We start from the raw sequence: 174905 nt of genomic DNA on the forward strand, positions 1-174905 counted from the left end.
GTGGCGCTGGCAGCTGAGCCGCGCCGACTTGCGCACGGTGGCCCTGTATGGCGCCGCGCTGGGTTTGACGAACCTGTGTTTCTATATGGCCTTGCGCACGATTCCCTTCGGCATCGCCGTGGCGATCGAGTTTTCCGGCCCGCTGGCCGTGGCGCTGCTGGCCTCGCGCCGTCCGCTCGACTTCGTCTGGGTGGCATTGGCCGTGGCGGGACTGGCGCTGCTATTGCCGCTGGGCCACGATATCAGCAATCTGGACCCCACCGGCGTGCTGTTCGCCCTGGCGGCGGCCGTTTGCTGGGCCACCTATATTATCTTCGGCAAGCGCGCCAGCCATTTGCATGCAGGCCACTCGGTATCGCTGGGCCTGGCGATGGCCGCGCTGGTGGTGGTGCCCGTGGGCGTGATGCATAGCGGCACCGCCCTGCTCTCGCCGGTCGTGCTGGCCGTGGGCTTGGGCGTGGCCCTGATTTCCAGCGCGATACCGATCTCGCTGGAAATGGTGGCCCTGAAACGGCTGACGCCGCAAGCGTTCGGCATCATGAGCAGCATGGAACCGGCCGTGGCCGCCATGCTGGCGTTCATCCTGCTCGATGAACGCCTGGACGCCGCGCAATGGCTGGCCATCGCCATGATCATGGCCGCGTCCATGGGCAGCTCGTACATGGCGCAGCGCCTGAAACGCGGTGCGCCGGCGCTCAGGCCCGAATATAAATCGTAAAGCGCGCACCGCCTTGCTGGAATAAGATCACTGCGCAGCTCCTTGCAATCGGGCCGTGCGCCAGGCCAGCAGCGCGGCCAGCACGAGCAGCGCGGCGCTGGCCGTGAAGGTGGCGCGAAAGCCGTGGCCATCGAGCAGGATGCCGCCGACAGTAGAACCGAAGGCAATGCACAGCTGAACGACTGCCACCATCAGGCCGCCGCCGGCTTCGGCGTCAGCGGGCAAGGTCTGCGCCAGCCACGACCACCAGCCCGTGGGCGCGGCCGTCGCCAACAGCCCCCACAAGCCCAGCAGCACGAAGACGGGCGCCAGCTCGGCGCCGAACACCAGCAGGGCCAGCGCGATGACGGCCATCAGCAAGGGGATCGCGACCAGCGTGCGGTACAGGCCACGCTGCAGTACTACGCCGATCAGCGCGGTACCGATGAAGCCCGCCACGCCGGTCGCCAGCAGCAGCATCGACAGCGTGGGCACGCCGACGCGGGTGACCGTTTCCAGGAACGGCCGCACATAGGTAAACAGCACGAACTGTCCCATGAAAAACGCGCCGACGGCCAGCATGCCCAGGGCGACCTGACGGCGTTTGAGCAAGCGCAAGACCTGGCTGGAACCGGCCGCACGCGGCGGCGCCGGCATCGATGGCAAGCTGCACCACTGCCAGGCCAGCGCCATCAGTGCCACAGGCACCAGGCACAGGAAGGCGCCGCGCCAGCCGATGCTGGCGCCCAGATAACTGCCCAGCGGCGCGGCTACCACGGTTGCCAGCGCATTGCCGCCGTTGAAGATGGCCAGCGCCCTGGGCACGCTATGGCTGGGCACGAGGCGCATCGCCACGGCGACCGACATCGACCAGAAGCCACCCACCACCACGCCGATCAGCGCGCGCCCGGCCATGTACATCGCGTAACTGGTGGCCAGTCCCACCACCAGCGCGGACACGCACATCAGGCCCGTCAACAGCAGCAGCAAGGTCTTGCGGTTCATCGCCGCCGCCAGGGTCGAGATGGACAGGCTGGCCAGCACGGCGAAGGCGCCCGAGGTGGCGATGCCATAGCCTGCCAAGCCTACGCTGACGTGCAAGTCCGCCGCCATGGGCGTGAGCAGGCTGACCGGCATGAATTCGGAAGCGATCAGGGTAAACACGCACAGGGTCATGGCAAGGATGCCGCCCCAGAACGCGGGCGCTGCCGCCACGCTGCGAACCACGCTCATGCTGCCAGGGATCGCTGGAAGAACGACGTCAGCTTGTCCCAAGGAATCAGGGTCACACGGTCATACAGGTCGACGTGGCCGGCGCCGGCAACGTAATGCAGCTCCTTTGGCTCGGCGGCACGCCGGTAGGCATCCTCGCTGAATTCTTTCGAGTGCGCCTGGTCGCCCGTGATGAACAGCAGCGGACGGGGTGAAATCGTCTCGATATCCATGAAAGGATAGAAATTCATGAACTTGACGTTGCTGCTCAACGTGGGGCGGGTAGCGCGCTCGGGCAGCTGGCCGGCCGGCGTGTAGGCGCCGCGCGGCGTGCGGTAGAAATCATGGAATTCGCGCTCGATGGCCCCCGCGTTGGCGCTCAGCTCGGGCAAGGTGCCGCTCGTGTAGACGGTGGCCCCGCCAGCAAACTCCACCTGGCGCTGGCGCGCCGCCGCGGCGATGCAGGCCTGGCGCTGTGCCAGCGTTTGCGACCGGCGCAAGCCGTGGCGGCTGGCGCTGCCCATGTCGTACATGCTCACCGTGGCGACGGCCTTGATGCGCGGGTCGACCTTGGCGGCACTGATGACAAAGCTGCCGCTGCCGCAAATACCAATGGCGGCGATCCGCCCGCTATCGACAAAGGCTTGCACTCCAAGAAAATCGACGGCCGCGCTGAAATCCTCGGCGTAGATGTCGGGCGAGACGGCGTTGCGCGGCCTCCCCTCGCTCTCGCCCCAGAACGACAGGTCGAGCGACAGGGTGACGAAGCCCTGCTCGGCCATCTTCGCCGCATACAGGTTCGCGCTTTGCTCCTTGACGGCGCCCATTGGGTGGCCAACGATGATAGCGGCGTTCCGGCCGCTGCGGTCCAGTTGCGCCGGCAGGAACAGATTGCCGGCAACCGTCATCTGGTACTGGTTCTGGAAGCGCACCGGCTGCACCGTCACCTTGCTGCTTTGGTAGAAATTGTCGGCACCACCGGGCACGGCTGGCGCGGCCTGTGCGGCGGCGAAAACGGGGTTTCCCCGCACGGAAAGCGCGCCCAAGGTCGCCATGCCAATACCGGCCGCCTTCACGAATGCGCGGCGGCCAGTGGCAGGTTCGTTCAGATTGCCTGCATTGCCCAGGCCAGTCCGGGTTGCCGTCTTCATGCTTGTCGTCGTCATGCTCGATGCTCCTTTAAAAATCAGGGCACCATCTTGGCGCAGGCATGCTCTTTTGATTAGGGGGTACAATCTTGATGTAGTTGTGAAAAAAATTCAGCAATGAGCCAAAACAAAGTCAACGATCTGCAAGCCTTCGTGGCCGTGGCGCGGGAACGCAGCTTTACCAAAGCCGCTGCCAGGCTGGGCATTACCGCGTCCGCGCTCAGCCATACCATCCGCACGCTGGAAGAACGGCTGGGCGTGCGCCTGCTGGCACGCACCACGCGCAACGTGGCGCCCACCGACGCGGGCGAAAAGCTCATGCTTGCCATCGCGCCCCTGTTCGAGCAGATCGCCGCCGAAGTCGAAGCGCTGGGAGAACTGCGCGACAAGCCCAGGGGCACCATCCGCGTCACCTGCACCGACGACCATATCGAACTGCTGCTACGTCCCATGCTGGCCGGCTTCCTGCGCGACTATCCCGATATCAACCTGGAACTGGTTGTCGACTACGGTTTTACCAATGTCATCGAGCAGCGCTTCGACGCGGGAATCCGCCTGGGAGAAGCCATCAGCAAGGACATGATCGCCGTGCGCATCGGCCCCGACTGGCGCCTGGCCGTGGTGGGATCACCTGCGTATTTCGCGCGCCATGGGGCGCCCGCAACGCCGCATGCGCTAACCGAATACGCTTGCGTGAATATCCGCCACCGGCCCGCTGGCGCCATCTACGCCTGGGAATTCGAAAAGGATGGGCAAGCCTTTGCCGTCAAGGCCGAAGGCCAGCTGGTCTTCAACAGCATCATGCATGTGCTCAATGCCGCGCTCGACGGCATCGGCCTGGCGTATGTACCCGAGCCGCTGCTGGCGCCCTACCTGGCCGATGGCCGCCTGGTCGAAATCCTCGCCGACTGGTGCCCCACTTTTCAGGGCTACCATCTGTACTACCCGAACCGGCGCCAGGCCACGCCCGCGTTTTCAGCATTCGTGGAGGCGCTCCGCTACCGCACCTGACTGTAGACCGTTCTTGCGCGCCAGCCAGCCCAGCGGCAGCAAGGCGAGCAAGGCGGCGGCCACGCCGGCCCACGGTGACGACGCCATCAGCTGGCGAGACACCATCAGCGCTCCCAGCATGGAACCGAAGGAAATGCCCAGGTTAAAGGCCGAGATGTTCAGCCCCGAGGCGAAATCGACGGCTTGCGGCGTGTAGCGCTCGGCCGTGGCCAGCATGCCGGCCTGCAAGGCGGGCGACAGGCCGAAGGCAAACACGCCCCAGACGAACAGCATCACCGTCATCATCCATGGCGAGCTGATGCTCAAGGCTACGCCCACTTGCGTGGCGGCCAACAACAACAGCATCAGGCGCAAGGCCTTTTGCCAGCCCAGGTGGCTGGTCAGGTAGCCACCCGCCAAGTTGCCGGCAAAGGTGGCGGCGCCAAACACGATCAGCAAGGCGCTGGCCATGGTGGCGGAAAAGCCCGTCACATCCGTCAGGATGGGCGTGATGAAGGTAAACGCGGCAAAGCTGCTGCCGAAACCAAACGTGGTCACGGCCATCATCGTCAAAATGGGACCGCTGCCCAGCGCCGCCAGTTGCGTCATGGCCTTGCCGCCCTTGCCTTGCGGCAAACCTGCCGGCAGCCAGCGCGCCATCGCCGCCAGGCCCAGTGCGGCCAGGACCACCACGGCAAAGAAAGGCAAGCGCCAGCCCATCAGGTTGCCGAGGAAACTGCCGAAGGGCACGCCGATCACCATGGCCAGGGTCAGGCCCGCAAACATCACGGAAATCGCCCTGCCCGCCTGCGCCTTCGTCACCAGGCTGGCGGCCACGGTGGCGCCGATGGCAAAGAAGGTGCCGTGCGCCACGGCCGTGATGACCCGTCCCACCAGCAACAGTTCAAACGTGTGGGAAAAGGCGGCCAGCAGGTTGCCGGCCAGGAACACGCTCATCAGCCCCAGCAAGGCCGCCTTGCGCGGCAAACGCGACATCAGCAGCACCAGCAACGGCGTGCCGATGGCCAGCGCCAGCGCATAAAGGCTGACCAGCGAGCCGGCCGATTCGATGGAAATATGCAAATCCTTCGCGATGCTCGGCAGGATGCCGACGACGATGAATTCGGTGACGCCGATGGCAAAGGCGCCGACGGCCAGCGCCAGCACGCCGGGCGGCATCTTGCTGGCTGACGTGGAAACAGGGCTTGCGGTGGTCATGATGGCTCCAACATTGGTTCAAGCCAGCCAGTGTATCGATGGAACCACTTTTGATATAGACTTCAATAACGGAAACACCTATGAATTGGATTCAATAATGGCCAGGCAAGACATCAACCGTGCATTCGAGATGGCCGTATTTGCCGCCGTGGTGGAGACGGGCGCCTTTTCCGCCGCCGCGCGCCGCCTGGCCCTGACGCCGTCGGCAGTCAGCAAGCTGGTCAGCCGGCTGGAAGCGCGTCTCGGCGCGCGCCTGCTGCAGCGCAGCACGCGCCAGCTGCACACCACGCCCGAGGGCGACGCCTTCTTCGTGCAATGCAAGCGCATCCTCGACGATATCGACGGCGCCGAGCGCGAAGCGGCGCAGGGCGCAGCGCCGCGCGGGCGCTTGCGCATCAACTGCTTCGTGCCGTTCGGCGTGCGCCATCTGCTGCCCATCCTGCCCGAGTTCGCCCAGCGCTATCCCGACATCGTGCTCGACGTGGTCGTCAGCGACGCCATCGTCGACTTGCTGGAGGACCGCACCGACATCGCCATCCGCACAGGCAAGCTGAAGGAATCAAACCTGGTGGCGCGCAAGCTGGGAGAAGATGCGATGGTCGTCGTCGCCTCGCCCGCCTACGTGGCGCTGCACGGCCTGCCGCGCACGCCGCAGGAATTGGTAAAGCACAATCTGCTGGCATTCAACTTCCGCTGCCAGAACGAAACCTGGCCCTTCCTCGACGGGAGCGGCGGCACCATGCAGGTAGCGCCGCAAGGCAATACCTGCGTCAGCGATGGCGAAAGCATGCGCCAACTGGTGCTGGCGGGTATGGGACTGGGACGGTTTTCGCGCCAGCATGTGCAGCGCGACATCGGGCAAGGTCATTTAATACCCTTGCTGCAGGACTACAATCCGGGCGACAAGGAACTCGTGCACGCCGTCTTCGTGGGACCGGGCTTGCAAGTGCCGGCCCGCGTGCGCGTGATGCTCGATTATCTGCAGGAAAAAGTGAAGCTGGGCATCGCTTAAACCGCCACCGCATCCAGGCGCAGCTGCCGGCCCTCGCCCAGCATCACTTCGAATTCCGCCGCCGGCACTGCCGGGCTGAACAGGTAGCCTTGCAGCTGGTCGCAGCCCAGTTCGCGCAAGAAGCGCATCTGCTCGGCCGTCTCCACCCCTTCGGCGACGATTTCCTGGCGCAGCTGTTGCGCCATGGTGACGATGGCGCGGGCGATGGCGCAATCGTTTTCCTCGAACGGCAAGCCGATGACGAAGGAGCGGTCGATCTTCAGGGTGCTGATGGGGAATTTCTTCAGGTAAGCCAGGCTGGAATAGCCGGTGCCGAAATCGTCCAGCGCCAGCGCCAGGCCCATGGCCACCAGTTGGTTCATGATGTCGATGACCTTGTCGGCGCCCCGCATCAACAGGCTTTCCGTGATTTCCAGCATGATCTGGTCGGGACGCACCTGGTAGCGCTCCAGCACGGCCGCTATGCGCGCCGGCAACTGTTCATCGAACTGGCGCGCCGACAGGTTGACGGCGATGGCCGGCATGTGCAGCCCACGGTCTTCCCAGTTGCGGATCTGGCGGCAAGCCTCGTCCAGCACCCAGGTGCCGAGTTCCAGAATCAAACTGGTTTCCTCGGCAACGGGAATGAAGAGGCCGGGCGAGACCATGCCGCGCATCGGATGCTTCCAGCGCAGCAAGGCTTCCGCGCCCACGATACGGCCGCTGGCCAGGCTCACTTTGGGCTGGTAATGCAATTCCAGCTCCTTGTCGCCCAGCGCCAGCCGCATTTCGCTTTCCAGACGCAAATGTTCCTTGGCGCGCCGGTTCATGTCTTCGCGGTAAAACAGGAAGGTCGATTCGATGGTCTGCCCCGCCTTGGCCACGGCCACGTCGGCAAAGCGGAACAGGGCTGGCGCTTCCAGGCCATCTTCCGGATACACGGTGATGCCGATGCTGGCGCCCACGTGCAGGGCGTGCGCATCGATATTGATCGGTGCTTCGAGCAGGTTGAGGAGTTTTTGCGCCACATTCGCCGCGTGTTCGCGCTTTTCGATGTGCAACAGCGCGACGACGAATTTGCTGTTGTCGACCCTGGCTAAAATGTCGGCATCGCGCAAGGCGCCACGGAACAGCTGGCCAATGGCGATCACCAGCTGGTCGCCCACTTCGTGGCCCAGGGTATCGCTGATGGAACCGATGCGGCTGATGTCGATGACCATCAGCGCGCCATGCGTGCCCTGCCGTTTCGCTTCGGCCAGGCCCTGGTCGACCAGCTGGTTCAGCAGGCAGCGGTTGGGCAAGCCCGTCAGGCTGTCGTAGTTGGCCATGCGCTGCATGCGCGCTTCGGCATCCTTGTGCACTGAGATATCGGAAAACAGGGAAAACACATGGCTGATTTCGCCAAATTCGTCGCGCACGACGCTGATGGTGACGTCTTGCGGGAACAGTTCGCCATTCTTGCGCTTGCCGATGATTTCGCCGCGCCAGGAACCGTGCCCACGCATGGCGGCGCGCACCTTGGCGCGGAAGTCGGGGTCGTGCACGCCCGAGCGCAGCAAGTCCGGCGTGCGGCCGATGGCTTCGGCCGGCGAATAGCCGGTGATGCGGGAAAACGAGCTGTTGATGGAGACGATGCGCTCTTCCGCATCCGTGATCAGCACCGCTTGCTCGCTGTCTTCGATGATGCGCGCGTGCAACCTCACCTTATCCACGTCAGACAGCGGTTCGCTCATGGCCGACAGGCGCACGGCCATGCCGCACGCCTTGCCCGCCTGGTCGTGGATCACGTGGCGGTGCATGCGCAGCCACGTCACCATGCCCGACTTCTTGCGCCGGCGCACATCGGTCGCCACGTCGCCCTGTTTGAAATGCAATTCCAGCACGCTCGCTTCCGCGTCGTCTTCCGGATACAGGAACAGGATGTGCTGGCCCAGCGCTTCCAGTTCGGAATAGCCGAACATCTGTTCGGCGCCATGGTTCCAGCCGATCAGGAAGCCATCGGGATCGATTTCCAGCAAGGCGTCGGCCGGTGCCACGCGCACCACGGGCCGGCTGGCGCCGCGCAGCCGCTCCAGTTCATCCTGCAGCCGCGCCAGGGTGGCAGCCTGCTGCGGCCCCGCCTGTTCACGGGCATCCTGGGCCAGGCGCAGGCACAGCGCGACCTTCGCCTCAAGCATGGCAACCCCACTCTTGGGCCAGGTCGAGGGAAACTATCAAGGGCGCTGCAGTGTATGTAATCATCAAAATCCCACTATGGGGCGTGGAGGTCGGGGCAGAAAGACGGTCGAAATACTGTGAATATGGTAACTTAAAAATGTTGGCGTATGTCAACATTTTAAGACCTACGCAGAATGGCTGGGTGCGCCATCGCGGGCTTGCAGTTACTTAATGTCAAGCAGCACGCCCCGGCAGATGCTGCGCCAGGCGGGCAAACACATCCGGTTCGCGCATGCGCGCCATCCACCAGCGCAGCGCGGCGCCATCTTCGCCCACGCGCCAGGCCAGGTAAAACGTTTCCGACGGTTTTGGCTCTTCCACGGCCTTTTCCACCAGCAAGCCGCGCGCAATAGCGGCGCGCGCACACGGCCCCGGCAGGAAGCCAAAGCCCAGCCCCAGCACCTGGTAGTCGAACTTGACTTGCATGCTTGGCACGCTCAAGGCATCTTGCCCCAGCAGCAGCCCCACGGTGCGCGGCGCCATCTGGCGCGCCGAATCGGCCACCACCACGGCCCGGTGCTGCTGCAAGTGGCCGCGCGACAAGGGTTCCGGCACCTGCGCCAGCGGATGCGTGGGCGCCACGGTAAACACGAAGTCGAGCATGCCGATCGGCTGCGCGATATAGCCACCGCCCGCCGGCCCGTCGCCGGGCGCGCCCACCAGCAAGTCGACGCGGCGGTCCAGCAGCGCTTCCCAGGTGCCCGACAGGGTGTCTTGCGACAGGCGCAGGCGCGTCTGCTGCGCCACCTGATAAAAGGCACGCACGTCATCGGCCAGGGCTACGGCGGAAAACATGGAGTCGATGCCGATGGACAATTCCGTTTCCCAACCGGACGCCACCCGGCGCACGCGGTGCTCGAGGTCCTGCGCCGCCTTCAGCAGATAGCGGCCCTCTTTCAGCAATTCCTGGCCGGCCGCCGTCAGCATGACTTTGGGACCATTGCGCAGGAACACTTGCACGCCCAGGTCGTCTTCCAGCTTGGCCACCGTATAGGAAATGGTGGAGGGCACTTTATGCAGCTCCTTGCCGGCCGACGAGAACGATCCGCGGCGGTCGATGGCGTCGACGATTTGCAGGGCTTCCAGGCTCAGTCTTAACATTCGATTTTTTCGATCATAGTACGCAAGATTTTCCGTTTTTCTTTCCGGGCTGGCCGGCCTATACTTTCTCCATCGTACAGCGAAGGGCAGCAAAAGCGCCACGGCAACTGCCAGGCAACGGTCCTTCGAAATTATCGCACATTAACTTATAGAAACGGAGTCCACCATGTTACAGATTCGTCATAGCGAAGAACGCGGCGCCGCCAACCACGGCTGGCTCAACTCCCACCACAGCTTTTCCTTCGGCAGCTACCACGATCCGCTGCACATGGGCTTTGGCCCCTTGCTGGTGATCAATGAAGACCGGGTCACGCCAGGCCAGGGTTTCGGCACGCACGGCCACCGCGACATGGAAATCATTTCGTATGTGCTCGACGGCGCGCTCGAACACAAGGACAGCATGGGCACCGGTTCCGTCCTGCACTACGGCGATGTGCAGCGCATGAGCGCCGGCAGCGGCGTGCGCCACAGTGAGTTCAACCATTCTGCCACGGATGGCTTGCACTTTCTGCAAATCTGGATACAGCCGAATGTGACGGACATTGCTCCCAGCTATGAAGAGAAACATTTCACGCCGGACAGCAAACGGGGCAAGCTGCGCCTGATCGCCTCCAGCGACGGCCGCCAGGGTTCCGTGCTGATCCACCAGGATGCGGCCATCTACGCCAGCATCCTGCAGGAAGGCGAACAGGCCGAACATGCACTCGACGAAGGCCGCCTCGCCTACGTCCACCTGATCCGCGGCAGCCTGGTGGTGAACGGCACACCGCTCAAAGCGGGCGATGCGCTGAAATTGACGCAGGAAGCGGCCGTGACGTTGACCCAGGCGGAAGACGCGGAAGTGCTGGTCTTCGACCTGCCCAAATAGTCATTTAGATAAAGGAAACGGAAAACAAGCATGAGAAACAATACGGATATCCTGCTCCCCTTCGGCCGTGCCGCCCTTGGCATGCTGTTCTTTGTCTCGGGCTTGCTGAAAATCGGCGGCTTTGCGGGCGTGGCCGGCTACATGGCCAGCCAGGGTTTGCCGCTGGCGAACATCCTGCTGGTCGGCGTGATCGCGCTGGAAGTGGGCGGCGGCCTGCTGCTGATCACAGGCTGGCAGGCGCGCTGGGCGGCGCTGGCGCTGGCACTGTTTTTGATCCCGACGACGCTCATCTTCCACGCCTTCTGGAGCACCGATGCAGCCGATTTCCAGGACCAGCTGACCAATTTCCTGAAGAACCTGTCCATCTTTGGCGGCATGCTGTTGCTGGTGGAACGGGGATTCGGCAAGGCCAGCCGTCTTGCAAAAAGCTGATCCGGCCGCAATTAGAGGGACAGTACCAGGCATTCCAGCCTTCAAATCTCAGCCAGGGGAAATGGATGCCCCTGCTTTTTGGTATGATGGCAGGGCGCGCCGGCACCGGAGTGGTACGGCGCGCCTCCATTTTCGAACATTACCTATATGAGCACAACCATGCAAAGCGGCGCAGACCTCCTGGCGACAGGCGAATTGGATTACACGACTTCCTGCGCACTGCCGACGCCGTGGGCCCAGTTCACCCTGCACGCCTTTGTCGAGCACGCCACGGGCAAGGAACACCTGGCCATGGTGCTGGGCGATGTCGGCAACGGCGAACCGGTGCTGGCGCGCGTGCATTCCGAGTGCCTGACGGGCGACGTGCTGTTTTCCCAGCGCTGCGACTGCGGCGCCCAGCTCGAAGGCGCCTTGAAGCGCATCGCCGAGGAAGGCCGCGGCATTCTGCTGTATCTGCGCCAGGAAGGGCGCGGCATCGGCCTGATCAACAAGATCCGTGCCTACCGCCTGCAAGAGGCAGGCGCCGACACGGTGCAGGCAAATGAACAGCTGGGTTTCAAGGCCGACGCGCGCAACTACACCTTGTGCAAGCCCATGTTTGCGCAATTCGGCATTAACAGCCTGCGCTTGATGACGAACAACCCGCGCAAGATTGCCGCCATGGAAGCGCTGGACATCACGGTGGCCGAACGGGTGCCGCTGCTGGTCAACCGCAACGCCTTCAACCAGCACTACCTGAATACCAAGCAAAGCAAGCTGGGCCACATGATGACGCCGGAAACGGCGCCGGCGCTGGAAGACGGCGCCCTGTAATCCCCCGGGCTGGCGCAACGCGTGCACGATGCCGCGCCGGGCCGGCCTCGCTCCTGCTCACGCACAAAGGATGCATGAAATTATCTAACTTCGCCTTCTTGCTGGCCAGCCTGTGCGCTGCAGCAGGCGCACACGCGGCCCCGGCGCCAGCGCCAGCTGCGGCACCCACCGCTTCGACTCCCCCCGCCAAACCGCCACCGGCCACCGCCGCGCCAGCCGCCACCGAACATGCAGCCTTGCCGCCGCCCTCGTCGGCGGCGCAAAAACTCTACACGGCCGCGCGCGCCGACATCCTGCAAGTGCGCGTGCTGCTGAAAAATGGCCGCACGCAATCGTCGGTCGGTTCGGGCTTCCTGATAGGCACGGGCGACCTGGTAGTGAGCAACTATCACGTCGTGTCGCAATTCGCGCTCGACCCCGATACCTATGTGGGCGAATGGGTGGATACCAGCGGCCAGCGCGGCAATGTGGAATTGCTGGCCGTCGACGTGCTGCACGACCTGGCCGTCTTGCGCGTAAACCGCCACGGCACGGGCTTTTTCAAGATGCCGGACCCCCTGGCGCCCCTGACCCAGGGCCAGTACCTGTATTCGATGGGCAATCCGCTGGACCTGGGCTTCGCCATCTCGGAAGGCTCGTACAACGGCGTCGTCACGCGCAGCTTCTACGACCAGCTGATGTTTACGGGACCGATCAATGCCGGCATGAGCGGCGGTCCCAGCGTGACGGCCAGCGGCGACGTGGCCGGCGTGAACGTGTCGAAGCGCCTCGATGGCGAACTCGTCAGTTTTCTCGTGCCCGCCCGCTATGCCCAGCAATTGCTGGCCAAGGTCGCCTTGCAAGGCAAGCCGCCGAAAGACTTCAAGCCGCTGGTGACGGCGCAACTGCTGGCGCACCAGGACGTCATGCTGGCGCGCCTGCTCGACACGCCATTGAGCCTGAAGGCCATGGGCCCATACCGCGTGCCCGTGCGCGAGTCCGACCAGATGCGCTGCTGGGGCCGCTCCAACGTCAAGTCCGACAAGCCCTACATGCTCGACAACACCAGCTGCGCCATGGAATCGGCCATCTTCATTTCCGGTGCCCTGCAAACGGGGCAAGTGTCGATGCGCCACGAATTCCTGCGCAGCAGCGAACTGGGCGCGCTACGCTTTTCCGAGCTGGCCAGCGCCTCGTTCAAGAATGAAAGTTTCGGCAGCTACAAAAGCGTGCACCTGACGGGCCCCCATTGCACTGAACAGTTCGTCAAGAACGCCACTCTGCCCCTGCGCGCCGTCCTGTGCGTGCGCGCCTACCGCAAGTTTACCGGCCTGTACGACTTTGCCCTGCTGGCCGCCAGCACCGATGAGCCACTCATGAGCCTGCAAAGCCGTATCGACGCGCGCGGCGTGTCCTACGCCAACGGCATGCGCGTCACGCGTACCTTCCTCGAAGCGCTGTCGCGCGCCCCATCCACCACCGGGACGCGCAAGCCATGACAGCACCGTACTTCATCGAAATCCTCGCCGAGAATGGCGAAGTGCAGCAACGCCAGCGCATCGTCACCCTGCCGATCCGCATCGGCCGCGGCTACGACAACGACTTCATCCTCGACGACGCGCACACGGCCGCCCACCACGCCATTGTCGAAGATGATGGCGCAGGCGGCCTGCTGCTGCGCGACCTGGGTAGCCAGAATGGCGTGATCCACCGGGGCCAGCGGCAACTGCAAGTGGCCTTGCACGGCAACAGCATCGTGCGCCTGGGACACACACGCCTGCGCGTGCGCACCAGCGACCACCCTGTTGCGCCCGAACTGAGCGACACCACCAGGCACGACTGGGAAGGCTTGCGCCCCGCCGTCGCCGGCCTGGCCATGATCGGCGCCTCGGCCGCCTTCAGCAACTGGCTCGGCGACGCGGAAGCCTTCGACCCGATTTCCTACCTGATGATCATCGCCTACGCGCTGGCCGGCGGCCTCGTGTGGGCGTCGATCTGGGCCGTGGCAAACCGCTTGTTCGGCCATGTGGCGCGCTTCGGCCGCCACCTGTTCATCATCGGCTGCGGCTTGCTGGCCATGGAAGTGTGGGAACTGGGCAGCAATGTGGCGGCGTATGCGCTGTCGCTGGAAGTGCTGACGCGCTACGGACGGCATATGTTCATCGTCATTGTATGCGCGATGATCTACTACCATTTGTGCACGATCAAACCCCAGCATCCGCGCCGCTTCGGCCTCGTTGCCGTCGTGCTGGCAATCCTTGGCTCGAGCCTGATCCTGCTGAGCAACCTGCAGATCAGCGGCCGCCTGGCAGATGAGGCCTACATGTCGGTCATCTACCCGCCGGTCATGCGCCTGAGCCCGAATCACACGACGGAGGCTTTCTTCCGCGATGCAGCCGGCCTGCAGCACGCCGTCGACGCCGAGCGCGGCAAGGCGGCCAAGGGGGCCGGTGAAGACGAAGACAGCGGCGATTGAGCAAGCGCATGCAAAAAGCCCGCCGGTCTGTCAAGACACGGCGGGCTTTTTTTTACGTGCGCCGCAAGACGCGTACAGTCTCGCTGTTTAGAACTTGTCGTCCTGTTTGCGGCGCGCCGTAAAGCCCAGCAAGCCCAGGCCGATCAGCAGCATGGCATAGGTGGTTGGTTCCGGCACGGCCGACACCAGGCCATCGGTGCTGGAAAAGCTGGTGAAATTGCTGCTGCCTGCCTTGAACTGGACTTGCTGGCCGCCATCGCAGCAGCCTTCCAGGCCAAAGATGCTCAAGGTATGGTTGCCTGCCGACAAGGTGCCCGAACCGGCGAGGAACTGGCTGCTGCTGTTGTAGTTACCAGCCCACCACAGGTCGCTGCTCTTGAAGTCCAGCGCCACGCCGTCGAGGAACAGGGCGCCGCCCTTGCCGAAGTCGACGCCGCTACGGAAGCTCCAGGCGCCCGCATCGGCCGCACTGACGCCAAAATTGATCACCGACTTGAAGGCGATGTTCGAACCACTGCCGAACAGGCTGCTATTCGTGACATTGTTGTAGCTGGCAAGGGTCGTCGTGCCATAGCCGGCGCCAGGCGTGGCCACGGCGGCATTCACCACGGACTGGTAAGCTGCGGCGGAAGCTTGCGCGCCGGCAGTCGAGTAGCCGGTGGAGAGAGTGATGGTGCTGGCGTTCGCTTGGGCAAACACACCAGCAGCGATCAGGGACAGGGCGATTTTAGGCAAGTTTTTCATATTAAGTATCCATTCAGTAAGTATTCAACGGGCGCAGCAGGCGTGAGGGCGCTGGAGCTGAATACACGCTGCATTGAGGCGTGTCGGCATAGCGCGGGAAATTGCAAGGATGAGCGGTCGGGGGCACAGCTTCCGCAGAACATCGCGGACTTGCAGCGTGCCATGGCGGCACTGCAAGCGTCCTGGAAAGGGTTTGGGTTCCCGGGACAAAGCCAGTCGGTTGACGGGTCAGGTAAAACGTTGAGTCTATTTTATCTTAAATTTCATGGAAGAAAAGTATTTTTCTTTTTACCATGTAAGATATTTTTATGACAATCACGCGCCAGGCAGCTAAATCGGCCTGGACAACCGTGCCACCCGGGCAATGCCGTCGTCGCGCGGGCTGGCGAGGTGTCGCAACAGCACCACAAAGGCACGCACCAGTGTCGCATCTTGCGCATTTCTTTTCGCATGCCGCTGCACCACGCGGCGAAACAGCATGGCAAAATGTAGTCATGCAGCTATCTGTCCGATGAGAGGGAAAGAGGAAATGGTCGACCTGGAAGAACTACGCTATCTGGCACTGTCGTTTCCCGACGCCACCGAGGAAGAACACCACGACCGTCCAGCCTTCCGCGTGGGCGGGAAGATCTTTGCCACCCTGCCCGACGACGAGCACATCAACGTGCTGCTGGATGCGGAAGCGGCGCATATCGCCACCGTCATCACGCCGTCCGGCTGCGAAAAACTGTGGTGGGGCGAACGGCTGGCCGGCATCACGGTGCGCCTGGCGGACGCCGAACTGGACATGCTGGCCGCGGCCCTGACGGCCGCCTGGCGGCGCAAGGCGCCCAGCGACCTGGCCAAGACCATCGCCCCGACCGGGTAGTTACAGCGGCCAATTGCGTAGCAGCAATCCCACCATCTGCTGCAATTGCTCGCGCGCTACCCCCGCCGCCGCCTGGATGGCCATGCCTTGCGACAGGGTCACGACAAAGCGCGCCTGCTGTTCGGGACAGGAATCGGGCGGCAAATCCCCCTCCTCCTTGGCGCGCCGCAAGCGGTCGCGCAACTTGATTTCACCGCGCAGCCGGCGCGCAAACAATTCATCGCGGATCGGCAAGGCATCGTCGCTGCAGGCGAGCGCCGCATTCACGCCCATGCAGCCGTGCGGACCGTCGGGCATGGTTTGCGCGTCGACATACTGCGTCAGCAAGGCTTCCACCACCTGGCGCGCCGTCGGCTGTTCCAGCGCCGCATCGAAAAACTGCATGCGCGTGTCACTGTAGCGCTCCAGCGCCTTGTGAAACAATTGCTCCTTGTTGCCGAAGACGGCATACAGGCTGGGACGGTTCATGCCCATGGCTTTCGTCAATTCCGGCAGGGAACTGCCTTCATAGCCTTTTTCCCAGAACACTTTCATGGCGCAATCGAGCGCTTCGTCCGCGTCGAAGGTGCGCGGACGCCCCGTTTTCGCCTTGACTACTTCTTCTTTTTTCTCTTGTTTCATACCGTTCGGTAAAAAATTATTGACAACAACGCTTGCTTGCCCTGATTATATACCGACCGGTTAAAAACCTCCCGGCTTTTCAGGACCTCCCATGCAAACACCACCTGCTTCCCCCTCCGCCCCGGCGGCCAACAGCGACGATACCACCGTGGCGCCCTGGCTGGCCGTCCTGTCCGTCGGCATTGGCGCCTTCGCCCTCGTCACCTCCGAATTCCTGCCCGTCGGGCTGCTGCCGGACATGGCCGCCGAACTGGCCATCAGCAAGGGCCAGGCGGGGCTGATGATCACCACGCCCGGCATCGTTGCCGCGTTTGCCGCCATCTTCGTGACCGTCGGCTCGGGCCGCCTGGACCGCCGCATCGTGCTGCTGGCGCTCACGGCTCTGCTGGTCGCCTCAAACCTGCTGGTGGCGCTGGCCCCCTCGTATGGCTGGATACTGCTGGGCCGCGCCATGCTGGGCGTGGGCGTGGGCGGCTTCTGGGCCATCGGCAGCGCCATCGGCCCGCGCCTGGTGGCGCCGCAGCATGCATCGCGCGCCATGTCCATCATCTTCGCCGGCGTCTCGCTGGGCACGGTGGCGGGCGTGCCGGCCGGCGCGCTGGTGGGCGAGCTGGTCGGCTGGCGCGTGGCTTTCGGCGCAGCCAGCGCCATTGCCGTGCTGGTCTTCATCGGCCAGCTATTGCTGCTGCCCAAGCTGCCACCGACACAGGCCATCCGCTTGCGCCAGTTGCCGATGATTTTCGGCATCCGCAAGGCCAGGCTGGGCCTGATCGCCACGGCCATGCTTTTCACGGGACAATTCGCCGCCTACACGTATATCGCGCCGTTCCTCACGCAAGTCTCGCACCTAGCCGCCGGCACGGTCAGCGCCATGCTGCTGGTATATGGCGCGTCCGGCTTCATCGGCAACCTGGTGGGCGGCTGGGCCGCCGGCCGCTACGAACGGGCCGCGCTGATGGTGACGGGCGCCGTGCTGGGCCTGTCCACCCTGGCGCTGGCCGCGTTCGGCAGCCATGCATTCACCGCCATGCTGCTGGTGGCCGTGTGGGGCTTCGGTTTCGGCGCCATGCCGATCGCCGTGCAGACGTGGATGTTCAAGGCCGCGCCACACTTGATGGAAGGCAGCAGCGCGCTGTTTGTTGCCATCGTACAAGTATCGCTGGCGTCGGGCGCCTTGCTCGGCGGCATGGCCGTCGACCGGCTGGGCGTATCGAGCGCGATGGTGGCGGGCGGCCTGTTCGCCCTCGGCTGCGCGCTGACGATCGCGCTCTTCGGCAAGCCGCAAGCCAGCGCCAAGGCGGGCGCCGGCGCGGCCTGCGAGGCCTAGCAAGGCCTAGCAAGGCAGTCGGTTCAGATCCGGCCGCGGCGAAATTCGCCGAGGAATTTCGTCACTTCCGCCGGCGTCATCAAGACGTCTGCATCGCCGTGAAACGCATACAGGAAGGGCGTGCCGCCCAGGCGGTCCGTCAGCTTGGCAAAGAGTAAAAAGCGGCTGCCCAAAGGGTAATGCTGCAGCTCGACCAGGCGGCGCGAGCACTGCACGGCCAGCTCCGGCGAAAAGGCCTGGCCCGGCACGGGGCGGATTTCCACGCGGCCATTGATCGCGCGCGATTCGACGGCAACGTGCCGGTATGCATAAGTATCACGGGCCATGCCGCCACCTTGTCTTGAGTAAAGGCGCCATCTTAAGCGAAGATGGCGCCCGCCGTGCTACTGCGCCACGATGCGCAGCAAACGGCCATTGTCTTCATCCGTCAGCGCATACAGATAGCCATCCGGTCCCTGGCGCACGTCGCGCACGCGCGCGCCGATGGCCAGGCGGTCCTGCCCCGTCACCTTGCCATCCGCATCGACGGCGATGCGGCGGATATCCTTGGCCGCCAGGCCGCCGCTGAAGATGCTGCCGCGCCAGGCGGCGATCTTGTCGCCCGTGTAGACGGCCAGACCTGACGGTGCCGGCGACGGCACCCAGGCCACGCTCGGGTTGAGCATGCCCGGCACTTCATGCTTGCCGACGGGTTCATGCGTCGTGTAGTCGGCGCCATAGCTTTGCAGGGGCCAGCCATAGTTGCCGCCCGCCACCACCAGGTTCAGCTCATCGCCACCATACGGACCGTGCTCCGTGGCCCACACGCGGCCCGAAACGGGATCGAGCGCCAGGCCTTGCACGTTGCGGTGGCCATACGACCAGATTTCAGGCAAGGCGCCCTTGGCCGCCAGCGGATTGCCGGGGGCGGGCTTGCCTTCGTCTGTCAGGCGCAGGATGGAACCCTGGTGCGTGGCCAGGTTTTGCGCCTGCTCGCGCGCCAGGCGGTCGCCGATGCGCAGCGGCGGATTGCCGCCATCGGCCACGCTCATCAGCAAAGTACCATCCGGCAGCCACAGCAGGCGCGAGCCGAAGTGCTGGCCGCCGCTCTTATCCGTGGCCACCTTGAACAGGGTCTGGATGCCCGTCACCTTCTTGCCGTCGAACACGCCGCGCACCAGGGTCGTGCGGTTGGCATCATTGTTGCCCGTCGACACCGTCATGTACACGCGTGGCGTGGCCTTGCCCGCATCCTGCGGGTGAATCACGATATCGAGCAAGCCGCCCTGCCCGCCCGTAAACACCTTGGGCATGCCTTCCAGCGCCACATCCTCGAATTTCTTGCCCTTCAGCAGATGCAAGCTGCCCTGCTTGCTGGTGACCAGCGCGCGCCCCTCGCCCAGCCAGGCGATGCCCCACGGCTGGCGCACGCCCTGCGCGACAGTCTCGGCCTTCCATGCCTGCTTGGCGGCGGGCGGCTCGCCCGTGGCTTGCAGTTCGGCGTGAGCGGGCATGGCGCAAGCCGCGAAGGCTCCCAGCAGCAGTGCAGTGGCAAGGCGTGTGCGCTTGATGGTTGGCATCTGGAGTTCTCCTGTCTATATGAAAAAAGGCGGCCGCGATGGTCTTTGCCATCGCGCCGCCTTTAAAAATAGCACAGATTGCCAGGCGGGCGCGCCGCCTGGCAGAGACTATCAGCGATAGATCAGATGGTACTTGACGCGCGGTGTATTTTTTTGGAATCCGCCCGTCTGCACCAGCGCCACCGGATCGCCGGCGGCCGTATGGAAGATGCCGATGCCATAACTTTGCTCGCCGCCAATGACGGGCAAAGTAACGTCGCCGGCAGGGAACAACAGGTCTCCGGTAAAGCGCTTGTAGCTGGCTTGGTAGGTAACATCGCCAACGGGATAAATATAGTTGTACGATGTTTCCATGAGCAGCGCTTCCGCCTTCACAGGCGAGTAGCTCATCGACAGCACAGTGTTACCAGCCGAACTGAGGATAAAGCGGCCGACATATTTCAGCGTATCCGTACTAAAGTACGTGCCAGCTGCCGTAAATAACAGATCCTCCTTAGGCGACAGGAAGAGTGGAGCCCCGATCGGATAATCGCCATAAACGTAGGCATTGGCCAGGATGGCGTTGGTTTGGGGGTCCACGGTGAAATACGAGATAGCGTATGAAGTGCCCTGCACCGCAAATGCCTTGTTTTTGGATGCCGCAAAAACGCCACGCAGCGTTCCGTAGAAGCCGGGGGAGAAATCAAGCCCAGGCATCACTTGCCCAGTACGACCGTTGAGCACAGCAATGGCCGAGCGCGTCGACATGCCAACAGATTGGCCCATCAGGAAGATGACGCCATCATTGGTGGTGAACACCTCCGTCTGCGTACCTTCGGTACCTGTGGAGCGCAGCAGTTGCACTGCCACCAGATCAACCAGGCTGACCACGCCTTCATGCAATACGGCAGCCAGCTTGCCGTCCGGACTCAAATTAAACGACTTGACCGAGGTTGGCAGACTGATGCTGGTAGTGACGCCATCAGCCGGATTGGTGATTTTCATGGCGTCAGGATCGCTGCTGATCATGACTAGGCGATCAAGTCCCTTGCTGTAACGTACTTCCTGCGGCGTGAAAGGCAAGTCCACGACACTATAGGATGCGATGACGGCATTGAACTTCAGATAGGCCACCGCTGTTTGCCGACCGTTGCTGACCGTCAAGGACAGCATATAGGCGCCTGCCACGTCCGGCGTGAACGATGGTATTGCGGTCGATGCTGAGGCCAGCGCGGCAACAGAACCGGCCGGCCGGCTGTCAACCGCCCAGGCATAAGTCAATTGTGCGCCACCCTCGTCATAGCTGAGGATGCCGCTGGTGACCAGCGGCTGCCCGACGGGGACGGTTTGGTTGTTGCGGCTGACCACCGCGACCGTGCCCTGGATCACGCCTAACGGCATGCTGTTGTTGACATCGAACTGGTACACCGTTTCGGCATACGCACCCTTGCCGTCCGCGCCGCGGGCGCGCACTTTGTACAGGCCCAACACGTCCGGCGAGAAACGCGCCGTTTGACCCGCGACAAACAGCGTTGAGCTACTGCCGGCTGGCTTCTGGATCAGTTCCCACGTCGTGCTCACCTTGTCGCCATCGGCATCGGTACTGCCCGTGGCATCGAGCACGATGCCGGAGCGTGCCGATACACTTACGGCGTCCTTCACGAGCGGCTGCGCCGTGTAGGTGGCATTGACCACCACCACTGCATTCGGCACCCGGTTATTCACCAGCACCGTGGCGTTCTTTTCCGCAAAGCCGCCCTTGCCATTCGTCACGCGCACTTTGAAGATATAGGTGCCCAGAGCGTCGGGCTGGAAGTTCAGTTTGGGGGTTGCAACAGCGCCCATGTTCAAGCCGCTGCTGGCAGGTTTGGAGACGATGCTCCAGGCAAAAGTCAGTGCACCGCCGTCAGCGTCCTTGCTGCCGCCTGCATCGAGTTCGATCTGTCCGCCCATGCTGCCAATGGCGTCGGCGCCTTCGGCCGCCGCTGACACGGCGCCGGCAAACAGGATGGCAGGCTGCGGCACGGCCGCCACCGGCGGCGGCGCCGCAGTTTCACTGCCACCGCCACCACCGCCACAGCCGGCCAGCATGGCCATGGCCAACATACCAGCCCCCAACCAGCGCACGACTGGTCCCTGCATACAACTTTGCATATGATTCCGTTCTCTTAATATTTCCCGTGGTTATAAATAAGGTGACGTCTTGTCGCGTCCGAAAAAGCGGACAAATATTATCATGACAATAACGTTGAATTTTCACCAAATTTCACTTTGGAAATATTAATTTTCAGGAATCATTTAGAAGGTGCTGTCGGCTACGTTCAGGCGCGCAGCAGCAAGGCTACGGCTTCGGCCGCGATGCCCTCTTCACGGCCCAGGTAGCCCAGCTTTTCATTCGTCTTTGCCTTGATGTTGACCTGGCCCAAACTCACGCCCAGGTCGTCGGCCACGTTGGCGCACATGGCGGCGATGTGCGGCGCCATCTTCGGGCGCTGGGCGATGATGGTGGCGTCGATATTGCCGATGATATAACCGGTGGCTTGCACGCGGCGCACGGCTTCGCGCAGCAGGGTGCGCGAATCGGCGCCCTTGAATTGCGCGTCCGTATCGGGGAAATGGCGGCCGATGTCGCCCAGGGCGGCGGCGCCGAAGATGGCGTCTGTAATCGCGTGCAGCAGCACGTCGGCGTCAGAGTGGCCAAGCAAGCCCAGGTGATGGGGAATTTTCACGCCGCCGATGATCAGGTCGCGGTTTTCCACCAGTGCGTGGCAGTCATAGCCCTGGCCGATGCGGAAAGGAAGTACGGGAGTCGTGGTGGTTGTCATGCGGTCTTTCTGTTCAGGATTCAAGGATGGGCCAAGAGTGGGACAAATACAGCTCGGCCGTGTGTATGTCGCGCGGCAGGGTCACCTTCAGGTTGCGCGGGTGGCCTTCGACAAGCCTGGGCGCCAGGCCCAGAGCTTCGACGGCGCTGGCGTCGTCCGTGATGGCGTGCGGGTCGGGCGCTTGCGACAAAGCCCGGTGCAACAAGGCATAGTTGAACATTTGCGGCGTCTGCGCCAGCCACAGACCGTCGCGCGGCACCGTCTGCGCCGACACGCTGCCCGCCCCGGCCCGCTTGACGGTATCGACCACGGGCAAGGCCAGCAAGCCGCCGGCCGGATGCGCGCCCACCTCGGTGATGAGCTTGCCGATCAGCGCCGGTGTCAGGCCGGGACGCGCCGCGTCGTGCACCAGCACCTGGTCGTGCGCAGCGATGCTGCCGTGCAATGCCTGCAAGGCGTTCAATATCGTTTCCATGCGCGTGGCGCCGCCGCAGCGCAGCACCGTCACGCCATGGTCTGCGCCCTGCTCCGGCACGACGCCGTCGATCTGGCCATCGTCCGCGCTGACCACGATGTACGTGTGCGCGATCAGGGGGCTGGCGAGAAAGGCTTCGAGCGCGTGGCGCAGCATGGGCTTGCCGGCGATGGGCAGGTATTGCTTGGGACTGCCCGCTTCCATGCGCGCGCCCACGCCGGCGGCGGGGATCAGCGCAAAGTAACGGACGGTGTTCGGTGCTTCTGTCATGCCATTCCTCATCTAATTGCCTAGTTGGCGGGCGCTGTCTTGCCCGACAGGATGTTCTGGATCTCGCCTTTGCACGCCTTGCCCAGACGTGCATATTCCTGCGGCGAATCGATGGCCGCTTGCAAGACTTCCACCTTGCGCATTTCGGCCTTGACGTATGGCAACCAGCCCGTGTCGATCTCGCGCGCCAGCGCCGCCTTCGCCGTGCCGCTGGGCGCATACAAGGGCCGCGCCTCGAAGCGTTTGGCCAGCGCGGCACGCACAGTCTTTTCCACGCGCGGCAGGTGTTCCATATAGGTTTTCATGTGCCGCAGCTCGTGCGCGAGTATCTCATCATACGCGCAGCTGCCGGGGGCGAACTCGCGGCCGATATAGATCACCACGGGCGCATACGTGAGGGTCACGGTAATTTGCGGCGCCACGCACTCGTAGCCGCTGGCCGGGTCTTGCAGCATGGGACCGGCCAGCGCGATGGCCACGCGCGAGTCGGTCTTGGTCAATCCCAGCACCCAGGTATTCGCGCGCGCCATGCCCTTCATCACGGTCAGGGCCTTGTACGGCAGATGCGTGTCGATGCTGTAGCCGTTTTGCTGTGCCGTCAGCACGGACACCGTCTTGCTGATCGTGTCTTCGCAACGTACCTGGAACGGCGTGCGCGGCTGTGCCTGCACACCCAGGGTGGCACAGGCAAGCAGCAGGAAAAGAGCCGTGCGCATGCGCAGGATCAAGCCGGTTGCCAGACGCCGCTGGTAATCTTGTCGAGCCAGAAGATGCCGATGACCGTTTTCACATCCGTAATGGTGCCATCCTTGACCCAGTCGAGCAACTGCGGCACGGTGGCCGTAAACGTTTCCAGGAACTCGCCCTCGTCAAGGCGGCGCTCGCCGGCCACGAGGCCGCGCGCCAAAAACAGTTCCAGGTGCTCGTCGGAATAGGCGATGGCGTTATGGATGGTGGAAACGAATTGCCAGTCGCTCGCCGTGTAGCCCGTTTCTTCCAGCAACTCGCGCTGGGCGCAGGCCAGATGCGCTTCTCCTGCATCGATCTTGCCAGCCGGGAATTCGATGAACACGCGGTCCAGCGGATAGCGGTACTGGCGTTCCATCAGCACCGTGCCATCGTCGAGCAGCGGCAGGATGACGACGGCGCCCGGGTGCAGGATGAATTCACGCACCGTGATCTTGCCGTCAGGCAGCGTGACACGGTCGCGCTGCACGCGCAGGAAGCCGCCCTCGTAGACGAGCTCGCCGTCGACTTTGGTTTCAATCAGATTCGTATCCATGCAATTCCTTAGTTCAATAAAAAAACGGCGCCAGAGGCGCCGCTTTCGGAGGATGGTGCCTAGCGGCGTTTACGGAGATAACGAGACACGAAACCCGGGAAAGCCAGCACCAGAAACAGACATCCGGTGATGGCATAAAACTCCCACGTCTGCGGGAAACCGTTACCGATGCGCGCTTCCAGCGCGAACGCCACGGCGCCGACGATGAAGTACAGAATCACCATCTCCAGCAGGCGCAGTGCCAGCGGCTTGCGCCAGCCTTTGTCCCCGTCTGCCTGCGCCGCCTTTTTCAGGGGCACGGCGGCAAACAGTTTCTCATTCAGGAAAGGCAGGTTGGCGCCCAGGATGGCCAGGGCGATCACCAGCCAGCTCGAGGCGGTGACATCCATCGGTCAGGACGCCAAAGTCTTGGTGATGGCGGTCGCGCAGGCAGCCAGGATGCTGTTAGGCATCACACCCAGCGCCAGGACGAACACGCCGTTCAAGGCCAGCACGACGCGCATGTCGCCATGCACGACCAGCGCGTTGCTGTCCGTCGGCTCGTCGAACCACATCATTTTCACGACGCGCAGGTAATAGAAGGCGCCGATCAGCGAGAACAGCACGGCGGCGATGGTCAGCCACAGCTGGCCCGTGGCCAGCACGGAAGCCAGCACCGAATACTTGGCCATGAAGCCCATCAGCGGCGGCACGCCGGCCAGCGAGAACATGAACAAGGTCATCACCAGCGCGAAGATCGGGCTGCGTTTGCCCAGGCCCTTGAAGTCGGCCAGTTCTTCTGCTTCGAAACCATTACGAGCCAACAACATGATCACGCCAAAAGTACCCAGGGTGGTGAACACGTAGGTGATCACGTAGTACATCGAAGCGCCGTAGGCGGTGGCTGCGCCAGCCGCGTTCAGGGTGTTGTTCGGTGCGTCAACGGTGCCCGACAGCAGGCCCAGCAGCACGAAGCCCATTTGCGCGATGGTCGAGTACGCCAGCATGCGCTTCAAATTGGTTTGCGCGATAGCGGTGAAGTTACCGATGGCCAGCGACATCACGGCCAGCACCAGCAGCATTTGCTGCCAGTCATGCGCCATCGGCAGCAAGCCCTCGCCCAGCAAACGCAGGGTGATGGCAAACGCGGCCAGTTTCGGCGCGCCGCCCAGCAGCAAGGTCACGGCCGTCGGCGAACCTTGATACACGTCAGGCACCCACATGTGGAATGGCACGACGCCCAGTTTGAAGGCCAGGCCCGCTACCAGGAACACCAGGCCGAAGACCATGATGGTGCCGTTGGTCTTGCCGTTTTCCAGCGCCACGCGCAGTTCGCCCAGGTCCAGCGTGCCGGACGCGCCGTACAGCATCGAGATACCGTACAACATGAAACCGGAAGCCAGCGCGCCCAGGATGAAGTATTTCATGGCCGCTTCCGTGGCCTTGGCATTGTCACGGCGCAAGGCGATCAGCGCGTACAGCGACAGCGACATCAGTTCCAGACCCAGGTAGATGATCAGGAAGTTGTTGGCCGAGATCATGATCATCTGGCCCAGCAGTGCAAACAGGGCCAGCACGTAGAACTCGCCGCCCAGGTTACCCGACAGCATGTTGCGGTCGGTGGCATAGGCACGCGAGTAGATCAGGGTCAGCGCCACGGCGCCGTACGAGAACAGTTTCAACAGCTGCGACATCGGGTCCGACACGAACATATTGTGGAACGTGTAGACGGTGGTGCCCGCATTGAAGTCGCCCACGGTCAGCAAGGCGCAGCCTGCCAGGGTCAGCAAGGCCAGCGCATAGGTGATCGAACGCTTCGCCGCAGGCAAGAACATATCGATCAGCAAGAGCGCCGACGTGGCGATCAGCAGAAAGATTTCCGCGTACAGCGGTACCAGATTAGGTGCATTAGTCATGTTATCGGTCTTCTATTTAAGGCAACTTGCTGATGGCGACATGCTGCAGCAGGTCGGCAACCGAAGTTTGCATCGTGTCGGTGAACGGGGCTGGGTACAGACCCATCACGAGCACGGCGATGGCCAGCACAGCAAGCATGAAGAATTCACGTTTGTTGATGTCGGTCAGTTCGGCCACATGCTTGTTCTTGATCTTGCCGAACACCACGCGCTTGGCCATCCACAGCGAGTAAGCCGCGCCCCAGATCAGTGCCGTTGCAGCCAGCAAGCCAATCCAGAAGTTGTATTTCACCGCGCCCAGGATCACCATGAACTCGCCGACGAAGCCGGAAGTCGCTGGCAAACCGCAGTTGGCCATCGAGAACAGCACGAAGAAGGCGGCAAATTTCGGCATGCGGTTCACGACGCCGCCGTAGTCGGCGATGTTGCGGGTATGCATGCGGTCATACAGCACGCCGATGCACAGGAACATCGCGCCGGAGATGAAACCGTGCGACACCATCTGCACGATACCGCCCTGCACCGAGATGTCGTTGAACATGAAGAAGCCCAGGGTCACAAAACCCATGTGCGCGATCGACGAGTAGGCGACCAGTTTTTTCATGTCGGTTTGCACCAGGGCAACCAGACCGATGTAGATGACGGCGATCAGCGACAAGGCGATCATGAAGCCCGACAGGTAGTGGCTGGCGTCCGGCGTGATCGGCAGCGAAAAACGCAGGAAACCATACGCGCCCAGTTTCAGCATGATGGCGGCCAGCACGGCGGAACCGCCCGTAGGCGCTTCCACGTGGACGTCCGGCAACCACGTGTGGACAGGGAACATCGGCACTTTCACGGCAAACGCCATCAGGAAGGCCAGGAAGATGAAGATCTGTTCGTTCATCGTCAGCTTGAATGCATGCCAGGCCAGGATGTCGAAGCTACCCGTCACATTGCGCAGGTAAATGATGGCAACCAGGGTCAGCAACGAACCGAAGAAGGTGTACAGGAAGAACTTGAACGAGGCGTACACGCGGTTCGAACCGCCCCAGATACCGATGATGATGAACATAGGGATCAGGGTTGCTTCAAAGAAGAAGTAGAACAGCAAGCCGTCCAGCGCGCAGAACACGCCGATCATCAAGCCCGACAGGATCAGGAAGGCGCCCATGTACTGGGCGATGCGCTTCTCGATCACTTGCCAAGCGGAAATGACGACGATGACCGTGATGAACGCCGTCAGTGGAATGAACCACAGCGACAGGCCGTCGATACCCAGCGAGTACCAGATATTGAAAGTTTCAACCCACGGTGCTTTTTCGACGAATTGCATGCCGTGTGCGGCGTTGTCGAAATGCTGGATCAGCGGCAAGGTGCACAGCATGCTGAGCACGGCGCCAGCCAGCGACAGCCAGCGGGTAAAACCCGCTTTGCTGTCACGGCCAAGAGCCAGGACCAGGACGCCGCAAATGATCGGCACCCAGATCGACAGACTCAGGTAAGGAGGTAGTGTAGAAATCGTAGACTGCATCATGGTTCTCAGTATTCTTTTATCAGGTCAGCTTACTTAGCGGGCCAGAATGGCAGGAAATAGATCAGGAAGCCCAGCACGCCCAAGATCATCACGAATGCATAGTGATAGATGTAGCCGGTCTGCAAGCCTCGCGACAGCGAGGACAGCCAGGCGACGACCTTGGCGCTACCGTTGACCAGCAGGCCATCGATCAGCTTCTTGTCACCGAAGTTCCACAGGCCATTACCCAGCAAACGGGCACCGCCGGCGAACACGACTTCATTGAACTTGTCCAGGTAGTACTTGTTGTCCAGCAGGGTGTGGATCGCGTGGAACTTGGCAAAGAACCAGGCCGGCACGCGCGGGTTGACCATGTAGCAGTAGTAGGCTGCCACCACGCCGGACAATGCCAGCCAGAACGGTGCCGTCGACAGGCCGTGGATCGCCATCGCCATTGCGCCGTGGAATTCATGCGACAACTCTTCCATTGCTGGATGGTTTTCGCCGACGAAGATCACACCCTTGAAGAAATCGCCATGCAGCATCGGGCCGATCGTCAGGTAACCGATCAGCAGCGACGGGATCGCCAGCATCACCAGCGGGAACCACACGACGAATGGGGATTCATGCGGCTTCTGGCCAGGTTCCAGACCGTGGTGCGCGTGGTCGTCTTCCTCTTCTTCATGATGGTCGTCATGCGCATCGCCGTGCGCGCCATGGGCCGCTTTCGGTGCATGATGGTCGTCGTGAGCGTGCGCATCATGTGCGTGACCTTGGCCGAAACGTTCCTTGCCGTGGAAGACGAGGAAATACATGCGGAACGAGTAGAAGGCAGTGACGAACACGCCAGCCAGCACGGCGAACTGGGCAAAGCCAGCGCCCCAGATGTGCGTTGCTTCGACGGCTTCGATGATGCTGTCTTTCGAGTAGAAACCGGAGAACAGCGGCGTGCCGATCAGGGCCAGCGAACCGACCAGGGAGGTGATCCAGGTGATCGGCATGTATTTGCGCAGGCCACCCATGTTGCGGATATCCTGGTCGTGGTGCATGCCGATGATGACGGAGCCGGCGCCCAGGAACAGCAGCGCCTTGAAGAAGGCGTGCGTCATCAGGTGGAACACGGCCACGGAGTACGCGGACGAACCCAGCGCGACAGTCATGTAGCCCAGTTGCGACAGGGTCGAGTAAGCGACGACGCGCTTGATGTCGTTCTGGATAATGCCCAGGAAACCCATGAACAGCGCCGTGATGGAACCGATCACCAGGATGAAGGACAGTGCCGTGTCGGACAGTTCGAACAGCGGCGACATGCGCGAGACCATGAAGATACCGGCCGTCACCATCGTCGCGGCGTGAATCAGTGCCGAGATCGGGGTAGGACCTTCCATCGAGTCAGGCAGCCACACGTGCAGCGGGAACTGCGCCGATTTGCCCATCGCGCCGATGAACAGGCAGATGCAGGCAACGGTCAGCAGGGCCCAGTCGGTGCCTGGCAGGCTCAACAGCGCCAGTTCGTCTTTCTTGGCAAATACTTCCTGGTAGTTCATGGTGCCGGCGAATGCCAACAGCAGGCCGATGCCCAGGATGAAGCCGAAGTCGCCCACGCGGTTGACCAGGAACGCCTTCATGTTGGCCACGATGGCCGTCGGACGCTGATACCAGAAACCGATCAGCAGGTAAGAGACCAGGCCCACGGCTTCCCAACCGAAGAACAGTTGCAGGAAGTTGTTGGCCATGACCAGCATCAGCATCGAGAACGTGAACAGCGAGATGTAGGCGAAGAAGCGGTTGTAGCCTTCGTCGTCCTTCATATAACCGATCGTGTAGATGTGCACCATCAGGGAGACGAAGGTGACCACGCACATCATCATCGCCGACAGCGAATCGATCTGGAAGCCCACTTCCATCTTCAGGGTGCCGATCGTCATCCAGTTATAGATCGTGCCATTGAATGTCGCGCCATCCATCACTGCCAGCAATGTCTGCACGGACAGGATGAACGCAATCAGTACGCCCAGGATCGTCGCGGTATGCGACGTCTTGCGTCCGACCAAATTACCCAGGAACTGGGTGCCAAGCAAACCTGCAATCGCGGCACCGGCCAGCGGCGCCAGCGGTACGGCAAGAAGGAGGTTAGGGTTGAGGAGTTGCCCCGCCATGATGAACCTTAATCGTTATTATTCGAGAGATCGAGTCTGAAAAACATCAGCCTTTGAGGCTGTCCAGGTCTTCGACGTTGATGGTATCCAGATTACGGAACATCACCACCAGAATAGCCAGACCGATAGCCGACTCAGCGGCGGCAACCGTCAGGATGAAGAAAACGAAGATCTGACCGGCCGCGTCGCCCATGAAATGGGAGAACGCGATGAAATTCATATTCACCGCCAGCAGCATCAATTCGATTGCCATCAGCAATACGATGATGTTCTTGCGGTTCAGGAAAATACCGACGATCGAGATTGCGAACAGGATCGCGCCCAGGACCAGAAAATGTGTGAGCGATAATGTCATGGTGCCTCCTTAACTTCCGGCTCAGCCGCAGGACGCTCGACGACCGCGTCCATCTTGATGATCTTCAGGCGGTCGTTGCGCTTCACGCGTACCGCATCGCCCGGAGCAAAATGCTTGGTGTCCTTGCGTTTGCGCAAAGTCAATGCAACAGCGGCAACGATGGCCACCAGCAGCACGACGGCAGCGATCTCGAAGGCGAACACATATTTCGTGTAGATCAGCAGGCCCAGTTCCTTGGTGCCGCCCAAGTTGACGTTCACCGGAGCGATGCTAGGCGCAAAGTTGCGGAAACCGTGCCACAGGACAGCGGCCATTTCCAGCACGATGATCACGCCCACCGTCACCGACAAAGGCAAGTAGCCCCAGAAGCCTTCGCGCATGCGGTCGATATTGATATCGAGCATCATGACCACGAAGAGGAACAGCACCATCACGGCGCCGACATACACCAATACCAGCACGATGGCCAGGAATTCAGCTTGCAGCAGCATCCAGATGCCCGCTGCGGAAAAGAAGGACAGCACCAGGAACAGTACTGCGTGGACCGGATTACGGGCCGTGATGACGCGTGTCGCCGCTATGATGAGAATCAGCGCGAAGGCGTAAAACAAAATTGTTTTAAAGTCCATAAAAAACCCAATAGACGTACAGATGAACGAGGGGCGCGCCGCAGCCAGGGGCTGCGGCGCATCCATCAGCGATAAGGTGCGTCGGCGGCGCGCGCAGCGGCGATGTCATTTTCATAACGATCACCCACGGCCAGCAACATCTCTTTCGTGTAATACAAATCACCGCGTTTCTCGCCGTGGTATTCCAGGATTTGCGTCTCGACGATCGAATCGACCGGGCAGGACTCTTCGCAGAAACCGCAGAAGATGCACTTGGTCAAGTCAATATCGTAACGCGTGGTGCGGCGCGAGCCGTCGTCACGCTGTTCCGATTCGATCGTGATGGCCATCGCCGGGCAAACCGCTTCGCACAGTTTGCAGGCGATGCAACGTTCTTCGCCGTTCGGGTAGCGGCGCAGCGCGTGCAAGCCACGGAAACGCGGCGAGATCGGTGTCTTCTCTTCCGGGAATTGCACCGTGATCTTGCGCGAAAACATGTACTTGCCTGTCAGCGCCATGCCCTTGATCAGCTCACCCAACAACAGGCTGCTGAGGAAATCTTTTACCTTATCCATTCGTATGCACTCTCTTACTTCCAAATATTCCAGGATGTCTGCATCCAGGCAGCGACGAAGACCAGGTAGACCAGCGTCAACGGGATAAACACTTTCCAGCCGAGGCGCATGATCTGGTCATAACGATAGCGTGGGAAAGTACCGCGCACCCAGATGAACACCGACACGATGAAGAAGGTTTTGGCGAACAGCCAGAAGAAGCCGCCGAAACCACCCCAGAACTCAAGGAAAGCAAACGGTGCGGACCAGCCACCGAGGAACATGATGGAAGCCAGCGCGCCGATCAGGATCATGTTGGCGTACTCGGCCAGCATGAACATGGCGTAGGCCATGCCCGAGTACTCGACCATGTGGCCGGCAACGATTTCCGACTCGCCTTCGACGACGTCGAACGGGTGACGGTTGGCCTCAGCCAGGCCCGACACCAGGTAGATGACGAACATCGGCAGCAGCGGCAGCCAGTTCCACGACATGAAGTTCACGCCCTTGTCGGCGAAGTAGCCGATTTGCTGGCCGCCAACGATGTCGATGAAGTTCAGGCTGCCCGACACCATCAGCACGATGACCATCACGAAGCCCATCGGGATTTCATACGAAATCATCTGTGCCGAAGCGCGCATGGCGCCCATGAACGAGTACTTCGAGTTCGAGGCCCAGCCGGCGATGATGATGCCGTAGACTTCCATCGAGGTAATCGCCAGCAGCAGCAGCAAGCCCGCGTTGACGTTGGCCAGCACGGCTTGCGGGCCGAACGGCACGACCGACCAGGCGGCCAGGGCCGGCATGATGGTCATGATCGGGCCGATCACGAACAGGCCCTTGGCGGCCTTGGCCGGGATGATGATCTCTTTGAACAAGAGTTTCAATGCATCGGCGATCGGCTGCAGCAAGCCCAGCGGACCTACGCGGTTCGGGCCGACGCGGATCTGGATCCAGCCGATCAGCTTGCGCTCCCACAGGGTGGCGTAAGCAACCAGGCCCATCAGCGGCAAGAGCACGCACAGGATCTTGATCAGGGTCCAGAAGAACGGCCAGGTACCGCCCAGCAAATTCTGGCCGCTGCTGTTGATGACGTTTACAAATTCAGGCAGAGCCATCAGATTTTCCCCTCTGCTGTTTCAACTGTGATGTCACCGAACATGCCGCCCAGGCTAGCCGTCGAGGCATGCGCCGCCGACACTTTGACCACATTGGCCGGCAGGCCGGCATGGATTGCCGCCACCAGGATGGCGCTGCCGGAGCCTTGCGCCACTTTGACCTTGTCGCCCGCCTTGATGCCCAGCTTTTCAGCCAGCGCCAGGGACAGGTGCGCTTGCGGCGCGGCGCCATCGACCGTGCGCAGCAGCGGTTCGGAGCGGCGTACCAGCGCGTCGGCGAAGTAGATCGGCACGTCGGCGATGCGTTGCAGCGCCGGCGACGCCGGTGCGTACGATGCCGCTTCCGGTGCATTTTTCGCGATGTTGCTCAGCTGTGCCGACAGATCGGTCACGCCGGCACCAAACGCTTCGTCGCGGATCGCTTCGGAGGTGTCGTAGTCGAAACCGGCCAGGCCCAGGATGTTGCCCAGGACGCGCAGCACTTTCCAGGCTGGACGGGTTTCGGCCAGCGGCTTCACGGTGCCGTTGAAACTTTGCGCGCGGCCTTCGCAGTTGACGAAGGTGCCCGAGGTTTCAGCGAACGGGGCGATCGGCAGCAAGACATCGGCGTAATCCATGCCGTGCTTGAAGGCCGACATCGCCACGACCATATCGGCGCCATCCAGGGCGGCGCGGGCCGCTTGTGGATTGGCGGCATCGAGTTCCGGCTCGGCGTGCAGCAGCACGTAGGCTTTCTTCGGCACGGCAAAGGCAGCTTGCACGTTGGCGCGCGGCTTGGCGACCAGGTGCGCGCCAACCGTGTTGGCCGCTTCCGTCAGGTAGCCGAGCTTGGCGCCCGTCTGTTCGGCGATCCATTGCGCGGCAGCATGCAGTTGCGACGCTTGCGGGTGTTGCGTTGCCGCATTACCCAGCAGCACGGCGCCATGGTCGCCAGCCATCAGGCTGGCGGCGATGGCGACAGCCACGTCCGAAGCAACAATCGCTTCAAAACCGTTTGGCGCGGCGATTTCTTTCGCTTTGGCAACAGCGACGACCACTTCCGACAAGGCTGCCAGCCAATCGCTAGGCGCGACAATCATCTTGTTGGCGATGGTGATCAATTGATCATCGTCGGAGGCGTGCAGGATCGACAGCTTGGCGCCGCCCTTCACGGACGCGCGCAAACGCGTGGCCAGCAATGGGTGATCCTTGCGCAGGAACGAGCCGATGACGAAGGCGCGCTTGATCTGGCCAAATTCGTTGATCGGCATGCCCAGCCATGGTTTCACACTTGCGTCGAGCGCGAAGTCGGTCTGGCGCAGGCGGAAGTCGACGTTCTCGCTACCGAGACCGTGCGCGACTTTTTGCAGCAGGACCAGCTCTTCGACGGTCGAATGCGGCGTTGCCAGCGCGGCGATGGCGTCAGCGCCATGCTCGTGCTTGATATTTTTCAAACCGTGCGCCACGTATTCCAGCGCCGTTTGCCAATCGACTTCTTTCCACTCGTTGCCTTGTTTCAGCATCGGGGAAGTCAGGCGCTCGGCACTGTCCAGCGCTTCGTACGAGAAACGATCCTTGTCCGAGATCCAGCACTCGTTGACGGCTTCGTTTTCCAGCGGCAATACGCGTTTGACCTTGCCAGCTTTCACTTGCACGATCAGGTTCGCGCCCAGGCCGTCATGCGGGCTGACCGATTTGCGGCGCGACAGTTCCCACGTACGGGCGCTGTAGCGGAACGGCTTCGAGGTCAGTGCGCCGACCGGGCACAGGTCGATCATGTTGCCCGACAGTTCGGAGTCGACCGTCTGGCCCACAAACGACACGATTTCCGAGTGTTCGCCGCGGCCGATCATGCCCAGCTCCATCACGCCGGCCACTTCCTGGCCAAAGCGTACGCAACGGGTGCACTGGATGCAGCGCGACATTTCCTGCATGGAAACCAGCGGACCGGCTTCCTTCGGCTGCACGACGCGCTTGTCTTCCTTGTAGCGCGATTCGCTCTTGCCGTAGCCCACAGCCAAGTCTTGCAACTGGCATTCGCCGCCCTGATCGCAGATAGGGCAATCGAGCGGGTGGTTAATCAGCAAGAATTCCATGACCGACTTTTGCGCCTGCACAGCTTTATCGCTGGCGGAGCGCACGATCATGCCGGCACTGACCGGGGTCGCACAAGCGGGCAAAGGCTTGGGCGCCTTTTCCACTTCGACCAGGCACATGCGGCAGTTCGCTGCGATCGACAATTTCTTGTGATAGCAGAAGTGCGGAATGTAGGTTCCCAATTTGTTGGCGGCGTCCATCACCATGCTACCAGCAGGGACTTCGACTTTTTTGCCGTCTATTTCGATTTCAACCATGGTGATCGTTACCTGACGCAGCTTAGATATATGCGGGCACTAAGCAATGCTTGTGCTCGATATGATATTCAAATTCTTCACGGAAATTCTTAATGAAGGCCCGTACCGGCATGGCAGCCGCATCGCCCAGCGCGCAAATGGTGCGGCCCTGGATGTTGTCGGCGATCGAGTTGAGCATGTCCAGGTCGTCTGGACGACCCTGTCCCTGCTCGATGCGGTGCACCATGCGGTACATCCAGCCTGTGCCTTCACGGCAAGGCGTACACTGGCCGCACGATTCTTCAAAGTAGAAGTAGGACAGGCGCTCCAGCGCCTTCACCATGCAGCGTGTTTCGTCCATCACGATGATGGCGCCCGAACCCAACATCGAACCGGCTTTCGCGATCGAGTCATAGTCCAGGTCGGTCTGCATCATGATGTCGCCGCGGATCACCGGCGCGGACGAGCCGCCAGGGATCACGGCCTTGATCTTTTTGCCACCGCGCATGCCACCTGCCAGTTCCAGCAGTGTGGCGAACGGCGTGCCAAGCGGCACTTCGTAGTTGCCCGGCAATTCCACGTCGCCCGAGATCGAGAAGATCTTCGAGCCGCCATTGTTCGGCTTGCCCATCGCCAGGTATTTCTCTGGACCGATGTTCAGCACGAATGGCACGGCAGCGAAGGTTTCCGTGTTGTTGATCGTGGTCGGCTTGCCGTACAGGCCAAACGAGGCAGGGAAAGGCGGCTTGAAGCGCGGCTGGCCTTTCTTGCCTTCCAGGGACTCCAGCAGGGCGGTTTCTTCGCCGCAGATGTAAGCGCCATAACCATGGTGCGCATGCAACTGGAACGAGAACTCGCTGCCCATGATCTTGTCGCCCAGGAAACCGGCGGCACGCGCCTCTTCCAGCGCTTCTTCGAAACGGGCGTACTCGGCCCAGATTTCGCCGTGGATATAGTTGTAGCCGACGGTGATGCCCATCGCATAAGCGCCAATGGCCATGCCTTCGATCAGGGCATGGGGATTGTAACGAATGATGTCGCGGTCCTTGAAAGTGCCCGGCTCGCCTTCATCTGTATTGCAGACGAGGTATTTCTGACCCGGGAACTGGCGCGGCATGAAGCTCCACTTCAAGCCGGTAGGAAAACCCGCGCCGCCACGGCCGCGCAAGGACGAGGCCTTGAGGTCGGCGATGATCTGTTCCGGCGTGATTTTCTCTTCCAGGATACGCCGCAGGGCGCTATAGCCGCCGCGGTTCACATAATCTTGCAAATGCCAGTTCTTGCCATCCAGATCCTTCAGGATCAATGGATCGATATGGCGGTTGTGGAGTGACGTCATTTCTTGAGTTCCTCCAGCATGGCGTCGATTTTCTCGTTCGACATCCAGCTGCACATGGTTTTATTACTGACCAGCAAGACAGGCGCATCGCCGCAAGCACCCATGCACTCGCCTTCAACCAGGGTGAACTGGCCATCGGCGGTGGTTTCGCGGAAATCGATACCCAGTTTCTGCTTCAGGTAGTCTGCAGCGCGCACGCCGCCCGACAGGGCGCATGGCAGGTTGGTACACACGGTGATCTTGTGTTTGCCCACGGGCTTGACGTTGTACATATTGTAGAACGTGGCCACTTCCTGCACGGCAATCGCCGGCATGCCGATGTAATCGGCCAGTTCCTTCATGGTTTCCGGCGCCAGCCAGCCCAGTTCATCCTGGGCATGGGCCAGCGCGGCCATGACGGCCGACTGACGCTGGTCGGCCGGGTACTTGGCCAGCTCGCGGTCAATTTTCTTATAGCATTGCTCTGATAACAACATACTTTTTGCCTCTTAGCGGTCAATACTGCCGAACACGATATCTTGCGTCCCGATGATGGTCACGGCGTCGGCAAGCATGTGCCCACGCGCCATCTCGTCGAGCGACTGCAAGTGGGCGTAGTCTGGCGCGCGCAGTTTCATGCGGTACGGCTTGTTGGCGCCATCGGACACCAGATACACGCCGAACTCGCCCTTCGGATGCTCCACGGCGCTGTAGGCCTCGCCTGGCGGCACGTGGAAACCTTCGGTAAACAGCTTGAAGTGGTGAATCAAGGACTCCATGTTGGTCTTCATGTCGACGCGGCCCGGAGGCGCCACCTTGCGGTTGCTGGTCATGACAGGACCTTCATTGTTGCGCAGCCATTCCACGCATTGCTTGATGATGCGGTTCGACTGGCGCAACTCTTCCACGCGGACCAGGTAGCGGTCGTAGCAATCGCCGTTGGTGCCGATAGGAATGTCGAAATCCATCAGGTCGTACACTTCGTACGGCTGTTTCTTGCGCAAGTCCCACTGCACGCCAGAGCCGCGCAGCATGGCGCCCGTAAAGCCCATGGCCAGCGCATCTTCCGGCGAGACCACGCCGATGCCGACGGTACGCTGTTTCCAGATACGGTTGTCGGTCAGCAGGGTTTCGTACTCGTCCACGGAATTCGGGAAACGGCGCGCGAAGTCTTCGATGAAGTCCAGCAACGAACCCTGGCGGTTTTCATTCAGCTTGCCGATGGCCTTGGCGTTGCGGATGATCGAGGCCTTGTGCTGCGGCATCGAATCCGGCAAGTCGCGGTACACGCCGCCCGGACGGTAGTAGGCCGCGTGCATGCGCGCGCCCGAGACTGCCTCGTAGGCGTCGAACAAGTCTTCGCGGTCGCGGAAGCAATACAGGAACGGGCCCATGGCGCCAACGTCCAGCGCATGGGTGCCCAGCCACATCAGGTGATTCAGGATGCGCGTCATCTCGTCGAACATGACGCGGATGTATTGCGCGCGCAGCGGCACTTCCAGGCCCAGCATCTTTTCGATGGCCATCACGTACGCATGTTCATTGCACATCATCGACACATAGTCGAGACGGTCCATGTACGGCACGGATTGCAAGTAGGTCTTTTGCTCGGCCAGCTTTTCGGTAGCGCGGTGCAGCAGGCCGATATGCGGGTCGGCACGCTGGATGACTTCGCCATCCATCTCCAGCACCAGGCGCAGCACACCGTGCGCGGCCGGATGCTGTGGCCCAAAGTTCAGGGTGTAGTTCTTAATCTCAGCCATTATTTCATCCCGTAATGTTCTTCGCGGATCACGCGCGGCACGTTTTCCCGCGGCTCGATCGTCACGGGCTGGTAAATCACGCGCTTTTGTTCCGGATCGTAACGCATCTCGACATAGCCGGAGACGGGGAAATCCTTGCGGAACGGATGGCCGATGAAACCGTAGTCGGTCAGCAGGCGGCGCAAGTCGTTGTGGCCTTCGAAGAGAATGCCCAGCAAGTCGAACGCTTCGCGCTCATACCAGTTGACCGCACGCCAGATGTTCACCACGGAGGGCAGCAGCGGCATGTCGTCGTCCGGCGCAAACACGCGCACGCGCACGCGCCAGTTGTGCTTGACCGACAGCAAGTGCGAGACGGCCGCGAAACGCAGGCCATCCCAGCTACCGTCGCCATAGGTCGAGTAGTCGACGCCGCACAAGTCGAGCATTTGCTCGAAATGCAGGGTTGGATCATCGCGCAAGGTCTGCATCACGGCCAGGTAGTCCTCGGCCTTGACGACCAGGGTGACTTCGCCCAGTGCAACCGTCGTGCTAACGCGATCGCCCAGGGCAGTGCCGAGGGCGTTTTGCAATACTTCTAAATGTGTTGTCATAATCTGAAGCGGCCCGGTTAGCGTGCGATCGTGCTGGTACGCTTGATCTTGTTCTGCAACTGCATGATGCCGTACAGCAAGGCTTCAGCGGTCGGAGGACAGCCAGGCACATACACGTCGACAGGCACGATGCGGTCGCAACCGCGCACCACAGAATAGGAGTAATGGTAGTACCCGCCGCCATTGGCGCAGGAACCCATCGAGATGACCCAGCGTGGCTCTGCCATCTGGTCGTAGACCTTGCGCAAGGCCGGCGCCATCTTGTTGCACAGGGTGCCGGCAACGATCATGACGTCGGACTGACGCGGCGACGGACGGAACACGACGCCGAAACGGTCCATATCGTAGCGGGCTGCGCCCACATGCATCATTTCGACCGCACAGCAGGCCAGACCGAACGTCATCGGGAACATAGACCCGGTGCGCGCCCAGTTGATCAGCTTGTCGGCCGAGGTGGTGATGAAACCTTCGCTTAATACGCCTTCAATAGCCATGGCTTATTCCCAGTCAAGGGCACCTTTCTTCCAAATGTACCAAAATCCGACCACGAATTCAGCGATGAACACCATCATCGTGACGAAACCGGCCCAGCCCAGGTCGCGCATTGCAACGCCCCATGGGAAAAAGAATGCCGTTTCCAGATCGAACAAAATAAACAGGATTGCGACCAGATAGTAGCGCACATCAAATTTCATGCGCGCGTCTTCGAATGCTTCAAAGCCACATTCGTACGGGGAGAGTTTTGCTGCGTCAGGCTTGTTAGGGCCTAACAGGCGCCCCAGGAGCTGGGGAGCGATACCGACACCAAGGCCGATAATAATAAACAGCAGGACGGGGAAGTAATTTTCGAGGTTCACGATTGATGAGCTTATATTGAACGATCGGTTAAATGAGGACACTGCGATCATTTGCAGCGTATCTAACGCACGACCCCAATCAAAGCTAAGACCAGGATCGAACGACACATCCTCGTAAAAAAAGCCAGCAACTTTGTACGAGCCATGGCTCGTGCGCCGTTGCTGGCTTCTGATTTCTGGTGCCGACGACGAGACTCGAACTCGTACAGCTTGCGCCACTACCCCCTCAAGATAGCGTGTCTACCAATTTCACCACGTCGGCGGTAAGGCCCGTATTCTACTCTGCTTTGCCGCTAAAGTTAATGCACAAATGCATCAAAACACAGATAAAAACGATAAATTTTTACATCTTCCAGCGCGCCACGATTTTTTCCTGCCGCGCTGCTAAAACATTGAGCAATAATCTGCCCGTAATGAGAATTAATCTCGATGAGGTATCGAAATACTACTCAGTTACTACACAATTACTTCGGAATTGCGCCTGCCGGGGTGCTGGCAACCGGTGCCGCCGCTGCTGCTGGAGCGCTGGCCGCCGGTGCTGCAGGTACCGTCGTCGGGATCGCGCCCGCGCCGGTGACTGGCACTGGCTTGACGACTTTATCCATCACGCCGCCGCCAACGGTGGTGGCGCGCTGATTGGCCATCAGCGACAGAGCCAGGGTGGCACCGAAGAAAATCGCGGCGGCAACACCCGTCGATTTCGACATGAAGTTCGACGAACCCGTCGCACCAAACAGGCTGCCCGAGGCGCCCGAACCGAAGGCGGCACCCATGTCGGCGCCCTTGCCGTGCTGCAGCAACACCAGCGCGATAATCGACAATGCCGAAATAACCTGTACTACCACTACCAGATTGAACATCATGTTCATTGCAATTCCATTCTTAGTTTAAATTAATTCAATCAGCGGCGTGAATAATTGCCAGGAAATCCGCCGCCTTCAATGCTGCCCCACCGATCAGACCGCCATCGATATCCGGCATCGCCATCAATTCTTTTGCGTTCTCCGGCTTCATGCTGCCGCCGTACAGGATCTGCACGCCGGCCGCCGCTACTGCATTCTTTGCCGCCAGTTGGCCGCGCAATACCTGATGCACGTCCTGCGCCATTTGCGGCGTGGCCGTCTTGCCCGTGCCGATGGCCCAGACTGGCTCGTAGGCCAGCACCAGTTTCGCCACGTCGTCAGTGGAAATCGCCGCCAGTACGGCGCCCAGCTGCTGCGCCACCACGGCGTCGGTCTGACCCGCTTCGCGCTGCGCCAAGGTTTCGCCGATGCAAACGATAGGCGTGATGCCTGCCGCCAGCGCGGCAACCGTCTTGGCCGCCACCTGCGCATCGCTCTCGCCGTGGTAGGCGCGGCGCTCGGAATGCCCGATCACCACATAGCTGCAGCCAAAATCCTGCAGCATGGCGGTCGAGATTTCTCCCGTGTAGGCGCCGCCGGCGTGCGCGGACACATCCTGCGCGCCCCAGCCAAGAGCCGAGCCTGCCAATTGCGCCTGGCACTGCGCCAGATACGGCGCAGGCACACAGACGGCGCTGGCGGCGCCAGAGGCAGTCAGGCCAGCCACTATTTCAGACAATAACACCGCGTTCGAGGTGCGACTGCCGTTCATTTTCCAATTTCCGACGACGAGTTTGCGACGCATAGTAGCCTAAATTCTAATAACCCGTCATTCTAACTCCGGTACCGATGCCGGTCAAACAGGCAGTGCCCCGTTTCAAACAACTTGCAACATGATCTTGCCCACGTGCGTGCTCGCTTCCATCAAGGCATGCGCCTCGTTGGCTTTTTCCAATGGGAAAGTTTGATAGATCACGGGCTTGATCTTGCCCGCCTCGATCAAGGGCCAGACGGTCGCGCGCAGGTGGTTCGCGATGGCCGCCTTGAAGGCGACGGGACGGGGACGCAGGGTCGAGCCGCTGACACTCAGGCGGCGGCGCAGCACCTGCCCCAGGTCCAGGGTGGCCTTGCTGCCGCCCTGCACGGCGATCAGGCCGATGCGGCCATCGTCGGCCAGGCATTCGATTTCGCGCGGCAAGTAATCGCCGCCCACCATGTCGAGGATGACGTCGACACCGCGGCCAGCGGTCAATTCCTTGACGACAGCCACGAAATCTTCCGTGCGGTAATTGATGCCCCGTTCGGCGCCCAGCGCCTCGCAGGCGCGCGCCTTCTCGTCGCTACCCGCCGTGGCGAACACGCGGTGGCCCAGCGCAGCCGCCAATTGAATGGCCGCCACGCCGATGCCGGACGTGCCGCCCTGCACCAATAACGTTTCGCCATCGGCCAGCGCGCAGCGGTCGAAGACATTGCTCCACACGGTAAAGAAGTTTTCCGGCAGGGAGGCGCCTTCCAGCGCCGTCAAGCCTTGCGGCAAGGGCAGGCACTGGCCGGCATGCGCTGCGCAGTATTCGGCATAGCCGCCGCCCTGCACCAGCGCGCAGACCAGGTCGCCTTTCTTGAATTCAGTGTTACTAAAGTCGCCATCGACGACCTCGCCCGCCACTTCCAGGCCAGGCAAGTCGGACGCGCCGGCGGGCGGCGCATACTTGCCCAGGCGCTGCAGCACGTCAGGGCGGTTGATGCCGGCCGCGTGCACCTTGATCAGCAGTTCGCCCGCCTTATATTGCGGCATGGGACGTTCGGCGATCTGCAAAACGTCGGCGGGACCTGGCTGGCTGATGGCAACTGCACGCATGGCGGGACTCTTTCAAGGGAAAACGGCGATTGTACGCCAAGCCGCCGCCCCTTGCTGAGGGCCTGCCCCTAAGCGCCGCCCGTCTTCGACTGGCGCGGCAAGGGCATGCCCGGCTTCCATTTCGCCGACAGGGCCTGACCTTCCTCGACTTGCTCATGCGTCATCTTGCGCACGACGGCGGCGCGCTGGTCGGCCGCATTCTCGTTGCCATTCGCTGCCGCCAGGTTCCACAGCATGTAGGCGATGACATTGTCCTGCGGCACGCCGCCCATGTGGTAGCGATACATCAGGCCCAGCACCTGCTGCGCCTCTGCATGGTTCTGCTCGGCCGCCTTGCGGAACCAGCTCACGGCCTGCTTGTGGTCTTGCAGCACGGCGTTGCCCGTGTAATACATGGCGCCCACTACATACTGGGCGTCGGCCTTGCCCTGCTCGGCCGCCTTGCGGTGCCAGAACATGGCTTGCTTGTAATCCTGCGGCAAGCCGCGCCCCATGTAATACATCAAGCCCAGCAAATGCTGGGCATCGGCATTGCCGGTCTTAGCAAGGGGCAATATTTCCTTGTAAGCCAGCGCGTAATTCTTGTTGTTGTAGGCACCGGCGCCTTCGGCGAAGCCAGCCCGCGCGGGTAGCTGTATGGTCAACAGCATGAGTAATGTAATGATCAGTTTTTTCATCGGAGTGGGATGTGGTCTGACTACTTTTTCTTGTTCTGCCAATAACATCTGCGGCAGGATGCTTTTATTTCCAGCTTACTTTGCCCAGGCCCTCGACGCTGACATCGCGGTTGGCCGGCTTGCCGTACACCACCACCGAACCGAGTCCGCTCAGGTTCAGCTTGGCATTCGTATGGGCATTCACCGTGGCGTTGCCGAGGCCGCTCAATTCCAGGTTGACGGCGTCCGCTTCGAATTGCTGCGCATTCAGGCTGCCCAAGCCGCCCAGGCTGGCTTTCAGGATGCGCCCGCGTCCGCCCAGCACCACCGAGCCGGCGCCCTGCAAGTCCAGCTCCGCGCGCTCATTGTTGCCGATCCAGAGCTGCATGCTGCCCACGCCGCCCAGGCTGGCATTGAGCTTGCGGTAGTCGCCCACCAGCTTGATGCTGCCCGCCCCTTCCAGCGACAGGGTCAGCTCCTCGCCCTTGAAACCGGTAATATCCGTGCTGCCAAAGCCTTCCGAGCTCACTTCGCGCAAGTTCGGCAAGACCAGGTCGGCGCGTATCGACGAGGGGCCGATCTTGAAGCCGCGCACTTCCGTTTCGATGTGCAGGGTATCGCCGCTTTGCGCCGTGCTGACATCGGCGATGTAGCGCTTGTCGGCCGTGATGCTCAGCGAAGGCACGTTGCCCTGGCGAATGCGCACTTCCATCACGCCATCGAGCTTGACGCGCACTACGCGGGCGTCGATGTTGCGCATTTCCAGCAAGCGGGTCTCGGCGGCCGCGCCGCGCACCAGGCCCAGTGTCGCCAGGAACAGCAGCGCCAGTTGCAGTGTCTTTTTCATGTGATGCATCCTCGGTATCTTGTTTTTATCTGTCTGGTCGCCCGCCGGGGGCGCCTGCATTGCTCGCGCAACAGCACTGTAGCAGCGCCGAAAATTGCTGACAATGACTTTGACGCCTGACAAAACCGTAGCGAGCGGCAGTGAGTTGTGGCCGAGAAGCGGAACTGTGCGAATGCACAGTGAGCATCGGAAGCCGCAAATCGCGACGCGCAGTAGGTTTTGATAGGTGTCTTATGCGAAACGGGCTTTTTCTGCGGCGCTCAGGCGCTTGGCCTTGACCACCACCACTTGCATGGCAGCCTTGCCGCCTGGCGCGGCCAGGGTGGCCGTGGAACTGGCCACTTGCAGGGCCGGAGCGGCCGGGGCGATGGCGTAGCAGCTGGCGCTGAGCAGGATGGCGGCGGCAACGGCAATGATTTCCATGTTTTTAGCGACGTTCATGTTGTTCTCCTCGGGTGTCTGGCAGTGGGCTTGCGGTATGGTGTCACTATAGCCATACCGCCCCCGGCAGACACGCCGATTGCGACGAACTGCGCTTTTGGCAGGCTGACCTGACAAAAACGCGGATGAACGTGCAAACTAAGCGTCAGTTTGCAGCGGAACGCTTAAAACTCTTCCCACTCGTCGGCGCCGGACTTGGCCGCCTTGAGGGGCTTGACCGGCGACAGCGCGCGGACCGGTGCGCGCGGCGCCGGCGCTGCAGGCCTGGCCTTGAGGCGCGTCACGGGCGCGGGCGCCGCGCCGGCACCGGCATCGCCGAGGCGGAACATGCCGACCGCCTGCGCCAGGTCCACCGCCTGCTCCTGCAGGCTCTCTGCGGCAGCGGCGGCCTGTTCGACGAGGGCAGCATTTTGCTGCGTCATGGTATCCATGTGCGTGACGGCCGTATTGATTTCGCCGATGCCGGCGCTCTGTTCGCGACTGGCCACCGTGATTTCGCTCATGATGGTCGTCAATTGCTGCACCGACGCCACCACCTGGTCCATGGTCTGGCCCGCTTCATCGACAAGCCTGCCGCCGGCGCCCACCTTCTCCACCGAGTCGCCGATCAATTCCTTGATTTCCTTGGCTGCCTGGCTCGAGCGCTGCGCCAGGTTGCGCACTTCGGACGCCACCACGGCAAAGCCCCTGCCCTGCTCGCCCGCGCGCGCCGCCTCGACGGCCGCGTTCAGGGCCAGGATATTCGTCTGGAAGGCGATGCCATCGATGACGCCGATGATGTCGACGATCTTGCGCGAGCTTTCCTGGATGCCGGCCATGGTGCCCACCACTTGCTGCACCACGCGGCCGCCCTTGGCTGCCACTTCCGAGGCGGACATCGCCAACTCGTTGGCCGCATGCGCGTTTTCCGCATTCTGCTTGACGGTCGAGGTCAGCTCATCCATCGAACTGGCCGTTTCCTCCAGCGCGCCCGCCTGCGCTTCCGTGCGTGACGACAGGTCGGCATTGCCGGCGGCAATGTCCGCCGACTCGCTGCGCACCAGGGTGCTGATGCTGCGGATCTGCACTAGCACGGTGGCAATCTTTTCGACGAACAAATTGAAGGCCTGGGCGATCTGCGCCAGTTCGTCACTACCTTGCGCGTCGAGGCGGCTGGTCAGGTCGCCGTCGCCCGTAGCGATCGCTTCCATCGCATCGCGCACCAGACCCAGGCGACGCAGGGCGCGCGCCACCAGCGCGCTCAATACCGTGGCGGCCAGGGCCAGCACCAGCAAGGCCGTCAGGGCCGAGGCGCGCAGCATGGAGCTCAGGGCTTGCGTCGCTTCCGCACGGTCGAGCACGGTAGCCAGCAACCAGTCGCTGCCCGCCACCTTACTCACATGCAAGATACCATCGCGCTCGCCGAGGCGAATGGCGGCGCCGTCGCCGCTCTTTTCAATATTGGCCAGCGCCTGCGCGCTCAGGCCCGGGTCCAGCTCGGCCAGCGGCTTCAGGGTCAGCTTGCCGTCCGGGTGGGCGATGATCTTGCCGCCGCCATCGACGAGGAAGGCGTAGCTGGACGCGGTTGGCTTGATCGAGGCGACATTTTGCACTACCGCATCCATCATCACGTCGGCCGCCATCACGCACGTCACGCTGCCCTTGCCGCCCAGCGGCTCGGCAAACGTCACCACCAGTTTGCCCGTGCTGGCGCCGATATACGGCGCCGTGATGACGGGGCCGCCCGCTTCGGACGCCTGCTTGTACCAGGGCCGCGCCGTGGGATCGTAGTCGGCGGCGCGCTGGCGCTCCTGCGAAAAGACGGCATGCTTGTCGGCAAAGCCGATATACGCCATGTCAAAGGTGCCCGCCTGCTCGGCCGCCTTCAGGGCCGGCAGCGGATCGGCCGCCGTGGCGCCCTGCTTGAGCGAAGCCACCACGGCTTGCTTGGAGCGCAGCCATTCGGCGATCGCCTGCGCGTGGCTGTGCGACAACTGCAGCATCTGCGTGTCGAGCGCGGCAAGGGTGCTTGAGCGCGTGGTATAGAAATTGGCGATGGCGACGGCCAGCATGGCCAGCACGACAGTGGAAACGGCGATGGCAATCAGCCGCGCCTTCAGGGAGGACAACATGGTGCATCCAATAAAAAAGAGGAAATCGGGAGGGATGCACCATGGTCAGGGAATAAGATTTTGTCGTCAAGCAATACTGACTCTCAATTACCCATAAACAACAATTGATACCATATATTAACTACATCTCCCCGCGCAGCTTGCGCAAGGCCGGCGATTCGCCGCCCGTGGCCTCGATGCGGAAACGGGCAAACGCCTGCTCCAGCTCGGGGTAACGGCGCAGACTGCCTTCGCTAAAATAGCGCGCGCCCGGAATCTCGCCCCACGCCAGCGGCGCGCTCAAGGCGCCAGCAGCCACCTGCGCCAACAGCGGCAACAGCGCGCTGCGCAGGTCGGCCACCTCCCCGTCGGTCTGCGCCAGGCGCGCCAGCAACTGGTCCAGTTCGGTGGCAAGGGCTTGCAAGCGCTGCTGGTCCATCATCTCTCCTCAGTTCTTGATCGTGCCGATCAGCACAGGGACTGACCACAAGTTGCGGTTGGGTAGCAAATACTGTTGCGCCCCACCCTTGCGCCGCACCAGGCCGCCCAGCTCCTGCGTGGGCGCCACCTGGCTGACAAACACGTTGACGGTGCCCTTGGGCATGATCTGATACACATCATACAGCGGCGCCTCGCTCTTCAGGGGCAAGCCGAAACAGTCGGCAAGGCTGGCGCACTGGCCGGAGGCCTGCTGCAATTGCGCGCTGGTGGTGAAATACGGCGAGTACGGCGACACATTCTGCCCATGCGGCACGATCTTCACTAGCGCGGCCGACATGGCTTGCAGGTCCGGCAAGGTGCTGCCGGAAGCGAGCTGTTCGACTGCCCGCGCATAAACCGTCTCGGCCGGGGCGGCCGGATCGGCGGCGCGCAGTTCGCGCAGGAACTGCTGCCCTGGCCCGCTATCGAGATAGGGATCGATCGCTTCGCGCGGCAAGCCCGCCGTCTTGAAGGTGCTGAGGTCATTGATTTCGCGCGCATGCACGGCGCGCAAGGCGTCGATATCCTGCGCCGGCATGGCCGTGGACGCGGCGGCGATGGGAATTGGCAGCGGCACCGGCGTGGGTGCGTCGTCCAGCTGTGCCCGGACGCCGGGCGCGACGGCAAGCAGAAAGGCGGCGGCCAGCCCGCAAAATGTGCGCATGCTGCATCTCCTTGGAAGACTCGTTCAGGGGAAGATCCCATCCCGAATCTACAAGGCACGGCAGCGGACGATACGCGCTGGATCAAGGCCGGTGCACACGTCGGCACACACCTTCGATGCAGCGCAAACAAGGCGCATAAAAAAACCGCCAGGGCTTGCGCGCTGGCGGTTTTGAGCATGCGACCGAGGCCGCAGTCAGGCTAACTTAAGCGGCTGGCGCTTCGTTGCCTTCAGCAGCTTTCATCGACAGCTTCAGACGGCCACGGTCGTCCGTTTCCAGCACTTTAACGCGCACCAGCTGGCCTTCTTTCAGGTAATCGGCTACGGCGTTGACACGCTCGTTGGCGATCTGGCTGATGTGCAGCAAGCCGTCTTTGCCTGGCATGACTTGCACGATGGCGCCGAAGTCCAGCAGTTTCAGCACGGTGCCTTCGTAGGTCTTGCCCACTTCGACGGAAGCGGTCAGTTCTTCGATGCGGCGCTTGGCTTCCTGGCCGGCAGCAGCGTCGACGGAAGCGATGGTGACCACGCCTTCGTCGCTGATGTCGATCTGGGTGCCCGTCTCTTCGGTCAGTGCGCGAATCACGGCGCCGCCCTTGCCGATCACGTCACGGATTTTTTCCGGGTTGATCTTGATGGTGATCAGACGCGGTGCGAAATCGGACAGTTCGGTTTTGACGTGCGGCATGGCTTTTTGCATTTCGCCCAGGATGTGCTCGCGGCCTTCCTTGGCTTGCGCCAGTGCCACTTGCATGATTTCCTTGGTGATGCCCATGATCTTGATGTCCATCTGCAGCGCCGTGATACCGTTGCGGGTACCGGCTACCTTGAAGTCCATGTCGCCCAGGTGATCTTCGTCGCCCAGGATGTCGGACAGCACGGCAAACTTGCCGCCTTCCTTGATCAGGCCCATGGCGATACCGGCCACGTGTTCTTTCATCGGCACGCCGGCGTCCATCAGTGCCAGGCAGCCGCCGCAGACGGAAGCCATCGACGAGGAACCGTTCGATTCCGTGATTTCCGATACCAGGCGCACCGAGTAGCTGAATTCTTCAGCTGCCGGCAGGGCGGCGATCAGCGCGCGCTTGGCCAGGCGGCCGTGGCCGATTTCGCGGCGTTTAGGCGTACCGACACGGCCCGTTTCGCCGGTGGCGAACGGAGGCATGTTGTAATGCAGCATGAACGAATCGGTGAACTCGCCCATCAGCGCGTCGATCTTCTGGCTGTCGCGGGCGGTGCCCAGGGTGGCGACGACCAGCGCTTGCGTTTCGCCGCGCGTGAACAGGGCCGAACCGTGGGTGCGTGGCAACACGCTGGTGCGGATCGAGATCGGACGCACGGTGCGCGTGTCGCGGCCGTCGATGCGTGGCTCGCCGTCCAGGATTTGCGTACGCACGATTTTCGCTTCGATGTCGAACAGGATGTTGTTCACTTCTGCGCTGTCGATGGATGCGCCGCCGTTGGCAGCCGCTTCAGCCGACAGGTCGGCGATCACTTCCGACGTCGCCGCTTTCAGCTTGGCCGTACGCTCTTGCTTGTCCTTGGTTTGATACGCATCATTGATCTTGGCGTTGGCGAAATGCGCGACGCGGGCGATCAGTGCTTCGTTTTTCGGCGCAGGCGCCCATTCCACTTCCGGCTTGCCGCCGTCACGCACTAGGTCGTGAATCGCGTCGATGACGACTTTCATCTGGTCGTGGCCGAAGACCACGGCGCCCAGCATGATTTCTTCGGACAGCTGTTTCGCTTCCGATTCGACCATCAGCACGGCCGTTTCGGTACCGGCGACCACCAGGTCCATTTCCGACGTTTTCAGCTGCTGAACGGTCGGGTTCAGGATGTACTGGCCATTCGCGTAACCGACGCGCGCAGCGCCGATCGGGCCGCTGAAAGGCACACCCGATACGCACAGGGCAGCCGATGCGCCGATCATGGCGGCGATGTCCGGATCGATTTCAGGGTTGACCGACAGCACGTGAATGATGACTTGCACTTCATTCAGGTAGCCTTCCGGGAACAGCGGACGGATAGGACGGTCGATCAAGCGGGATGTCAGTGTTTCTTTTTCGGAAGGACGGCCTTCGCGCTTGAAAAAACCGCCCGGGATTTTACCGGCAGCATAAGTTTTTTCAACATAATCAACCGTCAAAGGGAAGAAATCCTGGCCTGGCTTGGCATCTTTGCGTGCCACCACCGTTGCCAGAACGACGGTATCTTCGATCGACACCAGCACTGCGCCGGATGCCTGACGTGCGATTTCGCCGGTTTCCAGGGTCACTTGGTGTTGACCGTACTGGAAGGTTTTCGTAACTTTGTTAAACATGGGGTATCCCTTTTCTAATTGCCGACAGATTTTCAGGGGCTGTCGTTCACCTCACCACAGGCGGTGGAAAAACCGTTGCCGCCTTTACTACTTTACTTTTAAAGCATGATATCGGTAAGAGAATACTTTACTTACAGACATAAATCCGGAATTCAAATGACAAAATGCCCGCGTCAGCGAACTGGCGCAGGCATTTCTGTATAAACCTTGTACGGCAAAAATTACTTGCGCAGACCAAGTTTAGCGATCAGGTCGCGATAACGAGTAGCGTCTTTAGACTTCAGGTAGGACAACAGGCTCTTACGACGGTTGACCATCATGATCAGGCCGCGGCGGGAATGGTGATCTTTCGAGTGGGCTTTGAAGTGGCCGTTCAGTTCGTTGATACGAGCTGTCAGCAGTGCAACTTGCACTTCAGGGGAGCCGGTGTCGTTTTGACCACGAGCGTTGTCCGCGATGATAGCGGCTTTGTTGATGTTTTCTACTGTCATGATAAACCTTTCACATGCGGTGCACAGAGTCTGAACCCTATCCACCGTGAACTACGATTATTAAAATACTGGCCTATGCTTACAACCAGACGCGCAAGTATATCGGAAAAAAGCCCGCCTGTATCCTGTCGTGCGGGCTTTTCTCGGCGCATGATAGGATTTTCCTGCATTTCAGGAGGTCAAACATGAAAAACATTCCCAAATTAGCAACAGCCATGCTGCTGGCCGTGCTGGCCGGCTGCGCCAGCTGGAACGCTCCTCCGCCGCAGGCGGGCGAGCCGCGCGCCGCCGTGGAAGCGCGCCTGGGGCGGCCGAGTAACATTTACCAGCTGGACACGGGTCCGGAACTGGAATACGCCACGGGGCCGTACGGCCAGTACACCTACATGGCCCGCTTCGGCCCCGACGACAGGTTAATTTCTTACGAGCAAGTGCTCGACACGCCAGGCTTTGCCCGGGTCAAGGTGGGCGTGTCGACGCAGCAGGACGTGCTGCACACCCTGGGTCGCCCCACGGAAAAATCCTATCTATCCATCCCGAAACTCACCGTCTGGTCGTACCGCTACAAGGAATCGGGCGTCTGGGATTCCATGATGCACGTGCACTTCGACCACGATGGCATCGTGCGCATGATGATGAATGGGCCCGATCCGGACAAGGAAGAGCGGCGCTCCTTCCGCTGATTTAGGCCCTAAGGCTGCGGGTCGATACGCTCATCCTTGGCGTGCAGTTTATTCAGCGCCGACAAATACGCCTTGGCCGAGGCGACGATGATGTCGGGGTCGGCACCCACGCCGTTGACGATGCGCCCGTCGCGCGACAAACGCATCGTCACTTCGCCCTGCGACTGCGTGCCCGTGCTGATGGCATTGACGGAGAACAAGACCAGCTCCGCGCCGCTGGCGGCTGCGCTTTCGATGGCGTTGACGGTGGCGTCGACGGGGCCGTCGCCCTGCCCTTCGCAGCTGCGCTGCACGCCGCCGACGAGGAATTCCACGCGCGCATGGGGCACGGCGCCCGTCGTCGATTGCTGCGTCAGCGCAATGAAACGGTAGTGCTCACTCTCCTGCGCCTGCTGCTCTTCGCTGACGAGGGCCATGATGTCTTCGTCGAAAATCTCCGACTTCCGGTCGGCCAGCTCCTTGAAACGCAGGAAGGCGGCGTTGACTTCCGCCTCCGATTCCAGCGCGATGCCCAGCTCGTGCAGCCGCTGCTTGAAGGCATTACGGCCCGACAGTTTACCGAGGACGATCTTGTTGGCCGCCCAGCCCACGTCTTCGGCGCGCATGATTTCATACGTCTCGCGCGCTTTTAATATGCCATCCTGGTGGATGCCGGACGCGTGCGCAAAGGCGTTCGCGCCCACGACGGCCTTGTTCGGCTGCACGGCAAAGCCCGTAATTTGCGACACCATTTTTGACGCCGCCACGATCTGCGTCGTGTCGATCCCTACCGTCAAGTTGTAATAGGCGGCCCGCGTGCGCAGCGCCATCACCACCTCTTCCAGCGCCGTGTTGCCGGCCCGTTCGCCGAGGCCGTTGACCGTGCATTCGATCTGGCGCGCGCCGCCGATCATGACGCCGGCCAGCGAATTGGCGACAGCCAGGCCCAGGTCGTTATGACAATGGACAGACCAGATGGCTTTATCCGCATTCGGTATGCGTTCGCGCAAGCGCTTGATGGTATTGCCGAAGATTTCAGGCACGGCGTAGCCCACCGTATCGGGGAAATTGATGGTAGTGGCGCCTTCGGCGATCACGGCTTCCAGCACGCGGCACAAAAAATCCTCGTCGGAACGGCTGCCGTCTTCGGGGCTGAATTCGATGTCGTCCGTGAACTGGCGCGCAAAGCGCACGGCGTTTTGCGCCTGCAGCAAGACTTGCTCGGGCGTCATGCGCAGCTTCATCTGCATGTGCAGGGGCGACGTGGCGATGAAGGTGTGGATGCGCTTGCGCTCGGCAGGCGCCAGCGCTTCGGCGGCGCGCGCAATGTCGCGGTCGTTGGCGCGCGACAGCGAACAGATGGTGGACTCGCGCACGGCGCCGGCAATCGCCCGTATCGACTCGAAGTCGCCCTGCGAGGCGGCGGCGAAGCCCGCCTCGATCACGTCGACCTTCATGCGTTCGAGCTGCTTGGCGATGCGCAGCTTTTCCTCGCGCGTCATGGAGGCGCCCGGCGATTGCTCGCCGTCGCGCAAGGTGGTGTCAAAAATGATGAGTCGGTTGCTGGTGTTCATGGCTGCTCCTGGCTGGCTGAAGACTGGCGACGCTACCGACTCAGCGCATCAATGCTCGGGGTCGGTCTGGATGATGCTGACGGGCTTGCCCTTCGCCATGCGCCAGAAAAACACGGCGTAGCCGGACAGGCCATAGGCGACGAAAATCGGGAACAGCACTTTCGGCGGGTCGATGGAAATGAGCGCAAAGAACAATGCCAGCAGGAATACCACGATGAAGGGCACGGACTTGCGGAAATTCACATCCTTGAAACTGTAGAACGGCACATTCGTGACCATGGTGAGGCCGGCGAACAGGGCGATCGTCCACGAGACCCAAGCAAGCTGGTTGCCGGCAAATTCCAGGTCATTCATGAGCAGGATGAAACCGGCCACCATGGCCGCCGCCGCCGGGCTGGGCAAGCCCTGGAAGAAGCGCTTGTCGACCACGGCGATGTTCGTGTTGAAGCGGGCCAGGCGCAAGGCGGCGCCGGCGCAATACACGAAGGCGGCCAGCCAGCCCAGCTTGCCCATGCCGCGCAGCGACCATTCATAGATCACCAGCGCCGGCGCGGCGCCGAACGACACCATGTCGGACAGGCTGTCGTACTGGGCGCCGAATTCGCTCTGCGTATTCGTCAGGCGCGCGATGCGGCCGTCGAGGCCGTCGAGGATCATGGCGATGAAGATGGCCCAGGCCGCATGTTCGAATTTCTGGTTCATGGCCATGACGATGGCGTAGAAGCCGCAAAACAGGGCTGCCGTCGTAAAGGCATTCGGCAACAGATAGATGCCGCGGCGGCGCAAGGTTTTCTTGCCAGTGCCATCGGTCACCGGTTGGCGCACGAATTTGCTGAAGCGGGACGCTTTGGAGACTGCGGGAGTGCCGTTCTTGCCTCTACGACGGGGGAAGTTTGCCATGTTGTTCCATATCTTGTGTACTGCGGGGGATTCGGTGCCAGATGGCAGGCGCATTCGTCTTGCGGCATGCGCCTGCCGGTCTTGCCATTATAGAGGAGCCACCGCCAAAGAAAAGCGCGGCGGCGTCAAGCTGACAATATTGATCCCTGTTCAAGCCTTATTTGAACTTGATCTTGGCCACCAGGCCCATGTTGAGGGTCGTTTCGCCCGCTTCGAAGCTCGGTTCGGCCACCTGATTGCCGCCATAGCCCATGGAGTCGGCGCTCATGGCGCGCGCACCAGCCATGTTGGCGCGCTGCGCGTAGTTGCCCGAACCTTCAAAATCGATGGTATCGATCACGGCGTCATTGACATTGCGGCCCATGGCGCCGGCGATGGCGGCCACGCGTTCATTCAGGTTCTTGTAGGCGGCGGCGATGCGCTGATCGTCGAGCTTGCGGATGGTGGCGGGCGCCAGGCCAAAATTCAAACGGTTCAAGGTCAGCACGCCTTGTGCCGCGGAAACTGTTTTCGGCAAGGCGGCCAGGTTGGTTGTCGTCACCTGCAAGTACTGGCCCACGCGCCAGCCGGTCGGCACACGCGGCTTGGCGACGGTTCCTGGTGGCAAGGGCGCCGTTTCCGGGTACACGGCATACGTGTAGTAGCCCTGGGTTTTCAGCACGGCTTGCGGATCGGCTTTCTTGACGATGGCCGCGCCCTGGTTCATCTTCTGGTTCACGCGCGAAGCGGCGGCGGCCTTGTCCTTGTCCTGCTCTTCGATGGCCAGGGTGACGGTCACCTGGTCGTTCGCATGCACCACTTCACCATTCGCGGGCACCACCACAAGGGTGCCGGAGGTGGGCAAGGTTTGCGCCTGAGCGGACAGGGCAACGGTAGCGACGGCCGCAGCCAGCAGTGATTTCATGACGGTCATGGTGTTCTCCTGGAAAATAATGGGGTAAAAACGATCATGGGGCCAACAGCCCCATGATCGTTTTAAAACATGCTAATGCGGAAATATTTCCACGCTGACGCGCTTACTTGAACTTGACCTTGCCGACGACACGCATGTCGAGGGTGGTTTCGCCTGGTTCGAAGCTCGGCTCGGCAACGGTGCTGTCTTCGGCCATCTTGGCGCTGCGCATCATCATCGGTGCGGCGGCAGGACGGCTTTCGTTGGCGTAGTTGCCCGAACCTTCGAAGTCCACCGTATCGAGCACGGCGTCGGAGACGTTGCGGCCCATGGCCTTGGCGATGGCGGCCACGCGTTCATTGAGGTTCTTGTACGTGGCGGCGATGCGCTGGTCGTCGAGCAAGCGGATGGTTTCCGGCTTCAGGCCGAAATTCAAGCCATTCAGGGTCAGCACGCCTTGCGCCGCCGACACGGTTTTTGGCAAGGACGCCAGATTGGCCGTCGTCACCTCCAGGTACTGGCCGACTCTCCAGGCCGTTGGCAAACGCGGCTTGGCGACCGCGCCGGCCGGCAATGGGCGCTCTTCCGGATACACGGGATAGGTGTAATAGCCATACGATTTGAGAGCCGCCGACGGGTCGGCCTGCTTGACGATGGCGATGCCCTTGTTCATCTTCTGGTTGACTCTCGACGCGGCAGCGGCCTTGTCCTTGTCCTGCTCTTCGATGGCCAGGGTGGCGACCACCTGGTCATTGACATGCTTGACTTCGCCGAATGCGGGGACGACCACCAGGGTGCCGTTGGTTGGCAGGGATTGCGCTTGTGCGCTCAGGGCAACGGTGGCTGCGGCGGCAACAAGGACGGATTTCATCACGGTCATGGGGTACTCCTAGGTAGTTAATGTGGCTGACAGCTCGCGAAAGGGAAGCTTTTGCCACCCTTTCGTCTGAGAAACTTGTCAAACTGTGTAGATTCTAACGCCTCGTTCATTCCCGTGGCGCAAATTAACAAATCGTCACAAAATGTGCTGGCCAGTCACATCTGTTCACATTTCAACACACTGTTATTCAAAATAACATCGATCAATGTCCCACCACCGCGCCGCCGCTGCGCCGGCCAGGCTTGAAACTGTGCCGGTGCGCGCGCCAGGCGATAGTCAGCGCCACCAGCAGCAAGGTCAGCATGGCCCACGGGAAGGACGCCGCGCCATAGCCGTCGAGCAGCATGCCGCCGGCCAGGCCGCCGCCCGCGATGGCCACGTTCCAGATGGTCGCCACCATCGCCTGCGCCACATCCATGCCGTCGCCGGCCGCGTCCGCCGACGCCGTCTGCAGCAAGGTGCCGGCGCCGCCGAAGGTGATGCCCCAGATAGCCATGCTGACATAGATGACGATTGGTGAGTCCATCGCCAGTCCCAGCGCGATCACCACCAGGGCAAAGGCGGCAATGCAGCCCAGCACGAGCGGGCGCAGCCAGCGGTCGATCAGCTGGCTGACCAGCCAGATGCCGGCCAGCGAACCCACGCCATACACGAGCAGCACCAGATCGACGCGGGGACGCAAGCCGGACGGCGCCAGGAACGGTGCGATATACGTATATAAAATGTTATGCGCCAGCATCCAGGCGACGATCACAAACAGAATCGGCCGCACGCCCGGCGTCACGAACACCTGGCGGATCGACAGGCGTTCGCCATTCTTTTGCCCCGGATAATCGGGCACGACCAGCAACACCCAGGCGACCAACACTACGGCCAGGCCCGACATGATGCCGAAGATGCTGCGCCAGCCCAGCACGCCGCCCATCAGGGTGCCCAGCGGCACGCCCAGCGACAGGGCCAGCGGCGTGCCGATCATGGCAATGGCCATCGCCCTGCCCTGCTGCTCGGGGCGCACCATGCGGCGCGCATAACCAGCCATCAAGCCCCAGGCCAGCCCGGCGGCCATGCCCGTCACGAAACGCGAAACCAGGGCGACGGCATAGTTGGGCGCCAGGGCCGTCGCCGTATTGAAAATCAAGAAGCCGATGATGGCCAGCAGCAATACATTGCGCCGGCGCCAGGTGCTGGTGAGCGCCGTCAGGGGAATCGCCGTCAATATGGAACCGATGGCGTACACGGTCACCAGCTGGCCCGTCATGACTTCGGAAATACCGAGGTCGCGGGCAATCTGCGGCAGCAAGCCGGCCGGCAAGGTTTCCGACAGGAGCGCGAGAAACGCCGTCATGGCCAGGGCCAGCAAGGCCAGGATGGGAATGGAAGAGTAAACAGCAGCCTGCGGGGGCGCCGTGGCGGTGATATGATCAGTCATGGGGGTCCTTCTTCTTGCGCAAGCGGCTAAGACACTAGCGCCTGGCGTGCTACGAAAGCGGTGATGCGCGTTGCGGTCGGCAGATACCGAAACAGATGCAGTCCATAGGAAACTGCAAAGGAAGGGCGAGATTATATAGGAGGCGAGCGAAAAACGTGCGCGCAAGGAAAAAGCCAGGCTCCTCGTGGAGACCTGACTTTACCCGGCAGGCTCTGCGCCTGGCTCAGGCCGGATTGGCGGACCGCGACCGGGCTTGCCGCAGCAACCAGCCACCCAGGACCGCGAAGCCCAGCAAGACGGCGACGCCGGTCAGATAACTGTCAAACATGTCCACGCTTCCTGGCGGCATGAATTTCATCACCTCATCGCTGCTGAACACGCATGCCATGCACAGCACCAGGAACGCGGTAAAGCCCGTGGCGGCCAGCAGAACAATGCCGGTATCGCGCCGCCATTGAGCAAAACCGCTCAACGCCAGCCCAGCCAGCATGGCCACGATGCCGCAAGCCGCGATGACTGCCAGCATCGCCAGCTTGCCGTCGGACTGCTGCTCGGCCAGGAAAGCAAACAAGGTGATCAGATAGACAAACATCCCCGCAAGCGACTTGCAGACGATGCTGAAGAACTTACGCATCATTCGCCGCCAGGCGCGGAGAAAAATAGGCGTTGGCTTGCGGGCGGAACAGGAAATAGGCAATCACGGCCAGCATCAGCACGCCAGGCACGAGCATGATTTTTACCGGTGACGTGAAAAGAGCCACGACCAGGCCAAACACGCTCCAGCCCAGATACAGCGTCCGCGCCCATTTATGGCCACGGCGCAGGGCAATGCCCGAGATGAGCGCAATGACCAGGCCCAGACACATGACTGCATATTGCAACGGCACCGACATGGCGCTCTTGGCCATCAACTCCTTCGTTATTGGGTTATCCATGTTGAGGTAACTGGAGACCAGCGAGATGAGTGCCGTGACGATTAAAAACCAGCCGATGATATTGACAGAGGTGGGGCGATTGCTCACTTTTTGATTCCTATGGGAAATTAATCGAGTGACAATAATACAGATGGGAAACACTTAAATATACACACATACTCACGCCCACCCCGCCGCAGCGCAACAGGCGGCATCACATGAACGAAAAAAAGCCGGCTTGCGCCGGCTTTTGCTTGCGAATGACTAATAAGTACTTAGTTCTTCGACTGGTCAACCATCTTGTTCTTGGCGATCCAAGGCATCATGGCGCGCAGTTTGGCGCCCACTTCTTCGATCTGGTGCTCGGACGTCAGGCGGCGGCGCGAGATCAGGGTCGGTGCGCCTGCCTTGTTTTCCAGGATGAAGCTCTTCGCGTATTCGCCCGTCTGGATGTCTTTCAGACATTGACGCATCGCATCCTTGGTGGCCGAGGTCACGATTTTCGGGCCAGTCACGTATTCGCCGTATTCGGCGTTGTTCGAGATCGAGTAGTTCATGTTGGCGATGCCGCCTTCATAGATCAGGTCGACGATCAGTTTCAGTTCGTGCAAGCACTCGAAATACGCCATTTCAGGCGCATAGCCCGCTTCCGTCAGGGTTTCGAAGCCGGCCTTGATCAGTTCAACGGCGCCGCCGCACAGCACGGCTTGCTCACCGAACAGATCGGTTTCGGTTTCTTCACGGAAATTCGTTTCGATGATGCCGGCACGGCCGCCGCCGTTGGCCGACGCGTACGACAAGGCGATATCGCGGGCGATACCCGATTTGTCCTGGTACACGGCGATCAGGTGGGGCACGCCGCCACCCTGGGTGTAGGTAGCGCGCACGGTGTGGCCCGGGGCTTTCGGTGCGACCATGATCACGTCCAGGTCGGCGCGTGGCACGACTTGGCCGTAATGCACGTTGAAGCCGTGGGCGAAGGCCAGTACGGCACCCTGCTTGGCGAACGGGGCGATGTTTTCGTTGTAGACCTGGGCGATGTTTTCATCCGGCAGCAAGATCATGATGACGTCGGCAGCTTTCACGGCGTCGTTGACTTCCGCTACCTTCAGGCCAGCTTGCTCGACCTTGGTCCACGAAGCGCCGCCCTTGCGCAGGCCGACGGTGACGTTGACGCCCGAATCGTTGAGGTTTTGTGCGTGCGCGTGGCCTTGCGAACCGTAGCCGATGATGGCAACGTTTTTACCTTTGATCAAGGAGAGGTCAGCGTCTTTGTCGTAAAAAACTTTCATGGTATTTCCTATAATTTGATGATGCGTTGTTGTTTTAAATGCGGCGCCAGGGCCGCGTAGTGCTACTTATATTTTTATACTTTGAGGATGCGTTCGCCGCGGCCGATGCCGGAACCACCGGTGCGGACGGTTTCCAGGATGGCGGCGCGGTCGATCGAATCGATGAACGCGTCGAGCTTGACCTTGTTGCCGGTCAGCTCGATCGTGTACGTCTTTTCGGTGACATCGATGATGCGGCCACGGAAGATATCGGCGGTGCGCTTCATTTCCTCGCGCTCCTTGCCCACGGCACGAACCTTGATCAGCATCAACTCGCGTTCGATATGCTGGCCTTCGGTCAGGTCCACCACTTTCACCACTTCGATCAGGCGGTTCAAGTGCTTGGTGATCTGCTCGATGATGTCGTCCGAACCGCTGGTGACGATGGTCATGCGCGACAGGGTCGAGTCTTCCGTCGGCGCCACCGTCAAAGTTTCGATGTTGTAGCCGCGTGCCGAGAACAGGCCTACCACGCGCGACAGGGCGCCCGCTTCGTTTTCCAGCAAGACAGAAATAATATGGCGCATGATTAGAGGTCCTCCGAACCGAGCATCATTTCGGACAGGCCCTTGCCGGCTTTCACCATTGGCCACACGTTTTCGGACTGGTCGGTAATGAAGTTCATGAATACCAGCCTGTCTTTCATGCCAAACGCCTCTTTCAGGGCGCCGTCGACGTCGCCCGGTTTTTCAATTTTCATGCCCACGTGGCCGTATGCTTCGGCCAGCTTCTCGAAGTCGGGCAGCGAATCCATGTACGACTCGGAATAGCGCGAACCGTAATCGATTTCCTGCCACTGGCGCACCATGCCGAGGAAACGGTTGTTGAGCATGATGATCTTCGGCGTCAAATGATACTGCTTGCACGTGGCGAGCTCCTGAATGCACATCTGGATCGATCCTTCGCCGGTAATACAAGCGACCGTCGCATCCGGATTGGCCATCTGCACGCCCATGGCGTACGGCAAGCCGACACCCATGGTGCCCAGGCCGCCGGAATTGATCCAGCGGCGCGGCTTGTCGAAACCATAGTATTGCGCCGCCCACATCTGGTGCTGGCCCACGTCGGAAGTGATGAAAGCATCGCCCTTGGTCAGCTGGAAGACTTTCTCGACCACCGATTGCGGCTTGATGACCAGGTCGGAGGTCGGGTATTTCAGGCATTCGCGGCCACGCCATTCGGCGATCTGCTTCCACCAGTTACTCAATGCATTGACGTTCGGCTTGGCTTCGGCCGCGTCGAGCTGCGCGAGGAACTCGATCAGCACGTCCTTGACGTTGCCTACGATGGGAATGTCGACCTTGACGCGCTTGGAAATCGACGATGGATCGATGTCCACGTGGATGATCTTGCGCGGATGCGAAGCGAAATGTTTCGGGTTGCCGATCACGCGGTCATCGAAACGGGCGCCGATGGCGATCAGGACGTCGCAATTCTGCATCGCCATGTTCGCTTCATAGGTACCGTGCATGCCGGGCATGCCGACATACTGCTCGCTCGAGGCGCGGTAGCCGCCCAGGCCCATCAAGGTGTTGGTGCAAGGGAAACCCAGGCGGTCGACCAGCTTGTTCAGCTCGGGAGCCGCATTCGCCAGGATCACGCCGCCACCCGTGTAGATCATCGGGCGTTCGGCTTGCAACAACAGCTGCACGGCCTTGCGGATCTGGCCCGAATGGCCCTTGTCGACAGGACGGTAGGAACGCATCTCGACTTCCTTCGGATAGTCGAAATGGCATTTGTGCATGCTGATATCCTTGGGGATATCGACCAGCACGGGTCCCGGACGGCCAGTACGGGCGATAAAGAAGGCTTTCTTGATCGTTGCCGCCAGGTCCTTGACATCCTTGACGAGGAAGTTGTGCTTGACCACGGGGCGGGTGATGCCGACCGTGTCGCATTCCTGGAACGCATCCTGGCCGATGGCGTGGCTCGGCACCTGGCCGGAGATCACGACCATGGGAATCGAGTCCATATAGGCGGTCGACAGGCCCGTGACGGCATTCGTGACGCCCGGACCGGACGTGACGATGGCGACACCGACTTTGTTCGAGCTGCGCGAATAGGCATCGGCGGCGTGGATCGCGGCCTGCTCGTGGCGTACCAGGATATGCTGGAATTTGTTTTGCTGGAAGATGGCGTCGTAGATGTAGAGTACGGCTCCGCCCGGGTATCCAAAGACGTGCTCGACGCCCTCTTCAGCCAGACAGCGCACGACAATTTCTGCGCCGGTAATTGGTCCTGCTGCTGCTTCGGTATTCATGAAACATTCCTTTCAAGGTCCATTGGAGATTGATCGGATGTTCTTTCCTGACGAAGTTCGCTGTGCGCGACAGTGCTCCTGCTTCCCTTTTCATGCGGTCACGCAATTTCTTTGGGCACCCATAGATACCTTACAAAACAACGCTTAACGCAACTCGTTTGGCCGGAGTTTCTGTGGCGCCTGTACGAACCGCTCGCGCTTGTGGCACGGGTTAGAACAAACTGCCTACAAATGAAAGCGCGTCTTGCCGCGGATGGCCTTGTGTGCCGGTCGCGACCTGACCATAGGGCTTTGGGGTGTTCAAAGCGTCCCATACGTTATCGCGTTGCACCATTATGGTCAAGGAAAATGTCGGCCTCGCTGCATTTTTGCTCGCACGACGTGCAAAAAGCCTGCGGAAACGCACATTTTTTGCTAGCATGCACAGGGTTGCAAAAAGCATACCCGCCCCAATTCGCCCACCGCACCCGCAGCCGCTAAGATCCCCATACCGCATGGCAACAGACAAAGAATTATCCGACTTTCTAGAAAATGTCGAGCGGCGCGCTTTCAAGCAAGCCGCCTACGCGGTCCGCAAGGAAGAATCGGCACTCGACATCGTGCAGGATGCCATGATCAAGCTGGCCGAGAAATACGGCGACAAGCCGGCCGCCGAGCTGCCGATGCTGTTCCAGCGCATCTTGCAGAACACCATCCTTGACTATTTCCGCCGAGAAAAAGTTCGCAACACCTGGGTCAGCCTGTTTTCCAGCATGAAGCCCTCGGGCGACGAGCATGAGGATTTTGAGCTACTTGACACCTATGAATCGGAACAGGGTACCAGTGCCGCCGAATCGTCGGCCGACCAGGTCGAACGCGCGCAAATGCTTGATTTGATCGATGCAGAGGTACAAAAACTGCCGTCACGTCAACGCGAAGCGTTCCTCATGCGTTATTGGCAGGACATGGATGTGGCTGAAACAGCGGAAGCGATGGGTTGCTCCGAAGGTAGCGTGAAAACACATTGCTCTAGAGCTACCCACACGCTCGCCGAATCGCTGAAAGCCAAGGGAATAAAATTATGAACACCGACGATCTCAATTTCGCTTACAAAGTGCGCCATGCACTGAACGAAAAACTCGACGACCTGCCCGCATCGGCCACCGATCGCCTGGCAGCGGCACGCAAGCTGGCCCTGTCGCGCAAGAAGACGGACGCGCCCGCCGCCGTTAGCGTGCGCCAGAACGTGTTCGCCGGCGTCGCCAGCAGCCTGTTTGTCGAGCCGCTGTCGTGGCTGGGCCGCATGAGCGTCATCATCCCGCTGTTGCTGCTGGTCGGCGGCATGGTGGGCATCTATCAGTTTGAGCAGGAACAACATATTGCCGAACTGGCAGAAATCGACGCCGCCGTGCTGTCCGACGAATTGCCGCTCTCCGCCTATATGGACCATGGCTTCAACGCCTACCTGACGAAACGCGAGCAATAAGCATGGCACGCTTGAGCGTACGCAAAGGCTGGCTGGCTGGCGGTATCGGCCTGGGTGCCTGCGCCCTGGCTGGCGCCGCATGGATGGGCCAGCACCAGACGCCTCCCGCCGCCACCGCCGTGGCGGCAACACCCGTGGCTACCGTAGCACCTGCCCCGGCCGTCAAGCCCGGCTCGCCCCGCACGGCCGGCAAAGGTGGCACGCCGCCCAAGGCCAGCGACAACCCGTCCTGGAACAAGCTGTCGCGCGCGCAGCAGGAAGCCCTGCAGCCGCTGGCGGGCGAATGGAACAAGCTGGAAGCCTTGCGCAAGCAGAAATGGCTCGATATCGCCAACCGCTTTGCCTCCATGACACCCGACGAGCAAACGCGTGTGCATGAACGCATGCGTGTATGGATCAAGCTGACGCCGGAACAGCGGCGCCTGGTGCGCGAAAACTATACGCGCACGAAGAAGATTGATCCAGGTCAAAAGTCCGTCCAATGGGAGCAGTACCAGCAATTGCCGGAAGAGCAAAAGAAGAAGCTGGCAACGGAACTGGTGCCCAAAAAGCCGCTGGAGAAAGTGCCGGCGATTAATTCCAACACCAGCAAGCCGCCCGTGATCGTACCACCGGCCGCGCCTGTCGCCGCCGTGCCCGTCCTGCCGCCCGCTCCCGCGGCGGTGGCCGTGCCGCCAGCCGATCCTGCCGCAGCCCCCGCCACCGTGCCCATCACGCCATCTGCCACGCCTGCCCCACTGCCGAACTATGCCAAATAGCACGCCTGCCGCCAGCATCACCCATCCCACGATCAAGCGCCGCCTGATTTCCATGGTGTACGAGTCACTGCTGGCCCTGGCCGTGCTGTTTTTGCCCTTCCTGCTGTTTGAACTGGCCGTGCAGGGCGCGCATACGCCGTTGACGGAACACATGCGCCAATGCCTGGCCTTTCTCATCATGGGGGCGTATTTCATCCATCAATGGAGCCGCGAAGGGCAAACCCTGGCCATGAAGACGTGGCGCTTGCAACTGGTACTGCCGGGCCACGCCCACGTGCCGCTGCGCGTGGCCGCCTGCCGCTACATCCTGTCATGGATGTGGCTGCTACCGGCACTGCTGGTGTCGTATGTATTCGATTTGCAACACTGGACAGCCCTGGGCGCCATCGGCATCGGCATGCTGGCCTGGTCCACCACGGCCCTGTTCACGGGCAATGGACAATTCCTGCACGACAAGCTGGCAGGCACGCAGATCGTGCAATTGCCCGCACCGGCCAAGAAGTCGAAGAAAGTCGCCGCCTGAGTTTTTATACGGCTTGACCTGGGTCATTGAAGCGCCACGGGGGCTCTGCGATCATGGCAGGCCATGAATAATACCGCCCCCCTCCCCCACACACGTTTCGCTCCCTACCGCGAGGAAGTCTGCAGCGAAGACGACGTCAAGCATCTCGTCCACACCTTTTATGCGGCCGCGCGCGATGACGCCATGCTGGGCCCCATCTTTGCCGCCGAGGTCAAGGATTGGGATGCCCATCTGGCAACATTGGTCGATTTCTGGTCAGGTTTGCTGCGCGGCACCATGCGTTATCACGGCAAGCCGCTGGCCCAGCACGCGCAAATGGAAAATCTCACGCCCTGCATGTTCCGCCGCTGGCTGACCCTGTTCTTCGCCACGACCGAGAGCATGGGCAACCTGGCCCTGCAGGAGAAGGCCGATGCCATCGCCTTGAATATTGCCGAACGGCTATGGAAAAGCTTTGCGGAAAGCCACGCCATCGTGGCGCCGCAGCTTTAGAAGCGCTCGTAACCTTGAAGGTAGCGCCACTGGCCTGACGGCATGGCGCCCATCGGGATGCGGCCGATGCGCAAGCGCTTCATGGCGACCACGTCCAGCCCCACCATCTTGCACATGTGGGCGATCTGGCCCGGCTGCACGTTTTTCAGGGCGAAGCGCAAGCGCGTCTCGTTCTGCCAGCTGACCTTGATCGGCGGCAAAGGCTTGCCATTGAAGGGCAAGCCGTGATTCAGCAGCGCCAGACCGTTTTCGGCGATGGCGCCCGACACTTCCACGATGAATTCCTGCTCCACCGTTTTCGCTTCGTCGACCAGTTTGCGGGCGACGCGGAAATCTTGCGTAAACACCAGCAAGCCGGAAGCCATGGTGTCGAGCGGATTGGTGATGGTCAGGCCGATCAGGTGGCGCTTGAGGAAACGCGTGACGGCGCTGGGCAGCACGTTTTCCGGGGTGAACAGCTCTTCGGGACGCAAACAGGCCAGGGCCGGCTTGCCTTCGCTGCCCACGCCGCCGTTGATCCCGGCCGGCTTGTGCAGCAGAATCGTCACGGGCGGCATTTCTTCCAGGGTGGCGTTCGGCAACAGCACCACCGCTTGATTGTCGGCCACGCGCGCGCCCGACTCTTCCACCAGCACGCCGTCGACCGTGACCCAGCCGCCCTCAATATACAGCTCGGCCTCGCGGCGCGAACAGGGCACGTCTTCAGACAGGCGCTTGGCCAGGCGGACGGTGGGCATTTCAATAGGTGTGGTCATGGGGAGGCGCAAAAAGCAAGGGAGGAGAAAGCCGGTATTGTAACCGACCCGCTCCTCCCCTCGTGTGCGGCAGCGTATGCTTACGCGCCGGCCTTGGCCAATTCCTCGGCAAAGAAACGGTGACCCATCTCTTCCAGACCCAGCGTCTGCAGCACTTCCTGCAGGCGTTCCGTCGGACGCTGGCGCGGCAGGTTTTTATAACTGGCGATGATCAGTTCATTCTTCATCGAATGCTCCCAACCCACCAGCTCCGTCACGCTGACCTGGTAGCCATGCGCTTCCAGCTGCAGACAGCGCAGTACGTTGGTGATCTGGCTGCCGAACTCGCGCGTGTGCAGCGGGTGGCGCCACAATTCCGTCAAGGCATTCTTGCCCAGGCTCTGGCCCTTGTTCTTCTTCAATACGGAAGCGACTTCGGCCTGGCAACATGGCACCAGCACCATGAACTTCGCTTTTTTCTTCAGGGCAAAGTGGATCGCGTCATCGGTGGCCGTGTTGCATGCATGCAAGGCGGTGACGATGTCGATCTGCTGGGGCAGCAAGTTTGACTCCGTCGATTCGGCCACGGACAGGGGCAAAAACGACATGCCGGGGAACTTGAATTTTTTTGCCAGCTCTTGCGAGCGCTGCACCAGCTCTTCGCGCGTCTCGATGCCGTAGATGTGCGAACCGTCGTTGCCGTTCTTGAAGAACAGGTCGTACAGGATGAAGCCCAGATAGGACTTGCCGGCGCCGTGGTCAACCAAGGACACGCCGGGATGGTCGAGCTGCACTTCGCGCAGCAGCGGCTCGATGAACTGCGTCAGGTGGTACACCTGCTTGAGCTTGCGGCGGCTATCCTGGTTCATCTTGCCGTCGCGCGTCAGGATGTGCAATTCCTGCAGCAAGGCGACCGACTGGCCATCCTTGATCTCGGGCATGTTGCTGGCGGCCGTGATGATGTCTTTCGGCGCAGCGACTGCGGTGGCGGCGGCTGCCGCGCCCTTAGCGCGCTTCATCGATCCACGCCATCTGTATCGCTTCGAGCACTTTTTCGCCGCCGCGCGTGTGGTCATCGTCGAAGCCGTTCAGTTCCACCACCCAGTTATGCAGGTCGGTGAAACGCACGGTCAGGGGATCGATGTCCGGATGCGCGTCGTACAGCGCCTCGGCGATCACGTGGATATCGGACCATTTCATCTTAATGACTGCCTTCGCTGACCTGGTTGATCGTGTATTTCGGGATTTCGACGACGAGGTCGACCTCGGCCACGATGGACTGGCACGACAGGCGCGACACGGCTTCCAGGCCCCAGGCCTTGTCCAGCATGTCTTCTTCCAGTTCCGTCGCTTCGTTCAAGGATTCGATGCCTTCGCGCACCAGCACGTGGCAGGTGGTGCAGGCGCACGATTTTTCGCAGGCGTGCTCGATGTCGATGTCGTTTTCCAGCAGGATGTCGCAGATGGACTTGCCGGCCGGGGCTTCGATGACGGCGCCGTCCGGGCAAAGCTTGGCGTGCGGCAGAATGACGATTTGGGGCATATTACCTCTACAATTTCAATGATTCGGAGCGCTGCCGCGGCAAGTGCACGCGGGGCGCATTTCAATTATTTTTAAACGACCTGGTCGAGCGATTTGCCCTTTAACGCCGTGCGCACGCTGCGGTCCATGCGGCGCGAGGCGAAATCCTCGGTGCCGTCGGCCAGCGCTTCGATCGCCAGTTTCAAGGCCTGGTGGTCGATGGCGCCGCTTTGCGATTGCGCAATGGCGTCGCGCACCTTGTTCATCAAGCCATCCACGGTGGCGCGCTCAAGCGAGTCCAGCAAGCCGCCGTCTTCATCGAGCGCCGACTGCGTGGCCAGCAGGATGCGTTCCGCTTCCACCTGCTCTTCGCGCAGCGCGCGCGCCACCATGTCGACGTCGGCCGAGGTGTACGACTCCTGCAGCATGCGCGCGATGTCGTCGTCGCCCAGGCCGTAGGCCGGCTTGACGCTGATCGACGCTTCCACGCCCGAGCGCAATTCGCGCGCCGAGACGGACAGCAAGCCATCCGCATCGACCTGATAGGTGATGCGGATGCGCGCGACGCCCGCCACCATCGGCGGAATGCCGCGCAATTCAAAACGCGCCAGCGAACGGCAGTCGCTCACCAGTTCGCGCTCGCCCTGCAGCACGTGCACGGCCAGCGCCGTCTGGCCATCTTTAAATGTCGTGAATTCCTGCGCGCGCGCGCACGGGATCGTCGAATTGCGCGGGATGATCTTTTCCACCAGGCCGCCCATGGTCTCGATACCCAAGGAGAGCGGGATCACGTCCAGCAGCAGCCAGTCGTCGCCGGCGGCGCGGTTGCCGGCCAGCAAGTTCGCCTGGATGGCTGCGCCCAGCGCCACCACCTTGTCCGGGTCGATATTCGCGTGCGGCGTCGTGTGGAAAAATTCGCTGACGGCGCGCTGCACGTGCGGCATGCGCGTGGCGCCGCCCACCATCACCACGCCGTCGACGTCGTCCGCATCCACGTTCGCATCGCGCAAGGCTTTCTTGATGGCGTTCATGGTCTTGGCCACCAGGTGCTGCGTCATGGCGGCAAATTCCGTCGCCGTGATGCGCAGATGGATTTCTTCACCCGAATTCAGGGCCGCATCGATCATTGTTTCCGACTTGGTCGACAGCGTTTCCTTGATTTCGCGCGCTTTCACCATCAGGATGGCCGTGTCTTCGTCCGACAGGGGCGCCAGCTTGGCGTGCTCGCCGATCCAGCAAAACAGGCGGCGGTCGAAGTCGTCGCCGCCCAGGGCCGAGTCGCCGCCCGTGGACAGCACTTCGAAGACGCCCTTGCTCAGTTTCAGGATCGAGATGTCGAAGGTGCCGCCACCGAGGTCATACACGGCGTACACGCCTTCTGAAGCGTTGTCGAGGCCGTAGGCGATGGCGGCGGCCGTCGGCTCGCTCAACAGGCGCAAGACATTGATGCCGGCCAACTGGGCCGCATCTTTGGTCGCCTGGCGCTGGGCATCGTCAAAATAGGCTGGTACGGTAATCACGGCGCCCACCAGGTCGTCGCCCAAGGAATCCTCCGCGCGCTGGCGCAGCGTGGCGAGGATTTGCGCCGACACTTCGACAGGGCTTTTCACGCCGGCCACGGTTTTCAGCTGCACCATGCCAGGCGTATCCTGAAAGTCGTAGGGCAGGTTTTCCGCGTAGGCGATGTCGGCCAGGCCGCGGCCCATGAAGCGCTTCACGGACACGATGGTGTTCTTCGGGTCGGTGGTTTGCGCGGACAGGGCCTTGTAGCCGATGTTCGCGTGGCCGTTCGGCAGGTAGCGCACGACGGAGGGCAGCAAGGAGCGCCCGTCTTCGTCGTTGAGCACCTCGGGAATGCTGTTGCGGACAGTGGCGACCAGGGAATTGGTGGTGCCCAGATCGATGCCGACGGCCAGGCGGTGCTGGTGCGGCGCGGTCGACATGCCAGGTTCGGAAATTTGCAGAAGTGCCATTGTATTCGTGCCTCGATTAATTTTTTGCGTGATGCAGCTGATGCCTGTCGCGCATTATAAGACGCGCGCCAGACTGGCGCTTGGTCAGTCAGGCTTCCATGGCCTCGTATGCAAAACGGACTTCTTCGCCGAATTTGTCGAGGAACATCAGGGCGCGCACGCTTTGCGCGGCATTCACATAGTCGGCGGCGTCGAGCTGGGCCGCCACCTGGGCCAGCAGTGCCTTGCGTTCGCCGCGCAGCTGGCGGTCCAGGGCGTCGAGCGCGTCGGCATCCTTGCTTGCCCGCGCATCGCCCAGTTCCTCGCGCCACTCCATCTGCTGCATCAGGAAGCTGAGGGGCATGGCCGTGTTCGATTCCGTCTGCAAATCGACGCCATTGAGCTCGCACAGGTATTGCGCGCGCTTTTGCGGGCTTTTCAGGGTTTGATAGGCTTCATTGGCGCGCGTGGCCCATTGCATCGCCACGCGCTTTTCAGCGCTGCTGGCGTTGATGAATCGGTCCGGATGGACCTTGCCCTGCACGTCGCGATAGGCCGCGTCGAGCGCGCTCATGTCGAGCCCGAACTGCGCCGGCAACTGGAATAATTCGAAGTGGTTTTGCATAATGGTCGGTGGTCGCTGTACCGCAATCGATGGGTACAGCGCACCGACCGGGGTCTTGCCAGCTGGTTAAATCCTGAAGGACTCGCCGCAGCCGCAGGCGTCTTTTTCGTTCGGATTGTGGAACTTGAAGCCTTCGTTCAAGCCTTCGCGCGCGAAATCGAGTTCCGTGCCGTCGATGTAAGGCAAGCTTTTCGGGTCGACGAAGACTTTCACGCCGTGCGATTCGAAGACGCTGTCTTCGGCCGCCACTTCATCGACATATTCGAGCTTGTAAGCCAGGCCCGAGCAGCCCGTGGTGCGCACGCCAAAGCGCAGGCCCATGCCCTTGCCGCGCCGTTCGATATAACGGTTGATGTGTTTCGCCGCTTTTTCGGTCAGTGTGATCATGTATTTCTCCGCGCCTGCCCCAGGCCTTGCGGCACGGGGCAGAATGCAAACTTAGGCCGCAGCCGGATGACGGGTTTTATAATCAAGGACGGCAGCCTTGATCGCGTCTTCCGCCAAAATGGAGCAGTGAATTTTCACTGGCGGCAGGGCCAGTTCTTCGGCGATCTGCGTGTTCTTGATGGCCAGCGCCTGGTCCAGGGTCTTGCCCTTGACCCATTCGGTCACCAGCGAGCTCGAAGCGATGGCCGAACCGCAGCCGTAGGTCTTGAATTTCGCGTCTTCGATCAGGCCGTCGGCGCCGACCTTGATCTGCAGTTTCATCACGTCGCCGCAGGCGGGCGCGCCCACCATGCCGGTGCCGATGGTTTCATCACCCTTGTCGAAAGCGCCCACGTTGCGCGGGTTTTCGTAGTGATCGAGTACTTTGTCCGAGTAAGCCATTTTGATGCTCCTTTAATATTCTTGCCGGCCCCGTGAGCGGAGCCTTCGTGATGGTTAGTGTGCCGCCCATTGGATCGAATTGATGTCGATCCCTTCCTTGAACATGTCCCACAGGGGCGACAGCTCACGCAATTTGTGTACTTTCGATTTCAGCAGGTTCACGGCGAAGTCGATGTCTGCCTCGGTCGAGAAGCGGCCGATGGTGAAGCGGATCGAGCTGTGCGCCAGTTCGTCGCTGCGGCCCAGGGCGCGCAGCACGTACGATGGCTCCAGGCTGGCCGAGGTGCAGGCCGAACCGGACGACACGGCGATATCCTTGATCGCCATGATCAGCGACTCGCCTTCGACGTAGTTGAAGCTGACGTTCAGGTTGTGCGGCACGCGGTGGTCCATGTCGCCGTTGATGTAAACTTCTTCGATCTCTTGCAAGCCCTTGGCCAGGCGGTCGCGCAAGGCCTTGATGCGGCCGATTTCGCTGTCCATTTCTTCCTTGGCGATGCGGAAGCTCTCGCCCATGCCGACGATCTGGTGCGTCGGCAGGGTGCCCGAGCGCAGGCCGCGCTCATGGCCGCCACCGTGCATCTGCGCTTCCAGGCGCACGCGCGGCTTGCGGCAGACGTACAGGGCGCCCACGCCTTTCGGGCCGTAAGTCTTGTGCGCCGTGAAGGTCATCAGGTCAACCTTGGTCTTTTGCAGGTCGATGACGACCTTGCCCGTCGCTTGCGCGGCGTCGCAATGGAAGATGATGCCTTTCGAGCGGCAGAACACGCCGATTTCGTCGATCGGCTGGATCACGCCGATTTCGTTGTTCACCAGCATCACCGACACGAGGATGGTGTCCGGGCGCACGGCCGCAGCCAGCTGCTCGACGGTGATCAGGCCGTTGTCCTGCGGTTCCAGATACGTTGCTTCAAAGCCGATGCGTTCCAGTTCGCGCACCGTGTCGAGCACCGATTTATGCTCGGTCTTGACGGTGATGATGTGCTTGCCCTTGGTCTTGTAGAACTGCGCCGCGCCCTTGATGGCCAGGTTGTTGCTTTCCGTCGCGCCGGAAGTCCAGATGATTTCGCGCGGATCGGCGTTCACCAGCGCCGCCACGTAGCCGCGTGCTTCTTCCACGGCTTTTTCCGCCGTCCAGCCATACATGTGGCTGCGCGACGCCGGATTGCCGAACTGCTCGCGCAGGTAGGGAATCATCTTGTCGGCGACGCGTGGATCGATCGGCGTGGTGGCCGAGTAATCCATGTAGATCGGAAAATGCGGTGCGGTTTCAAAGTGCACTTGGCCTACGTTTTTTTCAGGGGCGTTCATCAATAACTCCAATGCAATCAGCAACTTAGTATTTTGTATTTATCAACCGAGGGCGGCGTGGTTACGGTGCATCACCATCACGCTTTGCTCGGCAATCTTTTGTCTCTGCTGGTCGACCAGGTCCTGCAGCGACACAGAATCCAGATAATCGACCATTTTTTCGTTGAGTGTGGACCACAATTCATGCGTCATGCAGCGCGCACCTGTGGCCGCGTCGGCGCCGTGGCAATGCTCCTTGCCGCCGCACTGCGTGGCGTCCAGCGGTTCGTCGACGGCGATGATGATGTCGGCCACCGTCACCTTGTCGGCACGGCGCGCCAGGCTGTAGCCGCCGCCCGGACCACGGATCGATTCGACGATCTCATGCCGGCGCAGCTTGCCGAACAGCTGTTCCAGGTAGGACAGGGAAATCGACTGGCGCTGGCTGATGCCGGACAAGGTGACCGGTCCCTTGCCCTGGCGCAGGGCAAGATCGATCATTGCAGTCACGGCAAAACGGCCTTTTGTAGTCAGACGCATACATCCTCGGTTCAACTAGTTTAAAATATTGCGGCTTTTCAACTTCTCAAACCCTGAGTAGTTGAATGATTTAGTCAAGTATAACAAATTCGGCAGGGTTTGTCAGAGCCCCCCTCGATGACCACAGGGCTGGCAGGGGCATGGCCGGCCGCGCCAGGCGCGGCGGCTTCAGGAAAACAACAATCGGAAAATCGCGGGCGTTCTCAGCCGCGTAAAGCTGTGCGTACTTTCATCAGTTCAAACCCCAGCAGGTTCAAGCCGTCCCAGCTGGCGGGGTCCAGGATGCGCGGATTGTCCGACGCCAGGCCCACGCCCCAGATGCGGTCGACGGGACTGGCTTCGACGATGACGCGTTCGCCCGTGCCCAGCAGAAACTTGCGCAGCGCGGCCTTTTGCGAGAACTTGGCAAAGTTGCCATCGAAGACGATGCCGGCGCGCGCCGCTTCCCAGATCCTGGCGTCAAAGTTCGCCACTTCACGCCCCAGCTTTTTAACTTCCGACGGCCGCCCGGCCGCCACGATGCGCGCCTGGACAGAGCTATCACCAAACAGGGCCGCCTTTTGCGCCATCATGTAGTGCTCGGCCGTGGCATACGTCACGCCAGCGAGACTGAACGGCGACGGAAACCACTGGCTGAAGCAGCTTTTGTCGGGCACTTGCGGCTGCGCCGGCGTGTGCCCCCAGAAATACAGATAATCGGGCACGCCGCCCGCCGCTATCCACGCCTTCAATTCTTCCACATTACTGATTTGCATATTCCCCGCACTTCCGCCAGACAGGCGCCAATTCAAGCACGCAATAGTTGCATCGGGCCAAACAAGGCCTGCATGTCACGATTGCCGATAAAGGACAGATTATACGGATGTTCCGCCGTCACCTGCGGCAGCATTACAGCCACCGGCAAGCGTTTGATGAGCTCGGCAATCTTGCCCCACAACACCAATTGCGGCAAGACCGCACCGCCCTGCTGCGTCAGCGCTTCCAGCACCACTTGCAGGAAGGGCAGCCAGCCGCGCGCATCTTGAACGGGCGGCACGTGGGCACGGAACACCAGCGCCGCGTTGAGCAGCAAAAAGCCCTGCTCCGTCATCTTGCGCTGCAAGTCGGGCAGGGTCTGGATCACGCCGCTACCGGCTTGCTGCGCGGCGACGGCCACGGGCGCCATGGCTGCGCCTGACGTGTCGCCGCCCTGCAACTGGCCATCGGCCACCAGCAGCATCTTCATGAAGTTGCGCAAGGACGTGGCGCGGTTGACGGGTTTCGACAGCCCCGTCGCCGACCACAGAGTGCCGACGGCGCCATCCATGAAACACACGCCCGTGGCGCTGTCGGCGCGCGGATACGGCCCCTCGCCCACCAGCACGTAACGCACCTGCGCCAGCGGCAGGGCAAAGGCGGCAAACAGCCGGCCCTGCGTGGGCAGGTAATCATCGGCGGCCAGCGCCGGCAGGTAGGCGGGATCGGCCGCCATCACGGCCTGCAAACCGCGCAGCAGGATGGGACGCCAGGAAGCATGCGCCAGGGACAGGGCATCGGTGATGCTGGCAGGAACGGTGGTAACAGTCATGGCGCGTGAAGTATTTGGGCAAACGCAAATTGTAGCCTACCGGCAAGCTGGCATTAGCTGCCCAAAATCAAGCACGCATAAAAAAGCCCCGGCCTGCATGCTGGCCGGAGCTGTTCAGCGCTTGACGCGGATCCAAGCTATTCGGCGTCGGGCTGCTGCGACGGATGGGCGGCGGCAAACGCGGGCAAGCCGGCGCAATGCGCATGGATGCGCGCCACACGCGGATACGGCGCCAGGTCGATGGCGAAGCGCTGCGCATTGAACACCTGCGGCACCAGGCAGCAATCGGCCATCGTCGGGCTGTCGCCATGGCAGAACAGGCCCGTGCCGGACGGGTCGCCCTGCGCCAGCAGCGCTTCCACGGCGGCCAGTCCCTCGGCCATCCAGTGGCGGTACCACTCCTGCTTGGCCTCGTCCGACAGCCCCAGGGTGTTTTTCAGATATTTCAGGACACGCAGATTCGTCAGCGGATGCGCATCGCAGGCGATCGCCAGCGCCAGCGCGCGCACGCGAGCGCGTCCCAGCGCATCCGGCGGCAGCAGGGGCACGCCAGGGCGCGTCTCGTCGAGGTATTCGAGCATCGCCAGCGACTGCGTCAGGATGGCGCCATCGTCATCGAGCGCCGGCACCAGCGCCGACGGGTTGACGGCGCGGTAGGCGGGCAGCAGTTGCTGGCCGCCATCCTGCAGCAAGTGCACGGGGATGCTGTCGTAATCGATGCCCTTTACATTGAGGGCAATGCGCACGCGGTAGGCGGCCGAACTGCGGAAATAAGTGTACAGCTTCATGCTCATGGCGGGGCGTCCTTTCAGGCGCGGCCGGCGTACGGCGCAACCGTCTGCTCGATGCTGCCGAAGATGCTGGCGCCCGCCGCGTCGCGCATCTCGATGCGCACCGTGTCGCCGAACTTCAGGTATGCCGTTTTCGGCGCGCCGTGTTCGATGGTTTCATACATGCGCACCTCGGCCAGGCAGCAGTAGCCCACGCCGCCATTCTCGATGCTGGAGCCGAACAGGTTACCCTGCTTGTTCGATACGGTGCCGGAACCGACAATGCTGCCGGTACCCAGTTCGCGCGTCTTCGCCGCATGCGCCACCAGCTGGGCAAAGTTGAAGGTCATGTCTTCGCCCGCATTCGGCTTGCCGAAGGGCTTGTCGTTCAGCTCCACCAGCAGCGGCAAATGCAGCTTGCTGTCCGCCCAGTCGGCACCCAGTTCATCGGGCGTGACGGCGACGGGCGAAAACGCGCTGGCCGCCTTCGACTGGAAGAAACCGAAACCCTTGGCCAGTTCGCCCGGAATCAGGTTGCGCAGCGAGACATCGTTGACCAGCATCACCAGGCGGATGGCTTTCGCCGCATCCGCCACGCTGGCGCCCATGGCCACGTCGCCCGTGACGACAGCCACTTCTGCTTCCAGGTCGATGCCCCACTCTTCCGACAGGGCGAAGATGGGATCGCGCGGGCCGATAAAACTGTCCGAGCCGCCCTGGTACATCAGCGGGTCCGTGTAGAACGAGGCCGGCACTTCCGCGTTGCGCGCCTTGCGCACCAGCTCCACGTGGTTGATATAGGCGGAACCGTCGGCCCACTGGTAGGCGCGCGGCAGCGGCGAGTGGCACTGATTGGCATCAAACGGCTGCGCGTCCGGCGCCCGGCCCCCGTTCAGGTCAGCGTACGCCTGTTCCAGTTTCGGCGCGACGGCGTCCCAGTTGTCGAGCGCCGCCTGCAGGGTGGGCGCGATGGCGGCCACGCGCTGATACTGGCGCAGGTCGCGGCTGACGAGGATGAGGGCGCCGTCGCGGCTGCCGTTTTTCAGGGTTGCGAGTTTCATGGTGTTCCTTGTTCGATGTATGTTTCAGATAGCGTCGGTCTGCGGCGCTCAGGCGTCGGCCGGCGCGTGCATCCAGGCGGCGTGCTTCGGCGCGCGGCGCGTCTGCGACCATTCTTCCAGCATTTCCCATTTGACGGCGTCCAGTTTGGCCATCATCTCGGGCGTGCCCACGTTGGCCGCCAGTTCCAGGCGGTGGCCGTTCGGGTCGAAGAAATAAATCGACTGGAAGATGGCGTGGTTGACGGGACCCAGCACCTCGATGCCAGCTGCCACCAGGCGCTCCTTGGCGGCCAGCAGTTCCTCCATGCTGCCCACTTCCAGCGCCAGGTGCTGCACCCAGGCGGGGGTATTGCGGTCGCGGTCCATGGGCGGCTGTGTCGGCAGCTCAAAGAAGGCCAGCACATTGCCCTGGCCCGCGTCGAGGAAGACATGCATATACGGGTCCGGCGCCTTGGTCGACGGCACCAGGTCTTCGGCGATGGCGAGGACGAAATTCATGTTCAAATGCTTGACGTACCACTCGACGGTTTTCTTCGCGTCGATGCAGCGGTAAGCGACGTGGTGGATTTGCTTGATCTTCATGGTCTGTCTCCAATGGATGGCGCCTTGGGCGCGATGGCTGGCGTGTTTTTCAGCTTTTCACCATTAGAATCGAGTTCCAGCTATCATACAAACAATTTTTAACCATTGATTTATCGGATTATCTTATGAGTCCCAGCCTGCGGCAAATGCGCGCCTTCGTGGCGCTGGCCAAGACCGGCAGTTTTACCCTGGCCGCCGAATACCTGCACGTGACGCAATCCGCCTTGAGCGGCTTGATCAAGGAACTGGAAAGCGTGCTGGGCGTGCGCGTGGTCGAACGCAGCACGCGCAAGACGCAGTTGTCGGAAATCGGCCGCGAACTGTATCCGCTGTTTGAAAAGATGATCGAGGACCTCGATGGCGCCATGGCCGGCATCGCCCAGCGCAAGGCCCTGAAAACAGGCATGGTGCGCATCGCCGCGCCGCAGATGATGGCGTGCACCCTGCTGCCGGAAGTGATCGCCGCCTACCGCCAGGCCCATCCGGACGTGCAGCTGCGCCTGGTCGACTGTCCCGTGGAAAACGTGTCGGCGCGCGTCTTCAGCGGCGAAGTCGATTTCGGCATCGGCCCCGAGCGCGACCCGACGGTGGAAATCGCCGCGCAAGTGCTGTTCGAAATGCCCTTCGTGCTGGTCTTTCCCGAGCAGCACCCGCTGCAGCAGAAAGAGCGCGTCACCTGGGCCGACGTGGGCGATTACCCGTTCATCTCGCTGCAGGGCCAGTTCACGGAACGCCTGCTGCGCGACATGCACGGCGCGTTTCGCGAGCTGTCGCTCAATCCCTACAATGAAGTGACCTTTATGACGACGGCGCTGGCCATGGTCAGCGCCAACCTGGGCATCACGGTCTGCCTGCCGTACGCGGAACCGATGGTCAAGCTGTACCAGCTGCAGATGCGCGCCCTGCACGAGCCGGAACTGACGCGGCGTTTCTTCGTCTACACGAAGACGGGCCGTTCGCTGTCGCCGGCGGCCGAAAGCTTCATGGCCTTCCTGTTCCAGTTCGTCGAAACGCACGAGTGGAACGTCGGCGGAAACAACGGCGCTCGCGACGCCCTGCCGGCCAGCGGCCCGGTTGCCAGCCCTTTATAATGGCGCATCGCCCCTCTGCAAACACGCCATGACCCAGCCTGACCAGCACGACCTGTCCGCTACCGACGCCGCCACCATTGCCATCAACCAGCGCATGAACAAATTCGACGGCCACGACCAGGTCTGGCTGTTCGGCTATGGCTCGCTGATCTACAAGGCGGACTTTCCCTATCTTGAACGCCGTCCCGCCAGCATCGCCGGCTGGACGCGGCGCTTCTGGCAGGGCTCGCATGACCACCGCGGCACGCCCATGGCGCCGGGCAGGGTCGCCACCATCGTGCCGCAGGCAGGCGCCGTGTGCGACGGCATGGCCTATCTGATCACGCCCGAAGTCTTCGCCCACCTCGACCACCGCGAAAAGAACGGCTATTTGCGCCTGGCCACCGAGATCACCTTCGACGATGGCAGCAAGGTCGAAGGCCTGGTGTACATCGCCAACGAGGAAAACGCCGCCTTCCTCGGCGCCGCCCCGGAGCTGGACATCGCGCGCCAGATCGCCCGCTCAAACGGCCCCAGCGGCCCGAACAGCGAATACCTGCTGCACCTCGCCATCGCCCTGCGTGAGCTGGGCAAGAACGATCCGCATGTCTTTGCCATCGAGCAACATCTGGCGCAATTGAAGGACACGCCGCCTGCAGCGCAGTGAGTTGCGGCAGGCGAACGCCTGCCACAAACATGCGCGTGGCTGCGGGCCGCCAGCTTGCATGATGCAAGTGATGAATATCTTTTTATTGTGACAATTGGCGACTATCGCCGGTTCATTAGCGACCATAATCGGAACGCGCGATTCCTTTAGCAATGGCACGCGTCAGCAGGCAGCGGGGCAGAACAAAAATCACGGCCCTGCATGATCGGAGCGACATCACCGGAGTGAGACGACCATGTCCGAAACGTCTATGCTGGAACAGCATGGGAGGCAGCCGCATTACGTTCTTCCGGGGCCGGGCGCCATTGCTCCCGTGCATACCACCATTCCCCGCGGTAGCGTCGGGGGCGGGCTGAACATCATCGGCAGCGCCCCGATATTCCAGCGCCTGCTGCACATGGTCGAAGCCGTGGCGCCGACCCGCAGCACAGTGCTCATCAGCGGCCCCACCGGTTCCGGCAAGGAAATCATCGCCCAGCTCGTGCACCGGCAAAGCGGCGATCCCGGTGCGCCATTTGTTGATCTCAACTGCGGCGCCCTGCCGGAACACTTGATCGACGCGGAACTCTTCGGCCATACAAAAGGGGCATTTACGGGAGCCCTCAACAGCCGCGCCGGTTTTTTCGCCCAGGCGGGGCAAGGCACGCTATTTCTTGATGAAATAGGCGAACTGCCATTGGCGGTACAGAGCAAGCTGCTGCGCGTGCTCGAATCGCGCTGTTTCCGGCCGCTGGGAGGCGGTGACCTCCAGCCGTTCAATGGCCGCATCGTGGCCGCCACTCACTGCGACCTGGCCGCGATGGTACAAGCGGGCCGTTTCCGCGAAGACCTGTATTACCGACTGGCGGTATTGAAACTCGACGTGCCGGGCCTGGACCAGCGCCGCAGCGACGTCGCCGCTCTCGCCGCGCACTTTGCCGGCCAGCAGAGGCGGCCCATCCGCTTCACCGCCACCGCCATGGAACGCCTGTGCCGCCATGCCTGGCCCGGCCATATCCGCGAATTGCGCAACCTGATTGAACGGCTGTCGATACTGGCTGAATCAGCGCTGATCGATGCCCACAGCCTGGAAGCCTTTCTGTCGGCGGACATACCGGAGGACGCCGATCACACGCGGCTGGCAGAAGCCCTCATGCGACTGGACGGAGATGACAAGCTGGCTGCCGCGGAACAATTGCTGATCGACTATGCGATGCGCATTGCCGATGGCAACAAGACGATCGCTGCCCGCCATCTGGGCATCAACCGCAAGGTCATCGAACGACGCCGGCATGGCGACGAGGAGCGCAGCAATTTCGCTCGCGTCTGCCTGCTGGAGGGGCGCGCACTGATCGAGGCGGCCCGCTTCAAGGAAGCCATCGAAGTGTTGCGCCGCGGCCTCACGCTGCTGGCCGCCGATGCGCACCCCTGCACTGCACGCCGCCTGAGCTGCGACCTGCACCGCTGGCTGGCCATCTCGCACCGCGGCATCAGCGGATGGCAAAGCGCCGAAGCGCTCACCTGCTATCAGCAGGCATTGCAGGAGGCGGCGGCGCTGGGCGACGAGGTGGAAATCACCGCCCTGCGGTTCGGCATCTGGAGCACGCAGTTGATGGCGCTGGATCTGGTGGCGGCCCGGGCAACGGCGCAGGATATGCTGCAGCGGGCGCAAGCGATAGGGGACACGGACTTGCTGTCCCAGGCTCACCTGGCCTTGGCCAACACGCTTTTCTGGCTAGGCGACTACCGGGAGACGCTGGCCTGCCTGGAGCGCGGACACCTGCTCTGCGGCACGACATCGGCCGACACCGGGGGACAGGGCCTGGACATCGCCGAGCTGTCCACCACCTTCGAAGGCTTGTCGTGCTTCCAGAGCGGCGCCTTCCGGCGCGCGCGCCTGGTGATGGAGCACCTGGTATTGCGCGGCGGTGCCGACAACCCGCACCCATTCCATCGCGCCATTGCACTGCAGGGCGCCGCATGGCTGGCCTGCATGTTCGAAGACTGGCCCCGGCTGGCAAACCTGGCGGCGGACCTGAAAACCGTCGCCAGTGAATATGGCTACCAGTTCTACCTGGGGGTGGGCCAGATATTCCATGCGTGCGCGCTGGTACCTGGCAACACCCATGCGGAGACCGAGCAGCGCATCGCCGACGGTTACCAGCACTACATGCTGTGCGAAGGCGGCATGCTCTTCCATTCATTCCAGGCCTGGAAGCGGGGCGAACTGCTGCTATCGGCAGGCCTGCCATCGCAAGCCCGGCAGTTGCTGCACGGCGCCATCGAACTGGCGCTGGAACACGGCGAACGGGCCTATCTGGTCGAACTGCTCGACATGCACGCCCAGACATGGATCGCTGTGGGCGACCTGGACAACGCGGAACGCGAGCTGGGCAGTGCACTGTCGACAGCCAAGGCGCTGGGTGCGGCGGCCGGCAGCCTGCTGGTGGCGACCCGCCTGGCGCAACTGCTGCTGCAGCGCGGACGCCGCCCCGAAGCACTGGCGCACCTCACGCGCGCCTTGCGCGGCGTGGAACGTGACACGGTTTTCCCCCGGTTTGCCCAGGCGCTACAGTTGCAAGCCACCTTGGCGCAGGCCATTTCCATGCCTTGCCAACCTGAGGATCCGCAATATGAGCTATCTGCTGAACCACGATGACCTTGAATCACTACTGCTGGGAGCATGCTTCTTCGGCAGCGGTGGCGGCGGCACGCTCACTTCCGCGCGCAGCCTGCTGGCCCAATTCCACGCCGGCGATTATTATCCGGATGCCCAGGTGCGCGTGGTCAGCGTCGACGAAGCCACCGATGGCGATACGGTCATGGTGGCTTACCTGGGTTCGGCCGTGGCGATCAATGGCGCCCATTTTCCGCAGGGCCCCGTCGATGCAGTGATCGCGGTCAGGGAGCGCCTGGCGCTGGAAAATCGTACACTGGCCTACCTGGCGCCGCCGGAAAGCGGAGCGCTGGGGTTTCTCGTCGCCTGCCTGGTCGCCGCCCACTTGGGGCTGGCAGTGATCGACGCCGACGGCGCCGGCCGCGCCGTACCCTCGCTCCCCCAGTTGACGTATGCGGCCGCGCAGATCAGTCCGCGGCCGGCCTTCCTCGTCAGCCAGTCTGGACTGCGCGTCGAACTCGACGTCCATCCGAGCCAGGGCGTGAACGGCGCCCATTCCCATCAGCAGGACGTGGCAACGATCATCGACCAGATGATGCGCCCCATCGTCTCACAGGTCGATTTCAAGCAGTTCGGCGGGCTGGCCATGTGGATCATGGCTCCAGCAGAGCTGACCCGGGCGCTGCCTGTGCGAGGCACCTTGGGACGTGCCCTCCGCTTGGGGCGCGAACTGCAAGCAGGCCGCTTGCGCAGCGTAGACGAACTGTCCACCTTTCTTGCGCGACAATTCGACATGCGCGCGTGGCCCCTTTTTCCGCAGGGGACATTCGTCGCTGCCGAAGTCGAATCGCGCAATGGCTTCGACTTGGGAAAGATCACCATTCGCGCAGGTGACCGGCTATGCACGGTCCTGTACCAGAACGAATCGCTGCTGGCCTGGGACAGCAGCCGCAGCAGCCCCATCTGCATGGCGCCCGACACCATCAGCTACTTTGTCGAGAGCGATGAGCAGGCCGTGTATTCGAATGGCGACTTGCTGCTGCCTGATGGCACGCTCAACCCGGTCCTCCTACAGCGCAAGGTGACGCTGCTGGGCCTGGAAGCCAATCCGGTACTGCGTGAACGGGACGGCCTGATACTGGACAGCTTCATGCAACTGCTCAACACCATCGGCTACCTGGGGCCCTATGTGCCGCTCACTGGCAATGCCAGCACAGCAGCAGGGAGCGCCACATGAAACCGCTGCGCATCTGCATCGTGGCGCCTGTGTCTACCGCAGCCTACAACCAGCGCCTGCTCGACGCCGTCCAGCCCGTGATGCCGCCCGATGTCGAAGTGTCCGTGCGCAATATTTCGACCGGGCACGACTGCATCGAATACCGCGTCGACTGGCTGCAAAACGGCTATCCGGTGGTACAACTGGCCAGGGAAATCGAACGCGAAGGCTATGACGGCATCTGGCTCAGCGACTTCGACATGTGCGGCGTGGAGGCAGCGCGCGAAGTGATCGACATCCCCATCCTCGGCGGCTTCCCACCTGCCGCATTTACCGCGCTGGCGCTCAGCCAGCGCCTGTCGATCATGACGATATTACCCAGCACGCTAGCCATGCAGCGGGGCCACATGCAGGCCTACGGCTTGCAGGACAGCTTCGCCTCCATCCGTTCCATCGACTGTTCCGTCGGCGACCTCGACAAGCTGGACAAGGTGGTCGAAAAAACCTTCAAGGCCGCCATGCTGGCCGTACAGGAAGACGGTGCCCAGTCCATCCTGCTCGGCTGCACAGGCTTTGTTGGCGTCGCCGCGCGCGTCACCGCCCTGCTGGAAGACGCGCTGCACACCTATGTGCCGGTCATCGATCCGAACCAGGCAGGCTTCAGCTTCCTGGTTTCCCTCGTGCGCATGCACCTGCGGCCCAGCCGCGCCTGCTACAGCAAGAATAGCTGACTCACCGCACGCGCCCGGGCCACGCCATGCCGTGACCCGGGCGCCCCCTCCCCGCCCTTCCCCGCCTGCCGTTTTCGTCCATCCGGGTCAAAGATAGTGGACGATATCCGCCATTATTGTTGCGTCACGACAATGAAAATCAACCTTTCCCCTTGCAAACCAAGCACTTGGCGTTCTGGCACATCCCTTGCTATAGATCATGCTATCGGTGCCTGAGCAGAAGGCACCGCAGCAGGCGAGCGGAGCACCTCAAGCGGTGTGCCGCACGCCATCAAGGACCCAGCAAGGAGCCCCGCCGTGCCGACGACTATGGAAGAATCTACCACCCACGACAGCCTGGCCAATCATGGCCTGCTGCCCGGCCTGGCTGCCTTGCAAGAAGGCAACGCCGGCTGTGCCGATATCTGCATCGCCGTGCTCGACGGTCCCGTCGATACCAGCCACCCTTGTTTTGTCGGCGCCAACCTGCAACTGCTTGATACCCTCGCCACAGGCTCCAGCGGCAGTGGCCGGGCATCGCTGCACGGCACCCATGTCGCCAGCATCATCTTTGGCCAGCCAGGCAGCCCCGTCACTGGCCTGGCCCCCCGTTGTCGAGGTTTGATCCTGCCCATCTTTGCAGACCGCGCCGACGGCGCACTGACGCAATGCAGACAGCTCGACCTGGCCCGCGCCATCACCCAGGCCGTCGAGCATGGCGCGCACATCATCAACGTCAGCGGCGGCGAACTGTCCGACAGCGGCGCCGCCGATGGCCTGCTGCAAAAAGCCATACAGCTGTGCCATGAACGCAACGTCCTGCTGGTCGCGGCGGCGGGCAATGACGGCTGCGATTGCCTGCATATCCCCGCTTCCATCAAGTACACCCTGGTGGTCGGCGCCCTGGACCGGCAAGGCGCTGCCATGCCCAACAGCAACTGGGGCGAGGCCTATCGCGCGCGCGGCATCATGGCACCCGGCACCGACATCCTCGGCGCCGCCCCTGCAGGCCGCGTGCTTGTCAACAGCGGCACCAGCTTTGCTACCCCGATCATCTCGGCCATCGCAGCCTTGCTGCTATGCCGACAACACCAACATGGGGATCGTCCTGACCCTCGTGGAGTTTGCAGCGCACTGCTGCAGAGCGCAACACGTTGCAACACCAATGGCGAGCTGGACTGTCGCCGCCTCCTGACTGGGACATTGAATGTGCCGGGCGCCACTCAACTTATATTATTAAAAGGGAAAATTGAAATGTCAGACGATACTGTGATTGAAGCGAGCCCAGCCAATGCCAACACTTCCGCGCAGGCGCATCCGCTCAGCATTCCCATGCTGGAAACCCCGTCCCAAGCCACGTTCACGGCCCCTTCTGGCGCAACGCGCCAAGGCATCAGCGCCTCCGGCATCGATGCCTCCGATTGCGGCTGCGGCGGCGGTGCTGCCAAGGGCCCGACGCTGGTATATGCGCTGGGCAACCTGGGCATCGACTTCGGCAGCGAAGCGCGCCACGATTCCTTTGTCCAGGCCATGCCACCGGGCAGGAACAACCCGGACGATCCGCAGCAATTGATCGAATTCCTGCGCGCAAAACCTTATTTCCGCCAATCACTGACCTGGACCGTCAACCTGGACGCCACGCCGATTTACGCGATCGTGCCCGTCGGTCCGTATGCAGACCTGACCTATGAACTGCTGTTCGAGGCCTATGTCGGCACGATCGATGGCAAGGTGGTCATGAATTCGTTTCCAGGCGTAATTTCGGGCGCCGCCAGGCTGATGTCCGGCCAGGTCGTGCCCGTGATCCAACCGGCCATACGGGGCATGTTCAGCTGGAATGTCCCGGAGCTGATCAGCAGCCTGATGGCCGTGCAAGACAACCAGGAACTCAACAGCGACAACACGGGAGCGCGCCTGGAAAACTTCCTGAACCGTATCTATTACGACTTCCGCAACCTGGGTGTCACGGGCATGGATCGCGCGCTCAACTTTTCAGCCACGAATGCCATGCAGGCGGCGGAAATGCTGATCAAGACCACCGGCATGCAGCTCGATACCATCGTCGTACAACCGAGCCCTGTGTGCCGCCCGGGCTCCGAGTGCTACGACATCATCATGACCTTCTTCAACCCGGAGAATCTCCAGATAGCCAACACGGTCGCGCGCTTCGCCGTCGATGTCAGCGATGTGATACCGGTCAGCGTCGGCCCCGTGCGCTACTGGTCGCAGCGCTAACTGACGCGCCATTTGACTTGTCGGGGCACGTGGGCGCAGCGATGCGTGCACGCGCTTCAGCAAACGGTCGTTGGCGGGAAACGATCAGCACCGTACCTCGGTACACACATCCATTGCCGTTGCCCGCAGCGGCGCCATCACAAGGAGTTTTGAAATGAACAATCTGCCATTGCAAGCCAAAGCCGTTCAACGCAGCCCCAGCATCTCCAGCATCAGCCAGGGTGTCGCCCCTTCCGGCATTGCCTGCACCCTGTGCCAACTGGGTTGCAGCGCCTTGAGCGGCACCGCACAGCAAGTCTGCCTGGCCGCTTGCGCCGCCACCGTTTGCTGATCAAGCCAGCAAGATCGAGCCATCCCGGCTAAACCTGGCATGCCTGCGGGCGATGAGTCTCTCGTCGCCCGTTCAGCCTGCCGCATCATCCACGATTGAGGAATGACAGCGATGCGACTCCCACTACAAAGCCCGCCTGTTTCGCGCAACGCGCGTGGCCCTATCAACGTACAAGTCAACGGCTCGCACGCCAGCGGCATGCAGCCGTCCGCCTGCGGACCGACAAACACCGGCCAGGGCCAGTGCTTCGATACGCACGGACCGATAGGCGGACCGACGGCTCACAATTGCAGCGCCTGCTGCGCCCGGCGCGGTGCGATTCACTGGCAAGGCGTGAATGGCACCTTTGCCATCTGCCACTGAAAACCGATTCCACTCGCCAAAGCCCCGCCTCCCGGTCACTCCCGGATGCGGGGAATACCTTAATCGCCACCCCTTGGTGCAATAGCGACAGCGACCCAGCGCCTGCCCCTTGCACTCCTCCGCTAGAACAAATCCAGCTGCCCCGCATTGCCCCCTTTCTCCCTTGCCCCCAACGGTGGCACCACCAGCGGCCGGCGGAACTGCGTGCAATCGAGCTGCTTGAAGCGGCCGCCCTTGCCGTGCAGCCCCAGCCGGTGCACGGCTTTCTCGAAACGCTGGCGAATGAGGTCGGCCCACACGCCTTCGCCCCGCATGCGCGTGCCGAACGCGCTATCGTAATCCTTGCCGCCACGCATTTCGCGCACCCGGTTCATCACGCGCTGGGCCCGTTCCGGAAAGTGCGCTTCCAGCCATTGCTGGAACAATGGGCTCACTTCCCACGGCAGACGCAACACCACGTAATGGGCATGGATGGCGCCCGCGTCGCGCACGGCTTCGAGCAGCTGCTCAATTTCCGGTTCCGTGACAAATGGAATGATGGGCGCGATGCTGACGCCTACGGGAATGCCCGCCTCCGTCAGCGTGCGGATGGTGCGCAGCCGCCGCGCCGGGGCGGCCGCGCGCGGCTCCAAGGTGCGCGCGATGGCGGGATCGAGCGTGGTGACAGTGACGGCCACGGCCGCCAGGTGCTTGGCCGCCATGGGCGCCAGAATGTCGATATCGCGCTCGATCAGCGACGATTTCGTGATCAGCGCCACGGGGTGTTCACACTCTTGCAACACTTCCAGCACGCGTCGCGTCAGCTGCCGTTCGCGTTCGCACGGCTGATACGCATCGGTATTGACGCCCAGGGCGATCGGCTCGGGCACATATGACGGCCTGGCCAATTCGCGCCGCAACAGTTCGGGGGCGTTCACCTTGGCGTAGATGCGGCTTTCGAAGTCCAGGCCCGGCGACAGGCCCAGATAGCTGTGCGTGGGACGGGCAAAGCAATAGATGCAGCCTGGCTAAATGACAACTGCATTTGTTCATATTCAATCATAAGTAATTGAATTAAAATGAAAATTCATCACTTCTCCGCCTCATCATGTTCATGAACACAAAAAATAGAGTGTTGTGGGATACTAGGTGTAGTGACGACCTGCATTTAAAACGGGGTAGCCCTGCATTCCAGCCGATTCTCGGCCAAGATTAACTGCAACTGACAGCCCCCTCAAACCAGCATTAGCTGCAAATGAACCTGCATTCATCCGCGCCTACCTGTATTACATTGACGCGAACCAGAATTACCTGCAACTGAAGACGAAGGCATACGGATTATGCTGTGACAAGGCGCTGTCGTATCCAGTCAGCCGCCTGCAGCTCCGTCATATTGCCGGCGGCGGCAGCCAGCATAAAGTTGATGGCATCGACCTCAATGAACACAAGCATCTCGCCGTTGATCGCCAGAAACAGGCGGCCGATCACCCAGGCGGCACGCTTGTTACCGTCGCTGAACCCGTGGCTGGTGGCGATGCCGCAGATGTAGGCCGCCGCAATGTCGGCTACATCCGGCGACGGATTGCCATAGACGTCAAGGTTCCGGGCCCGATTGAGCGCCGACTCCACGGTATTGAGGTCGCGTAGGCCGGCCAAGCCACCGTGCACTGCGAGCTATTTGTCGTGGACCGCAAAAACGGTATCTCGCTGCACGCATTGCCAGTTTATTTAGCGAGCACCCGCAGGATCTCGCGGTCGTCGTGCATGATCGACTCGGCCAAGGCCATCTGGCGCTCAAACTCAGGGTTGTACGGCGTGATGCGCATCGCGCCGTCCGGGGCCTCGGTCAGATACAGGGTATCGCCTTTATGCACGTTCAGGATGCGCCTGACCTCCTTGTTTAAGATCAGCCCCTCAGATCCACCTACGGTAGTTACTTTGACTGCGAGCATGACGCCATCCTTTTTATATAATTTTCATTATATATCCAGTCTAAGGTGTGTCAAACAGATTGACCAGTGCACTACGCGCGGAAATGGACCGATATGGCTCCAGGGCTGGACTGGAATCGACGCTGCGCAACTACCTGAAATCTATAACCACAACATTCCCCCAGCGCGCCATGGATAATGCAACACCGATTCGGGTGATGAAAAATGGCAAAAGAAGAAGCCGGATTTATTCGTTAAAAGCATATATAACCAGGCGGGTCTTGACAATTGGCCAAAGGCCGTAGTAGTTTTGACATTTTATTGACCCTCCAGATCCTTATAGCAAGGTGCGACCAATACCTTTCAGAACACTGCGCTATTGCTTTACTTTGACTCTTAAAATTTCCGTTGAAACACCCGTGCACAACCAACCAATCCCAATATCCGTCCTAGAAAACCGAATAGCTCAGTCGGCGTTGCTGAAGAAAAATTTGTGAATAGATATGGAAAACCATTTATAAAAATATAAAGGGCGGCAAGAAAAACTAGCATAGACAAAATTTTATTTTTTTTACTTGGAAAATCCTCTTTAAACATAGCCCCAGAAAACCAAAAAATTCCTAAAGCACCAATTGACAAACCTAAGTAGTCGTGCATATTTCTCCTAAAATACAATTAAAATAAAATATTGTAAAAAAGTAACTTTTAGCGATATTCTTCCTACACTGATCAAAATCATATTTCATTTTTTCTGTTATATCTGCGCTAGTAGAGCTCCTCCTGATGAACTCCATCCCCAATCCCCGCCGGTAATACAGAGATATAAACAGAGTCATCTATACGCGTCGCGGTGGCGAACCGGGAGACGTGTGCAAGACCGGTTTGAGGGTAACTAGTAACGATGCGCTTATATGGTCGCACCCGCCCATCGACCTTTGGCGCAGAAAATACTACGGTCAGCTGCGGGATCACGGACTTATCTCCATAGATCTCAACAAACGCTGCAATGGAGCGATCCAGAAACATATCTTGCTGGTCGAGCCGAAGCGATCCTAGATAGGTCTCAACTCCTGATGCGTGCTCAAGCAAATAGGCACCAAACCAAACCATTGGATGGACACCAGTCTCAACCTTGAGTTTCATAACCGTGTACGTATACCAGCCTTGTGTCCAGTTGACATGACGGCGCACACTGATGAACGCCCCTTCATATGATGCCGATTCATAATGTGTGTCCGGTGCTCCATCTGCAGCGCTCAATGGGATCGGACTGGCATCAGTTGACCATCGGGAAAAAATACCCCCTCGTCCAATCTCCACCCGCCGCTGTTCGAATTTCGTAGGCCAGCCGCCAATATTCGTTTGCACACCACCATAAAATGAGGTCGCTCCTATCTTAAATAGCCCTAGTGGGGCTATATAAAGATCCACAGTATTCGGAACCTCACCGACTATCCTAAAATCCACGCTAATTTCTTGAAAATCGGAAATATCTGATATGCCCTCCCACCATATATCAAGAAAATGCCATGGATATTGAGGCGGGAAAAATTTTGTCTGTCCACATGCTTGTGTAGACCAGATAAATATTAATAAAGTAAATAATATTTTCATACATTCCTCTTAAGATTCCTCACTACAAACCGACGCAGGTCGATAAAAGTCAGGTTGCCTTTTTGGTGTAGTAATGGTCAATGGGTGCGAAACTATGTCCATCAAAGAAATCACGCGATTTGCCGACGCAATCGTCTCTGGGCGATGAGCAATAATAATTCGCGTCAAGTTAAGGTTCTGTATCGCCCTGCTGACAAGACGCTCGTTTTCCACGTCTAGGTGGCTGGTCGCCTCATCAAGGAATAAGATTTTCGGCCGTGTATACAAAGCCCGAGCAAGTAGTATGCGCTGTTTTTGCCCACCCGATAAAGCAGCTCCCATATCCCCGACCAAAGAGTTGTATCCCATCGGCATAGCTAGAATTTCATCATGCACCGCGGCCATTTCCGCGCACTTGTGTATCCATTCTTGATTCGCATCCGCCGCGAAGAAGCTGATGTTTTCAGCAACGGACCCGGCAAACAGTTGGTCTTCTTGCATCACAGCGCCAACAATTTTTCTGAAATTAGCTTTGCCCAACAGGCGCATCGGTATTCCACCAACAAGGATATCTCCGCTGTATTTCGTATGAATGCCAAGTAGGATCTTGACCAATGTTGTTTTCCCGCAGCCGGACGGCCCAACAATCGCCACCGACTCGCCCGCGTGAATAATGAGATTGATTCGATCTAACACAGGAGTTTCGCCGGCTCCATAGCGAAAGACCAAATTTCTGATTTCAATTCGAGGATCCACTAAGTCCATATCATAAGTGGCCAATTGTTCATCCATAGTCATCTCCGGTGCGGCTAAGGCGATATCCGCCAGCCTGGCTCCTTGGATTTGCAACATTTGCAACTCGAAAAATTTATCCACAAGGGCACTGATACGGCTAGAAAATTGCCCTTTATATGATAAAAAGGCGAATAGCATGCCAACTGAAAATTTCCCATCAATCACCAACAAAGCCCCTAGGCTAAGCACTAATATCGCCTCGATGCCAAATACCAGTGAGTTTCCCGTGTGGAAGAACAACATGAGACGCTGGGTCCTTAGTCCGGCATTTTTCTGATCCACCACGACATTAAGCCAACGCGCGGCTCGATCCCCCTCTCGACCGAACAGGCGAATGCTTTGGATGCCGCGGATGGTCTCCATGAACATACTGTGCTGTTTTGCTCCAAACATAATTTCACTCTCCGTGGCCATTCTGAATACCGCATAAAAGCTGATTCGCAACACGATATATAGCATGATTGCGGCTATGCTGATGGTAGTTAAAAACGGGCTATAGACCAGCATCATGACCAAGGTGCCAACGCCCATGATACCGTCCAGTATGGCACCGATGAAACTGGTAGTGAGCGTTCCTTGGATGGCATGAATAGAGTCGAATCGAGAGATTACGTCCCCCATATGGCGTTTTTCAAAATAACTGATAGGTAACCTAAGCAGGTGCGCAAACAAATTCGCCAGCCACTGCAAATTAAGGGAATTGCTCATCATCAGCACTGCCCATCCCCGAGCCGCCTCCGTCAACACATGTATGAACATGAGTAATCCGAATCCCACCGACAACGTGAGCAGCAAATGCCGATCAGCTGTCACGACAGCTTGATCAACCACCCATTCATTGAAGAATGGTGCAATCAGCGAGAAAACCTCGAGTGCCACCGCTAGTGAGGTAATCTGTACCAAGGAACGCCTCAGGCCAACGACATTACCCATCATTTCGCGCAGTCGCACATGTTGCCGAACGGTTTGCTTCTTAAACCCAGGAGCGACTGTTAATTCCAGCGCAACGCCGGAGAATTTCTTTGACACCTGTTCTAACGACAATTTCTTTATGCCTATGGCCGGATCATAGATGACAATACCTTTCTTCCGGACATCCTTTAGAACTACAAAATGATTCATTTCCCAATGCAAAATACAAGGCGTCTTTAATTGCTTCAGCTCTTCCAATTCCACTCGCAGCGGCCGTGAAACCAACTTTATGGCCGAGGCAATATCAACAAGTTGCTCTAGATTTGTCCCCTTCAACGACATCGCGAAATTCTGCCGCAGGGATGCCAAGTCCGTGCGATAGCCGTAATAGCTCGCAATCATTGACAGGCAGGCCAACCCACATTCTGCGCTTTCGGTCTGCAAATGAAGGGGAAGATTTTTTGAAAAACCGAACTGCAGACGTTCGCGCAGATCGATCTTAATTGAATCTGATTGCTTAACCATTAATTTTCTTTATAAATTTATTAAATGGCAACATAATATTACACTCTAGGAATTTAAAACAACCCATTAAGACAGTATATTAAAAAATCAAAATAACGTACCTTCGGCAGGAGTGCGGATGACCTTCGTTTTATAATCAATTCCACTGAACTCAATGAAACTATCTAAACTCCGTATTGTTCCTAGACCGTAAGCACCGCTGAGTCCTGAGCCACAAAACAATGCGTAAAGCCTGGCACTAGATCGCTCAAGTAGGTACCCGCTATGAAATGACCGCTGCGTATCAATATCACCATGCCAATGATGGGTAGTCAAAGGTGTATTTTCCGGCTTATATAGATGGTACAACGGTACATTGGCAGGATGAAAAATGTCCCATCCTCGGGTATAGGCCCGTACCGATAGGCTTTGTTCCTCCCCATGGAAATAGATGTAGGGGTCATATGGCACGTCCTCGATAAATCGCCCAGAGCAAAAAATAAATCCTGCTGCTAGGTGACAGCCTGGCACATGCACTTCGGAAAATTGGTGCCTGCCGCTAAATCGCAAAACGACATTATTCTCGCTAAGGGTAGACTCCGTATGAGGGCGTAGCACCACTACCGTTTTTGCTTCATATCGCATATACCGAGGAGTACCCCGAACCATTTCAAATGCATAAGGGTAGGTGCTGATGATGGGCCGGCCGGACTGATCCAGCAGCCTAGCGTACTGCTCACGCAATTCATTATCCCATCCCGGTTCGAAACAAGTATGCGAATCAATTTGCAATAGATAGTCCTCACCATCGTACAGCGAAAAAACGAGATTACGCGCCCAGCTAACGCCTAACGTATCTTGCGGATGCAGGTGCGTGTAGCGAACATGCCGGGAGAAGGGAAGTTCACCAATGATCCCGCGCTGATCAGATATGTTTTGGTCCACTACGCCAAAACGCAAGAGCTCCGGCGCGCTGGCTCGCGCGACCGCATCGTTTAGAGTGAAGAGCAGCATAGGATCTTGATATGAAGCGAGACTAATAAATATTTTGTTGTTCTGCATTTATACCTGCTTTATGTCAATTAACCAGAAATGCCAGGTGCGGCGAAGGCACGGTACCCTAAATAACGATATTTTTTCAACTCAGAATGTTAAGCGGTTCGAGCACCCATTCGTATAATTTTCTGTTTTCCAATAAAACATCGGCTTCAAGCTGCATCCCTTCTTGCAATTCAAATTTTCGTCCATATGCTGCTACTTGTTGCATATCTAGTTTTATCGCTACCCTGTAAAAATTTTCTGGATTGGCACCTGACATTTGCAATTCGCCGGGGGACAACGCGGCCCGAGCAATGCTCAGGATATGGCCGCTATGCTGGCCAAACTTTTGATACGGAAAGGATTGGTAGCGCAACAATACCTCCCCCCCTTCTCGCATAAATCCGATCGCCCGGGTCGGCACATAAAGATAGGCGACAAACCGCGCATTATGCGGAATCTCGCTTAATAGTGGTACGGAAGTGGTGACTGTCTGCCCCACTTCCGCCAGCACGGCGGTAGCTCGGCCATCCTGCATGGCGGTGACGGTCACCTCGCGACGCGCTTCGTTTTCATAGTTCTCCTCTTCAAGCGAAGCAATATTGCGATGAATTACCGATAACTCGTTTTGGGCTTGCAACGGTAAATTCTTCAACTCGCTCTCAGCGGCCATAATCTCCCTGCGCACGGTCCCCATCTGTCGCTTAAGGGTCTGCAGTCGCGATTGCTGATCCAAGTTATCTTGTTCTTTTTCCTCAAGCTGCGCCGCTGCGACGTATTTTTCGCGGGCAAGGTTACGGAAGCGAGTAAGTGCCACATCATTCAACGCTAAATGCCGGCTTTGAATGCCCACCTCGATCTGCAAACTGTTAAATTCGGACTCAAAGTTGGCGATTTTTTTACGTAAAGCAAATTCCTGCTCCTCTAGCACCTTCTTTTGCGTGGTCAATTCCGCCCGATAACTGCTGCGCTTGTTCTCTATCTGCGCTCCTATCGCCGACTGGGTCTCGCCTTTCATACTGTTTCGTTCAACGGAGATCACATATAGCGGCTGCCCTGCAGAAATGGATTGCCCTTCCCGCACGAGCTTTTTTTTGACAACGCCTGTCACCGGAGAATAGATCTTTACCAGTCCCTCCGAGAGAGCGATCTGACCGGCGACATGTTCCTTGCGGGTATAGTCACCGAGGAAAAGAAAGGTGATCAAAGCTGCGGCGATACCGAGCGCGCCGCAGGCGAAAAAAGTGGTCGACAATGGATATGCAAGAAAGATGTCGCCCAACCATTGATTTTTTTGGGCGTCAAGCGCCTCGTGTCGAAACAGCGTCATAAATTGATGTAATAAACCGTCATGTTATTTATAATTCCGGAACCGGCGCGACGCGAGAGGCTTCCAGCATTCCCATCGGTTCGCTCACTGCGCACCCGAGCAAGTTTCCGCAGCACAATCCAGAAATATATCTTCGCTACTCCACCCGGCGATAGCCTAAGCGCCCGGCCTATCGCCGCAGTAGCACTTCTGCCCAGGCCCAGTCAGCTGATCGACTTTGCCGTCCAGCTGCCACTCAATGATGCCAAAGTAGTGAGCCTGTCGCTGGCACTGCTATGTCGCGTTTATAAAAAACGACGACACACCATACCCCGCAGGGATGGTCTACTCCTAGTCAGCATGCATAGCGGTCCGGTCCCAAAACCTGCGTTAGTCCAGTGTCAATGATGGCCAGGGTTGGAATGGCAGAACGCGGGAACTCGGTGGAGATCAATTCAGAGAAAACAGTTTCGCGTCGGCATTCTTACATATACGCACCCCAGCCTTCTGCGAATGATCGCTCACCCCGCAGATCAACGGCGTCCGCCCTATGATTTTTAGCATGCATCCGTTTACCATCACCCTGCGCCCACTTCCAGCGTTCCGAACCACCATAATGGTCGGCATAACCGGTCACGTTCTTTAAGCGCTCCAGTTCGGCGGCTGAGTCGAAATCACCGGACTCAGTGATGTATACGCACGAATCGAGCAAGTGTTGGCTGAATCGCTCGAAGTTGCCACCGACCGCGCGAAACGACGGGTTATCGGATATGACCTGCCTGTTTATCCAAACGATTCTTAGCGCCGGCGCGGGATATAACGGGATCAGCACGCTGTGCGCTCCGAGTACGCGCAGTTCCACGCGGGCGTATACTATTTTTGACAACATACCGACTAAAAATAATTCCTGAATGCAATCCTTCGTCGCCGATGCCAATCAAGTCTAGTATTTCGTTGAGGTTATACATTGTATTCTAATTTATATTACTTCTTACCAAGCGGAAATTCATCCGATGACGATCTGTGCCTTTATATCCTTAATCAAATTATCTAGGACTTTCCGGATGGCTTTGAAGTCCTCCCGTGTGCATATCGACCTATTACGATGAAAACTGAGAGTGCGTGTTACAAAAACAACGTTGTCACGCCTATCGAAGGTTGACACATAGTCGAAGCTCTCATCATGCACCTCTAACGGCTTTGGGATACCTATAATACGAATGGTTGGCGAAAATACGAACTCGGATTTCTCATCATATGAGGCGTTCAAACAGAAATAGGACTGGGTACGGTTTTGTTCCGCAGCCGCAGAAAAAACCCAGCCAGCAACGCCAGAAATTAGGCTACTGAAGGTGGGAATACCTGTCGGGCCTGGTAAGTTAGCGAAATTTGATATATTTCCCACGAGACTAAAATGGTAAACCCCATCATTATTTTCGAACTTCCCGGGTACAAACTCGCCACTTCCATTTAATCCATATGCCAGCAACACGCGCTCTGCCATCATGCTTTTTTCTGCGGCATTCATATTGCGCTGGTTATAACGTGCCGCAGCGCCCCCCCAACCCGTTATGGATTCGGCGTCCGTAAATTTTGCCGAGCCGTTCTTGTCGATATTAAAAGTAGATGTACGTAAGCTTTTGTGTGGCTGTGCCGGTGGTGTATGCCCGATATGTCCAATTTTGGTTAGCACAGTCGGCTTGTCCCATTCGTTGAGAGGCAAATACTCCATTGAAAGGGATGGATCTGTAGTGTCAATATACAAATCCAGGCTTGGAATATAGGTAATCGCATGGTTCAACACTCCCAGCGTGGCGGCAGTCGGAAGCGTGTAAGCATTTCCCGCATTGATCAGTGCTGTCGTACTGTCGATCCCTACTGCCATCAGCATGCTTTCAAGAAGTAATGCATGATCTTTGCAATCACCATAGCGGTTGCCTAATACCGTATCTGCAGCATGCGGCACAATGCCCCCAGGCCCGACATAGACGGCAACATAGCGGATATTCTGTCGTATCCAGCCAGCCAGTGCGTATGCTTGGGCACGACTCTCAGCAATACCGGAAATGATATTATTAGCAAGCTCGACGATTCGCTTGCCTGGTTTTCTCCGTGTGGCGGCGCGCGCCTCGTAAGCGCGCCCCAAGGCGTCATAGCTGATAAAGGTGGATACCGCGAGTCGCTTGCCATGGTCAAGGTACGCGACACTATCCTGCTCAAGGCGCTCATTCTCCCCCGGCTGAAACCTCCATCGATATACCAAACGGCCCGGCCGGCTGGCGCTTTCGATCACGTCAAAGCCAACGGCGTCGCTATACAATTTCATATTCGCTGGCATGTCATAGCTGACGCTAAATTCCTTCACGGCATACGTTCCGGCGTAAGTCAAATCGTCGAACTGCCCCGGAAACATGGGCTGCATCCTCCTTTGGCTGTAGCTTAATACCAACTTATCGCCCACGGCGACTTCAGGAAAGATGACCACCTTGACTCTGGTATCCTGAAACATTGGAGCATCGCTCGATTGCTTTTCCTGTTGATCCTTAATCTCACCGGCACTCACTAACACTCGGCGACCATTTGGCTTTTGCGTATAAGCAGTAGTTATTTTAACGGTATCCAACGTACGATTATAGCTGATAGGATACTGCGCCAATGCGCGAAGAGCGCGAGCATCCTTCAATAACAAGACGATCGAATGCTCCAACACATAGGTACCATTCGCATTAACCACATAGGATTGCGTCTCTTTCTCGACCAGCGCTGAAGAGTCGGTGCCATCATCTTTTGCTTGAGCATGCAATGCGGTACAAAAAAAAATAATTGATAATAAATGTCTAAATAAAATATTCATGATGCTCAGATGTGACATTTAACTTATGCCAGTAGCGCGATTCGCTTGTTTTGATCAGCAAAGCGTTCGTTTGGAGTTTTTTAGGCTATTAAACAATGAAGTCTTGCCGAGGTTTTTCGACAAGACTTCGATCTTGCCTGTGAAAGCAGCGACGTTCAGGGCACCTTAATTACACCGAACACAGGAATAAGTGACCCGACTGCTACCACTAGCATATGTCGTTTATAATTTTGTCGCCGCCACCACCTTCGCCACCACCGCCGTCGCCACCACCGTCACCCGCACCGTCACCAAAGCCTCCACCCGAATCTCCTCCGCCTTCGTTACTGGCGTAATACGGACCTGCTGGCTCCTGTGGCGGTGGTGGTGGTGGTGGTGGCGGAGGAGGTGTCGTTGGTGCCGGGGTCGGCGCAGGTTTAGCGCAGAAAACGCCAGCTGCAGCACCTGCCGTCGCCTGGCTAGTGCCATTGCCACCAGCAAAGCCTACTGCCGCTCCAGCCACGGCACCGCATGCTGCGCCTACTGACGAACCTCCGCTTGCAGCATAACCTGCTGCGCCGCCTGCGATTGTGCCGGCAGCTCCGCCGCCAACGCCGGGGCCACCACCACTCACGTGAGAAAGTTCATTCTTCTCAATAATTCTCATTGCGACTCACCTTTCGATTTGTAATGTCGTAACGTACCTGATTGATAACACGTAATCTAAGTCAGACTTAAAATATAGACATTACCAGTCAGAAACGTCGGCTAGCCAAGTCATGGCGCCCTGCAATGACCAGCCTATTCTTGGTGCCAGGCTTCTCAATGTAGTTAAACAATAATTTTCCTAATGGCAATAAACTTTAACAGTCTAATAAATTTATTGCAATGTGGTTTAATTGCATATTCATTCTATTAATTGAATAGACAGGTTAGGGAAGTGCTGATCAATTCGCTTTCTTAGCGAGTTGGGCGCGCCAAATGGTCAATTGGCGAATCGCTCGAGACCGTTTCCGTTCCATTCGACGCGATGTTTCGCGTCTTTTTTTCATCAGGACGAACTACGGGATTCGGTGATCGTAAAGCGCCTGGCGGCCAGCAGCAGATTGGCAAAGGCGAACAACGTAAAGATCTGTGCAGTGTTTTTGGCCTGGCCGCGATAACGCGTTTTTCGATGACGAGGTCGACGGCGGCGCGGCGATCAGCGTGGCGTCGACGATGGCGCCTTCGCACATCATCAGACCCTTCGCGGCCAAGTGCCCGTTGATCGTGTCGAAAATCTGGCGCGTCAGCCCGTTAGCTTCCAGCAGGTGGCGGAACTTGAGCAAGGTTGTTGCGTCCGGCGCCGACTCGCGGCCCAGATCGATGCCGACAAAGGCACGAATAGATTGGCTGTCGTAGATCGCGTCTTGGATGCCTTCGTCAGCCAAGCCGAAGCATTGCTGGGCCACATACATGCGCAGCATGCACGCCAGTCTGATCGGTGGCCGGCCGGCGCCTTCGACCTTCGGATAGTACGGCTCGATCAGTTTGCGCAGTTTGCCCCACGGCGTCGCGCTGTCGATCTCGGCCAGGAAGCGGTCGCGCCACGTCAGCTTCTTCTTGGCGGCGTATGCAACAGTCCGCTCGCTTGCCTCTGTGCCACGCGCTCGCGCCACACTTCCTCTCGTTCTGAATTCGCCACCGCCATCCTCCCGAATAATCGGAAGGGCCAGTGTGGCTGGGCCGATCACTAATTCATAGATGGGGCGGGTGGCAGCTTACTTTCAAGCATGCGGATACAGGCATAAACCCTGCATACGCGTCCGCCTGTAGCACGTCCTTGAACGAGGCCAGGTCGGTTTGCGGATGGATGTCTTTGCGATCCAAGTAGACGCTCACGATCACATCCCGGCTCGTATACCAATGTGATAAAGACAGTCCCGTTGGCCGTAGTAAACCGCTGGAGTATGGCATGTGAAGCTTGATTCGCAGCAGCATCTCCAAGGTAGGGTATCACGTCCTTCTCGAAGCGATCGCCACTACCTTCCCAAACTCTAATACTTCTTTTCTCAAGCGCGACGCGGCCGCGCGCTCGCGCGACACCTCATTTTCAGCTTTATCGCGAGCATTGAAATGCGCCAATACGGTCGCTTTTAGCGTGTTCATCTGAATTCTCATTTCCGCGTTGTCGGCGCGTAACCGCGCAACAACTTCATTCAATGTCGTCGGCAGTCCGTCGCGGCTAGTCTTAGCCTGTTTAATCAGTTCGCGTACGCGCGGATAACGGCATCCTGCTTCCAAGGCGATCAGCGTGCGCGAATGGCCAGCTTCCAAAGCCACATTGGCGACGTTGACCTTCAGCGTTCCCTTGGCCTTGCGCGCTTTGAGCTGTTTGTTTTTCGGCTCGCCGTCGCGCAGGCGATCGATGGCGTTCAGAAAATCCTGCTCTATCGGGTCCTGCGGCGGAGCCTCTTTCTTAAGTCTTGACATGTCCGCCCCCCATGATCGAAGCCACGCGGGCATCCAGCGCATCCAAATCGGCACCGAACTTCTTCAGGATGCTCCGGGCTTGATCAGCTCGGAAGCGAATTTCCCGAAATGGGCCGGAGTGTGCTCCCGGCGCTTCTGCCTGGCGTACGGATACCTCGCACCCAACGTAGCGGTCTGACCAGAACGGTTCATGGCTCTTATCCATGATCGCGCAAGCGCAGCCTGCGCATACGCTCGGCTCGCGCGTTGCGGTATTAGGCGCCTTGCGCAGCCAGACTGGGGTGTTCGATGCGTCGTGGCAGCGCATTTTGCTGGTGCGCGTTGGACAGCAAGTTGCATGCGCCGTGAAGAACATCTTGAGGTCATTGCATTCGGCCCACTCGACGGCTTGCCTCCACTTCTCCGATGTCGGCAGAGTGCCGGCCTTGGCACGCAGTTTCGCCAGCGCCTGCTCAAGCTGTTCGCCCATCCGTCCCGCCAGTTTGCTTTTTCCGACGATGATGTCGAACACGGCGAGATTTGTCTTCTGGATGGACATGGAGTCCAGCTCGTCCAACAACAAAGGGTTACGGCCGATGTAGCCGCCTTCCGTCATCGCCAAACTGATGTGATGGAATTGCATCTGGATCGCGGGTAATAGTCGCGAATCGCATGCCAGCGCAAATTGCGCCCAGGCCTTACGCAGCATATGCGTGCTGAACACAGTCCCTTTGCTTTCGCGCCAGGGCACGAGGTCATTGTCCTCGGTCTTGCGCGCACTCTCCTCGGGAAGGCCGCCCAAGTCGATCCAGCGGCTGAGGAAACGTTTCATCGTTTCATTGGCCTTATCGCCCGTCATCGCGCCAAGCGGCATAGAGGCAAGAGATAGCGTGAGGCCATTACCGCCGGCGAGAATCAAATGGTCGGTTCGCGCGCACGCACGCCACGGTTCGTACAGCCGGTCAAGAATTTGCAGCGCCCGAACGGCTAGAGGCGTTTCGGTACTTCCGACGGGCCGCATGCCCAAGACCCAATCCACTTCGCGAGGCAACCCTTCCTCGGTCTTGGAAAGATGTGAACGGATAACGAACCATTCGTACAGGCCCGTGGCGCTCAATTCCAGGCGTACGCCTGTCGGAAAGCCGGTGACTTCGTCGATTCCAGCTGTGATCCCCAGCAGTTCCGACACACGCATTCCGGATGTCGCTTGGACGATGATCGCGGCGGCGTCACGTACAGCTTCCCACAATTCCCTGGCCCGGGTCATTCTTGCATTATGGCGGTCCGATGATTGCTCGTACGCCGAATCGAGCGGTTGATGCCACGGCTGACTGTCGCCCGGCGGTGTGCCGAATGTGAATGCTTCGAGAAACCCTCTGGCGCGCTTCGTTCTTGCATGTTTTTTAACGCCAGGTTTGCACACGGATACTTTTGCACCTCGCGATCTCATAACGATGACCCTGCTGGCCGCCAACGGATCGCGCACGATATCGAGTAGCCTAAGCACATCGTCGGCTGGCATGCCGAGAAACCATGCCGCCTTGTTCAGCAAAGGAATAGCTACCTCGTCGGGCAATGGCTTTATCCAACCTCCCGGCTTGGTGGCAATACCCATCGCTACAGCATTCGCACCCCTGCCTTCAAATGGATGGCTTTCCAGAGATTCCAACCCCATCTTAGCCATGGCACGCCTCTGATCCCATAGCTCCATGAGCGTCGTCAATGCTCTTATCGCTGCACTCACACTTATCTCACCGTCATTGGAGCGGGCCACTAGCAGTCCGGGTAACTGGTCGAGATAGTGTCGTATCACGGCAGGCGTCAGCTCATGCGCATGGTGGTATCCGGCATCGTTCATCCAAGAAAGGAGATATTTGAGTTGAAGTTGAATATTGCCCATGGATCCGGGACTAGGCTTGCGTCCATCGGAGGGCAGTACCAAGAGAGTAAGCACCAGTATCTTTGCCCAGCGTAAGCGTACGGCATGGCAGTCGTCAGTCAGCTTGCTGCCGTCGGTCAGAATCATTCCCCAGTTAATGGTGGAAACGTTTTTTCTGGCTCCAGGCGTCAAGTTGGTGAAGAACCAGATCGTGTCCCGGAACTGGCTGTTCTCGCTTACACGGTAATCACTGAGATCCTCCTCGTTCATTTCGTGAATCTTTTTATGCTCGGACTGTCCTGTACCCTGATCTTGCTGAATCGTCGTCTTCATATAGTCACCCCACATTTGGGAGCCGGATTGAAATATCGCGCGACGCTTCAAGCACATCTGGCGGAATCCACGCGCGCAGCGCGGCTAGGTCGGCCAAAACCGGCGTCCAACGCTCGATCCACGTTCGTGCACTCATTGTGCCCTGGCTCCGGTAGATCGCCGCTTCGAGCGCCGTGTAGTAGGCTACGCAAAGCGGATTGCCCGGATGCGCGGCCGCCATCGGACAGGACGGGCAGCCGCCATAATCCTTGCACAAATTGCCCGGTTGCTGGTTCGGCCGCTGCGAGTCAAACGGGTCCAAACACGAAAACCCCGGCGTCGCAGCGCCTTTGTCCTGTCCCGGAGGCAAGCGCCGCGGATCGATATCGCCGCCTGTTTGCAACCAGCGTTCGCGCAACACGATGACCTGCCCTATCCGCTCCCGGTAACGAGCCCTGACGCCGCTGCTGGTGTAGTGCGTCCAGGTGGTCGCCGCGTTGCCGTGGTTACCGACCCTGCGGGCCGCTTCCAGGCTGCCGTCCATGAACTGGACCAGATCGAGGATGGTCGGGCGCATCTGGCCCAGTGTATATGACGGAAGCTTGTTGTCTTTAATGAAGTTTCTGAGCGCATTCCCCCACACCGTATCATGCGATGGTTGCTGGTTCATCTCGCCGTTCACACCGAAGCCCTTGGGGACTCTTGTACCGCTTTGTTGCACGTATACGAACAGGCGGTCTGCATGTTCCGGCGCGAGATGCGGTCTGATACGTTCTGTTATTTCCCGCAAACAGATAAGTATCTGTTTTAGACTGAGTCGTGATGATACCGCCGCCTCCGGATCGAGCAAACGCACCAAATCTCGGACTGCCCGGCCCTTCGCTCCGATGATCTCGACGACCGGAACGCCGGCCTGCTTTTTGTCAAAGTCGATATCGGACCAGTTTAGGCTCAATACTGTGTCAGGATTGAATACTGTAGTAATGGCCAAGAGCAGCACGAACGGCACCAGATCTCGGGCGGATGGGTAAAAATAGGAAGCGACATTTCCCATACGATGGGTGAACTGTACCGCCGCAGCCAGAGCCGGGCACCTTGCTTGTATCCACCTAAGATCGTAGAACATACCAGGGCAGCTTTCGTCCAAGGCGGCGAGGCATACCGCAAGTTCGCGGTAATCGGCGTGAGTACTATTCGTGAACCCACCGAGATCTTGTGAACGCGCGCGTCCTTCGGCCAGCAACACCCGAGCTTTTGCGAAGCGCTGCTCGACGGCCAGCACCTCAGCCTCTGCGGCACTAATGATAGCCAGCAATTGCTCCATCCCCAGCACTTCGGTTGGCACTATTTTTTTGTCGGCACGCGCCGGCCCGGACGGAACCAGTTCGACGATGCGACTGGCAGCGCGGGCCCACGGTCCGTTGACGAGCGCTTCAAGAACCGATCTCAACGCGCCCAATGCCTGTTTTATCGTATTAGATTGGAGTTTCTTGCCGCGCGCCCCAGGTTTGTATAGCAGGCTGTTCCTGAACCCGGTCAGTAGCTCGTCGTCGATGTCCCCGGGACACAGCATATTGGACCAGTCCGACTCCAGATATTTAAAAAAGTGACGTCGCAGAGTGTCTCTACAGCCGTCGCGGGTACGAGGTGCGAGACCTGCCCCCCAGCATAGGAAGGCCTCCGTGAACATCGGATGGAGGTTGGGGAAGGCCAGCAGGTAGCTCAGGTCGACGTGATGCGGTTTGCGCCCGGCTCTTTGAGGGAATAAGGCCGTCAGCGTCGCTTCGCCGGTCTTGGGGTTCGCGCCGTGCTCGGCGCGGCTCTGGACGATGGTCTCGATCCTTCCATCCTGTTCCATTTTCATCTTTGCCTGCGCAACGTTGCTAGCAGCCGAAGACGGCTTCTTCCCTTTGCGAGGTTCGCGCGCCCGTACCTGCGAGCCGATAGGGTCGGTTGTCATAGTCCGAGCATCTTTCTAATGTCAAGTAAGCCTGACTGGTCAGTGAATATTTCGACATGCGACAGGTAGGTGTCGATTGTTGTTTGGAGATTGCTATGACCGAGCTGGGCCTGTATCTTCTTCCATGGTTCGGCGTTACCGTTGGCCCGTTCGGCGTGATAGGTCAGTACGGCGTATGTGTGACGCAGATCGTGGATCGAATGTCGCGGCGTCTTGTACATAAATTTCTTGCACGTTTCCGGATCGGTCTTCTCGAGGATATTCACCACTCCCAGCGTCAGACATGCCTCCCTGAACATCTTCTGTAGCGCCGCGTTCGTAATGGGCCTTCCGGCGCTGCTGGAGTGCTCATGCCCTAAGAGCAGGCGCGTAGGCGCGTGCCTGGTTTTTATCTTGCGTGCCCGTAGCGAAGCGATTCGCTCGCCATCCATATATGCGTGAACATCCATGACCAGCCAGGCCGGAATAATTACCTGCCGCGTCTTATTACCCTTTCCATGGAGGATGGTGAGCGCCATGCCAACGAATGGTGCACAACTGTCAGGACTGAGGGTCATAAATTGCAGCGTGGTCAAGTTATTGATTTCGTTCAGCCGCAGACCGACTGCCCATCCAAGGTCGCAGATCAGGCGGTCGCGCGCCACACGCTGGTCGCCATCGCGAGCGCCGGCCTGTGGGCCAATGTGACAGAGCAGGTTTTTCAGATCACGCGGCGTCAGTGGATGAATCTTGACGCCAGGGCGCACCTTTGGCAGGGCACGGTCCTTACTCTTGATGACGCCGGTGGATCGGGTGTGCGCCAAGGCATCCCGGTCTACTGGCACCTTGTACTCCACCGCGAACGGATTTTCGCTAATGTCGCCATTGTAAGTGCCCCGATTCGCACAATGCTGATAGAAGGAACGTATTACGACCATGGCATCGCGCACACCCGCTGCGCCGTAGGCTCTGCCAGTCTTTCGACTGATCGATCCCAGATACACGTCCCGAAAATCGACTCGATCCTGTTCACTCGCGTTCGGCCAGTCACGATCAATAGCCTGCAGGAACTGAAACCAGCTCTTGAGGCCATAAGCTGCTTTCGCCCAAGTATGGAGACTAGATGTCGAACCGGACCTGACATAAAACTCGCCCAGGAAACGTGTGGGTTCCTCGAACAGATCCAGTTTGTCCCTGGATTCCAGAAACAGCGCCGGCGCCCCAAACTTCAACTCCGGATTATCGGTGTTGTTGATAAAAAGGACGACCTCCCCTTGAAGAAACATGTTCTCCACCTTGTCGCTTGGCCAAAGCCATTGTGAACAAATATTTTCTAAGAATAGGATGTTATTTCAATAGATCAAGAACAAACGTCACGTACGTGCACAAACTTAATGGTTCAATATTATTCATACTAGAAAAAAAGAACACCACATCCCCCCATGAAAGCGAACCTAGATTTCAGTTTACATTTCATGTTCGCAGCCCCGGTACGGGTTCAGGGACACATTGAAGGGCAAATCGGGCGAGGCATTGCGCGTAAGGATGGTGCGTGCCTGCTCGTCGCTGACCTGCGTCTTCCAGCCCGGCGCCCCCTCCTCCCCGGCTGCCTCGTCCAGGCCGCCCACGCTCCAGCCATCATCGAAACCGGCGCGCGCATGCGCCTCGTAGCGCCCTTGCAAGTTCGACACAGCGCCGCGACCCTTGCGGGCTTTCAGCGATTGCGGCGGCAACATGGCTTGCCCGGCGAAGCTGTCATCGTGCTCTGGAATGATTGCTTTCATGAACGGCCCCATTAACTGTATATACGTACAGTATACTATGCCGCTGTGCGGGCAAGATCAAGGGCTCGCGTGATGCCGTTTCACGCTTTTTCCGCATGCGGCATGACATAACTCAACTGCTGCGCGACAAAGCCGTCGAATGCCGCGATCAAGGGAACGAAACGGGGGGTGTCCTGCTCCAACTGCATCAAGGCATAACACGTCGCTTCCAGAGTCGATAACTGGTCCGGCGCGTGCGCCTTGCGGATCAGGTAATGGGAAGCGGGCGTATCGCGCAAGGGCAGGCGCGGCAACTGTTGCAACCGGGGATTCAAGTACAGCATCTTGCGGCTCTTGCGCCAGGTGGCGTCCAGCACCACCAGCCGCAAGCGTGCCGGATCAAGCAAGGTGACGGGGTCGAGCGCTGGCGGCGGCGCGATGCCCAGCGAACGGTCGCCGGGCGTCTCTGGATACAGCAGCACATTGTGCTTGTCGGCCAGCAGTGCGGCCAGCGTGTCCGTGGCAAACTGTTCGCCTGTCAGCAGTTGGCTGTTGGGCAGGCTCAGGTGTAGCAAGCGGGCACTGCCCTTGGCGTTGTGGACTTCCAGCGGATGTTGCAGGATCAGCACGTCCACCGCATGGGAAACGGGGGCGATCCAGCGGCAGATGCAGCTGGCGGCTGCACGCAGGCAGACCGGGCAGCGCTCGCGTTTGGGTGGTTCGGCGTGCGAGGGCGATGCAGAGGTGTAGCTGGAGGTGATGGAGGTACTGGAGGTGCGGCTGGTGGTCATGGCGGAGCGCGTGCGCGGGATTCTTCAAGCCGCGATTGTAGCGCTCGCACCATGCCAGCGGGAATGGTCGAGCGAGCGCCCCCTTAAAACAAAGCTGAAAACTGCTTAAAAATGTTTAAAGCAATGCTTAAAACTGCTGCTTAAAACTCTTCCCACTCGTCGGCGCCGGAAGCGACTGGTGTGCGCGGCTTGCTGGTGTGTGCCGTGTCCGGTTTCGCTGCCTTGACGGGGCCGCTGGCGGAGCGGGCGACGACAGTGGACGCGGAGGCGCGCGCAGCAGCGCTCACGGTGCGCCGTGCCGCAGGCTGGCCTGCGGCGGGTCGGGCAGACACGCCGGCCGAGATATATTGTTGCGTGACATCAAGCTTGAATACCCCCACCACGTCGGCCAGCTTGGCTGCCTGTTCCTGCATGGATTCGGCTGCCGCGGCGGCCTGCTCCACCAGGGCCGCGTTTTGCTGCGTCACCTGGTCCATCTGGCCGATGGCCTGGTTGACCTGCTCGATGCCGGCGCGCTGCTCATCGCTGGCGTCGGTGATCTGGTTCATGATCTGCGTCACGTGGCTGATGCTTTGCACGATCTCGTCCATGGTGCGGCCCGCCTTGTCCACCAGTTGCGAACCGGCCTCGACCTTTTGCACGGAATCGTCGATCAAGCCCTTGATTTCCTTGGCTGCCGCGCTCGACCGCTGCGCCAGGTTGCGCACCTCGGAGGCTACCACGGCAAAACCGCGGCCCTGCTCGCCGGCCCTGGCCGCTTCCACGGCCGCGTTCAGGGCCAGGATATTCGTCTGGAAGGCGATGGCGTCGATGACGCTGATGATGTCGACAATCTTGCGCGAGGAATCGTTGATCGAGCCCATGGTACTGACCACTTCCGACACCACCACGCCGCCCTTGCTGGCGATTTGCGAAGCGTCGATGGCCAGCCGATTGGCGCTGCGCGCATTCTCGGCATTGAGTTTCACGGTCGAGGTCAGCTCTTCCATCGAAGAAGCGGTCTCTTCCAGCGAACTGGCCTGCTCTTCCGTGCGCGACGACAAGTCCAGGTTGCCGGCGGCAATTTCGCTCGATGCCGTGCTGATCGACTCGGTGCCGGCACGCACCTGGCCGACGATACTGACCAGTTTATCGTTCATGTTCTTCAGCGCATGCATCAGTTGCCCCGTTTCATCACGGCTTTCCACCACGATATCGCTGGTCAGGTCGCCAGCGGAAACGGCTTCCGCCACTTCGACGGCGCGCGTGATGGGACGCGTGATCGAACGCGTGATCCAGTATGCGCAGGCGATGCCCAGCAAAATGGCGACCGCGCCCAGCGAGATCAGCAGCAAACGGCCGTTTTCGTAGCGCGAACGGATGTGCGCAGCCGCTTCATCGAGCAATCTGGCTTCCAGCACTTCCAGCTTTTTCAGCGCCGCCAGGTAAATGTCGCGCTTGGCGACCATGTCGCCTTCATACAGGCGCTTGCCCAGTTCCAGGTCGCCCGCATTCTTGGCCTTGAACACATTCTTGCGCACTTCCGTGTAGGCCTTGCGCGTGCTCAGCACCTCCTGGTACAGCGCCTGCTCTTCAGCGTTCAGCTCGCTCTTACCGATATCGTTCTGGATTTCCGTGGCGCGGGCGGACGAGACCGCCATTTCCTTTTCAAACTGCTTCTGATGTTCGGAATCGCTGACTTTCCAGGCGGCCGCCGTGCGCGCCGCGTTCACTTCGATGACCTTGGTCCATTCACCGATCAGGCGCTCATTGCGCACTTTGACGTTGACCAGTGTATCGGTTTCCTTGCTAGCGCTTTGCATCTGCACGATGCCCACCACGGTCAGGCTCGTCAACAGAAGCAGGACGGCGGCAAAAGCGCCACCGAGACGCACGCCGATTTTGAGGTTTTTCATTGCGTGATTCCTATCTGAAAAAAACAATGCACAGACGCCACGAAACCGACCTGCTGCTACGTACCAATATAGCAGGCATCTGCCGTGCGGCAATCACGAGTGGCGACGCAGCGCTACCCGCGTCACCAGAATGGCAGCACGCCGCAGCGCACCACTTTGGAGCAGATTGTGAGTGAATCAGCGTGGTATGGCAAGAAATAACATGCGGAAAAGCAACAACTGGAAGGCGCTATGCCGCCACGAACGGGCGGCAGGCAAGCAAGGTCAGTTTTGCTTCACATAGATCAATTTTGACGTATCGAAACCCAGGCCCCGGGCTTTCTCGACCAGGCGCTGCTGCAAGGCAGGGTCCATGGTGGGCGTGCGCGACAGCAACCACAAGTATGACTTGTCGGGGCCGCTGATCATGGAATAGCTGTAATCTTGCTGGTCCAAATCAAACACGATGTAGGAACCATAAAAGGGGCCGAAAAACGACACTTTCAGGTAACCCGCGTCTTTCTTGTCCACGAAATACGCCTTGCCTTCGGCTTCCTTCCACTTCGCGTCCGCGTCCTTGTAGCCGCGATTGAGCACTTTCAGGCCGCCATCCTGGCGCAGGCTGTAGTCGGCCGTCACATGGCTGAGGCCCCGTTCGAAGGAATGGTCGAGGCGCGCGATCTCGTACCACTGCCCCAGATAGCGGGTCGTGTCGAAGTTATTGACGGGATGAATATTCTCGGGCCGGCCCACACAGCCGGCCAGCACGAGCACACACAGGAACAACAGTTTTTTCATGCTCTACTCCATAGTTGAAATCAGGGCAGCAACGTCAGGGCAGCAATGCACGGTCGACGATGCGGCGGATCGCGCCACTATGCTGCATGCGCACGATGGCGGCATTGAATTGCTCGATAAAGTCATCTCGATAAGGGTAGGCAGCCGGCTGGCGCGCCGTAAAGCCCAGGTGGCCCTGCTGGCTGGCCAGCTGCGCCGTTTCCTGTATCGTCTGGAGCGCCTGCATCGGCGTGCCCGGCTGCCCTACACGCCGGATGCGCTGCAATTCCCACTGCGCCGACAGGCGGTCGCTGACATAACAATCGATCCGTCCGCGCATCAGCTTGAGCAGATTCGTGCGCGTACCCTTGGCCGGGTCGATCACGATTTTTTCGGCGCGCATGGACGCCGTCTGCGCCGCATCGCCAAGCAGGAAACCCGCATTCACGCCGATGTGCAGGCCGCCGTAATCGGCAGGCCACTGCCGCAGCGCGCGCCTGGCCAGCACGTCCTGATTGCACAACACCACCAATTGCTCCATCAGCAGCGGCACGGAATAGCGCACATACGGCCGCTCGCTGCGCCACGAATACGGCGGATACAGGGCAAACGCCTCGCCCGTCTGCAGCATCAGCAACCCCCGCTTCCAGGGCACGGGGCGCAGCTGCACCGCATACTGCGGCATCGATTGCGCGGCTTCACGCACGATCTCCGTGTAGATGCCTTTCAGCTGTCCATGCTCGACGTAGGAGTACGGCGGATAATCGTCGTCGCCATAGATTACCAGCGGTATCGCAGCCCCAACCTGCGCGCTGGCAGCGATGAACAGGCATAGCGCGGCGGTCAACATGAGCATTCTGGACATGCCCGAAGATTAGCATGGAAGCGCCAACAGCGATCACCCGTTCGCGCCATTCGTCCCCAGCATCTCGTCGAGCTGCGCCAAGGTGCCCGAGTCCTTGACGACGGCGCGCAGCCACAGGTGCAGCGGCAGCTCGCCCCAGCTGGCGGCCTTGTCGGCCAGATACGCGACGGGGCTGTGCGGCTCGGTGCGGCGGAAAAAATCGGCCACCTGGCGCAACTGGGCCAGCGCCTGCTGGCGCTGCACGATGGCGCCCCCGCCGTTGCTGGCGCCCTGGCCAGCGGCGGGCGGCGCGCCGGCAAAGTCCACGCCAGATGGCAGCGGCGCGATGCAATGAATGACGTTTTCCAGCGCTTCGCGCGCGGCGCGAAAACTCGGGCCATCGGTGCCGAAACGCGCATCGACGCTGCGTTCGAACGCCAGCAGCGACTGCATGCAGTATTGTGCATCGGCCAGCAATGCGTCGGAAAAGGTGCGTGTATTCCTTTGCCGCGCCGCCTCCATCTGCGCCAGGGTCGCCCCTTCGTCGTGGCGCGCATCACCCCAGCCCTGCTCCGCTGCACCCTGCGCCAGGCTGGCCGCCGCGCGCTGGCGCGCCGCATCGAAATCCTGCAGTGAAAACAGGCCATCTGCGCCATCGGTCAGCGGGATCTCGCGCAGCAACTGCGGTGTGCGCGACAGCAGCCAGAAGACATTGCCGATGCGCTGTTCCTGGTCGCCCTCTTCCGCGGGCGGGTACAAGCCTTCCCAGTAGCGCTCGCACAGGCCGGCCAGCAGCGCGTAGCCATCGCCCAGGCCACGGAAGTGGCGCGTTTTCGCGTGCGCCTCGGCCAGCCACACGGCCACGCGCAAATCCTTGCTGCGCGCAGCGATCAGCTGTTCGCAGCGCGTCGCCACGAACGGCCAGTCGGCCTCCTTCAGCGCCGTTACCCACTCGCCCTGGTCCAGGCTGGGATCATCGTGCTGGCGCGCACGCGCGATGGCGTCGAGCTCCTGGCTGAAAGTGATGTCTTCGCCGCAGGGGCTGACAGCGCTGACGGGGTGCAGCAATTGATCGAGATTGAACATGGCGCTCTCCGCGGGGTGACGTTATTTGATGATGTACTTGAACTGCCCCTGCTTGCTGGCGCTGACGCGTATCGAGGTGGTCGGTTCGCCTTCTGCCATGCGCGCCAGCACCGCTTCGGCGATCGCCGGCAGCAGGCTGCCGTTGAGGATCTGGTCGACATTGCGCGCGCCCGAGTCGACCTCGGTGCAGCGCGCCAGCACCGCCTCGACCAGGCCAGCGTCATGGCTGAACTGCGCCTGGTGGTTGCGCGCGATGCGCGCGCCGATGCGCGCCAGCTTCAGGACGATGATCTCGGCCAGCACCGCGTCGTTCAAGGGATAGAAGGGCAGCACCTTCAGGCGTCCCAGCAAGGCCGGCTTGAAATGCGCCACCAGTTGCGGGCGCACCAGCTCTTCCAGCGCGGCCGGCGTGGGCAAGTCTTGCGCTGCCCGGTTCAGGCAGGCGGCCATCATGGCGCCGGAACCCAGGTTCGAGGTGGCGATGATGATGGTATTGCGAAAATCGACTTCGCGCCCTTCCGCATCATCGAGCACGCCCTTGTCGAAGACCTGGAAGAACAGCTCCAGCACGTCGGGATGGGCCTTTTCCGCTTCATCGAGCAGCACCACGCTGTAAGGCTGGCGCCGCACGGCTTCCGTCAGCACGCCGCCCTCGCCATAGCCGACATAGCCGGGCGGCGAGCCTTTCAGGCCGGCCACGCTGTGCGCCTCCTGGTATTCGCTCATGTTGATGGTAATGAGCTTGCGCTCGCCGCCATACAGCAGGTCGGCCAGCGCCAGCGCCGTTTCCGTCTTGCCCGTGCCGGACGGTCCCGTGAACAAAAACACGGCTTGCGGCTTGTTCGGGTCGTCCAGGCTGGCGCGCGCCGTGCGCACGCGCTGCGCCACCGCCGTGATGACGTGGTCCTGGCCCAGCACCCGTTCGCGCAGTGCCCCATCCAGTGTCAGCACGGTGCGAATCTCGTCCTTGAGCATTTTCCCCAGCGGGATGCCGGTCCAGCCGGCGACGATGCCGGCCACCACCTGTGCATCGACTTCCAGCGGCGCCAGCGGCGCTTCTCCCTGCAGGGCCGCCAGTTCTTCCTTCAGCGCCAGCAGGCGTGCCGCGCCGACTTCGCCCGGCCGCTCGCCGCGCAGCTGCCCACGCAAGTCGCCGATCTGCGCCACCAGCGCCTTTTCACGCTCCCAACGCTGCGCCAGCGCCGCGATCACCGCCTGTCCTTCCTCATGCTCGCGCCGCAGCTGCGCCAGGCGCGTGGCAGCAGCTTTATCGGGCGCTTCGCCATCGCTGGCCTCGCGGGTCAGGGCGGCGATTTCCGCGCCGATGCGTTCCTGCCGCCGGTTCGCATTTTCCAGCTGCGCCGGCGTGGCGCGCTGGCCCAGCGCCACCTTGGCGCACGCCGTATCGAGCACGCTGATGGCCTTGTCGCGCAACTGGCGCCCGCTGATGTAGCGGTGCGACAGGCGCACCGCCTCGACGATGGCGGCGTCGCGCACGCGGATGCCGAAATGGCGCTCCATCAGCGGCGCCATGGCGCGCAGCATGGCGCAGGCAATGTCTTCGCCCGGCTCTTCCACCTTCACCACCTGGAAGCGCCGCGCCAGCGCTGCATCCTTTTCAAAGTATTTTTTGTACTCGCTCCAGGTGGTGGCGGCAATCGTGCGCAGGGCGCCGCGCGCCAGCGCCGGTTTCAGCAAATTGGCCGCGTCGTTCTGCCCCGCCTGACCACCGGCGCCGATCATGGTATGCGCCTCGTCGATGAAGAGGATGATGGCGTGCGGGCTTTTCGCCACCTCGTCGATGACATTCTTCAGCCGGCTTTCAAACTCGCCCTTGACGCTGGCGCCGGCCTGCAACAAACCCATGTCGAGCGCGTGGATGTGCGCGCCCTGCAGCACCTCGGGCACGTCGCCGGCAGCGATGCGCAAGGCCATGCCTTCCACTACGGCCGTCTTGCCCACGCCCGCCTCGCCCGTGAGGATGGGATTGTTCTGGCGCCGGCGCAGCAGGATGTCGACGGCCTGGCGTATCTCCGCCTCGCGGCCAATCACGGGATCGAGCTTGCCGTCGCGCGCCAGTTGCGTCAGGTCGGTGGTGAACTGGTCCAGCGCCGGAGTCTTGCTGGCCAGGGCAGTAACCGGATCGCAAGGTGTTTCGGAAAGCTGCGGCACTGCCTCAGTTTCCTCTTCGCCGGAGCCGGCCGTCAGTTTGTCCGGATGATGCTTCAATTGCTCGACGCTGAAACGGGCAAACAGCTTCGAGCCGCGGTACGCAAGCTGCGACAGTTCCGGCTCCGTCAACAGCGCCAGCAACAGATGGCGGCTGCGGATGGTGGCCGGCCGGGTGGCATCCACCGCCGTGCCGAGCGAGGCGATCAGCCAGGCATGTTCGAACAGCAGCGGCAAGTGGGGCGAAAACACGGGCGTGCGCGCACTGCCCGTCCGGAAGCTGCCGATCTCGCGGCGCAGGTCCGCCTCCAGCGCCGTCAGGCTGATTTCACTGCGCCGCGCGATGGTGACGAAATCGCTGCGCTCCTGCTCCAGCAGGGCCAGGAACAGGTGTTCGATATCGACTTCATACTGCCCCAGTCCCACGCAGATGCCGGCGGCGCGGGTGGCGGCCGTGCGCGCCGTGTCATTCAGTTTGGCGATCAGGGTTTTCAAATTATCACTCATGCGGCGGCTCCCTTGCGGTTGATCGAATAGCGCAGCGACGACGGCTGCAGCACGGCGTCGAAATTGACCGTCTCGCCGCCGGACATCACGGCCAGGGTGCCGCTGATGACGAAGCCCACGCGGTTGATGCTGCCCGCTTCGCGCTCCAGGCGGGCGCGCACATTGCGCAGGCGCGGTTCATGGCGTTCGATGGCGGCCTTCAGCGCGGCGCAGATGCGGGTGCGGTCATCGCTGCTGGAGAGGCACATGCCGGCAAAATCGATCAAGCCATAGTTGACGATGGACGCCGCGCATTCCGGATACGCGTCCAGCGCGCCGGGCGGCAGGGCCACGCGCGTGTTGAGCAGCTCTTCCAGGTCGCGCGCCACCGCATCCTTCAATTGTTCGAGCGACAGGCGCGCCGCCACGCCGCCTGCTGCCGCACCGCCGTCGCCCATCAGGCGGTCGAACAGGCCAGGTACATAACTGTCCATGCGCTCTCCTGAAAAGTCGGCGCGGCGCGCGGGCGAAGGTGGTCGCCGCGCGCCGCGCACCATGGATCAAGCCACGCGGTTCGCGGCCAGGTCCCAGCCGCCCGAGGTATTGCCGCCGGCGCCGCCCGTCACTTTTTGCTGCGTGTACTTCCACTTCACTTTCGAGAATTTGAAGCCGACATGTTCACCCAGGATGTCGCCTTCTTCCACGTTCGGCGTGACGGCGCCGATCAGCACATTCTCGATTTCGATTTCAAAGTACTTGACGCGCTCGCCCTGGCCGTCGGCGCGCATGAATTCGAAGCGCGCCTTGGGGATGGTCTTGCCAGCCGAGCAGGTCTGCAGCAGCACCGGCGAGGCCAGGTCGGCCAGCTTGGAGATGACGATGTCCTTGTGCTCGCAGCGTTCGGCCGTGTGCCCGCCGCCCGTCGAGGCGGTGGCAGACTTCGGCTGCTCGACGCTCCAGCTGACCGATTTGCACTCGATCCAGTCCTTGTGCTTGTCATCGGTGGACTCGCCCTTGATGCCGTCTATCTGCAGATATACATCGATTGCCATGGTGTGCTCCTCTGGTTGAAAGATGATCGTATGGATCAGGAATTGGTCGACTTCGGCAACTCCGCGACCAGTCGGAGCGAAACGGATAATTCATCGAGCTGGAAGTGGGGCCGCAGGAACGACACGGCGCGGTACACGCCGGGCCGGCCCGGCACTTCATGCACCTGCACGGAAGCCTCGCGCAGGGGGAACTGCGCCTTTTGCTCCTGGCTGGCGTTATCGTCGAGCAGCACGTACTGCATCAGCCAGCGGTTCAAGAAGTCTTCCACGTTGGAGGCGGCGGCAAAGCTGCCGATCTTGTCGCGCATCATGGCCTTCATGTAGTGGGCGATGCGCGAGACGGCGAAGATGTACTGCAGCTGCGACGACAGCACCGCATTTGCATTGGCCGCGTCGCTGTTGTACTTGCGGCTTTTCTGCGCCGATTGCGCGCCGAAAAAGGCGGCATACGCCGTGTTCTTGCAGTGCACCAGCGAGATGAAGCCGAGGTCCGACAATTCCTTTTCGCGGCGGTCGGTGATCGCCACTTCGGCCGGACATTTCAGGGCCACGTCGCCCTCGTCCGTCTTGAAGGTGTGGGTGGGCAGGTCGTCCACCAGGCCGCCGCCCTCCACGCCGCGGATGGCGGCGCACCAGCCGTAATCGGCAAAGGCGCGCGTCAGCTTGCAGCCGAACGCATACGCGGCGTTACACCACAGGTATTTGTGATGATCGCTGCCGTCGACTTCCTCGACAAAGTTGAATCCTTCCACAGTGGTGCCATCGACGGGATTGAAGGGCAGCCGGCCCAGGAAGCGGGGCAAGGTCAGGCCCACATAGCGCGCATCCTCGGATTCGCGGAAGGCTTTCCATTTCGCGTACTCGATGGTGTCGAACACCTTGGCCAGGTCGCGCGGCTTGCCCAGGTCGCCGTAGCTTTCCAGGCCAAACAGCTCGGGCGCGGCCGACGCGATGAAGGGCGCATGCGCGGCGGCGGCAATGTGCGACATCTGCTCGACGAAATACATGTCTTCCGGCTGGCGGGAAATGGCGAAGTCGCCCAGCAGCGCGGCGAATGGGGCGCCGCCGAAGGTGCCGAATTCCTCTTCGTAGACCTTCTTGAACATGCTGCTCTGGTCGAACTCCAGCGCCGCCTGGAAATCCTTCACCAGTTCGCGCTTGGTGGCGTTGAACATGCGGATCTGCAGACGCGTGCCCGTATCGGAATTGCCGACCAGGTAACGCAGCCCCGTCCAGCTTTGCTCAAGCTGCTGGAACGGCGCCGCGTGCATGATTTCGCTGAGCTGCGCGGAAATCAGACGGTCGATTTCCGCCACCCGCGCGTCCAGCGTGGCCGACAGGCTGCTGGACATCAGCACCGTGCCGTCGAGCACCTGCGCCACCAGTTCCGAGATGAGGTCGCGCGCACGCGCATGTTCGGCGCCGGACTTGGCGACGCGACTTTGCTCGACGATCTGGTCCAGCAAGTCGGTCGCGGCCGGCGCACCGGGGGCGGCTACTGTAAGGGTTTCTGCCTGGGCGCTCATCTCAATCCTCCTGCGCTGGGAACTGCGGTTTCAGGCTGGCCAGGCTGTCCGTGTTGTTCAGCACTTCCGTCAGCAAGTCTTCCAGCTTGTCGTTGCCGGCCAGCTTGTTGCGCAAGTCGGCCAGCTTGGTGCGCGCCTCGAGCAGCTTGCGCAAGGGGTCAACCTGGCGCACCACCGATTCCGGGCGGAAGTCATCCATCGAGCGGAAGTGCAGGTCGACGGCGAACGTGCCGCCCGCCTCGCTGATGCGGTTCGGCACGGCGAAACGCGCCACCGGCTCCACGCCGGCCAGCACTTCGTCGAAGTTGTCGCGGTCGATGGCGACGAACTTGCGATCCTTCAGGCGTTTTTTCTCGCTGTCCGGATTGCCGCCAAAGTCGCCCAGCACGCCGACCACGAAGGGCAGCTCCTTGTTTTCAATCGCGTCGCCAATCTCGACGTCGTAGGTCATTTGCACGCGCGGCGCGCGTATCTTTTGCAGGCGTTTTTGCACGCTGTCGGACTTGGGCATGTCGCTTCCTTTGCAAGGGGATGGTGGGGATGCTGGCTTATTTCAGGCCGCTGAACGGATCGGCCGCGCCGCCTTGCTGCGCCGCGCCCTTCGCCGCCGGCACGCCGGAGCCGGCAGCGCGCTTGCCGGCCGCCGGCGGACGCTTGGCCGGCGGCACCAGCACGTCTTCGCCGATGCTTGCGCGCAGCAGCTTGGCCAGGTCCTGCGCTTCCGAGCGCAGCGAGCCATTCAGATTGTTTTGCCGCGACAGGTCGGCCAGTGCCTTGCCGGACAGACGCAAGCCGCTGACGGCGACGATGCTGTTGGCGACCTTGTCGTCCGGGTCGCGCTCCAGCGCTTCGAGCGCATGGCCGATGGCGTCGCCATACTGGCCGCGGTCGAACTTCATCTGCGCCATTTGCAGCCACGGCGCCTTGTCGGCCGGGTAGCTGCTGCCACCGCCCTTGAGCAGGGTCATGGCGCGCTCGTACTGGCCGGCACGCGCGGCCGCATCGGCGTCGCTCATCACTTGCGCCAGGGTCGGCGCGGCAGGTTTTTTGGGCGCCGACTGGTCTGGCGTGGCGCAGGCGGCCAGCAGCAAGGCGCTGGCGAGGCAGGCAATACGGGGCAACATGGTGGCTGGCTTCATCGGGGCATTCCTTCACGTGGAGGACGCTACCGCTGGGAAAGATGGGCGGCGCCTTGGTGGAGGCCATTATTGATCGCCAATTTTTTTGCCAGATTGAGATTAATCAGCAAAGAAGAAGTTCCACGCTACAGCGGCGTACGGCGACATGAATCCTGATCTGGCGCAGTAATTGTCTTGATCGCAGACGGACTTTGCGTCAACGCAAGCAGGCCGCCGGTGCATGGGATTAAATGGCAGCAACACTTTTATTTCCCCCTCCTTTGCAAAGCAAACCCATGCCATCTGACGCCCTGTTCCGCCGCCTGATGCACACCACCCCGCTACTGCTGCTGGCCTTGCTGCAGGCCGGCTGTGCGGGCGGCGCCATCGGCACCCTGGCCAACGCGGCGCTGCAAATGGCCGGCGTGGCCAAGCCGCCCCCCGAACTGCCGGATGCGCAAAAGCCGCCGCGCAATGTCAGCATCCGCCTGCACGCAGCGCAGCGCCTCAACACCGATGCCGAAGGCCGGCCGCTGGCGCTGGTGGCGCGTATCTACAAGCTGCGCCAGAGCGCCGCCTTCGAGCAGGCCCCATACGACAGCTTCCTCGACACGCAGCGCGAAAAGGCCGCGCTGGGGGCCGACCTGATGGAAGTGAAGGAGGTGCTACTGGTGCCTGGCCAGCGCTACGAAGTGCAGGAGAAAGTCAGCAAGGAAGCGTATTTCATCGGCGTGGTGGCCCTGTTCCGCGCGCCTGCGGCACAGCGCTGGCGCGCCACCTTTGCCGCCGCCGAGGCGGAACGCGGCGGCATCACCGTCGGCCTGCACGCGTGTGCGCTGAGCGTCAGCGGCACGTCCACGCTGTCGGCCCCGCGCTGCCAGTAACGCACGTAAATGAAGCACACCCGCACGCCACACATTCAAGGAGAAACGAGATGGGCATGGCAGCGAAAATCTTGTGGGGAGAAGGCCTGTTTCTGCGGCCGCAGCATTTCCAGCGCCAGGATCAATATCACGAAGCGCGCCTGCATCACACGGCCAGCGCGCTGCATCCCTATCTGTGGGGCGTGGCGCACATGCAATGGGACCTGGCGGCGCTGAAGACGGGCACCCTGCGCCTGCAAGCCCTGTCGGCAATCTTCCGCGATGGCGAAGTGTTCGAGGCGCTGGGCGACGGCGCACCCGGCAGCGACGCCCTGCCCCCGCCGGTGGACTTGGAAGCGCTGCCGCCGGCGGTGCAGGAAGTGACGTACTACGCGGCGCTGCCCATCCTCAACCGCGAAGGCATGAATTACACGGCGCAGGCGTCAAAGGCAGGTACGCCTACAGCCACGCGCTTTGCGCACGCCATGCGCGCCACGCCCGACCTGTTTACGGAGTCCGCCGTGGCCGACGTGGCCTACCTGAAGAAGACCGTGCGCCTGATTCCCGACAGCGAGGCGCGCGGCTCCTACGACTGCCTGCCACTGATCGCCCTGCGGCGCACGGTGTCGGGCGGCTTCGAGCCCGTGCCATCGTTCATGGCGCCCAGCCTGGCGATCGCCGGCGCGCCGCGCCTGCACGGCGTGCTGGAACACCTGCTCGACGCGCTGCAGGCGAAAGTGAGCGCGCTGCACGGCCACCACCGGGAGCCGAGCCGCAACGTGATCGAGTTCCGCTCGGGCGACGTGTCCTCGTTCTGGCTGCTGCACACGGTCAGCACGGCCGCCGCCGCGCTGATGCACTATGTGCGCCATCCTGCCCTACATCCGGAGCGCCTGTACGAGGCGCTGCTGGGCCTGGCGGGCGGCCTGCTCAGCTACTCCAAGCATTACACCCTGGCCAGCCTGCCCGCCTATGACCACGCGCAGCCGGGCATCTGCTTCGACGCCATCGATGGCATCATCCGCGAACTGCTCGACACCGTCATCTCGTCGAAGTATTTTTCCATCGCCCTGCTCGAGGACCAGCCGTCGTACTACCTGGGCAAGCTCGATTCAGGCAAGATCGACCAGCACACCACCTTGTACCTGGCGATTCGCGCCGCCATGCCCGCCATCGAACTGGTGGACGTGGTGCCGCTGCGCGTCAAGGTGGGCGCGCCCGACGACGTGGAAAAATGCGTGCTGACGGCCATGCCCGGCCTGAAGCTGTCGCACGCGCCGCAAGTGCCGGCAGCCATCCCCGTGCGGCCTGACACCTATTATTTTGCGATTGAAAACCGCGGCGTGCTGTATGAGCAGATGCTCAAGGCGCAGTCGATTTCCGTGTACGTGCCAGCCGGCATACGCGACCTGCAGCTGGAACTGATCGCGGTGACGGCATGAGCCAGCTCATCGAACGGCGCGCGGCGCCCTCCCTGCTGGGACCTCGCGGTGCCGCCCCGGCCGGCACGCCCGGCCGGCATGCCGGCAGCGCCCTGCTGGACCTGATGCACGAAGGCTTTTACATGCTGTTCATGCTGAAGCACGGTTCAGCGCCCGGCGACGAGCAAAGCTTCATGGACCGCATCACGGCCTTCCTCGACGACTTCGAACGGGAAGCGAAAAAGATCCGCGCCGATGGCGACGATATCGAGGCGGCCAAGTATGCATTTTGCGCGGCGGTCGATGAAATCATCCTGGCCTCGCCTTTCGCCCTGCGCAAGCAGTGGGAGCGGCGCCCGCTGCAGTTGCTGATCTTTGGCGACCAGCTGGCGGGCGAACATTTTTTCGACCGCCTCGACGCCTTGCGCGGCAAGGGCGCCATGCGCGTGCAGGCACTGCAGGTTTTCCACATGTGTTTATTACTGGGATTCCAGGGCAAGTATGCAATCGACGGCGGCGAAAAACTCAGCTACCTGACGGCGCGCCTGGGCGACGAAATCGCCCACATCAAGGGCAAGAGCCGTGGCTTCGCACCGCGCGCGGAACGCCCTGACCAGGTGGTCAACAAACGCGGCAGCGACGTGCCGCTATGGGCGCTGTCGAGCTTTTTCGCCCTGTTGGCCATCTGCGCCTACCTGGGCTTGAAAACGCATCTGACGCGCGGCACGCAAACCACCCTGGCCGCGTATGCGGACCTGGTCAAGCTGGCGCCTCGCCCGGCGAATTTGACCATCACCCTGCCTTGATTATTATTCGCTGATCATTGCGCGATTCTGAACTCGATGCGCCGGTTTCTCGCCCGGCCATCTGCCGTGGCGTTGCTGGCCACGGGACGGTCCGGTCCCTGGCCCGACACCAGCACCGAATCGGCCACGATGCCCTTGCTGGCCAGGTAGGCGCGCACGGCTTCGGCGCGCGCCTGGCTCAGGGCCACATTGCTGGCGCGCAGGCCCGTGTCGTCCGTATGACCAATCACTTCCACCTTGCGTCCCCGCAGCTTGAGCAGAACGGCCGCCATCTCGTCGAGGATGGCAAGGCCGGCCGACGTGATGGAAGCCTTGCCGCTGTCGAATTCGATGATGCGCTTGTCGAGCACCGCATCGAGCAAGCCCTGCTCGGCCTCGGCCGCCTTGACGCGCAAGCCATTGTTGACGGTGTAGGTGGGATTGAGGCTGGTGGCGATGTCGCTGGCGATCTGCTGGCGCTGCGCTTCGTTCGCCACTTCGCCGCGCACGCTGACGTTGTTGCCGGCGATGCTGATCTGCCCGCGTGAAATGAGCTTCAGGTTCGGTGCGATCAGCTTTTGCACGTAGGCGTTCCAGTTGGCCGGCACGGCCACGTTGCCGATGGCGATCTGGTCGACCACGCGCTCGGCGCCATACAGTTCGCGCAGGCGGGCCAGCACAGCCGCCTTGCCCGCCTCGTCGGCCAGGGTGCCCGTGACGAGGATTTGCCCAGGCATGGGCGTCTGGGGCGCTTGCGCTTGCGCCAGGGCGCGGCAGGGGGTGGCCACGGCAAGCAGCAGCAGGAAGAAAACGGGTGGCTTCATCGCAGTCCTTCAGGCAAAGGTATCGGCAAACATGGCGCAGGCCGAACGCAGCGACAGCTGCTGCTGCTGCAGGCAGGCGGACAACTGGCGCAGCGCCGCATCGTCTCCCAGCTGCTCGTCCACCCAGTCAAGCTGGTCGAAGACGATCAGCCGTTCGCTGCCGGCCTGCGGATCGATCAGCGCGCGCAAGCCGTGCGGGTCGGCGCCGCAAAAACCGATCACCAGCACGGGCGCCTCGTCGAGGTGAGAAAAGAACAGCGCCAGTTCAAAATCGGCCTGGCGCAGGAAAGGCGCGATCAGGTGCAGCCAGAAGCTGGCCACCAGTTCGCGCAGCTGCGCTTCGTGCGGCAGCGGCAGCACCAGGCTTTTCTCCAGGCGCGGCAAGCCGCTCTGGCGCACCGGCTGCAGCAGCAGGCCCAGTCCCAGCAGCAGTTCGCGCACCGTCACGGGGAACGCGGGCGAGGCCAGCATCGCCTGCAGGCCCTGCACCGTCTGCACCTGCAAAAAGGCGGCCAGCCGCGCCGCATGGCACGGTGCGGCCGGTTCGACCTCCACCACGTTGCCGGCCAGCGCCAGCAGCGCCGGACCCGGCTCGGTGCTGGCCAAAATACCCTGCGACAGCTGCTCCACACGCTGCCACAGCGGTGCCAGCGCCAGCGGGCTGCAGCCGACAAAGGCCTCGGCATCATCGACTTCCAGCGCGCCCATGGCCATGAAGGGAAAGCGCCGCTGCGACTGGTCATTGCTCGCTTCCAGGCGCCCGGCGATGGCGCGCCGGCTGCGCATGCCGACAAAGGCAAAGCGCAGCGGCGGTAAGGCGTCGTAATTGAGCTTCCAGCGCGGTTCCACCGTCAGGGCATTCATGACCTGCGCCAGCCAGTCGTCGAGCAGCTGCACCAGCGCGTGATTGTCGCAAGCCTTGATGAAGTCGTCGCGCGCGGGGATCTTGCCGAAGTAGCCCAGGCGCACCTGTTGCGGCGCGCGCATCATGGCGCCACCCCGGGCACCGCCGCGGCAGCGATGGCCGGCGCGGGCGCGGCGGGAACGCCCGGCGCGCCGACGATGGTCTCGGGCAGCTGCATGCCGCGAAAGCCCTGCTCCTGCAGCGCAGTGGCGGCACCGGCGCCCGTCGTTTCGGCGCTGCTGGTGATTTTCAGATCGACCGCCACGGCCACCTCGCCGCGCGCCCAGCGCAGCTCGAACACGCCGCCATCCTTGCGCTTTTTGGTGGCCGCATCGATCATGCGCTTCAAGCCGAATTGCCCCGGCTCGTTGAACAGCTCCACCGTGCGCCCGTCGAAGGTGACGGCGGTGATGCGCGCGCCCTGGACGCCGGCCGCGCCCTGCGGGCCGGGATGAACCATGTTCGTCCACTGCGCCGGCGTGTTGCGGTAGCGCAGCTGCTGGCCGTCAATCTCTACTGTGTATTCCAGGGTGCCCGGCGCGGGCGACGGCTGGATCTGGAACACGGTTTGCGCCGCCGTCGACGTGGCAGCCACGCCGCCCGCGCCCAGCGGCGCGATCCAGCCGGGAAAGCGCGCCACCACCTGCGGCGACAGGCTGATGCCCATGTCGGCCCAGGTGCGCGGCGCCAGCATGTCGCCGCGCCGCACCACCAGGGGGCCCATGGAGGTGGTGACGAATTTCGCCACCAGACCTTCCGGGCCGAAGAACTGGCCGATTTCCAGATTGCTCGCCTCGATGCGCGCGGCTGGGGCAAACGGATATTTGTTCGCCAGCGATTTCTGGAACGGTTCGTACACCTGCGCCGCCCAGGTCTTGTTGATCTCCAGTTCCGCCGGCGCGACGATGACGGCAAAGGTCTGCATCAATGGCCGCACGAGGATGGGACGGATGGCCTGCTTTTGCGCGTCGCTCATCCCCGTGAGCATCTGCTCGTCGACCAGTTTCAGGCTGTCGGCCAGTTCCGAACCGCTGCCCTCCAGCGTCTGCTGCATGAACTGGCGCGCGCCCGGCCCCGCGTCGCCCTGGTTCTTCAGCAAGTTCAAACGGCTGCGCAGTTTCGACAGCGCCTCCAGGTAGGCGCGCATCAGTGAGGCATTGTTGTCCCTGCTCGCCACCAGCTTGCCCACGCCGGCAAATTCGCGCCCCACAGGACCCATGGGTTTGTCCAGGCGGGCCGGGTCGATCTGCGCATTGATGCCCGGATTGGCCGTCAGCTGCGATGGCGCGCGGCGCAGCACGGTTTCCTTGAACCAGGCGATGATGCCCCGCTCGGCCTTGCGCAATTGCGCATTTTGCAGCGCCGGGTTGTCCCACGAGGTTTCCTCGTAGATGGTCGTCAGCAGTTTGGCGATCGGCGACGCTTGCGGATCGCCCAGGCGATTCATCGCTTGCACGGCGCCGTCAAAACCTTTCAGGTCGGCGACGGCGACGCCCTGCACGAATTTTTGCCACTCGCGCGCGTAATCGGCCTTGTACATGGCCACCAGGTTTTTCTCGATCTGCTCCGGACTGCCTTCCAGGGTCAGGTCGTCGGTAGAGGCGCTTTTCAGTACCCAGTCGGCGCTTTGCAGCTCGCGGTTGGCGGCATCGCGAAACGCCCCTTCGACGAACTTTTCCCAGGCCTGGCGCGTAAAGGCGCCGGAGACGGCGTAACTGCCCGCCAGCAGCGCCTGATCCTGTTCGCCGACAATGCGCGCCACCGTCATGCCGGGAAAACGCGTCGAGGCGCGCGCCTTGACGTCGGCATACACGCGCTCGCGCGCCGGCATGCCGCGCACCACGCGGCGCAGGTTTTCGCGCGCCTGGTCGACTAGCGCCAGCTTCTGTTCGATGCGCGGCCAGGACGGGTCGCCGATCTGCGCCAGGTAAAACGTCAGCAGCCGTTCGGCGCTGCGTATCATCTGCTCGCGCGGCATGGCACCCCGGTTGCCTTCCAGCCAGCCGCGCCAGAAGCGCGTCAGCTGGTCGTTCAGATGGCTGCTCTCGGCATGTGTCTTGTCGGCCAGCATCAGATAGGTTTTCAGCGCGTTGTAGGCATCCTCCACATTCGTCGCGCTGGCCGCCTGGTACTGCACGCTGCGCGGCACGACAGGGGATGTCGCGCCTGGCGTCTGCGGCGTGCGCGCCGTGGGCTGCAGCTGGTCGGCGCTGGCGTTCATCTCGAACAACAAAGCTTCCAGCGCGCCCGCCACGGGGGCCAGCATGACCTGGCGCGCGCCGGCAAAATATTCCTCGCGCAGCTTGCGTTCAAGTAACTCACCCTGGTACAGGCCCAGGCGCAAGGACCACGGCCGTTGCGTGCGGTACGTTTCCAGCTGCTCGATGCGATCCTGCAAGATCTCCAGCGCTTCCAGGCGCGACTGCAAGTCCAGGCGGCGCTCCTGCAGTTTCACCACTTTATTTAAATCGGCCTCCACGTTGGCCACCAGTTGCCGGTTGCCCAGGTAAGACCAGCTCCAGCCGCCCAGGCAGGCGCCCAGCGACACCGTGGCGGCAAAGAACACGGCGTACTTGAAGCGCAGCTTGGCGCGGTTGGCATAGTTGGCCACCAGGTGCTTGTCGGCAAAAATCACCTTGCGGAACAGTTCCAACAAGAAATAGCCATGCTGGCGCGCACCCGATGGCGCTGCTGCGGCCGGGACCGGCGCAAAGGCCAGGTCGAAGCGGCGCGCCACCTGCTGCGAGGAGGCACTGACGGGCTCGCCCTCCTGCAGCGCGCTGGTGAAATAAAAGCCGCGGAACACGGGCTGGAACTGGAACGGATTTTCCTCGAACAGGGTGGCGATGAAGGCGCGCAGGGCCGGCTTGATGGCGGCAAATTCCAGCGGAAAGGTAAACACGCCCGGCGCCATCGTCTTGCGTTGCCGGTGCGCCATGTTGGCCAGGCTCAGCTCCGTCAAGCCATCGTGCAATTCATCGAAACTCTGGTCGAAGAACGCCAGCAGGTCCGCCGTGGGCAGCTTGCGCTGGTAAGGCATGGTGGCGCCCCAGACGCGCTCGCGTTCGCTGCGTTCGGCATCGGCAAAAAATTCCGTGAAGCCGGCGATCAGGTCCGCCTTGGTATACACGATGTACAGGGGCGCGAACACTTCCAGGCGTTCGATGACGTCCTGCACGCGCTTGCGCAGGCTGCGCGCCAGTTGCATGCCGACATCGGGATCTCCTTTCAATTCGTCGATGCTGACGGCGATGAGGATGCCGTTGATGGGCGCCTTGCGCCGGTATTTTTTCAGCAGGTCGAGAAAGCCGAACCACTCGCCGCGGTGCTCGTCGACGACGGAGTAGCGTCCCGCCGTGTCGAGCACGATGCCGTCCGTGGTGAAAAACCAGTCGCAGTTGCGCGTGCCGCCCACGCCTTGCACGATCTTGCCGTCAGCGAAAGGGAATTGCAGGCCCGAGTGCTGGATGGCGCTGCTCTTGCCGGCGGCAGGATTGCCGATGATCATGTACCACGGCAATTCGTACAGGGCGGCGGCGCCTGCTTTGAGGCCCAGCTTGGACGTCTTGATGGTCTCGATGGCGGCCAGCATGCCCGTGCGCACGGCGTCGAGTTCGCCCTGCTGGGTACTGTTGGCCGTCGAGGCCGAGGCCGCTTGCGCGGCGGCGATTTCTGCCTCGTTGAGGATGGCGTGGCCCAGCGCCTGTGCGTCGCGCCGCGCGCGCCGCCGGCGCCACAGGCACAGGCCCAGCCAGGTGAAAAAGGCCAGCAGCAACAAGGCCAGCGCCCAGATCAGCGCCACTTCCAGCACCTCGGCGCCCAGGTACAGGAAGACGGCCAGCGCCACGAAGCCGAGGATGGTCAGATGGCGGCTGTCGGTGAGGAAATGCCAGATTCGTCGCAGCATGATGAGCCCAGGGTGAGGTCGCAAAGCAAGGCGGATTCGGTCCATCCTGACAGCAATGCAGCGCGCCTTTGTTGACATATGACAAGTACCAGGCGCTGGCATGCCATTGACGCTGCGCAAGCAAGCTTGCAGCGATGAAAATCAGGCCGCGACGCGGCGCTAGAATGGCTGGCGCGGCTTACTTGCCCAGCACGCGCGGTTGCGGCAATTCCGTGTGGCCAAAATCCATCATGGTCCAGCGCCCGCCCCAGCGCAGGCCCACCGACTCGGCCGTCACGCCATATAAACGGTAGCCGCGCATGGCCCAGGCATTTTTTTCAGAAATGATGAGCTTTCCTTCATGCATGAATGCGCAATCGGCCGCCAGGCCATACTGGTGATAGCTTTGAAACGCCCGGGCGTTGGTCACGTTCGGGCCGGCCGCCGCCAGTTGGTCCTGGCGCGCGGGACTGCGGTAGCCTTCCAGCAAGACCATGTCGTAACCATGCACGTCCTTCATGATCTTGAAGACCAGCAGCAGGCGCTGCGCGTAGTCGTGGTCGAGCAATTGCCAGTTGCGGCTGGCGCCGCCCAGCAGCGGGCGCAGCTGCGTCACTTCCGCCGTGGAAAACAGCAGCGGCGGCAAGGTTGGCGGCGGCACCAGTTGCTCGCCTTTCAGCAAGTCGCTGACCTGGTCATTGATGACGTGTTGCCGGTCGGCATAGCCGCGCAGGGCAATGTGGTCGCTGGACAGCCAGGCCAGCAGCGGCGGCACAATGACCAGCGCGCTTCCTGCCAGGCTAAGCCAACGATGTCGCGACAGCAGCTGCCAGGTGCGCGCCATGCCCGAGTCCGCGTGCCGCTGCACGCGCTGCCACTGCGCGCCGCTGCCGCCCTTCAGGTGCTGCGCGCGCCGCTGCATGCGCCAGCCCAGGTTGACGAGGGTGTGCAGCACGATGGCGCGGCCGCCGGGAAACAGCAGCAACCAGCAGGCAAAACAGGCCAGCAGGAAATACATCAGGACCAGGGCGACGAACATGGGGCGCTCCGTGACAGGGATAGTCTGGGCCGGACGGCAATTTCCCGGCGGTATCGCTAGATCGTAGGCGTCCGCGGTCCGCATGAGCGCGGTTTACATCAAGGTCAGTCGAGTTTGATCCACTGCGGAGGTGATATTTTGTCTTTATTGAAAAACGGAGATGGCCAGGCGCGCAGTCCGAACCTGCTCGGCAAGGCCGGCGCGGCTGACGTGCCCATCGAAAGCAAGGGCATCCTGTCGCAGCTCGAACACGGCGCCGCCGCGCCCGCAGCCATCCCGGCCCTGCGCTGGCGCCCTGGCTGGCACCACTGGGCCGCTGGCGCGCTGTGCCTGGCGGTAGTGATAGCGGCCATGCTCGCTTATGACACGACCATCATGCCTCGGCCCCTGCCGCCGGCGCCCGCCACGGCCGTGATCATGGCCCCGTCAGCACTGCCGGCGCCATCCGCACCAGTTGTGCCCCCGCACGCGGCGCAAGCGGCCACCATCGTCAATACGGCAGGGCCGCCCTTGCCTGCTGCGGCCAGCGCGACAGCAAGCGCGGGGGGTAGTGCGGGTGCGCCGCGCAAGGCGCCGCTGCCTGCGCGCCAGGCCGCAGCGCGCCCGCAGGAGTCGAGGCCCGCTGCCGCGCCCGGCGACAGCGACGTCGCCTTGCTGACGGCGATGGTGGCCCATGCGCACCGGCAGGAAGGCACGGCAAAGCCCGTGCGCGACGTAGTGCTGCGCCGGCTGGAGCAGGAACAGAGGCAGGAACAGGAGACGGCGGAGCTCTTGCGGCGCTGCCAGCAGCTGGGCATGATCGAAGGCATGCTGTGCCGCTCGCGCATCTGTTCGGGCCGCTGGGACAGCGATCCCGCCTGCCATTGAGGCCGACGCGCCGGATGGAACGTCAGGCGCGTTCGGACACTTCGATCAGGTTGCGGTCCGGGTCGCGCAGGTAGATGGAACGGATGGGCCAGTTGGCACCCGTGCGGGCTACCGGTCCTTCCTCGATGGCAATCCCCAGCGCCGCCAGGTGGGCCATGAACGCATCCAGCGGCACGGCGGCGATGAAGCACAGGTCCAGCGAACCGGGCGTGGGCAAGTCCGCCTTGGGCAGGAATTCCTTGCCTGCCTCATGCAGATTGATTTTTTGCACGCCAAACTTGAAGGCATGGCGGCCGGCGCCAAACGTTTCCAGCTGCATGCCCAGCACGCGCGTATAGAAATCGATGCAGGCCGGCTTGTCGCGGGTGGTCAATACCAAGTGATCCAGGTGGTCTATCATGTGTTTCTCGGGTGAGTGGCCGCGTCCATGCGGCCTTGCAAAAAGCCTTCCATCAGCGCCAGCAAGGCCTGCGGCTGCTCCTGGTGCGGCGCATGGCCGCATTGCTCGACCATGGCAGGCACCGCGTTGAGCGCCTGCGCCACGATGGTGTCGACCTGGGCCGCGCTGCCGTACTGGTCCTCGCTGCCCTGCAGCACCAGCGCCGGGCATTCGATGGAAGGCAGCAAGTATTCGATGTTCCAGAACTGGAATCCATAGCTGAGCCAGGTATCCGACCAGGCCTTGAAGATGGCTTCCGTCTTGTCACCATGGTATTTCGCCAGCGCGCGCAGCTTGCCCGCGCCAAACGCCGCGTCCGCCACGCGTATGCCATCGAGCGTGATGCCTTCGACAAACACGTGCGCCGCTTCGGTGATGATGCCGCGCAAGCGCGGCGGCTGCTGCGCCGCATAAATGAGGGCGATGCTGCCGCCATCCGAGTGGCCGATGAGAAAATGGTCCTGCCCCGGCAGCAGTGCGGCTAGCACCTGCGGCAACTCGCACAGCGCGTAGTCGTGCAAATAATGGAGTTGGCGCCGCGCCGCCAGCGGCGACGACTGCCCATAGCCGTGGCGGTCATACAGCAAGCCGCGGCACCCCGTCGCCTGACATAGCTGCACGGGAAAATCTTTCCACATCGCACAACAGCCGAGCCCCTCGTGCAGGAATACCAGGCAGGGCTTGGCGGGGTCACCTTCGATCAGTTCGTAATAGATATCGGTTTCGGCACTCAGGTTCAGTATCGGCATGGGCTAGGCTCGCAACGGGTTCTGCATCGACTGGTCGGCTGGGCCTATTGTGCCATTGTCCTGCGCGGCATGCGTGGCGCCCCATAAAAATAGCCTGCGGGAAAAGATCTTGCCACTTGTCTGCGAGGTGTTTGCGCCAGCACAAATGAGCGCTGTTTTTCCGGTGGCCCTGCGCTCTTTTTTCCCGTGCGTTTGCCTAGAATGACTTACTCCAACAGCATGGAGCAGGCGGCTACCTTATCAGCCAGGACGTGACACTGGCCGTCACGGCAACAGATAAGGCGTCTTGCCGCACGACGTCAGGCGCGGCGTCCAAACTATCGATCAGGAGTACATCATGGAAATGAAAGTAGAACATCGCACCGGCAGCAACCTGGCTCTGGAAACCACGGATCTGCCGATGGAACAGGAAGGCAAAAGCGCAAAAGGCGCTGCCGCACAGGACTTGAACCTGAGCGCCGCCGCCTTCACCACCTATTACATCTGGACCGCCAATGGCGTGAATCCTTCGGTCAACTTCACCAATGCCAACGTGAAAGCCAATTCGCGCGTATTGCTCAACATCAGCGAATATGGTGCGACTCCCCAGGACCGTTTTATCGGTGCAGCCCGCATGGCCGTGTACAACATCGCACCGTACAACGGCGGCTTCCGTGCCTGGGTGGATATCTCCTGGGGCAGCCCGCTCAAGGTCCGTTTCGACGTGTTTGTCGATCCCTGATCCGGGAAACACTGCGCGTGCCCCTGCCACCAGCAGGCCAGCATCGCGCACATCGCTAAGACACTGAAGGGATGGCAAGCGTGGATGGGAAACCGTACGCGCATAGCAAAAAGGGCCACGTGTTGCCACGTGGCCCTTTGCTACTGCTTGTTCTGGCTCCCCGACCTGGACTCGAACCAGGGACCTGCGGATTAACAGTCCGTCGCTCTACCAACTGAGCTATCAGGGAAAGGAGACCGAATTATATACGTCAAAATTTCTCATGTCCAGTTGTTGCTGCATGGCCAGCAAAAACAGGCTGCCTGCCGCTGCTTGCCTCGTTGGGATGCGAGCGCATGGCAAGTACGGCGGCGCGCCTTCGCCATGCGCACAGGCGCTGCATGGGCGCTGCTGTGGCATGACGCGCATCGGCCAGGCGGGGCGCTGACGCCAAGGGGAGCAAGCCTGCGGGCTGCAGCCGCGTCCGTCTGCGCGGCGCCACGCAAGATAGTAGAATAGCCAGGCCTTGCCGATACGGAAGGCACACAACGGCATGCCGGCAGCGGGGCGTCAATCACGCCGCCGCGCGGACATGCGCTTGCAAGGTTCACCTTGCCCCTGGTTTACTGCTCTCGCCCGACATGACAGAATCAAGCGCACCCCCGGTGGACAAGCACGGCAGCGGCGACAGCTCGGCGGAAATTGCCGAGCATATGGCGGCCGCCATCGTGGCGCGCCAATTGCCGCCCGGTACGCGGCTGCGCGAAGAAGCGCTGTGCCGGCTGTATGGCGTCAGCCGCACCAAGATCCGCGCCGCCCTGCTGATCCTGTCCAAAGACAAGCTGATCCGCATGGTGCCCGACAAAGGCGCCTTCGTCAGCCAGCCTACCGAAGCGGAAGCGCGCGACATCTTCGCCGCGCGACGCATCATCGAGGCGGCCCTGGCGCGCGAATTCGTCGCGCGGGCCAAGCCCGCCGACTACAGGATGCTGGAGCGGCACCTGAAAGCGGAACGCCTGGCGCTGGCGCAAGCGACGCCGCTGCGCTCGCAACTGCTGGGCGACTTCCACGTCTTGCTGGCCGACATCGCCGGCAACGCCGTGCTGCGCGACATCGTGCGCGAACTGGTGGGCCGCAGTTCGCTGATCACCATGCTGTACCAGTCCGGCCATGCCGCCGCCTGCTCGTACGACGAACACGGCCGCTTTCTTGAGGCGGCGCGCAGCGGCGACGCCGACCTGGCGGCGCGCCTGATGGTCGAGCACCTGGCGCATGTGGAAGCGGCCTTGCGCTTCGACGGCAGCGCCAGCGACGACAAGAAAGACCTGGTGGCGGCGCTGCTGATGTAAGCTGCGCCATCAAAAAAGGCCGCCGATGCGTATGCACGGGCGGCCTTGTCATTGCGACGGCAACTACTTGCCGGCAAACTCGCTATTCGCCCAGGTAGATAAACTTGAACAGGAAGATGGCAGCGATAATGTAGGCCACCACCGACACTTGCTTGCCCTTGCCCGTCAACAGTTTCAATACCGCATAGGTGATGAAGCCGAACGCCACGCCGCTGGCCACCGAATAGGTAAACGGCATCATCAGCGCCGTGATGGCGGCCGGAATGCTTTCCGTGCTGTCATCCCAGTCGATATAGGTCAGTTCGCGCAGCATCAAGCAAGCCACGTACAGCAGCGCGGGCGCCGTCGCGTATGGCGGCACCGTGTGCGCCAGCGGGGCGAAGAACAGGCTGCCCAGGAACAGCAGCGCCACGGCCACGGCCGTCAAGCCCGTGCGGCCACCCGCTTGCACGCCGGCCGCGCTTTCCACGAAGGCCGTGGTGCTGGACGTGCCCAGGCAGGCGCCGGCGGCAATCGCCGTGCTGTCGGCCAGCAAGGCCTTGTTCATGCGCTCCATCTTGCCATCTTTCAACAAGCCGGCACGGTTGGCCACGCCCATCAGGGTGCCCGTCGCATCAAACAATTCCACCAGGAAAAATACCAGCACCACATTGACGATGCCGATCGACAGCGCGCCCATGATGTCGAGCTTGAACAGGGTCGGTTCGATGGCGGGTGGCGCCGAGACGATGCCGTTGAACTGGTTGCCGCCAAAGAAGAAGCTGGCAATCGTGATGGTCAGAATGCCGATCAGGATGGCGCCCGGCACTTTCAGGCGGTCCAGCGCGACGATGATGAAGAAACCGAGGATGGCCAGGATGGGCGCCGCCTGGTGCAAGTCGCCCAGGGCGATGATGGTGGCGGGGTTCGACACCACCACGCCCGCGCTTTTCAGGGAAATGATGGCCAGGAACAGGCCGATACCGACAGTAATGGCCGTGCGCAGCGCGGGCGGGATGCTGTTGATGATCATCTCGCGCACCTTGAACAGGCTGACTAGGATGAACAGACAGCCGGAAATGAAGACGGCGCCCAGCGCCACTTCCCAGCTCATGCCCATGCCCTTGACCACCGTGTACGAGAAATACGCGTTCAAGCCCATGCCCGGCGCCAGCGCGATCGGATAGTTCGCGTACAAGCCCATGACCAGGGTGCCGATGGCGGCCGCCAGACAGGTGGCGACGAAGACGGCGTCTTTCGGCATGCCCGCGTCGCCGAGGATGGAGGGATTGACGAAGATGATGTAGGCCATCGTCAGGAATGTGGTCAGGCCGGCCAGCAGCTCCGTGCGCACATTGGTCCCGTTGTCCTTCAGTTTGAAATAGCGTTCCAGGAACTGCATGATTAACCCCTTGTTTTGGTAGAGCCGCGCGCCTGGTCTTGGACTATGCGCATTTTTTTCTTGCACAACAACTATTTACTTGGTCGGCGCCCTGGCCGGCTTGAAGGCCCACCAGCGGCTGCCCGCAAAATTCCAGACCAACCCGATGCCGGTGGCCAACACCTGCGCCAGCCAGTAATACCAGCCAAGCTGGTGTACCAGCAGCCACATCAAGCCGGTATTGATGCACCAGCCGATGCCCAGCAAGGTGAAATACTTGGAAGCCGCCTCGCCGTGCCCCTTGTCGCTTTTAAACGTGAAAAAATAATTGAGGAGGTAGTTGACGACGGAACCGAGGATGTAGCCGATGCCGGAAGCGGCGGCGGCACTGATGCCGGCCCATTCCACGCCGCCCCACAGCACGCTGTACTGCACGGCCGTGCCGGAAGCGCCGACGGCGGCGAAACGCAAAAATTGGTGATGCAGGGAATGGGACATTGTCAATTTTCAAATAAGCGAAAGCAGGATAGTGCCAGAATAAAAAATGGCTACGATTGCTCGTAACCATTTTTCAGCCTGCATTTTACTGCAAGTTGCGCCCAACGTTCATATTCGCCGCCGGTTCGCCATCGCTTCGACTCTTAATCGTTGCGCTGACGGCGCCGGCGCAGCCACACCAGCAGCGCGATCAGCAGCAAGATTCCCACGATGCCGCCCGGCAGCATGAAGGGCTGCATGCGCGCCAGCATGGGCTTCTCGCCGCCGCTGCGCGCCTGCGTCACGTAGGCGGGCGTGACGGACACGTCCGGGTTGCCATACTGTTTCAATACGTAATTGGCGATAGCGGCGATCTGCTCGTCCGTCAATGGCTGCGCGTAGGAACGCTGGTCGAAACGGGGCATGAACGCTTCGTGCTCCTCCCCTTCGATCTTGCGCTCGACGCCGAACAGGATGGCCGAGACCAGGTTGGCCGGCGTGCTGCCGCCCGTCGCCGTGTTATTAAACAGGGCAGGATAAGCCTGGCCCGTGCTGCCCGCGCCGCTGGCCGAATGGCAGCTGGCGCAATAGCCGGAAAACAGCACGGCGCCGCTGTTGAGCGAATGGTGCTCGGTGGAGCTGGCCATTCCGCGCAGCACCGGTTCTTCGCTGGCGGCGCTGCCATGACTGAAGGCGGCCTTGGCCTGCCCCGGCGCGCGCACGGGCGGCAGCGTGCGCAGCCAAGCGACGATGGCGGCCACGTCGTCGTCGCGCAGGAATTGCAGGCTGTTCTGGATGGCTTCGGCCATGCCGCCCGCCGCCTGCCCCTTGCCTTCCACGTGGCCCGTCTTCAGGTAGGCGGCGATTTCTGCATCCGTCCAGGCGCCGATACCGCTGACCTTGTCGGACGTGATGTTGGGCGCATGCCAGGAACCGAGCGCGGCGCCCGCCAAGGTCTGACTGCCTATTTCGGCCATCAGCATATTGCGCGGCGTGTGGCAGGCGCTGCAATGCGCCAGGCCTTCGGCCAGATAGGCGCCGCGGTTGATTTGCGCGCTCTTCGCAGGATCGGGCACAAAGCGTTTATTGTCGAGGAACAAGGTATTCCAGCCCAGCATGGACAGGCGCACATTGAACGGGAATGGCAGGACCGTCTGGCGCGCCGACTCATCGACGGGTTTGACGGCCTGCGTGAAGTAGTAATACAGGTCGCCCACGTCCGCATCCGTCAGCTGCGCATAACTGGTGTACGGCATGGCCGGATACAGATGGCTGCCATCGGCGCGCACGCCTTCGCGCAGCGCGCGCGCAAAGTCGGCTTCCGTGTAGTGGCCGATGCCACCCTTTTTCGACGGCGTGATATTCGTGGCATAAATCGTGCCCAGCGGCGAGTCGATGGCGTAGCCGCCCGCATACGGCTTGCCGCCGGCTGCCGTATGGCAAGCCATGCAGTCGGCCGCGATGGCCAGGTAGCGGCCCCGCTCGAGGCGCGCATCGGCGCCCGAAGCACCTGCGGCGGCAGGCGCGACCGGACGGTCCGGCGTCAGGGTGACGGGCGGTGCGCCCGCCGGAGCGGGCGCAGCCACGGCAATACCTGCCAGCAGCAAGGACGCCACGCTCATGGCAAGGGAAAAGCGGCGCATCATGCGACCTCCCTTGCCAGGGTGCGGGCAATGTCGTCGGCCGCCCGTAAGCCGAGCGCGGCCATGCTGAGGGTGGTGTTGACCACGCTGGCCGACGGCATGGCGCCGCCGCCCGGCAGCCACAAATTGGCATGGTCGTGGGCGCGGCAATTGCCATCGACCACGGAATCGGCGCGGTTCGATCCCATGATGACGCCGCCCATGATATGGTTATTGGCGTTCAGGCTGCTGGTGATATTGAATTCCACGGCGCCGAACAGCTTGCCGATGTGCTCGAGCTGCGCATGCGCAGCCTTCGCGCCATTGCGCACGTAATCGCCCACGTCATAATAAATGTCGGGGCAAGCCAGGCCCAGCGGGTCCTTGCGCGTCTTGCTCAGGGTCAAACGGTTATGCGCCTCGGGCAAGGGTTCCAGGCTGATCGACAGGTCCACGCCAAAGGCGGCGCGGCGGCGGATTTCATCGTCCAGGTCCTTGCCCACCAGGCCCAGCTTGAGCGACTGCTGGGTAGCAGGTCCCACGCGGGTGATATTGTTCAGGATCATCTTGTTGGCCGAATACTGCGCACGGAAGGCGCCGTCGCGCGGCCCCACCAGACAGCTGCTCTGCGCCGGGCCACGGCCCGTCCAGATCGGCTCATTGGCCAGGAAAGTACAGTGAAACCCCGAATGGTCCATCATGTTGCGGCCCACTTGGTCGGAACTGTTGGCGATGCCGTTCGGATTGTTCTGGTTCGCCGCCAGCAGCAGCAAACGGGGCGTCTCGATGCCGTTGCAGGCGATCACGAAGGCCTTGCCCGTCGCCATGTGCGACTGTTTCTTGGCGTCATACCAGTGCACGGCCGTCACGCGGTTGTTCTGGTCAGTGTCGATGCGATAGACGACGGCCTCGGCCAGTACGCCCGCGCCTTTCAGCTCGGCCCGCTCGACATGGTGGATGCCGTTGTACATGGCGCCGATGGGGCAGATCGGCTGGCAATTGTTATTGCCGCAGCACGTAGGACGGCCCTGCCATGGGCGCGTGCTGCGCCCTTGCGGAATCGGCACGGAACGGTAGCCGTGCGGGTTGACCACTTCGGCGAAGCGCTTGTCGCCATAGCCCCATGGCACCATGTCCATCGGATACGGCGCGCTGCGCTCGCTGGGCGACTGCAAGGCGGGATCGTTGGGACCGGCCACGCCCATTTCCTGCTCGGCGCGGCAATAGTACGGTTCCAGTTCAGCGTAGGAAATGGCCCAGTCGCGCCCTACCCCGTAATCGCTTTTCATGCGCATGTCAGTCGGCAAATGGCGCCAGCACGACGCAGCCCAGTGCCAGGTGGTGCCGCCCACCGTGCGCAAATAGCCTTGCTGAAAACTGCTGCCGCTGGGGCCGGACAATTCCACATAGTTATTTTTTGGAAAATACAGGGGTGCGGGCGCATTGTCCGCCTGCGGATACAGGCCCTGGAAGTCCGAGCCGACACGGTTCTCGAACGGCATGTTGCGCCAGTTTTCCACGGCCTGGCCACGCTCGATGCGCAAGCCCGCTTCCAGCATGATCACGGAATGGCCCTGCGCGGCCAACTGGTCGGCCATCATGGCGCCCACGACGCCGGTACCGACGATGACGACATCGGCGACGACGTCGCCATTACTCTTGAATTGGGGTGATTTCATTTTGCTTGCTTGCCTTTCGGTTCGGGAGTGCCGGTGGTGGCCGGGGCAGGTACGGGCTTGGGCGCCACCGGTGCGGAAACGCGCACGGCCGGCGGCGCCTTCAGCCACCACAGGGGGCCGTAGTTGCAATACGTGGGCACGACCTGGCCATCGGCCACTGTGCGGTACATCAAGGCTTCCGCATACGCGACGACGATGGACTTCGTGCCCTGCGCCGCATTGCCGGCGACGGTGCCCGTGTACCAGGCGGCGACGATGGCCAGCGCCAGCTCGCGCAAGCTGGCGTCCGCAGCGGTGGCGGCCGCCAGCAGGGCCTTCGCTTCCTGGCCCGTGACAAGCAGCGCCCCCAGCCGTGGCAAGCGGTCGGCAAAGCCAGGCACGTTGGTGCGCATGGCTTGCTCGATGCGCGCCGCCGTCGCGGCGGACAAATCGCGGTGGCCCGTGATCGTTTGCGACAAGCTGTAGAACAGCATGGTGGCCGGTGCCAGGCCGGTCGCTGCAGCGCTGGCCGGAGACGGCATGGCGGCGGACAGGGGATTGCTCCAGAAACCGGCCTGCGCCAGCAAGGCGGCCAGACCGATCAGGGCGTGGCGGCGGCTGATGCGGGGAAGGGATGAAACGGATGGTGCAGATGGTTCGCTGCCTGGATGATTCATGACGAGACTCCCGCAAGACTTATTGTTTTGTTGACTTCGATGATTGCGCTACATTGCATTTGCGCATAAATGGAACCGGTTCCACATTATCCTACATAAATAAATTGTTTGCCAATGGAGTATTACTACTGAGATTACTACTGAGAATCTGCCTTGTGCAATTCCTGTATGGATTCAGGCGTTTTGCGCAGGCAAAACGCCAATCCCGGCTTGTTGCCCAGGCGGTAGTGGAAATCGAGCACGCTGCCGCCGGCCAGGCTAGGCTTGCCCGGCAGAGGCAGGGGCAAGTTCAGGCTGCAATGATGGTCGCCCAGGACAATGTCGCCATGCACGCGGATGCGCGTCAGCAATCGCGGCGCCTGCTCCAGCACATCGGGCAGGCGGATGCTGGCGGCAGGCAGGCTATCACCCTGTTCATGCTGCCAGGCGCACAAGGCGTCCGCATCGAGGGCAAACACGCGGCCCCAGTCGGTGCACGGCTCATCCGGCGCGCGCCGATCCAGGCCCAGGTGCACGGTGACGGCCGCCGGCAGCAGCGCCGCCGCAGGCGCCTGCGCGTGCAGATTGCGCAGGATGGCCACCTGCGGCTCCTTGCCCAGCGCCGTATTCATGGTTTCGCTGATGATCACGTCCGGCATGGCAGCGGCAGGAATGCGGTAGGCGGCCGCGTCGGCGCAAATGTATTGCGTCACATGGCTGTCCAGGCCCAGCCGTGCGATCAGGTCGCGCGCATAGGCCAGCGTCTCGGCGTGTACGTCGAGGATGGCAAACTGCACCTGGGTCGCGCTCAGCACCGCCATCACAGGCAAGGCCAGCAAGGCAAACGGCCCGCAGCCCGCATACAACACGCGCACGGGCCGCCCGCCGCTCACGTCCAGTTGCTCGCGCACGGCCAGCGCCAGGCCCTGGATGAAGGCGGCGCTACGGTACGGTTCGCGCGCGCACAGGCCCGCCTGCACGGGCGAGATGGCCCAGCCGCTGGGCAGGAAGCTTTCGCCATCGCGCAAGCCATCCTGACGATCCATGGACAGGCGCGAATGGCGTTCGACGAGCTGGCGCAGCTGCACCGTTTCGCCAACCAGGCTTGCCAGCGAGCGCTGCGGATCGCACAGGGCGGCCGCAATGGCGGCCAGTCCCGCTTGTGCCGGCGTCATGCACAGCCCCGCTGGCGCAGGGCGATAAAGACAGAATACATGCGGCCTCCTTGAAAAGATTGCAAGTACGCGGAAAACTTGGCAGCATAGCAAACAAACAGACGCCTGCCCATTTGCCACCATCCACCACCATCCGCAACGACCTACCGGAGCACCGATGCACGCCTTGCCGCTTTCCGCCCTCGCCAGCCTGCCCGTCCCCTACCAGTTGCGCGTCCAGCGCGACGACGATGATGACTTCGCCGCCGCGCTGTACAGCGCCACACGCGACGACTTGCGCCAGGTGCCGGCCGACCCCGCCGTCATCGAACAGCTGATCGCCATGCAGCGCCGCATGCAAAGCCAGGGCTATCGCCAGGCGTATCCGCACGCGGCCTACCTGGTGCTGCAGCACGGCGACACCCCCATCGGCCGCCTGATCCTCGACAGCCAGGACAAGGTGCTGCACCTGGTCGATATCGCCATCCTGCCGTCGGCGCAAGGCCAGGGCGCCGGCAGCGCCGTGCTGCGCGGCCTGCAGGCGCAAGCGGGCGCGCAGCAATGGCATATCCACCTTGCCGTCAACAAAAGCAACGCCGCCGCGCGCGCACTGTACCAGCGGCTGGGCTTTCGCCTGCGCGGGGAAAACGAGGTGCAGGAGCAACTGGCGTGGAGCGCGCCATAGTGCCGGCGCCCGACGCGCCCAGCACCTGGCTGCAGCTGCCACTGCGCTTTGACGTGGCGCGCATGCAGCGCGACAGCGACCAGTTCGCCGCTGACGAGTGGATCAGCCATTTCAATACGGGCGCCTATGACCATGGCTGGAGCTGCGTGCCGCTGCGCTCGGTCGGCGGCCAGGCGGGCCACATCATGCCCATCGACGACGGCGCCTACGCCGCCACGCCGCAACTGGCGCGCTGCCACAGCCTGAGCGAGGCGCTCGCCAGTTTCGAATGCGAAATCCGCGCCGCGCGCCTGCTGGCGCTGGCGCCCGGCGCCCTCATCCATGCACACCGCGATGCAAAAATGGCATTACAGGATGGCTTGACGCGCATCCACATCCCCATCCACACCTCGCCGCAGGTACTGTTCAGCATTGATGGCGAGACTGTGCATTTCACGGCCGGCCACGCCTGGTACATGGATGCCAGCTGCCTGCACGCGGTGCACAACCAGGGCACGACGCCGCGCATCCATCTCGTGCTGGACTGCGTCACCAACGCCTGGCTCGAAGCGCTGTTCGCCAAGGCCGGCTTCGTGCCGAAAGCACCCCACAAGTATGGGGACCCCAGCATCAACGATGGCAATGTGCGCCAGGTCATCGCCCAGCTGCGGCTGTCCCCCTCGCCTGCCAGCCTGGCGCTGGCCAGCGAACTGGCGGCACTGGCCGATGGGTGCGCAGCGTGAGCGCCGCGCCAGGCATTGCCCAACAAGAACGTTTGCTGGCCAGGGGCGAGACGGTGGCATGGCACGAGGGCATGGACTTGCGCGGCTGGTATCCACTGTACGTGGAACGCGGCGGCACACTGGCTGACGCCGCCATGTGCTGGCGCGAACTGGGGAAAATGCCTTTCAGCGACGCCTTCTTTGTCAATACGCTGGCGCGCCAGCCGCATGAGCTGCGCCGCGTCTGCCGCACGCCGCTGGCGGCACTGGCGAGCCTTGCCGATGGCCTGACGCCCGACGCCTTCATCTTCCACGTCTCGCGCTGCGGCTCGACCCTGCTGAGCCAACTGCTGGCATCGTTGCCGCAATGCATAGTCCAGTCCGAGCCGCCCGTCATCGACTCGCTGCTGCGCCTGCATCACGACAGCGGCGACGGGGCCGCCAGCGTCGCCCTGCTGCGCCAGGCCATCCTGGCCCTGGGCCAGCGCCGCTCCGGCGCGGAGACGCACTTTGTCATCAAGTTCGACTGCTGGCACATCCACAGCCTGGATTTGCTGCGGCAAGCATTTCCCGGCACGCCCTGCCTGTTCGTCTACCGCGAACCGCTGGCCGTGCTGACCTCGCACCAGCGCCAGCGCGGCCCGCAAATGGTGCCCGACATGCTGCACCCGGCCCAACTGCCGCTGCCCACGCACCAGCTGGCACCCGGCGATCTCGACGGCTATGCGGGCCTGGTGCTGGCCAGCCTGTTCAACGCAGCCCTACCCCACGCCGCTGCCGGCCAGTTGCAGTTAATCAACTACAAGCAATTGCCTGACATCCTGTTCAGCGACTTGCTGCCCCGCTTCGGCATCGCCCCCACGGCCGGGCAGTTACAAGCGATGCACGCGCGCGGCGGCGTGCATGCGAAATATGGCACGGCCTTCCACGGCGATCCGCCCGTGGCCGCGGCAAGCGGTCTGGCGGCCATCGCCGCGCAGATCCAGCCCGGCTATCAGGCACTGGAAGCGTTGCGACTGCATGCCGGGCAAGGCCAATTTCCATGAAACCAAACTCTGACAAGGAGGCATATCGACGTACCCGATGGAGACCATGCAATAGATAGCTGTTCAATTAGCTGTTCAACTGCGGCGCGCAATGCACGCCCCTTGCAAGCAAGCTGAAACTGACCCCCATACCATGATAAAAAAAATGACATTGGCAGTATTCTTTACAGCCCTGATTCCCTTCTACGGATGCCAGGCGCAAACCATGCCGGAAGCGCAAGCCGTTTCGACTGAAGTCACCACCACCCTGACACCCGACATCGGCGGCATACAGCAGGTGGTGGAAATCAAGACAGACGACGCGAGCAAACCCATCCTGCTGTTTTTATCGGGCGGCCCGGGAAGCTCCATGATCAAAGGCGCGGATGCCTTCACGAATAGCCTGAAAAGCAGATTTACGATTGTGCAATGGGACCAGCGGGACGCGGGAAAAACATTGAAATTGAATCCTTCACCCACGCAGCCGTCCGTCGAGCAAATGGAGAAGGACACGTATCAAGTCATACAATTTCTGCGCAAGGAGTTAAAGCAGGAAAAAATATACTTGCTGGGCAGTTCCTGGGGCAACGTCCTGGGCTTTTATATCGTCCAGAATCACCCGGAACTGCTGCATGCCTATTTCGCCTCCAATCCTGTCGTGAGCCAGCTGGAAAGCGAGAAAGAATTGCTGAAAACCTTGAAACTGCATTTCAAGGACAATGCCGTCGCCAGCCAGGAACTGAACAAGGTCAACATTCCTTTTCAACGGGATGAAGACCTGTTCTACTTGAGAAAGTGGCTTTTTTACAAGGATGGCAAGGCATTCGCGACCAGCGATGGTTTTAAGGCGGGCTTTCTTCAATGGTCAAAAATCTGGTCGCCTGTGTGGAACCAGGTAATGAATATAGACTTGCCCAAGACCTTGAAAAAAGTTGACTGCCCCGTGTATTTCTTCGTAGGCAAAGACGATATTCAAACCGCCACCAACATCACAACAGATTATTTTGACAAGTTGCAAGCGCCAAGCAAGGGGTTCTTCTTGTTTGAGCATTCCGGACATCAGATACACCAGGATGAACCTGAAAAATTTCAAGATGCCATCATCAAGGTCCTGGAAACGATTCAATCAGGCAAGTAGAAACACCCGGCACTTCAAAAACCCGCTGTTGTAAGCAAACCTAGGCAAGGAACCGGCCCAGAAACGCAAAAAGCCCAACCGTTAAAGGCTGGGCTTTTTGCTACTGGTGTTCTGGCTCCCCGACCTGGACTCGAACCAGGGACCTGCGGATTAACAGTCCGTCGCTCTACCAACTGAGCTATCAGGGAAAAGAGGCCGCATTCTATAGGGTAAATTTTGCGATGTCCAGATCCCCCCCCCCGAAAAAGGTGTATTTTCCCTGCTGCACCTGGCCCGATGGTCAGCCGGGCTGCTCTTGCGGGTAGTAATCAAATACCAGCACGCGACCCAGCCATGGCTTGAGTTGCTCGACGAAGGCCAGGTGGGCCGGATGGCTCAGATACACGTCGCGCGCGCCGGCATCGTCGAAGGTCAGGGTAAAGCAATCGGTAAAGCCATCATCGAGTCCTTCCGGGCTGACATTCGGCCCCCATTCAAATTGCCGCACGCCGGGAATGCGCTGTTTCAATTGGGAGAACTCATACACGAGTTCAGCATGCTTGGCGGAGGTGATGCCATCGAGAAAGTCGCACAGGACAATGTGGCGCAAGGCGGAGGTACAAGTCATGGGAAGGTGCTCCTGAAGTGATGCATTCAGGATAGCGCAAAACGCGATTACGCACAGGCACAAGCCCTGCTAGCTACGGCGAAAAACAAAAAAGGCCATGTTTTTCAACATGGCCTTTCGAATTCTGGCTCCCCGACCTGGACTCGAACCAGGGACCTGCGGATTAACAGTCCGTCGCTCTACCAACTGAGCTATCAGGGAAAAGAGGCCGTATTATATAGGGCAAGTATTCAGATGTCCAGATTCCCATAGGGAAATTCTACTTTTTCCACCATTCGCACCTGTGGCAAAAAACAAAAAAGGCCACGTTTTTCAACGTGGCCTTTCGAATTCTGGCTCCCCGACCTGGACTCGAACCAGGGACCTGCGGATTAACAGTCCGTCGCTCTACCAACTGAGCTATCAGGGAAAAGAGGCAATATTATATGTCGCTTGTTTCGCATTTGCAAGACTCAAACCACATCTTGACAAACACGACCATCGCCGACTTTCCACTGCCATCAGCGCCACACTTGCATGCAGCGCCGAAGAAGCAATATCTTAAAGCACTTTGGCGATCGCGTCAATAACGATGTCGATATTGCGCGAATTCAACGCTGCCACGCAGATACGGCCCGTGTCGACGGCGTAGATCGATTGCTCGCGCAGGGTCGCCACTTGCTCCTTGGTCAGGCCCGAGTACGAGAACATGCCGATTTGCTGGCGCACGAATTCGAAGTCGTGACCTGGCGCCTTGGCCTTCAGTTTTTCCACGAAGGCATTGCGCATTTCACGGATGCGCACGCGCATGCCGGCCAGTTCCTCTTCCCACAACTGGCGCAGTTCCGGCGTGGCCAGCACGGTGGCGACCACTTTGCCGCCATGCGTAGGCGGGTTCGAGTAGTTGGTGCGCACGACGCGCTTCAGCTGCGACAGCAGACGGGCCGCCTCATCGGCGCTGGCAGCGACGACGCTCAGGGCGCCCACGCGCTCGCCGTACAGCGAGAACGATTTCGAGAACGAGTTCGATACCAGCAGCGGGCCGCCCGCGTCGGCAAAGCGGCGCACCACGGCGCCATCTTCGGTGATGCCGTTGGCAAAGCCCTGGTAAGCCATGTCCAGGAACGGCACCAGGCCGCGCGACGTGACCACGCTGATGATCTGGTCCCACTGGACCACGCTCAGGTCGGCGCCGGTCGGGTTGTGGCAGCAGGCGTGCAGCACGACGATGGAGCCGGCTGGCATGGCGTTCAGGCTGGCCAGCATGCCGTCGAAGTTCACGCCATGGGTGGCAGCATCGTAATACGTGTAGTTATTCACGACGAAACCGGCGTTCTCGAACAGCGCGCGGTGGTTTTCCCAGCTCGGGTCGCTGATGTAGACTTGTGCGCCCGGCGCGAAGCGCTGCAGGAAGTCGGCACCGATCTTCAATGCGCCCGTGCCGCCGATGGCTTGCACGGTGATGGCGCGGCGCTCTTGAATAACGGCGCTATCGGCGCCAAATACGAGTTCTTGCACCGCCTTGTCGTAGGCAGCCAGGCCTTCGATCGGCAGATAGGTGCGTGGCGTGCCCTGTTCGATCAGGATGGCTTCTGCCTTGCGTACGCAAGCTAACAGAGGCACTTTACCGTTGTCGTCATAATAGACGCCAACGCCCAGATTGATTTTGGCGGGATTCTGGTCCGCGTTAAATGCTTCGGTGATGCCCAGGATCGGGTCGCGTGGGGCCATCTCGATGGCGCTAAACAGACTGGCAGAAACAGTTGGGTTCGTCATGATAAGATTGGATTCGATTGGAAGCAGGTTCACAGCGGAGTTGTAGACAGCGCCCCGAATACAACGCCAGGGCCGCCAGCAGAGCACTATTCTAACAAAGGTCTGATTCACATGCCCGAATTATCTACCGCCAGCGAGGCGGAAAGCGCAATTATCTCTTTCCCGGACTCCCCCTTCAAGCTGCACCAGCCCTTCTCTCCGGCCGGCGATCAGCCGGCGGCGATCGCCCAATTATCCGAGGGCATCGCCGATGGTCTGGCCTTCCAGACCCTGCTGGGCGTGACCGGTTCCGGCAAGACCTACACCATGGCCAACGTCATCGCGCGCATGGGCCGGCCCGCCATCGTCTTCGCGCCCAACAAGACGCTGGCGGCGCAGCTGTACAGCGAGTTCCGCGACTTTTTCCCGCAAAATGCGGTCGAATACTTCGTCAGCTACTACGATTACTACCAGCCGGAAGCCTACGTGCCGCAGCGCGACCTGTTCATCGAAAAGGACTCGTCGATCAACGAGCATATCGAGCAGATGCGACTGTCGTGCACCAAGTCGCTGATGGAACGGCGAGATGTCATCATCGTCGCCACCGTCTCGGCCATCTACGGTATCGGTAACCCGAACGAATACCACCAGATGATTTTGACGTTGCGCGTAAAAGACAGGGTCAGCCAGCGCGACGTCATCGCGCGCCTGATCCAGATGCAGTACACGCGCAACGAAGTCGACTTCGGCCGCGGCACTTTCCGCGTGCGCGGCGATACCATCGACATCTTCCCCGCCGAACATGCGGAACTGGCCGTGCGCCTGGAAATGTTCGACGACGAGATCGAATCGATCCAGCTGTTCGACCCGCTGACGGGCCGCGTGCGGCAAAAAATCCCCCGTTTCACCGTGTACCCGGGTTCGCACTACGTGACGCCCCGCTCCACCGTGCTGCGCGCCGTGGAAACCATCAAGGACGAACTGCGCGAGCGCCTGGATTTCTTCCGCAAGGAAAACAAGCTGATCGAAGAGCAGCGCCTGGAACAGCGCACGCGCTTCGACCTGGAAATGATGGCCGAAATCGGCTTCACCAAGGGCATCGAGAACTATTCGCGCCACCTGTCCGGTGCGCTGCCGGGCGAACCGCCGCCCACCCTGGTCGACTACCTGCCGCCCGACGCATTGATGTTCCTCGACGAATCACACGTGCTGACGGGCCAGCTCAGCGCCATGTACAACGGCGACCGCTCGCGCAAGACGAACCTGGTCGACTATGGCTTCCGCCTGCCGTCGGCGCTCGACAACCGGCCCTTGAAATTCGAGGAATTCGAGCAGAAGATGCGCCAGACCGTGTTCGTCTCGGCCACGCCGGGCGACTACGAAAGGAACCATTCGGACCAGGTGGTCGAACAGGTGGTGCGCCCCACGGGCCTGGTCGACCCGCAGATCATCGTGCGCCCCGCCAGCACCCAGGTGGACGACCTGATGTCGGAAATCGTCGACCGCATCAAGAAGGACGAGCGCGTGCTGGTGACCACTCTCACCAAGCGCATGTCGGAGCAATTGACGGAATATCTGGGCGACCATGGCATCAAGGTGCGCTACCTGCACAGCGATATCGAAACGGTGGAACGCGTGGAAATCCTGCGCGACCTGCGCCTGGGCACCTTCGACGTCTTGGTGGGGATCAACCTGCTGCGCGAGGGCCTGGACTTGCCGGAAGTGTCGCTGGTCGCCATCCTCGACGCGGACAAGGAAGGCTTCTTGCGCTCCGAGCGCAGCCTGATCCAGACCATCGGTCGCGCCGCACGTAACCTGAACGGCACGGCGATCCTGTACGGCGACCGCATCACGGACTCCATGCGCCGCGCCATCGACGAGACGGAACGCCGCCGCGCCAAGCAGATCGCCTTCAATACGGCCAACAACATCATCCCGATCGGCGTCAAGAAATCGATCCGCGAAATGATCGACGGCGTCTACAGCCCGCAGGAAGCGCGCGACAACCTGCAAGTGGCGCAGGAAGCGGCGAAGTTCGAAGCCATGAGCGAAAAACAGGTCAGCAAGGAAATCAAGCGCCTGGAAAAACTGATGGTCGACCACGCCAAGAATCTGGAGTTCGAAAAGGCGGCGCAGGTGCGCGACCAGTTGCACCTCCTCAAGCAGCAGCTGTTCGGCGCGCCGGGCACGGACAATGTGGCGTCGATACTGTGAAAACAAGCTGGGAAAATAAGGCAAGGCCGCAGGCAGGGCGCCATCCGGCGCCCTGTCTTGAAGCTTACTCCGGCAACGAATAGTCGATGTCGTAGAAATGCTGGCCGTTTTCAATGCGGATGGCCAGGGTGCCGCTGATGCCCGTCAACTGCCCCGTGCCGGAATACGGCACGATGACGATGCTCAGCTCCTGCCTGCCGTCGGCCATCGTGCCGAAATGCTGGGCCACGAAGCTGCCCTCTTTTCCCTGCAGGACGCCCGTGATGGCTTCCATGGCGACATAGCCGGCCGCGCCTTTGGTGTCGGTCACGGCGTTGAGCATCTGCCCCGTGGCAGTGGCGACAAGGTCGCCCGCATACACCTTGTCAAGCAGCACCCTTCCCAAGGTCGTGCGCCCCGCGCGTTGCGGCGGCGTGGCCGGCGCCATGGTGATGCTAAAACTTCCCGTAGCGTGCGCGTGCATGCGATGATCTCCTTCTGTAGACGAGGCGGCGCCGGCTGGCGCTACCGATAATAGACAACATGCGGCCAGCATCAGGCCCGACAAACTGTGTGATTTCATGATTCCCTTCCGATCAATGCGAGAGGGCCAGCTTAAGGCCGTGCAGGAGACAAATATTGGATAAAGCCGACAGCCCGGCCAATCTGCTCGACGCGCGCGGGCAAGCGCCGAAGGGCATCGTCGATCCGCAGGCGGCGGCGCGCCGGATACGCCTGGCGACCTATCCGCCGGCCGCCGCGCTGGCGCCGTTCGTCGAGTATTGCTGGGTGGTCGAATGGGACAGGCGGGGCTGCGCAGCGGAGACGCAGCGCGTGCTGCCCTACCCGAACGCCCACCTGGTTTTCGATGCCGGACGCAGCGCCATTCATGGCGTGGTGCGCGGCGCCTTTGACAGGACTTTGATCGGCGCAGGCAAAGTATTGGGCGTGCGTTTCGCGCCAGGCGGCCTGCGCCCGTTCATCACGCAGCCACTGTCAACCTTCACCGACACCACCATCGCCGCTGATGCGCTGCTGGGCATGCCGGCAGCGCAGGCCGAGGCGCGGGTGTTAGGCGAGTCCGACGATCTGGCCATGGTGGCGCAGGCACAGGCACTGCTGCTGCCAAGGCTGCCGCAGGTTGACGACAAGGCCCTGCTGGCCGCCCGCCTGACTGCGGCGGCGGCGGCCCACCACGGTCCCACGAGCGTGGAGCAACTGTGCGAACACATGGCCATCGGCGAACGCCATCTGCAGCGCCTGTTCGCCAACTACGTGGGCGTGCCGCCGAAATGGGTCATCCAGCGCTACCGCCTGCAAGAGGCGATCTGGCGCCTGGCGCAGCCCGATGCGCCCGACCTGGCCAGCCTGGCGCATGAACTGGGCTTTTTTGACCAGGCCCATTTCAGCCGCAGGTTTGCGGAACTGGTGGGCAGCACACCGCTCGACTATCGCCGCTCGCAGCTGCCCAAGTCAGCCTAAGCAGCCGCGTTGACGTCGTCCATGTAGGCACGGATGATGCTGGCGAAATCTGCATCCGCCGTCAGGCCCAGCGCTTCGGCGCGGGCCGTGTCCCAGGCGCCGGGCCAGCTCTTCACGATGCGCTCGACGGCAGGGTCCGGCGCGTAGCTGATGCGGGCCACAACGTCCGCGCCAGCAACTTGCTCCAGCGCGGCGATCATCTCGCCAACGCTGACGCTCAAACCCGGCAAGTTCACCGTGCGGCTCGCGCCAAACATCTCGCCCGCCAGTTCGTGGCCGGCGATCAGGGAGGCGATGGCTCCGCGCGGCGACAGCAGCCACAGACGCAGATCGGTGGCCACGGGGCAGATGGCCGCTTCACCATTCAACGGTTCGCGGATGATGCCGCTGGCGAACGAGGACGCCGCCTTGTTCGGTTTGCCGGGACGCACGCTGATGGTCGGCAGGCGCAGCACGCGCCCGTCGACGAAGCCGCGGCGGCTGTAGTCGTTGAGCAGCAATTCACCGATGGCCTTTTGCGCGCCGTACGACGACTGGGGATTCAGGGCCGTCGTATCCTGCACCACGTCCGGTAGCTTGCCACCATACACGGCCACGGAGCTGGTAAACACGACCTTCGGCTTGTGCCCCAGTTCGCGGCAGATATCGAGCAGCAGGCGCGACGCATCGAGGTTGATGCGCATGCCCAGTTCAAAATCGGCTTCTGCATGACCGCTGACGATGGCGGCCAGGTGAAAGACGGACGCCGTCTGCGCATCGAGGGTGGCGCGCATCAGGGCACCATCAGCGATATCGCCCGTGACCACCTTGACGCGCGCATCATTGAAGTCATGCGCGGCCACCACGTCGACCAGCACCAACTCGCTGATCGTTTGCAATTGGCCCTGGCTGTCCGTCAACTGGCCTTGCGCCAGCAACTGGCGCGCCAGGCGCTGTCCCAGGAAACCGGCGCCGCCGGTGATCAGTACTTTCATTTCAGTTCTCCTTGCTTGTTGTTGTAGGCGGCGAGCCAGCCCAGGCCATCCTCGGTGCGTCCGCGCGGACGGTATTCGCAGCCGATCCAGCCCTCGTAGCCCAGCTCATCGAGCAGCCTGAATAAATACGGGTAATTGACTTCGCCATCATCCGGTTCATTGCGGGCAGGGACGCTGGCGATCTGCACGTGGCCGATGCCGTCGAAGTTGTTCCTGAACGTCATGGCGATATCGCCCTCGACGATCTGCGTGTGATAAAAATCCATCTGCACCTTGACGTTGGGCGCGCCCGATTCCAGCCGCAGCACGTGGCCCTGCGCCTGCGTGACGAGGAAGTAGCCGGGCATGTCGCGTCCGTTGATCGGTTCGATCAAGAGTTCAATGCCATTCTCGCCCACGGCCTTCGCCGCGTACTTCAAATTAGCCAGGTAGGTGGCGCGGTGCAGTTCGATATCGGCGCCGACGGGCAGCAGGCCCGCCATCATGTGTACGCGTGGCGTGCCCAGTGCCAGCGCATACTCGATGCCACGCGTCACGCCGGCGCGGAACTCCGCTTCGCGGCCCGGCAGCGAGGCGGTGCCCCGTTCGCCGGCCGCCCAGTCGCCCGGCGGCAGGTTGAACAGCACATTCTGCAAGCCGTGCTCGCGCAGCCAGCCAGCTACCTCCTGCGGCGCGTAATCGTAAGGAAACAGGAATTCGACGCCCTGGAAGCCCGCTTGCGCGGCGGCGGCAAAGCGCTGCGGGAAAGGCACTTCATTGAACATCATGGTCAGATTGGCGGCAAAGCGGGGCATGCGTATCTCCTGGATTTCTTATATGTCGAGTTTGAATGTGTGTTTCAGGTCCGCGATCTGTTCCGCATCGAGCGGGCGCGTGGGTACATCGCGCAGCAGCAGGAACAGCTTGGCCGTCTCTTCCAGTTCTTCGGCGGCGTACACGGCCGCTTCCAGGCTGGCACCCGAGACCACGGGACCGTGGTTGGCCAGCAGCACGGCCGAGTGCTTGCGCGCCATGGCGCCAATGGCGCCGGCCAGCGCCGGGTCGCCCGGACGGTGATATGGCACGAGCGGCAAGCGCCCCACCTTCATCACAAAATATGGCGTGAGCGGCGGGATGCAATCGTCATGATTCAGGCCGCACATGCAGGACACGGCCGCCGAATGCGTCGAGTGCAAATGCACGATGGCGCCGGCGCTGCCCCGTTCCTGGTACATGGCGCGGTGCAAAAACGCCTCTTTTGACGGCGGCGCACCGCTGAGCAACTTGCCGTCCCAGTCCAGCTTGGACAGCTGGGCGGGATCGAGCCGCCCCAGGCTGGCATTCGTGGGCGTGAGCAGCCAGCCGTCGGACAGGCGCACGCTCAGGTTGCCGCTGCTGCCCGCCGTCAAGCCCCGCTCGAACAGGGACTTGCCAAAATCGACGATCTGCTCGCGCTGGCGCATCTCTTCCGGAGAAGTGTGAAACGCAGCGGTACTCATGCCAGCACCTGCCAGGCCTTGCTGAAGAAATCGACCGTGCCGAAATTACCGGACTTAAGGGCCAGTGCCAAGGGCGCCATGCCATCGTCGCCCGGCGCCGACAAGGCTTGCGTCCAGGGTACGCCGGGGTCGATCTCTGGCCCGATGCGCAAACCCGCCACGCCCAGCGCCTTGACGACGGCGCCCGAGGTTTCGCCGCCGGCGACGATCAGCTGGCCCACACCGAGGCGCACCAGCCCTTGCGCGATGGCGGCCAGGGCTTCCTCGACGAGGGCACCGGCCCGCTCCACGCCCAGCTGCGCCTGCACGGCGCGCACAGCGTCCGGCGTGGCCGTGGCATAGATCAAAACGGGGCCTTGCGCCAGATGCGCGCCAGCCCATTCCAGTGCCTGCTCCACCACGGCGTCCACCACCTCGCCTCCCGCAGCAAGCTGCAGCGGGTCGACGTGGAATGACGGGGCGCTCTCGCGCAGGTGCGCCACCTGCTGCTGCGTGGCCACCGAGCAGCTGCCCGAAATCACGGCGCGAAATCCGGAGGCCGGCGGCAAGCGCCCTGCCTGTCCCGCAGGCGATGGCGACAACTGGCCCCGCTGGCGGAAATTCTGCGGCAGTCCCAGCGCGATGCCGGAGCCGCCCGTAATCAGTTTCAGGTCGGCGCAGGCGGCGCCGATGGCTTCCAGGTCGCGGTTAGAGACGGCATCGACGACCGCAAAATGGCAACCCTGGCCGCGCAAGTCCGCAAAGCGCTGGGCGATGGCGGCGGCGCCCTTCTCCACCACGGAGAAATCGGCCAAGCCCACCTTGGCTTGCACCTGCTGCTGCAGCACGCGCACCAGGTTGGAATCCGTCATCGGCGTCAAGGGATGCTCGCGCATGCCTGACTCGGCCAGCGGCACGTCGCCGACGAACAGATTGCCCTTGTAGATGGTGCGGCCATTCGCGGGAAACGCGGGACAGGCAATCGTGAAGTCCGTGTCGAGCGCCCGCATCAACGCCTCGGCCACGGGACCGATATTGCCGCGCGGCGTGGAGTCGAACGTGGAGCAGTACTTGAAGTAGAACTGGCGGCTTCCGGCCTGCTGCAGCCAGGCCAGTGCGGCCAGCGACTCGGCCACCGCGTCTTCAGGTGCATTCGTGCGCGACTTGAGGGCGATGACGACGGCATCGACGTCGCCAGGTGGCGGCCCTTGCGGCACACCGATCAATTGCACCGTGCGCATGCCGGCCTTAACCAGCATGCCGGCCAGGTCGGTGCCACCCGTGAAGTCGTCGGCGATACATCCCAGTAGTACGGTCATGATTGTTCCTTCTTGATTCAGTTACGCTTTCGCTGGCAATGTAATTCCAGGGAAAAGCTTGATGACGGCGGAGTCGTCCTCGCCGCCAAAACCGGCGGCTGACGCCTGCATGAACATCTGGTGCGCCGTGGCCGACAGCGGCAATGGAAACACGCTTTTTTTCGCGTAATCGAGCACGATGCCCAGGTCTTTCACAAAAATATTCACGGCCGACAGCGGCGTGTAGTCGCCCTTCAGGATATGCGGCACCCTGTTCTGGAACATCCAGGAACTGCCGGCGCTGTTCGAAATGACTTCGTACAGCGCATCCGGATCGCAGCCGGCACGCAGGCCCAGCGCCATCGCTTCGGCGGCGGCGGCGATGTGCACGCCGGCCAGCAGCTGGTTGATCATCTTGACTTTCGAGCCCTGCCCCGGCTGCTCGCCCAGACGGTACAGCCTGGCGCAGATGGCGTCAAAAATACCGGCGCAGGCGTCAAAAGAATCGGGTGCGCCGGCCGCCATCACCGACATCTCGCCGGACGCCGCCTTGGCCGCGCCGCCGGAAATGGGCGCGTCGATGAAGCGCAGTCCCATGGCCGCCAGGCGCGCACCGAGCGCTTCGGCAAACTCCGGCGCCACGGTGGCACAGGCGATGACCACGCTGCCCGGCGCCAAGGCGCTGGCCGCACCGTGCTCGCCAAACAGCACGGCTTCCGTCTGCTGCGCATTGACGACGACGATCAGCAGCGCCTGCACCTGCGCCGCCAGCGCGACAGGCGACGCGGCAGCCCGGGCGCCCAGCTCCACCAGCTTTTGCACGGTCTCGGGCCGCACATCGCAGGCATGCACTTCAAAACCGGCGCGCAGCAGGGATAGCGCGATGCCCATGCCCATGGCGCCCAGGCCGATCACGCCCACTTTTTCGATTGTTGCGGTCATTGTTTACTCCACTTATTTATTTACGAGTTTGGCCGGCACCCGCATGATGATGAAGGCGCCAAACACGAGGATGCCGGCCAACAGGTAGATGGCGATATCGGTCGACTGGGTCAAGTCCTTGATGGAGCCGATCATGTACGGCGCTGCGAAGCCGGCCAAGTTGCCCACCGAATTGATGGCGGCGATGCCGGCAGCGGCCGAGACGCCGCCTAAAAAGGCCGTCGGCAAGCTCCAGAACATGGGCGAGGCGGCGAGGATGCCGCCAGCGGCGATCGTCAGGAAGAAGATGGCCCAGCCCGTGTTGTGGGCACCGGCCAGCGCGCTGCAGACGATGGCGGCGGCGCCCACCACCAGCGGGATGGCCATGTGCCAACGCCGTTCGCGGTACTTGTCCGAGCTGCGGCCCAGCAGGATCATCGACGCCACGGCCACCGAGTACGGGATCGCCGTGAACAGGCCGATATTGAGCACGCCCGTCACGCCGGCCGCCTTGATCAGGCTGGGTAGCCAGAAGGTCAGCGAATACTGGCCCATCACGCAGCAGAAATAAATCAGGGCCATGACCCAGATGCGCGGATCGGCGAAGATGGCACGGATCGACGGGTGTGAGACCTTGCCCTGTGCTTCCGTGGCGATGCGCTGCTCGAGGATGACTTTTTCATCTTCCGTCAGCCACTTCGCGGCGCGGATGCTGTTATCGAGATACAGCAGCACAGCCACGCCCATCAGCGCGGCGGGAATCGCTTCAAGCACGAACATCCACTGCCAGCCCGCATAGCCGTGCCAGCCGGCGAAGGTTTCCATGATCCAGCCCGACAGCGGGCCGCCAATCAGGCCCGCCACGGGAATGGCGGCCATGAAGGTGCACACCATGCGCGCGCGGCGCTCGGATGGATACCAGTAGGTCAGATACAGGATGATGCCGGGGAAGAAGCCCGCTTCGGCGATGCCGAGCAGGAATCTCATGACGTAGAACTGGGTCGGCGTGGTGACGAACATGAAAGCGCCCGAGATGATGGCCCAGGTGATCATGATGCGGGCGATCCACACGCGCGCGCCGATCTTGTGCAGCATCACGTTGCTGGGCACTTCGAACAGGAAGTAACCAAGGAAGAACACGCCCGCACCGAGGCCGTACACGGTTTCGGAAAACTGCAGGTCAGCCAGCATTTGCAGCTTGGCGAAGCCCACGTTCACACGGTCGAGATAAGCGACGATGTAGCACAGCATGAGGAAGGGAATGATGCGCCAGGTCACCTTGCGGTAGACGGCGTCGTCGATAGTTTTCTGGCTTGCGGCGGCGCCGGCCGACTGCCCGGGCAATGCTTGTGATACTTCCATGCTTGTCTCCTGATCGCTGGGGGATCGACCGTGCCGGGTTTTTATGGTCCACCGGAGGTGGCTGGCAACTTGTCTAAAATTTGTATGGATGTATATTATGTGTGTGTTTTGTGTGTGTCAAGCTGTATATTCCATATAATGGCAAGCAGGCAAGCCCCATGAGAACCGCTAGCGCAAGGATGCACCCGATGGACCGCACGTTCAGCTTTACCCTTCCCCCGCCGGAGCCCGCCGCGGGCAGTTTCACCACCGGCACCCTGGGTGCGCGCGTGGCGGCCCGGCTGCGCCAGCAGATCCACCACGATGGCCTGGCCGGCGGCACGCGTTTGCCATCCGAGCAGGCGATGGCCAGCCACTTCGGCGTGAGCCGCACGGTGCTGCGCGAAGCCATCGCCCTGCTGCAGGCGGACGGCATCGTCGCCACGCGCAAGGGCAGCGGCACGTTCGTGTGCGCGCAGGATGGCGCGAAGACGGGCGAACGGGGCGATGAGCTGACGGAGCAATCCGTGCAATCGCTGCTGAACCTGATCGAGGTGCGGCAGGGTCTGGAGGCTGAAATCGCCGCGCTGGCGGCCGTGCGGCGCACGCCGGGCCAGCTGGCCGATATCGAACATGCGCTGCGGCGCATCGAGGAAGCCGTGGCGGCCGGTGTCGACGGCGTGGAAGAAGACGTGCGCCTGCATCTGTGCATCGCCGAGGCGACGGGCAACCCCTATTGGCCGAAATTCGTCGCCATGTTCGCAGACCCGATCCGCTCTGCCGTCAAGGTGACGCGCGCCAATGAAGCGCGGCGCACGGACTTTTCCACCGAAGTGCGGCGCGAACATGAAAAAATCGTGCAGGCGATCGCCGCCGGCGACCCGCAGCGGGCACGCCAGGCGGCCATGGAACACATGCAGCATGCGGCCGAACGCGTACGCCTGGCCGACCGCGAATTCTGGCGCGGCGACGGCGGCGCATTGGCGCGCACCCTGGGGCGCGATCCCATCATGCAGAAATAGCCTGCTCCCGTTCAGGGGTAGCTTGGCCGTCGCATGTGAAACAGGCTGTCCGGTCCGATCTCGAAATAATCAGCCGGACCGCCGCCGCGCAATATCGGCGCAGCGGCGGCCGTGTCGTACACGCCATCGGTCAGCAGGTGGCGCGCGATGTGCACGCCCACCACTTCCCCCAGCACCAGCCAGCTGCCGACACCGTCGCCATTAACGCCTTGCAGCTCGATGATCTGCGTGCGCCGGCATTCGAAGGACACGGGACTCTCGGCCACGCGCGGCACGTTGACGATGCGCGAGGGGGCCGGCGTCAGGCGGGCCAGCGCGAATTCGTCGACTTCGGGCGGCGCCGGCGCGCAGCTGGCATTCATGGCATCGGCCAGCGGACGGGTCGCCAGGTTCCACACGAATTCGCCCGTCTGCTCGATATTGCGCAAGGTATCCTTGCGGCCGATGCTGGAAAAACCGATCAGCGGCGGATGGTAATTGAAGGCATTGAAAAAGCTGTACGGCGCCAGGTTGAGCACACCCTCGCCGCTGCGCGAGGCGATCCAGCCGATGGGCCGCGGCCCCACGATGGCGTTGAAGGGATCGTGCGGCAAGCCGTGGCCCTGAGCGGGCTCATAAAAATAGCGATCATCGCTCATGCAATTCCTGTCGTGTATGGAGGGAGCCAGAATGGCAGCTTAACAAAATCACCGCATAGGCGCATTTTCCGCTACCTCGGGGGGCGCCATCCGCATACTGTGAGAAAGCTGTATACAGCGCTGTTGCAAATTTGCATACTAGTGCTACCTTACTTGTGGGAAACGTGAACACATGAGCACCGGCCCTGCGCAGCACCGCTTTGCTTTCCACCAACACCGTCAAGGCTGGGCCATCGCAGCTGTCGCCGCCTTGCACCTGGTGCTGTTCTGGGCGGTCACGCGCCCCGTGCACAAGAGTATGGAGCGCGATGATCGGGCCTGGTTGCAACTGATGCCGCCACTGTCAACACCATGGGGAGTCGTTCCGCCCGTCGAGTCTGAGCCCGATCCTGCCCCCCCGCCCTTGCCGGCACTTCCTGTCGATCCGGCAATCATGGCCTCACCACCCAAGGCCGCACTTGCCACTACGCCGCCGGCCAGGCTACAAGACGACGCCCTGCCGGCCGAACTGGCGCCGGCGGCATCCAGGGCCGGCGCCCTCACTCTGGCGCAACAGGCCTTGCAGGCAGCTGGCGCCATCGACCGCCAGCTGCGCGCAGAGCATCCACAGGAGTTCGTGGCGCCGCCCGATACGGCGCAGATGCGGCTGGCGAAAGGCTTTGCGGAAGCGCATGCGGCGGTCAAGCCGAAATGGTTCGAAGCGGCACGTATCGAACTGTGGAGCGCGCCAAACGACCCCAAGCGTATCTACCGCGTCGTCACGGCGACCGGTGAATACTGCATCTATTTGCCGGACAAAGGCAACATGACGCTGAACCTCAGCGCGAGATCCGGCTACGCCGGTTTTGGCGAAGGAACTGCGGCGCCTTGTCCCATCAGGTTCTAACGATGGGTGATGGTGCGTAGCGGCAGGCGCACGAACGGCCCGGATCGCTTGCATTGATCCTGTCATTGCACTATCGTTACAGCACGCGCGTGTTGCCAACCTTGCACAGGAGATTCCACCGTGTCGCTCATACTCTACGGTCATCCCTTTTCCTCGTACACGCAAAAGGTGCTCATTGCCCTGTACGAAAACGCCATACCGTTCGACTTCCGCTGCCTGGCGCCGGACATGCCGCGGCACTTGCAGCAGTGGCTGGAGCGCTGGCCGCTGCGCAAGTTTCCGCTGCTGGTAGACGGGGAGCACAACGTCGCCGAGACCAGCATCATCATCGAATACCTGCAACTGGCCCATCCCGGCCCGCTGCGCCTGCTGCCTGATGATCCGATGCAGACGCTGGAAGTGCGCTTTCTCGACCGCTACTTCGACCTGCACGTCATGACACAAGTGCAGCATGCGGTGGGTACCGCCCTCACAGGCGACCCGGCAAAGGCCCGGGAAGGCCGCGCGTTTGCCGGCGAAAAGCTGGACCTCGCCTACGCCTGGCTGGAAACCCGCCTGACCGGCAAGACGTGGGCTGCCGGCGAACACTTTAGCCTGGCCGACTGCGCCGCCGCCCCCGCGCTGTTCTATGCGGACTGGACGCAGCCAATTCCCGCAACGCTGCCCCTGCTGCGCGCCTACCGCGCGCGCCTGCTGGCCCGCCCATCGTTCGCCCGCGCGGTGGAAGAAGCACGCCCGTACCGCCACCTCTTTCCCCTGGGCGCGCGGCAGCGCGATTGAGCTTGTTCGGTGACCCTGTTCAGGCAAACACGGGGCGAAAAAAACTGCGCTCGTAGCTGACGATACAGCGCGTCTCTTCGGCGTAGCGGAAGGCCGCCTGGCACTCCGCGTCCTGCATCGAGTCGCTGCGATACTGTTCGTACAGGGCCAGGCTGGGAAACGAGAACATGGCCAGCGCCACGTTGCTGGCGCCTTCGGACGGCAGGAAGTAGCCGTGGTGCTTGCCGCCGAAACGTTCGACCAGCGGTATCCACAGCTTGCCGTAGGCTTCGAATTCCTGCAATTTATACGGGTCGATGATGTAGCGCAAATAACAGGTGATCATGCGGTTTCCTTGTGAACGTTCAGATCCATCAACATGCCCGCCTCCCAGGAGCCGATGGCGGCCAGTGGCGAGCCAGGCAAAAAGTCCAGCGCGCAGGGATATATGAAATCTTCCTGCGCCAGCACGCCGAGCCCGGGCCAGCCGTAAAACAGCAGCTTGCCCTTGCCGATGCGCCCCAGTGCGCTGCCGTCGGGCAGCCAGCGCAAGCCGTTGCCCGTGCCGCCACCCGCCTCCACGGGTACCTTGGCCAGACAGCGGCCGTCGGCCAGCGCGTACATGGACAGGAACTCCTGGCCACCGGCGTGGTGCAGCACTGCCAGGTGCGCGCCGTCGGGCGACGGCGCGCACGACATCATGCCTGGCAGCGACAGCACCATGCGCCCGCCGCCGTCTTGCAAGGGCCAGTCCCATACACTGCAGTAATCAGGCGGCTGCACCTGCCCCTCGTCCACCGATTTGACGCCATGCTGGACCAGCAAACGCCGCCCGCCATCGATGGCGTAGACACCCCGCAGCATCTCGCCCCGATGCGCCTGCGTGAAAAGCGTCTCGCCCGTTTGCGCCTCGCGCATCCGCAAACGGCCATCCCAGCCGCCGTCGGCCAGATACTGCCCGCACGGCGACCACACGGGGCCGCAGCCTTCGCCATCCTTGTTGTTCTGTAAGTTCAGCAGCAACTGGCCCGCCTCGGCATCCACCACGGCCAGCTGGCCCGTCGTGCTCTTGATGGCCAGCCGGCTGCCATCGGGCGAGAAGGCCATGCCCGACATGTGCGCGATGAATTTGCCGCGCCACAGCTTGGTCCGCGCCGCCACGTCCCACAGGACCAGATCGCGGCCCAGCACGGCCAGGCGCGTGCCATCGGGTGAAAAGCGCACGCCGTAGCTGCAGCCCAGCTTCAGGGGCTTCTGCGTTGCCGTCATGCGCGCGCCAGGCGGTACACGACACTGTCGAGGTCGTAATGGCGCTCCATGCCCACGTATTGCATGCCCAGGCGCGTCATGACCTTGATCGAGGCGGCGTTGTCCGGGTGCGCCACGGCCACCACTTCGGGCGCGCCGACGACCTCGAAGGCATGCGCGACGATGGCTTGCGCCGCTTCGCTGGCGTAGCCCTGCCCCCAGCCAGCCCGCGCCAGGCGCCAGCCGATTTCGTGCGGCTTCGCCTTGTCGCCGCCGATATGCTGCAAGCAGGCCAGCCCCACCAGCACCTCATCTTCGGTACGGATCAAGGCCCACCACGAATAACCCCACTCGGCCCAGCGCCCTATGATGCGGGCAACGGCGGCGCGCGTGTGCTCTTCCGTCTCCGGCTGGCCCGCATTCAGGTAGGTCATCACTTCGGTATCCGAGTTCATGGCGTGCATGGCGTCGTAATGCTCATCGGTGACGGGTTCGAGGCGCAGCCGCGCCGTGTGCAGAATGGTCATGCCAGATTCCTTCAGATGAAAAAAAAGACGATACATGATCGTCTTTTTTTTGCAAGAGCGCACGCAATTACTTGCCTGCTTCACCCTTCTTGATCCACGCCGCCAGCTGGTGCGGACGCAGGCCGTCATAGTCTTCGAACGGCTGGTGGATCCACGGATTGTGCGGCAATTCGTCGAGGAAGTAGTCGGGACGCACGACGGAGCAGCCTTTCAGCCAGATCACGGCCGATTTGACTTCGGTCACGTCAGGGAAGTTTTCCTTCAGGTGACGCGTGACCTTGTCCAGCGTGACGCCCGAATCGGCCAGGTCGTCGACCAGCAGGATGCGGCCGGCCAGCGGGCCCTTGGTCATGGTCATGTACTTGGCGATATCGAGGTCGCCGCGCACCGTGCCCGCGTCTTCGCGGTAAGAGCTGGTCGACAGGATGGCCAATGGCAAATCAAAAATGCGCGAGAACACGTCGCCGGGACGCACACCGCCGCGCGCCAGGCACAATACCTGGTCAAATTTCCAGCCCGATTCGTAGACCTTAAGCGCCAGGCGCTCGATCAGGCGGTGGTACTCTTCCCAGTTGACCCAGAGATGTTGATCGTTCGATTGTGGGGTAGTCATGATAGTGAAATCTTATTATTAGCGTGATTAAAAAAATCCGCCTTGCGGCGGATTGTGTCCAGCAGCTTACTCGAATGGGTGGCGCAGCACGATCGTTTCTTCACGATCGGGACCGGTCGAAACCATGTCCACCGGCACGCCGACGAGTTCTTCGATGCGCTTGATGTAAGCGCGCGCCGTCGCAGGCAAGGCCGCCAGCGATTTCGCGCCGACAGTGCTTTCCGTCCAGCCTGGCATTTCTTCGTAGATCGGCTCGCAGCGGGCTGCGTCTTCGGCGCCAACCGGGAAGATGTCGACGATCTTGCCATCGAGCTTGTAGCCGGTGCACAGCTTCAGGGTTTCCAGGCCGTCCAGCACGTCCAGCTTGGTCAGGCACATGCCCGACACGCCATTGATCTGCACGGAGCGGCGCAGCAAGGCGGCGTCGAACCAGCCGCAGCGGCGGGCGCGGCCCGTCACGGTGCCGAATTCATGGCCGACTTTGGCCAGGTGCAGACCCACGCCAGCGTCCGTAGGCAGTTCCGACGGGAACGGGCCGGAGCCGACGCGCGTCGTGTAAGCCTTGGTGATGCCCAGGATGTAGTGCAGCATGCCAGGACCGACGCCCGAACCGGCGGAGGCATTGCCTGCCACGCAGTTCGACGAGGTAACGAACGGATAGGTGCCGTGGTCGACGTCGAGCAGGGAACCCTGCGCGCCTTCGAACAGCAGGTTGGCGCCGGCCTTGTGCGCTGCATACAGCGCGCTCGACACGTCGGCGACCATCGGACGCAGGCGCGGCACATAGGCCAGCGCGTCGTCGAGGGTCTTCTGATAATCGACTTTCGGCGCCTTCAGGTAGTTTTCCAGCACGAAGTTGTGGTAATCGAGATTTTCCGCCAGCTTTTCAGCGAAGCGCGTCTCGTTCAGCAGGTCGGCGATACGGATCGCGCGGCGTGCCACTTTATCTTCGTAGGCCGGGCCGATGCCCTTGCCCGTCGTGCCGATCTTGGCCGCGCCGCGTGCCGCTTCGCGGGCTGCGTCAAGTGCCGAGTGGTAAGGCAGGATGACTGGCGAGGCTTCGGAGATTTTCAGGCGCGAAGCGACTTCGACACCGACAGCTTCGAGCTTGTCGATTTCGCGCAGCACGTCCGGTACCGAAACGACCACACCGTTACCGATGTAGCAGGCGACGCCGGCGCGCATGATACCCGAAGGGATCAGTTGCAACGCGGTCTTGACGCCGCCGATGACCAGCGTGTGGCCTGCATTGTGGCCGCCCTGGAAGCGCACCACACCCTGGGCGTGATCGGTCAACCAATCGACGATCTTGCCTTTACCCTCATCGCCCCATTGGGTGCCGATGACAACGACGTTCTTTGCCATAATTTTCTTTGACATCACTCAACCTAAGTTTTTAAGAATCCAGCTACTACCATTATCGGCAAGTACCAGCACGCGATCGCACTCGAACTCGTCTTGTTCATTACTGTGACCCGGCATACTCTGGATCACGACCTCGCCCGCCTTGCGCAACTCGGCGATTTTTTCCTTCAATTCTGGCGCGCTGCCCCACGGCGCGCGGATCGAATGCTTCCGTTCCGCGGTCGGCAACAGACGCGCCAGTTCGCGCAAATCGAGCGAGAAGCCGGTCGCGGGACGAGCCCGGCCGAACGCTTCGCCGACGTGGTCATAACGGCCGCCGCGCGCAACCGCGTTCGGCAAGCCAGGTACATACAGCGCGAACATCGCGCCACTTTCATATTGGTAGCCGCGCAGGTCGGCCAGGTCAATCGCCACTTCGGCGCGGCCCAAAGCGGATCCGGCCAGCGCGGCCAGTTCGGCCAGCGCCTTCAGCACGCCCGGCAACGGCGGCAGCACTTGGCGCGCACGCGCCAGCACGTCGATGTCGCCGTACAGGTTCGGCAAGGCCAGCAGCGCATCGCGCGTGACGGGATCGTAGGCGGCGGTCAGCGCACGCAGGCCCGGCGCATCTTTCGCGCGCAGCAAGGCGTACAGCGCAGCCTCGTCGCGCACGGCAGCGGCGTCTTGCGCAATGATAGCGCGCAACAGGCCAACGTGCGACAAATCCAGGCGCACGCTATCGAAACCGGCCAGTGCCAGCGAAGCGAGCGCCAGTTCCTGGATTTCGGCGTCCGCTTCCAGGCCGGCGTGGCCATAGATTTCGGCGCCGATCTGCAGCGGTTCGCGGGTGGCGTGCAGACCCGATGGACGGGTATGCAGCACGCTGCCGGCATAGCACAGGCGGGTCACGGTGGCACGGTTCAGCAAATGCGCGTCGATGCGCGCCACTTGCGTCGTCATGTCGGCACGCAGGCCGAGCATGCGGCCCGACAGCTGGTCGACCAGTTTAAACGTGCGCAGGTCGGTATCCTTGCCAGCGCCGGTCATCAGCGATTCCAGATACTCGAGCAGCGGCGGCATCACCAGTTCATATCCGTACAGACGGAAATTATCCAGCATGAGGCGGCGCAGCTCTTCGATCTTGCGCGCTTCCGACGGCAGAACATCGGCAATATTTTCGGGCAAAAGCCAATTCGGCATGAGGGAGCGAGATACGGAAGAAAGTTGAAAAAATGCATCATGCGAGGCAGCGGCGAGCGCGCCAGGCAAGAGGCCGAACCTGATATTTTACGCGAAAACACGGGCCTTTAGGGACAAGTTCTCCGAATAGCTGCCACACAGCCCTAAAAACACCGCATTTTACGCCTTCCCGCAACAGCTTCGCGGGCACAAAAAAACGGGGCCGGCGTCGATGCCGGCCCCGCTGCTGCTGCCCCCGTCCTTGCGGCCAGGTGCAGTCTCGATGCCGCCTTACTTCTTGGACGGAGCGGCCGTGCCGTTACCCTTGAAGTACTTGAAGAATTCCGAACTCGGATCGACCAACATCACGTCGCCCTTGTCCTTGAAGGTGGCGCGGTAGGCTTCCAGGCTACGGTAAAACTTGTAGAACTCCGGATTCCGGCCAAACGCTTCCGCATAGATCTGCGATGCCTTGGCGTCGCCCTCGCCGCGGATCTTCTCGGCTTCGCGGTACGCTTCGGCCAGGATCACCGTGCGCTGCTTGTCGGCGTCGGCGCGGATCTTCTCGGAATCGGCCGAACCGGTCGAACGCAACTCATTGGCCACGCGCACGCGCTCAGACTTCATGCGCTCATACACCGAGTTGTTGATCTGCTCGACGTAATCGACGCGTTTCAGGCGCACATCGACGATGCCCACCCCGATGGCCTCGGCCTCGGCCGCCACCTTGGTCTTGATCGCCTGCATTACCTTGCCGCGTTCGCCCGAGATCACTTCGCGCACCGTGCGCTTGGTGATTTCATCGTTCAGGGCAGCCTTGACGATTTGCGACATGCGGTTGCGGGCGCGGCTTTCATCGCCGCCGAAGCTGCGGAAATAGGTCTTCGGATTGACGATGCGCCACTTCACATACGCGTCAACGAGGATGTTCTTCTTCTCGGCCGTGATGAAGCGCTCCGGCTCCGGCGTGTCGAGCGTCAGGATGCGCTTATCCAGGTAGATGACGTTCTGGAACGGCGGCGGCAGCTTGAAGTACAAGCCTGGCTTGCTGATCTCGTCCTTGACTTCACCGAGGGCGAAGACGATGGCGTATTTACGCTGATCGACCACGAACACCGTCGAGGAAAGGAGCATGATCGCGATAAAGCCCGCGATCAGGGCGGCAACGATACGGTTCATTAGCGGCTCTCCCGTTCACGCGAAGAGCGGCTGTCGCGACGCTGGTTGACTTCTACTGTCTGCATGGCTTCCTGTGGCATTACGGTGTTGGCTGCGGGTGCGGCCGCTGCGGCGCGCGCTGCTGCGGCCGAGGCGTCCGACGCCGCCTGCTGGGCGATCAACTTGTCGAGCGGCAGATACAGCAGATTGCTGCCCGTCTTGGCGTCAACCATGACCTTGCTGGCACTGCTGAACACTTGCTGCATCGTTTCCAGGTACATGCGGTCGCGCGTGACGGCCGGCGCCTTCTGGTATTCGGCCAGCACCTGCTTGAAGCGCGACGCATTACCTTCGGAGTTCTCGGTCACCATGGCCCGGTAGGCCTCGGCTTCCTGCACCAGGCGGAATGCTGCGCCGCGTGCTTTCGGAATGACGTCATTGGCGTAGGCCTGGCCTTCATTCTTCTGGCGCTCACGGTCCTGGCCTGCCTTGACGGCATCGTCGAAGGCGGCTTGCACCTGCTCCGGCGGCTGCACGGCCTGCATCGTCACGTTGTTAATCAACACGCCAGCCTTGTAACCTTCAAGAATCTGCTGCATCAATTTTTGCGTGTCAAAAGCCACTTTTTCGCGGCCTTCATACAGCACGAAGTCCATCTTGCTGCGGCCGACCACTTCGCGGATCGCCGTCTCGGCGACTTGGCGCAAGGTGTCTTCCTGGTCGCGCACGCTGAACAGCCATTCCACCGGATCTTTCAGCGTGTACTGCACCGCGAACTGGATGTCGATGATGTTTTCATCGTCCGTCAGCATCAGCGACTCGCTGGCCTGCTTGTTGCGCAGCGAAGTGCGATAACCGACTTCCACCGTGCGCACCTGCGACACATTGACGGTTTCATCGGTCTGGAACGGATACGGCCAGCGCCAGTTGAGACCGGCCGGCGCCGTGCGCGTGTATTGGCCAAACGTCAGCACCACGCCGCTCTGCCCCTCTTGCACGATGAAGGCGCCGCTGGCGAGCCAGATGAAGACGGCGATCACGCCGACCACGCCGGCGGTGATGCCTGCACCCTTCATGTCGGGACGCGGGCCGTTGCCGCCGCCATTGTTGTTACCGCCGTTGTCGGGACGGTTCTTCTGTCCGAAAAAGGCGTTCAGGCGCTGATTGAAATCGCGCCACAACTGATCGAGGTCCGGCGGACCTTCGCCGGGCTTTTTGCCTTCTTGGGCTTTCTTGCCGTCGTCCTTGCGATTGCCCCAGCGGGGATCGTTCAGGGACAACTTCAAGCCTGTTTTTTTGAGTAGGGAGACAAGCATAACTATCGTGTTCCGACTTGGGAGTGGGTGGAAATCCTATCGTCCTCGCCAGGCTCTTCGTCCTGGTCCGGGGCGGCGCCATCGTGCTGGTCGTACTGACCGTCCAACTGATCTTCCTGCGGTGCTGCGTCGTTCTGATACAGGTGGGCCGAACGGGGCGCCTTCCTGGCCATCTCGACAATCGCATCGCGCAGCAGGTCGAGACCGCTGCCCTTCTGCGCACTGACGAAGACGCGACTGATCGTAGCATATTCATCGCGCTCCACCGATGGCTCCAGCCCGGCCGCATCGATCTTGTTCCACACGAGAATCTGCGGAATGTGATCGGCGCCGATCTCTTTCAAGACCAGGTTGACCTGCTCGATCTGCTCCATGCGCACCGGCGACGCAGCGTCGACGACGTGCAGCAGCAAATCGGCATGAATGGTTTCTTCGAGCGTGGCGCGGAAAGCGGCCACCAGTTGATGCGGCAATTCGCGCACGAAGCCGACCGTGTCGGAGATCACCACATTGCCCACTTCCTGACCCAGGTAAACCCGGCGCGAGGTGGTGTCCAGGGTGGCGAACAACTGGTCGGCAACATACACGCCGGCCTTGGTCACGGCATTGAACAGGGTCGACTTGCCGGCATTGGTATAGCCGACCAGGGACACCGAAAATGTGTGATTGCGGCCGCGCGCGCGGCGCTGCGTTTCGCGCTGCTTGTGCAGCTTTTCCAGGCGGGCGCGCAAGGCCTTGACGCGGTCACCGATCAGCCGGCGGTCGGTCTCGAGCTGCGTCTCGCCGGGGCCGCGCAAGCCGATACCGCCCTTTTGCCGCTCAAGGTGGGTCCAGCCGCGGATCAGGCGCGTGGCCAGATGCTGCAACTGGGCCAGCTCGACTTGCAGCTTGCCCTCGTGGCTCTTGGCGCGCTGCGCGAAGATATCGAGGATCAGGCTGGTACGGTCGAGCACCCGCACATTCAGGCGCTTTTCCAGATTGCGCTGCTGCGCAGGTGACAGGGCGTGATTGAAGATGACGATTTCCAGGCCATCGTTGACGACGATGTCGCCAATTTCATCGGCCTTGCCGCTACCGACGAAATACGCGGAATCGGGACTGGAACGCTTGGCCGTGATGGTGGAAATCGGGTCCGCACCAGCCGAACGCGACAACAGCATGAGTTCCTCCATGCTGGCGGCGAAGTCGCTGTGACCGAAGTCAACCCCGACTAGTACGGCGCGCATGATGGCATCAGATAAGTTGCGGCGGACGCCGACGCCGATGCAAACGCATCAGCGCCGCTGGCGCGGACGGGGTCGATGGAGGGTGAAAGGCGCTGGGCCTTCAAGCTCAACTCTTTACTCCGCTTCAGATTCAATATTGAGATTGACGGCACGGGCCGGCACCACTGTCGAGATGGCATGCTTGTACACCATCTGTGTCACCGTATTGCGCAGCAATACGACATATTGATCGAACGATTCGATATGGCCCTGCAATTTAATGCCATTGACCAGGTAGATCGAGACAGGAACATGCTCTTTGCGTAATGCATTGAGGAATGGGTCTTGTAACAGTTGCCCTTTGTTGCTCATAACAGCTCCGTTGTTTATGTTGTTGTGTAAGAATTGGAGGCGACTCGCTTGATTTCAAGTGCTCTCACACCTTTCAAGGAGAGAAAGATGCGTCATAGCTACTGTAACCTGTTTTCACGATCGCTGTCGCGCATGGCGCATTAACACTTTCATTTCGTGCAAGAGCCGTCGAATTGGCTGTCGGCGCCGCATTATCTCTGCGGCGCCTTAATATGCACTTAATCCAGCTGTTAAATCATTACTTGCTTGGCGTGCGTGCAAACGGGTTTTTACCCGTGCGCAGTTCGATGCGCAGTGGCGTGCCGACCAGGGCAAACGTATCGCGGAAATGCTTTTCCAGATAACGCTTGTATGGATCGCCAACGGCGTCGAGCGCATTGCCGTGAATGACGATCACAGGCGGGTTCATGCCGCCCTGGTGAGCATAGCGCAGCTTCGGACGGATCGAGCCCTTGCGGCGTGGCTCCTGCTTCTCCACGGCCTCGATCAGGGCGCGCGTCAGTTTCGGCGTCGACAGGTCGCACATGGCGGCCGCATATGCGGCGTTGAGCGACTTCATCAGTGGAGCGATGTTGGTGCCCTTCAGCGCCGAAATGAAATGCATTTGCGCGAACGACAGGAAATCGAGCTTGCGGTCGATATCGATCTTGATCTCGTCGCGTTCGTGCGATTGCAAGCCATCCCATTTATTCACGGCCACCACCAGCGCGCGGCCCGATTCCAGGATGAAGCCGGCGATATGCGCGTCCTGTTCGGAAATATCCTGCTGCGCGTCAAGCATCAGCACCACCACGTTGGCTTCGGAAATCGATTGCAGGGTTTTCACCACCGAGAATTTCTCGATCGCTTCAAATACCTTGCCGCGGCGGCGGATACCGGCCGTGTCGATCAGCGTGTATTGCTGGCCATCGCGCTCGAACGGAATTTCGATCGAGTCGCGCGTCGTGCCCGGCATGTCGAAGGCGATCACGCGCTCTTCGCCCAGCAGGGTGTTGATGAGCGTCGACTTGCCCACGTTCGGACGGCCGACGAGGGCAATCTTGATACCGCGGTCGGTCTTTTCCAGCTCTTCAGGCTCATCCGGACGCTGCGCGAAGGCCAGGTCCAGCATCACTTCGACGAGGTCGTTGACGCCGTCGCCGTGCGCCGACGAGATCGCATACGGATCGCCCATGCCCAATTCATAGAATTCGGACACGACGGCCGTATAGCGCATGCCTTCGCTTTTATTGACCACCAACAAGACCGGGCGACCGCTCTTGCGCAGGAAGTCAACGATGGTCTTGTCATGCGGGGTCAGGCCTTGGCGGCCGTCCACGATGAAGACCACCACGTCGGCCTCGGCCACGGCCTGCTTGGTCTGCAGTGCCATCTGGTGCATGATGCCTTCCTTGGCGACGGGTTCGAAACCACCCGTATCGATGACCAGGAAGGGACGTTCGCCGACACGGCCTTCGCCATAGTGACGATCGCGCGTCAACCCAGGCAAATCCGCCACCAGCGCATCGCGCGAGCGGGTCAGACGATTGAATAAAGTCGATTTCCCAACATTGGGTCGACCTACTAGTGCAATTACCGGCTTCATTGTATTACTCGACCGCGAGAGCGGTCACTGTCCCTGATTGGGTTTGAAAAATCAAATTCGAACCTGCCACAACGGGAGCCGAAACAATCGGACTACCGTCGGTGCTGACCCGACCTATTAATGCGCCATCTTCCCGTGACAGGAAGTGGATATAACCTTGATAGTCACCGACGGCGACGCTGCGGCCGAAGGAGGCCGGCGTCGACAGGCGGCGGCGCGCCAGCGCCTCATTCTTCCAGGCGCTCTGGCCGCCTTCGCGGCTGAACGCCAGCACGGCGCCCTGGGCGTCGGCGGCAAACACGAAACGCTGGTCGACGGCCACGCCCACATCGGACGAGATCGGCTTGGTCCAGCGCGGCACGCCCGTGGCGGCATCGAAGCAGCCCGCCTTGCCCTGGTACGTGACGGCGCACACTTCGCCTTCGAACACGACCGGCGTGCCGGCGATGTCGGAGACGCGCTCCAGTTCAGTGGCGCCGCGCGGTTCGCTGACGACGATCTCCCAGCGTACCACACCGGTGGCGGCCGTCAGTGCCAGCAGCTTGCCGCCCGGCTGGGCCACGTAGACATTTGCGCCGCCCAGCACCATGCCCGGCGCATTGCGCAGGGTCAGCGCCGGCGTGGCGCGCTGCACCGTCCACTTGCGCTCGCCCGTCTTGGCATCGAAGCCGACGATGCGGTTGTCCACGCTGCGCACCACGACCACGCCCTGTCCCACGACAGGCGGGGTCAGCACTTCGCTGGACGCCTGAGCCTTCCACAATTGCTTGCCATCGGCATCAAACGCCAGCACGGCGCCCTTGGCAGCGCCCACGGCCACCAGCGTGCCATCGCTACCGGCGCTGGAAGTGATGTCGCTGCCGGCCTTGATGCGCCACGTTTCACGGCCGCTGGCCGCATCCAGGCGCGCCAGCGCGCCATCGGCATTGACCACGTACAGGCTGTTACCGGCCAGCGCAGGCGTAAACGCGTACACGCCGGCCTTGCCGATCGAATACTTCCAGGCGTCGCGTACGGCAATGCTCGATTTTAACTCGACCAGCTTGGCCGGTTCGACTTTCGGGTCTTTCGAGGCAAACGGGTTCCAGGACGAGCAACCGGCCATCAGGGCCAACAGACTTGCAGCTACCAGCTTTTCAGTGACACGCATAAGTGTTATCCAACCTTTTTCTTGTACTTGTAAGGGCATGGCCGGCGGCGCACAACGCCGCATGGCCGCACCATCAGTGTTCCTGTCAGGCGGCGGCCTTGTCAGCCTTGGCCTTGTCTTCCGGTACCGTACCGCCAATCGCCTCCAGTTTGACCTGGATCAATTGACGGCCTGGATTGTTCTTGTCCGTCGCAGCCAGCGCGGCCAGGTAGGCCGTGCGTGCATCGGCCAGCTTGTTTTGCGCCACCAGGATATCGCCCTTGCGGTCGGCCACGGCGCCGGCAAATTGCGCCACGCTGGCCGTCGCCAGCACTTTCAACGCTTCATCGTAGGCTTTTTCGTCCAGCAGGACACCAGCCAGGCGCAGCTTGGCGATGGCCTTGTACTCTTCCGTGCCGTGCTCGGCCACCCATTGCAGCTGGGTCTTGGTCGTTTTCAGGTCATTCGCGTCAAACGCCACCTTGGCCGCGGCCAGGGCGCTCATCTGCGCATACGCAGTGCCGCTGAAACGCGACTGCATGTCGCCGGCCGCGCGCATCACCTTGGCGGTGTCCTTGGCGGTGATGGCGTTTTGCAGTTCGTCATACAGCTGGCCCGCTTGCGCAGCCTGCGTGCGCTGGTAGTATTGCCAGCCAGCCCAGCCGCTATAGCCTGCCAGCGCCACGATCAGGACCCAGGAGGTCAGATTGCCATTGCGCTGCCACCAGGCCTTGAGGGTTGCCAGTTGTTCTTGTTCTTCGTGATCGTATGCCATGGGTCGTCAGTTTTAATGAGTAGTTGATCGAGGGTAGTACGGTCTTGCTTCAAATCAATGGTGGTGATGCACGTGACCACCAGGACCGTGGTCGTGGCCGCAATCGTGGTCACCGATGATCTGGTCCACCACGTAATCGACGACATCGTCGAACGGTACCGTGTTCTGCTGCGCGCCAGCATCGGCTTCGCGCATGGCTTTCACCGTAGCGACATTGTTGGCGATTTCATCGTCGCCCATGATCACGGCAAACGCCGCGCCGCTGGCATCGGCCTTTTTCATTTGTGTCTTGAAGCTGCCGCCACCGTTGCTCGCTGCGCAATGTAGCACAACGTCGAGGCCAGCATCGCGAATCCGCTCGGCCAGCACGAAGGCTTGCAAGCCGGCCTGCTCGCCCTGGTGCACCAGGTACACGTCGCACTGGGCCGGCGCTTCCGGTTCAGCCGCATCCTTCATCAGCAGCACCAGGCGCTCGACGCCCATGCCGAAACCGACGGCTGGCGTCGATTTGCCACCGAACATTTCCACCATGCCATCATAGCGGCCACCGGCGCAGACCGTGCCTTGCGCACCCAGCTTGTCGCTAACCCACTCGAACACCGTGCGGTTGTAGTAATCAAGGCCGCGCACCAGGCGTGGATTGATGGTGAACGGAATATTATTGTGGTTCAAGATCTTCTGCACGCCGTGGAAGTGGGCCAGCGATTCCTCACCCAGGTAGTCCAGCAATTTCGGTGCGCCATTGACCAGGTCCTGCATGGCAGGATTCTTGGTATCGAGGATGCGCAACGGATTGCTGTGCAGGCGGCGCTTGGCCTCCTCGTCGAGCAGCTCGCTGTGGCTTTCCAGATAGGTGATCAGGTCGGCGCGGTGGCGCAGGCGCTCGTCCGCGTCGCCGATCGAGTTCAGCTCCAGGCGGATGCCTTCCAGGCCCAGGTCATCCCACAGGCGGCGCGACAGCATGATGATCTCGGCGTCGATATCCGGGCCCGCAAATCCAATGGCTTCCACGCCGAACTGGTGGAACTGGCGGTAGCGGCCTTTTTGCGGGCGCTCATGGCGAAACATCTGGCCCTTGTACCACAGGCGTTTCGGACCTTCGTAGACGAGGTTGTGCTCGACCACGGCGCGCACCACGCCGGCCGTGCCTTCCGGGCGCAGGGTCAGGTTGTCGCCGTTCATCGAATCGGTGAACGAATACATTTCCTTTTCCACGATATCGGTCACGGCGCCGATGGCGCGCGCGAACAATTTCGTTTCTTCCACGATTGGCGTGCGGATTTGCTGGAAGCCGTAGCTTTGCAGCACGGATTGCGCCGTATTTTCAAACAATTCCCACAGCGGGGCGTCGACCGGCAGGATATCGTTCATGCCTTTGACTGCAGTAATCTTGTCGAGCTTTTTATTTTCGGACATAGTGTTCTTCTTTACTTTTTTATCGGATCAGGCTCAGACGGCAACCGCATTTCCGTAGTGACTCTGTACATACTTCAAGACGATGTCCTGGAATTCCTCGACGATGCGTTCGCCGCGCAGGGTGACGACTTTCTCGCCGTCCACAAAAACAGGCGCGGCCGGCGACTCACCCGTGCCGGGCAGGCTGATGCCGATGTTCGCATGCTTCGATTCACCGGGACCGTTGACGATGCAGCCCATGACGGCCACGTTCATCGCTTCCACGCCCGGATATGATTTCTTCCATTCAGGCATCTGCTCGCGCAGATACGTCTGGATGTTGTCGGCCAGTTCCTGGAAGGTGGTCGACGTCGTGCGGCCACAGCCGGGGCAGGCGATCACCATGGGCGCGAACTTGCGCAAGCCCATGGTTTGCAAAATTTCCTGGCCGACGATGACTTCGCGCGTGCGGTCGCCGCCCGGCTCGGGCGTGAGCGAAATGCGGATGGTGTCGCCGATGCCCTCTTGCAGCAGCACGGACAGCGCCGCGGTGGACGCCACGATGCCCTTGCTGCCCATGCCCGCTTCCGTCAGGCCCAGGTGCAGCGGATAGTCGCAGCGCTGGGCCAGTTCGCGGTACACGGCGATCAAATCTTGCACGCCAGACACTTTGCACGACAGGATGATCTTGTCGCGGGCCAGGCCCAGCTCTTCGGCGCGCACGGCGTTTTCAATCGCCGACGTCACCAGCGCTTCGTACATGACGGCTTGCGCCGGCCACGGATCGCTGCGGCCCGCATTTTCATCCATGATGCGCGCCAGCAAGGCCTGATCCAGGCTGCCCCAGTTCACGCCGATGCGCACCGGCTTGTCGTACTTGCAAGCCGCTTCGATCATTTGCGCAAATTGCGTGTCGCGCTTGGCGCCCTTGCCCACATTGCCCGGATTGATGCGGTACTTCGACAGCGCGCGCGCGCAATCGGGGTAGTCGTTGAGCAGGGTATGGCCGTTGTAATGGAAGTCGCCCACCAGCGGCACGTCGATGCCCATCTTGTCGAGCTGCTCGCGAATGTAGGGCACGGCAGCAGCCGCTTCCGGACGGTCCACCGTCAGGCGCACCAGTTCCGAACCGGCACGCGCCAGTTCCTTGATCTGGATCGCCGTGCCGATGGCGTCGGCCGTATCCGTGTTCGTCATCGACTGCACCACCACGGGGGCGTCGCCGCCCACCCAGATCTGGCGCTGGCCGTGCGCGATCAGCACCTTGCGGCTGTCGCGCCGGCCGGATGGACCGGAGCCGATCGCTGTTTTCGAGGTAGCCATAATATTATCTTGTGAGTTTGCTTACTTAAACTTCTGGTTTAAACGTTACTTGATGCTGACGCGCGAAATCGTGCCGCCCGCAACGGTCGGCAAATCCAGCTTGGCGCCGCGCAAGGTTGCCTGCACGACACCCGGCTTGCCCACCACCAGGGTAGCCGGGCCCGTGATATCGAACGTTTCCGTGCTACCCGCCTTGACCATGCGCGAAATCAGCGGCGCGGCGCCAGGACGGCGAATCTCGATCCAGGAATCCTGCTCCACCTTCAACACCAGCGCATTCGAAACCACGGCCGCTGCCGGTGGCGTGACAGCCGCCGCTGCCGGCGTCGCGACTGGCGCGGCTATCGGCGCGGATGCGGACGGCGCACCCGTCTGCGTGTCGTTGCCTGGCGGCGGCGGCACGGAGATCAGGGGCACGGACGGCGTCTGCACGGGTGTCAAGTCCTGGCCCGGCTTGATCAGGGTCGTTTCCACGGGGCCCACGTCAGGATGCGCGGCTTCTTTTTCGGTGCGCGAGGATAGCAGGCTGGCCGGCACATAGCCCAGCTTGTATGCGCCAAAGGCGGCAGCCACGACCACGGCCACGGCACCGGCGATCCAGAGGGGCGTCTGGTTCGACGAACGCTGCGTCATCGACGGGAAGCGCGATTCGGAGAAGGTGGCGGAAATCTCGCGTCGCACGGGCGCGACAGCCGGGTCTTGCGCCGGCGCCGGATGCACTTCGATCATGGCCACCAGCGGCGCCGCGTCGAGCTTGACCACCTTGGCATAGGCGCGCACGAAACCGCGCACCACGGCCAGGTTCGGCAAAGCCGCCATGTCACCCTCCTCCAGCGCGATCACCTGGCGTGGCGCCAGCTTGAGCTGGTCTGCCACCTGTTCCACCGGCCAACCCAGCGCTTCGCGCTGCGCCTTCAACTGTGCGCCTGCCAACGCAAGATTGCCCTGGGGCTGCTGCTGAGGCGTTTCTGCCCACTCTGAATTCATTGGTATCCCTGTCTCACTCATCAAACGCCCCATTTTGATAAGCAGCATATTCGGGGGAGCCGGAATGGTGGTTGCGCAAATGCGCCCCCAGGCCAGCTTCCGCACCCGCATCCCCGAGCTTATGCTGCACCTTGATCCCGAGCCACAGCACATCGGCCGTCTGGCTCTCCATTGTTGCTATCTTACCGAGCCGCTGCCAATAATAAGCCGCCTGCCGGTAGTCTTGCTGTTGGTAATACACGCGCACCAGGCCGGCATTCGTTACTGCCACATCCGGTGCGATCCGTACCGCGCGCATCAAATACGCGCCGGCACGCGGGTAATCATGCAGGGCCAGGCTGCAAGCGCCCCCATTGTTGAGCGCTTTTTCCGGCGACACATACGCCGCATCTGCCAGCGCCGCATCGAAATACGCCAGCGATTGCGCGGCGCGTCCCGTCTGGCACAAAAACAGGCCGTAATTATTGCTCAACTCAGGATTGTGGGGCGCAAGGCGCAAAGCGTAAAGGAAATCTTTCTCGGCAGGCGCAGTTTGCCGCCGGGCTGCAAGGATCAGGGCGCGCACGCCGTAGGCTTGCGCATCGTTCGGCGCCAGCTGCACGGCTTGCTCAGCTTCCGCCAGGGCCACGTCGAGCTGGCCTTGCGCATAATACGCGCTGGCCAGCTGCAGGCGCAGCGCGGCGCGCTCATCGGCGCTTGCCTGCTTGTCCTGGCCAGGGGCCGCGACGCGGCTTGCGGAAGAAGCAGAAGCACAGCCGACCAGCAGCACAGCCAGGCAGACAGCGGCCACAGCGAGCGAGCGTTGGTAAGCCATGCCTTCCCTCATCAGGAGCGGATCTCCACGATCTTGCCGAAATTGGCGCCAAATTTCTGTTGATACTCAGTCATCTTTTCCATGCGTTCCTGCACCCGCGTGCGGTCCTTGACTTCGCCGGCCAGCTGGCCGCAAGCCGCATCGATATCGTCGCCGCGCGTCTTGCGCACGGTGGTGATGATGCCGCCGTCCATCAATACCTGGGCAAACGCCTTGATGCGCGGGTTTTTCGAGCGGAACAGGCCCGACTCGGGGAAAGGATTGAACGGGATCAGGTTGAACTTGCAGTTCACGCCGAACTCGCGGTCTTGCACCAGCGCCAGCAGTTCACGCGCGTGCTCGTCGCTGTCATTGACGCCATCGAGCATGCAGTATTCAAACGTAATGAAATCGCGCGGGGCGAATTCCAGGTAGCGTTTGCAGGCCGCCATCAATTCCTTCAGCGGGTATTTCTTGTTCAGTGGAATCAAACCATCGCGCAGCGCGTCGTTCGAGGCGTGCAGCGAGACGGCCAGGGCCACCGGCACTTCCTGCGACAGCTTGTCCATCATCGGCACCACGCCCGAGGTCGACAGCGTCACGCGGCGGCGCGACAGGCCGTAGGCATTGTCGTCGAGCATCAGTTTCAGTGCCGTGACGGTCGGTTCAAAGTTCAGCAGGGGCTCGCCCATGCCCATCATCACCACATTGGTGATCTGGCGCTCGCCTTTCGGGCCCGGCTCGATGCCCTTGGTGCGGCGCAATTCAAATTCGGCCATCCACAGCTGGCCAATGATCTCGCCCACGGACAAGTTGCGGTTGAAGCCTTGCTTGCCCGTCGAGCAGAAACGGCAGTTCACCGCGCAACCGGCCTGGGTCGAGATGCACAGGGTGCCGCGGTTTTCTTCCGGAATGAACACGGTTTCCACGGCATTGCCATTGCCCACGTCGACCAGCCACTTGCGCGTGCCATCCGTGGACGTGTGGTCGCTGATGATGGCCGGGGCGCGCACTTCGGCGCGCGTGGCCAGCTTGTCGCGCAGCGACTTGGCCAGGTCCGTCATGGCGTCGAAGTCGGAGGCTCCGAACTGATGTATCCAGCGTTGCAATTGTTTCGCACGAAACGGTTTCTCTCCCAACTCGGCGCAGTAGGCGATGAGTTGCGCGGGATCGAGGTCCAGCAAGTTGGTGAGGGTCGTCGTATTCATGATCATGTCTATTCTAAAAATCCGTCCCCGCGCGCATCAGGAGCTCAAAGCCACCACAGCGCAGCGGGAACAGGGGGTGATAAGTTATTTCACAGATAACGCCAGGAAATAACGTTATCTAAGGCAATTAAGCCTTCAGTTCTGGGAAGAAGTAAGCGATTTCCACTTTAGCAGCTTCGACAGCGTCGGAACCGTGTACGGCGTTAGCGTCGATCGAATCGGCGAAATCGGCGCGGATCGTGCCTTTTTCTGCTTTCTTCGGATCGGTTGCGCCCATCAGGTCACGGTGGGCCAGAACGGCGTTTTCGCCTTCCAGGGCTTGGATCATGACTGGACCGGAAACCATGAAGTCGACCAGATCCTTGAAGAAGCCGCGTTCTTTGTGCGCTGCGTAGAAGCCTTCAGCTTGTTCGCGCGACAGTTGGGTCATGCGTGCTGCAACGATTTTCAGGCCAGCGTTTTCAAAACGGGTGTAGATTTGACCGATTACGTTTTTTGCAACTGCGTCTGGTTTGATGATCGACAGGGTGCGTTCGATTGCCATGTGTGAAAACTCCAATAAAAAGTAAGGTTTAAAACGGTAAATTGATAACTCAATCAACCTTTGATTTTACCATACTCCACCCCATATCACCCAGGCAGGCAGGTGGACTCTTCTGCCCCTGCCTGAGTTTAATTAAATCTTAAGCTGGTTTTTTTGCAAAAACCGGGGTCCATGCTATCCTTGGGCAAAGTAGTAATTTGAATTGACAACACGGAGGCACTATGAATCAGAACATGCAACGCACCTTTGACCTGTCGGGGGGCATGCAGCAAGTCCGCCACCAGGTCTTGCGCAACACTTACTGGCTGCTGGCACTGTCCATGATACCGACCGTGCTGGGCGCCTTCATCGGCGTGCAAATGCATTTGCCGATGCTGACCGGCGGCATGGGCTTCATCATCTTCATGGCCGTCGCTTTCGGCTTCATGTACGCGATTGAAAAAACCAAGAATTCGGGCCTCGGCGTCGCCGTCCTGCTGGGCTTTACCTTCTTCATGGGCCTGATGCTCACGCCTATCCTGACGCGCACGCTCGGTTACTCGAACGGCGGCATGCTGATCATGACGGCATTCGGCGGCACGGCCACCATCCTGGCCGTGATGGCGACCATCGCCACGGTGTCGAAGCGCGACTTCTCGGCCATGGGCAAATGGCTGTTCGCCGGCGTGATCGTGCTGATCCTGGCATCGGTGGCAAACATTTTCCTGGGCCTGTCGGCACTGTCGATCGTGATCTCCATGGTCGCCATCGCCATCTTCTCGGCCTACATCCTGTATGACGTGCAGCAAATCATCAACGGCGGCGAGACCAACTACATCTCGGCCACCTTGCGCATCTACCTGGACGTGTACAACATCTTCACCAGCCTGCTCTCTTTGCTGGGCTTCGCCGGCGGCAGCCGCGACTAATCCCTACGATTAGGAAAGCAAAAAGCCGACCCTCGGGTCTAATGCCGTTCAGTCAAGACTGAACGGCATTTTTATTTTCCGGCTTGTAAACGTCAGAAGAGCCTGTTAACCTGCGATACATGCTTGATGACGCGATGCATTTTTTGACAGAACACCAAGAGGCGCCTAATT

At 61.2% G+C, this 174905-nt stretch carries 170 protein-coding genes, 5 tRNA genes and 2 pseudogenes (1 of these 177 cut by a window edge); 39 read left to right on the forward strand and 138 right to left on the reverse strand.

Annotated elements, in window-relative coordinates; translation table 11 throughout:
- Positions 1–718, forward strand: the 3' portion of a protein-coding gene (locus ACQ4W0_RS11590) for an EamA family transporter (protein ID WP_436576855.1). Its footprint begins 179 nt before the window's first position; the window shows 718 of its 897 coding nt (coding positions 180–897); its start codon lies off the left edge, out of view; its stop codon occupies positions 716–718.
- A 27-nt stretch (positions 719–745) separates the two neighbouring features.
- Here ACQ4W0_RS11590 and ACQ4W0_RS11595 read toward each other — a convergent pair whose 3' ends face one another.
- Together ACQ4W0_RS11595 and ACQ4W0_RS11600 are read right to left on the reverse strand one after the other, a co-directional pair.
- Positions 746–1873, reverse strand: coding sequence for an MFS transporter (locus tag ACQ4W0_RS11595; protein ID WP_436576995.1), 1128 nt, complete (start codon positions 1871–1873; stop codon positions 746–748).
- A gap of 53 nt (positions 1874–1926) precedes the next feature.
- Positions 1927–3075, reverse strand: a complete 1149-nt coding sequence (locus ACQ4W0_RS11600; protein WP_436576856.1) for an alpha/beta hydrolase — start codon at positions 3073–3075, stop codon at positions 1927–1929.
- Positions 3076–3174: 99 nt separating this feature from the next.
- Between ACQ4W0_RS11600 and ACQ4W0_RS11605 the strand changes: the two genes are divergently transcribed.
- Positions 3175–4068, forward strand: a complete 894-nt coding sequence (locus ACQ4W0_RS11605) for a LysR family transcriptional regulator (protein WP_436576857.1) — start codon at positions 3175–3177, stop codon at positions 4066–4068.
- Here ACQ4W0_RS11605 and ACQ4W0_RS11610 read toward each other — a convergent pair.
- Positions 4033–5265 carry an MFS transporter gene (locus ACQ4W0_RS11610; protein ID WP_436576858.1) on the reverse strand — a complete coding sequence of 411 codons (1233 nt, stop codon included), beginning with the start codon at positions 5263–5265 and terminating at the stop codon, positions 4033–4035. The two genes, ACQ4W0_RS11605 and ACQ4W0_RS11610, sit on opposite strands and share 36 nt — an antisense overlap.
- Positions 5266–5362: 97 nt before the next feature.
- Here ACQ4W0_RS11610 and ACQ4W0_RS11615 point away from each other — a divergent pair, with 97 nt between their 5' ends.
- Positions 5363–6277 carry a LysR family transcriptional regulator gene (locus tag ACQ4W0_RS11615; protein ID WP_436576859.1) on the forward strand — a complete coding sequence of 305 codons (915 nt, stop codon included), beginning with the start codon at positions 5363–5365 and terminating at the stop codon, positions 6275–6277.
- On the opposite strand, the gene ACQ4W0_RS11620 is transcribed toward ACQ4W0_RS11615, so the two are convergent.
- A complete protein-coding gene (locus ACQ4W0_RS11620) occupies positions 6274–8433 on the reverse strand; it encodes a putative bifunctional diguanylate cyclase/phosphodiesterase (RefSeq protein WP_436576860.1) in 2160 nt (719 codons plus the stop codon). The two genes, ACQ4W0_RS11615 and ACQ4W0_RS11620, sit on opposite strands and share 4 nt — an antisense overlap.
- Before the next feature lie 214 nt (positions 8434–8647).
- Positions 8648–9574, reverse strand: a complete 927-nt coding sequence (locus ACQ4W0_RS11625) for a LysR family transcriptional regulator (RefSeq protein WP_436576861.1) — start codon at positions 9572–9574, stop codon at positions 8648–8650.
- A 166-nt stretch (positions 9575–9740) separates the two neighbouring features.
- On the opposite strand from ACQ4W0_RS11625, the gene ACQ4W0_RS11630 reads away from it, so the two are divergent.
- The 5 genes from ACQ4W0_RS11630 (at position 9741) to ACQ4W0_RS11650 (ending at position 14142) form a co-directional block, all read left to right on the forward strand.
- Positions 9741–10442, forward strand: coding sequence for a pirin family protein (locus ACQ4W0_RS11630; protein WP_436576862.1), 702 nt, complete (start codon positions 9741–9743; stop codon positions 10440–10442).
- Positions 10443–10472: 30 nt separating this feature from the next.
- A complete protein-coding gene (locus ACQ4W0_RS11635; RefSeq protein WP_436576863.1) occupies positions 10473–10874 on the forward strand; it encodes a DoxX family protein in 402 nt (133 codons plus the stop codon).
- A gap of 159 nt (positions 10875–11033) precedes the next feature.
- The gene (gene ribA, locus ACQ4W0_RS11640; RefSeq protein WP_289944529.1) at positions 11034–11687 is read left to right on the forward strand and encodes a GTP cyclohydrolase II; all 654 of its coding nucleotides are present in this window, start codon (positions 11034–11036) and stop codon (positions 11685–11687) included.
- A gap of 74 nt (positions 11688–11761) precedes the next feature.
- Entirely contained in the window at positions 11762–13165 is a 1404-nt protein-coding gene (locus ACQ4W0_RS11645) for a S1 family peptidase (RefSeq protein ID WP_436576864.1), read from the forward strand.
- Positions 13162–14142, forward strand: a complete 981-nt coding sequence (locus ACQ4W0_RS11650) for an FHA domain-containing protein (protein ID WP_436576865.1) — start codon at positions 13162–13164, stop codon at positions 14140–14142. The genes ACQ4W0_RS11645 and ACQ4W0_RS11650 overlap by 4 nt, the downstream gene beginning before the upstream one ends.
- Positions 14143–14229: 87 nt before the next feature.
- On the opposite strand, the gene ACQ4W0_RS11655 is transcribed toward ACQ4W0_RS11650, so the two are convergent.
- The gene (locus ACQ4W0_RS11655) at positions 14230–14886 is read right to left on the reverse strand and encodes a CCXG family PEP-CTERM protein (RefSeq protein WP_436576866.1); all 657 of its coding nucleotides are present in this window, start codon (positions 14884–14886) and stop codon (positions 14230–14232) included.
- Between the two features lie 511 nt (positions 14887–15397).
- Between ACQ4W0_RS11655 and ACQ4W0_RS11660 the strand changes: the two genes are divergently transcribed.
- Positions 15398–15754, forward strand: coding sequence for an MmcQ/YjbR family DNA-binding protein (locus ACQ4W0_RS11660; RefSeq protein ID WP_258000952.1), 357 nt, complete (start codon positions 15398–15400; stop codon positions 15752–15754).
- Here ACQ4W0_RS11660 and ACQ4W0_RS11665 read toward each other — a convergent pair whose 3' ends face one another.
- The gene (locus ACQ4W0_RS11665; RefSeq protein WP_436576867.1) at positions 15755–16375 is read right to left on the reverse strand and encodes a TetR/AcrR family transcriptional regulator; all 621 of its coding nucleotides are present in this window, start codon (positions 16373–16375) and stop codon (positions 15755–15757) included. It abuts the gene before it with no gap.
- A 91-nt stretch (positions 16376–16466) separates the two neighbouring features.
- Here ACQ4W0_RS11665 and ACQ4W0_RS11670 point away from each other — a divergent pair, with 91 nt between their 5' ends.
- Positions 16467–17702: an MFS transporter gene (locus ACQ4W0_RS11670; RefSeq protein ID WP_436576868.1), complete on the forward strand. Its 1236-nt coding sequence runs from the start codon at positions 16467–16469 to the stop codon at positions 17700–17702.
- 23 nt (positions 17703–17725) lie between these two features.
- Here the strand turns inward: ACQ4W0_RS11670 and ACQ4W0_RS11675 are convergent, their stop codons facing one another.
- The 34 genes from ACQ4W0_RS11675 to rpsO form a co-directional block, all read right to left on the reverse strand.
- Positions 17726–18028: a hypothetical protein gene (locus ACQ4W0_RS11675; RefSeq protein ID WP_436576869.1), complete on the reverse strand. Its 303-nt coding sequence runs from the start codon at positions 18026–18028 to the stop codon at positions 17726–17728.
- A 57-nt stretch (positions 18029–18085) separates the two neighbouring features.
- Positions 18086–19261: a PQQ-dependent sugar dehydrogenase gene (locus ACQ4W0_RS11680; protein WP_436576870.1), complete on the reverse strand. Its 1176-nt coding sequence runs from the start codon at positions 19259–19261 to the stop codon at positions 18086–18088.
- A 111-nt stretch (positions 19262–19372) separates the two neighbouring features.
- Positions 19373–21337 (reverse strand): PKD domain-containing protein, encoded by a 1965-nt coding sequence (locus ACQ4W0_RS11685; RefSeq protein ID WP_436576871.1) that lies wholly within the window; start codon positions 21335–21337, stop codon positions 19373–19375.
- A 224-nt stretch (positions 21338–21561) separates the two neighbouring features.
- On the reverse strand, positions 21562–22065 hold the full coding sequence (gene ispF, locus ACQ4W0_RS11690) for a 2-C-methyl-D-erythritol 2,4-cyclodiphosphate synthase (RefSeq protein ID WP_436576872.1): 504 nt from the start codon (positions 22063–22065) through the stop codon (positions 21562–21564).
- 13 nt (positions 22066–22078) lie between these two features.
- A complete protein-coding gene (gene ispD / locus ACQ4W0_RS11695) occupies positions 22079–22810 on the reverse strand; it encodes a 2-C-methyl-D-erythritol 4-phosphate cytidylyltransferase (protein ID WP_436576873.1) in 732 nt (243 codons plus the stop codon).
- A 20-nt stretch (positions 22811–22830) separates the two neighbouring features.
- Complete coding sequence (locus tag ACQ4W0_RS11700; RefSeq protein WP_436576874.1) at positions 22831–23526, reverse strand: hypothetical protein; 696 nt, start codon at positions 23524–23526, stop codon at positions 22831–22833.
- 8 nt (positions 23527–23534) lie between these two features.
- Complete coding sequence (locus ACQ4W0_RS11705) at positions 23535–24092, reverse strand: NUDIX domain-containing protein (RefSeq protein WP_436576875.1); 558 nt, start codon at positions 24090–24092, stop codon at positions 23535–23537.
- Between the two features lie 59 nt (positions 24093–24151).
- Positions 24152–24481, reverse strand: a complete 330-nt coding sequence (locus ACQ4W0_RS11710; RefSeq protein ID WP_436576876.1) for a DUF2818 family protein — start codon at positions 24479–24481, stop codon at positions 24152–24154.
- Positions 24482–24484: 3 nt separating this feature from the next.
- Positions 24485–25987, reverse strand: coding sequence for an NADH-quinone oxidoreductase subunit NuoN (gene nuoN / locus ACQ4W0_RS11715; protein WP_436576877.1), 1503 nt, complete (start codon positions 25985–25987; stop codon positions 24485–24487).
- 16 nt (positions 25988–26003) lie between these two features.
- Positions 26004–27503, reverse strand: coding sequence for an NADH-quinone oxidoreductase subunit M (locus ACQ4W0_RS11720; protein WP_436576878.1), 1500 nt, complete (start codon positions 27501–27503; stop codon positions 26004–26006).
- 29 nt (positions 27504–27532) lie between these two features.
- Positions 27533–29641 carry an NADH-quinone oxidoreductase subunit L gene (gene nuoL, locus ACQ4W0_RS11725; RefSeq protein ID WP_436576879.1) on the reverse strand — a complete coding sequence of 703 codons (2109 nt, stop codon included), beginning with the start codon at positions 29639–29641 and terminating at the stop codon, positions 27533–27535.
- 46 nt (positions 29642–29687) lie between these two features.
- Positions 29688–29996 carry an NADH-quinone oxidoreductase subunit NuoK gene (nuoK, locus tag ACQ4W0_RS11730; protein WP_010399724.1) on the reverse strand — a complete coding sequence of 103 codons (309 nt, stop codon included), beginning with the start codon at positions 29994–29996 and terminating at the stop codon, positions 29688–29690.
- On the reverse strand, positions 29993–30625 hold the full coding sequence (locus ACQ4W0_RS11735) for an NADH-quinone oxidoreductase subunit J (RefSeq protein ID WP_076567084.1): 633 nt from the start codon (positions 30623–30625) through the stop codon (positions 29993–29995). Before ACQ4W0_RS11735 ends, nuoK begins: the two co-directional genes overlap by 4 nt.
- A 65-nt stretch (positions 30626–30690) precedes the next feature.
- Complete coding sequence (gene nuoI / locus ACQ4W0_RS11740) at positions 30691–31179, reverse strand: NADH-quinone oxidoreductase subunit NuoI (protein ID WP_096236664.1); 489 nt, start codon at positions 31177–31179, stop codon at positions 30691–30693.
- 14 nt (positions 31180–31193) lie between these two features.
- Positions 31194–32276 (reverse strand): NADH-quinone oxidoreductase subunit NuoH, encoded by a 1083-nt coding sequence (gene nuoH, locus ACQ4W0_RS11745; protein ID WP_436576880.1) that lies wholly within the window; start codon positions 32274–32276, stop codon positions 31194–31196.
- On the reverse strand, positions 32276–34609 hold the full coding sequence (gene nuoG, locus ACQ4W0_RS11750) for an NADH-quinone oxidoreductase subunit NuoG (RefSeq protein WP_436576881.1): 2334 nt from the start codon (positions 34607–34609) through the stop codon (positions 32276–32278). Before nuoG ends, nuoH begins: the two co-directional genes overlap by 1 nt.
- Before the next feature lie 22 nt (positions 34610–34631).
- A complete protein-coding gene (gene nuoF / locus ACQ4W0_RS11755; protein WP_096236670.1) occupies positions 34632–35927 on the reverse strand; it encodes an NADH-quinone oxidoreductase subunit NuoF in 1296 nt (431 codons plus the stop codon).
- The gene (nuoE, locus tag ACQ4W0_RS11760; protein WP_034749989.1) at positions 35924–36403 is read right to left on the reverse strand and encodes an NADH-quinone oxidoreductase subunit NuoE; all 480 of its coding nucleotides are present in this window, start codon (positions 36401–36403) and stop codon (positions 35924–35926) included. Before nuoE ends, nuoF begins: the two co-directional genes overlap by 4 nt.
- Positions 36404–36415: 12 nt before the next feature.
- Complete coding sequence (locus tag ACQ4W0_RS11765; protein ID WP_436503223.1) at positions 36416–37669, reverse strand: NADH-quinone oxidoreductase subunit D; 1254 nt, start codon at positions 37667–37669, stop codon at positions 36416–36418.
- A complete protein-coding gene (locus ACQ4W0_RS11770; protein ID WP_099763027.1) occupies positions 37669–38262 on the reverse strand; it encodes an NADH-quinone oxidoreductase subunit C in 594 nt (197 codons plus the stop codon). The genes ACQ4W0_RS11765 and ACQ4W0_RS11770 overlap by 1 nt, the downstream gene beginning before the upstream one ends.
- A 17-nt stretch (positions 38263–38279) precedes the next feature.
- On the reverse strand, positions 38280–38756 hold the full coding sequence (locus ACQ4W0_RS11775; RefSeq protein ID WP_010399733.1) for a NuoB/complex I 20 kDa subunit family protein: 477 nt from the start codon (positions 38754–38756) through the stop codon (positions 38280–38282).
- A 3-nt stretch (positions 38757–38759) separates the two neighbouring features.
- Positions 38760–39119, reverse strand: a complete 360-nt coding sequence (locus tag ACQ4W0_RS11780) for an NADH-quinone oxidoreductase subunit A (protein WP_010399734.1) — start codon at positions 39117–39119, stop codon at positions 38760–38762.
- 177 nt (positions 39120–39296) lie between these two features.
- A tRNA-Leu gene (locus ACQ4W0_RS11785) sits at positions 39297–39381 on the reverse strand.
- 202 nt (positions 39382–39583) lie between these two features.
- Complete coding sequence (secG, locus tag ACQ4W0_RS11790; protein ID WP_436576882.1) at positions 39584–39988, reverse strand: preprotein translocase subunit SecG; 405 nt, start codon at positions 39986–39988, stop codon at positions 39584–39586.
- A 28-nt stretch (positions 39989–40016) separates the two neighbouring features.
- Entirely contained in the window at positions 40017–40766 is a 750-nt protein-coding gene (tpiA, locus tag ACQ4W0_RS11795; RefSeq protein WP_436576883.1) for a triose-phosphate isomerase, read from the reverse strand.
- A gap of 72 nt (positions 40767–40838) precedes the next feature.
- Entirely contained in the window at positions 40839–41819 is a 981-nt protein-coding gene (locus ACQ4W0_RS11800) for an NAD(P)H-quinone oxidoreductase (RefSeq protein WP_436576884.1), read from the reverse strand.
- 68 nt (positions 41820–41887) lie between these two features.
- Positions 41888–42469 (reverse strand): tetratricopeptide repeat protein, encoded by a 582-nt coding sequence (locus ACQ4W0_RS11805; RefSeq protein ID WP_436576885.1) that lies wholly within the window; start codon positions 42467–42469, stop codon positions 41888–41890.
- 91 nt (positions 42470–42560) lie between these two features.
- The gene (locus tag ACQ4W0_RS11810; protein WP_436576886.1) at positions 42561–43322 is read right to left on the reverse strand and encodes a GIN domain-containing protein; all 762 of its coding nucleotides are present in this window, start codon (positions 43320–43322) and stop codon (positions 42561–42563) included.
- Between the two features lie 231 nt (positions 43323–43553).
- Positions 43554–43763 carry a hypothetical protein gene (locus ACQ4W0_RS11815; protein ID WP_436576887.1) on the reverse strand — a complete coding sequence of 70 codons (210 nt, stop codon included), beginning with the start codon at positions 43761–43763 and terminating at the stop codon, positions 43554–43556.
- 164 nt (positions 43764–43927) lie between these two features.
- Positions 43928–45874: a methyl-accepting chemotaxis protein gene (locus ACQ4W0_RS11820; RefSeq protein ID WP_436576888.1), complete on the reverse strand. Its 1947-nt coding sequence runs from the start codon at positions 45872–45874 to the stop codon at positions 43928–43930.
- Positions 45875–45995: 121 nt separating this feature from the next.
- Positions 45996–46295: a hypothetical protein gene (locus tag ACQ4W0_RS11825; protein WP_436576889.1), complete on the reverse strand. Its 300-nt coding sequence runs from the start codon at positions 46293–46295 to the stop codon at positions 45996–45998.
- A 6-nt stretch (positions 46296–46301) separates the two neighbouring features.
- On the reverse strand, positions 46302–46997 hold the full coding sequence (locus ACQ4W0_RS11830) for a hypothetical protein (RefSeq protein ID WP_436576890.1): 696 nt from the start codon (positions 46995–46997) through the stop codon (positions 46302–46304).
- A 205-nt stretch (positions 46998–47202) separates the two neighbouring features.
- Positions 47203–49320 (reverse strand): polyribonucleotide nucleotidyltransferase, encoded by a 2118-nt coding sequence (pnp, locus tag ACQ4W0_RS11835; protein ID WP_071076349.1) that lies wholly within the window; start codon positions 49318–49320, stop codon positions 47203–47205.
- Positions 49321–49541: 221 nt separating this feature from the next.
- Positions 49542–49811: a 30S ribosomal protein S15 gene (rpsO, locus tag ACQ4W0_RS11840; protein WP_071076969.1), complete on the reverse strand. Its 270-nt coding sequence runs from the start codon at positions 49809–49811 to the stop codon at positions 49542–49544.
- A gap of 185 nt (positions 49812–49996) precedes the next feature.
- On the opposite strand from rpsO, the gene bamE reads away from it, so the two are divergent.
- The gene (gene bamE / locus ACQ4W0_RS11845) at positions 49997–50494 is read left to right on the forward strand and encodes an outer membrane protein assembly factor BamE domain-containing protein (RefSeq protein ID WP_436576891.1); all 498 of its coding nucleotides are present in this window, start codon (positions 49997–49999) and stop codon (positions 50492–50494) included.
- 8 nt (positions 50495–50502) lie between these two features.
- On the opposite strand, the gene ACQ4W0_RS11850 is transcribed toward bamE, so the two are convergent.
- The 10 genes from ACQ4W0_RS11850 to ACQ4W0_RS11895 form a co-directional block, all read right to left on the reverse strand.
- Positions 50503–52047: a 2-isopropylmalate synthase gene (locus ACQ4W0_RS11850; protein ID WP_436576892.1), complete on the reverse strand. Its 1545-nt coding sequence runs from the start codon at positions 52045–52047 to the stop codon at positions 50503–50505.
- A gap of 48 nt (positions 52048–52095) precedes the next feature.
- A complete protein-coding gene (pssA, locus tag ACQ4W0_RS11855; protein ID WP_289944607.1) occupies positions 52096–52947 on the reverse strand; it encodes a CDP-diacylglycerol--serine O-phosphatidyltransferase in 852 nt (283 codons plus the stop codon).
- 157 nt (positions 52948–53104) lie between these two features.
- Positions 53105–53860, reverse strand: coding sequence for an SIMPL domain-containing protein (locus tag ACQ4W0_RS11860; RefSeq protein ID WP_436576893.1), 756 nt, complete (start codon positions 53858–53860; stop codon positions 53105–53107).
- A gap of 103 nt (positions 53861–53963) precedes the next feature.
- Positions 53964–54719, reverse strand: coding sequence for an SIMPL domain-containing protein (locus tag ACQ4W0_RS11865; RefSeq protein WP_436576894.1), 756 nt, complete (start codon positions 54717–54719; stop codon positions 53964–53966).
- A gap of 202 nt (positions 54720–54921) precedes the next feature.
- A complete protein-coding gene (locus ACQ4W0_RS11870) occupies positions 54922–56148 on the reverse strand; it encodes an MFS transporter (RefSeq protein ID WP_436576895.1) in 1227 nt (408 codons plus the stop codon).
- Between the two features lie 223 nt (positions 56149–56371).
- The gene (locus ACQ4W0_RS11875) at positions 56372–56785 is read right to left on the reverse strand and encodes a hypothetical protein (protein ID WP_436576896.1); all 414 of its coding nucleotides are present in this window, start codon (positions 56783–56785) and stop codon (positions 56372–56374) included.
- Positions 56775–57170, reverse strand: a complete 396-nt coding sequence (locus ACQ4W0_RS11880) for a hypothetical protein (protein ID WP_436576897.1) — start codon at positions 57168–57170, stop codon at positions 56775–56777. Before ACQ4W0_RS11880 ends, ACQ4W0_RS11875 begins: the two co-directional genes overlap by 11 nt.
- A gap of 167 nt (positions 57171–57337) precedes the next feature.
- The gene (gene ilvC, locus ACQ4W0_RS11885) at positions 57338–58354 is read right to left on the reverse strand and encodes a ketol-acid reductoisomerase (protein WP_426070627.1); all 1017 of its coding nucleotides are present in this window, start codon (positions 58352–58354) and stop codon (positions 57338–57340) included.
- A gap of 74 nt (positions 58355–58428) precedes the next feature.
- The gene (gene ilvN, locus ACQ4W0_RS11890; RefSeq protein WP_010399754.1) at positions 58429–58920 is read right to left on the reverse strand and encodes an acetolactate synthase small subunit; all 492 of its coding nucleotides are present in this window, start codon (positions 58918–58920) and stop codon (positions 58429–58431) included.
- A 2-nt stretch (positions 58921–58922) separates the two neighbouring features.
- Positions 58923–60653, reverse strand: a complete 1731-nt coding sequence (locus tag ACQ4W0_RS11895) for an acetolactate synthase 3 catalytic subunit (RefSeq protein WP_071076340.1) — start codon at positions 60651–60653, stop codon at positions 58923–58925.
- Between the two features lie 494 nt (positions 60654–61147).
- Between ACQ4W0_RS11895 and ACQ4W0_RS11900 the strand changes: the two genes are divergently transcribed.
- From ACQ4W0_RS11900 to ACQ4W0_RS11920, 5 genes are all read left to right on the forward strand, one after another.
- Positions 61148–61717: an RNA polymerase sigma factor gene (locus tag ACQ4W0_RS11900; RefSeq protein WP_436576996.1), complete on the forward strand. Its 570-nt coding sequence runs from the start codon at positions 61148–61150 to the stop codon at positions 61715–61717.
- A complete protein-coding gene (locus tag ACQ4W0_RS11905) occupies positions 61714–62118 on the forward strand; it encodes a DUF3619 family protein (RefSeq protein ID WP_436576898.1) in 405 nt (134 codons plus the stop codon). The genes ACQ4W0_RS11900 and ACQ4W0_RS11905 overlap by 4 nt, the downstream gene beginning before the upstream one ends.
- A 2-nt stretch (positions 62119–62120) precedes the next feature.
- Complete coding sequence (locus tag ACQ4W0_RS11910) at positions 62121–62876, forward strand: DUF3106 domain-containing protein (protein WP_436576899.1); 756 nt, start codon at positions 62121–62123, stop codon at positions 62874–62876.
- Positions 62866–63399, forward strand: a complete 534-nt coding sequence (locus ACQ4W0_RS11915) for an RDD family protein (protein WP_436576900.1) — start codon at positions 62866–62868, stop codon at positions 63397–63399. The genes ACQ4W0_RS11910 and ACQ4W0_RS11915 overlap by 11 nt, the downstream gene beginning before the upstream one ends.
- Positions 63400–63462: 63 nt before the next feature.
- Positions 63463–63891: a group III truncated hemoglobin gene (locus tag ACQ4W0_RS11920; RefSeq protein WP_436519006.1), complete on the forward strand. Its 429-nt coding sequence runs from the start codon at positions 63463–63465 to the stop codon at positions 63889–63891.
- On the opposite strand, the gene ACQ4W0_RS11925 is transcribed toward ACQ4W0_RS11920, so the two are convergent.
- From ACQ4W0_RS11925 to ACQ4W0_RS11995, 15 genes are all read right to left on the reverse strand, one after another.
- Positions 63888–64646 (reverse strand): rRNA pseudouridine synthase, encoded by a 759-nt coding sequence (locus ACQ4W0_RS11925; RefSeq protein WP_426086330.1) that lies wholly within the window; start codon positions 64644–64646, stop codon positions 63888–63890. The genes ACQ4W0_RS11920 and ACQ4W0_RS11925 overlap by 4 nt on opposite strands.
- A gap of 80 nt (positions 64647–64726) precedes the next feature.
- A complete protein-coding gene (locus tag ACQ4W0_RS11930; RefSeq protein ID WP_436576901.1) occupies positions 64727–65644 on the reverse strand; it encodes a class I SAM-dependent methyltransferase in 918 nt (305 codons plus the stop codon).
- A complete protein-coding gene (gene iscX, locus ACQ4W0_RS11935; protein WP_436576902.1) occupies positions 65631–65825 on the reverse strand; it encodes a Fe-S cluster assembly protein IscX in 195 nt (64 codons plus the stop codon). Before iscX ends, ACQ4W0_RS11930 begins: the two co-directional genes overlap by 14 nt.
- Before the next feature lies 1 nt (position 65826).
- The gene (fdx, locus tag ACQ4W0_RS11940; protein ID WP_436576903.1) at positions 65827–66168 is read right to left on the reverse strand and encodes an ISC system 2Fe-2S type ferredoxin; all 342 of its coding nucleotides are present in this window, start codon (positions 66166–66168) and stop codon (positions 65827–65829) included.
- 71 nt (positions 66169–66239) lie between these two features.
- Positions 66240–68120, reverse strand: a complete 1881-nt coding sequence (gene hscA / locus ACQ4W0_RS11945) for a Fe-S protein assembly chaperone HscA (RefSeq protein WP_436576904.1) — start codon at positions 68118–68120, stop codon at positions 66240–66242.
- An 88-nt stretch (positions 68121–68208) separates the two neighbouring features.
- A complete protein-coding gene (gene hscB, locus ACQ4W0_RS11950) occupies positions 68209–68724 on the reverse strand; it encodes a Fe-S protein assembly co-chaperone HscB (protein WP_436576905.1) in 516 nt (171 codons plus the stop codon).
- 66 nt (positions 68725–68790) lie between these two features.
- Positions 68791–69111 (reverse strand): iron-sulfur cluster assembly protein IscA, encoded by a 321-nt coding sequence (gene iscA / locus ACQ4W0_RS11955; protein WP_010399774.1) that lies wholly within the window; start codon positions 69109–69111, stop codon positions 68791–68793.
- Between the two features lie 51 nt (positions 69112–69162).
- Positions 69163–69552 carry a Fe-S cluster assembly scaffold IscU gene (gene iscU, locus ACQ4W0_RS11960; protein ID WP_102122353.1) on the reverse strand — a complete coding sequence of 130 codons (390 nt, stop codon included), beginning with the start codon at positions 69550–69552 and terminating at the stop codon, positions 69163–69165.
- A gap of 54 nt (positions 69553–69606) precedes the next feature.
- Positions 69607–70863: an IscS subfamily cysteine desulfurase gene (locus tag ACQ4W0_RS11965; RefSeq protein ID WP_436576906.1), complete on the reverse strand. Its 1257-nt coding sequence runs from the start codon at positions 70861–70863 to the stop codon at positions 69607–69609.
- Positions 70864–70905: 42 nt separating this feature from the next.
- The gene (gene iscR / locus ACQ4W0_RS11970) at positions 70906–71382 is read right to left on the reverse strand and encodes a Fe-S cluster assembly transcriptional regulator IscR (protein WP_034779566.1); all 477 of its coding nucleotides are present in this window, start codon (positions 71380–71382) and stop codon (positions 70906–70908) included.
- Between the two features lie 203 nt (positions 71383–71585).
- On the reverse strand, positions 71586–72137 hold the full coding sequence (gene ybiA, locus ACQ4W0_RS11975; protein WP_436576907.1) for a riboflavin biosynthesis intermediates N-glycosidase: 552 nt from the start codon (positions 72135–72137) through the stop codon (positions 71586–71588).
- Between the two features lie 32 nt (positions 72138–72169).
- Positions 72170–72949, reverse strand: a complete 780-nt coding sequence (locus ACQ4W0_RS11980; RefSeq protein WP_436576908.1) for a uracil-DNA glycosylase family protein — start codon at positions 72947–72949, stop codon at positions 72170–72172.
- 137 nt (positions 72950–73086) lie between these two features.
- Positions 73087–73737 carry a maleylacetoacetate isomerase gene (gene maiA, locus ACQ4W0_RS11985; RefSeq protein ID WP_436576997.1) on the reverse strand — a complete coding sequence of 217 codons (651 nt, stop codon included), beginning with the start codon at positions 73735–73737 and terminating at the stop codon, positions 73087–73089.
- Positions 73738–73757: 20 nt separating this feature from the next.
- Positions 73758–74780, reverse strand: coding sequence for a fumarylacetoacetate hydrolase family protein (locus ACQ4W0_RS11990; RefSeq protein WP_436576909.1), 1023 nt, complete (start codon positions 74778–74780; stop codon positions 73758–73760).
- A gap of 48 nt (positions 74781–74828) precedes the next feature.
- Positions 74829–75362 (reverse strand): VOC family protein, encoded by a 534-nt coding sequence (locus ACQ4W0_RS11995; RefSeq protein ID WP_070311278.1) that lies wholly within the window; start codon positions 75360–75362, stop codon positions 74829–74831.
- A gap of 125 nt (positions 75363–75487) precedes the next feature.
- On the opposite strand from ACQ4W0_RS11995, the gene ACQ4W0_RS12000 reads away from it, so the two are divergent.
- The 7 genes from ACQ4W0_RS12000 (at position 75488) to ACQ4W0_RS12030 (ending at position 84187) form a co-directional block, all read left to right on the forward strand.
- Positions 75488–76453 (forward strand): LysR family transcriptional regulator, encoded by a 966-nt coding sequence (locus tag ACQ4W0_RS12000; protein ID WP_436576910.1) that lies wholly within the window; start codon positions 75488–75490, stop codon positions 76451–76453.
- Positions 76454–76481: 28 nt separating this feature from the next.
- Complete coding sequence (locus ACQ4W0_RS12005; RefSeq protein ID WP_436576911.1) at positions 76482–77099, forward strand: gamma-glutamylcyclotransferase; 618 nt, start codon at positions 76482–76484, stop codon at positions 77097–77099.
- Positions 77100–77334: 235 nt separating this feature from the next.
- Positions 77335–79737 carry a sigma 54-interacting transcriptional regulator gene (locus tag ACQ4W0_RS12010; protein WP_436576912.1) on the forward strand — a complete coding sequence of 801 codons (2403 nt, stop codon included), beginning with the start codon at positions 77335–77337 and terminating at the stop codon, positions 79735–79737.
- Positions 79712–80932 carry an S-methyl thiohydantoin desulfurase domain-containing protein gene (locus tag ACQ4W0_RS12015; RefSeq protein ID WP_436576913.1) on the forward strand — a complete coding sequence of 407 codons (1221 nt, stop codon included), beginning with the start codon at positions 79712–79714 and terminating at the stop codon, positions 80930–80932. The genes ACQ4W0_RS12010 and ACQ4W0_RS12015 overlap by 26 nt, the downstream gene beginning before the upstream one ends.
- Entirely contained in the window at positions 80929–81642 is a 714-nt protein-coding gene (locus ACQ4W0_RS12020; protein WP_436576914.1) for an aspartate/glutamate racemase family protein, read from the forward strand. Before ACQ4W0_RS12015 ends, ACQ4W0_RS12020 begins: the two co-directional genes overlap by 4 nt.
- 297 nt (positions 81643–81939) lie before the next feature.
- Positions 81940–83856: a PatA/PatG family cyanobactin maturation protease gene (locus ACQ4W0_RS12025; protein ID WP_436576915.1), complete on the forward strand. Its 1917-nt coding sequence runs from the start codon at positions 81940–81942 to the stop codon at positions 83854–83856.
- 154 nt (positions 83857–84010) lie between these two features.
- The gene (locus ACQ4W0_RS12030; RefSeq protein ID WP_436576916.1) at positions 84011–84187 is read left to right on the forward strand and encodes a hypothetical protein; all 177 of its coding nucleotides are present in this window, start codon (positions 84011–84013) and stop codon (positions 84185–84187) included.
- Between the two features lie 485 nt (positions 84188–84672).
- Here ACQ4W0_RS12030 and ACQ4W0_RS12035 read toward each other — a convergent pair.
- The 27 genes and pseudogenes from ACQ4W0_RS12035 to ACQ4W0_RS12165 all read right to left on the reverse strand — a co-directional run.
- Positions 84673–85554 (reverse strand): annotated as a pseudogene (locus ACQ4W0_RS12035) (PA0069 family radical SAM protein); the annotation flags it as partial.
- 313 nt (positions 85555–85867) lie between these two features.
- Entirely contained in the window at positions 85868–86185 is a 318-nt protein-coding gene (locus ACQ4W0_RS12040) for a type II toxin-antitoxin system death-on-curing family toxin (RefSeq protein WP_436576917.1), read from the reverse strand.
- 68 nt (positions 86186–86253) lie between these two features.
- Complete coding sequence (locus ACQ4W0_RS12045; RefSeq protein ID WP_010399793.1) at positions 86254–86481, reverse strand: AbrB/MazE/SpoVT family DNA-binding domain-containing protein; 228 nt, start codon at positions 86479–86481, stop codon at positions 86254–86256.
- Between the two features lie 375 nt (positions 86482–86856).
- Positions 86857–87117 (reverse strand): hypothetical protein, encoded by a 261-nt coding sequence (locus ACQ4W0_RS12050; protein WP_142303438.1) that lies wholly within the window; start codon positions 87115–87117, stop codon positions 86857–86859.
- A 108-nt stretch (positions 87118–87225) separates the two neighbouring features.
- Positions 87226–88074, reverse strand: coding sequence for a hypothetical protein (locus ACQ4W0_RS12055; protein WP_142303439.1), 849 nt, complete (start codon positions 88072–88074; stop codon positions 87226–87228).
- Between the two features lie 9 nt (positions 88075–88083).
- On the reverse strand, positions 88084–90285 hold the full coding sequence (locus ACQ4W0_RS12060; RefSeq protein ID WP_436576918.1) for a peptidase domain-containing ABC transporter: 2202 nt from the start codon (positions 90283–90285) through the stop codon (positions 88084–88086).
- An 87-nt stretch (positions 90286–90372) separates the two neighbouring features.
- The gene (locus ACQ4W0_RS12065; RefSeq protein WP_436576919.1) at positions 90373–91326 is read right to left on the reverse strand and encodes a GlcNAc-transferase family protein; all 954 of its coding nucleotides are present in this window, start codon (positions 91324–91326) and stop codon (positions 90373–90375) included.
- 76 nt (positions 91327–91402) lie between these two features.
- On the reverse strand, positions 91403–92632 hold the full coding sequence (locus tag ACQ4W0_RS12070; RefSeq protein WP_010399798.1) for an HlyD family secretion protein: 1230 nt from the start codon (positions 92630–92632) through the stop codon (positions 91403–91405).
- Between the two features lie 463 nt (positions 92633–93095).
- The gene (locus ACQ4W0_RS12075) at positions 93096–93548 is read right to left on the reverse strand and encodes a hypothetical protein (RefSeq protein WP_010399799.1); all 453 of its coding nucleotides are present in this window, start codon (positions 93546–93548) and stop codon (positions 93096–93098) included.
- A gap of 69 nt (positions 93549–93617) precedes the next feature.
- Positions 93618–95465 (reverse strand): DUF3857 domain-containing transglutaminase family protein, encoded by a 1848-nt coding sequence (locus ACQ4W0_RS12080; protein ID WP_436576920.1) that lies wholly within the window; start codon positions 95463–95465, stop codon positions 93618–93620.
- A gap of 1154 nt (positions 95466–96619) precedes the next feature.
- Positions 96620–97102 (reverse strand): annotated as a pseudogene (locus tag ACQ4W0_RS12085) (transposase); the annotation flags it as partial.
- A gap of 337 nt (positions 97103–97439) precedes the next feature.
- Positions 97440–97916 carry a hypothetical protein gene (locus ACQ4W0_RS12090; RefSeq protein ID WP_436576921.1) on the reverse strand — a complete coding sequence of 159 codons (477 nt, stop codon included), beginning with the start codon at positions 97914–97916 and terminating at the stop codon, positions 97440–97442.
- Positions 97903–100107, reverse strand: a complete 2205-nt coding sequence (locus ACQ4W0_RS12095; protein WP_436576922.1) for an integrase — start codon at positions 100105–100107, stop codon at positions 97903–97905. Before ACQ4W0_RS12095 ends, ACQ4W0_RS12090 begins: the two co-directional genes overlap by 14 nt.
- A 4-nt stretch (positions 100108–100111) precedes the next feature.
- The gene (locus tag ACQ4W0_RS12100; protein ID WP_436576923.1) at positions 100112–102046 is read right to left on the reverse strand and encodes a site-specific integrase; all 1935 of its coding nucleotides are present in this window, start codon (positions 102044–102046) and stop codon (positions 100112–100114) included.
- Entirely contained in the window at positions 102043–103311 is a 1269-nt protein-coding gene (locus tag ACQ4W0_RS12105; RefSeq protein WP_436576924.1) for a tyrosine-type recombinase/integrase, read from the reverse strand. Before ACQ4W0_RS12105 ends, ACQ4W0_RS12100 begins: the two co-directional genes overlap by 4 nt.
- A gap of 180 nt (positions 103312–103491) precedes the next feature.
- The gene (locus ACQ4W0_RS12110) at positions 103492–103809 is read right to left on the reverse strand and encodes a hypothetical protein (RefSeq protein ID WP_436576925.1); all 318 of its coding nucleotides are present in this window, start codon (positions 103807–103809) and stop codon (positions 103492–103494) included.
- Positions 103810–103889: 80 nt separating this feature from the next.
- Positions 103890–104579 carry a tRNA-uridine aminocarboxypropyltransferase gene (locus ACQ4W0_RS12115; protein ID WP_436576926.1) on the reverse strand — a complete coding sequence of 230 codons (690 nt, stop codon included), beginning with the start codon at positions 104577–104579 and terminating at the stop codon, positions 103890–103892.
- Between the two features lie 140 nt (positions 104580–104719).
- Positions 104720–106474, reverse strand: coding sequence for a methyl-accepting chemotaxis protein (locus ACQ4W0_RS12120; protein WP_436576927.1), 1755 nt, complete (start codon positions 106472–106474; stop codon positions 104720–104722).
- A 264-nt stretch (positions 106475–106738) separates the two neighbouring features.
- Complete coding sequence (locus ACQ4W0_RS12125) at positions 106739–107251, reverse strand: lipocalin family protein (RefSeq protein ID WP_436576928.1); 513 nt, start codon at positions 107249–107251, stop codon at positions 106739–106741.
- Between the two features lie 34 nt (positions 107252–107285).
- Positions 107286–108086, reverse strand: coding sequence for a substrate-binding periplasmic protein (locus ACQ4W0_RS12130; RefSeq protein WP_436576929.1), 801 nt, complete (start codon positions 108084–108086; stop codon positions 107286–107288).
- Between the two features lie 42 nt (positions 108087–108128).
- Positions 108129–109160: a type VI secretion system protein TssA gene (tssA, locus tag ACQ4W0_RS12135; protein ID WP_436576930.1), complete on the reverse strand. Its 1032-nt coding sequence runs from the start codon at positions 109158–109160 to the stop codon at positions 108129–108131.
- Positions 109161–109181: 21 nt separating this feature from the next.
- Positions 109182–111836, reverse strand: a complete 2655-nt coding sequence (gene tssH, locus ACQ4W0_RS12140) for a type VI secretion system ATPase TssH (RefSeq protein ID WP_436576931.1) — start codon at positions 111834–111836, stop codon at positions 109182–109184.
- Positions 111833–112309 (reverse strand): type VI secretion system baseplate subunit TssE, encoded by a 477-nt coding sequence (gene tssE, locus ACQ4W0_RS12145; protein WP_436576932.1) that lies wholly within the window; start codon positions 112307–112309, stop codon positions 111833–111835. Before tssE ends, tssH begins: the two co-directional genes overlap by 4 nt.
- A gap of 66 nt (positions 112310–112375) precedes the next feature.
- Positions 112376–112867 (reverse strand): Hcp family type VI secretion system effector, encoded by a 492-nt coding sequence (locus tag ACQ4W0_RS12150; protein ID WP_034750126.1) that lies wholly within the window; start codon positions 112865–112867, stop codon positions 112376–112378.
- A gap of 35 nt (positions 112868–112902) precedes the next feature.
- On the reverse strand, positions 112903–114393 hold the full coding sequence (gene tssC, locus ACQ4W0_RS12155; RefSeq protein ID WP_436576933.1) for a type VI secretion system contractile sheath large subunit: 1491 nt from the start codon (positions 114391–114393) through the stop codon (positions 112903–112905).
- Position 114394: 1 nt separating this feature from the next.
- Positions 114395–114904: a type VI secretion system contractile sheath small subunit gene (gene tssB, locus ACQ4W0_RS12160; protein ID WP_426070655.1), complete on the reverse strand. Its 510-nt coding sequence runs from the start codon at positions 114902–114904 to the stop codon at positions 114395–114397.
- 37 nt (positions 114905–114941) lie between these two features.
- Positions 114942–115532, reverse strand: coding sequence for a hypothetical protein (locus tag ACQ4W0_RS12165; protein ID WP_436576934.1), 591 nt, complete (start codon positions 115530–115532; stop codon positions 114942–114944).
- A gap of 275 nt (positions 115533–115807) precedes the next feature.
- Between ACQ4W0_RS12165 and tssJ the strand changes: the two genes are divergently transcribed.
- Genes tssJ through icmH form a run of 3 tightly spaced genes read left to right on the forward strand, consistent with a single transcriptional unit; the run spans position 115808 to position 118601 of the window.
- The gene (gene tssJ, locus ACQ4W0_RS12170; protein WP_436576935.1) at positions 115808–116395 is read left to right on the forward strand and encodes a type VI secretion system lipoprotein TssJ; all 588 of its coding nucleotides are present in this window, start codon (positions 115808–115810) and stop codon (positions 116393–116395) included.
- Positions 116396–116445: 50 nt separating this feature from the next.
- Positions 116446–117816, forward strand: coding sequence for a type VI secretion system baseplate subunit TssK (tssK, locus tag ACQ4W0_RS12175; RefSeq protein ID WP_436576936.1), 1371 nt, complete (start codon positions 116446–116448; stop codon positions 117814–117816).
- Entirely contained in the window at positions 117813–118601 is a 789-nt protein-coding gene (gene icmH, locus ACQ4W0_RS12180; RefSeq protein WP_436576937.1) for a type IVB secretion system protein IcmH/DotU, read from the forward strand. The genes tssK and icmH overlap by 4 nt, the downstream gene beginning before the upstream one ends.
- A 14-nt stretch (positions 118602–118615) precedes the next feature.
- Here the strand turns inward: icmH and ACQ4W0_RS12185 are convergent, their stop codons facing one another.
- The 4 genes from ACQ4W0_RS12185 to ACQ4W0_RS12200 all read right to left on the reverse strand — a co-directional run bounded on the left by ACQ4W0_RS12185 (position 118616) and on the right by ACQ4W0_RS12200 (position 125233).
- Positions 118616–119404: an OmpA family protein gene (locus tag ACQ4W0_RS12185; protein ID WP_436576938.1), complete on the reverse strand. Its 789-nt coding sequence runs from the start codon at positions 119402–119404 to the stop codon at positions 118616–118618.
- A 9-nt stretch (positions 119405–119413) separates the two neighbouring features.
- Positions 119414–120394: a type VI secretion system-associated protein TagF gene (gene tagF / locus ACQ4W0_RS12190; protein ID WP_436576939.1), complete on the reverse strand. Its 981-nt coding sequence runs from the start codon at positions 120392–120394 to the stop codon at positions 119414–119416.
- The gene (gene tssM / locus ACQ4W0_RS12195) at positions 120391–124215 is read right to left on the reverse strand and encodes a type VI secretion system membrane subunit TssM (RefSeq protein WP_436576940.1); all 3825 of its coding nucleotides are present in this window, start codon (positions 124213–124215) and stop codon (positions 120391–120393) included. Before tssM ends, tagF begins: the two co-directional genes overlap by 4 nt.
- 178 nt (positions 124216–124393) lie before the next feature.
- Positions 124394–125233 carry a M15 family metallopeptidase gene (locus ACQ4W0_RS12200; protein WP_436576941.1) on the reverse strand — a complete coding sequence of 280 codons (840 nt, stop codon included), beginning with the start codon at positions 125231–125233 and terminating at the stop codon, positions 124394–124396.
- A 138-nt stretch (positions 125234–125371) separates the two neighbouring features.
- Between ACQ4W0_RS12200 and ACQ4W0_RS12205 the strand changes: the two genes are divergently transcribed.
- Positions 125372–126100 (forward strand): hypothetical protein, encoded by a 729-nt coding sequence (locus tag ACQ4W0_RS12205; protein ID WP_436576942.1) that lies wholly within the window; start codon positions 125372–125374, stop codon positions 126098–126100.
- A gap of 22 nt (positions 126101–126122) precedes the next feature.
- Here ACQ4W0_RS12205 and ACQ4W0_RS12210 read toward each other — a convergent pair whose 3' ends face one another.
- Positions 126123–126500, reverse strand: coding sequence for a VOC family protein (locus ACQ4W0_RS12210; RefSeq protein WP_436576943.1), 378 nt, complete (start codon positions 126498–126500; stop codon positions 126123–126125).
- A complete protein-coding gene (locus ACQ4W0_RS12215) occupies positions 126497–127288 on the reverse strand; it encodes an alpha/beta fold hydrolase (protein ID WP_436576944.1) in 792 nt (263 codons plus the stop codon). The genes ACQ4W0_RS12210 and ACQ4W0_RS12215 overlap by 4 nt, the downstream gene beginning before the upstream one ends.
- 337 nt (positions 127289–127625) lie before the next feature.
- Here ACQ4W0_RS12215 and ACQ4W0_RS12220 point away from each other — a divergent pair, with 337 nt between their 5' ends.
- Positions 127626–128009, forward strand: a complete 384-nt coding sequence (locus ACQ4W0_RS12220; RefSeq protein ID WP_436576945.1) for a hypothetical protein — start codon at positions 127626–127628, stop codon at positions 128007–128009.
- A 153-nt stretch (positions 128010–128162) separates the two neighbouring features.
- On the opposite strand, the gene ACQ4W0_RS12225 is transcribed toward ACQ4W0_RS12220, so the two are convergent.
- A tRNA-Asn gene (locus tag ACQ4W0_RS12225) sits at positions 128163–128238 on the reverse strand.
- Positions 128239–128629: 391 nt separating this feature from the next.
- Here ACQ4W0_RS12225 and ACQ4W0_RS12230 point away from each other — a divergent pair.
- The gene (locus ACQ4W0_RS12230; protein WP_436576946.1) at positions 128630–129337 is read left to right on the forward strand and encodes a GntR family transcriptional regulator; all 708 of its coding nucleotides are present in this window, start codon (positions 128630–128632) and stop codon (positions 129335–129337) included.
- 82 nt (positions 129338–129419) lie between these two features.
- Here ACQ4W0_RS12230 and ACQ4W0_RS12235 read toward each other — a convergent pair whose 3' ends face one another.
- The 6 genes from ACQ4W0_RS12235 to ACQ4W0_RS12260 all read right to left on the reverse strand — a co-directional run bounded on the left by ACQ4W0_RS12235 (position 129420) and on the right by ACQ4W0_RS12260 (position 136285).
- Positions 129420–130718: an NCS2 family permease gene (locus ACQ4W0_RS12235; protein WP_436576947.1), complete on the reverse strand. Its 1299-nt coding sequence runs from the start codon at positions 130716–130718 to the stop codon at positions 129420–129422.
- Between the two features lie 75 nt (positions 130719–130793).
- Positions 130794–131195, reverse strand: a complete 402-nt coding sequence (locus ACQ4W0_RS12240; protein ID WP_436576948.1) for a GtrA family protein — start codon at positions 131193–131195, stop codon at positions 130794–130796.
- Positions 131196–131338: 143 nt separating this feature from the next.
- Positions 131339–132820 carry a c-type cytochrome gene (locus ACQ4W0_RS12245; protein ID WP_436576949.1) on the reverse strand — a complete coding sequence of 494 codons (1482 nt, stop codon included), beginning with the start codon at positions 132818–132820 and terminating at the stop codon, positions 131339–131341.
- A complete protein-coding gene (locus tag ACQ4W0_RS12250; RefSeq protein ID WP_436576950.1) occupies positions 132817–134475 on the reverse strand; it encodes a GMC family oxidoreductase in 1659 nt (552 codons plus the stop codon). Before ACQ4W0_RS12250 ends, ACQ4W0_RS12245 begins: the two co-directional genes overlap by 4 nt.
- Positions 134472–135131 (reverse strand): sugar dehydrogenase complex small subunit, encoded by a 660-nt coding sequence (locus tag ACQ4W0_RS12255; protein WP_436576951.1) that lies wholly within the window; start codon positions 135129–135131, stop codon positions 134472–134474. The genes ACQ4W0_RS12250 and ACQ4W0_RS12255 overlap by 4 nt, the downstream gene beginning before the upstream one ends.
- 137 nt (positions 135132–135268) lie before the next feature.
- Positions 135269–136285 carry an SAM-dependent methyltransferase gene (locus ACQ4W0_RS12260; RefSeq protein WP_436576952.1) on the reverse strand — a complete coding sequence of 339 codons (1017 nt, stop codon included), beginning with the start codon at positions 136283–136285 and terminating at the stop codon, positions 135269–135271.
- A 157-nt stretch (positions 136286–136442) separates the two neighbouring features.
- On the opposite strand from ACQ4W0_RS12260, the gene ACQ4W0_RS12265 reads away from it, so the two are divergent.
- The 4 genes from ACQ4W0_RS12265 (at position 136443) to ACQ4W0_RS12280 (ending at position 139813) form a co-directional block, all read left to right on the forward strand.
- Entirely contained in the window at positions 136443–136949 is a 507-nt protein-coding gene (locus tag ACQ4W0_RS12265) for a GNAT family N-acetyltransferase (protein WP_436576953.1), read from the forward strand.
- Positions 136934–137671 carry an aspartyl/asparaginyl beta-hydroxylase domain-containing protein gene (locus ACQ4W0_RS12270; protein ID WP_436576954.1) on the forward strand — a complete coding sequence of 246 codons (738 nt, stop codon included), beginning with the start codon at positions 136934–136936 and terminating at the stop codon, positions 137669–137671. The genes ACQ4W0_RS12265 and ACQ4W0_RS12270 overlap by 16 nt, the downstream gene beginning before the upstream one ends.
- Positions 137668–138696, forward strand: a complete 1029-nt coding sequence (locus tag ACQ4W0_RS12275) for a sulfotransferase family protein (protein ID WP_436576955.1) — start codon at positions 137668–137670, stop codon at positions 138694–138696. The genes ACQ4W0_RS12270 and ACQ4W0_RS12275 overlap by 4 nt, the downstream gene beginning before the upstream one ends.
- A gap of 145 nt (positions 138697–138841) precedes the next feature.
- Positions 138842–139813: an alpha/beta fold hydrolase gene (locus tag ACQ4W0_RS12280; RefSeq protein WP_436576956.1), complete on the forward strand. Its 972-nt coding sequence runs from the start codon at positions 138842–138844 to the stop codon at positions 139811–139813.
- Between the two features lie 112 nt (positions 139814–139925).
- On the opposite strand, the gene ACQ4W0_RS12285 is transcribed toward ACQ4W0_RS12280, so the two are convergent.
- The 5 genes from ACQ4W0_RS12285 to ACQ4W0_RS12305 form a co-directional block, all read right to left on the reverse strand.
- Positions 139926–140001 (reverse strand) — tRNA-Asn (locus ACQ4W0_RS12285).
- A 92-nt stretch (positions 140002–140093) separates the two neighbouring features.
- Positions 140094–140420 (reverse strand): Dabb family protein, encoded by a 327-nt coding sequence (locus tag ACQ4W0_RS12290; RefSeq protein ID WP_436576957.1) that lies wholly within the window; start codon positions 140418–140420, stop codon positions 140094–140096.
- Positions 140421–140545: 125 nt separating this feature from the next.
- A tRNA-Asn gene (locus ACQ4W0_RS12295) sits at positions 140546–140621 on the reverse strand.
- Positions 140622–140753: 132 nt separating this feature from the next.
- Positions 140754–140829: transfer RNA gene (locus ACQ4W0_RS12300), tRNA-Asn, on the reverse strand.
- A gap of 131 nt (positions 140830–140960) precedes the next feature.
- The gene (locus ACQ4W0_RS12305; RefSeq protein WP_436576958.1) at positions 140961–142175 is read right to left on the reverse strand and encodes an amino acid aminotransferase; all 1215 of its coding nucleotides are present in this window, start codon (positions 142173–142175) and stop codon (positions 140961–140963) included.
- Positions 142176–142286: 111 nt separating this feature from the next.
- Between ACQ4W0_RS12305 and uvrB the strand changes: the two genes are divergently transcribed.
- Entirely contained in the window at positions 142287–144368 is a 2082-nt protein-coding gene (gene uvrB / locus ACQ4W0_RS12310) for an excinuclease ABC subunit UvrB (protein ID WP_436576959.1), read from the forward strand.
- Positions 144369–144432: 64 nt separating this feature from the next.
- On the opposite strand, the gene ACQ4W0_RS12315 is transcribed toward uvrB, so the two are convergent.
- On the reverse strand, positions 144433–144831 hold the full coding sequence (locus tag ACQ4W0_RS12315) for a DUF3224 domain-containing protein (protein WP_436576960.1): 399 nt from the start codon (positions 144829–144831) through the stop codon (positions 144433–144435).
- A gap of 155 nt (positions 144832–144986) precedes the next feature.
- On the opposite strand from ACQ4W0_RS12315, the gene ACQ4W0_RS12320 reads away from it, so the two are divergent.
- Entirely contained in the window at positions 144987–145829 is an 843-nt protein-coding gene (locus tag ACQ4W0_RS12320; RefSeq protein WP_436576961.1) for a DUF6597 domain-containing transcriptional factor, read from the forward strand.
- Here ACQ4W0_RS12320 and denD read toward each other — a convergent pair.
- Genes denD through ACQ4W0_RS12350 form a run of 6 tightly spaced genes read right to left on the reverse strand, consistent with a single transcriptional unit; the run spans position 145826 to position 151841 of the window.
- The gene (gene denD, locus ACQ4W0_RS12325) at positions 145826–146803 is read right to left on the reverse strand and encodes a D-erythronate dehydrogenase (protein WP_436576962.1); all 978 of its coding nucleotides are present in this window, start codon (positions 146801–146803) and stop codon (positions 145826–145828) included. The two genes, ACQ4W0_RS12320 and denD, sit on opposite strands and share 4 nt — an antisense overlap.
- On the reverse strand, positions 146800–147597 hold the full coding sequence (gene otnI, locus ACQ4W0_RS12330) for a 2-oxo-tetronate isomerase (RefSeq protein WP_436576963.1): 798 nt from the start codon (positions 147595–147597) through the stop codon (positions 146800–146802). Before otnI ends, denD begins: the two co-directional genes overlap by 4 nt.
- An 18-nt stretch (positions 147598–147615) precedes the next feature.
- Complete coding sequence (gene otnC / locus ACQ4W0_RS12335; RefSeq protein WP_436576964.1) at positions 147616–148281, reverse strand: 3-oxo-tetronate 4-phosphate decarboxylase; 666 nt, start codon at positions 148279–148281, stop codon at positions 147616–147618.
- Entirely contained in the window at positions 148278–149579 is a 1302-nt protein-coding gene (gene otnK / locus ACQ4W0_RS12340; protein WP_436576965.1) for a 3-oxo-tetronate kinase, read from the reverse strand. The genes otnC and otnK overlap by 4 nt, the downstream gene beginning before the upstream one ends.
- A 21-nt stretch (positions 149580–149600) precedes the next feature.
- Complete coding sequence (gene ltnD, locus ACQ4W0_RS12345; protein WP_436576966.1) at positions 149601–150500, reverse strand: L-threonate dehydrogenase; 900 nt, start codon at positions 150498–150500, stop codon at positions 149601–149603.
- Between the two features lie 12 nt (positions 150501–150512).
- The gene (locus tag ACQ4W0_RS12350) at positions 150513–151841 is read right to left on the reverse strand and encodes an MFS transporter (RefSeq protein WP_436576967.1); all 1329 of its coding nucleotides are present in this window, start codon (positions 151839–151841) and stop codon (positions 150513–150515) included.
- Between the two features lie 158 nt (positions 151842–151999).
- On the opposite strand from ACQ4W0_RS12350, the gene ACQ4W0_RS12355 reads away from it, so the two are divergent.
- Entirely contained in the window at positions 152000–152842 is an 843-nt protein-coding gene (locus ACQ4W0_RS12355; protein ID WP_436576968.1) for a FadR/GntR family transcriptional regulator, read from the forward strand.
- A gap of 11 nt (positions 152843–152853) precedes the next feature.
- Here ACQ4W0_RS12355 and ACQ4W0_RS12360 read toward each other — a convergent pair whose 3' ends face one another.
- Complete coding sequence (locus tag ACQ4W0_RS12360; protein ID WP_436576969.1) at positions 152854–153480, reverse strand: flavin reductase family protein; 627 nt, start codon at positions 153478–153480, stop codon at positions 152854–152856.
- A gap of 172 nt (positions 153481–153652) precedes the next feature.
- Between ACQ4W0_RS12360 and ACQ4W0_RS12365 the strand changes: the two genes are divergently transcribed.
- A complete protein-coding gene (locus ACQ4W0_RS12365; protein WP_436576970.1) occupies positions 153653–154366 on the forward strand; it encodes a hypothetical protein in 714 nt (237 codons plus the stop codon).
- Positions 154367–154486: 120 nt separating this feature from the next.
- The gene (locus ACQ4W0_RS12370) at positions 154487–155146 is read left to right on the forward strand and encodes a glutathione S-transferase family protein (RefSeq protein ID WP_436576971.1); all 660 of its coding nucleotides are present in this window, start codon (positions 154487–154489) and stop codon (positions 155144–155146) included.
- A 19-nt stretch (positions 155147–155165) separates the two neighbouring features.
- Here ACQ4W0_RS12370 and ACQ4W0_RS12375 read toward each other — a convergent pair whose 3' ends face one another.
- The 19 genes from ACQ4W0_RS12375 to ndk form a co-directional block, all read right to left on the reverse strand.
- Positions 155166–155471 carry an NIPSNAP family protein gene (locus ACQ4W0_RS12375; protein WP_436576972.1) on the reverse strand — a complete coding sequence of 102 codons (306 nt, stop codon included), beginning with the start codon at positions 155469–155471 and terminating at the stop codon, positions 155166–155168.
- Positions 155468–156394: a WD40 repeat domain-containing protein gene (locus ACQ4W0_RS12380; RefSeq protein ID WP_436576973.1), complete on the reverse strand. Its 927-nt coding sequence runs from the start codon at positions 156392–156394 to the stop codon at positions 155468–155470. The genes ACQ4W0_RS12375 and ACQ4W0_RS12380 overlap by 4 nt, the downstream gene beginning before the upstream one ends.
- Positions 156391–156900, reverse strand: coding sequence for a GNAT family N-acetyltransferase (locus ACQ4W0_RS12385; protein ID WP_436576974.1), 510 nt, complete (start codon positions 156898–156900; stop codon positions 156391–156393). The genes ACQ4W0_RS12380 and ACQ4W0_RS12385 overlap by 4 nt, the downstream gene beginning before the upstream one ends.
- Before the next feature lie 67 nt (positions 156901–156967).
- A complete protein-coding gene (locus tag ACQ4W0_RS12390) occupies positions 156968–157513 on the reverse strand; it encodes a phosphoribosyltransferase (RefSeq protein WP_034752020.1) in 546 nt (181 codons plus the stop codon).
- A 66-nt stretch (positions 157514–157579) separates the two neighbouring features.
- Entirely contained in the window at positions 157580–158893 is a 1314-nt protein-coding gene (locus ACQ4W0_RS12395; protein WP_436576975.1) for an adenylosuccinate synthase, read from the reverse strand.
- A gap of 3 nt (positions 158894–158896) precedes the next feature.
- The gene (locus ACQ4W0_RS12400; protein ID WP_436576976.1) at positions 158897–160057 is read right to left on the reverse strand and encodes an ATP phosphoribosyltransferase regulatory subunit; all 1161 of its coding nucleotides are present in this window, start codon (positions 160055–160057) and stop codon (positions 158897–158899) included.
- Between the two features lie 270 nt (positions 160058–160327).
- The gene (hflC, locus tag ACQ4W0_RS12405) at positions 160328–161215 is read right to left on the reverse strand and encodes a protease modulator HflC (protein WP_436576977.1); all 888 of its coding nucleotides are present in this window, start codon (positions 161213–161215) and stop codon (positions 160328–160330) included.
- A complete protein-coding gene (hflK, locus tag ACQ4W0_RS12410) occupies positions 161215–162510 on the reverse strand; it encodes an FtsH protease activity modulator HflK (protein ID WP_436576978.1) in 1296 nt (431 codons plus the stop codon). Before hflK ends, hflC begins: the two co-directional genes overlap by 1 nt.
- Positions 162511–162512: 2 nt before the next feature.
- Positions 162513–163736 carry a GTPase HflX gene (hflX, locus tag ACQ4W0_RS12415; protein WP_219888694.1) on the reverse strand — a complete coding sequence of 408 codons (1224 nt, stop codon included), beginning with the start codon at positions 163734–163736 and terminating at the stop codon, positions 162513–162515.
- 114 nt (positions 163737–163850) lie between these two features.
- A complete protein-coding gene (gene hfq, locus ACQ4W0_RS12420) occupies positions 163851–164087 on the reverse strand; it encodes an RNA chaperone Hfq (RefSeq protein WP_008450615.1) in 237 nt (78 codons plus the stop codon).
- Positions 164088–164325: 238 nt separating this feature from the next.
- Positions 164326–165672, reverse strand: coding sequence for a ribosome biogenesis GTPase Der (gene der, locus ACQ4W0_RS12425; protein WP_010399874.1), 1347 nt, complete (start codon positions 165670–165672; stop codon positions 164326–164328).
- Between the two features lie 4 nt (positions 165673–165676).
- Positions 165677–166822, reverse strand: a complete 1146-nt coding sequence (gene bamB, locus ACQ4W0_RS12430; protein ID WP_436576979.1) for an outer membrane protein assembly factor BamB — start codon at positions 166820–166822, stop codon at positions 165677–165679.
- 85 nt (positions 166823–166907) lie between these two features.
- Positions 166908–167576 (reverse strand): tetratricopeptide repeat protein, encoded by a 669-nt coding sequence (locus tag ACQ4W0_RS12435; protein ID WP_436576980.1) that lies wholly within the window; start codon positions 167574–167576, stop codon positions 166908–166910.
- A 54-nt stretch (positions 167577–167630) separates the two neighbouring features.
- Positions 167631–168992, reverse strand: a complete 1362-nt coding sequence (hisS, locus tag ACQ4W0_RS12440) for a histidine--tRNA ligase (protein WP_436576981.1) — start codon at positions 168990–168992, stop codon at positions 167631–167633.
- Positions 168993–169025: 33 nt separating this feature from the next.
- The gene (gene ispG / locus ACQ4W0_RS12445; RefSeq protein WP_436576982.1) at positions 169026–170294 is read right to left on the reverse strand and encodes a flavodoxin-dependent (E)-4-hydroxy-3-methylbut-2-enyl-diphosphate synthase; all 1269 of its coding nucleotides are present in this window, start codon (positions 170292–170294) and stop codon (positions 169026–169028) included.
- A gap of 45 nt (positions 170295–170339) precedes the next feature.
- Positions 170340–171281 (reverse strand): RodZ domain-containing protein, encoded by a 942-nt coding sequence (locus ACQ4W0_RS12450; protein WP_436576983.1) that lies wholly within the window; start codon positions 171279–171281, stop codon positions 170340–170342.
- A gap of 13 nt (positions 171282–171294) precedes the next feature.
- Complete coding sequence (gene pilW / locus ACQ4W0_RS12455) at positions 171295–172095, reverse strand: type IV pilus biogenesis/stability protein PilW (protein ID WP_436576984.1); 801 nt, start codon at positions 172093–172095, stop codon at positions 171295–171297.
- An 11-nt stretch (positions 172096–172106) separates the two neighbouring features.
- A complete protein-coding gene (rlmN, locus tag ACQ4W0_RS12460) occupies positions 172107–173282 on the reverse strand; it encodes a dual-specificity RNA methyltransferase RlmN (RefSeq protein ID WP_034752035.1) in 1176 nt (391 codons plus the stop codon).
- Positions 173283–173409: 127 nt separating this feature from the next.
- Entirely contained in the window at positions 173410–173826 is a 417-nt protein-coding gene (gene ndk, locus ACQ4W0_RS12465) for a nucleoside-diphosphate kinase (RefSeq protein ID WP_070223377.1), read from the reverse strand.
- Positions 173827–174047: 221 nt separating this feature from the next.
- Here ndk and ACQ4W0_RS12470 point away from each other — a divergent pair, with 221 nt between their 5' ends.
- Positions 174048–174734, forward strand: a complete 687-nt coding sequence (locus ACQ4W0_RS12470; RefSeq protein ID WP_034752039.1) for a Bax inhibitor-1/YccA family protein — start codon at positions 174048–174050, stop codon at positions 174732–174734.
- The last annotated feature ends 171 nt before the right edge of the window (positions 174735–174905 follow it).

The organism is Janthinobacterium breve (assembly GCF_051380895.1).
Classification (GTDB): domain Bacteria; phylum Pseudomonadota; class Gammaproteobacteria; order Burkholderiales; family Burkholderiaceae_D; genus Janthinobacterium.

Coding starts and splice junctions, on each gene's coding strand:
- ACQ4W0_RS11830 (WP_436576890.1), bottom strand. CDS start 46,997: ATGCGCACATTTTGCGGGCTGGCCGCCGCCTTTCTGCTTGCCGTCGCG.
- ACQ4W0_RS11770 (WP_099763027.1), bottom strand. CDS start 38,262: ATGACAACACATTTAGAAGTATTGCAAAACGCCCTCGGCACTGCCCTG.
- ACQ4W0_RS12055 (WP_142303439.1), bottom strand. CDS start 88,074: ATGAAAATATTATTTACTTTATTAATATTTATCTGGTCTACACAAGCA.
- bamE (WP_436576891.1), top strand. CDS start 49,997: ATGAAAAACATTCCCAAATTAGCAACAGCCATGCTGCTGGCCGTGCTG.
- ACQ4W0_RS11925 (WP_426086330.1), bottom strand. CDS start 64,646: ATGACCACACCTATTGAAATGCCCACCGTCCGCCTGGCCAAGCGCCTG.
- ACQ4W0_RS11860 (WP_436576893.1), bottom strand. CDS start 53,860: ATGACCGTCATGAAATCACTGCTGGCTGCGGCCGTCGCTACCGTTGCC.
- nuoE (WP_034749989.1), bottom strand. CDS start 36,403: ATGTTGTTATCAGAGCAATGCTATAAGAAAATTGACCGCGAGCTGGCC.
- ACQ4W0_RS11870 (WP_436576895.1), bottom strand. CDS start 56,148: ATGACTGATCATATCACCGCCACGGCGCCCCCGCAGGCTGCTGTTTAC.
- uvrB (WP_436576959.1), top strand. CDS start 142,287: ATGCCCGAATTATCTACCGCCAGCGAGGCGGAAAGCGCAATTATCTCT.
- ACQ4W0_RS11620 (WP_436576860.1), bottom strand. CDS start 8,433: ATGCTTGAGGCGAAGGTCGCGCTGTGCCTGCGCCTGGCCCAGGATGCC.
- ACQ4W0_RS12020 (WP_436576914.1), top strand. CDS start 80,929: ATGAAACCGCTGCGCATCTGCATCGTGGCGCCTGTGTCTACCGCAGCC.
- ACQ4W0_RS11775 (WP_010399733.1), bottom strand. CDS start 38,756: ATGGCTATTGAAGGCGTATTAAGCGAAGGTTTCATCACCACCTCGGCC.
- pssA (WP_289944607.1), bottom strand. CDS start 52,947: ATGGCAAACTTCCCCCGTCGTAGAGGCAAGAACGGCACTCCCGCAGTC.
- ispG (WP_436576982.1), bottom strand. CDS start 170,294: ATGGCTACCTCGAAAACAGCGATCGGCTCCGGTCCATCCGGCCGGCGC.
- otnC (WP_436576964.1), bottom strand. CDS start 148,281: ATGAGTACCGCTGCGTTTCACACTTCTCCGGAAGAGATGCGCCAGCGC.
- iscA (WP_010399774.1), bottom strand. CDS start 69,111: ATGATCACACTGACCGAAAAAGCGGCGAAACACATCAACCGTTATATC.
- otnI (WP_436576963.1), bottom strand. CDS start 147,597: ATGCCCCGCTTTGCCGCCAATCTGACCATGATGTTCAATGAAGTGCCT.
- ACQ4W0_RS12365 (WP_436576970.1), top strand. CDS start 153,653: ATGAGCACCGGCCCTGCGCAGCACCGCTTTGCTTTCCACCAACACCGT.
- ndk (WP_070223377.1), bottom strand. CDS start 173,826: ATGGCAATCGAACGCACCCTGTCGATCATCAAACCAGACGCAGTTGCA.
- ACQ4W0_RS11930 (WP_436576901.1), bottom strand. CDS start 65,644: ATGAAGCGCGCTAAGGGCGCGGCAGCCGCCGCCACCGCAGTCGCTGCG.
- iscU (WP_102122353.1), bottom strand. CDS start 69,552: ATGGCTTACTCGGACAAAGTACTCGATCACTACGAAAACCCGCGCAAC.
- ACQ4W0_RS12260 (WP_436576952.1), bottom strand. CDS start 136,285: ATGACGCCGGCACAAGCGGGACTGGCCGCCATTGCGGCCGCCCTGTGC.
- ACQ4W0_RS12280 (WP_436576956.1), top strand. CDS start 138,842: ATGACATTGGCAGTATTCTTTACAGCCCTGATTCCCTTCTACGGATGC.
- ACQ4W0_RS12400 (WP_436576976.1), bottom strand. CDS start 160,057: ATGCCGAATTGGCTTTTGCCCGAAAATATTGCCGATGTTCTGCCGTCG.
- ACQ4W0_RS12350 (WP_436576967.1), bottom strand. CDS start 151,841: ATGGAAGTATCACAAGCATTGCCCGGGCAGTCGGCCGGCGCCGCCGCA.
- ACQ4W0_RS11720 (WP_436576878.1), bottom strand. CDS start 27,503: ATGATGCAGTCTACGATTTCTACACTACCTCCTTACCTGAGTCTGTCG.
- nuoL (WP_436576879.1), bottom strand. CDS start 29,641: ATGGCGGGGCAACTCCTCAACCCTAACCTCCTTCTTGCCGTACCGCTG.
- ACQ4W0_RS12245 (WP_436576949.1), bottom strand. CDS start 132,820: ATGATGCGCCGCTTTTCCCTTGCCATGAGCGTGGCGTCCTTGCTGCTG.
- ACQ4W0_RS11630 (WP_436576862.1), top strand. CDS start 9,741: ATGTTACAGATTCGTCATAGCGAAGAACGCGGCGCCGCCAACCACGGC.
- tssC (WP_436576933.1), bottom strand. CDS start 114,393: ATGAGCGCCCAGGCAGAAACCCTTACAGTAGCCGCCCCCGGTGCGCCG.
- ACQ4W0_RS12200 (WP_436576941.1), bottom strand. CDS start 125,233: ATGTTCGTCGCCCTGGTCCTGATGTATTTCCTGCTGGCCTGTTTTGCC.
- ACQ4W0_RS12210 (WP_436576943.1), bottom strand. CDS start 126,500: ATGATAGACCACCTGGATCACTTGGTATTGACCACCCGCGACAAGCCG.
- ACQ4W0_RS12380 (WP_436576973.1), bottom strand. CDS start 156,394: ATGACGGCAACGCAGAAGCCCCTGAAGCTGGGCTGCAGCTACGGCGTG.
- ACQ4W0_RS11910 (WP_436576899.1), top strand. CDS start 62,121: ATGGCACGCTTGAGCGTACGCAAAGGCTGGCTGGCTGGCGGTATCGGC.
- tssK (WP_436576936.1), top strand. CDS start 116,446: ATGGGCATGGCAGCGAAAATCTTGTGGGGAGAAGGCCTGTTTCTGCGG.
- ACQ4W0_RS11800 (WP_436576884.1), bottom strand. CDS start 41,819: ATGCGTGCAGTTGCCATCAGCCAGCCAGGTCCCGCCGACGTTTTGCAG.
- ACQ4W0_RS12360 (WP_436576969.1), bottom strand. CDS start 153,480: ATGAGCGATGATCGCTATTTTTATGAGCCCGCTCAGGGCCACGGCTTG.
- ACQ4W0_RS11680 (WP_436576870.1), bottom strand. CDS start 19,261: ATGCCAACCATCAAGCGCACACGCCTTGCCACTGCACTGCTGCTGGGA.
- ispD (WP_436576873.1), bottom strand. CDS start 22,810: ATGACAGAAGCACCGAACACCGTCCGTTACTTTGCGCTGATCCCCGCC.
- ACQ4W0_RS11850 (WP_436576892.1), bottom strand. CDS start 52,047: ATGAACACCAGCAACCGACTCATCATTTTTGACACCACCTTGCGCGAC.
- ACQ4W0_RS11685 (WP_436576871.1), bottom strand. CDS start 21,337: ATGGCCATGCTGGCCGGCTGTGGCGGTGGTGGCGGTGGCAGTGAAACT.
- ACQ4W0_RS12115 (WP_436576926.1), bottom strand. CDS start 104,579: ATGACCACCAGCCGCACCTCCAGTACCTCCATCACCTCCAGCTACACC.
- ACQ4W0_RS12165 (WP_436576934.1), bottom strand. CDS start 115,532: ATGAAGCCAGCCACCATGTTGCCCCGTATTGCCTGCCTCGCCAGCGCC.
- ACQ4W0_RS12080 (WP_436576920.1), bottom strand. CDS start 95,465: ATGAATATTTTATTTAGACATTTATTATCAATTATTTTTTTTTGTACC.
- ACQ4W0_RS12315 (WP_436576960.1), bottom strand. CDS start 144,831: ATGCACGCGCACGCTACGGGAAGTTTTAGCATCACCATGGCGCCGGCC.
- ACQ4W0_RS12305 (WP_436576958.1), bottom strand. CDS start 142,175: ATGACGAACCCAACTGTTTCTGCCAGTCTGTTTAGCGCCATCGAGATG.
- tagF (WP_436576939.1), bottom strand. CDS start 120,394: ATGATGCGCGCGCCGCAACAGGTGCGCCTGGGCTACTTCGGCAAGATC.
- icmH (WP_436576937.1), top strand. CDS start 117,813: ATGAGCCAGCTCATCGAACGGCGCGCGGCGCCCTCCCTGCTGGGACCT.
- ACQ4W0_RS12000 (WP_436576910.1), top strand. CDS start 75,488: ATGAGTCCCAGCCTGCGGCAAATGCGCGCCTTCGTGGCGCTGGCCAAG.
- ACQ4W0_RS12150 (WP_034750126.1), bottom strand. CDS start 112,867: ATGGCAATCGATGTATATCTGCAGATAGACGGCATCAAGGGCGAGTCC.
- otnK (WP_436576965.1), bottom strand. CDS start 149,579: ATGACCGTACTACTGGGATGTATCGCCGACGACTTCACGGGTGGCACC.
- ACQ4W0_RS11810 (WP_436576886.1), bottom strand. CDS start 43,322: ATGAAAAAGACACTGCAACTGGCGCTGCTGTTCCTGGCGACACTGGGC.
- ACQ4W0_RS11995 (WP_070311278.1), bottom strand. CDS start 75,362: ATGAAGATCAAGCAAATCCACCACGTCGCTTACCGCTGCATCGACGCG.
- iscX (WP_436576902.1), bottom strand. CDS start 65,825: ATGAAATGGTCCGATATCCACGTGATCGCCGAGGCGCTGTACGACGCG.
- ACQ4W0_RS12120 (WP_436576927.1), bottom strand. CDS start 106,474: ATGAAAAACCTCAAAATCGGCGTGCGTCTCGGTGGCGCTTTTGCCGCC.
- ACQ4W0_RS11765 (WP_436503223.1), bottom strand. CDS start 37,669: ATGGCTGAGATTAAGAACTACACCCTGAACTTTGGGCCACAGCATCCG.
- ACQ4W0_RS12095 (WP_436576922.1), bottom strand. CDS start 100,107: ATGAAGACGACGATTCAGCAAGATCAGGGTACAGGACAGTCCGAGCAT.
- ACQ4W0_RS12375 (WP_436576972.1), bottom strand. CDS start 155,471: ATGATCACCTGTTATTTGCGCTACATCATCGACCCGTATAAATTGCAG.
- ACQ4W0_RS11600 (WP_436576856.1), bottom strand. CDS start 3,075: ATGACGACGACAAGCATGAAGACGGCAACCCGGACTGGCCTGGGCAAT.
- ACQ4W0_RS12110 (WP_436576925.1), bottom strand. CDS start 103,809: ATGAAAGCAATCATTCCAGAGCACGATGACAGCTTCGCCGGGCAAGCC.
- ACQ4W0_RS11895 (WP_071076340.1), bottom strand. CDS start 60,653: ATGAATACCGAAGCAGCAGCAGGACCAATTACCGGCGCAGAAATTGTC.
- tpiA (WP_436576883.1), bottom strand. CDS start 40,766: ATGCGTCGCAAACTCGTCGTCGGAAATTGGAAAATGAACGGCAGTCGC.
- ACQ4W0_RS11635 (WP_436576863.1), top strand. CDS start 10,473: ATGAGAAACAATACGGATATCCTGCTCCCCTTCGGCCGTGCCGCCCTT.
- ACQ4W0_RS12185 (WP_436576938.1), bottom strand. CDS start 119,404: ATGAAGCCACCCGTTTTCTTCCTGCTGCTGCTTGCCGTGGCCACCCCC.
- ybiA (WP_436576907.1), bottom strand. CDS start 72,137: ATGCAAATCAGTAATGTGGAAGAATTGAAGGCGTGGATAGCGGCGGGC.
- ACQ4W0_RS11605 (WP_436576857.1), top strand. CDS start 3,175: ATGAGCCAAAACAAAGTCAACGATCTGCAAGCCTTCGTGGCCGTGGCG.
- ACQ4W0_RS12470 (WP_034752039.1), top strand. CDS start 174,048: ATGAATCAGAACATGCAACGCACCTTTGACCTGTCGGGGGGCATGCAG.
- ACQ4W0_RS11655 (WP_436576866.1), bottom strand. CDS start 14,886: ATGAAAAACTTGCCTAAAATCGCCCTGTCCCTGATCGCTGCTGGTGTG.
- fdx (WP_436576903.1), bottom strand. CDS start 66,168: ATGCCCCAAATCGTCATTCTGCCGCACGCCAAGCTTTGCCCGGACGGC.
- rpsO (WP_071076969.1), bottom strand. CDS start 49,811: ATGACAGTAGAAAACATCAACAAAGCCGCTATCATCGCGGACAACGCT.
- ilvN (WP_010399754.1), bottom strand. CDS start 58,920: ATGCGCCATATTATTTCTGTCTTGCTGGAAAACGAAGCGGGCGCCCTG.
- ACQ4W0_RS12255 (WP_436576951.1), bottom strand. CDS start 135,131: ATGAATCATCCAGGCAGCGAACCATCTGCACCATCCGTTTCATCCCTT.
- ACQ4W0_RS11815 (WP_436576887.1), bottom strand. CDS start 43,763: ATGAACGTCGCTAAAAACATGGAAATCATTGCCGTTGCCGCCGCCATC.
- ACQ4W0_RS12100 (WP_436576923.1), bottom strand. CDS start 102,046: ATGACAACCGACCCTATCGGCTCGCAGGTACGGGCGCGCGAACCTCGC.
- ACQ4W0_RS11705 (WP_436576875.1), bottom strand. CDS start 24,092: ATGGATACGAATCTGATTGAAACCAAAGTCGACGGCGAGCTCGTCTAC.
- ACQ4W0_RS12090 (WP_436576921.1), bottom strand. CDS start 97,916: ATGTCAAGACTTAAGAAAGAGGCTCCGCCGCAGGACCCGATAGAGCAG.
- bamB (WP_436576979.1), bottom strand. CDS start 166,822: ATGCGTGTCACTGAAAAGCTGGTAGCTGCAAGTCTGTTGGCCCTGATG.
- ACQ4W0_RS12065 (WP_436576919.1), bottom strand. CDS start 91,326: ATGCAGAACAACAAAATATTTATTAGTCTCGCTTCATATCAAGATCCT.
- ACQ4W0_RS12220 (WP_436576945.1), top strand. CDS start 127,626: ATGGAAATGAAAGTAGAACATCGCACCGGCAGCAACCTGGCTCTGGAA.
- hscA (WP_436576904.1), bottom strand. CDS start 68,120: ATGGCACTTCTGCAAATTTCCGAACCTGGCATGTCGACCGCGCCGCAC.
- ltnD (WP_436576966.1), bottom strand. CDS start 150,500: ATGACCGCAACAATCGAAAAAGTGGGCGTGATCGGCCTGGGCGCCATG.
- ispF (WP_436576872.1), bottom strand. CDS start 22,065: ATGACAACCACCACGACTCCCGTACTTCCTTTCCGCATCGGCCAGGGC.
- ACQ4W0_RS11670 (WP_436576868.1), top strand. CDS start 16,467: ATGCAAACACCACCTGCTTCCCCCTCCGCCCCGGCGGCCAACAGCGAC.
- ACQ4W0_RS12125 (WP_436576928.1), bottom strand. CDS start 107,251: ATGAAAAAACTGTTGTTCCTGTGTGTGCTCGTGCTGGCCGGCTGTGTG.
- pnp (WP_071076349.1), bottom strand. CDS start 49,320: ATGTTTAACAAAGTTACGAAAACCTTCCAGTACGGTCAACACCAAGTG.
- ACQ4W0_RS12215 (WP_436576944.1), bottom strand. CDS start 127,288: ATGCCGATACTGAACCTGAGTGCCGAAACCGATATCTATTACGAACTG.
- ilvC (WP_426070627.1), bottom strand. CDS start 58,354: ATGAAAGTTTTTTACGACAAAGACGCTGACCTCTCCTTGATCAAAGGT.
- hflK (WP_436576978.1), bottom strand. CDS start 162,510: ATGCTTGTCTCCCTACTCAAAAAAACAGGCTTGAAGTTGTCCCTGAAC.
- ACQ4W0_RS11875 (WP_436576896.1), bottom strand. CDS start 56,785: ATGATGCGTAAGTTCTTCAGCATCGTCTGCAAGTCGCTTGCGGGGATG.
- ACQ4W0_RS12005 (WP_436576911.1), top strand. CDS start 76,482: ATGACCCAGCCTGACCAGCACGACCTGTCCGCTACCGACGCCGCCACC.
- hflC (WP_436576977.1), bottom strand. CDS start 161,215: ATGAACCGTATCGTTGCCGCCCTGATCGCGGGCTTTATCGCGATCATG.
- maiA (WP_436576997.1), bottom strand. CDS start 73,737: ATGAAGCTGTACACTTATTTCCGCAGTTCGGCCGCCTACCGCGTGCGC.
- ribA (WP_289944529.1), top strand. CDS start 11,034: ATGCAAAGCGGCGCAGACCTCCTGGCGACAGGCGAATTGGATTACACG.
- der (WP_010399874.1), bottom strand. CDS start 165,672: ATGAAGCCGGTAATTGCACTAGTAGGTCGACCCAATGTTGGGAAATCG.
- denD (WP_436576962.1), bottom strand. CDS start 146,803: ATGAAAGTACTGATCACCGGCGGCGCCGGTTTCCTGGGACAGCGCCTG.
- ACQ4W0_RS11990 (WP_436576909.1), bottom strand. CDS start 74,780: ATGAAACTCGCAACCCTGAAAAACGGCAGCCGCGACGGCGCCCTCATC.
- ACQ4W0_RS12355 (WP_436576968.1), top strand. CDS start 152,000: ATGAGAACCGCTAGCGCAAGGATGCACCCGATGGACCGCACGTTCAGC.
- ACQ4W0_RS11675 (WP_436576869.1), bottom strand. CDS start 18,028: ATGGCCCGTGATACTTATGCATACCGGCACGTTGCCGTCGAATCGCGC.
- pilW (WP_436576984.1), bottom strand. CDS start 172,095: ATGGCTTACCAACGCTCGCTCGCTGTGGCCGCTGTCTGCCTGGCTGTG.
- ACQ4W0_RS12230 (WP_436576946.1), top strand. CDS start 128,630: ATGACAGAATCAAGCGCACCCCCGGTGGACAAGCACGGCAGCGGCGAC.
- tssJ (WP_436576935.1), top strand. CDS start 115,808: ATGCCATCTGACGCCCTGTTCCGCCGCCTGATGCACACCACCCCGCTA.
- nuoI (WP_096236664.1), bottom strand. CDS start 31,179: ATGGATAAGGTAAAAGATTTCCTCAGCAGCCTGTTGTTGGGTGAGCTG.
- tssA (WP_436576930.1), bottom strand. CDS start 109,160: ATGTTCAATCTCGATCAATTGCTGCACCCCGTCAGCGCTGTCAGCCCC.
- hscB (WP_436576905.1), bottom strand. CDS start 68,724: ATGCAAAACCACTTCGAATTATTCCAGTTGCCGGCGCAGTTCGGGCTC.
- ACQ4W0_RS11700 (WP_436576874.1), bottom strand. CDS start 23,526: ATGCGCACGGCTCTTTTCCTGCTGCTTGCCTGTGCCACCCTGGGTGTG.
- ACQ4W0_RS11660 (WP_258000952.1), top strand. CDS start 15,398: ATGAGAGGGAAAGAGGAAATGGTCGACCTGGAAGAACTACGCTATCTG.
- ACQ4W0_RS11905 (WP_436576898.1), top strand. CDS start 61,714: ATGAACACCGACGATCTCAATTTCGCTTACAAAGTGCGCCATGCACTG.
- nuoF (WP_096236670.1), bottom strand. CDS start 35,927: ATGACGTCACTCCACAACCGCCATATCGATCCATTGATCCTGAAGGAT.
- secG (WP_436576882.1), bottom strand. CDS start 39,988: ATGAACATGATGTTCAATCTGGTAGTGGTAGTACAGGTTATTTCGGCA.
- ACQ4W0_RS12130 (WP_436576929.1), bottom strand. CDS start 108,086: ATGCTCATGTTGACCGCCGCGCTATGCCTGTTCATCGCTGCCAGCGCG.
- rlmN (WP_034752035.1), bottom strand. CDS start 173,282: ATGAATACGACGACCCTCACCAACTTGCTGGACCTCGATCCCGCGCAA.
- ACQ4W0_RS11805 (WP_436576885.1), bottom strand. CDS start 42,469: ATGCTGTTGACCATACAGCTACCCGCGCGGGCTGGCTTCGCCGAAGGC.
- ACQ4W0_RS11650 (WP_436576865.1), top strand. CDS start 13,162: ATGACAGCACCGTACTTCATCGAAATCCTCGCCGAGAATGGCGAAGTG.
- ACQ4W0_RS12240 (WP_436576948.1), bottom strand. CDS start 131,195: ATGTCCCATTCCCTGCATCACCAATTTTTGCGTTTCGCCGCCGTCGGC.
- ACQ4W0_RS11595 (WP_436576995.1), bottom strand. CDS start 1,873: ATGACCCTGTGCGTGTTTACCCTGATCGCTTCCGAATTCATGCCGGTC.
- ACQ4W0_RS12385 (WP_436576974.1), bottom strand. CDS start 156,900: ATGACCATTCTGCACACGGCGCGGCTGCGCCTCGAACCCGTCACCGAT.
- ACQ4W0_RS11625 (WP_436576861.1), bottom strand. CDS start 9,574: ATGTTAAGACTGAGCCTGGAAGCCCTGCAAATCGTCGACGCCATCGAC.
- tssM (WP_436576940.1), bottom strand. CDS start 124,215: ATGCTGCGACGAATCTGGCATTTCCTCACCGACAGCCGCCATCTGACC.
- ACQ4W0_RS12050 (WP_142303438.1), bottom strand. CDS start 87,117: ATGCACGACTACTTAGGTTTGTCAATTGGTGCTTTAGGAATTTTTTGG.
- ACQ4W0_RS12060 (WP_436576918.1), bottom strand. CDS start 90,285: ATGGTTAAGCAATCAGATTCAATTAAGATCGATCTGCGCGAACGTCTG.
- ACQ4W0_RS11665 (WP_436576867.1), bottom strand. CDS start 16,375: ATGAAACAAGAGAAAAAAGAAGAAGTAGTCAAGGCGAAAACGGGGCGT.
- ACQ4W0_RS11920 (WP_436519006.1), top strand. CDS start 63,463: ATGAATAATACCGCCCCCCTCCCCCACACACGTTTCGCTCCCTACCGC.
- tssH (WP_436576931.1), bottom strand. CDS start 111,836: ATGAGTGATAATTTGAAAACCCTGATCGCCAAACTGAATGACACGGCG.
- ACQ4W0_RS11865 (WP_436576894.1), bottom strand. CDS start 54,719: ATGACCGTGATGAAATCCGTCCTTGTTGCCGCCGCAGCCACCGTTGCC.
- nuoG (WP_436576881.1), bottom strand. CDS start 34,609: ATGGTTGAAATCGAAATAGACGGCAAAAAAGTCGAAGTCCCTGCTGGT.
- hfq (WP_008450615.1), bottom strand. CDS start 164,087: ATGAGCAACAAAGGGCAACTGTTACAAGACCCATTCCTCAATGCATTA.
- tssE (WP_436576932.1), bottom strand. CDS start 112,309: ATGGACAGTTATGTACCTGGCCTGTTCGACCGCCTGATGGGCGACGGC.
- ACQ4W0_RS11710 (WP_436576876.1), bottom strand. CDS start 24,481: ATGGATGTCACCGCCTCGAGCTGGCTGGTGATCGCCCTGGCCATCCTG.
- ACQ4W0_RS12105 (WP_436576924.1), bottom strand. CDS start 103,311: ATGTTTCTTCAAGGGGAGGTCGTCCTTTTTATCAACAACACCGATAAT.
- ACQ4W0_RS11610 (WP_436576858.1), bottom strand. CDS start 5,265: ATGACCACCGCAAGCCCTGTTTCCACGTCAGCCAGCAAGATGCCGCCC.
- ACQ4W0_RS12030 (WP_436576916.1), top strand. CDS start 84,011: ATGAACAATCTGCCATTGCAAGCCAAAGCCGTTCAACGCAGCCCCAGC.
- ACQ4W0_RS11965 (WP_436576906.1), bottom strand. CDS start 70,863: ATGAACGCCCCTGAAAAAAACGTAGGCCAAGTGCACTTTGAAACCGCA.
- ACQ4W0_RS12435 (WP_436576980.1), bottom strand. CDS start 167,576: ATGGCATACGATCACGAAGAACAAGAACAACTGGCAACCCTCAAGGCC.
- ACQ4W0_RS11980 (WP_436576908.1), bottom strand. CDS start 72,949: ATGACTGTTACCACCGTTCCTGCCAGCATCACCGATGCCCTGTCCCTG.
- ACQ4W0_RS11615 (WP_436576859.1), top strand. CDS start 5,363: ATGGCCAGGCAAGACATCAACCGTGCATTCGAGATGGCCGTATTTGCC.
- ACQ4W0_RS12265 (WP_436576953.1), top strand. CDS start 136,443: ATGCACGCCTTGCCGCTTTCCGCCCTCGCCAGCCTGCCCGTCCCCTAC.
- ACQ4W0_RS12045 (WP_010399793.1), bottom strand. CDS start 86,481: ATGCTCGCAGTCAAAGTAACTACCGTAGGTGGATCTGAGGGGCTGATC.
- hflX (WP_219888694.1), bottom strand. CDS start 163,736: ATGCGCGCCGTACTAGTCGGGGTTGACTTCGGTCACAGCGACTTCGCC.
- ACQ4W0_RS11825 (WP_436576889.1), bottom strand. CDS start 46,295: ATGATGGACCAGCAGCGCTTGCAAGCCCTTGCCACCGAACTGGACCAG.
- ACQ4W0_RS11820 (WP_436576888.1), bottom strand. CDS start 45,874: ATGTTGTCCTCCCTGAAGGCGCGGCTGATTGCCATCGCCGTTTCCACT.
- tssB (WP_426070655.1), bottom strand. CDS start 114,904: ATGCCCAAGTCCGACAGCGTGCAAAAACGCCTGCAAAAGATACGCGCG.
- ACQ4W0_RS12010 (WP_436576912.1), top strand. CDS start 77,335: ATGTCCGAAACGTCTATGCTGGAACAGCATGGGAGGCAGCCGCATTAC.
- ACQ4W0_RS12250 (WP_436576950.1), bottom strand. CDS start 134,475: ATGAAATCACCCCAATTCAAGAGTAATGGCGACGTCGTCGCCGATGTC.
- ACQ4W0_RS12290 (WP_436576957.1), bottom strand. CDS start 140,420: ATGACTTGTACCTCCGCCTTGCGCCACATTGTCCTGTGCGACTTTCTC.
- ACQ4W0_RS12015 (WP_436576913.1), top strand. CDS start 79,712: ATGAGCTATCTGCTGAACCACGATGACCTTGAATCACTACTGCTGGGA.
- hisS (WP_436576981.1), bottom strand. CDS start 168,992: ATGTCCGAAAATAAAAAGCTCGACAAGATTACTGCAGTCAAAGGCATG.
- ACQ4W0_RS12450 (WP_436576983.1), bottom strand. CDS start 171,281: ATGAATTCAGAGTGGGCAGAAACGCCTCAGCAGCAGCCCCAGGGCAAT.
- ACQ4W0_RS12070 (WP_010399798.1), bottom strand. CDS start 92,632: ATGACGCTGTTTCGACACGAGGCGCTTGACGCCCAAAAAAATCAATGG.
- ACQ4W0_RS12235 (WP_436576947.1), bottom strand. CDS start 130,718: ATGCAGTTCCTGGAACGCTATTTCAAACTGAAGGACAACGGGACCAAT.
- ACQ4W0_RS11900 (WP_436576996.1), top strand. CDS start 61,148: ATGGCAACAGACAAAGAATTATCCGACTTTCTAGAAAATGTCGAGCGG.
- ACQ4W0_RS12395 (WP_436576975.1), bottom strand. CDS start 158,893: ATGTCAAAGAAAATTATGGCAAAGAACGTCGTTGTCATCGGCACCCAA.
- ACQ4W0_RS11735 (WP_076567084.1), bottom strand. CDS start 30,625: ATGGACTTTAAAACAATTTTGTTTTACGCCTTCGCGCTGATTCTCATC.
- ACQ4W0_RS11645 (WP_436576864.1), top strand. CDS start 11,762: ATGAAATTATCTAACTTCGCCTTCTTGCTGGCCAGCCTGTGCGCTGCA.
- nuoH (WP_436576880.1), bottom strand. CDS start 32,276: ATGGCTCTGCCTGAATTTGTAAACGTCATCAACAGCAGCGGCCAGAAT.
- ACQ4W0_RS12390 (WP_034752020.1), bottom strand. CDS start 157,513: ATGACTACCCCACAATCGAACGATCAACATCTCTGGGTCAACTGGGAA.
- nuoK (WP_010399724.1), bottom strand. CDS start 29,996: ATGACATTATCGCTCACACATTTTCTGGTCCTGGGCGCGATCCTGTTC.
- nuoN (WP_436576877.1), bottom strand. CDS start 25,987: ATGACTAATGCACCTAATCTGGTACCGCTGTACGCGGAAATCTTTCTG.
- iscR (WP_034779566.1), bottom strand. CDS start 71,382: ATGCGTCTGACTACAAAAGGCCGTTTTGCCGTGACTGCAATGATCGAT.
- ACQ4W0_RS11915 (WP_436576900.1), top strand. CDS start 62,866: ATGCCAAATAGCACGCCTGCCGCCAGCATCACCCATCCCACGATCAAG.